We start from the raw sequence: 222,915 nt of genomic DNA, 5'->3' as shown, positions 1-222,915 counted from the left end.
GAGCTGAAGGCCAAGCACGGCGACGACCGCATGGCCATGCAGCAGGCGATGATGGCGCTCTACAAGGAAGAAAAGATCAACCCGATCGCCGGCTGCTGGCCGGTGCTCCTGCAGATCCCGGTCTTCTTCGCGCTCTACAAGGTCATCTACGTGACGATCGAGATGCGGCACGCGCCTTTCTTCGGCTGGATCCAGGACCTTTCGGCGCCGGACCCGACCTCGCTGTTCAACCTGTTCGGCCTGCTGCCCTACGACGTGCCGCACGCGCTGATGATCGGCGTCTGGCCGATCGTCATGGGCATCACGATGTTCCTGCAGATGCGCATGAACCCGACGCCGCCGGACCCGACCCAGGCGATGATCTTCACCTGGATGCCGCTCGTCTTCACCTTCATGCTGGCATCGTTCCCGTCCGGCCTCGTCATCTACTGGGCCTGGAACAATACCCTGTCGGTTTCGCAGCAGGCCGTGATCATGAAGCGCCACGGCGCCAAGATCGAGCTCTTCGACAACCTCAAGGGCCTGTTCAAGCGAAAACCCGCGGCGACAAAATAGTTTTCCGAGAACCCCGGCATTGCCCGGGGTTTTCTTTTGGCTGCGATCCGAGCCGCTGCGGGTTGCCTCCTGCCCGCCGAGCAACGGTGCTGCGCCCGACGAAAACTTGACATTGCCGCCCAAAACCCGGATGCGGTTGGCTTGATCAGGACGTGAAGACAAAAAGAGCCGATGACCCTCAACCCGAAGCCACTGTTCGGCAACCCCTGGATCTTTATCCGCGGCGTGCCATCGATGAAGTTCCTGCCGCCGGAAGGCCCGACCGAGATCGCCTTTGCCGGCCGGTCGAATGTCGGCAAGTCGTCGCTGATCAATGCTCTTGTCGCCCAGAAGGGCTTGGCACGCACGTCCAACACACCGGGACGCACGCAGGAACTCAACTATTTCGTGCCGGATGGATATTCGGGCGCCGAAGGCGACCTGCCGCCGATGGCGATGGTGGATATGCCGGGCTACGGCTATGCGCAGGCGCCGAAGGAGCATGTCGACGCCTGGACGAAGCTGGTCTTCGACTACCTGCGCGGCCGCGCGACGCTGAAGCGCGTCTATGTACTGATCGACAGCCGCCACGGCATCAAGAAAAATGACGACGACGTACTCGACCTGCTCGACAAGGCCGCCGTCTCCTACCAGATCGTGCTGACCAAGACCGACAAGATCAAGGAACCGGCGGTGCCGAAGCTGATCGCCGAGACGCTCGAAAAAATCCGCAAGCGCCCGGCTGCCTTTCCGGAGGTCATCTCCACGTCGTCCGAGAAGGGCAAGGGCCTGGACGAGTTGCGCGAAGCGATCGCGAGAGCAGTCTTCGAAAGCTGATCCCCGACAATAAAAATCCGGCCGCCCATGGGGGAGCGGCCGGACCAGATGCAAGCTGGATGGTCGGGCGGACGACCGGAGCTTACATCTTGGGAAGCAGAACCTTGTCGATGACGTGAATGACGCCATTCGACTGCTTGACGTCTGCGATCGTCACATGGGCAACGCCGCCCGTCTCGTCGGTGAGCGTGATCTTGCCCATGCTTTCCTTGGCTTTCAGAATGCAGCCACCGACGGTCTTGACGTCATGGGTGCCCTTGTCGTCCTTGATCATCTTCTCGATGGTCTTCGACATCGCGTCGGCGGCCACCACATGGCAGGTCAGGACTTTCGTCAGCTGCGCTTTGTTTTCCGGCTTGAGCAGGGTGTCGACAGTGCCCTTCGGCAGTGCTGCAAAGGCTTCGTTGGTCGGCGCGAAGACCGTGAACGGTCCCTTGCCCTGAAGCGTCTCAACCAGGCCGGCGGCCTTGACTGCGGCAACCAGCGTCGTGTGATCCTTGGAGTTCATCGCGTTCTCGACGATGTTCTTGTCTTCGAACATGGCAGCACCACCGACCTTCGGGTTTGCAGCGTGTGCGGCAATGGCGGTGACGGATACGGCGGCTGCGATGGTGAGCGTGCGAAATACTGATTTCAACATGGATCTGTCCTCTTCCTCTTCAGGATGTGGATCGCCCCGGCGCGGTTGCGCGCCTCCCAAGGCACCACTCCTCCCCGTCAATCGGGAACACAGCAAGGGACGGGAGACAGAGATAAAGAGTTTCAGGAAATCGCAGAAAAATGCATCGGGATGTTTAGGCCGCTGATTACAATAGGATATTTCGACTAGATATCCTGCGCCTTGCCGGATGCGATGACGGGACCTGTGGGCTGGCCCGTCGGAGAACCACCGAAGGGCTCGACGCTGACGGCGAAAGTCACACCGTTCCTCAGACGCGGACGCAGGTCGGCGGGAATGTCGACGGAACCCTCGCCCGTCTGCGGTAGAATCCCGAGCGATACCGGCGGCTGCCCGCCATCGGGAACGAGCCAGAGCTGCAGGGAGCGCGCGGCGTCCGCCGAAGCTGCGACGGGCAAAACCTTCAGGCGGCCGTTTGCGGTATCATAACGTGCCATCAGCCCGACTGAGGTGGCACCGTCACCGTTCATATGCGCCACCAGTGTTTTCGACGGCGGCGCGGCGCCGATCCAGCCGGATTGAAGCGAGACGTAGGTAATCAGCGCCGCAAGCGATGCGAAGGTCAGGCCGCGCCAGAGGAGCAGCGAATTCCACCAGGCCCCGGCTGCCGACAGTTCCCGTCCGAAACTTCTGACGGGAAAAAGCTTGACTTCGATCTTTCCGAAGACCTGCGGAGGCGGTACCTCGTCCCCATAATCTCCATTGAAGCCCGAGAGATTATCCGACCAGTTGGCGACCATCGCCGCGAACGGCCTGTCGCGCAGCATGCGCTCTTCGACCCGACGCCTGTCTGCCTCCGACAGAACGCCCAGGACATATTCGCCGGCCAGAAGCTGGTCGCGGGAGCGATCTCCTTCGCTTTGATCCGGTCTGCTCATCGGTCGAGGCACTCTCTCAGTTTCAAAAGGCTGCGGCGCAGCCATGTACGCATCGTATTGATCGGCACGCTGTGGCGTTCGGCCAGTTCCTGGTATGTCAGACCTTCGACATAAGCACTGCGAACTGCGGCGGCACGATCAGAATCCAACTCCTCCATGCACCTGTCAATGCGCTTGCCTTCTCCGGTCAGCACTGCGTCCCGTTCCGGATCGGCGGACGGATCCTCTATCTGCCAATCTTCGTCCAGAGGATCGGCAGACGGTCGGCGCGCACGCAATACATCGATCGAATGGTAGCGGGCAACCGCCACAAGCCAGCCTACCGGGCTGGTGCCCGTGGCGGCAAAGCGATCGGCACGCTGCCAGATCTTGACGAAGACGTCCTGCAACGCATCCTCGGCCTCGCCACGATCCTTGAGGATACGAAGGCAGACGGAAAAAAGTTTCGGCGCCACATGAGAATAAAGCTGCGCGAACGCTGCGCGGTCACGCAAAGCCACCCGCCCGATCAGGACGGCGATGTCGCGATCTGTTGCCAAGTCACCCTCCCGACCAGCCGACCGACGGAATGCACGCCACGGTCAAACCAGTTACGTTCGAAACTTGCCACCGGATTGTTTGATCTGTCAAAAAGATGCGTTAAAAGGCCCCACCTTTGATGCAGGGAAATTCCATGACGATGTCAGACAGCGAACTCCAGGCCCAACTCCTCGCCCAGGCTCTGCCTTACATGCAGCGCTACGAGAACAAGACGATCGTAGTGAAATACGGTGGCCACGCAATGGGCGATTCGACGCTCGGCAAGGCTTTTGCCGCCGATATCGCGCTTCTGAAACAGTCCGGCGTCAATCCGATCGTCGTTCATGGCGGTGGGCCGCAGATCGGCGCGATGCTGACCAAGATGGGTATCGAATCGAAATTCGAGGGCGGCCTTCGCGTCACCGACGCCAAGACGGTCGAGATCGTAGAAATGGTGCTTGCCGGCTCGATCAACAAGGAAATCGTCGCGCTGATCAACCAGACCGGCGAATGGGCGATCGGCCTTTGCGGCAAGGACGGAAACATGGTCTTCGCCGAAAAGGCGAAGAAGACCATCGTCGATCCCGACAGTAATATCGAGCGCGTGCTCGACCTCGGCTTCGTCGGCGAAGTGGTCGAAGTCGACCGCACCCTGCTCGACCTGCTTGCCAAGTCGGAAATGATCCCGGTCATCGCACCAGTCGCCCCTGGCCGCGACGGCGCGACCTACAATATCAATGCCGACACCTTTGCCGGGGCGATAGCAGGTGCGCTGCATGCGACCCGCCTGCTGTTCCTTACCGACGTTCCGGGCGTGCTCGACCGCGACAAGAACCTGATCAAGGAACTGACCGTCGCCCAGGCCCAGGCACTGATCAAGGACGGCACGATCTCCGGCGGCATGATCCCCAAGGTCGAGACCTGCATCGACGCCATCAAGGCCGGCGTCCAGGGCGTCGTCATCCTGAACGGCAAGACCGCGCATTCGGTGCTGCTCGAAATCTTCACCGAACATGGCGCCGGCACGCTGATCGTGCCCTGACCAGGCCTCAGCCCGCGGCGGAAAACACCGCCGCGGCATCCTCCTTCAGCTTGTCGATCATCGCGCGATAAGGGCCGGGACCGTAGCTGACCCGGGCGACGCCGAGCTCGGCCAGCCGTTTTGGCGTGGGAACGCCGGCAAACATCATGATATTGACCGGCAGCGACGAGGCCTTGCAGAGCTTTTCGATGAGCGCCTCGTCCGCCATGCCCGGCGCAAAGAAGCCTCTGGCGCCGGCCGCCGCATAAGCCTCGGCCCGTTCGATTGCCTCCTCGATCAGCCGCGCGTGCTTTTCCCTGTCGCTCTCCTGCAGGAACAGATCGGTGCGGGCATTGATGAAGAAAGGGATGTCGCGGCTATCCGCCAACGCTCTTATCGCCTGGATGCGTTCGGCCTGCTTCTCGGCCGGATAGATGCCTTCGCCGCCGACCACCTGGTCTTCGAAATTAATGCCGATGGCACCCGTATCGATGACCTGCGCGACATTTTTTGCGACGTCTGCCGGGTCTTCCGCATAGCCGCCTTCGAAATCCACGGTGAAGGGCAGGTCGACCGCGGCTGTGATCGATCTCACCGTGGCAAGCAGCACTTCCATCGGCAGGTTCTCGCCGTCCGCGTAGCCCTGCGCGGCAGCAACCGACCAGCTGCCGGTCCCCAGCGCCTTGGCGCCCGCGTCCGCCACCGCCTTTGCAGTTCCGGCATCCCAGATATTGTAGATGATGACCGGATTGCCCTTCTGGTGCAGCGCTCCGAATGCCGCCGCCTGGTCCTTCTGAGACACGATACGTCCTCCCATTGCGTTGTCGTCAATCTAGTCGGATTTTTGCCGTCACGTCGCCGAAAATTCGGCACCGACATCGACCAAATTCGGGTTCAGGAAAAGAGAAGGCCGAAAATGCCGCAGACGATCAGCAGGCAGCCGGCGACTTCCATCCTGTTGATCCGCTCGTGGAACAGGAAATAGGACGCCATGAAGGTGAAGATCAGCTCGATCTGACCAAGCGCCCGGACATAGGCCACCTGCTGCAGCGTCATGGCGGTGAACCAGCAGGCCGAGCCGAAGACGCTGGCGAGCCCCACCAGCGCAGACGTGCGCCAGGTTCTGACCACCTGGACGATCTCGTTGTCCTTCCACATCATCCAGACCAGCATGAATACCGTCTGGAAGGTCGTGACGCAGGCGAGTGTCGTTGCCGCCTGCATGATCGGGTTCGGCCCGTCGAGAGAAAGCGAGGCACTGCGATAGGCGACTGCGGAAATGCCGAAGACGGCACCGGAAGCGATGCCGACGAGCGCTGTCCGGCTCGCCAGTGCCGAGACGGTATTCTTCCACGACAGAGGCATGCGCGCCATCGAGATGAGCATCACGCCGAAAACGCCGACGATAATCGCACCGACCGCGCCGATCGTCAGCTTTTCGCCGAGCAGGATCAGACCGAAGATTGCCGCCTGCACCGGCTCGGTCTTGGAATAGGCCGTACCGACGGCAAAATTTCTCAGCGAAAAGAGATGGACGAGCATGATCGTGGCGAAGATCTGGGCCAGACCGCCGAGCACCGCCCAGAAGGCGAAGGCCCAGTTGAGCGCCGGAATGGCAAAACCGCCGACCTGATGAAGCAGCACGACATAGAGGATGGCGACCGGAAAGCCGTAGCCGAAGCGGACGAAGCTCGCGCCGCGCGTGCCGAGCGCACCCTGCAGGTGCTTTTGCAGCGCAGACCGCAGGTTCTGCAGAAAGGCGGCGGCTATGGTGATCGGGATCCAGAGTTCCATGTCATCGGCGGTATCACGCGCGCCAATTCCTCGCCAAGGCCGAAACGAGCTAAATCTGGTCGCCTTTTTCCGTTTTCTTTGCCCGCCAGCCAGTGCATAAGCAGGACATGGACAAGAAACCCAAGACCGCCCCCGACGCCGCCGATTTTTCCCACATCCGCGACTGGGTCTTCGACCTCGACAACACGCTCTATCCCCATCACGTCAATCTCTTCGCCCAGATCGATGCGAACATGACGTCCTATGTCGAAGAGCTTTTACAGCTCGACCGGGAAGAGGCGCGCGTCCTGCAGAAGAGCTACTATCACAAGCACGGCACGACGCTGCAGGGGCTGATGCTGAACCACGGCATCGATCCGGACGGTTTTCTCGAGCGGGCGCATGCGATCGACTATTCCGCGCTGTTGCCGAATCCGGAACTCGGCGAGGCGATCAAGGCCCTGCCCGGCCGCAAGTTCATCTTTACCAATGGCAGCGTTCCCCATGCGGAAGCGGCCGCCCGCGCGCTCGGCATCCTCGACAATTTCGACGACATTTTCGACATCGTTGCTGCGGGCTATGTGCCGAAGCCGGCCGGCGAGACCTACGACAAGTTCGCAAGCCTGCACCGGGTCGATACCGCCCATGCCGCCATGTTCGAAGACCTGCCACGCAATCTCGTCGTCCCGAAGACGCTCGGCATGCGCACGGTGCTGTTGACGCCTCGCAATCTTAACGATGTGCTGATCGAGCGCTGGGAAACGCTGTCCGACGAGGACGATCACATCGACTATGTGACGGACGATCTGGCCGGCTTCCTGAACGGCCTGCGCGTCGCCTAAGCGCGCTCATCTTCTGCTTCCGGAAAAGTCCCCCTCTGGCCTGCCGGCCATCTCCCCCACAAGGGGGAGAAGCCTTGCCGGGCCCGTCTGCCTTGAATTGCTGCGGCGGTGTGGCTGGGTTGCGCCCTCCCCCTTGTGGGGGTCTGTAAAGACGGGTCGAGACCAGCGGCTCGACCCAGGTCGGTTGGGAGGGGTCTTGTTTCCAGCGTATAGTCCCGTGCATTACAAAGAATTCATCCACATTACGGGAGTTTAAGTGGTCGCCAGGGCTTGGCGGCCATACCTTGAGGTCATCGCAACAAGGGAAAGGAACCCGTCGATGACCGCAAAGAAGATCGTTTTGGCGACCCTCGGTGCCGTTTTGGTCGCAGGAGCTGCCATCCCGGCATTCGCCGCACCGGAACGGCCTGATCGCGGCCCGGGTCGTGGCCCCCACGGCATGATGCGTGGTGCGATCATGCAGGACGTCACGTTCGTCCGCCTGCTGAAGACCGCCGATACCAACAAGGACGGCAAGGTTTCCAAGGAAGAGATGGCGGCCCGTCAGGAAGCCCTCTTCAGTGAGATCGACGGCAACAAGGACGGCAATATCACCCGCGGAGAACTGCTCGACTATCGCATCGCCAAGCGCGAGGAGTTCCGCAAGAATAGTCCACGTCCGGAAATGGCCGATGCCGAAGATGATGAGGATCGTCCGGACGGCCCGCGCGCCGAACTCAAGGACGGTGACGGCCCGCGCCACGAACGCGCCGATCGCGAAGATCGACGTCATGACCGCGACCGCCATCAGGCCCGCTTCGAACGGCACGGTGATGGCCCGCGCATGGGCGGCGGACGGTTCTTCCGGATGATCGATGAGGATCGCGACGGCAAGATCACCAAGGCTGAAGCCTGGGCTGCAAGCGACAAGCTGTTCGCCCGCATGGACACCAACAAGGACAACACGATTTCGATCGACGACCTGCCGGACCGCCCCCTCTAGTTCCTCGCCCCCCATTACGGAACTAGTACCGGCCGTCGTCGGAAAAGGGCCCGCTTCCTGGATTTCAGGAGGCGGGTCCTTTCATTTTCGGCAAAGCCTATTTCTCGTAGAAATCCTGGATCACCTTCCAGGCCTCGTCAGCGGTTTCGACGAAGTTGATCAGTTCGATATCCTCCGGCGCGATCGTGCCGAAATCGGCGAGCGCCTCGAAATTGATGATGCTGCGCCAGAATTTCTCGGCAAACAGGATGAGCGGAATGCGCTCCATACGCTTGGTCTGGATCAGCGTCAGCGCCTCGAACATTTCGTCCAGCGTGCCGAAACCGCCCGGAAACACGGTGACCGCCTTTGCCCGCATCAGGAAATGCATCTTGCGGATGGCAAAATAGTGGAAGTTGAAGCTGAGCTCGGGGGTGACATAGAGGTTGGGCGCCTGCTCGTGCGGCAGCATGATGTTGAGGCCGATACTGGGTGCACCGACTTCAGAGGCGCCGCGATTGCCCGCCTCCATTACGCCCGGGCCGCCACCGGTTACGACCACATATTCCTTGTGATCGAACTTCGCCGAATATTCACCGCAGAGCGCGGCAAACTTGCGCGCTTCCTCATAGTAGACCGAGGCCGCCTGGAGGCTGTTGCGCTGGGTTTCGTTGCGCGCCGCCCAAGGCGCCTGACCTGGTGCCGGGATGCGGGCACCACCGAACAGAACGACCGTCGACTTGATGCCCATCTCGGCAAGCATCATCTCGGCCTTGGTCAGTTCCAGCTGCAGGCGCACCGGCCGCAGCTCCTTGCGGCTGAGGAAATCCTCGTCTGCGAATGCGAGGCGATAGGATGGGGACATGGTCTGCGGGGTCTTCGGCTGTCCGGCCGCCGCATGCTTGTCGGCCTTGTTGTCCTTGAGCGGCTCCCAGACGCCATCCTTGCGCTCAGCGCCCTCGTTCTCAACTCGTGCCATGGAACCTCATTCCTTCCCGCGCCGGCCGCTGCCGGCGCCAATTCGCATTGACGCTTGAGTGGCGGTCGCTTAGAGCAAATGGGATCAAATGACCACCTCCCCAGCCATCACGATACCGCGTGACGTTTAAGGATATTCCATGAGCAGCTTCGACTTCGCCGCCCTCGAAAAGACCATCGAGACCGCTTTCGACAACCGCGACAGCGTCAACGTCTCGACCAAAGGCGAGGTGCGCGATGCCGTCGAGGAATCGCTGAACCTGCTCGACGCCGGCAAAGCCCGCGTCGCGGTGCGCGGCGAAGACGGCACATGGACCGTCAACCAGTGGCTCAAGAAGGCCGTTCTCCTCTCCTTCCGTCTGAACGACATGGAAGTCGTCAAGGGCGGCCCGGGCGCGTCCACCTGGTGGGACAAGGTACCGTCCAAGTTCGAAAACTGGGGCGAGAACCAGTTCCGCTCCGCCGGTTTCCGCGCCGTGCCCAACGCCGTCGTCCGCCGCTCGGCTTACATCGCCAAGAACGTCGTGCTGATGCCGTCCTTTGTCAATCTCGGCGCCTATGTCGATGAAGGCACGATGGTCGACACCTGGGCGACCGTCGGCTCCTGCGCCCAGATCGGCAAGCACGTGCACCTTTCCGGCGGCGTCGGCATCGGCGGCGTCTTGGAGCCGATGCAGGCCGGCCCGACGATCATCGAGGACAATTGCTTCATCGGCGCCCGCTCGGAAGTCGTCGAAGGCTGCATCATCCGCGAGGGCTCGGTTCTCGGCATGGGCGTTTACATCGGCAAGTCGACCAAGATCGTCAATCGCGCCACCGGCGAAGTCTCCTATGGCGAAGTGCCGCCCTATTCCGTCGTCGTCGCCGGCTCGATGCCGTCCGGCAACGCCACGATGCCGAACGGTTTCGCCGCGCCGCATCTCTACTGCGCCGTCATCGTCAAGACGGTCGACGAGAAGACCCGTTCCAAGACGGGCATCAACGAACTGCTGCGCGACTAAGTGAAAGTTCTATGCCGATGTCCGCTTCCGATCCCGTCGCCAATCTCGAGACCCTGATCCGCTGCCCTTCCGTCACCCCGACGGAAGGCGGAGCGCTCACCGCACTCGAGGCGATGCTCACCCCGCTCGGCTTCAAGGTCGAGCGGATGATCGCAAGCGAAGCCGGAACACCGGATGTCGAAAACCTCTATGCAAGGCTCGGCACCGAAGAGCCGCATATGATGTTCGCCGGGCATACGGATGTAGTGCCGGTGGGTGAGGAAGCTTCCTGGAGCCATCCGCCCTTTGCCGCCGAGGTCGCCGATGGCGAAATGTTCGGCCGCGGCGCGGTCGATATGAAGGGCGGCATCGCCTGCTTCATCGCCGCCGCGGCCCGCCATATCGAACAGCACGGCGCGCCGAAAGGCTCGATTTCCTTCCTGATCACCGGCGACGAGGAAGGCCCTTCCGTCAACGGCACGGAAAAGCTTCTCAAGTGGGCAGCCGAGAAGGGCGAGCGCTGGGACGCATGCCTTGTCGGCGAGCCGACCAATCCGGATGTGCTCGGCGACACGATCAAGATCGGCCGCCGCGGTTCGGTGTCCGGCAAGGTCACGGTCTTCGGCGTGCAGGGTCATGCCGCCTACCCGCATCTCGCCGACAATCCGGTGCGCGGGCTTCTGCCGCTCGCCGGCGCGCTGATGGATCCGCCCTTCGATGCCGGCACGCCGGAATTCCCGGCCTCCAACCTGGAAGTGACCTCCGTCGATGTCGGCAATCCGGCGACCAATGTCATCCCGGCCAAGGCGACCTTCGCCTTCAACATCCGCTTCAACGACACCTGGACGGCCGACACGGTCAAGGCCGAGATCATCCGCCGCCTCGACGAGGCTGCCAGCGATCAAGCACTTCGGCCCGATCGCGATCCAGCCCGCTACGAGATCACCTGGGCCGAGCGGCCGAGCCATGTCTTCTTGACCCGCAACAACGCCCTGATCGGTTCGCTGTCTTCTGCCGTCGAGGCCGTGACCGGCAAGCAGCCGAGGCTTTCGACCACCGGTGGCACCTCGGACGCCCGTTTCATCAAGGACTATTGTCCGGTGGTGGAATTCGGCCTCGTCGGCCAGACGATGCATATGGTGGACGAGCGCGTCGCCCTTGCCGACCTCGAAACCCTGACCCAGATCTACGGAACCTTCATTTCCCGCTGGTTCGGCGATGCCATCCCTTCATGAGCTCAAGCATTCTCTCGGCGGCATATGGCTGCTCGTCAAAGGCGATGCGCGCGGCCTGAGCGCCTTCGACATTTCCGACCGTGGCGTCGCGCGCTCCTTCTGGGCGTTCTTCTGGTGCCTGCCGGCTTTGCTGTTTCTCTGGCTCGACCAACGGCACGAGCATCTGGCTGCCTTTCCGGATAGCCAGGAAACGACCGCGAGCTTTATTGCCAAGTCTCTGGTCGCGGGTATCGCCGACTGGTTGCTGCCGCTCGCCGGCGTGTTCGTGGCGCTCGCGCTTCTGCGCAAACGCGCCCTGTTTCGCACCCTGGTGGTGATCTGCAACTGGGGCTCTGTGGCGGCAGTCTATATAGGAGCCGCGGTCCTTCTCGCGATCATCTTCGCGCCGGATGCAACCGGCGACCGCTGGTGGGTGGTCAGCGCCTACAGTCTTTATGCGTTGCTTGTGCTGTACATTGCATTCCTGTTCATCGCGACCTGGCGCATTTTGCGTATCGTCGTCGGTGGCAACCCGTTGGGGCGCCTGACGATCATCGTTGCCATGAGCCTTGCCTGGGCGCTGCTGGAGCCGATCGAAAAACAGCTCGGCATTTACGTACCCTGAACATACATAGTCCGAACACGACCAAAGATAGTCCGCGAGATCCAAATTGCCTTCATTCGCCGAGATAAAGCTCTACATTTCCGGCCTCTGGCTGCTGGTGAAAGGTGACGCCCAGGGGCTTCGCCTTCTCGATCTGACCGACCGCGGCATGATGCGCTCCTTCTGGGCCTTCGTCTGGTGCCTGCCAGCCATGCTTGTCTACTGGGCCGGAATGCGGTTCGCCTTCCTTGCCGCAGGCCCTGAAGGGGCCAAAGCGGGAGCTCCTTTCTTCCTGCGGCTGTTTCTTATCGAGGCGGTCAACTGGGTGCTGCCGCTCGTCCTTGTCGGAGGGCTTTGCCTTTTGCTTAATGCCGAGCGCAAATTCACGGCGATCGTCGCATCGACCAACTGGCTGTCAGTGCCGGTCGCCTACGCCTATGCGGTGCTGACGGCGCTGCTATTCCTGCTGCCGGGCGCCGTGGGCATCATCGCCCTGCTGCAGATCGTCCTGCTGGCCTCGACGATCTACGCCGTGTCACGCATCCTGCGCCAGATCTGCGGACCGCAGCCGCTCGTGCTGACGGCCTTCATGCTGGTGCTGATGATCCCGAGCCTGATCATCTCGGACCTGCTGAGATCCTATCTCGAGGTCTCGCCCTATTGATCGTCGCCCGGATAGTCGACCCTCATAAAATATAGGCCTTCCGGCGGTGCGACCGGGCCGCATTCTTTGCGGTCGCGGGCTTCGAGCGCAAGGCGCACATCCTCCGGCGTCATCTTGCCATCTCCGGCGAGTTTCAGCGTGCCGGCAAAGGAGCGGATCTGGTTGTGCAGAAAGCTCTGGGCACTGGCGCGGATTTCGATCAGGTCGCCCGTGCGCGTGACATCCAGCCGGTCCAGCGTCCTGACCGGGCTCGTGGCCTGACAATGGGCCGAGCGGAAGGTGGTGAAGTCGTGATGGCCGACGAGCATCTGTGCTGCCGCATGCATCGCCTCATGATCGAGCGGCTTCGGTACCCACCACGCATGGCCTGCCTCGACCGCCAGCGGCGACGGGCGGTTGATGATGCGATAGAGGTAATGCCGCTTCACCGCCGAGAACCGTGCATCGAAACTCTCGTCAACCTGCCGCACATCGATCACCGAGACACGCTCGTTCGCCATCATCAGATGGGCGTTCAGCGCATTGCGCAGCTTGAACGGCTGCCAGTCGCGCGAGAGATCGGCATGGATGACCTGGCCGAAGGCGTGTACGCCGGAATCCGTGCGACCGGCACCGCGGATCGAAACAGTCTCGCCGGTCAGGGACAGGATGCCGTTCTGAAGTGCTGCCTGAACGGAATGGCCGTTTTCCTGCATCTGCCAGCCGACATAGGATGTGCCGTCATATTCGACGGTCATGCGGAAGCGCGGCATCAGGCCGATCCCAGCGGCAGTTTCGTGCCCTTCGGCATCGGCGTCCCGCGCAGGAAGTCTGCGACATCCAGCGGCTTGCCGCCTGCCTTCTGCAGGCGGGTGAGCTTCACCGCGCCCTCGCCGCAGGCAACCGCCAGCATATCATCTGTGAGCTCACCTGCTTCGCCGTGGCCCTCGCCCATCGCCGAAGACAGCACCTTGATGCGCTCCGGCTTGCCGTTGATCTCTGCCTCGAACCATGCCCCTGGGAAAGGAGACAGGCCGCGGATGTGGTTATGCACGTCCCGCGCCGGTTTCGAAAAATCGATGCGGGTTTCCGCCTTGTCAATCTTGGCGGCATAGAGCACGCCCTCTTCAGGCTGCGGCTCCAGGGCCAAGTCGTCGGCTTCGAGCTTTTCCATCGCCTCGACCATTGCACGAGCGCCGACGAGCATGAGCTTGTCATGCAGCTCGCCGGCCGTCATGGTCTCCGAGATCTCGACTTCCTTCGTCAGCGCCATGGGGCCGGTATCCAGACCCTTTTCCATCTTCATTACGATCATGCCCGTCTTGGCATCACCGGCCATGATGGCCCGCTGGATCGGGGCCGCACCACGCCAGCGCGGCAGGAGCGAGGCGTGCCCGTTATAACAGCCGAGCTTCGTGCCTTCGAGAATGGCGACCGGCAAAAGCAGGCCATAGGCCACGACGACTGCGACATCCGCGTTGAACTGCCGGAAGGTCTCGCGATCTTCCTCGGCCTTGAAATTGAGTGGCGTCAGCACCGGAATGCCGAGCAGCTCGGCCGCCTGGTGCACCGGCGACTTCGTCAGGTCGAGCCCGCGGCGACCGGCTGGGCGGGGCGGCTGGGTGTAGACGGCGACGATCTCGTGACCGGCCTGTTTCAGGCTCTGCAACGTCGGCACGGAAAATTCCGGCGTGCCCATGAAGATGATACGAAGAGACATGGACCTTCCACGCTTCAAAAAGCGCGCCTTCCGGTTTCGGATCGCCGCAGCGCCGTGTTAGATCGCCTTGCCCTTAGCAGCCTTGGTGAACTTCTTGATCACCATCTCACGCTTCAGCCGGGAGATATGGTCGATGAACAGAACGCCGTTCAGGTGGTCGATCTCGTGCTGCAGGCAGGTGGCGAGAAGGCCGTCGGCCTCCATCACATGTTCCTTGCCGTCACGACCGACATATTTGACGTTGACGACCGCCGGACGTTCAACCTCGGCATAATATTCCGGAATGGACAGGCAGCCTTCCTCGTAGACCGAGCCCTCGTCGGAGAATTTGACGATTTCAGGGTTGATTATGACCTGCGGGTTCTTCTCCTCGTCCTCGCGCGACACGTCGATGACGAGCATGCGCTTGGGGATACCGATCTGGATCGCTGCGAGGCCGATGCCTGGCGCGTCATACATGGTCTCCAGCATGTCGTCGGCGAGTTTCAGCACTTCGGCATCGACGGTCTCGATCGAAGTCGAAACCTGGCGGAGAAGCGGATCGGGGAGAATGATGAGCGGCTTGATGGTCATGTCGCCCCCATAGCGCATCTTTTGCGGCGTGAAAACAGGCAAGACATGCTCATGCCGCTATATGTTCACGTTTTGATCTTTCCATCCGCTCACGTTCTGCTAGATTGCCCATATGATAGAGCCCTTGACCGCCCTTTTTCCGTCCGGCGACCCGTCGCAAACCCTGATCCTGGCCGGCGCAGCGGTCCTGTTTCTACTGCTCGTCGCGATCCTTGTGCTGCGCTTGGGCGGCGGGCAGCGGAACGAGATGATGCGGCGCACGGCCAACGCCGAAGCGCGCCTCGCCGAGCTGGTGCGGATGCAGGGCGAGATGCACGGGCGTGTTGCCGCCATGGCCGAGACCATCGTGAGCCGCCAGAGCGAGCTCAACCAGGCCGTCAGCCAGCGGCTCGACGGCATGAGCCATCGTCTGGGCTCGACTATCACCGAACAGACCAAATCGACACACGAAAACCTGCGCAAGCTGCAGGAGCGGCTTGCCGTCATCGATGCGGCACAGAACAATATCCAGACGCTCGCCAAGGATGTCGTCGGGCTGCAGGCGATCCTTTCTAACAAGCAGACCCGTGGCGCCTTCGGACAGGGCCGCATGGAAGCGATCGTCGCCGACGGACTGCCGCAGGGCGCCTATTCCTTCCAGTCGCCACTATCGAACGGCACCCGCCCCGACTGCGTGATCCGCATGCCCAATGGCGCGCCGCCACTCGTCATCGACGCCAAGTTTCCGCTGGAAGCGTGGAATGCGTTTCGCGAGGCCGCTTCTCCAGAAGCGCGGCGCGCCGCCGGCCAGCAATTCCGCCGCGACATGGAAGTGCACATCAAGGACGTTGCGGAAAAATACCTGATCGCGGGAGAAACGCAGGATACGGTCCTCCTCTTCGTGCCGTCGGAATCGATCTTCGCCGAGATCCACGAGCATTTCGACGCCGTGGTACAGAAGGCGCAGCGCGCCCGCGTCGTCATCGTCTCCCCATCCCTGTTGTTGCTGTCGATCCAGGTCATCCAGGCGGTGCTGCGCGACCAGCGGATGCGCGAGCAGGCCCATCTCATCCAGGGCGAAGTCGAGCTGCTGATGGAAGACCTCGGGCGGCTCGACGACCGGACGCGCAAGCTGCAGTCGCATTTCCTGGCCGCCGAAAGAGATGTAGAGCAGATCCTGACCTCGACGGAAAAGCTGACCAAGCGCGGTAACCGGATCACCTCACTGGAACTGGAAACACCGGCCGGCGGAGACGCAGCAACGCCATCGCCGCAGAAATCGGTCGAGAGCCGTACCGGCCTTCTCAGGCTGCGGGTGGTTGACGAGGAGTGAGTGTCTCGGGCAGTGTCCCGCAGCTTCATTTCATCAAACAGCAGGCCCTCATATGATCACCGTCTTCGGCTCCATCAACATGGATCTCATCGCCAACACCGCGGAGCTGCCGAAGCCCGGGGAAACGGTTGCCGGATCGAGTTTCGCGACGGCGGCCGGCGGAAAGGGCGCCAACCAAGCGCTGGCGGCACGCCGCGCCGGCAGTTCGGTCAAGATGGCCGGTGCAGTCGGCAGCGACACGTTTGCAGAGCCCGCGCTCGCCCTGCTCAAAGAGGCCGGTACCGATCTGTCATCGGTCGCCACGGCCAAGGAGCCGACCGGAACGGCACTGATCCTAGTCGGCGGCACCGGCGAGAACATGATCGCCGTCATTCCCGGCGCCAACGGCACGATCACCACGGACGATGCGGTCAAGGCAGTCGGCTCCATGACAGCGGGCGATGTCCTGATGCTGCAGCTCGAGATCCCGGCCAGCGCCGTCGAGGCGGCGCTCGGCGCGGCGCGTGAAAAGGGCGTCACCACCATCCTCAATACCGCCCCCTTTACCGCCGACGCGGCAAGGCTGGCAGCGCTTGCCGATATCGTCGTCGCCAACGAAACCGAATTCGATGCGATCATCGGTGGAAACACGGCAACATCGGATGCGCGGATAGAAGCGCTCCGGCAGCGTCACACCGCAGGCAAGCAGACCTTTGTCGTCACGCTTGGCGGCGATGGCGTGATCGCGATCCGCGACGGCGAGATCCTGACCGCCAAGGGGCTGAAGATAGAGCCTGTCGATACGGTCGGCGCGGGCGACACGTTCTGCGGCTATCTCGCCGCCAGCCTCGACCAGGGACTGACATTCGCCGATGCGCTCAGGAGAGCTGCCGTTGCCGGCTCGCTTGCCTGCCTCGAGCGCGGCGCACAGCCGTCGATCCCGCTTGCTGCGGCTGTCGATCGCGAGATTTAAACACCGGACAAGAACGACGCGATGCCGCCGAAGCGCGGCCTCGCGCCTACAGGCGGCTGACGCGCTCGGTCAGGAGCTCGAAGAAACCGTCGGCGTCGACATTGCGCATGAAGGTTGCATTCGGCTTGCGGTCCGTCACACCCCACCAGTCGGCAACCGTCATGCCGACCGTCAGCTCGGACTGGGTCTCGATCTCGACATTGCAATGGCGACCGGAAAACAGTTCCGGCTTGAGCAGATAGGCAATCACAGTCGGATCATGCAGCGGTCCGCCGTCCGAGCCGTATTTCTCGATGTCGAACCGTTCGAAGAATGCGAGCCATTCGACCAGGACCTGCGCCGGACGCGTGCCGATCGCGGCAATCTTCGCCACGCGCGCCTTGGTCGTCAGCAGCTGGTGTGTCACATCGAGGGGCATCATCACGGTCGGGATGCCGGCGTCGAAGACGATCTTTGCGGCTTCCGGATCGACATAGATGTTGAACTCGGCCGTCGGCGTGATGTTGCCGCCCTCAAAAAGCCCACCGCCCATCATCACCAGTTCCTGGATGCGGCCGGCGATATCCGGCGCCTTCTGTAGCGCGAGCGCGAGGTTGGTCAGCGGTCCGAGCGTGCAGATCGTCACCGTGCCGGCCGGCTCGCGCATCAGCGTCTCGATGATGAAATCGACCGCATGGGTTGGCTGCGCCGACATGGCCGGCTCCGGCAGTTCGGCACCGTCCAGGCCGGTACGGCCATGGACGTGCTCTGCCGTCACCTGCGGGCGGTTGAGCGGCTTCAGCGCGCCTTCATAGACCTTGGCATCCGGCCTGCCGCAGAGTTCGCAGACGATGCGCAGGTTACGGCTTGTAAACGACAGGGGCACGTTGCCGGCGACCGCGCAGAGGCCGAGAACATCGAGCTCCTCAGGGCTCGCAAATGCAAGCATGATCGCGGCGGCATCATCCTGGCCGGGATCCGTGTCGATAATGATCTTGCGCGGTGCCATGACGTCTCCCTGAACTTTAGGGGAGTGGTGGATGGACACAACCCGTTTGTCAAGGCGGCCCGTAGCAACCCTGTTCAGACCTCCACCGAACCGGGTGCATTCCCGACATCCCGCGCTCGGCTTGCGATCCTCGCGGCAAGCCCCCATATAAATGGCTCGTTCCGATGTGCCGTCAGGGCATCGGGTTGGTCGCTTCATGCAAGGACTGAACGATGAGCAGAATGACGCCATTCGCGAGCCCCCTGCTTTTGGGCTTCGACGCGATGGAAAAGACGCTGGAGCGCCTTGCCAAGGCGAATGAAGGCTATCCCCCGTACAATATTGAGCGGGTCCGCCCCGACGCACCGGGTGGCGATGAAAAGCTGCGAATCACTCTTGCGGTCGCCGGCTTCTCAGAGGCCGAACTCGATGTCACGACCGAAGAAAACCAGCTGATCATTCGTGGCCGCCAGATAGAGCAGCCGGAGCGCGCCTATCTCTACAGAGGCATTGCCGCACGCCAGTTTCAGCGGGTTTTCGTGCTGGCAGACGGGATGGAGGTCTCCTCGGCATCGTTAAGGAACGGTCTTCTTTCCGTCGACCTTACCCGCCCCGAACCCCAGCGCGTAGTGCGAAAAATTAACATTTCCGTCTCAGAGTAGACCATCAGCATCAACGCTGATGCCCTCAATTCCGGAGGCTGGAATGCTCTTGAAAGAAGCGAATACTCATTTGACGCAGTCGGAACTTGCCCATCTCGGCAGTGGCGAAGTCGGATACATTCGCAAGATGCGGTCTGAAGAAGTCACCCGCTGTTTCCCGGAAGCTCCCGATATCGATCCGAGCCTCGACCTGTGGGCGCTGTTCGGCGCAGACGGCACGCCGATCCTTCTCACCGACAACCGTTCGAGCACTTTTTTCAAGGCTGCCGAAGACGATCTGAAGACGGTCAGCCTGCACTGATCGTCAAATATGCCTAGACCTTCTTGAAGGTCAGGTAGGCTGAAGACCGCCCTTCCCGACGCGCCTTGTTCTCGTAGCGCGTCCCCGGCCAGCCGGCATAGGGCGTCAGCCAGTCCGAGGATTGCTGCGCCATCCACTCGAAGCCGCCGTGGTCGCGGCAATGGATCAGCGTCCAGTTCACATAGGTATCGATGTCCGACGCGAAGCAGAAAAGCCCTGCCGGCTTCAGCACGCGATGGAAACGCTCCAGGTTGACCTGAGAGACGAAGCGACGCTTCCAGTGCTTCCGCTTCGGCCAGGGATCGGCATAGAGCAGGTCAATCTGGTCGATCGAAGCCGACGGCAGCCAGTCCAGCACCTGCGTTGCATCATCATCATAGAGACGGATGTTCTTCAGACCCAGATCATCGACCTGGCCAAGCAGCTTGGCCATGGAGTTGACGAAGGGCTCGACGCCGATGAAGCCGGTCACGCCGTCCTCCTTGGCGCGATGGACGAGGTGCTCGCCACCGCCGAAGCCGATCTCCAGGCGCAGGCGCTCCACCGGGATCGGATAGAGATCACGCAGATCGGCAGGCGCTGGTGTCGCCAGATCGAGCTTCAGCACCGGCAATAGCGATGCCAGTCCCTCGGCCTGCCGCTCCCGCAACGGCTTCCCCTTGCGGCGGCCGTAGAAGGCTTCCGTAGCCCGGGTGGGGTGCTGATCATTCGTCATGCAAGTCGTCCGAATATAAAAAAGGCGGATGCCTCATGGAGGCACCCGCTTTAACGTGTCATGGCCGGATCGGTAAAGCCCCGATCCGAAAACCCTATCAGGCAGCCTTCAGGAGATCTTCCTTGAGGGCGTCCTTCAGCGGCTTCACGAGATCGGTCTTCTCCCAGGAGAAGGAACCGTCGCGGCCGGCCTTGCGGCCGAAATGGCCATAGGCGGAAGTCTTCGCGTAGATCGGCTTGTTCAGGTCGAGATGGCGCCGGATGCCTGTCGGCGACAGGTCCATGACCTTGCGCAGCGCGGCCTCGACCTGGTCTTCCGTGACGTTCTTGCCGGTGCCGTGCAGGTCGACATAGATCGACAGCGGCTGGGCAATACCGATCGCGTAGGAGATCTGGATCGTGCAACGGTCGGCGAGGCTTGCGGCCACGACATTCTTAGCGAGATAACGGGCAGCGTAGGCAGCCGAGCGGTCGACCTTGGTCGTGTCCTTGCCGGAGAATGCGCCACCGCCGTGGGGTGCTGCACCGCCATAGGTGTCGACGATGATCTTGCGGCCGGTGAGGCCCGCGTCACCATCCGGGCCGCCGATGACGAACTTGCCGGTCGGATTGATGTACCACTTGCAATCGGAAGCAATCGGGAGTTCGCCGAGAGCTTCGCGGATATAGGGTTCGACAACCTGGCGAACCTTCTTCGAATCCCAGCTGGCATCGATATGCTGGGTGGAAAGAACGATCGAGTCGACCTCGGTCGGCTTGCCGTTTTCGTAACGGACCGTCACCTGGCTCTTGGCATCGGGGCCGAGCTTGCCTGCATCGCCCTCGCCCTTCTTGCGGGCGGTTGCGAGCAGCTGCAGGATCCGGTGCGAATAGTAGATCGGGGCCGGCATGAGATCCGGCGTTTCCTTGCAGGCGAAACCGAACATGATGCCCTGGTCACCCGCACCTTCGTCGCCCTGCTTGTCGGCAGCGCTGTCAACGCCCTGGGCGATGTCAGCAGACTGGGAATGCAAGAGCACGTCGATCTTCGCCGTCTTCCAATGGAAGCCGTCCTGCTCGTAGCCGATGTCGCGGATCGCCTTGCGGGCGGCGGACTTGAACTTCGACGGGTTGATGACGTCGTTGCCGTTCTTGTCCTTCTTCATCAGGCTTGGCGGCAGACGGACTTCGCCGGCGATCACGACGCGGTTGGTCGTGGCAAGCGTTTCACAGGCGATGCGGACCGTCCAAGGGTCGATGCCGGTCTTGGCGGCTTCGCGGTAAACCAGATCGACAATTTCATCGGAAATACGGTCACAAACCTTGTCCGGATGGCCTTCTGCCACAGACTCGCTGGTGAACAGGTAATTGGCGTGCATGCGGGATTCCCCTCAAAGAATAGACGGGAAATCTTTAGTGGCTTCGCACGCCAAAAACAAGCGTACAACGACATAAATATATCTTTATACGTAAAATTGAGCGACTTTTGCGCCTTTTGCGCATAAAAAAAGCGGCCTCGATGAGGCCGCCTCCTACTCCTCCCCAGATCGAGCTCCCGCCTACTCGACCTCGGCTTCTGCGGCCAGCGCCTTGACCAGATCGACCAGCCGGCGGCGAACCTTCGGATCAGCGATCTTGACGAATGCGCGGTTGAGCTGAAGCCCTTCCGACGACGACAGGAAGTCGACGACGTAGTTCGAGCTCGAGGCCTCGGCCATGCCGGCACCGTTGCCGGACTGGTCGCCCGGTGCATCCTCGAAGAAGAAGGACACCGGTACGTTGAGAATGCTCGAAATATTCTGCAGACGGCTGGCGCCGACGCGGTTCGTGCCCTTCTCGTATTTCTGGATCTGCTGGAAGGTAATTCCCAAGCTTTCTCCGAGCTTCTCCTGGCTCATACCAAGCATGGTGCGGCGCAAACGGATCCTGCTCCCGACGTGAATATCGATCGGGTTCGGTTTCTTCTTATTTTCAATCATAATGGGGGTCCTGACGAAGTTGTTGTTTCAATTCTCAACCCGGTCTGCGTATGGAGAATACGCTTCATGCTCAGGGACGACAGAACCAAAACACGAAGCATATGGCGAGACAGTAGGCATTCTCACTATGCAATTTTGGGGGTTTTTGGTCAATTCTTGCGGGTTTTAAAACTTACACGCGAAATTGCCGCAATTACTGACATCGCCAGAACCAGCAACCAGAAGTTACGCTGTTTCGTTTCACCCGCCCAATTGCCAGAGATACCACCTCCTATGGTAGCATCAATCACGCCCTTTTGATTGTAACTTAAACCGTTCACTACTCTGCCGAAGGGGTCCACGACGGCGGAAATTCCTGTATTAGCGCCGCGAATCAGAAACAGTCCCGTTTCCACTGCACGGAGCCTTGCCTGCTGAAAGTGCTGATGTGGTCCAGGGGTCGCGCCGAACCAGCCGTCATTGGTGACATTGAGCAATGCTGCAGCGCGCTCTACGTCTTGGCTTATCTCGTTCGGGAAGATCGCTTCGTAGCAGACCAGCGGATAGAACAGGGCGCCGCCGGGCAGCGTCAGCAGCGAGCGGGTCGGCGCGGCGGTAAAGCCGCCCGGCATGGCGATCGCGTCTGTTACGCCCATGCTTTTCAGCAGGTTCTCGTAAGGAACATATTCGCCGAAGGGCACGAGATGCACCTTGTCGGCAGCGGATATGATCTGGCCGTCACTGTCGATGACATAGATCGAATTGTAGAAGCGCGGCGCCATGCCGGCGCCCGCGTTTTCCGAGCGCACGGCGCCTGCGATCAGCACCTGCCCATCCTGCAGGACATCGGCAATACGCGCCAGCGCATCAGGGTTTTCGGTCAGGATGAAGGGAACCGAGGTTTCCGGCCAGACGATGATGTCGGGGCGCTTCCCCTCACCCTCCGGCGGCAATGCCGACAGGCGCAGATGCTCCTCGAAGATCTCGGCGCGATTGGTGTTATCGAGCTTCTGGGCCTGATCGATCAGTGGCTGGACAAGCCGGACCGTCTTGCGCTCGCCCGCAGCCGCCTCAAGGGCAGCATCAGCGCCGTGCAGACGCCAGGCACCATAGGAGAAATGGGCCATGAGCAGAAGTGCCGCGAGGCCAAGCCCCGCGACCTTGCCCTTGCCGGTTCCCAGCAGTGCCGGCGCGGAGAAGACGAAAACCGCAAGCACGCTGACGCCGAAGATGCCGATCACCACGGCCGACTGCATCATCAGCGGGGTCGGCATCGCTCCATAGCCGACGGCATTCCAGGGAAATCCGGTCAACACGAAGCCCCGGAGCCATTCGGCAACGCCGAAGGCGGCCGCAAGGGCAGCTATACGTCCGATCCCGTCAGACCAGAGAATACGGGCGAGTGCCGCCGCGAGCCCGTAGAAAAGTGCCAGAACAGCCGGGACGCCCAGCACCGCAAGCGGCAGCGCCCAGGCAAAGTCATCGGCCTCGACCAGCAGGGCATTGCCCAGCCACCAGAGGCTGGCGACGAAATAACCGAAGCCGAAGAGCCAGCCGATGAAGAAGGCCGATCGCAGGCGGCTCGAGACGCCGCCGGCCGGATTGCCAGTCGATCCGTCGATCAGCCAGACTAGCAGCGTGAACGACACGAAGAGCGCTGCGAAAAAACCGAAAGGCGGTAGGGCGAATGCGCCTACCGCTCCGGCAATGAATGCAAGGGCCACCCGGGGCATGCCCGACAGTAGCATGACCCTACCCGCCAGCCGCTCCATGGATGCCCCCTTTTGTCCCGAATCAGCGGGGGGAGTGTTTCAAAAAAAGCCCGCGATGTCGCGGGCTTTGCGGGATCCGATCAGCCTTCCGGCCGCGATGCACGGTCTTCCGAGGGCGCCGGAAGCAGGCCTGCCGGGACGGCCGGAGCGGGCAAAGCCTCCTCGCCCTTTACCTGGCGGCGGCGTGCAAGTGCGCGTTTGCGCAGTATCCGCACGCGCTTGATCCGGCGGGGATCTGCCTCGAGAATCTGGAATTCGAACCCGGGAACGGCCTGGACGACTTCGCCGCGGACGGGAATGCGTCCAAGGGCGGAGAAAATCAGGCCACCAAGCGTGTCGACATCTTCCAGGCGATCGCGGATGTCGAAATCCGACCCGATTGCCTTGGCGATCTCTTCAAGCTCGACGCGCGCATCGGCGACGAAGATGTCGTCGCCGGTCTTGGAAAACATGACTTCATCGGAATCGTGCTCGTCCTCGACATCGCCGATGACCATTTCCACGATATCCTCATGGGACACGAGACCGTCGGTGCCGCCATATTCGTCGATGACGAGGGCAAGCTGCGTGCGCGCGGCCTGCATGCTGCGAAGCAGATCCGATGCCAGCATCGACGGCGGAACGAAGAGAAGTTTGCGGATCAAACCGGCTTCGGCCACTGTCTGCTCAAGGTTGACGCGCCCCAGATCGAACGCAGCTTTCGGTGCGCGGACAGGCTTTTCGGATTTCTCTATAGTATTTGCAACCTGCGCTGGTGAATTGGCTCTAGAGCCGACACGGCGCTTGTTGCGCGCTTGCTTGGCGAGGTAGGACAAAAGGTCGCGGATGTGAACAAACCCGCGTGCATCGTCGAGATTATCAACGTAGACGGGCATGCGCGAGCGGCCCGTCTCTTCGAAATGGATCATCAGCTCGCCGATGGTCATGGTCATGTCCACCGCTTCGATGTCGGCGCGCGGCACCATGATGTCCTCGACGCGGACTTCGCGGAAGCGCAGGATGTTGTGCAACATCGCGCGCTCGTCCGGCGAAAAGGCATTGCTGATATTGGTATCGGCCATCAGCGCATCGGCGAGATCCTCGCGGAGCTGTTCGCCCTGCGACGGCCTCAGCAGGCGCAGGGCCCGCGACCAGAAGGAATTGTGAGATCGGGATGAGTGTTCGGACCTTGCCGAACTACTGCCCTCGTCTGACGAGGGTGAGTCCGAACTGTCCTTGCCCTCGCGGGCGACATTGCTCGAATAATCGTTCATTGTTCCAAACTACATTATCGGGTCTTGCCCCGCATAGGGGTCAGATAGGCCGAGCGCGGCCAGAATACGAGTCTCAAGTGCCTCCATCTCCTCCGCCTCGTCCTTCTCCATGTGGTCGTAACCAAAGAGATGGAGAAAGCCGTGGACCAGAAGATGGGTCAGATGATCGTCGAAAGTCTTGCCGAGATCAACCGCTTCCCGCTCGACAGTTTGCCTGGCGATGACGATATCGCCCAGCATCGGGCCGGGCATGCCGCCCGGTTCGAGCGGAAAAGCGGGGAAAGACAAGACGTTGGTCGGCTTGTCCATGCCGCGCCACTCGGCGTTAATTTCCCGGATGGAATCGTCGTCGGTGAAGACGAGCGACAGTTCCGGGGCCATGTCCGGAAAGGGCTGGTCTTCCTCGCGGACGAGAAAATCCGCGGCGGCGCCCAGCACCTTGCCGCTCAAAGCCTCCAGCATGGCCTCATCCGGCCAGCCGTCGTCTTCCACGCTGATCTGTATGTCTAACTCGGGCATGAGTGCTGATCCCGGCCGGATTACCGGTCGGGAGCTTCCTCGCTTTCCTCGTGGACGGCATATTGCGCGTCATAGGCCTTGACGATGCGGCCGACCAGCGGATGGCGCACGACATCGGTATCCTTGAAGCGCACGACGGACAGGCCTTCGACACCCTTGAGGATCTGCAGGGCCTCGACCAGCCCGGATTTGACGCCGCGCGGCAGGTCGACCTGGCTCGGGTCACCGGTGATGATCATGCGGCCGTTTTCGCCCAGACGCGTCAGGAACATCTTCATCTGCATCGAGGTCGTGTTCTGCGCCTCGTCAAGAATGATCGCGGCGTTGGACAGCGTGCGGCCGCGCATGAAGGCGAGCGGCGCGATCTCGATGACGCCGGCGGTGATCGCCCGATCGACCTTGTCGGCAGGGATCATGTCGTAGAGCGCGTCGTAAAGCGGGCGCAGATAGGGATCGACCTTTTCCTTCATGTCGCCCGGCAGGAAGCCGAGGCGTTCACCCGCTTCGACGGCAGGACGGGTGAGGATGATCTTGTCGACGGCACCGCGTTCCAGCAGCTGGGCTGCGTGGGCGCAGGCGAGATAGGTCTTGCCGGTACCGGCCGGGCCGACGCCGAAGACCAGTTCGGCGCGTTCCAGGGCGCGCATGTAAGCGTCCTGAGTGGGCGTGCGGGCCTGGATGGTCTTCTTGCGGGTGGAAATCTGCGCCATGGATAGCTTTGCCTTGCGCTCCAGGGTCGGGAGCGTCAGCTGGTCGTCTGCGGCCTGCGCCATGCGGATTGCGCCTTCGACATCGGATGCTTCCACGGAGCCGCCCTTCTGCAGTCGCTCATAAAGGAAATCGAGTGCGCGCCTTGCCTGGTTGGTGGCAACGACATCACCGGAAATGGAAACGGAATTGCCCCGTGGGCGAGCGTCAATGCCGAGACGCTGTTCGAGAAGCTTGAGGTTCTGGTCGAACTGACCAAAGAGCTCACTGGCTAATCTGTTATTCTCGAACGTCAAGACGAAGTGGTTGGCATCGGTCGCTGCGGATCGGGGTTGACGCGCTGTGGAAGAAACCAATTCTTGTGCGTTCAAGTAAACAAGCTCCTCACTTGCTGGTCAGGCCTTGATTAAACTCTCTGCCGGCTCGGCAAACAAGCTGTTCGGACCAGTCCCGGTGATTCGTACACTGATAATCTCACCGATTTGCGATGTTTTTGCATCAACATTCACAGACTGCAGCCAAGGCGAACGTCCAATCACCTGTCCCGGCATGCGGCCCGGCTTTTCCAGCAGCAGATCGATGGTCTTTCCAATGCAGGATGTGGCGAATTCGGCCTGCTGTTTCAAGAGCAGCGTCTGCAATCGCTCCAGACGTTCGGTCTTCACCTCTTCGGCCACATGATCGGCCAAGTCCGCGCCCGGGGTGCCAGGGCGGCTCGAATATTTGAACGAGAAGGCCGAGGCGTAATTCACATCCTCGACGATCTTCAGCGTGTCCTCGAAATCCTGGTCGGTCTCGCCGGGGAAGCCGACGATGAAATCGCCGGACATGGCGATATCCGGCCGTGCCGCGCGAATGCGCTCGATCAGGCGCAGATATTCCGCACCGGTGTGGCGGCGGTTCATGGCTTTCAGGATACGGTCGGAACCGGCCTGTACCGGAAGATGCAGGTAAGGCATAAGATTGCGCAGGTCGCGATGGGCCTCGATCAAGCGGTCGTCCATGTCGCGCGGATGGCTGGTCGTGTAGCGAAGCCGCGCGAGGCCGGGAATGTCGGCCAAACGGTAGAGAAGATCGGCGAGCCCGAGCCCCCTGCCCTTGTCGTCTTCCGAGCGCCAAGCGTTGACGTTCTGGCCGAGCAGCGTGATTTCGCGGACGCCGGCATCGACGAGGCGCTTCGCCTCATCGATGATCTGGCCGACCGGACGGGACACTTCGGAGCCGCGCGTGTAAGGCACGACGCAGAAGGTGCAGAACTTGTCGCAGCCTTCCTGCACGGTGAGGAAGGACGTGACGCCGCGCGAGCGGATGACCTTCTTCTCGGTTGCGGGCAGATGGGCGAACTTGTCCTCGACCGCATATTCAGTATCGACGACACGCTCACCGGCGCGGGCTTTTTTCAGCGCATCCGGCAGGCGGTGGTAGGTCTGCGGGCCAATGACCACGTCGACGGCGGGCGCACGACGGATGATCTCCTCGCCTTCCGCCTGAGCGACGCAGCCTGCGACGCCGATCATGAATTCGCGGCCTTCGGCGGCACGGATCTTCTTCATCTCGCGCAGGCGGCCGAGTGCGGAATAGACCTTTTCCGCCGCCTTTTCGCGGATGTGACAGGTGTTGAGCAGAACGAGATCCGCCTCATCCATGTCTTCCGTCGTCACATATCCCTCGCCAGCCAGGGCATCGCCCATGCGGGTGGAATCGTAAACGTTCATCTGACAGCCGTAGGTCTTGATGAAGACCTTGCGCGCATTGCTGCGCGTGTCGGGACAGGTGACGGGCTCTTCGGCCGGCGCGGAAAGGGAGACGTGTTCGTTCATGGCTGGCTCATACAGCAAGAAGGGCGCGAGTTGAAGCATTTCGTATGAGTCGGAATGGCCTGAGCGATCACAGCTGTCATGCGGCTTCGGGCTGCTGCTCAGCCGGTCGCCGGCATCTTCTTTCTGCGCCACCGGCGCCAGACCACGAAGGCAAGGCTTTCCACGACCATCAACACGATCAGCAGTTCCAGCGCCAGTTCCGAGACATTGCCATCGAAGGAGAGGCGCGCACAGGCATAGCCGATGAGGAAGAAGAGCGAGTTCCAGACGGCGACACCCAACAACGCCGCCATGGCGAAGGGGCCGGGATTGACCTTCAGGAGACCGGCGATCGCCGGAGCCACGAGCCTGACGGTCGGCACAAGCTGGGCGGTGAAGGACAGCGCAGCCTGGTTTGTGCGGAAATAGGAGATCATCTTCTGCACCTTGTCGGACGAGGTTCCGAACAGGAGTGCAAAGCGCGTGAGGAAACGTAACGATCGCTCCTCGGAAACACTCGCGGCACAGAAATAGTAGAGCGACCCTCCGATATAACTGCCTGCGATCGCGGCAATCAGGGCGGCGGCAGGCGACCACGCACCCGATTCCGCCCCGATGCCGACTGCCGCCATGATGGCGTAGGATGGAAAGATCGGGATGATGCGTTCGGAAAGGACGACGAGAAAAACGCCGAGCAGGCCGTATTCCGCCGACCAGTGTATCAGCTGTCCAAGTGGATCCATGATGTTTCCAGATACCGCCGATGCGCGGGATGCCGCCACGGCAGGACTTCAGATCGGGTTGACTTCGGGAGGCCGTTCAGCCGCCAATGGCGAACGACGCCTTTCCTACTCAATATAGGTTCAGTTCACGCTGCCGCCATCGGTTGCGCCGTCATTCGCGTCGTATTCGCGCTGCCGCAGATGGCGGATGAGCATGCGACGGAGTTGCGCGGTGACGTTCTGGCTCAGATGCTTGCGATTGTCGCCCGCCTTGAAGTCGATCGTGTCGCCGAAAGCCACATCCACATCGAGCGCGCCTTCCTTCATCACGCCCAAGAGATGCGGCGCCAGCTCAATATCACCAGGCCATGCGGCGAGCGGACGGTGGAAGCGGCCCATCGCCATGCCGTGAACCCTTGTATAGGCGAGCGTCACGGGCTGCACATGCACCAGATTGCCGGGCGTTGCGGGAGCGGCTGCGGCGGCTGCGCCGAACAGCGACGACTTCACCTCCATCAGGCGGTTGCCATCGGAGGTCGTGCCCTCGGGGAAGAGGACGACGATCTCGCCGGCATTCATCCGGGCGGCGATCTCGTTGACCTGATCACCGGTGCGGCGCTTTTCCTCGCGCACCACGAAGATGCATTTCTGCAGCTTGGCGAGTACGCCGAAGATCGGCCAATCAGCCACTTCCGCCTTGGCGATGAAGATGACGTCGGCGACGGCGCCGAGGACGAGGATGTCCTTCCACGAGACATGGTTGGCGGCGAGCATCAGCGGGCGCCGGCGCTCCAGATGACCGTGGGTGCGGATGCGGATGCCGAGCAGCCAGCAGGCCGAACGATGCCAGAGCCGCGGCACGTAGCGACGGATCTTGAGATCGAAGGCGAGGCCCACCAGCTGGAACGGCAGGAGGACCAGCGTGACCGCCACGAGACAGACGATGATCAGGCCGATCCGGATGTTGGTGATCACCGCAGGGCGTTCCTACTCGTCGTCCTTGTCGAGCGGGATGCCGTAGAGCTCCAACCGATGTCCGACCAGACGAAAGCCGTGCTCGCGGGCGATCCGCTCCTGCAGCGCCTCGATTTCCGGCGAGTTGAACTCGATCACATGGCCGGTGTTCAAGTCGATCATGTGATCGTGATGCTCTTCCGGCACGGTCTCGTAGCGCGAGCGGCCGTCACGGAAATCGTGACGCTCGATTATACCCTCGTCCTCGAACAGTTTTACCGTTCGATAGACGGTCGAGATGGAGATGCGCGGATCAACCTTGGACGAGCGGCGATACAGTTCTTCGACGTCCGGATGGTCGTCCGATTCCTGCAGGGTCCGCGCGATGACCCGGCGCTGCTCCGTCATGCGCATGCCTTTCTCGGCACACAATTCTTCCAGTGTCTTGGAAAGGTCCGTCATGACGTCCCGGCCCCCTTAAGCTTGATTGAGATTAGGGACTAGCGAAGAACTCGGCTCATGACAAGCGCCGCCGTCCGCCTGCCATCGGCCCCTGTGTAATAGGCCGGCCGCTCGGCGATCCGGGCAAATCCGAGCTTGCCATAGAGCGCCACCGCCGCCGCATTTTCCGCCTCGACTTCGAGAAACATGCTGTCGGCTCCGCGCGACGAAGCCTCACGAAGCGCCGCCTGCATCAGCCGCCAGCCAAGGCCCTGGCGACCGAATTTTTCCGATACCGCGACCGTCAGAATTTCAGCCTCGCCCGCCGCCTCGCGGCTCAGGACAAAGCCGGCCATCGGCCTCGAAAAAAAGGCATTGGTCTGGCGTGCGACGAAGCCAAAGACGTTTTCCTGCATCAGCAGGTTCTGGAACTCTCCGTCGCTCCACTGGCGCGGGAAGCGGAAGCCGTGGAGTTCGGAAATCTCACGGCAATCGGCCCCTTCCATGGGTACGACCTCGAAGAACGGCTTCCAGCTCAGATAGTCGTCGAACATCGCCTACACTCTTGCCAGCGCAAATCCGGTCTGTGGCTTGGCGTCCGGTCCACGCAGATAAAGCGGCTTCGGCCTACCCTCGCCCGCATCCTTGGCCGCTCCAATGCGTGCCACGGTGCCGATATCGAAACGGTCGGGCGATGACGGCCTGTCGGCCCCCTTGTCTGAGACGTTACCGCTCCACGAGCCTGTTGCCTGCGCCGAAAACGACGTTACCAGTTCGCGGACGTCGGCAGCAGAAAGGGCTGCCGCTTCGTTGAGTGCCACGCCTTCCGGTGAAAAAGCCTGAGCGTAAATTTCCTCGCGCTTGGCATCCATCGTCACGACCACAGGGCTGCCGGGATTGCTTGCCAGATAGTGGGCGGCCAGCGTTTCCAGCGTGGTTACGCCGACGCATTCGATGCCGAGCGACAGGGCAAAGCCACGGGCCGCCGCCACGCCGACGCGGATGCCGGTAAACGAGCCCGGTCCGACGACGACCGCGATACGGCCAACACCGTGAAGATCGACGGAAGCCTCGTCCAGTGCCTGGTCGATGACGGCCATCAGGCGCTCGGCATGTCCCTTGCCGATCTCCTCGGAAACGGCGGAGAGCAACTTGTTCGACGAATCGTCGTAGACAGCCGCAGAACAGTCAATTCCCGCGGTGTCGATGGCCAGTGTGATCATGGATGCATTCGCCGGACGTCAGAGCGCCTCGACGGCCTGCACTTCGGGAACGAAGTGCTTGAGCAGGTTCTGCACCCCGTGCTTGAGCGTCGCCGTCGATGACGGGCAGCCCGAGCAGGCGCCCTTCATGTTGAGATAGACGGTGCCGTCCTTGAAGCCCTTGAAGGTGATATCGCCGCCATCCTGCGCGACGGCCGGACGAACGCGGGTTTCCAGCAGTTCCTTGATCGTGGCGACGAGGGTTTCGTCACCTTCCTCGAAGAACTCGCCTTCCTCATCCAGGTCTTCCGCCATGGACGAACCACCGCCCATGATCGGCTGGCCGGACATGAAGTGTTCCATGATCGATCCGAGGATCGCCGGCTTCAGGTGCTGCCATTCCGAGTTGGACTTGGTGACGGTGATGAAGTCGTAGCCGAAATAGACGCCGGTGACGCCGGGCACGTCGAAGAGACGCGCCGCCAGCGGCGAAGCGTCGGCTTCGTCGCCATTGCGGAACTCAGCCGTACCTTTTTCGAGGACCACCTTGCCGGGGAGGAACTTCAGCGTCGCCGGGTTCGGCGTGGTTTCCGTCTGAATGAACATGGTCGTGCTCCTGGCCGGCGAGCGGCGCTAAGTTTAGAATTCTTCCAAAGAAGATAAACTTTCTCATCTTTGGGTTCAAGTGCGCCTTTGCAATCTCCCGGTCAATAGCGAGATCATGCCAGTGCGTCGATTTCCTCGTCGGACAATGTATCAGGCAGAACGGTGACGGGGATGGGGAAAGCGGTGCCGCGGCCGCCGATGGCGGAAACGAGCGGACCCGGGCCTTCCTTGGCCGAACCGGCGGCGAGAACGAGGACGGCGATGTCGCGATCCTCCTCCACCAGCGCGTTGATCTGCTCGGTGGCGCTGCCTTCCCGGATGACGATTTCGGGATCGATGCCGATCGCTTCACGGACCTTCTGCGCGGATTTGGCCATGACGGCCTCGGCCTGCTCCATGGCCTCGGCCCGCATGATCTGCTCGACGCCGAGCCATTGCTGGAAGTCGCCTTCCGGGATGATGTAGAGGAGGACCAAACCGCCATTGGAATTCTTGGCGCGGCGGCCGGCGTAATGGACCGCTTTCTCGCATTCGGGCGTGCCGTCGATGACGGCCATGAATTTGCGCCGGTGTCCTTCCAGCCGCGAAAGTCTCTTGGAAACCATGGCGTCCCCTCATTGCCCGTATTCTCGACCGACGCGGTCGCGTCGCGGACCTTATACCAACCCGCAAAAATGAAAACCCGCCGCAATTGACGGCGGGTTTCACGTTATTTTCAACGATGGATCAGCGCAGGAAGCCGATGATGTCGAAGACTTCGTCCATGACCTTCCGGGCCCGGGCGCCGGCCCGCTCGCCGCCATCCTTGAGGATCGCGTCGATATGGGTCGTGTCGTCGAGAAGGCGGCGCATCTCGGCGCTGATCGGTGCCAGAACCTCGACGGCGAGATCCGCCAGCGCCGGCTTGAAGACCGAGAACTGCTGGCCGCCGAATTCGGCAAGCACGTCCGCCTTGGTCTTGTCGGCGAGCGCCGCATAGATGCCGACGAGGTTGTCGGCTTCCGGACGGCCGGCCAGACCTTCGAGTTCGCTCGGCAGGCCTTCCGGATCGGTCTTGGCCTTGCGGATCTTCTTGGCGATCTCTTCCGGCTCGTCCATCAGGTTGATGCGCGACAGGTCCGACGGATCGGATTTCGACATCTTCTTGGTGCCGTCGCGCAGCGACATGACGCGCGGTGCCGGGCCGCCGATCAGCGGCTCCACCAGCGGGAAATAGCCGTGGATCGGCTCTTCGCCGACGACCATGTCGACGCCCGTGCCGGTCGTGCGGATCTTCTCCTGGAAGTCGATGTTGAACTTCTGGGCGATGTCGCGGGCAAGTTCCAGATGCTGCTTCTGGTCGTCGCCGACCGGAACGTGGGTGGCGCGGTAGACGAGGATGTCGGCCGCCATCAGGCTCGGATAGGCCAGCAGGCCGAGCGAAGCATTCTCGCGGTCCTTGCCGGCCTTGTCCTTGAACTGCGTCATGCGGTTCATCCAGCCGATGCGGGCGACGCAGTTGAACACCCAGGCGAGTTCGGCATGCTGCGGCACGGCGGACTGGTTGAAGACGATATGCTTTACCGGATCGATGCCCGAGGCGATGAAGGCGGCGGCGATCGAACGGATCTGGCCGCGCAGGTCGTCATGCACGAGCTGGGCGGTGATGGCATGCAGGTCGACGACGCAATAAATGCAGTCGTTGTTTTCCTGCAGGGCGACGAATTTGCGGATCGCGCCGAGATAATTGCCGAGATGGAGATTGCCGGTGGGCTGCACACCGGAAAAGACGAGCGGCTTGAAGCTATTCATAATGTCCTCGAACAGGCGGTTGGAAGGCCCCAGGCCCTGGAATCCGCGGTACCGAGAGGTGTGATGATCTCCGGCGGCCGCGGCCCGCGGGCCATGTAGCTAACGCCGCGCTCTAAGCACAGCCGGCGGGGCGGAATCAAGTGGCAGTTTCATCCGCACGCTGGATGAGATCCCAGAGATTGCCGTAGAGATCGGCAAATACCGCGACCGTGCCGTAGGGTTCGTGCCGCGGCTCCTCAAGAAAGCGGACGCCCTTCGCCAGCAACGCCTCATGATCACGATGGAAATCGTCGGTCTTCAGGAAGAAGCTGACGCGGCCGGCCGTCTGGTTGCCGATTGCGGCCCTCTCCTCGTCACCGTCGGCGCGGGCCAAGAGGAGTGCCGCCCCTTCTCCGCCCTTCGGCCTCACCACGACCCAGCGCTTACCTTCCGGCAGCGGACCATCAAAGGCGCAGTCGAAGCCCAGAACGCCACAGTAGAAAGCCTTGGCCGTGTCGTAGTCATCGACAACGAGGGTCACGAGAAAGATCGACTGGCTGGTCATGAAAACTCCCGGTCTTTGAACAATGGCGATACGATATGCCGAAAGCTCGGCGGAGTCCGCCCTTGGCGATCCTCGGGTCTCGCTTTGCTCGCCCGAGGAGGACGGGCATTTCTTGCATTTCGGCCGGCACATGTCGGGTGCCTCGAATTGAATTTTTAACAATGACACTCGGTGTGTCCCGTTCGGTGTGTTTTTCCACGAAACTCCGGTCCATCTGCGGCGGCAGGGTTTAATGTCCTTACGGACTGCCGGCCGTGATGTGTGCGACACACGCACCTTACCCTTGCTGGAAGGAGAGGCAGACCATTTTGTGCGCAGCCCCGCATGTCCAATCTGCATCAGGGCGGTTCATATGGTCACCGGTCCCGTCTCGCCGGCAATGTCGAGCGGTGTAGCCGAAGCAGAACGGCCGGATTGTAGGCACGACATAGAAGCGCGGGGATAAGGTTTTGCGTAAGTACCTGGAATTGTTCGTGTGAGATGTCGGAACGTCCCCAGGAGGCATAACCTGCCTTTTTGCCAACTCTCCGTGCGGGCCTTCTCAAATTGCAACCCGGACCTATTTACTTCCCCATAACAGAGGAAGAAGCATGTTCAAAAAGCTAGCCATAGTCATGGTTTCGGCCATGACCGCTTTCACCGGTCTCACGCCGGCGCAGGCTCTGCCGCTTGGCCCGATTGCCCCGGCGATGGAGAGATCCGACGTTCAGCAGGTTCGCGACCGACGTGATAGACGTGAATATCGCCGTCACCACTACGACCGACGGGACCGGTACAGCCGGAGCCACCGACACCACCGGGACAGGCATTATTCCCGTCGCCATCACCGCAACAATAATACTGCGGCAATCATAGGCGGGCTGGCAGCCGGCGCCATTATCGGCGGCGCCATCGCATCTCAGAACCGCGCAAGCAGCTGTGCTGCCCGCTACCGGTCCTACCGCGCATCCGACAACACCTATCAGCCGAACTACGGTCCACGCCGCGTCTGCCGCTGAGGCTATACACGGTTTCTAGAGTTGAGACCCGCCGCTGCCCGTGGCGGGTCTTTTTTTCGCGAAGCTTCTGCCTCCGGGATGTCCTCGTAGGCGTGCCAACACCTCGATGAGTGGCGACATTTAGGGATGCTTCATGCCGAGCGTGGTGATACCCTCATAGGCCCCATACGATCACAAGGACGAGATCTTGTCCGTCAGCGCGACCCAGCCGCCGGGTTCCATGATCAGCGCGGCGACATCGTATCTGCCGAGCACCGCGAGCGCCGAGCGGCGGGTGAAGAGTTCGGCGACGAGCTTGGTCGCAGGCCCCGCGTCGCGGTGGAAATAGAAGCTCTGGCGGGCTTCGTGCACCACCCGGTCGAGTTCGGCCGACGGCAGACGGCTGGCCGGCGGGTTGTGGGCCTCAAGCGCTTCTCTGGCAGCCGAAAGCCCCTTGCCCTTCAGGCGCGGCGGGCGGTCATGCTCGCGCAGCGCCTCGTTGGCTTGCCTCAGATTCTTGCCGGCGAGGCGCGGCGGCTTACGGCGGGCAAGATAATTGTCACGTTCGAGAAATTCATCGGGATCGAGCCGGTGCATGCGGCACCAGGCGCGGAACTGTTCCTGATAGGCAATCCAGTGGATCTCCAGCGCAAGCCTTGCGCAGTTTTTCGCATGAAAAGCCTTATCAAAGGTCTTGGCGGCGGCAGTCGCGCCATTGACGGCGCCGGTGACGGCCGACGTGACGATTTCCCCCAGCACCGGGATCGAGCCGGTGACGAGCTTTGTGCCCTCGATGCCCGACTTGTGCGCCTTGACCTTGATGACTTCCCTGACCAGTTCCGACAGCGAGACGCCGGATGTCATGTCGGCCTCCAGCGCGTCGATCTCTCGCGCAAGGATCTTGAGCTGTGTCAGATGGGCGGCGGTAGATACGGTCGTGTTCGCCTGCTTGGCGATCGAGAGCGCATTGACCGGAAGGTGGCCCATGGAGGCAGCGACCGCGACCGAGCCGGCAACGCCAAAGCCATTGCCCCCCACTTCCTTGATCCGCCGGCGCTGCAGGTATTTCAGCGTCGCCGGGCTTTCCGTCGTGATGTCGCCCTTGCTGTGCCCGTGGGCAACGAAATGCGGACTGGGTGGCACCTCGATCTTGGCATTGCCCTTGGCCTTGTAGCTGTTCTGCGCGCCCTGGGCGACATGCTGGCCGAGCGCCGCATAACCGACGCTCTGGCCACCGTTCGCAGTACCAAAAGCAACGTCGAGACAGGTCATGACGATGTCGGTGATGGCGAGGGGCGCGTCCTTCTTGTCGTATTTGCCCTTCTTGTCCGCGGCGGCGGCAACGGCACTGTCGCCCCGCGAACCTGATTCGCCGCGGGAGCGCGACGAGCGCGAAAAAGGGTTGGAGAGCGAAATGTCCTTGGAAAATCCAAACATGGTAACAGCCTCTTATGGAGGAGCTGGCACCAGTCGGACAGTGCCACATCCGTATGAAATCATCTGATGTACCGCTGAACTATGGCCAGCCCGCCAAAGCCCGTCAACCTTCAGTTTTGCAACAATTTTCTAACAAAGAAAAACACCCGTACAAGCCAAATAGAAGCATTCGCCGTGGCAGTCTTAGTTAACGGCTATTAAGACTTAGGGCCAAGAAATCCCAATTTAGAGTAAATTGCTCCTTATTCACGTCACTTTTCAGAAAGAAATACCCCGACACACAAGTTGACCTGTCCTGACGACAGGTCCTTTCCCAGGGGATTTCCATGCGCATCTTTTCTCGCGTCGCGCTGGCCTGCCTTTTGGCATTCAGTCTGAACGTCAACGCCGAGGCCGCAGGCAAGAACGACAAACGCCGCGGCACCAGCTTCAAGCACGATTATTCGGCCTTCTACACCGTTCAGCGCGTCAGCGTCCGGACAGGCTGTTTTCCCGAAAAGCTGGAGGCCATTCTTGCCCATATCGCCAAGCAGACAGGCCACAAGCCGATGGTGACATCCGGCCACCGCCCGCGCTCCGGTACATCACAACATAGCCGCTGTTATGCCGCAGACATCCGGGTTCCGGGTGTCTCAGAAAAACGCATCTTGGCGGCAGCCCGCACCGCGCCCGGCATCGGCGGCATCGGCCGATACTGCAACGGCATCGTGCATGTGGATATCGGCCCGAGCCGGACCTGGGCCCATTGCGGTAAGAAGGGCAAGGGAAGCCTTGCCAATCTGAAGCGCAGGAGCAAGAGCAAGGGCAGCGAGAGCTGAGCGAGACGGTACTCAGCCGCCTCGGCCCATATTACGCCGAAGGCTTCGTCTTGCGCTTGAGATTGCGGCGGATCATGCCGAGATCGGCACCGCCGATCAGGAAGGCGACACTGAAATAGACGACCATCGCAAGCGCGATGAGAACGCCGAGCGCCAGGATCTGCTGCAGCAGATGCGAGCCCGGAGCCAGCCAGGGGCCGGCATAAGGCAGAGCATAGATCAGCGCCGTGGCCATGACCGCAGCGGAAGCGACCAGCAGCACCGTACGCTTGGCGAGCTTCCATTCCCAGGCGAGATGACCGCGCCAGACCAGCGTGGTGAACAGCAGGACAGTGTTGATCCAGCCCGCCGTCGCCTCGGCCGTCGCGATGCCCCGCTCGGCGAGGATGGGGAACAGCGAGATGGCGAGGCCTGAATTCACCACGACCGACAGCATGGTGAAGCGCATCGGCGTCTTGGTGTCCTCACGGGCATAAAAGCCCGGCTGCAGCGCCTTGATCATGACGAACCCCGGCAGCCCGAGGCCGTAGATCGCCAGGATGCCGGCGACGACCGTGGTATTTTCCGCCGAGAAGGCGCCACGTTCATAAAGCACGCGGATGATCGCGTCCGACAAGACCCAGAGGCCGGCGGCGGCGGGGAGCGTCAGGAACAGGACGAATTCGATCGAGCGGTTCTGGATATTGGCCGCTTCCTTCAGCTGTCCGCCCTTCAGCGCACGCGACAGTTCCGGCAGGAGCACGACGCCGACGGCGACGCCGACGACGCCGAGGGGCAGCTGGTAGATGCGGTCGGCATATTGGAGTGCCGCGATCGCGCCTTCCTTGCCGGACGCGATGGCCTGGCCGATGATCTGGTTGATCTGGGTGATGCCACCGGTGACGGCCGCCGGGACCGCGAGCCAGAGCAGGCGTTTGACGTTGGGTGTCATGCGCGGGCGGCGAAAGCCGATATTGATGCCGGCATGGCGCACGCCGATATAGACGACGGCAAGCTGCAGCACGCCGGCGACCAGCACGCTCCAGGACAGGTACCAGGCGATTTCCCGCGGATCGGCGCCGATCCAGAGGCCCCAGACCAATGCTGCGATCATCACCACGTTGAGGAAGACCGGGGCGATGGCGGCGGCGAAGAAATGATGCAGCGAATTCAGCATGCCGCTCATCATCGCCGTCAGCGACATACACATCAGGTAGGGGAACATGACCGCGGCCATGCGGATGGTCAGCGAGGTCTTTTCCGCGTCGTCGGCAAAGCCCGGCGCAATGATGAAACGCACCAGCCACGGCATCATCAGTTCCATGACGATGGTGATGATCAGAAGCGCCGAGAACAGGACACCGAAGACTTCCTCGGAAAAGCGCTTGGCGCCCGCGACGCCATTCGCCTCGATCTCCTTGGAGAAGAGCGGCACGAAGGCTGCGTTGAAGGCACCCTCGGCAAACAGGCGGCGGAAAAGGTTGGGGAAGCGGAAGGCGGCGTAGAAGACGTCGGCCATCGGCCCGGTGCCGAGTGCGGCCGCCATCGCGGTCTCGCGGGCAAAGCCGAAGATACGGCTGCCGAGCGTCGCCCCGCCGACGGTCGCGAACTTCCTGACGAGGCTCATCGGCCGGACCCCATGCTTCTGATCATGCGTTTGCCTTGTTTTTGCGCGCGGCGGGCGGTTCTGAGATGGTCGGAACGACGCTGGCCGCCATGCCATCGATCGACTCGAATTCGTCGTTCGACATCACCGCTTTGAGGCGCGAGGCAATGCTGTTCTGGCGGTTTTCATTGGTGATCTTCTGGCCGACGAGATCGGTCACGTAGAAGGTATCGATGACCTTTTCGCCGAATGTGGTGATGCGCGCCGACTGGATGTCGAGCGAGAGATCCGCAAGGCCGGCGGTGATATCAGCCAGAAGGCCGGTGCGGTCCAGGCACTCGATCTCGATGACCGTGAACTTGTTGGACAGGCCGTTGGAGATGATGACCGAAGGCGGAATGTTGAAGGCCCGATGCTTTCTCTTCGCCTTGGCTCGGGTAGCGATGACTTCCGGCAGGCGACGCTTGCCGGACAGCACATCCTCGATCATGCGGCTGATCGTGCCGGCACGGCGCAGCTCGTCCTCGTCGACGGCGAATTCGCGGTTGATGAGGATCGTGTCGAGCGCGCGGCCGTCGGTCGTCGTATAGACCTGGGCATCGGCGATGTTGGAGCCGGCCGCGGCGCAGGCACCGGTGATGATCGACAACAGGCGGGGATGGTCGGGGGCCAGGACGGTGATTTCCGTGATCGCGCGAAAAGCGTCGGTGCGCACCATGGTGGCGAGCACATGCCCAGCGCGGTCCGTATCGCGTATGAAGGTTGCGTGGCGCACTTGGTCTTCCAGCGATACGGCCAGCAAATAGGGCTGGTAATGCAGCTCCGAATAAGTCTTGGCATCCACCTCGTCCCAACCCGACAGCGCGTTGGCGAGTTCCCGCGCGGCGGCGGTGGCGCGTTCGCGGCGCGGCGTCTCGGAAAAGCCGCCGGACAGAAGCAGCTCGGTCTCGTAATAGAGCGTGCGCAGCAGCTGGCCTTTCCAGCCGTTCCAGACGCCCGGGCCGACGGCGCGGATATCGCAGATCGTCAGCACCAGCAGCAGCTTTAGCCGGTCCATCGAGCGGACGGCATCGGCAAAATCGGTGATCGTCTTGCGGTCATGCAGGTCGCGGGTCTGGGCGGTCATCGACATGATGAGATGTTGTTCGACCAGCCAGGTGACGAGTTCGGTCTGCTTGGCGTTGAGACCGAGCCTGGGGCAAAGCTTCTTGGCGATACGGGCGCCGGCCGTCGAGTGATCCTCTTGGCGGCCCTTGGCGATGTCGTGGATGAGGACCGCAACATAGAGCGCGTCGCGCTCCTCGATGCCGGGCATGATCTTGTTGGCGAGCGGATGGACTTCGCCCGCCTCGCCCTTGTCGATTTCAGACAGTGCCTCGACCGAGCGGATCAGGTGCTCGTCGACCGTATAGTGATGATACATGTTGAACTGCATCATCGCGACGACCTTGCCGAATTCGGGGATGAAACGACCGAGTACGCCCGCCTCGTTCATCCGCCGCAGCATCAGCGCCGGATCGCGACGCGAGGTCAGCATGGAAAGGAAGAGGCGGTTGGCCTCGTCGTTCTCGCGCACACTGGCATCGATCAGCGACAGCGAGCGGGTCATGCGCTTCAGCGCATCCGGGTGAAGTTCGAGCTGGTGGATATCCGCGACATGGAAGAAGCGGATGATATTGACCGGATCGCGGGTGAAGACATCCGGCGCGGCAAGCGTGATGCGGCCGCGATCAGTGACGAAATCGACGGTGCCGGGGATCTTGTGCAGCCGCTTGGTGAAGCGCGACATGACCCGGTTAGCAAGGCCCGGAGCGGCCTTCGCCTGCTGCTCTTCCAGTGCCGCGCAAAAGATGCGGGTCAGGTCGCCGACATCCTTGGCGACGAGGAAGTAGTGCTTCATGAAGCGTTCGACAGCCGACAGGCCTGGGCGGGCGTGATAGCCGAGGCTGGCTGCGATCTCGCGCTGGATGTCGAAGGAGAGCCGCTCCTCGGCCTTGCCGGTGAGGAAATGCATGTGGCAGCGCACCGCCCAGAGGAAATCGTCAGCCTTTTCGAACAGGTTGAGTTCCTTGCGCGAGAAGACGCCGAGCTTCACCAGTTCGCCGGCATCCTTGACCCGGTAATAATACTTGGCGATCCAGAAGAGGGTCTGCAGGTCGCGCAGGCCGCCCTTGCCTTCCTTGACATTGGGCTCGACCAGATAGCGGGTGTCGCCCGCCTTCTGGTGGCGAAAGTCGCGTTCGGCGAGCTTGGCAGCGACGAATTCCGCGCCGGTATCGGCGACGATTTCCCGGTCGAAGCGGGTCTCGAGCTGCGCCACCAATTGCCCGGAACCGCAGATATGGCGGCTTTCGAGGATGGCTGTGCGGATGGTCATGTCGGTGCGCGACAGACGGATGCATTCCTCGATGGTGCGGGTGGCGTGGCCCACCTTGAAGCCCATGTCCCACAGGACATAGAGCAGGAATTCAACCGCCTTGCGCATGGCATCGGAATTCTTTTCCGGCAGAAGGAAAAGAAGGTCGATATCCGAGCCCGGCGCCAGCGTCGAGCGGCCATAGCCGCCGACCGCGGCAACCGCGATGTCACGGCCTTCGGGATGCACAGCCGAAACCACCGTCTCGTGCAGGATGGAAATGATCTGGTCCTGCAGCCAGGAAATGCGTTCGGCGCAATTGAGGCCGCTGCCATCCCGGTTGAGCAGCTCGCGTGCCTTGTCGCGGCCCTCGGTGCTAGCACGGCGCATGACGGGCAGGATCGCGGCCCGCAGTTCCAGATGCGGCCGGTCCTTCTTCATCAGCGCGCGGCACTCGGCCTTCAGGGCATTGATGTCGAGAAGTTCGGAGAAATCAATTTCGTGTCTGGCCATGTGTTCCTGCCGGTGCCAGTTTGCCGGGGAGGCTTTAGCGAATTTGCGGCACCTTTTCCACCGATTATGACGATCGGTCGTTTCAAAGTTGTTGCCGGGCGGCTTCGAGGTCAAGTGCGCGGTCCGGCAAGGCAGGCTCCGACGCATCGCCTTGAGCACGGGCACGGCCGCGCCACTGGCGGGGGCTCATGCCGGTGACGCGGCGGAATTCGCGGTTGAAGTTCGATTTCGTCGAGAAGCCGACGTCGAGCATGATCGAAGTGGCAGACTGTTTCGTCTCGTCGAGCAGGCGGCAGGCCTCGGTGACGCGGCGGTTGTTGACGAATTGCGAGACGTTCTGCCCCGTTGCGCGATTGATGGCCGATGACAGGTCACGGGCCGGGATGCCGGCCTTGCGGGCGATCTTCGCGAGGCTGAGGTTTTCGTCGCTGAACAGGTTTTTCTCATCCAGAGCTGCTGTGGCGCGCGCCACGAGGTCGTCGTCGTGTGGGTCAGGCGCCATCGTAGTGGGGGTTCGCCCGGATACGGCATCGGGCTGCGGCCAGAAGTAATAGGCTGCGACGACGGCGAGTGCCGCGATGTTCATCACCGTGACGACGACTGGCACGCTGCCGGCACCGTGGAACCGGGTATAGACGGCGAGCAAGGCATCGGTGATCGCGAAGAGGAACATCAGGCCGGCGGTCAGTCTTGCGGCGCGCAGAGCCGGCCGCATGCGCTGGAGGCTCGCTTCCGCCATGACCTCGGCGCCTCCCGTACGCGTCAATTGCCACAGGGCCAGGCCGTAGACGAGGAAGATCACCAGCAGCAGCGGATCGATGAAATCCTGCACGAACGCCACGGCGATGGCGACCGCGAGCGGAGCCCAGAGATGAAGCCAGGGGCGGGACGGCGGAAAGCCCGTCAGTTCCCGGAAAGCGAGGAAGGCGAGCGGCGGCATGACCGAGGCGGTGATCGGCTGGACAAAGGCAAGGCCGATGAGGCCATAGCCGAAATGCAGGCCGACGATCAGCCCCTGCAGCGCATAGAGGATGAGGAAGGCCACGAAATAGCGGCGGCTTCCGGGCGCTTCCACACCCTTCAGGCTGTTGTGAAGGACCAGCACAAAGATCAGGCCCGCAAGAAGGGGCAAGGGAACGGTCAGCAATGGAGATCCCGCCAGATGCGGCAAAAGGCCTAAATCATGTCTCTAGACGGACTATATCATGTTCGAGGTCGAAAGGCAGACGGATTGGCGCTCTCTTCGGCTCCATTCTCAACACGGCTGGAGACCGACCGACATGCCATTTTCCTTGCTCATTCCCCTCGCCTCGCCCGTCTTGGCACTTGCGGCCATGGGGCTAGTCCAGGCTACCTCCGCCCTTCCCTTGGAAGTCACAACGCGGCCGAACACAATCTCCGCCAAGGTGACGCATCCTGCTGCCGAAACCTCAGTCCAAGTCGGTGTCCGCCAGATCTCGGCTACCTCGAAGGAACGTGGCGGAGATATCGAGATAACAGTCTGGTATCCGGCGCAAGCCGATGGAGAGCCGGTCATGCTCGGCGAGAGCGTATTCTTTGAGGGTACAGCTTCGCTGCGCGACGCCTCGATAGCGGAGAGGAAATTTCCTCTCGTTCTTCTCTCACACGGAGCCGGCCTCGCCGGAAATCCGCAGGCCATGAGCTGGATCGCCACACCGCTGGCGAGCCAAGGCTTTGTCGTTGCCGCGCCGACCCATCCCGGAAATTCCGGACGGAACAGATCGGCGGCTGAGACGATGAAAATCTGGCTGCGGCCCGGCGATCTGAGCGACACGCTCGATGCGATTGAAAAAGATCCGACTTTCAGCGGGCACATCGACACTGGCCGGGTCGGAACCCTTGGTCTTTCCATGGGCGGCGGCACTGCGCTGGCTATTGCAGGTGCTCGGATAGATCCAAGGCTTCTGGCTGGCTATTGCGATACCGATATGCGCAACGCCTCGCTTTGCGACTGGGTGAGGCAAAGTGGTGTCGATCTTCACGCTATGGATATGCAATCCGCCGGTCGCGATAACAGCGACAGGCGCATTCGTTTCGCCATGGCCATAGACCCCGCCCCGGTGGATGTGTTCGACGCCGAAAGCTTTGCGGACGTCTCGATCCCGGTTTCTATCGTCAACCTCGGCGCTCAGGGGAAAATTCCAACCACGGCAGATGCGTCGGGGCTGGTCAAAGCCATTGCAAATTCGAGCTACACGACGATCAACGACGCCAGCCACTACAGCCTGTTTGCGGAGTGCAGACCGGGGGCTGCCGAGATGGCCGAGGCGGAGAAGATCGGCGATCCGATCTGCATGGATGGCGGCGGGCGGTCACGGCGTGAGCTTCATGCGCAGATGATCGACATGACCGTGGGCGCGTTCAGTCAGGCTGTTAAGGCGGATGCGGCAAATCCATGAGATGCGGATCTGCCGCCCGATCCGTTATTTCGCCGCAAGCTGCTTCTTCAGCGCATAAAGCGCGTCGAGCGCCTCGCGCGGGCTCATGTCGTCCGGGTTGATGGCCTTCAAGGCCTCCTCGACCTTGGAGGGGCCGCGCTTGACGTCTTCCTTGCGCACGGCGACCTGGAAGAGCGGCAGGTCGTCGATCAACTGGCTTGCCGGGTTCTTGCGGTCGGAATCCTCCAGCTTGGTCAGCACGTCGCGGGCGCGGGCGACGACCGAGTCCGGCAGTCCGGCGAGACGGGCGACCTGGATGCCGTAGGAGCGATCGGCGGCACCGGGGCCGACCTCGTGCAGGAAGATTACCTCGCCGTCCCATTCCTTCACCTTCATCGTGGCGTTGGAAAGCCGGTTCAGCTTCTCCGACAGCACGGTGAGTTCGTGGAAATGGGTGGCGAACAGGCCGCGGCAGCGATTGCCTTCGTGCAGGTGCTCGACCGCCGCCCAGGCGATGGAGAGGCCGTCGAAGGTGGCGGTGCCGCGTCCGATCTCGTCGAGGATGACCAGCGAGCGGTCGGTCGCCTGGTTGAGGATCGCCGCCGTCTCGACCATTTCCACCATGAAGGTGGAGCGGCCACGGGCGAGATCGTCCGACGCGCCGACGCGGGAAAACAGCCGGTCGACGATGCCGATATGGGCCGAGGCCGCCGGCACGAAGGAGCCCATCTGGGCGAGGATCGCGATCAGCGCGTTCTGGCGCAGGAAGGTCGACTTACCACCCATGTTCGGGCCGGTGAGCAGCCAGAGCGCGCCGAATTCGCCGCCATCTTTCGGTGACAGGTCGCATTCATTGGCGATGAAGGGGCCGGACGACTGGCGGCGCAGCGCCTGTTCGACCACCGGATGGCGGCCGCCCTCGATGGCGAACATGCGCGACGCATCGACCGTCGGGCGGCGGTAGTCCCACTCTTCCGACAGCATGGCGAGGCCAGCCGCAACATCGACCACCGACAGTGCGCGGGCGCCGGCCTTGATCGCCTCGCCTTCCTCCGTCACTGCCTGAACCATTTTATCGAAGGCCGCGAGCTCGATGGTCAGCGCCTTGTCGGCGGCATTGGCAATGCGGCTTTCCAGATCGGCCAGTTCGGTCGTGGTGAAGCGCATGGCATTCGCCATGGTCTGGCGATGGATGAAGCGGGCTTTGGCTTCCGGCGTATCGGTCATCGGCCCAGCATTGCCGGCTGTCACCTCGATGAAGTAGCCCAGCACGTTGTTGTGCTTGATCTTCAGCGACTTGATGCCGGTCTCTTCGGCATATTGCAGCTGCAGGCCGGCGATGACCTTGCGGGACTGATCGCGCAGCGCGCGGACTTCGTCGAGTTCGGCATGGGCGCCATCGGCAAGGAAGCCGCCGTCGCGCTTCAGCAGTGGCAGGTCCTCGGCCAGCATGTTGCCGAGCAGGGATTCGACCGTGACAGGCAGAGCCTTGAGGTCTGTCAGCGCTGCGGACAGCTCGTCCGGCAGCATGGAGCGCTCAAGGAAACTGACGACACCACGGGCGGCTTCGAGACCTGCGAGGATGGCACCGAGATCGCGCGGGCCGCCGCGGTCGAGCGCAAGGCGCGAGAGCGCGCGCGGCATGTCCGGTACATGCTTCAGCGAGGAGCGGAGATCCGAGCAGAGCGACGGCTCGTCGAGCAGGAAGGAGATGGAATCCAGCCGGCCGTTGATGCGGTCTGGATCGGTCAAGGGCGACATCAGCCGTTCGGCGAGCAGGCGGGCGCCGCCGCCGGTGACGGTGCGGTCGATCGCCTTCAAGAGCGTGCCTTCGCGCTCGCCGGAAAGTGTCTTGGTCAGTTCCAGATTGCCACGGGTCGCGGGGTCGATGAACAGGGTGGAGGCGCCGCTTTCGCGCTCCGGCCGGCCGAGCGGCGGGCGTTCGGCGATCTGCGTCTTTTCGACATAGGAAATGGCGGCCGATGCCGCCGCCAGCTCGGCGCGAGAGAATGTGCCGAAGCCATCCAGCGTGCCGACGCCGAAATAACGGGCGATGCGGCCCTCGGATGTGGCACTGTCGAACAGGACGGAAGGCTGCGGCACAGCGACGCGGCCCAGCACGTCGAAGACCGGCTTCAGCTCGGCATCATGGAAGAGCGTGTCCGGCATGATCAGTTCGCGCGGCTCTATGCGCAGGATGTCGGCAAGCAGACGCGACTGTTCGGTCTCGGCCACCCGGAAGACGCCGGTGGAGATGTCGATCCAGGCGAGCGCCATCAGCGGTTCGGCGGCGCCCTTGATGCGGGCGAGCGTCATCAGATAGTTCGATTCCGAGGCGACGAGAAGCTTTTCCTCGGTGATCGTGCCCGGCGTGACGAGGCGCACGACATCGCGCTTCACCACCGACTTCCCGCCGCGTTTCTTCGCCTCCGCAGGGTCTTCCACCTGCTCGCAGACCGCGACGCGGAAGCCCAGCGCGATCAGTTTCTGCAGATAGTCGTCGGCCGCATGAACGGGCACGCCGCACATCGGGATATCCTGGCCCATGTGCTGGCCGCGCCGCGTCAGCGTGATGTCGAGGGCGCGCGACGCCTCGATCGCATCCTGAAAGAACAGCTCGTAAAAATCGCCCATGCGATAAAACAGGATCGATCCAGGGTTGTTTGCCTTGATCTCGATGAACTGTTCCATCATCGGCGTGGCCGACGCGCGGCTCTCTTCCGAGGCCAGCTGGTCGGTTGTCAGGGCTTGGATGGAGAATCTTTCAAACTGGGTCACGGAACCGATTTTTTGTTGCGCATGGAAAGTGGCGACACTATCGGTGATGACCCTTTGAACACAACATCCGCAGCGGCCTCGCAGAAGGCTGCCCACAAGAAGCTGGAGAGGACATCGCCCGTGAACGACAAGGTTGCTGACAAGACTGGCCGCACGCGCACTTCGGTCACCGAACAGGAAGCGCTCGATTTCCACGCCGACGGCCGTCCCGGCAAGCTGGAGATCACGCCGACCAAGCCGATGGCGACCCAGCGCGACCTGTCGCTCGCCTATTCGCCGGGCGTTGCCGTGCCGGTGCTGGCGATCGCTGCCGATCCGGCCAAGGCCTACGATTACACGACGCGCGGCAACATGGTGGCCGTCATTTCCAACGGTACGGCGATCCTCGGCCTCGGCAATCTCGGCGCATTGGCGTCGAAGCCGGTCATGGAGGGCAAGTCGGTTCTCTTCAAGCGCTTCGCCGATGTCGATTCCATCGACCTTGAAGTCGATACCGAGAATGTCGACGAGTTCATCAATTGCGTGCGCTATCTCGGGCCGTCCTTCGGCGGGATCAACCTCGAAGACATCAAGGCTCCGGAATGTTTCATCATCGAAAGCCGCCTGCGCGAGCTGATGGACATCCCGGTCTTCCATGACGACCAGCACGGCACGGCGATCATCGCGGCGGCGGGCCTCATCAACGCGCTGGAACTGACCGGCCGTGACCTGAAGACCACCAAGCTCGTCTGCAACGGCGCCGGTGCGGCGGCGATCGCCTGTATCGAACTCATCAAGGCCATGGGCTTTGCGGCGGACAACATCACTCTCTGCGACACCAAGGGCGTCATCTATCAAGGCCGCACCGAGGGCATGAATCAGTGGAAGAGCGCGCATGCGGTGAAGACCGACAGCCGCACGCTGGAAGAAGCGATGAAGGGTGCGGACGTGGTGTTCGGCCTGTCCCAGAAGGGTGCCTTCACCGAAGACATGATACGATCCATGGCCGACAAGCCGATCATCTTCGCCATGGCGAACCCGGATCCGGAAATCACGCCGGAGGAAGTCGCCCGCATCCGTGACGACGCGATCATGGCGACCGGCCGTTCGGACTATCCGAACCAGGTCAACAACGTGCTCGGCTTCCCCTACATCTTCCGCGGTGCGCTGGACGTGCGGGCCCGGCAGATCAACGACGCGATGAAGATCGCCGCCGCCCAGGCGCTGGCCGATCTCGCCCGCGAAGACGTGCCGGACGACGTCGCCGCCGCCTACCAGGGCAACCGCCCGCGCTTCGGCGCGCAATACATCATCCCGGTTCCGTTCGATCCGCGGCTGATCTCGGCCATTCCGGTCGCGGTTGCCAAGGCCGCGATGGAAAGCGGCGTCGCGCGTCGCGACATCACCGACCTTGCCGCCTATGGCCACGAGCTTTCCGCGCGTCGTGACCCGATCGCCGCAACAACGCAAGGCATCTACGAGCGCGTCCGCCGCTTCCCGAAGCGGGTCGTGTTTGCGGAAGCCGAAGAAGAGCAGGTCATGCGCGCCGCGATCTCCTTCTGCAACCAGGGTCTCGGCACGGCGATCCTGCTCGGCCGCGACGACGTGATCCGCGCTACTGCCGAGAAGGCCGGGATCGATCTCGACCGTCCCGGCATCGAGGTCGTCAACGCCCGCATCTCCAACCGCGTCGACGCTTATGTCGATCATCTCTACGGCCGCCTGCAGCGCCAGGGTCTCCTGCTGCGCGACGTGCAGCGCCTGATCCACAACGACCGCAACCACTTTGCCGCGACCATGGTGGCGACGGGTGACGCGGACGCGATGGTGACGGGCACGACCCGCAACTATGCCACCGCGCTCTCCGACGTCCGCCGCTGCATCGACGCCAAACCGGGGCATCGCGTCATCGGCGTTTCGATCGTGGTCGCCCGCGGCCGGACGATCTTCGTCGCCGACACCGCCGTCCACGACATGCCGAATGCCCAGGACCTGGCCGACATCGCGACGGAGGCCGCCCGTGTCGCCCGCCGCATGGGCTATGAGCCGCGCGTTGCCATGCTTGCCTATTCCACCTTCGGCCAGCCGGTCGGCGAGCGTTCGGAACGGGTTCGCGAAGCCGTGAAGATCCTCGACGGCCGCCGGGTCGATTTCGAGTATGACGGGGAGATGGCGGCCGACGTGGCGCTCAACCCGAGCCGCATGGAGCAGTATCCGTTCTGCCGCCTTTCGGGCACCGCCAACGTGCTTGTCATGCCGGCGATCCATTCGGCCTCGATCGCCACCCGCATGCTGCAGGAAATCGGCGCATCGACCGTGATCGGCCCGCTTCTCGTCGGTCTCGACAAGTCGGTGCAGATCACCCAGATGGGTGCCAAGGATTCCGAAATCGTTAACATGGCAGCGATCGCCGCCTACAATGCCGGATCGTAAGGCTGTTTGAATGCAATCCTCAAGTGGACTAAGTTCAGTGAACTAAGTCCACTTGAGGATTTGCCATGAAAACCGTCAACATCCACGAAGCGAAGACACACCTGTCGCGCCTTGTCGAAGAGGCGGCCAATGGTGAAGGCTTCGTCATCGCCAAGGCCGGCAAGCCGATGGTGAAGGTGGTGCCGCTGGAAGAGGTGCAGGCGGAAGAACCGAAAAAGAAGCGCCGTATTGGCTTTCTCGAAGGGCAATTTTCCGTGCCGGACGACTTCGACACGATGTTCGCCAAGGAGATCGAAGAGATGTTCTATGGCGAGGAGAAATGAAACTCCTGCTTGATTTTCATCTCCTGGTCTGGCTCGCTGCGATGACAGCAAAACTGCAGGCCCAAGCTCGACCATTCATCGAGGATAGCGGCAACGAACTTTTCTTCAGTTCGGCCAGCAAATGAGAATTATCGGTCAAACACGCGCTCGGAAAGAACGACATTCCTGTCCACCCACGGGTGCTACGTCGTGCGCTGCTGGACAACGATTTTCAGGAACTGCCGGTAACAAGCTCCCACGCCTTTGCGCTGGAGGCGCTGCCACCACTTCACAAAGATCCATTCGACCGCATTCTCATTGCTCAAGCGACGAGTGAAGGCATACTGCTTCTCACCGCAGACGAGACTGTGGCCCAGTACGACGGCCCGATCAGGCTTGTGCGCTAGTTCGAAAAGCGGTCGAAATCCGTACCGAAATGGTTGATGTAGCGGCCGGCGATCGAGGAGATCGGTAGGACGATCAGGACATCGGTCGTGTTGAAGGCCTGATCGACGACGGCGCCGTCGCCGATCATTGCGCCGAGGCGCAGGTAACCCTTGACCAGCGGCGGCATGGCCGACAGGGCCTGGCGCGCGTTGATGCCCTCGGACGGCATCAGGTCCATCTTGCGGTAGAGCTCCGGCCGGGCCGAAACCATCCAATCTTCCTTGACCAGTGAATTGTGATGCAGGAAGGACAGGGCAAGCGCATGCTCCTCGGGTCGGACGCCGGGGAAGGAAGCGCAGCCGAACATGGCGTTCATGCCGTGCTTGACGGAATAGAGCCAGTTGCCCTGCCAGAGCAGCTCGACAGTCCGCTTGGTGCGATAGTCAGGCAGCACGCAGGAGCGGCCAAGCTCCATGAACTGCTTGTCGGGATGGCGCTCGAGAAGCGGCTTGATGTCGAATTCCGAGGCCGAATAGAAACCGCCATTGGCCATCGCGACTTCCTGTCGCAGCAGGCGATAGGTGCCGACGATCTGCTCCTCGATCTCGCCTTCGATTGCGTTATCGACGACAAGCAGGTGATCGCAGATGGAATCATAGCTGTCGAAATCGCGCTTCAGGCGCATGGCTTCCTGGGGCAGCTTCGCGCCCATCTCCTCGACGAACACGCGAAAGCGCACAGCCTGCGCAGCAACGATCTCGCGTGCGTTGCGCGCGAGCCGTGTCTCAAGCGAGCCGATGCGGCCAAATACGTCGCCACTGGTTGTGGAGGGCGCCGCATTCGAAGGAGATTCGAGTGTCAATTCGCGGTTCAGGAGTTCGATTGCCATGGTGATTCGCCCGTCCCGGTTGGATCACCGCCAATAATCACGTTTCTACGACAGCAACGTGACGCCGACTGTCACAATAGGAGCGTGTTCCCGAACCGTCAACGGGCCTGACGCTGCATGTTGCGATCCAGGACCACGGCGCGGATTTCCTCCGATAGCATTCCCGGGTTGACCGGCTTCTGCAGGATTTTCCGCACTCCGGCCTGCAAGGCGAGGCGTGTCGCTTCTTCGCGACTGTCGCCCGTCAGCACGATGACGGGCAAGGATGGCGTATCGGAGCCGGTCTCCCGCAAGCGCAATGCGGCAAGCACGTCCAGCGGATCGCCGCCCGGCATGTTCATGTCGGTGATGATCAAGTCCGGATGGGCGTCAGCCTCGTCCAGCGCATCGCTGAAGCCCGGAACATCGGCCACCCAGCGCACGCGGTGGCCATCCCGCTGCAGCATGGCACGGACCAGCGTGGCGCTGATCGGATCGTCTTCCGCGAGCACGATATCGAGCGTGGCCTTGTCCGGATTGCCCCCTGCCTGTTCGGGCATGCCATGCGCGCGACCGCCACCGGCCTTTGCCTGCGCTGCAGCATCGGCAAAGCCCCGCAGACGGCCGCTCAGGACATCGACCAGCGACTTCTCCCTCAGCGGACGGATCAGCCATGCATCGAACAGTTCCTGCGGCTGGGACGCCCTTTCCTCGGGATTGACGAGAAGAATGCGGTGAAGCGGCTTGTGCAGCGGTTCGCAGGCATAGCTTGCAGCGAGGCGATGGTCGACGATCAGGTCGGTGAAAGGCATCGGGCCGGCCGTCGACCTGTCGATCAGCAGATGCAGTTCCTCGGAAGTGGCGAGGTGTCTGCATCGACCGCCCAGAGCCTCGATGGTCGCGACGGTCGCCTGAGCTGCCGGGCCTTGCGGGGCAAGAAGTATGACGCGTGAACGCGACAGCAGGGCGCTGCGATCGGTTTCGCCTGCGGGGGCGTCCTCTGCGAGCTGCACCGGGAAGCGGATGGTGAAGACACTGCCCTCGCCGACACGGCTCCTGACCGATAGCGAACCGCCGAATTCGGCAAGGATGCGCGAAGTGATACTTAGGCCCAGGCCCGTACCGCCGCTACGGCTGTCGGGCGATCCAAACTGTTCGAACTCACCGAAAATGCGGGCCTGATCCTCTACCGTCATTCCCGGGCCGGTATCGATGACGGCGATCTCGACATTGCCGTCGATGATGGAACCCTTGACGAGGACGCCGCCCTCGGCGGTGAACTTGACCGCGTTGCCGATGACGTTGAACAGGACCTGGCGCAGGCGGGCGGGGTCGAAATCGAGAAGTTCGGGAAGATCGGCGGCAAAGGTTGCGGCAATCTCGATACGCTTCTCATGGGCGCGGGGAGAGAGCATCTCGACGACGCTTTCCAGCAATTGGCGCAGGTTTTCGGCACGGGTGTTCAGGCGGAAGCGTCCAGCCTCCATAGTCGAGAGATCGAGGATATCGTCGACCAGCTGCGCCAGCATGTGGCCCGACTGGCGGATGCCGCTCAGGTAATTCTGCTGTTCTGCCGTCAGCTTCGTCTGGCTGAGCAGATGCGTCATTCCGAGAATGCCGTTTAGCGGCGTGCGGACTTCGTGCACGACCGTGGCGATGCGCCGCGACTTGGCAGCACTGGCCGCCTCCGATGCGACAAGCCGATCCTTTAGCGACGAACGGGGCCAGCGCTTCAGCCCGAGGATCAGGTTGCGAAGCGGGCTGGAGCCTTTGTAATCAGCGAGATCAGCGACTTGCGGTGGCGCGACCACGGTTTCGCGCAACAGCTCTGCCGGCTCTTTCAAGGCAGGCTGCGCGAATGCCTTTGCGATGAGATCCTGCAGATCGGCGATGGTACGCATGGGGAAAGACTACATGGCCTTTCCTTCGCAATCCTTAGGTCACGCCCCTAACAATATCTTAATCGGGTTTCTTCGCGCCGACCAGTTCGTCAAGGATGACAAGGCCCGCGCCGATGGTGATGAAACTGTCGGCCAGGTTGAAGACGGCGAACGACCAAGTCTGAGTGTAGAACAGGATGTAGTCGATGACGTGTCCGTAGACCAGGCCGTCGATGAGATTGCCGATCGCACCCGCGATGATCAGCGCAAAACCGGTATGGGCAAAGGTCCGCGACGTTGGCGTCCGACGCCAGAGCCAGATGACGAAGGCGACGATGACGATGCGCATGCCGACGATGAATTCCCGCTCCATGCCGGACAGAAGCGAGAAGGCGACGCCGAGATTATAGGTGCGGAACAGTGCCAGGAACGGCATGACCGGCACTGCCTCGTGCATCGGCAGAGAATTCTCCACCGCGATCTTGATCGCCTGGTCGAGGATGACCGCGATAATGATGACGATCACGGCGGTCAGCGGCCGCGAAAGATATGCCACGCGTTCAGTCATTTCTTGTCTTCCAGGGTCAGGAGGTGGCGGCGCGCCTCAAACAGCATCACGGCGGTGGCAACGGCGAGGTTGAGGCTGTCCGCCCTGCCCTGCTGGGGAATACGGACGGTGCGGTTGGCGCCGCGCGCGAGATCATCCGGCAGGCCGGATTGTTCGTTGCCCATCAGGATGACGACCGGCTTTTTCTCGTAGTCGACCGTGCGGTAGTCGACCGCGCCGGCGAGATGGGTCGCCACGACTTCGACGCTGGAACGCTTCTGCCATGCGAGGAAATCGTCGGCCGAGCACCGGACGACGGGCAATGCAAAGACCGAGCCCATCGTGGCGCGAACCGTTTCCAGCGAGAAGGGATCGGTGCAATCGCCGACGAGGATGACGGCGGAAGCGCCTGCGGCATCGGCCGTGCGGATGATGGTGCCGAGATTGCCGGGATCACGGACCCGGTCCAGCGCGACGATGGTGTCGCCTTTTTCCGGCGAAAGCTCATCCAGCCGCCTCCAGCGCTGCTCGAAAATGCCGACGACCATTTGCGGGTTGTCGCGACGGGTGACTGACGACAGCACCTTTTCGCTGACTTCCAGAACGAGGCCGCCATTGGCGACCGTGCGGGTGGCGACCTGCTCGACCAGCGGCTTGCCCTTGGCCGCCTTGGCGTAGATCAGCGTGCGGATTTCCCAGCCGAGTTCCAGCGCGTCGATGACCAGCTTCAGGCCTTCCGCCATAAAGATTCCGGCTGCCTCGCGATCCTTCTTGTTGGTGAGCGCCTTGATGTCCTTGATGATCGGGTTGGCGAGCGAGGTGACTTCCTTCACCTGACCGACCTTGCGGGCACCGGGTCTTCTGTAATCGTCTGTCATTGGGAAACCCAGCGGCTGAAAAGTGAGGTGGAAAGGGCGCGGCCGCGGTTCTCGCCGTCGAGGCCCGTCTCGCGCAGCACAAGTTCGCCGGACTCGATAGTCCCGCCGGCACCGCGCATGGTTTCGCGCATCAGCTCATGAATGGAATAAAAGCTGGCGCGGATCGAATAGGCTGTGAGAACGAGACCGACCGCGTTCTTCGACAGAAGCTCGCGGCAGACGTCGAGCATGAGCGGCAGATGTTCGAAGAGTTCCCAGACTTCGCCATTCGGTCCGCGGCCGAATTTCGGCGGGTCGGTCAAGATGATATCATAAGTCGAGCCGCGTCGTTCCTCGCGCAGGATGAACTTCATCGCATCCTCGCAGATCCAGCGGATCGGCGCCTTGTCGAGACGCGAGAGGGCCTGGTTTTCGCGTGCCCAGCCGATCGCCTTCTTGGAGGCATCGACATGGGTGACTTCCGCACCGGCAGCTGCCGCAACCAGCGAAGCGACGCCGGTATAGCCGAACAGGTTGAGGACCTTGAGGGTGCGACCCTTGGCTTTGGCTTCCTCGACGCGGTCCTTCACCCACAGCCAGTGAACGATCTGCTCGGGAAAGAAGCCCATATGGCGGAAAGCGGTGAAGCGGCCGAGAAAATCGATTTCGAGCAGCGTCAACGGCCAGGTCTCGCCGAGAGCTTCGCGCGGAAACTTCCAGCGGCCCATGCCGTCCTCGTCGGTGTTGCCGGTGAATACCGCCTCGGCTCGCTGCCAGATTTCGGACGAGAGCGACGGCTGCCACAGCGCCTGCGCCTCAGGGCGGACGACATGGTAGGGACCGTATTTTTCGAGCTTCAGCCCATTGCCGCTGTCGACGAGATGGAAATCGCCGGCATTCTTCGATTCCAGGATAAGCGGAACGTTTTCCTTCGGCAGGTCGCCGGTGCGCGCCATCAACGGTCGTGCCGATGCGGCCTGCTCGGGTGCGGGCTTCTGCTCCCTGACCGATTGCTCCCTTACCCTGGGCTCCTTGACCTTGGCATGCTCGGCGGCCCATGCCTGCTGAGGTCCGCCGGAGGGTTTGGGCTTGCCGGGCGAGGTCTTTCGATCGCCGGCATGGGGCGCCCCGCGCGGGGGCTTCTGCCCGCTCCGCTTCTCTCTATTCTTCAAAGACTGATCCTTGGCTTTCATGGAGAGCCAGATAGCACCTGATGCGGCTTCGGCAAAGCCCGTGCTGGCTAAGAGCGCCTTATCGTCCTATCTGCATTTCAGAAGCGAAATGCCCCGATGTGCAGGAGCCCCATGGAAATCGTCGGCGAAGAACGGATCGAAGCACCCCGGGAGGCCGTGTGGGCCGCCCTTAACGATACCGAGGTACTGAAAAGCTGTGTTCCCGGCTGCCAGTCGCTGGAATGGACCTCTCCGACCGAACTCCTGGCGAAAATCAAGCTGAAACTCGGTGTTCTGTCGGTCGGCCTGACCGTTGAAATCGCTTTGTCGAACATCAGGGCGCCGGAACACTATACGATCGACGCCGAAGGCAAGGGCGGAATTGCCGGCTTCGGCAAGGCATCGGCGGATATCATGCTGGTCGAGGATGGGGACGCGACGATCCTGCATTATCGCACCGGTGCCGAAATCGGCGGCCGGGTGGCGCAGATGGGTTCACGCTTTATCGGCTCGGCCGCTCAGAAACTGGCGGCGCGGTTCTTCTCGCATCTCAATAAGGTTGTGCAGGAAAAAGTCGGCGGGGCATAAGGCCAACCGCGGCAGGTCAGGCGTGACCTACCCCCGTGGGCCGGCGATTGCCTTGTGCTCGCTTTGCCACTTCACCGCTTCCTTCGCTTCCGTGCGAGCCTGACGGCGATAGCGTCCCTGCTTCAGCCAGGTCACGCTCGCACCGATCGCCATGCCGACGAGGAGAGTGACAAAAATGAACAGGAAGAACGGGGCGGTCACCGACAGCACGCTGTCCTGCGGCGCGAACGGGTTGAGGGCGAGCGTGATGGGTTGGCGATTGGCCACCGCGAGGACGATCAGGATGATGCCAAGCGGCACAAAAACGACGAGCGACAGGATGCGCTTCAGCTTTGCCATGGTTTTCTCCGGCAGTATCATTCAAGGGTGACAGATCGGGCCGGATCCGAGCCTTTCAAGGGCTCAGTACGGATCAATCCTCTTCGTCCGCCATTCCCGGATTCAGCCGCTCGCGCAGCTCCTTGCCCGTCTTGAAGAAAGGCACCCATTTTTCCTCGACGAAGACGCTTTCCCCCGTGCGCGGGTTGCGGCCCGAACGCGAAGGACGGTTCTTCACCGAGAAGGCACCGAAACCGCGCAGCTCGACGCGGTTTCCGCCCGCAAGTGCATCCGTGATCTCGTCAAGCACCGCGTTGACGATGTTCTCGACGTCTCGATGGTAGAGATGCGGATTGCGTGCCGCAACGATCTGTACCAATTCTGACTTGATCACCTTTGCCCCCTGAAAAAATTAGATTTTCACCGTTCCCCAACCTGCCAAACCGAGACCAGACCGTCAAGGAACAACTTGCTGGGCCCCCAACCCTCGATCGCATCCGGGCTGACAGGCAGCGTTATGCCTGCAAAGCGGAAGAGACCGGAAAGGGCATGGGCGAACCAGAGCGAGGACGAATTTTCTGTATCCTTCCATTCGACGATCGGCAAATCGCGCGAAACATCGCGTGTCTGGAGATAATCGAGGATCTCGTCGTCGCCACCGAGCGTGTCGACCAGCTTGACGCCGAGTGCCTGGCGGCCGGTGAAGATCGTGCCGTCAGCAAGCTTCAGGACTTCGTCACGCGGCAGCTTGCGGCGATCGGCCACCAGGTCGACGAACCAACCATAGCTGTCCATGATCATGTTGCGGATCATGGTTTTCGCTTCCTCGCTTGCAGGATGGAAGGGCGACGGCTCGGCCTTCAGAGGAGAAGACTTTATCTCTTCCAACGAGATACCGATCTTCTTCATCACCTCGTCGATCTGCGGATACTGGAAGATGACGCCGATCGAACCGGTGATCGAGCTTTCTCCGGCGACGATCGTGTCGCCTGCCGTGGCGATCATGTAGCCGGCGGAGGCTGCAAGCGTCCGGATATCGGAGACGACCGGCTTCTTTTCCGCCACCTTGCGGATCGCTTTGAAGATGCGCTCGCCGCCATAGGTCGTGCCGCCGGGCGAGGAGATCGAGACGATCAGTGCCTTGGCCTGGCTGCTGTCGGCGATGCGCTCCAGCCGTTCGAGCAGTTCGCGATCGTCGGTGATCATGCCGGCGATGCGGACACGGGCGATGTGCGGGGCGGCGGAACCGCTCTGGTCGCTCATCAAAAAGGCGTAGGAAACGAATCCGATGGCAGCCAAAAAGATGAGCGCCGCGACGCGCCAGAAGCTGAGCTTGCGGCGCAACTGCCGCCGATCCGCGATTGCCATAGGGTCCATGAACGTTCCTTCGCATGCCTTTTATGGTTTAAATAGTAACCACCGAACCGATTGCAGCGGCTCTTATCACGTTTTTATGTTGTCCATTATTGTTTGTTGAAGGATAAAAACCATATTTGAGGCCGACGACCACGCCGCTCGCCCTATCGTGCGAGCCCGGACGGGTGTCGGAAAGGACCGAACGAAACTCTATGCTGCAGCATATCCGAAATACAGGCGGCTTTCTCGCGTCGATGCAGGGGCCTGCGAGCGCCTATGATGCGGCGCTGACACATTCATCGCGCGTGAGCCGGCTCAAGGTCCTGCTGCCGGTGGTGGCTGGCGTGATTTCGCTGCTGTTCATCGGCGTTGCCATCATCCGCACATACCTGCCCGAGAACGTCTCGATCGAAAGCGCAAGGATCGAAGACGGCAAGATAGTCATGGAAAGACCGGCGATCTCCGGCCGCAACAGCGACGGCATCAGCTATTCGATGCTGGCGCAGAAGGCGCTGCAGGATATCCAGGACCCCAATCTCATCACGCTTCAGGATGTCACGGCTGCCGTTCCCATCAATGACGAACTGATTGCCCGCGTGACCGCGACGAGCGCCGACTTCAATCGTGGCGCGGACGCCCTCAAGCTGACAGCACCTTTCGACGTCAATATGAGCAACGGCATCACTGCCCGCTTCCAGTCCGCCCAGCTGGATATCCCCGGGGGCACGATGAACACGGCTGATCCAGTGAATATTTCGATGACCGAAGGGTCCATTGTTGCAGATTCCATGAAGATCACCGATAAGGGGCATACTCTCAATTTCACCGGCAAGGTTCGAGTGCATGTCGAACCCACAGCCATCCGCAACAAAGGCAAGTAGAGCCCGGTTGTCATGACGCATCGCTGCTTTTTCCCCCGCATGTCCGTCGTGACCGCGGCTGCATTTATTTCCTGTTTGAGCTTTTCCGCGCACGCCCAGACCACGACCAGCCAGATGGAAGGCCTCAAGCTTTCCGGCGACGAGCCGATCCAGATCCAGAGCGACCAGCTTGAGATCAAGGATCAGGAGAAGAAGGCATACTTCACCGGCAACGTGAATGTCGTGCAGGGCACGACGACGCTGAAGGCCGGCAAGATGACCGTTCTCTACAAGGGCGATGGCGGTGCGGTGACGGCAGGCAATGCCGACATCGACAAGATCTTCCTCGACGACACCGTCTTCCTGAGCTCCGGCACCCAACAGGCGACCGCCGAAAAGGGCGAGTTCGACATGGCGAGCCAGACCTTCATGCTGTCCGGCAAGCAGGTCGTGCTGTCGGAAGGCAAGAACGTATTCAGGGGCTGCAAGCTAACGGTCCAGATGGCCACCGGCCAGGCCAAGCTCGACAGCTGCGGTGGACGCGTGGAGATCATGCTCGACCCGAACTCGCGCAAACAGCAACAGAACTGACACGTGAAGCTTCCTTTTCTCTCCCCCTCCTCGGCCGGGAAGACACCCGCGCCCGAACCGTTCATGGCACGCGACAAGGCGCGCTATGAAGGCACGCTCGTGGCGCATGGCCTGTCGAAAACCTACGACACCCGACGCGTCGTCAACGGCGTATCGCTGGTGGTGAGACGGGGCGAAGCCGTCGGCCTGCTCGGCCCCAACGGCGCCGGCAAGACGACATGCTTCTACATGATCACCGGCCTGGTGCCGGTCGACGAAGGCATGATCGCGATCAACGGCAACGAAGTTACGCGGATGCCGATGTATCGCCGCGCTCGGCTCGGCGTCGGCTACCTGCCGCAGGAAGCCTCGATCTTTCGCGGGCTGACGGTGGAGGAGAATATCCGCGCCGTGCTGGAAGTCCACGAACCCAACCGCGACAAGCGCGAGGCCAAGCTCGACGAGCTGCTCGAAGAATTCCACATCAGCCAGTTGAGGAAGTCGGCCGCGGTGGCGCTTTCGGGCGGCGAGCGGCGGCGCCTGGAAATCGCCCGTGCGCTGGCGACCGACCCCGCCTTCATGCTGCTCGACGAGCCGTTTGCCGGCGTCGATCCGATTTCGGTTTCCGACATTCAAAATCTCGTCCGTCACTTGACGGCACGCGGTATCGGGGTACTGATTACGGACCACAACGTTCGAGAAACGCTCGGGCTGATCGACAGGGCCTATATCATCCATGCAGGCGAAGTCCTGACGCATGGCAGAGCCTCCGACATCGTCAATAATTCCGATGTCCGCCGCCTCTATCTCGGCGACAAGTTCAGCCTCTAGACGCAAATTGCGCAAAGCGGCGCCATCGCAAAATCCCTTTCGCGCCGCTTGACCAAACCTGATAAAAAAGCAATTCTTGTGCCAGATGCAGCTCTGGCCGGCCGATCCCGTCTGGAAAATGCAAAAAAGCGCCGCCATGATCGCAGCGCTCGTGGGATTTCGGGAGTTTAGCGTCCATCATGGGTTTATCCGCCAGCCTTTTCCTGCGACAAACCCAATCGCTCGTCATGACGCCGCAGCTCATGCAGTCCATCCAGCTTTTGCAGATGACGCATTTCGAGTTGAACCAATTCATCTCCCAGGAGCTGGAAAAGAACCCCCTGCTGGAAATTGCGCCAACCGATGGTGAAAATGGCCAGGATTTAGGCCATTCGCCCAGTTCGGAGGCAGAAGACAGCCACTCCGCCATCGACACTTCCGGAACCGGCGAGTGGAATGAAGAAGTCGGCCTGGTGATCAACGAAACCTTTGGTGAAGGCCTGGACAGCGGTCTCGAGAACGTCTTTCCCGACGATATAACCGACCGCCGCGCCGATGCCCCAGAGCTTCTCGGCCAGTGGAAGTCCATGCCGGGTGGAGACGCCGGCGAGGATTACGATCTCGACGATTTCATTGCCGGCGAAGTGGGGCTGCGCGACCTTATCCATCAGCAGATTCCGTTTCTCTTCAAGGACGCGCAGGACCGCCTGATCGCGCAGCAGCTTGCAGACCAGCTGGATGACGCGGGATATCTGCAGGGAGACCTTACCGAATTTGCCGAAAGGCTCGGCACCGATGCTCCGCATGTCGAGCGTGTGCTTTCCTCGCTGCAGACGCTCGATCCGCCCGGAATCTTTGCCCGCTCGCTCAGTGAATGCCTGGCGATCCAGCTTCGCCACAACAACCGCTTCGATCCCGCGATGGAGGCTCTCGTCCGGCATCTGGACCTGCTGGCCAAGCGCGACTTTGCGACCCTGCGCAAGCTCTGCGGCGTCGATGACGAAGACCTGATCGACATGCTGGCGGAGATCCGCAAGCTCAACCCCAAGCCGGGCGCCGATTTCGGCGGACATGTGGCCGATGTCATCGCTCCCGATATCGTCGTTCGCCCGGCCCTGAGCGGCGGCTGGGCGGTCGAGCTCAATCCCGAGACCCTGCCGCGGGTACTGGTCAACCAGACCTATTACCAGCAGGTTTCCAAGGGATTTTCCAAAAACGGCGAGGACTACGCCTTTCTCTCCGATTGCCTGCAGAACGCCAACTGGCTCACCCGCAGCCTCGACCAGCGGGCAAAGACGATCATGAAGGTTGCCGCCGAGATCGTGCGCCAGCAGGACGCATTCCTGATGCATGGGGTCGACCACCTGCGGCCGCTCAATCTGAAGACCGTCGCCGAAGCGATCAAGATGCATGAATCGACGGTCAGCCGGGTTACGTCGAACAAATACATGCTCACACCGCGCGGCCTTTTCGAACTCAAATACTTCTTCACGGTATCGATCGGCTCGGCCGAGGAAGGTGGCGACAGCCATTCGGCGGAAGCGGTTCGTCACCGGATCAAGATGCTGATCGCACAGGAGGCTCCCGACGCCGTGCTTTCTGATGACGACATCGTGCTCAGCCTCAAGCAGGGTGGCGTGGAGTTGGCAAGGCGCACCGTCGCGAAGTATCGCGAGGCGATGAATATCCCGTCCTCGGTGCAGCGGCGCCGGGAAAAACGCGCGCTCGCCAAAGTCGCGGCCGCATGAATTAGCAATTAGAAATATCTACAGTTCAGCGCGTTGACATCCCATGCGAGGGCCTATAGAAGCCCGCCTCGGCCGGACGGACGCAACCGGATACTCCGCGCAAAAAAGACGAAAGCGCAATTTTGCCTCAGCGGGCTCGAACGGCTTGGATGCTGGAGCGGCTTGGCGTAGACTGGAACATGCAAGTCACGACAAGAAGGAATAAATCCATGAGTGTTCGTGTTTCCGGTAAACATATGGAAATCGGCGATTCTTTCCGCCAAAGGATCGAGGACAACATCGGTGCGGCGGTCACCAAGTACTTCGACGGAGGCTATTCAAGCCAGGTGATCGTGGAGAAATCCGGACCGAGGTTTTCCGCAGATTGCAAGGTGCATCTCGATACCGGGATCGTTTTGCATGCGGCAGGTGAGGCAAACGACCCACAGGTCAGCTTCGATGCTGCAGCAGAGCGGATCGAGAAGCGCCTGCGCCGTTACAAGCGGCGCCTGAAGGATCATCACGCAGGCAACCAGACCAACGGGTTTGATGAGGTTGCCTATACGGTGATGGATGCAGTACCGGATGAAGGTGACGAGGTGCCGGAGGATTTCGCACCGACGATCGTCGCCGAAAGCACGAAGCCATTGAAGACCATGTCGGTGGCAACGGCCGTGATGGCCCTCGATATGACCGACGAACCTGTGTTTCTCTTCCGGAGCCCCGGCGACGAGAAGCTGAACATCGTCTACAGACGCCGTGACGGCAATATTGGCTGGATCGACTCCACCAATATGAAGAACTAACAACATCGGGAGGCGTCGGAAACGGCGCTTCCCCTGCCCTAGCGGCACAAAGGATCAAGAGAATGGCGTTGGCAGATCTGCTGCACCAAGATGCGATTATCCCTGCCCTTAAAGTGAATTCCAAGAAGCAACTGTTGCAGGAATTGGCCGCCAAGGCGGCCAAGCTGACGGGCGTTTCCGAGCGTGAGATCTTCGACGTCATACTGCAGCGCGAACGGCTGGGATCGACAGGCGTCGGGCACGGCATCGCCATTCCCCATGGCAAGCTCAGCAGCATATCCTCGATCAACGGCGTTTTTGCCCGCCTTGAAAGCCCGGTCGATTTCGAAGCGCTGGACGACGAGCCCGTCGATCTCGTGTTCCTGCTGCTGGCCCCGGAAGGCGCCGGCGCCGACCACCTGAAGGCGCTCTCGCGCATTGCGCGCGTACTGCGCGACCAGGATCTCGTCGCCAAGCTGCGTCAGACGGATTCCGCTTCTGCGATCTACGCCTTCCTCAACGAAGAACAGGCCAATCACGCTGCCTGACAGGCACGCTTTGGTTTAAGCAAAACCTATCGCACCCTCCCTCCGGGTGCGATGCACATCCCCCATATCACTATTCGAGAATATATCCGCTTTCGGGCGGCGTTCGCCCCTTTGCTTTCTGAAATGTCGCCACATGTCTTCCGAATGCGTGGAGGCAAAACATGAATGAAGAAGCGCGCATTCGAATAGCCGCCAATGACAAACTGCTGAAAGCCGTGATCACCCTTCTGGCGATCAAGGATCCCGACCTGCTCGACGAGTTGGACACGATCTTCGCCCTTGCGGCCGACGAGGGGCACAGTCTTGCCGATGCGGACCGGCGGACACGGCTACAGCTGAAGCAGGAACTTGAATTCATCCGTTCATTGGCGAGTTCGGCTCTCGAAACCGCTCACTGAAATCCTGCTGGATGAAGATTGTTGAATATTGGACGGGCGCCTTAAAGCGTGAGCCGCAATCTGGTGGATCGCGGCTCACGCTTTAGATCGTTATGGCGCATGCGGCTGTCAGGCGTTGCCGGCAGCGCTGTCTTCGTTGGCAGCCGGTGCGGCATCCGTCTTCGGGCCGCCCTTGGCGACGCCCACCATGGCCGGACGCAGGACGCGGTCACCGATGGTAAAGCCAGCTTGGACGACCTGGATGACCGTATTGTTCGGAACGTTCGGGTTCGGAACCTCGAACATGGCCTGATGGAAGTTCGGATCGAACTTTTCGCCTTCGGCATCGATCTTCTTGACGCCATGGCGCTCAAGCGCCGAAAGCATAGCGCGCTCGGTCATCTCGACACCTTCGAGCAGCGTCGTCAGCGTCGCATCGGCACCGGCGCGCTGGTCGGCCGGAACTGCATCGAGTGCGCGGCGCAGATTGTCGGATACGGCCAGCATGTCGCGTGCGAAGCCGGCGACGGAATAGGACTTGGCGTCCTTTACATCGCGATCGGTACGACGGCGCAGGTTGTCCATTTCAGCCGCCAGCCGCAGGAAACGGTCACGCAGCTCGGCATTCTCGGCCTTCAACACATCCAACGGATCCGGCTCTGCGGGTGCCGCCTCTTCAGTATTCTGATTGGCCGCGTCCTCAAGAGCGGATGCCGCTGCCTCTGCCGCATTCTCGGCGGAGGCTGCGTCTGGTCCATTCTTCTTGGTATCGTCGGTCATGACGTTCTCCGATTGGTCTTGTCTGGAAGTTGGGCTCGATATCGATGTTTGCCACCGAAAAATCAAGGCTAAGCGCGTATTCCGCTGCGATTAGGTTCAACTGCGCGACAGGCGGGCCAGCAATTGGGCGGTGTAGTCCACCATCGGCACCACACGGGAATAGTTGAGCCTCGTCGGCCCGATGACGCCGACGGCGCCGACGATGCGGTCTTCGCCGTCACGATAGGGCGCGACGATGAGCGAGGAGCCCGATAGCGAGAAGAGCTTGTTTTCCGAGCCGATGAAGATCCTGACCCCCGGCCCGGCCTCCGCCAGTTCGAGAATCTCGATCAGGCTGTCCTTCTTTTCCAGGTCGTCGAACAGCAGTCGCAGACGATCGAGGTCGCCGATCTCGCCCAGGCCTTCGAGAAGGTTGGCGCGCCCACGGACGATGAGCTGGGTCGGCTTGCCCTCCTCATTGTCGCCCGACCAGACGGCAAGGCCGCGTTCGATCAGGTCCTGAGCGAGCGCATCGAGCTCCGTCTGGACCTCCTGCTTCAGTTCTTTGAGCTGACCGCGCAGTTCCAGAAGGGTCTTTCCCGTCAAATGCGCGTTGAGGAAATTCGCCGCTTCCGTAAGCTGGGAAGAGGTGACACCGGCCGGAAGCTCGATGATGCGGTTCTCGACCTGATTGTGTTCCCCGACCAGCACGGCGAGCGCCTTGGTCGGCTCGAGCCGGATGAATTCCACGTGCTTGAGCACGGGATCGCTTTTGGTCGTGATGACCAGGCCGGCGCCACGGGACAGGCCGGACAGCATAAGGCTCGCATCCGCCATCAGATTTTCGAGCGGCTGATCGCGATCGGCCGGCCGGATCTGGCGGTCGATGCTGGCGCGGTCTTCAGCTGAAAGATTGCCCGTCTGCATGAAGGCATCGACGAAGAAGCGCAGGCCCGTTTGGGTCGGCAGGCGGCCAGCGCTGATATGGGGCGAATATATGAGCCCGAGCTGTTCCAGGTCGCTCATGACATTACGGACGGAAGCCGGCGAGAGCGAGGTTGCAAGGAGGCGCGACAGGTTGCGCGAGCCGAGCGGCTCACCGCTTTCTAGATAGCTCTCGACGATCCGCCGGAAGATTTCGCGCGAGCGCTCGTCCAGTATCGAAATGCCTTCCCTGCCGGACGATCCCGAAATTGCCATCTATTCTTCACCACAGTCTTGATGTCTTGCCGAAATATAGTCAGTCGCGTCCGCCTTCGCAAAAGGGAAAATCTTTGCAAAAAGGCCCTTCGGGCTCTAGAAGGCATGAACTTGAAATTCAGGGAGTAGTACATGCGGCCTTCAGGCAGACAGACTAACCAGATGCGCAAGGTCTCGTTTGAGCGCAATTTCTCCAAGCACGCGGAAGGCTCCTGTCTCGTCAAGTTCGGCGAAACGCATGTGCTGTGCACGGCAAGCCTTGAAGAGAAGACCCCGCCATGGCTGCGCAATACCGGCAAGGGCTGGGTGACGGCCGAATACGGCATGCTGCCGCGCGCGACCGGCGACCGGATGCGTCGCGAAGCCGCTTCCGGCAAGCAGGGCGGCCGCACACTCGAGATCCAGCGCCTGATCGGCCGCTCGCTGCGCGCCGTCGTCGATCTCGAAGCGCTCGGCGAAAAGCAGATCACCATCGACTGCGACGTCATCCAGGCGGATGGCGGCACACGCACGGCCTCCGTCACCGGCGGCTGGATCGCGCTGCACGACTGCCTGAAATGGATGGAAACGCGCTCGATGATCAAGCTCGACAAGGTCTTGAAGGATCATGTCGCGGCGATCTCCTGCGGCATCTTCGCCAACCAGGCGGTGATCGACCTGGATTATCTGGAAGACTCTGCCGCTGAGACCGACGCCAATTTCGTCATGACCGGCACCGGCGGCATCGTCGAAGTCCAGGGCACGGCCGAAGGCAAGCCGTTCAGCCAGGAAGAGCTGCTCACCCTGCTCGGCCTTGCCGGCGACGGAATCAAGGAACTGGTGGAGATGCAGAAGGCCGCGATCGCGGGCTGACTTTGGCCGGCTTTATGGATGATCGCTGCAGGAACCCGTGACATTCCCATCATATGGGTCGTGTCTGAAATCGCGGGTTTTCGGAGGGATTGACCCTCGGCTTTTTCGGCGCGAGCGTAACGACCACCACACGCTCGCGGCGATCATCACCAGCGCGACAACCAAGCCTATGGCGACGGATATCCAGGCCGCCATGGGCGAACTTCCAACGAGCGATGCAACCAATCCTAGCAGAAGGGCTGGTCATGATCGACGGAATTCTCGAAACGGCCGTCTATGCCGACGATATCGATGCGGCGGAAGCCTTTTATGGCAGGCTGCTGGGGTTGGAAAAAGTGCTGCGGGCGGGTGACCGTCACGTCTTCTTCCGCTGCGGACCGGGTATCCTGCTGATCTTCAATCCGGCAGAGACCGTCAAGCCGCCCTCAGGCGATGCCTTGCCGGTTCCGCCGCACGGGTCGACCGGCCCCGGCCATGTCTGCTTCCGCATGGACGGCGAGGCGATTGACAGGACGGTGGAAAAGCTCAACAAGGCGGGGATTGCGATCGAGAGCGATTTCCGTTGGCCGAACGGCGCCCGCTCGATCTATTTCCGCGACCCGGCCGGCAACAGCCTGGAATGCGCCGAGCCGAAGCTCTGGAACATCGAATAGGAATTTCATGCGCAAGCTCGACACCAAGACGATCGTCGTCGCCAGCCACAATGCCGGCAAGATCCGCGAGATCGCCGAACTGATCGGCCCGTTCGGCTTTTCCGCCAAGTCGGCGGCCGAGCTGAAGTTCGAGGAGCCGGACGAGACGGGCACGACGTTCGAGGAAAATGCGGCGATCAAGGCGCTCGCCTCCGCCAAGGCATCCGGCCTGCCCGCCCTTTCCGACGACAGCGGCATAGTCATCGATGCGCTGGACGGGGCGCCGGGCGTCTATACCGCCAACTGGGCCGAGCGCGAGGACGGTTCCCGCGATTTCCAGATGGCGATGCAGAAGGTGGAACACGCCCTGCAGGACAAAGGTGCTGCGACGCCCGACAAGCGCACCTGCCGTTTCGTCAGCGTGCTGTGCCTCGCCTGGCCGGATGGCCATACCGAAATGTTCCGCGGCGAGGTGGAAGGCATTGTCGCTTGGCCGCCGCGCGGCACCGCCGGCTTCGGCTACGATCCGATCTTCCAGCCACAGGGCTACGACGTGACCTTCGGCGAAATGTCCGGCGAGGAGAAGCACGGATGGAAGCCGGGCGATGCGCAGGCTTTGTCGCATCGCGCGCGCGCCTTCAAGCTGTTCGTCGAAACCTGCCTCGAGGCCTGATCTTCATTGAACGCCGTCGTCAATCTTTCGCGCGATACGCTGCTTCCCGATACCGGTGAACCTGGTTTCGGGGTCTATGTGCACTGGCCCTTCTGTGCGGCCAAGTGTCCCTATTGCGACTTCAACAGCCATGTCCGCCACCAGCCGGTGGACCAGGCCCGCTTCACCGCCTCGTTCCTGAAAGAGATGGAGACGATGCGGAAGATGAGCGGCCCGAAGACGGTGACGAGCATCTTTCTCGGTGGCGGCACGCCGTCGCTGATGGACCCGGCGACTGTCGAGGCGATCCTCAACGGGATCGCCAAGGCCTGGCATGTGCCCGACGGCATCGAGATCACCATGGAGGCCAACCCCTCCAGCGTCGAGGCCGAGCGTTTTCGCGGCTATCGCGCCGCCGGGATCAACCGCGTGTCGATGGGCGTGCAGGCGCTGAACGATGCCGACCTGAAATTTCTCGGCCGCCTTCACGATGTCGCGGACGCGCTGAAGGCGATCAAGCTGGCGCGCGAGATCTTTCCGCGCATGTCCTTCGACCTCATCTACGCCCGGCCGAAACAGACGGTCGAGGCCTGGGAAGCTGAATTGAAGCAGGCGATCTCCTATGCGGTCGACCACCTGTCGCTCTACCAGTTGACGATCGAGGAAGGCACGCCCTTCTACGGCCTGCACAAGGCCGGCAAGCTGATCGTGCCCGATGACGACCAGTCGGCCTCGCTCTACGAGGCGACGCAGGAGATCACCGCCGCCCACGGGATGCCCGCCTACGAGGTTTCCAACCACGCGCGGCCGGGCGCCGAGAGCCGTCACAACCTGACCTACTGGCGCTACGGCGATTATGCCGGCATCGGTCCCGGCGCCCATGGACGGCTTTCCCGCGGACGCAACAAGATCGCCACCTCGACCGAGCGGCGACCGGAGACCTGGCTCGAACAGGTCGAGGCCCAAGGGCACGGCATGATTGACCAGGAAATGCTGGGCTACGAGGAACAGGCAGACGAGTTGCTGCTGATGGGTCTTCGCCTCACCGAAGGCGTCGACCTTGCCCGCTGGCAGGAACTGTCCGGCCGCGACCCCGACCCGGCGCGCGAGCAGACTTTACTGGAACACGGGTTTATCGAGCGGCTCGGCAATTCGCGCCTGCGCTGCACGCCGAAGGGAATGCTGATCCTCGACGCGGTGGTTGCCGATCTGGCCTGCTGATCAGGGTTTCATCGCCGTGACATGCAGCCAGTCGTTGGGCTGGTCGTCATAGCCGTATCCTTTGCCGCCTTGCATTCGGATCGAGGCCCAAGGCAGGTTTTCGTAGGTCGCGGAGAGCCACAGCTCGGATGGGTAGTTGTAATAGCGCCCAAAACTGTCGCGCCCCTCCTCTCCGCCGGATTTGTAGCTCGCATAAAAGACGCCACCAGGCCGCAGGGCCCGGTGAATGCGCGCCAGAATATCAGGAAGCGCTGCCCGCTGGACATGCAGAAGGCAGGCATGGGCCCATATGCCGTCGAAAGCCTCGATGGCATCGATATCCTCGAACAGCAGCACCGGGACGTTGACGCCGAGCCGCCTTGCGGCAACGGCCGCCAGTTCCGGCGTTCCGTCGGTCGGCGTCACCTTGTAACCCCGCTCGAGCATGAGGCCGCTGTCGCGCCCGTTGCCGCAGCCGAGCTCCAGGATTTCGGCGTTTTCCGGCAGCATGGCGAGAAAATCTCCCAGCCGCCTTGTGCTCGGCGTCAGCCAGAAATTCGCATAGGTTTCGGCATTGTCGGCGTAAAAGCGGAAGGTCTGATCTTTATCGCCCTCCATCCCCGCCGGCCTATTTCTGCGACAGGAGAAGTTTGGTGCCGAAACCGACAAAGACAGTCGCGACGCCGAGATCGATCTTCTGCTTAGCCTTCAGATAGCCCGCCGCAACGCGCGGATGGGTGATCAGCGAGACGAGGCAGGTGTAGTAGATCGTCGATACGACTACCATCACGCCGATCGCGGCCGCGCCATAGAGAAACGGCGTACCGGCCGGCATGGTGACGGCAAACAGCGAGGCGACGAAAAGCGCCGACTTCGGATTGGCGAGATTGGTGGCGAGCCCCATGCGATAGGCCGTTCCCAGCGGGACATCGACCTTTGCCGGAGCGAGGTCCGGTGTCCGGCGCGCCTTGCGGACATCCAGGAAGACCCGGATGCCGAGCCACACGAGATAAAGCCCGCCGGCAATCTTCAGCGCGACATAGGCAAAGGGGGCAGCCTGGAACAGGACATTGATCCCGAGCCAGCCGGCGACGCCCCAGCAGAGCGTTCCCGTGATCGTGCCCATCGCGGCGACGATCGCAACGCGGCGCGGCGCCGTCAGGCAATAGCGAATGACGAGAAGGGTGTTGGGACCCGGCGTGACGCAGGCCACCGCCCAGATGGTGGCGACAGAGAGAAGAAACATCGCTGATCATTCCGGCAAGAAACTGCGCCAGGCATGCGCCACGCCCGGGGCACGGTCAAGGGGAAAGCGTAATGGAGGACGATGGACCGGGACGGTTTCCGCACCGCCGACACAGAGCCTATCGCTCCGGAATGCGGCGGCACTCCCCATATCCAGCTTCGGCCTCTACTCCGCAGGCTCGCCCTTCGCCGCTTTCGATTGCCTTGCGAGTTCGGCGCTCTCGCGCCTGATCGGGCCACCGATCGGACAGACATCCTGCACGAAGCCTGTCAGGGACGTCGCAAGCGTGTCCGGCACCTGGCGGTAGTAGACGAATTTGCCGCGCTTTTCGCTGGCGATGAGGCCGGCATGTTCCAGAAGCTGCAAATGCTGGGAAATCGACGGCTTCGACATGTCGAAACGCGCCGCAATATCGCCGGCATTCATCTCGTGATGGGCGACATAGGCGAGGATTTTCCGGCGCACCGGGGAGGCAAGAGCCTCGAAGATGATCTGTATCGACATGGCCTGACCCTAACAGAAGTCATTTAGGTAATCAATTAATTGTTGACACAGCAACATTTAGACGATTACCTAATTGTATAACGAAGGAGAGACGATGCAGATCCGCTCCGAATGGGTGTTCGATTGCGAGGCACAGCATATCTGGCCGAACTTCCTGCAGTCGAAGATGGATGCAACCCGGCCGATCCTGTTCCGCTTCGGCATTCCGAAGCCGATGAGCTGCAAGGTTCTGGAGGGGGAAGGCAAGGTCGGCAATACGCGCCAATGCACCACCGATCTCGGCACGATCGACCAGCGCATCCTCACCTTCGAGGAGAACCGGAAGCTGCGCTACCGGATGATCCGCAGCACCGTCTGGTGCCGCGACTGGGTGGGACATCTGGAGGACGAGTTCTCGCTGACGCCGCTCGACGGCGGCAGAACCCGGGTGGAAAGGCAGACCGAATTTAAGGCGGCCGGATGGTTCTCGGGGTTGAAACAGATCGCGCTCTGGGCGGCGCTCCGCCAGGCGCATGTCTATGCCGCACGTAACTGGCGGCGGCTTGCAACGGAGAGAATGAGAATGGAAGCAGGCAACGCCATGGCGGCACAGGCAGCGGGAGAAGGCCGATGAGCAGCGTATTGCGGAATGGCCGGCTGTGGCGAGTAGCGTATTTGGCGGAGATCGCTGTTCTTGCAGTTCCGACGCTGACGCCAATTGGCTTGCTCGCAATCGTGGGAACACTCTATTGCGGCGGTGCAACGCTCATCGGTCTCGACATGCTGCCGGGATACATGGCCGGCAGATACGGAGACGCATCAGGGACAGTGGATCTGGTGGTTCTCGGATCCGCAGGAACGCTGATCTGCGTCAGCGCGCTCTGCGCCATCTCACGCTTCATCAGGCTTTCAAGAGCCTATGTTTTCGGATCGGCTCGCGCGCTTCTTAATCATGTCGAGGATTTCCGCATCGGCCTGACATTGGCGCTGGCTCTTCTGATCTTTAACGGCAGCCTGGCGGCCATCATGCCGGGCGAAGGACAAGCACTCTTCCTGCTGCTCTTTTTCGCCAATGCGGTGATACTGATCCCCGTAACGCATTTGTGGATCGCCATGCGTCAAGCAAGGCGATCCACAAATGAAGTTGGACCGGACAAGCAGGCTCCGATCGTCGGAGCCCGATGATCAGGCGTTGTTTTCGTTGATCAGGCGCTTCAGGAGCTCGACTTCGTGGCCGAGCTTGGTGTCGTCGCCGATCAGTTCCTCGATCTTGCGCACGGCATGAAGGACCGTGGTGTGGTCGCGGCCGCCGAAACGACGGCCGATTTCCGGGAAGGAGCGCGGCGTCATGGTCTTGGCCAGATACATGGCGATCTGGCGCGGCTTGACGATCACCCGCGTGCGGCGGTTCGATACCAGTTCCTGGCGCGAGACGTTGTAATGGCGGGCGACGATGCGCTGGATGTCCTCGATGCGGACGCGACGTGCCTCACCGGCACCAACGAGATGCGCCAGCAGCTCATCGACACGGTCGATGGAGAGCGACGGCTCGAAGGAGCGACGGAACAGGAGCTGGTTGAAGGCACCTTCCAGCTCACGGCCGCTGCTCGCCACGTTACGGGCAACGTGAGAAAGGATTTCGGCCGGGATGTCGAGCGACGGATCGTCCTGCTTGGCGGCGCGAAGCCGGCCCTTGAGCATTTCGAGACGCATTTCGTATTCCGGAGATTCCAGTTCGATCGCCACACCGCCCTGAAGGCGCGAACGGACGCGCGGATCGAGCGATTCCAGCTCCCACGGCGCACGGTCGGCGGCCACGACAACCTGCTTGGCGCTGTCGAGCAGCGTGTTGAGCAGATGGCAGAATTCGTTCTGGATCATCTTGCCCTGCAGGAACTGCATGTCGTCGATGATCAGGAGATCGATGTTGCGCAACGAGTCCTTTAGCGTCAGCGCGTCATTGTCGCGGATCGCGGTGGCGAAACGCCACATGAAATATTCGGCCGTCAGGTAGACGACGCGCGGCGAACGGCTGCTGCCGACGGCAGCGTTGGCAATCGCCTGCAGAAGATGCGTCTTGCCGAGGCCGACATTGGAATGAATGAAGAGCGGGTTGAAGCGCACGGCACCGGCACCGGCTTCAGCAATCGTCTTTGCAGCAGCCAGCGCCACGCGGTTGGACGCGCCTTCGATGAAGGTGTCGAATGTGTAGCGACTGTCGAGCGGCGAGCCGAACAGCGGGCCGGACTGCGAACTGCGCGCGGCGGGAGCGGCAGGTGCCGGAAACGCGGCAATCTTGCCGATCTCGCGGGCGGGCTGGCTGCGGTTGAGGTTCGCGGCGACGCTTGCCTCCACCTGCGCCGGACGCTCCTCGACGAGGCCGGCCGGGCGAACGTTGCGGCTCGCGCTGCGTACCAGGATCTCTACCTTGAGGATTTCCTTGTCTTCAGCCTGCAGGATCGACGTGATCAGGTCGAGATAACGGTTGTTGATCCAGGACTTGAGGAAGGTGGTCGGGACCGTGAGCCTGACAACGCTCTTGGAAACCGAATGGAGCTTCAGTCGCGCAAACCAGCTTGCATAAACATCCTGACCAACCTGTGCCTTCAATCGCGCACTGAACCGCTCGAAAAGAGCATCATGCTTCATTTCTGCTGTATCCCCTGCCGCTTGGGAGCAAACTGAATCGAATCCCTGTCGCGCATGGTCACCATTGCCAGCTGCACGCGCCGATACGGTATTCATCTGCATTAATTTGCCGCCTTCTGAAAAAGCCCGGCGAAGTCGTTCCGCCAGACAATACGTTGTTCAAAGTCCCGCCTGCCGTCCTCTACCGACAAGCGCCCTAGTATCTTCCCCGTGTCCACCTCATCCGCCAGAATGAATGGACTGCCGGATCGCCTCGTGAACGATCGGCAGGCTCGGGTCGCCCTACAAGATTGGCGTCTCATCCTCGACATGAGCCGCCGCTTTTCCAAATTCCCCTCGATCGCCGTTTCCGGATCACTGGGCACAAATCGGCTGCATCCGAAAAACAGAATTTTTCGGCGTACAACCCTTAGTTTATGGAAAACGAGAGTTAAAATCCCGCCGCAAGAGGCATAAAGCACCTGTCACGCTTTTTGGAAAAGCGTTCTTCGGAAGCTTCTTGAAGTTATCCCCGCGCCCCTTGCTGGAGGCCATTTAGGCAGGATCACCTGGCAAGATCAACAGCGTTTTTTACCCAAACTTAAGGCACGGCCGTTGACTCTTGCGGCGCAATTTGAATGCGCCGGGAGCTGTCATAAAGAATCGTAGTTGAATCAATGGGATTCAATTTTGGCCATCTCTGGCGGGCATGATTCACAGGAAAAATAAAAAATCGCTTGACTCGAATCCGGCTACCGGACGCTCGCCGAAAATCGGGCAAAGATTCAAAATACGCTCATAAGCGACTGATTAAGTTGAATATTTCATGTCACGCACTCGACATCAAAATGTTAATAAGCCGGGCAACGATCGATAAACAAGGCAGAATCACGAAAAGCCCGGTCGCGAGACCAGGCTTTTTGCAGATCAAAATTTTGTTAGCCGGATTAGGCCGACAGGGCCTTCACACGAGCAGCCAGGCGGGACACCTTGCGGGACGCCGTGTTGCTGTGGAGGACGCCCTTGGTAGCAGCGCGAGCGATCTCCGGCTGCGCGGCCTTCAGTGCTGCTGCAGCAACCGTCAGATCGCCCGTTGCGATCGCTTCTTCAACCTTGCGGATGAAGCCACGGACGCGCGAACGGCGAGCCTTGTTGACTGCGGTACGGCGAGCGATCTTGCGGGTCGCCTTTTTCGCCGAAGTTGTATTGGCCATTTATGCCTCTCTACGAATTCGAACCAACACTCCACCGTTGCCGCCGGTCCTGCGACCCATCATCCAGCAATTCGGGAGCAATAGAGGAAGCCGTGAAGAGGCTTTCCCAACTGTGGCCGGGCATATAACCGGAATACCCGCACCAGTCAACGCGCTTTTTGGGCTTTAGCGGTTGGAAAAGCTCGGTTTGCGCTTCTCCACAAAGGCGGCCATGCCTTCCTTCTGGTCGGCGGTGGCGAAAAGCGAGTGGAACAGGCGCCGCTCGAAGCGCAGGCCCTCGGCCAGAGTCGTCTCGAAAGAGCGGTTGACTGTCTCCTTTGCCATCAGCACCGCAGCCCGCGGGAAGGCGGCAATCTTCTCTGCAGCCGTGACCGCCTCGTCCATCAGCTTTGCGGGCGCGACCACACGCGATACGAGTCCCGCGCGCTCCGCCTCCGTCACATCCATCATCCGGCCGGTGAGCACGAGATCCATCGCCTTTGCCTTGCCGACGGCTCGCGTCAGCCGCTGCGAGCCGCCGAGGCCCGGGATGACGCCGAGCGTGATCTCGGGCTGGCCGAATTTCGCAGTGTCGGACGCGATGATGAAGTCGCACATCATGGCAAGCTCGCAGCCGCCGCCGAGTGCGAAGCCGGAAACGGCGGCGATCAGCGGCTTGCGGAAGGCCGCAACAGCATCCCAGCCCGAAATGAAGTCGCCGACATAGGCATCGACAAAGGTGATCGACTGCATTTCCTTGATGTCGGCGCCGGCAGCGAAAGCCTTTTCGGAACCGGTGAGCACGACGGCGGCGATCGTCTCGTCCTTGTCATAGGCAGCCAGTGCGGCCGTCAGCTCGGCCATGACGGTGGAGTTCAGCGCATTTAACGCCTGGGGGCGGTTCAGCGTGACGACGGCGACGGCGCCGCGGGTCTCGGTCAGGATGGTCTCAAAGCTCACCGGTGTTCCTCCTCTTAGTAATATCGCCGGACGGGTACGGCCACTATTTCTGGCAGGTAGAGCAATAGAAGGTCGACCTGCCGGACTGGGTTATGCGCGAAACCGTACCGCCGCATCCCGGCGTGCGGCAAGCCCCGCCCTCCCGGTCATAGACGGAAAAGGAATGCTGGAAATAACCGAGCGAGCCGTCGGTCTGGATATGGTCGCGCAACGAAGAGCCGCCGGCCGCGATCGCATCGGCAATGACGGCGCGGATCGCCTCGGTCAGAAGCAGCAGTTCCTTTTTCGGCCGGCCCGTCGGCGTGACCAGAGTGCTGGACTTGCGCGTCGGGGAAAGATGCGAACGCCAGAGCGCCTCGCAGACGTAGATATTGCCAAGCCCGGCAATCATCGTCTGGTCGAGCAGCGTGCCCTTGAGCGGCTGGTTCTTGCCCGCGAAGCGCCCGGCCAGATAATCGGCGTCGAGCGCGTTGCCTGTCGGCTCCGGGCCAAGCTCGGCAAAGGCCGGATAGAGATCGAGCTCGCTGCGCTTCCACAGATGCATGAAGCCGAAACGGCGCGGGTCATTGTAGATCACCTTGCGCGGCCCGGCCTCGGCAGTGAGATGAAAGACAACATGGTCGTGCTTTTCATCCTTCGAGCGCGGATGATGGAAATCCCCCTGCAGCTCTTCCTCGATACGGAAGGAACCGGACATGCCGAGATGGCTGATGATGGTCAGGTCGTCTTCCAGGTCGATCAGCAGATATTTCGCCCGCCGGCCGAGCGACACGATGCGCCGGCCGGCAACACGGTCCGCGAAGTCTTGCGGGAAAGGAAAGCGCAGGTCCGGGCGGTTGAGATGGAGCCTTTCGAGCCGGGCGCCTTCCATGATCGGGGCAAGCCCGCGTCTTACCGTTTCCACCTCTGGCAATTCGGGCATGGATACCTAACTTCCTGTTTTCAACAACGCCGCCGGTGTTCTATAGAGCGGTCGGACAAATATCACCCTCGGACCATCACCCGAAGGGCATCACAATCGGGGCCATCCACCACATAGCGATCCGGCACGGATTTCGCTATGTCCGGAGCCTTGGAGAGCGTTAAGGAGCAATCGATGACCGAAGCCCGAACCGGAGCCGATGGCGGAATGGAAACCTCCTATGGTTTTCGCCAGGTCGCGGATGGCGAAAAGCAGGGCCTGGTCAACGACGTCTTCCACAAGGTGGCCAAGCGCTACGACATCATGAACGACGTGATGTCGGCCGGCATGCACCGGGTCTGGAAGGACGCGATGATCTCGGCGCTCAACCCGCGCAAGGATGAAGGCTACAGGACGCTCGACGTGGCCGGCGGTACCGGCGACATCGCATTCCGCATCGTCGAGGCCTCCGGTCGCAAGGCGCATACGACCGTGCTCGACATCAACGGCTCGATGCTGGCCGTCGGCGCCGAGCGTGCGGAAAAGAAGAGCCTTTCCGGCAATCTCGATTTCGTCGAGGCTAACGCGGAATCGCTGCCCTTCGAGGATAATTCCTTCGACGCCTATACGGTCGCCTTCGGCATCCGCAACGTGCCGCGCATCGATGTGGCGCTGTCTGAAGCCTATCGCGTGCTGAAGCGCGGCGGCCGCCTGCTGGTCTTGGAATTTTCCGAGGTCGAGATGCCGCTTCTTGAGCGCGTCTATGAAGAATGGTCGTTCAAGGCCATTCCGCAGTTCGGCAAGATGATCACCGGCGACGCCGAGCCCTATCAGTATCTGGTGGAATCGATCCGCAAATTCCCCAACCAGGAGAATTTCGCCGCGATGATCCGCACCGCCGGTTTCTCCCGGGTGACCTATACCAATTATACCGGCGGCATCGCCGCCCTGCATTCCGGCTGGAAACTCTGACCGCATGAGCACGATCGGCGCTTATTTCCGGCTCGCCCGTGTCGGCTGGGTCCTCGTTCGCGAAGGCGTGGTGTCGGCGCTGCCGACCGAGGACATGCCGCCGGCCGTCGGCTTCGTCAAATCGCTGCTCGAACCGCTCACCCGGTTTCGCGCCAAGAAGCAGGCGCGCAGCGAACGCCTGACCCGCGCCGTCGACCGGCTCGGCCCCTCCTATGTGAAGATCGGCCAGTTCCTCGCCACCAGGCCGGATGTCGTCGGCGTCGATTGGGCCGTCGATCTCGCCATGCTGCAGGATCGGATGGCTTTCTTCCCGACGGCTGCCGCCAAGGCTGCGGTGCAATCGTCGCTTGGGCGGCCGATCGAAGATCTTTACACCTCCTTTGGAGAGCCGATCGCCGCGGCCTCTATCGCCCAGGTGCATCCGGCCATCGTCAACGGCAAGCAGGTTGCCGTGAAGGTCGTGCGTCCGGGCGTGCGCCAGCGTTTCGCCCATGACATCGAGGGCATGTATGTGGTCGCCCGCATGCAGGAACGCCTCCTGCCCTCCAGCCGCCGCCTGCGCCCGGTCGAGGTGACGCGGACGCTCGAACAGACGACCAAGATGGAAATGGACCTGCGGCTCGAGGCCGCCGCCCTTTCCGAGATTTCCGAAAACACCAAGAACGACCCGGGCTTCCGTGTTCCGAACGTGGACTGGGAGCGCACCGGCCGCGACGTCATCACCATGGAGTGGATCGACGGCGTCAAGATGAACGACATCGAGGCCCTGCGTGCCGCCGGGCACAATCTGGAAAAGCTCGCCGAAGTGCTGATCCAGTCGTTCCTGCGCCACACGCTGCGTGACGGCTTCTTCCATGCCGACATGCACCCGGGCAACCTGTTCGTCGATGCCGGCGGCACGATCATAGCCGTCGACATGGGCATTACCGGGCGCCTCGGAAAGAAGGAGCGACGCTTCCTCGCCGAGATCCTGTTCGGCTTCATCACCCGCGACTACATGCGCGTCGCGGAAGTGCATTTCGAGGCGGGTTACGTGCCCGGCCACCATGACGTCGCGGCATTCGCCCAGGCGATCCGCGCGATCGGCGAGCCGATCCACGGCCAGCCGGCAGAGACGATCTCGATGGCGCGCCTGCTTGCTCTGCTCTTCGAGGTCACCGACCTTTTCGAGATGCAGACACAGCCACAGCTGATCCTGCTGCAGAAGACCATGGTCGTGGTCGAGGGCGTGTCGCGCATGCTCAATCCGCGTTTCAACATGTGGAAGGCCTCCGAGCCCGTTGTCGGCGACTGGATCCGCGACAATCTCGGCCCCAAGCGCGTTCTCTCAGACCTGAAGGACGGCGCGAAGGCGGCGGTGAAGCTGGCAGAAGCCCTGCCCGAGATCGCGGCCAAGACCGAGACGCTGCATCGCGAGCTCGTCCATATGAGCGAAAACGGTCTGCGTTTCGACACCGACACGGCCGAAGCGATTGGCAAGTCGGAGGCGCGTCACAGCCGCAGCGGCCGTGTGGCGCTCTGGGTCATTGCGATCGCCCTCGTCTATATCGCGCTGACACTCTGATCGTGTTCTCGCGACATGTATGACGCATTTCAGGGATTGTGAAACCATGCGCCTGCAATAGTGTGGGCCGCATGGGAACACACATATCCGATCCAAAAATCCATATCGAATTGAATGGCCAACCGCTTGGCTTCGCAGAGCTTCTCGTCATCGGCGAAGGCCGGGCGGCGGTGACCGCGCAGCCCGAAGGCATGGCGCGGGTGCGCGCGGCACGGGCAGTGCTGGAGCAGGCGATAGCCGACGGCATGCCCGTCTATGGCGCGACCACCGGCGTCGGCGCGATGAAGGATATCGCCTGGTCGCCGGAGGAACTCGACCAGTTCAATCTCGGCCTCGTGCGCGCCCACCATTTCGGCACCGGCGACCCTTTCCCCACCTCGGTGGTGCGCAATGCGATCGCGTTGCGGGTGAATACGGCTCTCACCGGCTATGTCGGTTGTACGACGGAGCTCGTCGACAGCTATCTGGAGCTTCTGGCGGCGGACGTGATCCCGATCGTGCGCCGCACCGGCTCGATCGGCTGCGCCGATATCGGGCTGATGGGCCAGATCGGCGCGGTTCTCACCGGCGTCGGAGAGGCGGTCTATCAAGGCAGGCGGATGCCTGCAGCGGAAGCCTTTGCGGCCGCCGGGATTTCGCCGCAGAAGATGGCGCCGCGCGACAGCCTCGCCTCCCTCAGCGTCAATTCCGTCAGTTTTGCCGCAGCAGCGCGTACGATGCGCGCAGCGGCAGGGGCAATCCGCGTCCTTCTTGCCACCGGGCTTTCTGCGGCGGGCGCGATGGGCGCGTCCCGCGATCCGTGGCTTGCGGTCACCCATGTGGGCACGCCGCGCGAAGCGATGATCGGTTCCTGGCTTCTCAATGCGTCGGGCGGCTGGGACTGGCCGAGCGGCACCCATGTGCAGGACCCGCTCAGCCTTCGCATGATCCCGCAGGTGTTCGGTTCGGTTTTCGAAAGCGTGCTGACCTCCGGCCACAAGATCCTCGCCGCGACCGGGCGCTCGGACGACAATCCGGTGATCGCGGAAGGCCGCGTGCTGACTTCCGGCGGATCACTGCCGCTCGACGTCACCGTGCTGATGGAATCGGCCGTGTTATGCATGGCCCATGCGGCGCGCAATTCGTTCAACCGTTGCGTCCTGCTCGGCAACGGCCAGCGACGCGATCTGCCGGTCAATCTCGTGCCCCATGGCGCGATCGCGACCGGCTTCGGCCCGATCATCAAGCTTGCCGGCGAGATCTTTTCCCGGGTGCTGTCGATGAGCAATCCGGTGTCGGCGCAATCGCTCGTCGTCGCAGGCGGCATGGAGGACGAGGCGGCCTTCCTTCCCCTTGTCATCGAGCGCTTCGAGCGTCAGGTCCGGGCGATCCGCCGCCTCGCAGGCCTGGAGGCGCTGCTTGCCGCGCAGGCCATGGACATCCATGGCGATGAGCCTGCCGGCGCCGTCGGTCTGATCTATGAGGTGGTGCGCAAGCATGCGGCCTTCTACACGCTGGACCGGGCGCTTTCGGCCGAAGTCGAGGCGATCGAGGAAGAACTCGCCTCTGACGAATTCCTCGAGCGACTGATCGCGATTTCGCCGATCCATGCGATCGACGACTTCTTCGCGCTCGGCGGCTACGGCATGCAGGGCGTCGAGACATAACCCGGTTTTGATCGAAACCGCCGGTTTTCCGGCGCTTTCGCCACGGCGGCAACGCAACCGGGCCTTGATTCCGCCAGCTTCTTCATACCTTCTTAAAGGAATACTTTCCTTTTACAGGCCTATTCGGAGATTGCCCATGGCGCTCGGCCCCACCCAACGGCTGAAGGACGGCATTGTCGCCGTCGAAACCATGACCCGTTTCGCGCTCGCCGTGCTGGCGCTGGCATCGGGTGTCTATACCTATCTCGGGGTCCGCTCGATCCTCGACGGATCGCCGACCGGCGTGTTCTTCGCCGCCATCATCTATTCCGTCTCGGTCTCGGTCGGCATCTATGCCTTCTGGTCCTACATGGCGCGCTTCTACCCGCATATCACCAGCCGCACCGGCAAGACGGCGATGCTGTTCGTGATGGCCTGCGGGGCGGCGATGATCCTTGCCATGTCGAGCTGGCTGAATGCGGCAGCGCTCGCCGGTTCGGCCGCCGTCGAACAGCATCTGTCCGAGACAATCGAAGGTTATTCCGCCGATCTTGACCGTGCCCACCAGAATGCGCTCGCCGCCCAGAGCCTGCTGCCGGACATCCAGCGCGCCGCCGAACGCTTCACGCAGCTTGCTGCAGTGGAGCGGCAATCAGGCTCGCTGACCGGCACGACCGGATCGGGCAGCGTCGTGCAGCTTCTCTCGCAGATGGCGGGCCAGATGCGCTCGCTCGAAGCCGGCATCAACGGCTCGCGCGAGCAGGTGACAGAGCTTTTTGAACAGGGCCAAAAGCGACTTGAGACGATGCGCTCGCTCGTCTCCGCGCCCGGCCGGATCGAGCCGCGCGCCGACCAGTTCTCGACGGAAGCCGTGGCGCTGACAGGCGTCATCAGCTCGCTGACCCAGACCTCGATCGCGCCGTCGATCCGCCGTGCGGCGGACGACCTGTCGCTCGGCTTCATTGCGCCGGTGGCCGACGGGACGGATGCCAACCTGATCAACCGCCAAGATCAGGTGATGGCAACGGTCAGGGCTTCGGTCGCCGCGCAGTCGAAAGCACTCGCCAAGGCCGCAGACAACATCCTTGGCCGCGCACCCGTCGAGGAACGGCGCTTCGTGCCGCTGTCTTCGGCCGAAGCCGTGCTGACTTATGCGCAGGATTTCATTCCGGCCTGGGCGGGCGCGATCTCGATCGACCTTCTGCCGGGCGTGATGGTGTTCATCCTGGCCGTTGCCCATGCCTCGATCCGCCGGCAGGAGGAAAAACTGCCCTATGCCGAGCGGATCACCGCCGGCGAGCTTCTGCGGGCGCTGGAGGTGCAGCGGGCGCTTGCCGCCAAGGGTGTCGACCTGGAAGCCGCAGTTGCGGACAGGAAGAAGGACGGCTCGCGTGATGGAGAGCCTGACGACACCAAGCCCGATGCCGCCAAGGCCGAAGACACAACGGGCGAGAACGCCAAGGGCGATGACGAGCTGACCAACATCACCAGTCTTGACGCCCGTTCGCGCAGAGACCGGCAGAATGAAGATCGGTGAGGCCATCCGCCGGATCGACGACGGCGTCCTGATGCGTTGCGTCTTCTATCTGTTGATCGCGGCATCGGCGGCGTTTCTCGTCGTCGACGTGCGGGAGATCAGCACTGCGAATGCCGAATTGCCGGGCTTCGACCCGATGCATGACGACCAGCCGGTTTTGCCGCCTGCCCTGACCGACGGGCGGCCCGCAGCACCTCCGGTGGAGCCCGCAAGCCCGAGCGAAGTGCTGCGCCAGCCGATCAAATTCGAATTGAAGCCCGGCGGCGTGCTGATGGCCGAAGGGACGATCGATCCGGGCGCTGCAGGTCGTTTCGCCCAGGAGATCGAGGCGCGCGGGGAATATGTGAAGCGTATCGACCTCAACTCGCCGGGCGGTTCGGTCGACGATGCGATCGCCATGTCGAAGCTGATCCGCGAGAAGAAGCTGCAGACCAGGGTCAACGCACGGGCGCTCTGCGCCTCGTCCTGCCCGATCGTGTTTGCCGGCGGAGCCGAGCGCATGGCGGAAAAGGATGCGGTCATCGGGGTGCATCAGGTGTTCAACGGCAGCCGGGAGCGTCCGTCCGCCGAGCAGGCGATGTCGAGCGCCCAGTCGACGACCGCTCGGGTCGCCCGGCATCTGGAGGAAATGGGCATTGGTTCCGGCCTCTGGCTGCATGCGCTGGAGACGCCGCCCGACCGGCTCTACTATCTGACGGATAAGGAAATGACGGATTTCAAGCTCGTCACAAAGCCTATCTCGCCGGCACCGCAGAAGGCCGGGAGCTGACCGTCAGATCCGCGCCAGCCTGCGGGAGCCGAGCGCGGCGAGCAGCGCCATAAGCAGCATGCCTCCGGTGAAGGCAGCGACCGCCCACCAGCCGTCTGCGCTCCAGAAATGACCGCCGAGGGAGCCGGCAACGCTCGATCCCAGGTAATAGCCCAGCAGATAGAGCGAGGATGCGTGGCCTTTGGTGCCTCGGGCCAAGCGCCCGACCAGGGCGCTCGCCACCGAATGGGCGATGAAGAAGCCTGCCGTGATCAGCACGATGCCGAATATGATGACCGGCAGCGGCGCGAAGATCGTAGCGGCGACGCCGAGCAGAGCCATCAGCACGCCGGCCGGCATCACGAGGAAATGGCCGAAGCGATCGCCTGCCTGCCCCGCGATCCATGAGGCCGCGACGCCGACGAGATATACGGTGAAGATCAGGCCGAGCTGCGTCTGGTTCAGGTGATAGGGGTCGTCGAGCAGCCGGAAGCCGATATAGTTGTAGATGGTGACGAAGGAGCCCATCAGCAGGAAGCCGATGGCGAACAGAAGGGCGAGCGCCGGATGCGTCAGGTGCCCGCTCCAGGCCGAAACGTGGTAGCGGGCATTCGATCGGCGCGGCGTGAAATTCCTCGACGGCGGCAAGAGGATGAGGAAGGCAATCGCGGCCGCAATGCCCATCAGGCCCATGCCGGCCATGGCTCCGCGCCAGGAGAAATATTCCGCCAGAATGCCGACGATGACCCGGCCCGACATGCCGCCGAAGGCATTGCCGGCGATATAGAGGCCCATCGAGGCGCCGAGCCCCTTGGGATCGATCTCTTCCGACAGATAGGCCATGGCGACGGCCGGCACGCCGCCGAGCAACAGGCCTTCCAGCGCCCGGATGGCCAAAAGCGCATTCCAGCCCGGCTCGACGGCGCAGGCGATGGTGCAGAGCGAGGCACCGAGCAGCGACACGAACATCAGGCTCTTGCGGCCGAAACGCTCCGAGACGGCGGCGGCGCAGAAGATGGCGACCGCGAGAAAGCCGGTGGACAGGGACAGCGAGAGCGAGCTTGCGGCGGGGCTGACCGAAAACTCCTGCGCGAAGATCGGCATCAGCGGCTGGACGCAATAAAGAAGCGCGAAGGTGGAAAAGCCCGACATGAAGAAGGCCAGGCTTGCACGCTTGTAGGCCGGCGTGCCCTTGACCAGGAACTGCCTCTCCTCCGGTTGCGGCTGCTCGAGATGGATGGAGGAGTTCGAGGACGCGGTGGCGACCTTCAGCGAGGCGGTGGAGGGCATGTCATGAAAACCTTTCGACGTGAGAAAGGTAGTCAATCGGCGCATATCAGTCCAATATATGGAACAGGCTTTCCTGATAGGTTTTACAGATACCGATGGAACTCAGGCATATCCGCTATTTCCTCGCCGTCGCCGAGGCCCATAATTTCACCCGCGCGGCGGAAAAACTTGGCATCGGCCAGCCGCCGCTCAGCCAGCAAATCCGCGATCTCGAGGCTGAGGTGGGCGCGCAGCTGTTCCATCGCGTGCCCCATGGCGCGGAGCTGACGGAGGCGGGCCAGGCCTTCCTGATCGATGCACGGATCGCGCTTGCCGCAGCGGAAAACGCCAAGCTCGCCGCCCAGCGCGCCGCGCGCGGCGAGACGGGCCGGCTGGCGCTCGGCTTTACGGCGTCTGCTGCGTTCAACCCAGCGGTGACGGGTACGATCCGAAGGTTCCGGGCCGAATGGCCGGGCGTGTTGCTCTCGCTTTTCGAGATGAACAGCAAGCTGCTGGTCGAAAAACTGGCGCGGGGCGAGATCGATGCCGCCTTCATCCGGCCCGGGCTGGAGGATCCGCAGGAAATGCGGCTGAAACGCATGGAGGACGAGCCGATGCTGGTGGCGCTGCCCGCCAACCATCCGCTTGCCGCCTCAGGCAGCATCCGGCTTGCGGCACTCGCCGACGAACCTTTCGTGCTGTTTCCGCGCTTCGTCGGGCTCAGCCTCTATGACGATATCGCCAGGGCCTGCCGGGAGGCGGGGTTCGAGCTCACCGTTGCCCAGGAAGCGCCGCAGATCCCCTCCGTCGTCAACCTTGTCGCCGCCGGCTTTGGCGTGTCGATCGTGCCGGCCTCGATTGCCAAGATCGCGATCGAAGGCATCGTTTTTCGCCCGATCGACGGACCGCCGCTGATCGCCCGGCTGGGGATCGCCATGCTCAAGAGCCAGCGGTCCCCGGTCGCGCTCAACATGGTGGCGCTGGCGTGACAGACGGTTCTGCGGCGTTGCCGAAGCAAGACCGCTTCAGGCCTTTAACGGATCTGCTCAGCCCTTGATTTCACGCTCGCAGAAGGCGATGCGGTTGCTGAACGGATCGGTGACCGTCACTTCAAGGCCCCATGGCATCTGTTCGAGACCCGGCCGCATATACGGATAGTTCTTGCCGATCAGCTCTTTCTGGAAGGCCGCGGCACCCGTGATCGGCACGAAGGCGCGGGCACCGGGCGAGGCATCGCCGGCATGTTCGGAGAGATGCAGCAGCATGCCGCTGCGCGACACCTGGCAATAAAGGGGAGCGTTGGGGCCGAAGCGGTGTTCCCAATCCACCGTGAAACCAAGGAAATCCCGGTAGAATTCCATCGCTTTCGCCACATCGAAGATGCGGAAGATCGGAATGGCGGGCTGGATGGAGACCGGGTCCTTGCGTTCGGCAGGAACCGCAGCCTCGATCCTGGCGGCAAGCACGTTCCAGTCGTCGTAGCCGAACTGGGCGGCGATCATTTCCAGGGCCTTGCTGTGGGGAATCTCGATCGCCTGTTCGGCCAGCGCCTCGCGCAGGCTCCTGGCCATCAGTTTCGCATCGCGGAAATCGCGCATGACGTCATCCTTTCAATGGACGAACTTGAAGATCAGGGCCCGCATTGCTGATCCGTTCGTCATCATTGGCCGGATGGCTTGCGATGAAGGTCGGGTGGATGCGTTCACCATGGCGCTTGCGCACCGCGGGCGGCTGGCCGCATCCGGCCATGGACAAATGCTAGCTCAGCGCCGAGAGCCGTGCAAGCGTCCTCCTCGTTCACCACTCGGGTGGAAAGGCGATTGCAAGTTGAAGGGTGAAACCTTAGCTTCCGGCCAGTTTCGCAAGTGAGCAATGTACATGGAACTGAACGGCAAACGCATTCTTCTGATCATCTCCGGTGGCATCGCGGCCTATAAAAGCCTCGACCTGATCCGCCGGCTGCGCGAGCGCGGCGCCGAGGTGCGACCGGTGATGACGAAGGGCGCGCAGGAATTCGTGACGCCGCTTGCCGTCGGGGCGCTGTCCGGCGGCCATGTCTATACCGACCTGTTTTCGCGCGAGGACGAGCAGGATGTCGGCCATATCAGGCTGGCGCGCGACTGCGACCTCGTGGTGGTGGCACCGGCGACGGCGGACCTGATGGCGAAGATGGCCCATGGACTGGCCGACGATCTGGCCAGCGCCGTGCTTCTGGCCACCGACCGCCCGGTCCTGATCGCGCCTGCGATGAACCCGAGAATGTGGGAGGCCGCGCCGACAAAGCGCAATGCCGGGACACTGAGGGGCGACGGCATAGGCTTCATCGGCCCGATGGCCGGCGAGATGGCAGAAAGCAGGGAAGCGGGTGTCGGCCGCATGGCCGAGCCGCTACAGATCGTCGATGCGGTGATCAATCTGCTGGACGACGCGCCGAAGCCGCTCAGGGGCCGCACGGCGATCGTGACATCCGGCCCGACCCATGAGCCGATCGACCCGGTGCGCTACATCGCCAACCGCTCCTCGGGCAAGCAGGGACATGCGATTGCCGCCGCGCTGGCGAAGCTCGGTGCGGAAGTGACGCTGGTCTCCGGCCCGGTAACGATCCCTGATCCCGCCGGCGTCACGGTCGTGCATGTGGAAACAGCAAGCGAGATGCTGGATGCCGTCGCTTCCCGCCTGCCGGCCGATATCGCCGTGATGGTCGCGGCGGTGGCGGACTGGCGGGTCGCGAGCGAGGCCGGGCAGAAGATCAAGAAACAACCGGGCGAGGCCCCTGCCCCGCTGCAACTCACCGAAAATCCAGACATCCTGAAAACCGTGGGACACCACGAGAAACGTCCGAAGCTGGTGGTCGGTTTTGCCGCCGAGACGGAGAATGTCGAGATGAACGGCCGGGCCAAGCTGGAGCGCAAGGGTGCCGACATGATCGTCGCCAATGACGTCTCGCCGCAGACCGGCATCATGGGCGGCGACCGCAACCGGGTGAGGATAATTTCGGCGGGCGGCATCGACGAATGGCCGGATCTTTCCAAGGACGAGGTGGCTGAGCGGCTGGCGGCGCTGATCGCGGCAAAGCTTTCGAACTGACGGAGAAGGTGTGGCGATGAGCCTGTTCACCAGAAAAGGCTTCGATGCCTTCGTGAAGACCCTGCCGGGACAAGCTTCATCGATCAATGGGACTCGCATGTAGCAAAGGTCGGCGACAAGGTTTTCACCCTGCTTGGCGAAGGCGATGATGCGCGCGTCGTCGCCAAATGCACGGAAGAAAGTTTCGAGATCCTGACTGCGCTCGACGGCGTCGATCAAGCGCCTTATTTCGCGAAGCGTAAATGGGTGGAGATTCATGCAAGCTCACCGCTGTCACAGGACGAGGTCGCGCACTACCTGACCCGTTCCTACGAACTGGTGGCAGCGGGCCTGACGAAAAAGCTTCGGCAGGAACTGGGGATCACGCTTCCCGTCACATAAGCCTTCTCAGGCTGCTTCAGCCATTAGCTTCGGCTGGAACAGCGAGGCATGCATGCCGTCGGGGCAGACGCGGACAGCACTGCCATCCGGGATTTCCACCCAGGTATCGGCCTCGTCGTTCAGCGGCTCGGAGACCAGACAATAGCCGCTCTTGGCGCCCGCTGAACCGCCCATTGGCGCTGCATAGAGCGTCGGTGGCTTGTGGTCGGTCGCGTAGCGCACGGCATAAAGCTGCTTGCCGTTCGAGAAACAGGCGGTGAAACGGACCAGCGCCTCACCCGATTTTTCCATCGACAGCGCCTCGACCGAGGCAATCGCCTGCTCCATCGCGCCGAGCGGATCGGCATCGAGGCCGAACTGCAGGGCGAGCAGGAAAATCAGCTCGCTATCCGTCGTGCCGGTGCGCGAACCGAAGAGATCGTCCGACAGGAGACTTTCGAGAGGCCGGCGGATACGCTCGAAATTGGCAATCTGGCCGTTGTGCATGAAGGACCAGTGGCCGTGGACAAAGGGATGGCAATTGTCGCGGCGCGTGGCGCCCGTGGTGGCGGCGCGGACATGGGCGAGAAACAGCGGCGAGCGGATCTGCCGGGCAATGCTTCTCAGGTTGCAATCGGACCAGGCGGGGAGAATATCACGGTAGCGGCCGGGCTCGGGCCGGTCGCCATACCAGGCGATGCCAAAGCCGTCGCCGTTGGTCGCCGTCTTAGCGCGGGTGGCGCAGTGGGATTGCTCGATGAGCGAATGGGCGGGAGACGAGACAAGCTCTTCCAGATAAAGCGGCTCACCGCGATAGGCTGCCCAACGGCACATAGGTCCTGTCTCTCCGAACGACGCCGGGGCCACGACCGCCAGCTGTTAAGGAAGGGTGGATTTATTTGGCTAACGAATGATTAAGCTAATCGTATTCGTGACGGAATTGCGGCGGCAAAGACCTCACGCTCGACGACGGATATCAAACTGTGGCGCATCCGCAACGGCTGCGCCATGTCGGAACGGAACCGTACAAACGGGCCGATATACGGCCATTCCGTGGCATGAAGGGTTGTCGATGGCTCGTCGCAGACTAGATACCCACTTATGTCGCAACAAGCACAGTCCAGGCCAGGGCCGACTTCGGCAGGCCTCGCCTCGTCCGAAGCAGCGCTTTCGGGCCTTCTCAGGGATCTCGATCGCTGGGCTCTCTTTCTCGATATAGACGGAACGCTGATCGAACTGGCCGCCACGCCTGACGGCATCGTCGTGCCGCCGGAGCTGCCGGCCAATCTCGACGCCGTGTCGAAAAAGCTCGGCGGTGCGATTGCGCTGGTGACGGGACGTGCCCTGCCCTATGCCGACAAGCTATTCAAACCGTTCGAGTTTCCGATCGCCGGTCTTCACGGCGCAGAACGGCGCAAGCCGGATGGTACGATCGACCGCGTAACGGTCACGCCTGAATTCGAAGCGCTCAAGTCGCGCCTGGCTGCCGAGACGGCCGGATGGGACGGTGTGCTGATCGAGGACAAGGGCGCGGCTGTCGGCGCCCATTATCGCCAGGCGCCGGAGCGGCAGGCCGACCTTGAACGTCTTATGGAAAAAGCGGCGATAGAGGCCGGCAACGAATTCAAGCTCCAGCGCGGCAAGATGGTGATCGAGCTTCGCCCCGCCCGCGCCAGCAAGGGCGAGGCGCTCAAGGCATTCTTGAGTGAAAAGCCTTTTGCCGGCCGCCTGCCGATCGCGATCGGCGACGACCTGACGGACGAGGCGATGTTCAAGGCTGCCAATGCGCTCGGCGGCCGGTCGGTGCGTATCGGCGAGGCCAGCCTCCCGGATGGCCGTCCGACGGAGGCGACGATGCTGCTCTCTTCCAGCGCCGAGCTGCGCGATATTCTGGCCGGTCTTTCCCGATAGTGGGCCCGACAATGGGCCCGGTAGCGGGCATGACCGCATTTATTCATACCTGAAAGGAATTTGCCTTGAGCCGCCTCGTGGTCGTTTCGAACCGTGTCACCGTCCCGAAGAAGGCGGGCGATGCTCCAGCCGGCGGGCTTGCCGTCGCGTTGCAGGCAGCGCTTGAAGAGCGCGGCGGGATCTGGATGGGCTGGTCCGGTAATATGAGCGGCAAACGCGACCCTGATAAGCTCGACATTCGCGAACACGGCAATATCACTTACGCTTTGACCGACCTGACCGACAGCGATGTGGAGGAGTATTACCACGGCTTCGCCAACCGGGTCCTGTGGCCGATCTGCCATTACCGGCTGGACCTTGCCGAATACGGTCGCAAGGAAATGGCCGGCTATTTCCGCGTCAACCGCTTCTTCGCCCACAAGCTGGCGCCGCTTCTGAAAGAAGACGACATCATCTGGGTGCATGACTACCATCTGATCCCGCTCGCCGCCGAACTGCGGCAGATGGGCTTCAAGAATAAGATCGGCTTCTTCCTGCACATTCCCTGGCCGCCGGCTGACGTGCTGTTTGCCATGCCGGTGCATGAACAGATCATGCGCGGTCTGTCGCAATACGATCTCGTCGGCTTCCAGACGGACTTCGATCTCGACAATTTTGGCGGCGGGCTGGTGCGCGAAGGGATCGGCGAGCGGCTGGAAGGCGGCAAGAAGTTCTCGACTTACGGCCGCACCTTTAAGGGCGGCGCCTATTCGATCTCGATCGAGACCAAAGCCTTCTCCCAATATGCGGTGAAGGCGGCGCGCAATCCGATGGTCAAGAAGGCGCGGGAAAGCATCGAGGGCCGCGACCTCATCATCGGCGTCGACCGGCTGGACTATTCCAAGGGCATCACCCAGCGCATCGACGCGTTCGAACAGTTCGTCAGGCTGAACCCGGCCTACCAGAACAAGGTGACCTACCTGCAGATCACTCCGAAATCACGCTCGGAAGTGCCGGAATACGAACAGATGCAGCGCACGGTCGCCGAGCAGGCGGGCCGCGTCAACGGCGCGCTCGGGCAGGTCGACTGGACACCGATTCGCTATGTCAACCGCTCCGTCGCGCGGCCGCTGCTGGCCGGTCTCTACAGGCTGGCTAAGATCGGCCTGGTGACGCCGCTGCGCGACGGCATGAACCTCGTGGCCAAGGAATATGTGGCGGCGCAGGATCCGGAGGATCCCGGCGTGCTGGTTCTCTCCCGCTTTGCAGGGGCTGCCCGGGAGCTTTCGGGCGCACTGCTGGTCAACCCTTACGACATCGAGGGAACGGCGCATGCCATCGCACGCGGGCTGACCATGTCGCTCGACGAGCGCAAGCAGCGCTGGGAGAAGATGATGGAGCATCTGCTGGAATACGACATCAACCGCTGGTGCGATGATTTCCTTACCGACCTCACTTCGGATTGAGCGCCAGATCTCTTGACGAACGAGCGCGGCCGGGATTGGCTGGCGCCCCGAACAGCATTTCCCTAACAGGAGAACAGTGATGAAGATCAGCGCACGCAATCGCTTCAAAGGCAAGGTCGTCGAGGTCAAGAAGGGCGCCACCACGGCTCATGTTCGCATCGACCTCGGCAACGGCCTGATCGTTACGTCCTCTATCACCAACGAGGCCGTGGACGAGCTCGGCCTCGCCGTTGGAGGCGAAGCCTATGCCGTCATCAAGGCATCCGACGTGATGGTTGCCATCGACTAGGATGCAGCGAGGGGAGCGGAGATGTCCGCTCTCTTCGATCCCCGGCAGATTTTCCGTATTTACGCATAAACCTTCAGCGTGTGCTGCTTGAGCGGCTCGGCGAGGATCTGCTTATGGATCTCGACCAGCTCCTGCAGGTATGGCTGGGCGAAATGCGCATCGAGCGCCGCCTGGTCCCGCCAGGTCTCGCGGATGAAAAACGTGCCCGGCGCATCGGTATCTTCCAGCACGACGAACTGGATGCAGCCTTCTTCGCTGCGCGTCGGCTCGACAATCGCGAGCGTCGCCTCGCGCAGCTGATCTTCCTTGCCCGGCTTGGCGCGGAAGGCAAAAATGGCTTCAATCATGTGATGGCTCCTGATCGATAAAATATTGGCCCTGACGATGTGGGGCCGAGAGGCGGGACGACGGTGTCGCGCTATCGATGGGAGCCAAATTATCCAGCACACTCAAGGGACGGGAGGTTGTAAATCGCCCCTGGTCAGACCCTTGGCGTCGCGCTCACGCCTTCTGGCAATGATGCGCGGTCGGCGCGATCTCATCCGTCTGGAAATCCCCCGGCTGCGGCGGCGCGATGGGCTTGAACAGGGTGCGGTCCGGCTTCAGGTCGAGAAGCGGCGTCCCGTCGAGGCAATCAAGTCCACGCACCAGAAGCATATTGCCCTCGACGCCTTCGAGTTTCACGATCGACGTGCCGATCGGGTTGGGCCTGACTGGCGAGCGTAGCGAAAACGTGCCATGCACCTTGCCATTGCTGGCCGGGCTCTGCAGCACGAGATCGCGGCGAGACTGATGCAGCCAGTAGAGGATTTCCAGCCGCTCGAATGTTTCCACGCCCTTCAGCGCCGGCACCCAGGGCTCATAGATCTCGATGCGGCAGATCGGTCCGTCGTGGCGGCCCTGACGCGGCGTTTCCATGCGCGAGGTCCAAGGGGTGCAGATGCGGCCGATGAAGGTCAGGCCGGCATCGGTCGGTGCGGGCGCCGAGACCTGCACCTCGTTCTCGCGGACTTCGTTTTCGCGCACCATCGTCATTCTCCCGTGTTGAGGCGCGGCGACGAGACCTGGAAGCTACCGCCCGGCAGCACGCCCATCACCACATCGATATCATAAAGCCGTTTGACCGTCGCAGGAGTCAGCACCTCGGCCGGTTGTCCCAATCCCGCAAGCCTGCCCTCGTGCAGCAGCGCCACCCGGTCGGCCACCATGAAGACGTGGTCGGGATTGTGGGTGGAGAGCACGATCGCCATGCCTTCCGCCGCCAGCCTTCGGACATGGGAGAGCACCCGCATCTGGTTGCCATAGTCGAGGCTGGCGGTCGGTTCGTCCATCACCAGAATCTTCGGCTCCTGCGCCAGCGCGCGGGCAATCAGCGTCATCTGCCGCTCGCCGCCGGAGATTTCAGTGTAGGGCCGTTCCCCCAGATGGGACATGCCCAGCCGGTCGAGTGCCCCCGCTGCGACCTCGCGGTCGCGCCTGCCCGGGGCGGAAAACGGCGCCACCTGCGCCGCCCGACCCATCAGCACAACGTCCCGCACCTTAAAGGGAAACAGAGCGGCATGGGCCTGCGGCACATAGGCGATGCGTTTCGCCCGCTCCGCACGGCTGAGCGTCGCCAGAGAGGCACCATCGAACAGCACATCGCCTGCCTGCGGCGGCAGCAGGCCGAGCATGGTCTTGAACAGCGTCGTCTTGCCCGCACCGTTCGGCCCCAGCAGCGCCAAAATTTCGCCGGGGCCGAGCGTCAGCGAGACGCTGCTGCCGATCGTGCGGGCGCCATAGCCGAAGGAGAGGTCTCGCAGTTCCAGCATCAGGACCAGTCCCGCTTTCCGGAGGCAAGAAGCCAGAGAAAGAATGGGGCACCGACGACGGCGGTGAGGATGCCGAGCGGGATTTCCGTAAGCGCCACGCTACGGGCAAGCGTATCGACGATCAGCATGTAACCGCCGCCGAGCATGATGGAGGCCGGCAGCAGGCGACGGAAATCCGGCCCGACCAGAAGCCGGGCGATATGCGGGATGACGAGGCCCACCCAGCCGACGATGCCGGCAATCGAGACCGAGGCGGCGGTGATCAGCGTCGCGCCGACGATCAGCGCCAGCCGTGTCACGCGCGTGTCGACACCCAGCGTCTGCGCCTCCTCGTCCCCCAACGTCATCACATTCATGCGCCAGCGCAGCAGCACGAGCGGCAGGAGGCCGAGCAGCATGGCGGGCAGGATGGAGGCGACATCGGCACGGTTCACCGCGGTCAGGCTGCCGAGCAGCCAATAGGTGATGGCCGGGAGCTGGTCATAGGGATCGGCGAGAATCTTGATCAGCGAAATGCCGGCACCGACGACAGCCCCGATCGCCACGCCGGCGAGTACGAGCGTCAGCACGGGATCACGCCCGCGCACTGCCGCACCCACCGCATAGACCGCGCCGACGGCCAGAAGCCCACCGCAAAAACTCATCGCCTGGATTACCGGCACCGGCATGCGTAAAAAGATGGCCAGAACCGCGCCGAGGCTGGCGCCGGCGGAGACGCCGAGAATATCCGGCGAGACGAGCGGATTGCGGAACAGCCCCTGATAGGTGGCGCCGGCCGCAGCCAGTGCCGCACCGATCAACAGGCCGGCCATGACGCGCGGCAGCCGGACGTTCCAGATCACCGTCTGCTGGATCGGATCGACATTTGCCTCGCCGCCCGTGAGGCCTGCAGCCAGTGCCCGCAGGATGGTGCCCGGCGGCACCCAGTATTTGCCGATCGCCATCGACCCCAGCGTCAGCAGCAACAGGCCTGCCACGCCAAGGACGATCAGCTTGCGGTTTGCACGCGAAATATCCGCTTCAGGTGTCATCCGGGATTAGCTGTGGCGCCCTTCAGAAGCGTGTCAAGCTGGGCGTCGGTCACATCAACCTGATAGAAGAGCTTGAAAAATGTTTTGACATCGGCCTTGAGATCGCCCTCGAAGGCTTTTGGATACAGCAGCGCCTCCAGCCAGCGGATGCCGATCAGCCGGTTGATGCCGGGAGGGGCATCGAACCAGCCGAAGGGCAGTGACGGGGCGGCAAATACCCTGCCGTCCTTTACCGCGGTGACGCCGGCCCAGGATGGATCACTCTTGACGCTGGACGCGAATTTCGGGCTGGCCGCCAGAATGACCTCAGGGCTCCAGCCGAGCACTTGTTCCAGCGACACGTTGGTCAGCCCTCCCTTACCGGCCGAAGCCGCGACATTGGTGGCGCCGGCGGCTTCGAGGATTTCCAGGTTGATGGAGCCGGAAAGCCCCGTCTCCAGTCCTTCCGGGCCACGGCCGTAATAGACCTTCGGGCGTTCGGCCGCAGGCACCTTGGCGAGGCCGTCACTCAATTCCTTCAGCGTCGTTTCGGCATAGGCGGCCAGTTCTTCGGCGCGCGGCTTCACGCCCAACAGATCTCCCACCTGGCGCAGCGTCTCGGCCGAGTTTTCGAAACTGCCGTCGATGAGTACATAGGGAATGCCGGTCTGCTGCTGCACCTTGTCTGCCAGCGAAATATAGGTCGGGTTGACGCTGCCTACATCGATGATGAGATCAGGCTTCGCAGCGATCACCGCCTCCATATTGGCCGTGCCGCCCTGCCCCGTCAGCCGGCCGAAGGTCGGAAGGTCGCGAACGGAGGGCGCCAGAAATTCCTTCTCAGCCGCACTCGGCTCACGCACCCAGCCGGTCAGCTTGTCCGGCGCCAGCACATAGACCAGCACCGAGGCCGGCGGGCCGGCGGTCAGCACGCGGGTTACGTTATCGGGAACTTCCACCACCCGGCCGCCGGCATCGGTGAATGGCCGGGCAAAGACGGTGGCGGAGCAGAAGGACAGGAAGGCGATCGCGACGGCGCTGATCAGCTTCAGCATGAGGAGCCTCCAGAGGAATTGAAGCGCACTATGGCATGACGAGATATCCGATGGAATATGTCGCCTCGGCGCAATTCTCCGTTTCTCGTGATCGCCGCGCAGAAGGATCTTGCGATCGCGATCTTTCCATCACGTCGATCAACCGGTACCCATTGGGCACATGATTTGAGGAGCCGCCATGCTGATCACCGCCCCCGTCACTGCAGAGCACATCGCCCATGCGGAGGCGGTCATCCGTCCGCATATACGCCACACGCCGGTGATGCGGGTCGACATGCAGGCCTTTGGCGGCCAGCCCATGCCGGTCGACCTGAAGCTGGAACTGCTGCAGCATTCCGGCTCGTTCAAGGTGCGGGGCGCCTTCACCAATCTTCTGACACGCGATGTGCCGGAGACCGGCGTGGTCGCGGCCTCCGGCGGCAATCATGGCGCGGCCGTTGCCTATGCGGCGCACAAGCTGGGCGTGCCGGCGCATATCTTCGTGCCGAGCGTCGCGTCCAAGGCCAAGATCGACCTGATCCGCTCCTATGGCGCCGAACTCGTGGTCGGAGGCGACCGCTATGCGGATGCTCTCGCCGCAAGCGAAGCCTATGTCGAAAAGACCGGAGCGCTCGCCATCCATGCCTTCGACCAGCCGGAGACGCTGGCCGGCCAGGGCACGCTGGGCAAGGAGATCGAGGAAGACCTGCCGCATATGACCACGCTTCTCGTCGCCGTCGGCGGCGGCGGCCTGATCGGCGGCATCGCATCCTGGCTGCGCGGGCGCGTGAAGATCGTCGCGGTGGAATCAGACGGTGCGCCGACGCTTTATGAAGCATTCAAGGCAGGCCACCCGGTGGACGCGCCGGCAGGCGGTATCGCTGCGGATTCCCTGGCGCCCAAACAGGTGGGGCAGCTGATGTTTCCGGTGGCGCAGGAATTCGTCGAACCGCCGGTTCTCGTGACCGACGCAGACATTCTCAACGCGCAGAAAGCATTGTGGTCCGGCGCGCGGCTGGTGGCCGAGCCGGGCGGAGCCGCCGCCTTCGCCGCGCTTCTGTCAGGCAAATATGTTCCGAAGCCCGGCGAGCGGGTTTGTGTGCTGGTGTGTGGATCGAACACGACCGCCGTCAGCTTCGGCTGAGGCCGCTTCCCTCGCTGCCCTGCCCTGCGGGCGATAAGGCTCGGCCATGTTCCAGCTTACGCAAGCCGCCACATTCGAGCAGATCGTCAAGAAGAGCCGTTTCCTGGCGATCGCGCTTCCCATCGAGACCGAGGAGGAGGCGAAGGCTGCGATCGCTGCCCATGGCGATGACGGCGCCAATCACAATTGCTGGGCATGGCGGATCGGCGCGGCCTATCGCTTTTCCGATGACGGTGAACCGAGCGGCACGGCGGGCAAGCCGATCCTTGCCGCGATCGACGGACAATCGCTCGACCATGTCGTGGTGATCGTTACCCGCTGGTTCGGCGGCATATTGCTGGGCAGCGGCGGGCTGGTGCGCGCCTATGGCGGCACGGCGGCGGCCTGCCTTAAGGCCGCGCCGATGGTGGAGCTGAAGCCGACCATCGAGGGCATGGTGAGCGTGGAATTTTCCGATCTTGCGCGGGTGAAGGCCAGGCTTCTGTCCGTGAACGACCTGACGATCGCCGAGGAACAGTTCACCGCGACCGGCGCCGACCTGACGCTCCGCATACCGGAGGCAGAGGTCGGCGCGGTGTCGCAACTGGTCACCGACCTGACTAGCGGTCGAGCGGAGCTGAAATTCGATTGAAAGAATAGATGATGAGTTCACCACCCAGCGAGATGCCCCGGTCGAGTTTTCCGAGTGAAACTGAGATGCTTGCCAAATTTGGTATTCAGCCCGAAGTCGACGAGTTCTTCGGGGCTTTCACCTATGTCTTCCGCTGCCCACAGGTGAGCAGGTGCGAACTCCTTCTGACTTTCAGCACGTTATGGCGATACATCGCCCTGACACTCAGTCACGGCGATGAGCAGCTCTTCACGATCGACATGGACCGATTGTCAGCCCTTCGTCTCGTCTCTGAACAAAAGACAAGTTGGCTCCAGGCCTCGTTTGACGACGAAGCAAGTTTGCCCGACCTGATTATTCAAATCGAGCCGACAATCCAGATCCGCTGGTCAGTCACGCCGCTTTCGCGACGTGATATTCCTTGATGGCCGCCATCTTGATCGACGGATAGCGTTCCGCTTCGTAACGCAGCGAGAAGGCATCCTGCGCCAGGAAGACCGGATCGCCGTCGAGATCGCGGGCGATATCGCCGCGCTTGACGGTGACGAACTTTTCCAGATCCGCCTTGTTGTCCGACGACACCCAGCGGCAGACCGAGAAGCGCGACATTTCGAACGTGACCGGCAGCGAGTATTCGGCCGACAGGCGTTCCTTCAGCACGTCGAGCTGCAGCGCGCCGACAACGCCGACGATGGCGGGCGAGCCGTCTTCCGGCTGGAAGAGCTGGACGACGCCCTCTTCCGCCATCTGCTGCAGGGCTTCCTTGAGCTTCTTCGCCTTCATCGCGTCGCCGAGACGGACACGGCGCAGGATTTCCGGCGAGAAGTTCGGCACGCCCTGGAAGACCAGCGCCTCGCCTTCGGTCAAGGTGTCACCGATGCGAAGCGTGCCATGGTTCGGGATGCCGACGACATCACCGGCAAAGGCAGTGTCAGCCAACTGGCGCTGCGAGGCGAAGAAGAATTGCGGCGCGGTGAGGCCGAGCTGCTTGCCGGTGCGCGCCAGGCGCGCCTTCATGCCGCGCTCCAGCTTGCCGGAGCAGATGCGGGCGAAGGCGATGCGGTCGCGGTGGTTCGGGTCCATGTTCGCCTGGATCTTGAAGACGAAGGCCGTCATCTTGTCCTCTGCGGCATGCACGGTTCTTATATCGGCAACCTGGTCGCGCGGCGGCGGCGCGAAATCGCCGAGCGCGTTGATGAGATCACGAACGCCGAAATTGCGCAGGGCCGAGCCGAAGAAGACCGGCGTCATATGACCCTCGAGAAACGCCTGACGATCGAACGGACGGCAGGCTTCGATTGCGAGCTCCAGTTCGTCGACGAAGGCGCTGCGCTCGTTTTCGGGCAGGCGATCAGCGACGGCCTGCGGACCATTGACCTTGGTCGGCACCACTTCCGTATCCGAACCACGCACCGTGTTTTCGGCCAGATTATAAGAGCCGCAGAAGCTCTTGGATCGGCCGATCGGCCAAGTGACCGGAGCGGTATCGAGCGCCAGCTTCTCCTCGACCTCGTCAAGAACCTCGAAGATATCTCGGCTTTCGCGGTCCATCTTGTTGACGAAGGTGATGATCGGGATGTCGCGCATGCGGCAGACTTCGAACAGTTTCAGCGTCCGCGGCTCGATGCCCTTGGCGGCATCGATGACCATGACGGCCGCATCCACCGCCGTCAGCGTGCGGTAGGTATCGTCCGCGAAGTCCTCGTGGCCGGGCGTATCGAGAATATTGAAGACATTGCCTTCATATTCGAAGGTCATGACCGAGGTGACGACGGAGATACCGCGCTCACGCTCGATCTTCATCCAGTCAGAGCGGGTCTGGATGCGATCCTTCTTGGCCTTGACCTCGCCGGCAAGCTGAATGGCACCGCCGAACAGCAGCAGCTTTTCGGTGAGCGTCGTCTTACCTGCATCGGGGTGGGCGATGATCGCAAATGTGCGGCGGCGGGAAACCGCCTCTGCCAGTGTTTCGGCCATGTCAGCAACAATCCTTCGAGTTGCCGCGTATCTAACGACTTAGTGGATAACTTTCAATTCGTGTTTGACCCTGAGCTGCCCGGACGGGCTAATGCGCCCATGAACGCACATCCGACCACCGCCCCCATGCTCAATCTCGTCCGCCTGGCCAATGGCCGTGACCTCGATCTGCCTGCCTATGAGACGGCGGGGGCGGCGGGAATGGATATCAGGGCCGCGGTCACCGAGGGCGAGCCGTTGACGATCGCGCCAGGCAAGCGGGCGCTGGTACCGACCGGCTTTATCTTCGAGATCCCAGTTGGCTTCGAAGCACAGATCCGTCCGCGCTCCGGCCTTGCCTTCAAGCACGGTATTACCTGCCTCAACACGCCCGGCACGATCGACAGCGACTATCGCGGCGAAGTGAAGGTGCTGCTCGTCAATCTCGGCGAAGAGGATTTTGTCATTACCCGCGGCATGCGCATCGCCCAGATGGTGGTAGCACCGGTGACGCAGGTGCGGATTGCCGAAATCACCGAGACCACCGAGACTACGCGCGGCGCCGGCGGCTTCGGTTCCACCGGCGTCTGACGCCGTCCTCCATCCTGCTTTCCCGCTGCCGAAAACGGCTTGGGCTGGCTGAACCGCCGCGACCAGGCCGGGCAGTTTCCTTTGCAACCGTTTTCGCCAAATCCCGGGTGCCCGCGCAAAGATGACGCTCTGGTCATCGGGTGAGCGCAGCCCTATTCTCCCGACAAGAACAAAGGCATTCCCAAGGGAGACGGTCATGACGGACACGAAGAAACCCGGACGCGGCAAGGTCTATGCGTCGATCACGGAGACGATCGGCGATACACCGATCGTGCGGCTCGACAAGCTGGCGAAGGAAAAGGGTATAAAGGCCAATCTCCTGGCCAAGCTCGAGTTCTTCAACCCGATCGCCTCGGTGAAGGACCGTATCGGCGTTGCCATGATCGAGAGCCTCGAGGCACAGGGCAAGATCACGCCCGGCAAGTCGACACTGGTCGAGCCGACATCCGGCAATACCGGGATCGCACTTGCCTTTGCCGCCGCCGCCAAGGGCTACAAGCTGATCCTGACCATGCCCGAGACGATGTCGGTCGAGCGCCGCAAGATGCTGGCCCTGCTCGGAGCCGAACTGGTACTGACCGAAGGCCCGAAAGGGATGAAGGGCGCGATCGCCAAGGCCGAGGAATTGGCCGCTTCGCTGCCTGACGCCATCATTCCGCAGCAGTTCGAAAACCCGGCCAACCCGGAAATCCACCGCAAGACGACGGCGGAAGAGATCTGGAACGATACGGATGGGGCGATCGACATCCTCGTTGCCGGCATCGGTACCGGCGGCACGATAACCGGCGCGGGCCAGGTGCTGAAGGCCCGCAAGCCCGGCCTCAAGGTGATCGCCGTCGAGCCGGAAGAATCCCCGGTCCTTTCCGGTGGTGAGCCGGGTCCTCACAAGATCCAGGGTATCGGCGCCGGCTTTGCGCCAAAAATCCTCGATACGCATGTCTATGACGAGATCGTCACCGTCAGCGCTCCCCAGTCCATGGATATGGCACGGCTCGTCGCCCGGCTCGAAGGCGTGCCGGTGGGCATTTCCTCAGGCGCCGCTCTCACCGCAGCGATCGAAGTGGGCAGCCGCCCGGAAAATGCCGGCAAGACCATCGTTGTGATCATCCCCTCCTTTGCCGAGCGTTATCTTTCGACCGCGCTGTTCGACGGTCTGGGCGAATAAGCTAATCAAGGCGGGCCGCTACGGCGACCTCTCAGCCCGGGCGGATAATACCGACCGGGCTCCCCAAGCAGACCCTCACGCAGCGGCAATCGCCAGCCGCTCGCTCGCCATGCGATAGGAGATCGCCTCGGCGAGATGCAGACGGCCGACGGTCGGCTTGCCGTCGAGGTCCGCCAGTGTGCGTGCCACCTTCAGCACGCGATGATAGCCGCGGGCGGAGAATTTCAGTTTTTCCGCCGCATCCCGCAGCAATTGCAGGCCGGATGGGTCGGGCTCGGCGAAGCGCTCGATCATCGCCGTCGAGCACCGCGCATTGGTGAGCGAGCCACGCGCCTCAGCCATTTCATAGCGATCCCGCTGCAATTCCCGCGCGGCAAAAACCCGGCGGGCGACATCGGCACTGCTTTCCGCCGGTGCGGGGCGGATGAGATCGCTCGCCGATACCGCCGGCACGTCGATGCGAATATCGATGCGGTCCATCAGCGGTGCGGAGATGCGACCCTGATAGTCGGCAGCACAGCGCGGCCCCTTCGCGCAAGAATGCCCCGGTTCCCCTGCCATGCCGCAGCGGCAGGGGTTCATGGCCGCGACGAGCTGGATATTGGCCGGATAGGAAACACGATGGTTGGCGCGCGCGATGACGCATTCGCCGGTCTCCAGCGGCTGGCGCAGTGCATCCAGCACCTGCGGCGAAAACTCGGGAAACTCGTCGAGAAACAGCACGCCGTGATGGGAGAGCGAGGCTTCACCAGGCCGAGCGCGCAGGCCACCGCCAACGAGCGCTGCCATGGTGGCCGAGTGGTGCGGCGCGCGATAAGGCCGCCGATCCGACAGCTTCCCGCCGGACAATTGTCCGGCGATCGAATGGATCATCGAGACTTCCAGCAGTTCGGCAGCCGAAAGCGGCGGGAGGATGGACGGCAGTCTTGCCGCCAGCATGGACTTGCCGGATCCCGGCGGGCCGACCATCAGGAGGTTATGGCCGCCGGCAGCTGCGACCTCCAGCGCCCGCTTGGCGCTTTCCTGACCCTTGATCTCGGCGAGATCCGGCAGATTGGCGGGCAAAGCACGGATCGCCGGCTGCGGCCGGGACATGACCTGCGTGCCGCGAAAATGATTGGCGAGCCCGATCAGGCTACGGGGTGCCAGAAGATCGATATCCGGTCCCGCCCAGGCCGCTTCCGGTCCGCTGTCTGCCGGGCAGATGAGCCCCTTGCCGAGCGCATTGGCGCTGATCGCCGCCGGAAGCGCGCCGGCCACGGCCGCCAGCGTGCCATCGAGGTTCAGTTCACCGATCACCACATAGTCCGCGATCGCATCTGCCGGGATCGCACCGAGTGCGGCCATCAGCCCAAGCGCAATCGCCAAGTCGAAATGCGAGCCTTCCTTGGGAAGGTCAGCGGGGGCCAGATTGACCGTCACCTTCTTCGGCGGCATGGCGAGCCCCGAGGCATGCAAGGCGGCCTGCACCCGCTCGCGGCTTTCCGCCACCGCCTTGTCCGGCAGACCGACGATATGCATGCCCATCTTGCCCGGCCCGACCATGACCTGCACATCGACGGACACACCTTCTATACCCTGGAATGCAACGGTACTGACGCGTGAAACCATGCGAGCCGCTCCCAAACATCATGTCCGCAACGCAGCCTTGCCCCTTGGCCTGCCTTCGCGCCAGCACAACCATAAGCTGACACATTGCCATATTTTAAACAAGAACAAAAATCGAACAAATGGAACAAAAAAATGGGCGCTGGAAGCGCCCATCCGTATGTCCGAAATCTCTATGCCTCAGTTCTTCGCTTCGATCGCATCCCACATGAGGCTCGCGACATCGGCGCCGCCAAATTTCTGCACCTCGCGGATGCCGGTCGGCGAGGTGACGTTGATTTCCGTCATGTAGTCGCCGATGACGTCGATGCCGACGAAGATGAAGCCGCGCTCGCGCAGCGCAGGCCCGATGCGGGCGCAGATTTCCTTCTCGCGCGTCGTCAGCTCGGTCGGTTCGGCACGGCCGCCGACATGCATGTTGGAGCGGCTGTCGGTTTCGGCCGGCACGCGGTTGATCGCGCCGACGGGCTCGCCATTGACCAGGAGGATGCGCTTGTCGCCCTTGCGCACGGCCGGCAGGTAAGCCTGGGCGATAAAGGGCTCACCGCGATACATCTGGCTGAACATCTCGATCAGCGAGGTGAAGTTGCGGTCGTCGCGGGTGGAGTGGAACACGCCGGCGCCGCCATTGCCGTAGAGCGGCTTCAGGATGATGTCGCCCATTTCCTGGCGGAAGGCGGCGATTTCGGTGACGTCGCGGGAGATCAGCGTGGCCGGCATGAGGTCGGCAAACTCGGTGACGAAGATCTTTTCCGGCGAGTTGCGCACCCAGGCCGGGTCGTTGACGACGAGCGTCTTCGGGTGGATGCGCTCAAGAAGATGGGTCGAGGTGATATAGCCCATGTCGAAGGGCGGGTCCTGGCGCAGCAGCACGACATCCATCTGCGAGAGATCGACACGCTGCTTTTCCCCGAGCGTGAAATGGTCGCCCTTGATGTCGCGGACCTGCAGCGGCTCGACCGCGGCGAAGATCTTGCCGTCGCGCATGCTCAGGCGATCGGGCGTATAATGGAAGAGCTCGTAGCCGCGGGACTGGGCCTCCAAGGTCATTGCGAAGGTGGAATCGCCGGCAATGTTAATGCCGGAAATATGGTCCATCTGAATTGCGACCTTGCGAACATGCGCCATGTTTTATGCCCCCGGGTAAAAATGCCCGCCTGATGTAGGATAGGGGCCGGCCGAAAGCAATGCGGACGGCGCAATCAGAGCCGTGATCGACGCGGCTGCCGGATCAGGCGGCGAGGCCGAGGGCAGGTTTGGGCCGAAGCGCTTTCTTGAAGCGGAACATGGCGACGATCGGTGACGGGAAAGGCTTGCGCAGGAAGGCGATCTTGCGGACATAGGTTTCGACATGCCAGGTGGCCCAGGTGCCGCCCTTGAAATAGCCGATGTCGCCCTTTCGCAGCACGCGCTCGGTGCCATCCTCGGCGGTCACATGGACCTCGCCTTCCAGGATGACGACCGTTTCGTCCCAGCCGAAATACCAACGGAAGCTGCCGGCCGTGCAATCCCATACTCCGGTCACGGCACATCCATCTTCCGCCTTGGAGTGGGCGCCCGAGCGCGCCTGGGGATCTCCAGACAGGATCCAGCTCGGTTCGATGGGAAGTGGCTCCATCACGATACTGTCCGGACAGGCGCCGACGAATACGGGCACAGGCTGAGGTGCAGGCATGACGTGCTGTGCACGCGCGCGATATCCCACTGCCATGGCTGCCGCCGCAACGATCATGTGCCAGCTCATACTATCCTCAAGAGAAACCAGTCCAGTTTCGCCAGGATGTAGCAGAAAGAAATCACCAGAGCATTCAAGCGATCGTTAAAATATTAGCGATCGGCCAATAACGGCAGTCAAGCCACCGGCTGTATCTTTCCAGCCACAGGAGCTGCCGTTGCCGCCGGCGCTTTGCCAGCAAGCCGCTTGCCGTTCTCGGCATCAAAGAAATGAAGACGCGAAGGATCGATCGACAGATGCAGTTCCGATGCAAGTTCGGCTTCGGAAGAAACCGCCACCGTGACCGGCTGATCTCCGATCAGACCATGGACGAGCCGCTGGGAGCCGAGTTCCTCGGCATATTCCACCTTGAACGGCAGGCTGTTGTCGCCGGCAGGCACCAGACGCATGTCCTCGGCGCGCAGGCCGACCGTGACGGCACCTGAGGCCGGAGCAAAACCGGCGAGGCTGAGCAGGCCGGGGCCGATCGCCAGGCGGTCGCCGTGGATCTCACCCTTGACGAGGTTCATAGCCGGCGAGCCGATAAAGCTTGCGACGAAGGTGGAGGCCGGGGTGTGGTAGACGTCGAGCGGCGCGCCGACCTGCTCGATTTTCCCGCCGTTCAGCACGACGAGGCGATCGGCGAGCGTCATCGCCTCCAGCTGGTCGTGGGTGACGTAGATCGAGGTCGTCCCGAGGCGGCGCTGCAGGCGCTTGATCTCGCCGCGCATGGAGACGCGCAGCTTGGCATCGAGGTTGGACAGCGGTTCGTCGAACAGGAAGACGGCCGGCTTGCGCACGATGGCGCGGCCCATGGCAACGCGCTGGCGCTGGCCACCGGACAAGGCGCGCGGCTTGCGATCGAGATACTGGGCGATCTCGAGCATGCGGGCGGCTTCCGCCACGCGCTCGTCGATCTCCGCCTTCGGCGTCTTGCGGTTCTTCAGCCCGTATTCCAGGTTCTGCCGTACCGACATATGCGGGTAGAGCGCGTAGTTCTGGAAGACCATGGCGATGTCGCGATCGGCCGGTTCCACCTCGTTGACCACGCGGTCGCCGATCTTCACCTTGCCTTCGGAAATCGCCTCAAGGCCGGCCACCATGCGCAGCAGCGTGGACTTGCCGCAGCCGGAGGGGCCGACGAGGACGATGAACTCTCCGTCCCGAATATCGAGATTGATGTCGGATACGGCGCGGACACCGCCATTGTAGATCTTGCCAACGCTGCTGATGTCGATCGCGGCCATTGTCTTGTTCCTTACTTGTCGCTTTCGGTCAGGCCCTTGATGAACCAGCTCTGGAAGATCACCACGATTGCCACGGGCGGAAGCATGGCGAGAACCGCCAGCGCGAACGCCTCGTTGTAATCGGGGATCTGCGAGCCGACCCAGACCTGCAGGATGGATTTGATGCCGCGCATCAGGGTGAAGAAGCGCTCATCGGTCGTCATCAGCATCGGCCAGAGATACTGGTTCCAGCCGTAGACGAACATGATGATGAAGATCGCCGCGATCATGGTGCGGGAGATCGGGATCAGGATGTCGATGAAGAACTTGAACGGGCCGGCGCCATCGATGCGGGCCGCTTCCAGCAGTTCTTCCGGTACCGACTTGAAGAACTGGCGGAAATAGAAGGTGCCGGTCGCAGACGCAAGAAGCGGCACGATCAGGCCCGTATAGCTGTTCAGGAGGCCGAGATCCGACATGACCTGATAGGAGGGCATGATGCGCACTTCGAGGGGCAGGAGCAGCGTGGTGAAGATTACCCAGAAGGAGAGCGTCGCCATGGGAAAGCGGAAATAGACGATGGCATAGGCCGCCATCATCGACAGCACGATCTTGCCGAGCGCGAAGCCGATGCCGAGGATCAGCGAATTCATCACCATGCGGGCGCCGGTGATCTCACCGGTAAAGCCGCCCTTCTGGGTCAGCACCTTCTCATAGGTCTCGACGAAATGACCGCCCCAGGAGAGCGACAGGCCGTTCATATGGATATCGGCGGCCGTATGGGTGGAGGTCATGAAGGCCACCACGACCGGCGTGCAGAGAAACAGCGCGCCGAGGATGAGGACGAGGTGATCGGAAAACCGGGTGCGATACATGGTCCTCTCCTCTCAATTATAATGGACGCGCCGCTCGATGAAGCGGAACTGGAAGATGGTGAGAACGAAGACGACGATCATCAGGATGACGGACTGAGCGGAAGAACCGCCGAGATCGTTGCCGCGGAAGCCGTCGTTATAGACCTTGTAGACCAGCGTGATCGGGTTGTTGGCCGGCTTGTCCTTCACCATCACGTCGATCAGGCCGAACGTATCGAACAGCGCATAGGTAACGTTGATGATCAGCAGGAAGAAGGCGGTCGGCGCGAGCAGCGGCAAGGTGACGGTCCAGAAACGACGGAGGCCGGAACTGCAATCGATCGTTGCCGCCTCGCGCACCGAGACCGGCACATTCTGCAGGCCCGACAGCAGGAAGATGAAGTTGTAGGGGATCTGCTTCCAGACCGCGACGACGACCATGGCGAAGGCCGTGTCGTAATAGTTCAGGCCCACCTGCATGTTCCAGCCGACATAGGACATCATCTTGACGAAGGTGCCGATATGCTGGTCGAAGAACATCATGCCGATCAGGCCGGCGACCGGTGCGGCAATGGCATAGACTGCAATCAGCAGCGTCTTGTAGGTCGAGCTGCCCTTGATGATCCGGTCGGCCTTGACCGCAAGCAGCATGCCGATCGCCAGCGAAAAGAACGTGACGAGCAGGGTAAACACTGCCGTGAACAGGGCGATCGACTGATATTCGGAACTGAACAGCGCGTCGGTATAGTTGCTCATGCCGACGAAGGTTGAGCCGAAGCCGAACGGGTCCTCTATATAGAAGGACGAGCTCAAGGCCTGGACCGATGGCCAGTAGAAGAAGATGACAATGACCGCGAGCTGCGGAAACAGGAAGACATAAGGGAGGATCGGCGACGTGAACTGCACGCGCTTCATCTCTTCCGCCTGGGCGGCAGGCTTGCGCGCGCGCGCGCCGAACCCGAGACGGGAAAGGATGCCGCCGGTCTGCGGCTGCGACGTCGTATAGGCCACGACACTCCCCTTTTCTTATTGGTGCAAAAAGGCCCGCCCGCCTTCCAAAGGCGGACGGACCATGAGAGGAGGCGTTATCAGCCGGCGGTCTTGGCGAAACGGGCGAGGAGGTCGTTGCCTTCCTTCTCGATGGTTTCGAAGGCCTTCTGAACGGTGGTCTCACCCGCGAAGATCTTGTTGTATTCGCGTTCCATGATGGAGCGGATCTGCGGGTAGAAGCCGAGACGGTAGCCCTTGGACCATTCGCCCGACGGCAGCATCAGCTGCTTGATGCCGACTTCGGCGACCGGCTGCTTCTCGTAGTAGCCTTCCTTCTTGGCCAGCTCATAGGCAGCCTCGGTGATGGCGACATAGCCGGTGGCCTGGTGGTAGAACTTCTGGATTTCCGGCGAAGTCAGGAACTGGAAGAAGTCGGCGACGCACTTGTTTTCGGCTTCCGGCTTGCCGGCCATGGCGAAGAGAGCTGCACCACCGATGAAGGTGTTGGTGCCGGCACCCTTGATGCCCGACCAGTAGGGCAGGAAGTCAGCCGAGAACGGCATGGTCGCGGTCTTCTGCAGGCCGCCGAACGAACCGGAAGAACCGATCCACATGGCAACCTTGCCTTCTTCGAACGGCTTCTGGTTGTCGTTCCAGCCGGCGCCGTAATATTTGAAGTAGCCGTTATCCGACCACGACTTCAGCTTTTCGAACATCATGACCAGGTTCTTGTCGGTCAGGTTCATCTTGGTGTCGACAACGGTGTCGTAGCCGTTGTTGTTGGTGGCGAACTGGATGTTGTGGCGCGAGAAGAAGTTCTCGGTGAACTGCCAGGTCAGCTGCGAAGCGGTCATGGCGATGTAGCCGGCTTCCTTGAGCTTCGGAGCGGCAGCTTCGAATTCTTCCCAGGTCTTCGGCACGGCGACGCCAGCCTTCTCGAAGGCCTGCGTGTTGATGTAGGCGATCGGAGCCGAGGAGTTGAACGGCATGCCGATGAACTTGCCGGTCGGGTCGGCGTAGAAGTAACGGACGCCTTCGATGAAGGCTTCGCGGTCGAACTTGTAACCCGCGTTGTTGATCAGGTCTTCAGCAGCAACGGTTGCGCCCTTGGCGTTGATGATGGTCGCGGCGCCGGCGTCGAAGACCTGCAGGATGTTCGGCTGTTCGCCCGAACGGAAGGCGGCGATGCCGCTGGCAAGCGCTTCTTCGTAGGTGCCCTTGGAGATCGGGGTCAGGGCACAAGCCGTCTGCGCGGCATTGAACTTCTGCGATACTTCGTTGATGACTTCACCGTTGCGGCCGCCCATGCCGTGCCACCAGGTGATGTTGGTTGCTGCGAGCGAGGACGTTGCAGACATAGCAACTGCCATCGCGGCCATAGAAATCTTCTTGATCATGGTTTGCGTCCTCTCCGCCTTGGTTGGATCGAGGATCGCAATAAGGCCTTGCCGTGACAGGCTCTTAACAGTTTTGTTTCAGATTTGTGACGCATGCACAGCTTTGCAAAAACTTCACAAGCCCGTCAAAAAGCATCGGGAAAATGGCGCGGAAGACGCCGGGGCAGCATCGCAATGATATCATAGCGGAAAGACAGAAGATGCGCGTCGCGGCGCCGGGAAATCCAGATCTCGCTCGCCGCTTTTATGCGCCGTTGCGTGCCGAAGCCAACGGCGTCGATCGCATCACCTTCCCGGGCGCGCGCCTTTACTTCGACGAACACGACCAAAGCCTTCTTGCGGGCGACGATATCCACCTCACCGAGACGGGTTCGGTAGCGCAGCGCGAGGATGCGGTATCCCTTCATGAGGAGATAAAGCGCCGCCCAATATTCCGAGAGATGGCCGCGGCGCTCGGCGCGCCGCCGCTTCTGCTGCCTGCCTTCCGGCATGGAGCCGCTAGCCGTCATCCCTGCCCTTCATGTCGGTGAGCCGCTGGTAGAGATCGCGCTTGGCAAGACCGGTCAGGCGCGCCGCCTCCGCCGCGGCCTTTGCGGCGGGCATGGTTTCCGAAAGTTCGGCAAGCAGCGCATCCACGTCGATCGCCGTCGATATCTCATCCTCGGCCGGCGGGCCGACGAGGAAGACAATCTCTCCTTTGACCGTGCGCTCATCGAAGGCTGCGGCCAGCTCGCCGAGAGAAGCACGGCTCACCTCCTCGAAGGCCTTGGTGAGTTCGCGCCCGACGCAGGCGGCACGGGCCGGCCCCAGGACGTCGGCGGCGGCGGCAAGTGTCGCGGCGATGCGGTGGGGGCTCTCGAAGAAGATCAGCGTTGCCGGGATCTTCGACAGCTCCGCCAACCGGTCGCGGCGCGCCTTGTCCTTGACCGGCAGGAAACCGGCAAAGAGGAAGGCGTCGTTCGGCAGGCCGGAGGCGACGAGCGCCGCCAGAGGTGCGGAGGCGCCGGGAATGGGCACGACGCGATGGCCGGCTTCGATCGCGAGCTGGCCGAGCCGGTAACCGGGATCGGAGACGAGCGGCGTCCCGGCATCGGAGACGAGGGCCACCGACTTGCCCTCTTCCAGCGCCGCCAGAAGCCTAGGCCCCATCTCGTCGGCATTGTGCTCGTGATAGGCGTAGGGCTTGTTGGCGATGCCGTAGCGGTCCAGAAGCACACGGGTGACGCGGGTATCCTCGCAGGCGAGCACGTCCGCCCCGCCGAGTGTCTCCAGCGCACGCAGCGTTATATCGCCGAGATTGCCGATCGGCGTCGCGACCAGATAGAGCGCCGGCTCGAGCGGGCGCGACGGTACGAAAGTGTTGGCCACGCGATAGCCGCGCGGCGCCTCAGATTGTCCGGCCAATGGCATACATGCTCGATTGAGTGATCATGGCCCTTTATGATCAAGGCCAGCCGGGCCCGCAAGCGGCGAAAGCCCAAGTTTTCTGTGAGAAGCGCGCGAGAGAGTATTGAAATGACGCAGCCACCTCCGGTTCACCTCTTGCTTTCAAAGGCCGATTGCTGCCATTTTGCCGGTCCACATCATACGGCTTGCGAAAAGCCGAAGAATATCCGGCGGCCTACCTCCCGGGACGCCAAGGTCGAAAGCGATTGAGTCCATGCGTATTACTCTTGAGCGTTCCAATCTTCTGAAATCATTGAACCACGTTCATCGCGTGGTCGAACGCCGCAACACCATTCCGATCCTCTCCAACGTCCTGATGCGCGCTTCCGGCGCCAGCGTCGAGCTGAAGGCGACCGACCTGGACCTGGAGATCACCGAATCCGTGCCGGCCATGGTCGAGACGGCAGGTGCTACGACGGTTCCAGCCCATCTGCTTTATGAAATCGTGCGCAAGCTGCCGGACGGTTCGGAAGTGCTGCTCGCCACCAACCCGGATGGCGGCTCGATGACGGTCCAGTCCGGCCGCTCGAAATTCTCGCTGCAATGCCTACCGGAGACCGATTTCCCGGATCTGACCGCCGGCTCGTTCAGCCACACGTTCAAGCTCAAGGCGACCGACCTCAAGATGCTGATCGATCGCACCCAGTTCGCGATCTCGACCGAGGAAACCCGCTATTACCTGAACGGCATCTTCTTCCATACGATCGAAGCCGGCGGCGACCTGAAGCTGCGCGCCGTCGCGACCGACGGCCACCGCCTCGCGCGCGCCGATGTCGAGGCCCCGTCGGGCTCTGAAGGCATGCCGGGTATCATCATTCCGCGCAAGACGGTGGGCGAGCTGCAGAAGCTGGTCGACGATCCCGAGGCACAGGTGACTGTCGAAGTCTCCGACGCCAAGATCCGCCTGACGATCGCCGATATTATCATGACGTCGAAGCTGATCGACGGCACATTCCCGGATTACCAACGCGTCATCCCGACCGGCAACGACAAGGAAATGCGCGTCGATTGCCAGACCTTCGCCAAGGCCGTTGACCGTGTCTCGACCATTTCGTCGGAACGCGGCCGCGCGGTAAAGCTGTCGCTGACCGACGGCCAGCTGATGCTGACGGTCAACAACCCGGATTCGGGCAGCGCGACGGAAGAAGTTGCCGTCGGCTACGACAACGACCCGATGGAGATCGGCTTCAACGCCAAATATCTGCTCGACATCACCGCGCAGCTTTCCGGCGACGACGCGGTCTTCATGCTGGCGGATGCGGGATCGCCGACGCTGGTCAGGGACATGGCCGGTGACGACGCCCTCTACGTGCTGATGCCGATGCGTGTATAAGACAATCGAGGCGGCCGGAAATTCCGAGCCGCCTTTTTTGTGCCGTTTTCTGAATGCGACATTCTGATTTGCATTTGCGCCATCCGTCTTGCCTTTGCGGGGCAGAAGGCCAAATAGGCCTGACAATCGGGAGAGGATCACTAGATGGAATTGCGCTTGAAGGAACGGCTCGGCCGTAAGTTCGACGAGGAAATCCGTTTCTTCAAAGGCTGGATCGACGGGCCAAAACAGGTCGGCGCGATCATTCCCACATCCTCCGTCACCGCCAAGCGCATGGCGAGCATCATCGACACGACGTCGGGGCTGCCGGTTCTAGAGCTCGGTCCCGGCACCGGCGTCATTACCAAGGCGATCCTGAAGGGCGGAACCAGGCCGCAGGATCTGGTCTCGATCGAATATTCGACGGATTTCTATCAGCATCTGCTCAAGGAATTCCAAGGTGTGAACTTCCTCAATGGCGATGCATTCGATCTCGACCACACGCTCGGTGCCTTCAAGGACGCCAAGTTCGACAGCGTGATCTCGGCGATCCCGATGCTGAGCTTCCCGATGGAGAAGCGCATTGCTCTTCTGGAAGATCTGCTCGACCGCATGCCGGCCGGACGCCCGGTCATGCAGATAACCTACGGGCCGGTCTCGCCGATCATCGCCAATCCGGACCGCTACAGGATCAAGCACTACGACTTCGTCGTGCGCAACATCCCGCCGGCGCAGCTCTGGACCTATACGCGCGGCTAAGTCACATCGCCGTCAAGCGACCGATATAAGCGGGATCGGTCCCGACCCGCAGCGGAGCGTAAACCCGGCATGACATTCGGCCTCTACATCACCCATCCGCAAGTGCGCATCGACCCCGACGTGCCGGTGCCTCTCTGGGGTCTGTCCGATCTCGGCCGGGAACGCGCGCAGAAGGCCGCGACTTTGCCCTGGGCGAAATCACTCGGCCGCATCATCTCCAGCGATGAGACCAAGGCGATCGAGACGGCCGATATCCTGGCCGAGGGCGCGGGCGTGCCGATCGAGATCGTCGAGGGCATGCACGAGAACGACCGCTCCGCCACGGGCTTCCTGCCCCCGCCGGAATTCGAGGCGGCTGCCGACCGGTTCTTCGCCAATCCGATCGAGAGCTTCAAGGGGTGGGAGCGCGCGGCCGATGCGCAGACCCGTATCGTTGCAGCCATCGAGGCCATGCTTGCCGATCATGATCCGACCGTGCCCGTCGCCTTTGTCGGCCATGGCGGTGTCGGAACGCTGTTGAAATGCCATATGCGGCAACTGTCGATCTCGCGCACCGAAGACCAGAAAGGTGGCGGCGGAAATCTGTTCCGCTTCACCCTTGCGGATCGGGCCGTCTCATGCGACTGGACCCCTATCGAAACATGGCAGGGAGACTGAAAAACATGCAAGCGCGTGACCGACTGATTGTGGGCCTCGACATCCCGACCATTGCAGAGGCCGAAAAGATGGTTGCCGCGCTCGGCGACACCGTCTCCTTCTACAAGATCGGCTACCAGCTCGTCTTTGCCGGTGGACTGGAATTCGCCCGCGATCTGGCGAAAGACGGCAGAAAAGTCTTTCTCGACATGAAACTGCTCGACATCGACAACACGGTGGCGAAGGGCGTGGAGAACATCGCCAGGATGGGCATGACCATGCTGACGCTGCATGCCTATCCGAAGGCGATGCGCGCCGCAGTCGAAGCCGCCAAGGGCTCCGACCTCTGCCTTCTCGGCGTCACCGTCCTGACCTCTATGGATGCTGCCGACGTGACCGAGGCCGGTTATGCGCAGACGCCCGAACAGCTGGTGCGCACCCGCGCCGCCCAGGCGCGCGAGGCCGGAATGGGCGGCATTGTCTGCTCGGCGGAAGAATCCCGCGCCGTGCGTGAAATCGTCGGCTCTGGCATGGCGATCGTCACCCCGGGCATCCGTCCGACGGGCGCTGATGCCGGCGACCAGAAGCGCGTGGTGACGCCGGGAGATGCGCTGCGCAACGGCTCGACCCACCTCGTCGTCGGCCGCCCGATCGTCAAGGCCTCCGATCCCAAGGCTGCGGCCGAGGCCATCCTCACCGAAATGCAGGCGCCGCTGTAGTCCGCCTGCGCCGTCGAGCCTAGCGGTTGTTGGACACGCGGTTGCGGCCGCCTTCATCGACGATCAGGCTTGGCGAACCGCCGATCAGGCGGTTGTTTGTGACGGTGTTGTTATTGGCGCCGTCATTGTGGTCGAGCCCGCCGAGCAGCATTTTCGGCTGAACCAGGCAGTAGCTGTTGAAGACGCTCAGACCCTGGCGGCTGCCGATCCAGACTGCCGGGCGGGCCACCGGCAATTCATACCGGAACGTGTTGCCGCTGATGATATTGCCCTGCGGCGACTGGTGACGAACGGTGCCGCCCTCGCCGCAATTGCGATAGAGATAGATCCCGCCGCTCAGCGGATTGACGAAGGTGTTGTTTTCGATGCGATTGTTGGCCGAGCCGTCGACGGCCAGGACCTCGCGCCATTCCGGGCGGGCCGCGAACGTGTTGCCGATGATGGTGTTTCGCGCCGACTCGGCATCGAGATAGACCACGGTGGAGCTCGCCTTGCCGGTGAATGTGGAGTTCTGCAGCGTCACATCGGTTACGCCCGGTGCCAGATAGAGTGCGACGCCGACGCTGCCGGAAAAGGTCAGGCTGTCGAGCAGAATGCCCGTCGGCGCTGCGGCCTGTGCCCGTTTCGTATGCCCATCGCGGCCGGACGATACCTTGACCTCCTTGGCCTGCCCATTGTTGCCGAGGCCGACGATGCGCAGGTCACCCTTGATCCGGCAATTACGGATGGTGATGTCGGTCGGCACGTCCCACCTGCCGTCCGCGCCCTTGCGGGAGCGGATCAGAACCGTCCGTTCCTTGGAACCGCTTCCATCGATCATCGCGCCGTTGCAGTCGAGGATCGCGCCGGACGCGCGGCTACCGGAAAAAATGATGCGCTGGGAGATCGTGTCGCTCTTGTTCAGCGTGACGTCACAACGGATTTCTACCGGCTTTGAATCCTTGGTCGCTGGCGCACGAAGGGCGTCCATCACATTTGCCGGGCAGGCGGCAGCATTTGCGCTGGAGCCACCTCCAACGATTTGCGGCATTGCCGCCAGAACCATGCCGGCAGCCAAAGCGAATGCGTATCGTCCCATATTGACCTCTTCCCCGATTCGTCCGATGTCCCATGATAGTCATGTCGAGGAGGAAATTTCATGGCCAAGGGATATTGGATCGCCCGCGTCGATGTTCGCGATGCGGAGCGCTACAAGGATTACGTCGCTGCAGCCAAGGTCGCCTTCGAGAAATATGGCGCCAATTTTCTCGCCCGAGGCGGCGCGATCACCGAGCTCGAGGGCAAGGCGCGCACCCGTAACGTGGTGATCGAATTCCCTTCCATGCAGGCCGCCGTCGACTGCTACAATTCGCCGGAATACCAGATTGCCGCGAAAATCCGCCAGGAAGTGGCGGATGCTGAAATGGTGGTCGTCGAAGGCATCTAGCGCCTCTCGCAACGGCATCGATCTCGATGACGGATTGTTCTCAGTTGCGCAGAATCAAACCGTTGCGGGCGATATACCCTATGATAACCTGCGCCTTGAATTGCAGCCACAGGCCACGCACAATCACTTTCCGCACACTTCACGCGGGACTGTGTTTCGGCTAATAGGATGCGACAACCCGCCACAGGCCCACTCCGGAGCATGCCATGACCGTGAATAACCTTCCGCCGCTCGTCACCGTGTTCGGAGGCTCCGGTTTTGTGGGACGCCAGATCGTCCGCACGCTTGCCAAGCGCGGCTATCGCGTGCGCGTCGCCGTCCGCCGTCCCGATCTGGCAGGTTTTCTTCTTCCGGCCGGCTATGTCGGCCAGATTTCGCTGGTACAGGCCAACCTGCGCAATCGCCAGTCGATCGATCGCGCCGTCAGGGGCGCATCACATGTCGTCAACTGCGTCGGCATCCTGTTCGAAAGCGGCCGCAACACCTTCGACGCCATCCAGGATTTCGGCGCCCGCGCCGTGGCGGAATCGGCACGTGACGCAGGAGCCAAGCTCACCCATATTTCGGCGATCGGCGCCGATGTGAAGTCCGGCTCTTCCTATGCACGCAGCAAGGGCCGTGCCGAGGAAAGCGTTCTGTCGCTGGTTCCCGATGCGGTGATCCTGCGTCCCTCGATCGTCTTCGGACCGGATGACAACTTCTTCAACAAGTTCGCCGGCATGGCCCGCCAGTTCCCGGCACTGCCGCTGATCGGCGGCGGAAAGACCAAGCTGCAGCCGGTCTATGTCGAGGATGTCGCTGAGGTCGTCGGCCGCTCCGTCGACGGTACGCTCAAGGCCGGCACGATCTATGAACTCGGCGGCGCGGAAGTGCTGAGCTTCAAGGACTGTCTCGAGACGGTCATGCGCGTCACGAATCGCGAGCGCGCGCTCATCTCCCTCCCCTTCGGCATCGCTTCGATGATCGGCAGCATCGCATCGCTCGTCCCTTTCGTCGTTCCGCCGATCACCGCTGACCAGGTCGAAATGCTGAAGACCGACAATGTCGTCTCGGACGCTGCGACCAAGGAAGGCCGCACGCTCGCCGGCCTCGGCATCCGCCCGGTCATCGCCGGCTCGATCCTCGCCACCTATCTCGTACGCTTCCGACCCCAGGGCCAGTTTACCGGCACCGGCAAGGCTGCCTGAAAACAGCTTTTAACGAAGACACTCCTGCCCACCCGTTGGGCAGGAGGTTTTGAAGCACGCGGATTAGGCATCTTCCCGCCCCACCGATGTGGCACAAAGGACGCAGTCTTTCACCTCTGCGCGTTAACCCCGGGTTTAGCAAAAACCGATATTGAATTCATTCGGGACGGCCAATAAATCGATCGCACGAGATTGGTTTGTCTCGACAATCATTGTGTTTCGAAAGGCGTCTCCATGGGCAAGCCTATCGCCCTTTTCTTTGCGTGTGCAGCACTCGTTATTCTGGCAGGCTCGTTCATGGCTCCGCAGACCGCCGCCGGCGGCAAGTCGGATTGCGCACCGGCCTATGGTGTCGATCCCTGCAGCACGGCTGCGATCCCCCACTAAAAATGTAAGGCGGCCTTTCAGCCGCCTTTTTCTTTGTCTTCGAGTATCCGTTCCAACGGATATCAGGCGCCCGCGAGCAGGGCGACCAGACCGATCGCGCCAACGATGATGCGCCAGTAGGCGAAGGGCGCGTAACCGCGGCTCGACACGAAATTCAAGAGCGAACGGACGACGAAGATCGCAGTCACGAAAGACGCGACGAAGCCGACAGCGATGAGCGCGCCATCGTCGAAGGTCAGAAGATCGCGGTTCTTGACCAGATCGAGCGTGAAGGCACCGACCATGGTCGGCATGGCGAGGAAGAAGGAGAACTCGGCTGCGGAACGCTTGTCGGCGCCGAGCAGAAGCGCACCGACGATGGTGGCGCCGGAACGGGACGTGCCCGGGATCATCGCCACGCACTGGCAGAACCCAATCTTGATGGCAAGCGACAACGGATACTCCATCACGTCATGGTATTTCGGCTCGAGCTTCATCCGGTCGACGGCGAGCAGGATGAAACCGCCGACGATCAGCATGACGCAGATCAGGATCGGCGTCTCGAACAGGACCGTCTTAATGAAGTCATGGGCCAGCGCGCCGATGATTGCCGCCGGCAGAAAGCCCGCGAGAATGACGAGAACGAAACGGCGCGACTCGGCACTCGTCGGGATCGTCAGGGCTATCGAGATGAGCTTCTGGGCATAGACAAGAAGGATTGCCAGGATGGCGCCAAGCTGGATCAACACGGCGAAAGTGTTACCCGGGGAATTGAAGCCGAGAAAATGACCGGCGAGGAGAACATGCGCGGTCGAGGAGACGGGCAAGAATTCCGTGAGCCCCTCGATGATGCCAAGCACGAGGGCGCTGATGATCGGTTGATCCACTCTTCTTAATCCTTTGCTGAGAAAATAACGGCAGTTTGCAGCAGACTTGGGAAATGCAGGCTTGGGAGATTACGACCCCTTGCTTGTGTTGGCCCTACCAAATCCATATAGCTGACATATGTCAGGCGGGCGCGCGACGCAGCCATGTCACTCCTTTACAATTCGACCGAAGCTTAAGCCCCGATGCCCACCCTATATCATCACCCCATGTCGTCCGCCTCGCGATTTGTACGCCTGATTTTGGCGGAATATGGATTCCAGGCGGAATTGGTCGAGGAACAGCCCTGGGAAAAGCGTCGCGAGTTCCTCAGCCTCAATCCGGCGGCGACGCTTCCGGTCTATGTCGACGACACCATGCGGGTTCTCTGCGGCCCATCCGTCCTTCTGGAATTTCTCGACGAGACCCATGGCGTGCTGAAGCGTGATCGTCGGCTGCTCGCCGAAGACCCATGGCAGCGCGCCGAAATCCGTCGACTGACCGAATGGTTCCTGCAGAAGATGGAGCAGGATGTCACCCGGCCGCTCACCCGCGAGCGGGTCTACAAGCTGCAGATGACCGCGGCACAGGGCGGCGGCGCGCCGGATTCCAAGGTGCTGCGCACCTCGCGCGCCAATATCCGCCAGCACATGAAGTATCTCTCCTGGCTTGCCGGCTCTCGCCAATGGCTTGCCGGCGAGCGGTTGAGCTATGCCGATCTTGCGGCAGCCGCCTCGATTTCGGTCCTCGACTATCTCGGCGAGATCGAGTGGTCGGAATTTCCCATCGCCAAGGACTGGTACCAGCGACTGAAGTCGCGGCCTTCCTTCCGCCCCATGCTCGCGGAGCGCATTCGCGGCGTCACCCCGGTCTCCCATTATGCGGACCTCGATTTCTAGCCCCGCAACACCTGTCGACGACAAGGCGCTTCGCCGGCGGCAGAAGCTGACCGCCTTCATCCGCGAAGAAGCATCGGCGCAGGGTTTCGATCTCTGTCGCATCACCCTGCCCGACAGCATTCCGCGCGCGCCGGAAAGGCTCGGCGTGTTTCTCGACGACAGCCATCACGGCACGATGGAGTGGATGGCGGAAACACAGGAGCGCCGGGCCGATCCGAAAGTGCTGTGGAGCGACGTGCGCTCGATCGTGATGTTCGGCCTTAATTACGGGCCGGACGAAGACCCGCGCTATCTCCAGTCGATGACGGACAAGGCTGCAATCTCCGTCTATGCCCGCAATCGCGACTATCACGACGTCATCAAGGGACGATTGAAGGAGATCGCCACGCGCTTTGCCGCCCGCGCCGGCGAGGACGTCAAGGTCTTCGTCGACACCGCGCCGGTGATGGAAAAGCCGCTGGCGGAAGCTGCCGGGCTCGGCTGGCAGGGCAAGCATACCAATCTCGTCAGCCGCACCCACGGCTCCTGGCTCTTTCTCGGCAGCATGTTCACCACGGCCGATCTTCTGATCGATGAGCCCGAGAAAGATCATTGCGGCTCCTGTCGCGCCTGTCTCGACGCCTGCCCGACAGCCGCCTTTCCGGCACCTTACCGGCTCGACGCGCGTCGCTGCATTTCCTACCTGACGATCGAGCACAAGGGGCCGATCGACCTGGAATTCCGGCCGCTGATCGGCAACCGCATCTATGGCTGCGACGATTGCCTTTCCGCCTGTCCGTGGAACAAGTTCGCGGCGAGCTCGTCCGAGATGAAGCTCAAGGCCCGCGAGGACATGAAGGAGCCATCGATCGAATTTCTGCTGACGCTGGACGATCCGGCTTTCCGCAGCTTCTTTTCCGGTTCGCCGGTGAAACGCATCGGGCGTGACAGATTCGTGCGCAACGTGCTGATCGCGGCCGGCAACTCCGCCGATACGCAGTTCATACCGCAATGTCGCGTCCTGGCCGGCGATCCCTCGCCCGTCGTGCGCGGAATGGCCATATGGGCATTGAGGCGGCTGATGGACGACGATGCTTTCGCCAACTTTGCGCTGGCGCGAAGCACGGAAGACGATGCCGAGGTTCGGCGCGAGTGGCAGATGGCAGGAGTGGACTGATGACGGTGATGATCTTCGGATGCGGTTATTCGGGCAAGGCGATCGCGAAGACTTTCGCGGCAGACGGTTTTTCCGTCTCCGGCACGGTGCGCAGCCCGGAGAGCGCCGAGGCTCTCGCCGCCCATGATATAAAGCCGCTTATCTTCGACGGCAGCAGTTTCGGCGACGACCTGACGGCCGCGCTGAAAGATGTCACCCATCTCGTCCAGTCGATACCGCCGACGAAGGTGAAGAGCCAGAAGCTCTCTCACCCGGCCTCCAAAACGCCAGCAGGCGACCAGGATGGCGACCCGTTGCTAAAACTCCTTTCGGGGCAGCTAAAGGCCATCTGCCCGAAGCTCCAATGGATCGGATACCTGTCGACCGTCGGCGTCTATGGCGATCATGGCGGCGGTTGGGTGACGGAGGAAACGCCCGGCAGCCCGATCCTCGGTCGGTCGATTGAGAGGGTCGACACCGAAGAGGCATGGGCAGAGCAAGGTCGCGCCGCCGGCGTGCCGGTTGCGGCGCTTCGCCTTTCCGGCATCTATGGTCCGGGCCGCAATGCCTTTGTCAATCTCGACCGTGGCACGGCGCGCCGTATCATAAAGAGAGATCAGGTGTTCAACCGCATCCGTGTCGAGGATATCGGCGCGGCCACCCTGTTCCTCGCACAGCGGAAACTCGACGGCATATATAATGTCACCGACGACGAGCCCTGTCCGCCCCAGGACGTCATCGTCGAAGCCGCCCGCCTGATGGGCGTCGAGCCGCCGCCGGAACTCGATTTCGACACCGCCGAGATGACGCCGATGGCGCGCTCCTTCTATGGCGCCAATAAGCGTGTCTCGAATGAAAAGATGCGGGCGCTGGGCTTCGAATTCCGTTTCCCGAATTACCGGAAATCGCTCGCCCAGATGTGGTCGGACGACGTCTGGCGGGGCTGAAACTCTCCCTTTGAAACGGTTGAAATTTCCATCCCGAGGCCATCTTCAGGTTAATATTTCTTAATAAGTGAGGCTTTCCGCCTCAGAAATTGTCCAATTTAGGCAGAAAGCCTCGTCCGGCGACAAATTTTTTTCGTCCATTTTTGTGAACGAATGGCTGCGCGTGATTCAGCTGAAACTGATTTTCTCTTACTGACTGATTCCTAAGGTTTTATTCCAATATCGGTTAGCCGGCTCGTTAAAAACATCGATAGCAATCTAATCACGAATGTTACTGTCATTAACATTCCGTGATAAAGAATCCCACTTTTTCGCCATTTTTCGCCTCGCCTAAGCCAAGTGCACGCAACGTGCAGGGACATTTCGACGGGGACGACCGACGTGAAAAAAATTCGACGCTCGACTGCCGCCGCGGCCGCCATTGCTGCTTTTGCACTTCTCGGCTCCGCGCAGGCCAATGCTGCGCCCGGGTGCGGACACGCATCCTGGTACGCTCTCACCTCCAAGACCGCTTCTGGTGAGAGAATGAATCCGGCCAAGCTGACCGCTGCCCACCGCTCGCTGCCTTTCGGCACCAAGGTTCTGGTGACAAACAAGCGCAACGGCAAAAGCGTCATCGTACGCATCAACGATCGTGGCCCCTTCATCCGTGGACGCGTCATCGACGTTTCCAAGGCTGCCGCCGCCAATATCGGCATGGTTTCTTCCGGCACCGCACAGGTCTGTTTCCAGATCGTCGATGCAGGCGGCCAGAAGATCGCCGGCAAGGGCCTGAAGAAGGTCGACGGCTAAGGCAAGTTCGCCTCTGCTCTTGCCCTTCTGCCCGATCGCGGTTACGACCCGCTCCATACGGGTTCAACCGAGACGGAGAGTGACATGCGACTGGGCGGGCGAGTAGCCGGAGCGATTGAAGTTCTGGCGGATATCGAAGCGCGCAAACGCCCGGTGGCGGATGCACTGAAGGACTGGGGCCTTTCCCATCGTTTCGCCGGTTCCGGCGACCGGGCGGCCATCGGCAACATCGTCTACGACGCGTTGCGCATGCGGCTTTCCCATGCATGGCTGATGGATGACGACAGCGCGACGGCTCTCGCCTATGCGGTTCTCCTGCGGCAATGGGGTTTCTCGAAGGACGCGCTCGACGCGGAGTTCGCCGACGACAAGTTTGCGCCGCCGGCCTTGACCGATGCCAATCTCGCCGCCTTTTCCAGCCGCAATCTCGAAGACGCGCCGCTGCATGTCCAGGGCGACATTCCGGATTGGGTGCAGGCCTCGTTCGAAGCCAATTTCGGCGACGACTGGCTGGCAGAGGCGAAGGCGCTTGCCGATCGCCCGACGCTCGATCTGCGCGCCAACACGCTGAAGGCCAATCGCGACAAGGTGGTGAAGGCGCTGGAACGCGCCGGCGCCAAGCCGGCAAAGATTGCCCGGAACGGCATTCGTGTCGCCGCCGGTGAAGGCCCTTCGCGACTGCCCAACGTAACGGCCGAACTGTCCTTCCAGAAGGGCTGGTTCGAGGTACAGGACGAAGGCTCGCAGATCGTGGCCGATCTGGTGCAGCCGGGCGAACACGATCAGGTTCTGGATTTCTGCGCCGGCGGTGGCGGCAAGACGCTCGCCATGTCGGCCGCGATGAACAACAAGGGCCAGGTTCACGCCTATGACGCCGACCGCAAGCGTCTGGCGCCGATCATCGAGCGTCTGCGCCGCGCCGGCACCCGCAATGTCCAGGTCCATGACGACCCGCGCCAGCTCGATGCCCTGAAGGAGAAGCTCGACGCGGTTCTGGTCGACGCGCCCTGCACCGGCACCGGCACCTGGCGCCGTCGCCCGGATACCAAGTGGCGGCTGACTCAGAAAAACCTCGACGAACGCATCGCGCAGCAGCAGGACGCGCTGACGGAGGCGTCCCGCTTCGTCAAGCCCGGCGGTCACCTGCTCTACGTCACCTGTTCGGTGCTGCCGGAAGAGAACGACCGCCAGGTGGAACGCTTCTGTGCCGACAATCCGGGCTTCTCGATCACATCTGCAGCCTCGGACTGGCAGAAAATCTTCGGCAAGGATGTAGCCTCTCCACGCGCGACGGCTGCAGGCACTGTTACCCTGACGCCCGCAAGTACCGATACGGACGGATTCTTTTTCTGCCGCATGCAACGCACGGTTTGATTTTTCGGATTGCCGATCAACCAGAGCTTCAAATCGTTCTAAACTAGAACATTTGACACTAGTTTTGTTTCGCGCAAAGACATCTCTCTGGCGGCGTCGTGGGATCGACGCTGCGAAGGAGAGGGACATGACCCGCAAAACTCTGGTCGGCGCCGCATTGGCGCTCTTTGCCGCTTCGACGGCCTTTACCGCACTTCCAGCCCGCGCAGAGACGACGCCACAGGCCGTGCTGAAACATTATGCCGAGCTGGCGCATGCGAAATACGAGGATTCGCTGACGACGGCGGAGAAACTCGACAAGGCGATCGACGCGCTGATCGCAACGCCGAGCGAAAAGTCACTGAAGGCTGCGAAGGCTGCCTGGATCGCCGCCCGCGTGCCCTACCAGCAGTCGGAAGTCTACCGTTTCGGCAACCCGATCGTCGACGAGTGGGAAGGCAAGGTGAATGCCTGGCCGCTGGACGAAGGCCTGATCGACTATGTCGATGCCTCCTATGGCACCGAGAGCGATGAGAACGCTCTTTATACCGCCAATGTTATCGCCAATCCGAAGATCGAGATTAACGGTGAGGCGATAGACCTGACCGAGATCACGCCGGAGACGATCCGCAGCCTCAACGAGGCCGGCGAGATCGAGGCCAATGTCGCGACCGGTTATCACGCCATCGAATTCCTGCTCTGGGGCCAGGATCTGCACGGAACGGAAGCCGGCGCCGGCGACCGCCCCTTTACGGATTACGACAAGGCGAAATGCACCGGCGGCAATTGCGACCGCCGCGCCGCCTATCTCAAGGCCGCGTCCACCCTTCTGATCTCCGATCTCAAGGACATGGTAACCGCTTGGGCACCGGATGGCGACGCGACGAAGAATGTCGAAGCCGATCCGAAGGCCGGCCTGACCGCCATCCTGACCGGCATGGGTTCGCTCTCCTATGGCGAACTTGCCGGCGAGCGCATGAAGCTCGGGCTTCTGCTGCATGATCCGGAAGAGGAGCATGATTGCTTCTCCGACAACACCTATGCCTCGCATCTCAACGACGCGATCGGCATCAGGTCCGCCTATACCGGCCAGTATACCCGTCCCGACGGCACCAAGATGACCGGCCCGTCGCTGTCCGATCTCGTCACCGCCAAGGACAAGGCCCTCGATACCGAGATGAAGGGCAAGCTCGACACGACGCTGACCGCCATGACCGTGATGAAGGACCGCGCCCAGAAGGTCGAGGCCTATGACCAGATGATCGGCGAGAACAATGTGAAGGGCAACGAGGTCGTGCAGAAGGCGATCGACGGGCTGATCGACCAGACCAAGACCATCGAGCGCGTCATCGCATCGCTGGATCTCGGCAAGATCGAGCTCGAAGGTTCCGACAGCCTCGACAATCCCGACGCTGTGTTTCAGTGATTGAAGGCGGCTGACGCCCTCCGAGATGAAAAAGAACCCCTCCCCAACCCCTCCCCACAAGGGGGAGGGGCTTAACGCGTATCTCCCTCGCCGCCTGGAATTTCCGGGCGGTGGGCGGGTGATCTGTGGGTACAAGCCTCGCGGGCTATCGTTTGTGAATTGGGGAGAGCGCCTCTTGCCGATCTCCCCCCTTGTGGGGGAGATGCCCGGCAGGGCAGAGGGGGGTGTTTCCAGGCACTCCTCTCTCGTTGAGTTCGCGGCGCTACCCCCCTCTGTCACTCTCGTGACATCTCCCCCACAAGGGGGGAGATCATTCAGCATGCTCCGCGCCTTTCGACGTGACGCCGACTACGCCAAGGCGGAGATGGGACCATGAAACCCGCCGGCCTCCGTATCTTCCTGCCGCTCCTCTCCGGCACCCTCGTCCTCCTGCCGCTGATCGCCACCGGCAGCGACAGCCTTTCGCCGCAGGCCCGCACCGATCTCAACCCGAAGGACCTGAAACGCGTCGAGCGCGTGACGAAGCCGACGACGGATTTTTCCAGGGCCGAACAGTTCGAGACCATGTCCGGTGGTGCAGCGACGACGAAGGCGATCGTCAATGGCGACGCGTTCTCGCATTTCTCGCCCAACATCACCTTCGAGGAAGAGCAGAATTTCAAGCTCGGCAATGCGCTGTTCACGAAGCTCTGGGTGTCAGCCCCCTCCTCCACCCAGGCCTCGGACGGGCTCGGGCCGCTGTTCAATGCGCGCGCCTGTCAGAGCTGTCATCTGAAGGATGGTCGCGGCCATCCACCGGAAGGCACTGCTGACGCGACCTCGATGTTCCTGCGGCTTGCCCGCCCTGCCCGAACCGACGAGGAGCGCGAGGCCGTCGCCGACTATCGCAAGATCAATTTCCCCGATGCCGTCTATGGCGAGCAGCTGCAGGATCTCGCCGTGCCGGGTCTCAAGTCCGAAGGCAAGTTGGAGATTTCCTATGAGGAAACCTCAGTAACGCTTTCTGGCGGAGAAACGGTCAATCTCCGTAAGCCAACCTATTCCGTCGCCAATCTCGGCTATGGCCCGCTGGAAGGCGACGTGACGCTGTCGCCGCGCATCGCGCCACCGATGCTCGGCATGGGGCTGATCCAGGCGATCCATCCGGCAGACATCCTCGCCAAGGCCGACCCGGAGGACAAGGACGGTGACGGCATTTCCGGCAAGCCGGCATTCGTGCGCGATCACCTGAGCGGCGAGGTAAAACTCGGCCGCTTCGGCTTCAAGGCGCAGAATGCCTCGATCCGCGACCAGACCTCCTCGGCCTTTGCCGGCGACATCGGCATATCGACGCCCGACGATCCGTTTTCCCACGGCGACTGCACCAAGGCGCAAGCCGACTGTCTGGCCATGCCGACCGGCGTGCAGGAGCGGCTCGGCCCTGTCGAGGCACCGGATCCTGTTTTGCCGCTCGTCACCTTCTATTCGGAAAACCTTGCCGTGCCGGCCCGCCGTGACATCGACGACCCGACCGTGCTGAAGGGCAAGGAAATATTCTACACGGCCGGCTGCACCGGCTGTCACACACCGAAATTCGTTACCCGCCGCGATGCCGGCAACAAGGCGCATGCCTTCCAGCTGATCTGGCCCTATTCGGACTTCCTGCTGCATGACATGGGCGAAGGCCTCGCCGACGGGCAGCAGGTGGGCGTGGCCACCGGGCAGGAATGGCGCACCCAGCCGCTCTGGGGCATCGGCCTCACCAAGACCGTCAACAACCACACCTTCTTCCTGCATGACGGGCGTGCCCGTAATCTCACCGAAGCGATCCTCTGGCATGGCGGCGAGGCGGATAAAGCCCGCAACGCCTTCGCGGCCATGGCGAAGGATGATCGCGCGGCCCTTCTCACCTTCCTGGAGTCTCTCTGATGCGCAAAATCCTCGCCGCCGGCCTGATCGCGCTGTTTCCCGCAGCCTTCGCCCACAGCGTTCAGGCACAGGAGGCCGATCCGACACCGGCGGTGGAGCTGCCGGAAGCGGTCGTGACGAAGGTGATGACGGCTGCGGTCGACGGCTACATCCGGCCCGGCTATGACGCCCTGCAAAAGTCCGCGGAAGACATGGCCGCGACGATGAAGACGCTCTGCGACGCGCCATCTAAGGCCAATTACGATGCGGCGAAGACCGGCTTCGGCAAGCTTGCAGCGACCTGGGCGCATATCGAGATCGTTCGCACCGGCCCGATCATCGAGCAGAACCGGTTCGAGCGCATCCTCTTCTATCCCGACCGCAAGAGCACGGGGCTGAAACAGGTGCAGGCGGTGCTTGCCAAATCCGACGAGACTGCAACGGATCCGAAGACGCTCGCCACCAAGAGCGTCGCGACGCAGGGCCTCGGTGCACTCGAATATCTCCTGTTCGGTACGGGCTCGGATACGCTTTCTTCCGGAAATGACTTCCGTTGCCGTTACAGCGCCGCCGTGGTGCAGAATGTCGGCAGTGTCGCCGCGGAAGTCGCCGGCATCTGGGACGCGCCCGACGGCATCCAGAAGGCCTGGGAAGAGCCCGGCCCGGACAATCCTGTCTTCCGCACCGGTGGCGAGGCGGTCACCGGCCTGCTCGGCATTCTCGTCCATGGCGCGGAGGCCGTGCGCGACCAGCGGATCGAGACCTTCTACAAGGGCGTCGACAAGGCGAAATTCCCTAAGCAGGCACTGTTCTGGCGTTCGGAAAACACCTGGCCGATGGTCAAGGCCAATCTCGACGGGCTGTCCGGGCTGCTCGTCACCTCCGGCATGGTCGAGCTGCTGCCGGAAAAGGACCGCCCGGTCGTTGCGGCCGCCGAGGCTCAGTTCAAGGCTATGGCGAAGCTTACGACCGAGATCACACCGGATCTGGAAAAGGCCGTGGCGGATGAAGGCGAGCGCAAGAATCTCGATACGCTGCTGGCCGACGGCAAGGATGTGATCTCCAAGCTGAACGACGGTTATGGCGGCGCGATCGGCCTTTCCTCCGGCTTCTCCTTCGCGGACGGAGACTGATCCCATGGTCTGGAACGGCGAGGCTATCGACCGCCGGGCATTCCTGAAAGCCGCCGGCATCGGCTTTGCCGCTACGCTCGCGCCCGGCCAGCTCATTGCGCTGGAGCGCGCCGACGCCGTTTATGCGTCCGGGTTTCGGGCCGCCGATGGGTCTTTCGGCATCGCCACCGTCTCCGAGCGCGGCGAGATCATCGACCGCTTCGCCCTGCCTGCCCGCGCCCATGGCATGGCCTATAGCGCCGCCACCGGCCGTGCGGTGGCTTTCGCAAGGCGCCCCGGCACGTTTGCCATGGTTTTCGATCCGTCGCGACAGGCCGAGCCCGTGATGATCACCGCGCCGGAGGGCCGGCATTTTTACGGCCACGGTCACTTCTCGCCTGACGGCGCGACGCTCTATGCCAGCGAGAATGATTTCGACGGCAATCGCGGCATGATCGGGCTCTACGATGCACGCGACCGGTTCCGCCGGATCGGCGATTTCGAGGCCCACGGCATCGGCACCCACGACATGACCGTCTCGGATGACGGCTCGCTGCTCGTCATAGCCAATGGCGGCATCGAGACCCATCCGGATTTCGGCCGCACCAAGCTCAATCTCGACCACATGGATCCATCGCTCGTCATGCTCGACGCGAAAAGCGGAGTGCTGATCCAGAAACACACGCTCCCCGCCTCGCTGCGCCAGCTTTCGACCCGCCATCTCGACATTGCCGAAAACGGCCGCGTCTGGTTCGCCTGTCAGTGGGAAGGCGCGCGCAACGAGGCGCCGCCGCTCGCCGGCTGGTTTTCCAAGGGTGAGGATATCGCGCTCCTCTCGCTGCCGAAGGAAACCACGGCGCGGCTGGCGAACTATGTCGGGGCGATCGCCGTCAACCGGCGTGAGAACATTGTCGGCCTTACGTCGCCGATCGGCGGTGCTTCCGTCACGCTCGATGCGAAGTCGGGGCTGGTGCTGAAAGAGGAAACGGTGCGCGAGGCGGCCGGCGTGGCGGCGGGTCCCCACGGCATCGCCGTCTCTTCCTATGACGGGCGGTTCAGCGGTATCCGCAGCGACGTCGCCTGGGATCAACATATCATTTCACTAAAATGACCTTTACTCAGGTTGCGTAGCGCCTTAAGTCACACGGCATGCGTAAGGTTCTCAGTGCGATTTTCTTCGTTGTCGCATGCGTCGCCATCGGTGCGCTCAGCGGCCTCGCCAATACCCCGGGTGAATGGTACCAGGCCCTGACAAAGCCGTCCTTCAACCCGCCGGACTGGCTCTTCGCTCCCGTATGGGCCGGGATCTATATCCTGATCGGCTTGGCACTCGCCGAAACCTGGTTCGACGAGGATAGCGGCCGCAACCGCCGTCTTTTCGTCTTCGGCATACAGGCGATCCTCAATCTTCTCTGGTCGCCGAGCTTCTTCGGCCTGCAGATGCCGATACTCGGCCTTCTCGTCATCGTGCCGCTGCTTGCCTCCATTCTCGTCTTCATCGCCATAAGCTGGCAGCCGGACCGGAAGGCGGCGCTGCTGTTTGTGCCTTATGCGCTGTGGGTCGCCTTCGCGACCATGCTCAATCTTTCGATCGTCATGCTCAACTGACAAATGTCATCCGCCGCCGCTTGCCCATCGCGCGGTGCCATGCCACTTTCGGCACCGAACAAGGGCAGGCCATGACGATTATCGATCCGGGCGATTTTGACGAACGCATCCGCCGGAGCTTCCAGAACCAGAATGCGATGGGGATGCTCGGCGCTGAAATCAGTCGCATCCAGCAGGGTATGGTGGAGATCGAACTTCCCTTCGACCCTAAGCTCACCCAGCAGCACGGGTTCCTGCATTCCGGCGTGATTTCCGCGGCACTCGAAACGGCCTGCACCTATTCCGCCTATACGGTGATCGCGCCTGATGTCTCGATCCTGACGATCGAGTTCAAGGTGAACCTTATGTCGCCCGGTCGCGGCGAGCGCTTCCTGTTTCGCGGAGAGATCACCAAGCCTGGCTCGACCATCATCGTCGCGGATGGACGCGGCTATGCGGTCGGCGACGGACCGGCCAAGCTGATCGCCTCGATGACCTCGTCGATGATGGTCATCCGCAACCGACAGGACGTGGTCGAATGAGCTTCGAACTGAAGCAGATGGGCGAACGTTCAGTGCTGTTCGTCATGGCCGTCGATGCCGAATATGGCCCGCATCTCAAATCACGTATCACGCCGCTGATGACCGGCGTCGGCCCGGTGGAGGCCGCAATCGTTCTCTCGCATGCGCTGACCAAGCTGCAGGGAACAAGCCGCATGCCGGATCTCGTCGTGTCGCTCGGTTCGGCAGGCTCGCGCAGCCTGGAGCAGACCGAAGTCTACCAGGTCGCCTCGGTTGCCTATCGCGACATGGATGCCTCGCCGCTCGGGTTCGAGAAGGGCCGCACGCCCTTCCTCGATCACCCGGCCGTTATGCCCCTGCCCTTCACCATCCCCGGCGTGCCGCAAGCATCCTTGTCGACTGGCGGCAATATCGTCTCGGGCGCCGCCTATGATCTCGTCGAAGCCGATATGGTCGACATGGAAACCTTTGCCGTGATGCGCTGCTGCCAGCTGTTCGGCATTCCACTGATCGGCCTGCGCGGCATTTCCGACGGCAAAGAGGAACTGAAGCACGTCGAGAACTGGACCGAATATCTCCATGTCATCGACGAGAAGCTGGCCGACGTGGTCGATCGACTCGAGAAGTCCCTTGAAAGCGGCGATTTGGGCCTCTGAGCAGTTGCAAAAAACGCGAACCTTCATTAAAGGCTCGCCATGACCCAGATAGCTCATCCCGACAGCATCCTCATCATCGATTTCGGCAGCCAGGTGACGCAGCTGATTGCGCGTCGCATCCGCGAGGCCGGGGTCTATTGCGAAATCCATCCGTTCCAGAGCGCAGCCGAAGCTTTCGAGAAGCTGCAGCCCAAGGGCGTGATCTTCTCCGGCGGCCCGGCTTCGGTCACGACGGAAGGCAGCCCGCGCGCGCCGCAGGCGGTTTTCGATAGCGGCGTGCCGATCCTCGGCATCTGTTACGGCCAGCAGACGCTCTGCACCCAGCTCGGCGGTGTCGTCGAAGGTGGTCACGCAGCCGAATTCGGCCGCGCCGATGTGGAAGTCAAAAAGGCTAGCCCGCTGTTCGACGGCTTCTGGGAACAGGGCGGACGCTATCCCGTCTGGATGAGCCACGGCGACCGCGTAACGCAGCTTCCCGAAGGCTTCGAAGTCATCGCGACCTCGGAAAACGCTCCCTTCGCCATCGCAGCCGACGAGAGCCGCCACTACTACACGACGATGTTCCACCCGGAAGTGGTGCATACGCCGGATGGCGCCAAGCTGCTCTCCAACTTCGTGCACAAGATCGTCGGCCTGAAATCCGACTGGACCATGGCTGCCTACCGCGCAGAGATGATCCGCAAGATCAAGGACCAGGTCGGCGACGAGCGCGTCATCTGCGGCCTCTCCGGTGGTGTTGACTCGTCCGTTGCAGCGATCCTCATCCATGAGGCGATCGGCGACCAGCTGACCTGCATCTATGTCGATCACGGACTGATGCGCCAGGGCGAGACCGAGCAGGTCGTCGGCATGTTCCGCGACCACTACAACATCCCGCTCGTCGCCGTCGATGCGTCCGACCTGTTCCTGACCCAGCTTGCCGGCGAAAGCGATCCGGAAGTGAAGCGCAAGACGATCGGCCGCCTGTTCATCGAAGTGTTCGAGGCGGAAGCCGCAAAGATCGCTGCCGACGGCAAGGGCGCACCGCGCTTCCTCGCCCAGGGCACGCTCTATCCGGACGTCATCGAAAGCGTCTCCTTCTCCGGCGGCCCTTCGGTGACGATCAAGAGCCACCACAATGTCGGCGGCCTGCCCGAGCGCATGAACATGCAGCTCGTCGAGCCGCTGCGTGAACTCTTCAAGGACGAAGTCCGTGCGCTTGGCCGCGAACTCGGCTTGGCGGAAAGCTTCATCGGCCGCCACCCCTTCCCGGGTCCGGGCCTCGCGATCCGCTGCCCGGGTGGCGTGACCAAGGAAAAGCTGGACATCCTGCGCAAGGCGGATGCGATCTATCTCGACGAAATCCGCAAGGCCGGCCTCTACGACACGATCTGGCAGGCTTTTGCCGTGCTTCTGCCAGTGCAGACCGTTGGCGTCATGGGTGACTACCGCACCTATGATTTCGTCTGCGCATTGCGAGCTGTCACCTCGGTCGACGGCATGACGGCGGATTTCTATCCTTACGACATGAACTTCCTCGGCCGCGCGGCAACGCGCATCATCAACGAGGTGCGCGGTATCAACCGCGTCGTCTACGACGTGACATCGAAGCCGCCGGGCACGATCGAGTGGGAATAATTCGCGCCTACCCAAAAGCCGCCGATAACCGCCGATCGCCCTCCATAACACGCTGAAAATAAATAATTTTCTCTCTGCCATCTTTCGCCGTCAATCGCCGGACAAGCCTCGCGATCGACGGCGGAGCTGACGGTATGGGGCGTCTTGTGACATCGCGGAATTGCATATACCGTCAGGGCTTAGAGAGCTTGTGACGGTATTTTATTGACCTTATTCCCCTGAGAATAAAGGAAATTTTGCCGTCAGGATTGGTCGGTTTTGGCCTGACGGTATTTTTGGAGGCTCTCTGGCGTTTTTTAACGATCTAGGAGGGTCCGATGCTTACCGATGCGGCAATCAAAGCACTGAAACCAAAGGACAAATTATACAAGGTCTCTGACCGTGACGGTATGTATGTCGTCGTGAACCCGTCGGGCGCCGTCGTGTTCCGCTATGACTACCGTATGCACGGTCGACGCGAGACGTTGACGCTCGGCCGATACGGGCCGGCGGGCCTCTCTCTGGCCCGTGCGCGGGAGAAGCTGATCGACGCGCAGCGTTCGATTCAGGCTGGGCGGTCGCCCGCCCAGGAGAAGCAGCGCGAGAAGCGCCGCATCAAGGAAGCAAAGAGCTTTGGCGAGTTTGGCGAACGCTGGCTGCAAGAGCACCGGATGGCCGAAAGCACCCGCGCGATGCGCCGCTCGATCTACGAGCGCGACATCCTGCCGACGTTCCGCAATCGGTTGCTGACGGAAATCACGCCCGAAGATCTCCGGGCGATGTGCGACAAGGTGAAGAAGCGGGGAGCGCCGGCCACGGCGGTCCATGTCCGGGACATCGTGAAGCTGGTCTTCGCCTTCGCGAAGCTGCACGGGGAGAAGGTGCCGAACCCCGCCGAAGAGGTCGGGCCGGCGTCGATCGCGACCTTCGTTCCCAAGGACCGCTCGCTCTCGCCCGCCGAAATTCGAGTGATGCTCGGCCAGCTAGAGCATGTGGCGACGCTGCCCACTATTCGGCTCGGTCTGAAGCTGATCCTGCTCACGATGGTCCGCAAGAGCGAGTTGCAGGACGCGGTGTGGAATGAGATCGACTTCGAGAATGCGGTGTGGTCGATCCCGAAGGAGCGGATGAAGCGCTCCAAGCCGCACAACGTCTATCTGTGCGAACAGTCGCTCGACATCCTCGTTGCGCTCAAGACCTGTGCGGGCAATTCGCGCTACCTGCTGCCCTCGCGCTACGACGCGGATGCACCGATGTCGCGCGCGACCTTCAACCGCGTCACCACGGCGGTCGTCGTGCAAGCCAAGAAGGCGGGACTGCCGTTGGAGCCGTTCACCGTGCATGACCTTCGCCGTACGGGCTCGACGCTGCTCAACGAGCTGGGCTTCAACCGCGACTGGATCGAGAAGTGCCTGGCGCATGAGGACGGGCGTTCTTCGCGCGGCGTCTATAACAAGGCCGAGTATGAGCACCAGCGCCGGCACATGATGCAGGAATGGGGCAATCTGATCGACGCATGGGTTGGCGGCCAGAAATACACCCCGACGCTCTATCCGGCCTCCATGGACCTTCTGGTCCCGGAGCCTAGCCTTTGACCGGACGGGTCTTCCTGAGCGTAACGTCTGGCGCTGGCGCACGCTTGGCCGTCTTCGCCTTGGAGGCTTGGCGGCGTTCTTCAAGCCAGGCCTCCACTTCGCCGAGGTCCCAAACGACGGTTCGAGAGGTCAGGTAGAAGCGCTGCGGAAACTCGCCGCGCTGTTCCATGTTGTAGATGGTCGTGTCGGCCAGGGGAACGATCTCTCGAAGCTGGTGCCTGCGGATGGTGCGTTTGTTGAGAGGGGCCGGTGTCTGGCTCATCGTCTAGCCCCACCGTCTGCGATCCTGCCATTCCATTTATTCATGCCAGACCTCCTTTAATGTGGCCGGGTCAGCGACTTGGCTGCATTCCCGGCGTCTGGCGAACCATGGCGAAGGACCGGCCGCCGGTAGCGTGCCGCATTCGCGTTCGCTCGCGCACGGCACCCCAACCAACCGGGTTCGCATGACGTGTGCGGTGATTATGCTGGTGAGAGCGGAATCTGCCCACGGGAGCGCAACGGCGTCGCCGGTACGACCCCCACCGGCATGGCGGTCAGCCCGTGGTGCGCCGGGCCTTGGCGAACTCGCGATCGGTCGAGATGAAGCGTTCGAGCATCGGCACGATGAGCTTGGCGGGTTCGATGGGCGCACCGCCTTCGGCGAGGAGGCGGCCGTAGTCCGTGAGGTCGCGATGGAGCGCGGCAGGCAGATCCAGCGCGACCTTCACGGGTTTGTCGTCGGCGATGGGGCCGAGCTTCAGCTTGATCATGGTCAGCTCCTATAGGGTTCGAGTACCAAATCCTTGGTGACGATGACACGGACCGGGAAGCCGGGCCGCATGGTCAACGTCGGCGGGACCTGCAACTGACGCTGGACGATCTGCTGACCGGCCTGATTGATGGTGTCCTGCGCGCCGTCGCGGATGGCGCGGATCAGGCGGTCGTTATCGTCGGTGGCGAGTTCCGCACCGACGCCGAGCAGCGTCGAGAGCGCGGCAGCCTTGGCGAGATCCCACCAGTGATAATCGACGCCATCCTCCAGTCCGGCATAGCCTTGCGTGTCGGCGCCCGGCTGGCGCTCAAGAACGATCGAGCGGCCATTCGGCATAATGAGGCGGTTCCAGACGAGCAGCACGCGGCGCTGCCCGAACTGGACGCTGTTGTCATACTGGCCGATGAGCCGCGTTCCCTGCGGCACGAGCAGGGTGCTGCCTGTTGGGCTGTCATAGATGTTCTCCGTGACCTGCGCGGTGATCTGGCCGGGAAGATCCGAACGGATACCGGTGATGAGCGCGGCTGAGATGACGGTTCCGGCTTGCAGGACGAAGGGCGATGCCGGCGGCGTAACGCGATCCGGCGTCACGGTGCGCCGATCGACCGCCGCATTGAGGAAAGCAAGCTGCCGGTCCTGGGCGCTCGGTTGCCCTGTGGCGGCGCTGCCGGGGTCAAACCCCGCAAGGTCGGGCGTGGCTCCCGGCGTCGCGGCGGCCGTCGAGCCCTGCCGCGACTGGAAGAAGACGGTGCTGAGGCGCGCGGCTTCCTCCTCGGCGCGGCGGCGTTGCTCGGCCTCGTCGACGCCTGGCGTCGGAACGACAGGCGGCACGACGGGCTGGCCGGCATTCTGCGCGGACAGGATGGGACCGCCCAGATCGCCCGGCAACGCCGGTCCAAGAATGGGACCTGTATAGTCGCGCGGCAGTCCAGCAAGACCATCGGCGGGCTGGCGGTTGGACGTAGAATATAGCTCCTGACCGTCATCGCCGCCCGTGCGCGTCTGGAACGCATAGATCAGCGCGCCGCCGATCCCGACCATGGCGACGGCCGCGAAGCTGGCGAGCATCTTGCGTGACAGGCGCGTGACTCGGGGCGCTTCGGCACCCAAGCGCATCGGAGCGGTGTTGGTGTTGTCGGGATCGCTCATGGCTGCGGCCTCCCATCCGTGCGGACGATCCTGACGGTCTGCTGGCTCTTGCCACCGCCAAGACGCAGCTCGGCCGCGCCGAACAGGCGGTCGACGATCAAGATGTGTTGGTAGATGCGGCTGTTGGCGATCTGTGCCTCGCCTTCGGGGCCAATGACGAAGATCGGCGGCATTTCACCCTGCACGATCCCGCGCGGAAACTCGACATAGACACGGCGGCCGTCGTCATAGACAGCAACGGGCTTCCATGGCGGATTGCTGGAGCCGGTCAAGCCATAGCGATAGTTGCGTGCCGCGACGGCAGGAATGACAGGCGTTGCCGGAAGCGCTTGGCGCCCGCCGCCTGCCGGCTGCGGATAGGCCCAGGCGACGGCGGGCATATAGGGCTTCTCGTCCGCACGCAGCTCGATCATGTAGGTGCGCCGGTCGGTGGTGATGACGAGATTGGTGGTGATGTCGGCGCGGGTCGGCTTCACCAGCACATGCACGCGGCGGGCGACGCCGGAGCCGGATTCCGTATCGCCGATAATCCAGCGGGCGGTATCGCCGGCCGCGATTGGTCCAGCGCCGGTCAGGCTCTCGCCGGGTTCGAGCGCGATATTGGTGATCTGGCCGGGCGCGGCATAGACCTGATAGAGCGCGCCTTCCGACCACGGATAGATCTGAATGGCGTTGAAGTAGCCTTCCCGGCGCGGCTGCACGCGGGCGGCCGCATTGGCGTTTTCGACGCGGCCGGTCGCCGTGCTGGCAGTCTGACCGCCGCGTGCGACCGTCCAGGCGGGAGGGACATGCAGCGGCTTCAGACGTTCGTCCGTCACGGCTGCGGGAATGGCCGGCAGCGGTGGGACACTGTTGTCGTAGCTGATCTGCGGCGGCTTAGTGGACGCGCAGCCGGCGATCATGGTCGCCGACAACAACAGCGCGGGAACGGCAGAGGTGCGAACAGCCCGGCTCATTGGCCCATCTCCCGCGACCAGTTGATGGCGTTGACATAGATGCCGAGCGGATTGGCTTTCAGGCGCTCGGCGTCGCGCGGCGGCTGGACGGCGATGGTGAGGATCGCGGTCCATCGTTCCGTGCCGGAGAGCTGGCCGTTCTCAAAGTGCCGTTCCGTCCAGGCAACGCGGAAGCTGTCGGGCGAAGCGCGGATGACGCTGGAGACGTCCACGGCGATCTGCTGCTTGCCGACCTTGGTGAAGGGGTCGTTGGTCCGGGCATAGTCGTTGAGCGCGCCCGCGCCGCGATCGGTGGTCCATTCATAGGCACGAAGCCAGTTCTGGCGCACGATGATCGGATCGGCCGGCATGGAACGCACCTGCTCGATGAAGCGGCCGAGATGCCATGCGATCTGCGGATCGGTCGGGCGGAAGTCGGCGGTCGCCGGAGCGACGATCTGGGCCTGGCCGAGCTTGTCGACCTGCACTATCCACGGCACGACGGTTCCCTGAACCGACTTCCAGACGAGCGCGGCGGCAAAGCCTGCGGAGAGAACCAGCGAACCGAAGGCCATGTAGCGCCAATTCTTCGCCTGCACGCGGGCCGAGCCGATACGCTCGTCCCAGACCTGTGCGGCCTTTTGGTAAGGCGTCTCGGGCTGAGGTGTTTTGCCGTAGTGCGCGGCAGGACGCTTGAAGAGATTCATGAGCGGTCACTTTCAGAGAGGTTGACGGAAGAACCGGAGCCGTGGCTGTCGCTGGAGCGGACGGCATGGGTCGTGGTCTGGACGCCATGCGAGAGGCGCTGCGAGCGCTGCATCCGCTTCGCCCAATCGGGCTGGCCCTTGGCGAATTGGATGGCGGAAGCGGTAGCGGCATCGGCGGAACCGCCGACTGTCCCCATGGTGGAAGAGCCTCCGGTCGCGCCGAAGCCGCCCTTCAAGCCATCGGAAAAGCTGGATTTGACGCTGGCGGCTGCACGGCGAAGCGGCGACATGGCGGCGGAACCTGCCGCACGTCCGACGCCGCCCATGCCGGATGCCGCACCCCCCGCACCGGACTGGCCGAGTGAACCGAGGCTGAAGGCGGCGGATGCCGCGCCGGCCGCGATCGCGCCGCCGCGCACGGCGGCAGCGCCGGTGGAAAGCGCGGCTGCACCGCCCTTCGCGGCAAGGCCGGCAGCGCCAGCACCCGCGAGCACCATGCCGCCTGCGGCAAGGCCGGTTCCGACGGCGGCGCCAGCGCCGAGCTGCGGGCCGCCGGAGACGAGGCCGTTGGCGATGCCGGGACCGAAGATGCCGAGGCCAAGCAACGACAAGGCGGCGAGCACGACGGCCATGGCGTCGTCAATGCTCGGCGTCTGGCCGCCGAACCCTTGCGTGAACTGCGAAAACAGCGTCGAGCCGATGCCGATGATGACGGCGAGGACGAGAACCTTGATGCCCGACGAGATGACGTTGCCGAGCACCTTTTCGGCCATGAAGGCGCTTTTCCCGAAGAGGCCAAACGGGATCAGGACAAAGCCGGCGAGCGTCGCCAGCTTGAACTCGATCAACGTGACGAAGAGCTGGATCGCCAGAATGAAGAAAGCGAGGATGACCAGCGCCCAGGCGAAGAGCAGGCAGGCGATCTGGATGAAGTTCTCGAAGAAGGCGACCCAACCCATCAGGTCGGAGATGGATTCGAGCAGCGGCCGGGCGGCATCGAGGCCGGTCTGTGCGACCTTGCCGGGACGCATCAGGTCGGCGGTCGAGAAGCCGGTGCCTGACGCCTTGAGGCCGAGGCCGGCAAAGCTGTCGAAGACGATTTTCGCGAGGTTGTTCCAGTTGGAAATCAGGTAGGCAAAAGCCCCGACGAACAGCGTCTTCTTCACGAGCCGGGCGATGATGTCGTCATCCGCGCCCCAGGACCAGACCAGCGCAGCCAGCGTCACATCGATGACGATGAGCGTGGTAGCGATAAAAGCGACCTCGCCGCCGAGCAGCCCGAATCCGCTGTCGATGTAACGGGTGAAGGTGCCGAGGAATGTATCGATGACTCCGCTGCCGCCCATGCGTCACCGCCCTTCGATCTGCGCGGGCGATGCCGGAGCCGGCGTGCGCCCAAGGAAGCGGTTGCGGGTCTCCGCCCAGACGCGCAGGCAGTCAGGGTCATCCGCGGACTTCTGGCCGAGCTGCTGGCAGCGGCGCTGGCCTTCGCGCAGCGGATCGGAAGCAGGTTGGAGAATGCGCACCGGCGAAGATGCCGGCGCGTCCTCTTTGCGGGTCAGCTCGATCACCGAAGCCATGACGGCGACGGCGACGAACACGATAGCGCCGAGGCGGGCCAGCATCTTGCCGTCCATGGGGATGCTCCTTCTGTCGGTTACTTGCCGGTGTTGAACATCTGCGCGTTGCCCGGCTGGTAGCCCGAGCCCGGCGTCAGAAAGCGGCGGCGCTGTTCGCGGCCCTGTTCGGCGGCGGCGGCCCGCTCGGCCTCTGTGAGCGCGCCGGCACGGCCATTCGAGGCGAGCAGCGCCACGAGATCTGAAAGCTGCTGCGACTGGAGCGCGAGAAGCTGGTTGCCCGCCTGCGCCGCTTGCAAAGCGCCGGTCGCGCCCTGGCTCTGGTCGATCAGCGCCGACATCTGCGCGCGGTTGCTGTCGATATTGCCGACAGCACCGGCCTGCACGCGCATGGCATCCTGTAAGCCGTCGACGTTGTTCTGCCAGCGCGAGCGCGCATTGGCGACGAGCTGCTGGTCGGTGGCCGACATCGAGACGTTGCCGTAATGGCTCTGAAACGCCTGATCGATCTTCTGGACGTCGAAGGCGATGTTCTGCGCCTGGCCGAGAAGCTGCTGGGTCTTCTGGACGTTCTGCTGCAAGGTCTGGAGGGCAGAGAACGGCAGGCTGGCGAGGTTCTTGGCCTGATTGATAAGCATCTGCGCTTCATTCTGAAGCGAGGTGATCTGATGGGTGATCTGCTCCAGCGTGCGCGCTGCCGTCAGGACGTTCTGCGCATAGTTCGTCGGGTCATAGACGATGCGCCAAGCATTGGCCGGCGTTGCCATCATCGGCGAGAAGGCCACCGGTGCGGCGGCGAGCACGGTTGCGGCAAGCGCCGCGGCGCGCAAGCGGATAAAACTGTTTTTCATGGTGCAGTCTCCTTTTGGGCGTGGGGGATTGGGAAAGTCGGGATGAGATCGACGGCCCAACCCGCGTCGCGGGCGTGCAGCCAAGCGGCGAGGAAGCCGTCGCGTCCGTGCTCGGCGACGAGGTTCGCAATCAGCGTCTGGTCAGATTTGGAGGAAGCAGCACAGAGCGCGAGGCCGACTTCGCTCAAGCCCAGTTCGAACAGGCGGTTGCCGCGGCGCGACTGGCAGTAGTAGTCGCGCTTGGGCGTGGCTCCTGCGAGGATTTCGATCTGGCGGTCATTGAGGCCGAAGCGCCGATAGATCGCGGTGATCTGCGGCTCGATCGCGCGTTCGTTTGGGAGAAGCAGCCGTGTCGGGCAGCTCTCGATGATGGCGGGCGCTATGCTCGAATTGTCGATGTCGCTGAGCGATTGCGTGGCGAAGATGACGGACGCGTTCTTCTTGCGCAGCGTCTTCAGCCATTCGCGAAGCTGGCCCGCGAAGCCATCGTCGTCCAGCGCCAGCCAGCCCTCGTCGATGATGAGCATGGTCGGGCGGCCGTCGAGCCGGTCGCCGATGCGGTGGAAGAGATAGGCAAGCGCGGCAGGCGCCGCGCCGGTGCCGACCAGCCCCTCGATCTCGAACGCCTGCACGTCGGCCGAGCCGAGATGTTCGGTCTCGGCGTCGAGCAAGCGACCGTAAGCGCCGCCGACACAATAGGGCCGCAGCGCCTGCTTGATGTCATTGGACTGGAGCAGGACCGCAAGGCCGGTGATGGTGCGTTCCTCGACCGGCGCGGAGGCGAGCGAGGTCAGCGCGGTCCAGATATGCTCCTTCACCTCAGGCGTGATGGGGATACCCTCACGCATGAGGATCGCGACGATCCAGTCGGCCGCCCAGGCGCGTTTATAGGTGTCGTGGATGCGCGCGAGCGGTTGAAGCGAGACGGAGAACTCGTCCCCTTCGGTCAGCCCGCCGCCGAGATCGTGCCAGTCCCCGCCCATGGCGAGCGCGGCGGCGCGGATCGAGCCGCCGAAGTCGAAGGCGAACACCTGGGACCGCTCGTAGCGCCGGAACTGGAGCGCCATCAGCGCGAGCAGCACGGATTTGCCCGCGCCGGTCGGGCCGACGACCAGGGTGTGGCCCACGTCGCCTACATGGAGACTTAACCGGAACGGGGTCGAGCCTTCAGTCTTGCCATACAGCAAGGGGGCCGCACCGAAATGCTCGTCCCGTTCCGGCCCCGCCCACACGGCAGAGAGGGGGATCATGTGGGCGAGATTGAGCGTCGAGACCGGCGGCTGGCGGACATTGGCGTAGGCATGTCCGGGGAGCGAGCCGAGCCAGGCATCGACGGCATTGACAGTTTCGATCATGGCCGTGAAGTCGCGGCCCTGGATGACCTTCTCGACGAGGCGCAGTTTCTCGTCGGCAAGGCGAGGATCGGCATCCCACACCGTGATGGTCGCGGTGACATAGGCCATGCCGGCGACATCCTGGCCGAGCTCCTGCAAGGCCATGTCGGCGTCGGCGGCCTTGTTCGCCGCATCAGTGTCCACAAGGGCGGATGCCTCGTTGGTCATCACTTCCTTGAGGATCGCGGCGATGGACTTCCGCTTGGCGAACCATTGCCGCCTGATCTTGGTCAGCAGCTTGGTCGCGTCGGTCTTGTCGAGCAGGATCGCCCGCGTGCTCCAGCGATACGGAAAGGCCAGCCGGTTGAGATCATCGAGCAGCCCCGGCGTCGTCGCGGTCGGAAAGCCGATGATTGTGAGGACACGCAGATGTTGATCGCCAAGGCGCGGCTCCAGCCCGCCGGTGAGTGGCTGATCGGCGAGCAGCGTATCGAGATAGATCGGCGTCTCGGGGACGCGGATGCGATGCCGATTAGTAGAGACGGTGGAATGCAGATAGGTCAGCGTCTCGCTGTCATCGAGCCAGTCGCATTCGGGCATGAAGCCGTCGAGCAGGGCCAGCACGCGCTCGGTGCGATCGGTGAAGGCGCGCAAAATCTCATGCGGATCGACGCCGGAGCGCTCGCGGCCTTCGTATAGCCAGGTCTCGGCGCGGGCGGCTTCCTCGGCCGGCGGCAGATAGAGGAAGGTCAGGTAGTAGCCGGAGACGAAGTGAACGCCTTCTTCCTCGAAATCTACCTTGCGCTCTGCGTCGACCAGGCCGGACGCGGCGTCGGGGAAGATGTCGTTCGGATAGGTCGCGGCCTGATGGCGCTGCGCCTCGACAAAGATGCTCCAGCCGGAGCCGAGACGGCGGAAGGCGTTGTTGATGCGGCTGGCGACGGCAACCAGCTCGGCCGCGACGGCGCTATCCAGATCGGGACCGCGGAACGACGCGGTGCGGAGGAACGAGCCGTCCTTGTTCAAGACGACGCCGGGCCCGACGAGGGCAGCCCAGGGAAGGAAATCGGCAAGGCGGCTGGCGCTGCGGCGATATTCGGCAAGGTTCATCATGGCGTGGGCTCCCTCAGACCGACAGGTTTGCGGGGATGCGCAGGTGCCGGCGGCCGACTTCCACGAAGAGCGGATCGCGTTTCGCGGCCCAGACGGCGGCGAAGTGGCCGATGGCCCAGATGGCGAGGCCGACCAGCCACAGGCGCAGGCCAAGGCCCACGGCCCCGGCCAGCGTCCCGTTGAGGATCGCGATGGAACGCGGTGCGCCGCCGAGCAGGATGTGCTCGATCAGCGCGCGGTGGACCGGCACGGTGAATCCCGGCACGTCCAGTTGCTCGAAGGCGACCGCCATCAGACGAGCGCCCCGCCGCCGAACGAGAAGAACGACAGGAAGAAGCTCGACGCGGCGAAGGCGATCGACAGGCCGAACACGATCTGGATCAGCTTGCGGAAGCCGCCGGACGTATCGCCGAAGGCGAGCGCCAAGCCCGTTGCGATGATGATGATGACGGCGACGATCTTGGCCACGGGGCCTTCAATTGACTGAAGGATTTTCTGGAGCGGCGCTTCCCACGGCATCGAGGAGCCGGAGGCGTGGGCGGCGGGAACGAAAACGAGGTTGACGTAGGCGACGGCAGTGACAGTCGCGACGGTGCGACGGACGCGCATGGGGATGCGGATCATGGATTGTCTCCTGTGCTGGTGGGGATGGCGGGGGTGATGAGGTAATCCCCGTCCGGGCCGAGCCCTTCGACACGGGCGAGTTCGGCGAGCCGGCGCGCAGAGCCGCGGCCGGAGAGGACGGCCACGAGGTCGATCGTCTCGGCGATCAGCGCGCGCGGGACGGTGACGACGGCTTCCTGGATGAGCTGTTCGAGCCGGCGAAGCGCGCCGATGCCAGTGCCGGCGTGGATGGTGCCGACGCCGCCCGGATGGCCGGTGCCCCAGGCTTTGAGGAGGTCGAGCGCTTCTGAACCGCGCACCTCGCCGATGGGGATGCGGTCGGGGCGCAGGCGCAGCGAGGAGCGGACGAGATCGGAGAGCGTGACGACGCCTTCCTTGGTCCGCATGGAGACAAGATTGGGCGCGGCGCATTGCAGTTCGCGCGTGTCCTCGATGATGACGACGCGATCCTCACTCTTGGCGACTTCAGCTAGCAGCGCATTGGTCAGCGTGGTCTTGCCGGTCGAGGTGCCGCCCGCGACGAGGATGTTGGCGCGTGCCGCGACGGCTTCGCGCAACGTCACGGCTTGATCGGCACGCATGACACCGGCGCGTGCATAGTCGTCGAGCGTGAAGACGGCGACGGCGGGTTTACGGATTGCGAAGGCGGGTGCGGCGACGACGGGGGGAAGAAGCCCCTCGAACCGCTCCCCTGTTTCCGGCAGCTCGGCCGAGACACGTGGACTCCGCGCGTGGACCTCAGCGCCAACATGGTGCGCGACCAGGCGCATGATGCGTTCGCCATCGGCGGGCGACAGGGTTTCGCCGGTGTCGGACAGCCCTTCGGCGAGACGGTCGATCCAGATGCGCCCATCCGGGTTCAGCATCACCTCGACGACGGCGGGGTCTTCCAGAAAACGCGCGATTGCCGGGCCAAGCGCGGTGCGCAACATGCGCGCGCCACGCTGGGCCGCTTCAGGCTTCTGGTGCGAAGAAGTCATGCCGCCCCCAATTCCAAAGGGGACGCAACAGTAGTTCCCCTATTGGGGATGATTAAAAGAGCCCGAAATCTGTTCGGTTCAACAAGTATCAGGATCCATGCGGCGGTCGGCGGCCATCGGCGGCAAATAGGAAGGACGAAGAAACAAAGGCATTTGCCAGAACGGTTTATTTGAGAACAATAGTAACAAGGGGACTGCGATTCGCGCTATGCGCGAACTACACAAAAAAATGGGGGCAATGATGACGACAAGAAAAGAACTATTGGACGCGGTTGTCGCGCAGATAGCGGATTATCGCGAGGGAGAAATTCCTGCGATGAACGCTACTCATGTCGATAGATGGGTGAAGCAATTTCCAGGTGACACTCAAGACCCGCTCCTTGCTGAGCTCGCCCATGTGTTCAGCAAAACATACTTCACACGCAAGAATGTAAAACAGTTTCTTAACGCCATCGTCGCTCACGAAAAACTCACAGACGGTGACCCTGCCGCATTTTGGAAGAATGCCGGAATTTTGAACATTCAGACAGCAGGCAACAGCCAACGCGATATGCTGGCGGTGTTGGACAAAGCGCTGCAGAAAACTTGCGGCATGGGGCTTGCTCAATGCGGCAATGCCCCGGTGAGTTCGTATGTCTATATCGACGACGCCCTTTTCTCAGGCGGGCGGATCAAGCACGACATAATAAAATGGATCAGGGAGGCGGCACCGCAGAAGGCGAAACTTCATATTATTACAATCGCCTATCATAGGCTTGGCCAGTGGCGGACGGAAACCGACATCAAGGATGCAATCAAGGAAGAGGGTAAGTCGATTGAACTGTCGTGGTGGCGGGTTCTCGAGATTGAGGACCGCAAAAAATACATCGACAACTCCGATGTCTTGCGGCCAACCGCTGTTCCCGCCGATCATGCAACAGCGCAATATGTCGCTGGACTAAAGCTCGATCCGGTTTTTCGAGCACCCGGTCAGCTCGGCGCTCTCGGCTTCTTTTCCTCCGATGCGGGGCGCTCGCTGCTGGAACAGCAGTTTCTCGTTTCGGGGGTCCGGGTCCGCGCGCTATGCCCGCATCTGAACACATACATGCGCCCGTTGGGTAACAGCATGATGGGAACTACCGGCTTCGGCTCGATGATCGTTACCTACAGAAATTGCCCGAACAACGCGCCGTTGGTTTTGTGGGCTGGCGATCCATGGTATCCTCTGTTTCCGAGGAAGACTAATTGACCTTATGAGCCAGGCAGAATTCAGAGAGTATGAACGTGATCAGGTTGTCAGCTTCCGTAAGACGACGGAGGATTTTGGCGGCCTTTCGAACATGGCTCCTGGTTATCCAATCTACGTTCTTGGTTCACGAATCCGTACATCTGAGGCGCTATACCAAGCATGCCGTTTCCCGCATCTTCCACAGGTTCAGCGGATGATCATCGAGGAAACGAGTCCGATGACCGCCAAGATGCGCTCCAAGCCATACCGTGACGATTCACGGCCTGATTGGGAGGAGGTTCGTGTCAAAGTTATGCGATGGTGCTTGCGGGCAAAGCTGCTGCACAATTGGACGACGTTTTCGACGCTTCTGCTCGCAACTGGTGATCGTCCGATTGTCGAGGATTCGCGCAAGGACGACTATTGGGGCGCCAAAAGCGGCGAAGACAATTTGCTCGCCGGTAGAAATGTCCTCGGCAGGTTGCTGATGGAACTGCGAGAAATCGTTCGAAACGACCCCGCACGTTTGGAAGAGCTCCACCCGCTGGAAATTCCATGCTTCGTGCTCTTTGGTGAGGCTATCCCAACGTTGATCAAGCGGAATCTGCCCCCCACCCAGAATGAAGTACATGGCATGAGATCGGAACAGATCAGGTCCGCCGCTGCCAGATCATCCGAGAACCCCTCTCAAGATCGCCTGCTCTGAGGGCCGCTTTCCGCGGCGGACTTATTCGCCGTTTCTAGGGGCAGTGCTCTGCGCTGAACTTTCCACGTCCCGCGAAATCTCCTTAAGGAACCTGTCGCCGGTCGCCAGTCGCTTGCCCAGCGTCTGCATGAAGCCCTCGAATCGCTCCAAGCCTTTGGCGCGTCCGGAGGCTTGCGCGGAGTCGGGCAGGACCGGCGTGAAGGTGAGCCAATAGCGGACGAACAGCGAGAACGCTTCGCCGAGCACGGAGAGATCTTCGTCCAGCGTGTCGATCTGGCGGCCTAACTTGTCGAGCCTGCGCGACATCGCCGCTTCCAACTTTCCAGTCGTATCGCCGGATAAGAATGACGCCACAGCGGCTTCGATGATGGCGGATTTGGAGATGTTCCGGCGAAGCGCCAACGCCTCAACCTGCTTAAGCAGCGCGGGATCAAAATAGACGTTCATGCGAGTGCGGGTCGTCATGGGCGGCTCCTCAAAGCTCTATGCCATCGCCGGGATCGAGCGCGGCTTGCCGCGCGACCATCCGCATACGGCTGCGCAGCGCATTAGCCTTGGCGGCGTCGACATCAGGTTCGTCGTCCAGAAGCTCGAACTCTTGGGCGGGCGACGGCGGCGGGGGCAGGATTTCTTCATGCTCTGGCAATTCCGGCTCGCGGCGGATGCCGGCATTGACGGGATCGCCGACGCTCGCCGCGCCGGCATGGCCCAGCGCTGCGACGACACGGCCCGACCAGTCATCGGTCGCCGGGGCATTCGCAGGCACGGCCGCCAGCTCGGGCGGTGCGATAATGCGTTCCTGCAAGCGCGCATCCTCGAAATACTTCGCCTTAGTGGCGCGGATCGGCGGCGTGCCTGCGACCATCACGATTTCCTCATGTGGCGGGAGCTGCATGATCTCGCCCGGAGTCAGCAGCGGGCGCGCGGTTTCCTGCCGTGAAACCATGAGATGCCCCAGCCAGGGCGACAGGCGATGACCGGCATAGTTAGTGGAATCGCGCAGCTCGGTCGCCGTGCCGAGTGCATCGGACACGCGCTTGGCGGTGCGCTCGTCGTTGGTCGCGAAGCTGACGCGGACGTGGCAGTTGTCGAGGATCGCGTTGTTCGGCCCATAGGCTCGCTCGATCTGGTTGAGCGATTGGGCGATCAGGAAACCCTGGAGGCCATAGCCTGCCATGAAGGCGAGCGCAGATTCAAAGAAGTCGAGCCGACCCAGCGCCGGAAATTCGTCGAGCATCAGCAGCAACCGGTGGCGCTTGCCCGATGCTGCAAGCTCCTCGGTAAGCCGGCGGCCGATCTGATTGAGGATGAGGCGGATCAGCGGCTTGGTGCGGTTGATGTCCGACGGCGGCACGACGAGGTAGAGGCTGACCGGCCTCTTGCCGCCGACAAGATCGGCGATGCGCCAGTCGCAGCGGGCGGTGACACGCGCGACGACGGGATCTCGATAAAGGCCGAGAAACGACATGGCGGTCGAGAGCACGCCGGAGCGCTCGTTGTCGGATTTGTTCAGTAGCTCGCGCGCCGACGAGGCAATGACGGGATGAACGCCGGCCTCGCCGAGATGCGGAGTATCCATCATGGCGCGCAAGGTGGCCTCCACCGGGCGGCGCGGATCGGAGAGGAAGTTGGCGACACCGGCCAGCGTCTTGTCGGGTTCGGCGTAGAGGACGTGCAGGATCGCGCCGACGAGCAGCGAATGGGAGGTCTTTTCCCAGTGGTTGCGCTTGTCGAGCGACCCTTCGGGGTCGACCAGAATATCCGCGATGTTCTGTACGTCGCGGACTTCCGATTCGCCCTGGCGGACTTCGAGCAGCGGGTTGTAGGCCGACGATCCGGCGTTGGTCGGATCGAACAGCAGCACGCAGCCGTGCTTGGCGCGAAAGCCCGCCGTCAGCGTCCAGTTCTCGCCCTTGATGTCATGGACGATGCAGCTTCCCGGCCAGGTCAGCAGCGTCGGGACGACCAGGCCAACGCCCTTGCCCGAACGGGTCGGAGCGAAACACAGTACGTGCTCAGGTCCGTCGTGGCGCAGATAGTCGCGCTCGTATTTTCCGAGCACGACGCCATCCGGACCGAGTAGTCCGGCGATGCGAATTTCCCTGTTTTCAGCCCAGCGTGCCGATCCGTAGGTCGCGACATTGCGCGTCTCGCGCGACCGAATGATTGACATGGTGATCGCGGCAACGACGGCGAGAAGGCCGCCGGATACCGCAATGATACCGCCCTCCATGAAGATCGCAGGTGCGTAGGCATCAAACGAGAACCACCACCAGAAGAAGGCGGGCGGACAATAGAACGGCCAACCAGCCAGTTCGAACCAAGGGTTTCCTAGCTGGGGTTGAAAGCCGAAGCGGAACGCCACCCATTGAGTTGCGGTCCAGGTCATCACCATTACGATGGTAAAGACGACAGCGATTTGCGCCCAAAGTATTCGACCTCCGCGCATAGTGGCTCCAATTGGCAGAAGAGACGGAGCCGATCAGAAAATAGGCAATTATAGAGGCTGCAACAGTAAAGGTGCTGCCGTAGGGCTATGGGATACCATCGGTGGCGAATAGGACGGTTGGCCGCCGCAATATCCCGGCACTATGAGGGTAAATTACCTCGAGTCAGGTTTTGGACGTGGGCGGCCCACTTTCTTCACCAAAGTGAGCAGATTCAAAAGCGCGGGATCGCGATTTTGCGGCGACCAGACGGCAGAAAAAGCGATGGTTTCCGGTTCGTCGCGGATCGGTAGGAAATGAACGTTCGCAGTATTGGCTTGGACGACTTCCTCGACGAACAGAGAGATGCCATGGCCGGCCGCAATCATCGACAGCAATGTGCTGCGTCCGACATCGAAACGGTGAATAGTCGGCGTCAGCCAGTTTCCAGTCGCTCGTGTCACGATCAAGTCATGAATCTGTGGGCCGCTTCCGCCATGGCGAACAAGGAAGGTTTCCGCGGCGAGTTGACGCCACTCGATGTGCGGCTGCTGGGCCAAAGGATGCATGACCGGTAGTGCGACCACCAGACGATCGCGCCATATGACGCTCGAATTGAGGTCTGAGATTTCATGATTCTGAGCCATGAAAGCGATATCAATTCTGCTTTCACGCAGCATAATCTCAGCGTCACGGGCTGTTGCTTCTGTGATCTGTAACCGAATATCTGGATACGTGTCGTGGAATTGATCCAGCAACCGGTCGAGGAACCAGCCAGCTGTAAGAGCATAAACGCCGATCCGCAGTTCGCCCTTACCTCCGCGCGCATTCATCCCGGCGGTCTTGATCGCAGCATCAAGAATGCTCACAGCTTCCTGAACCTGATCCACGAACTCGCGTCCAGCATCGGTGAGTCGAACGCCGCGCGTGTTGCGCCGGAAGAGGATCACGCCCAGGTCCTCTTCCAGCCGTTTGATCCGGGCGCTGACGCTCGATTGACTGGTGCCCAGCGCCGAAGCGGCCTGTTGGAAACTCAAATACTCGGCGACAGCAAGCGTTTGGACGAGCGATTTCATCTGGACCCGTCCATCTAACAGTGCGTAAACGCGTGATGCTCGTACGGCGCGACTTTTGTTACTACGCAAGGTGCCTCTCCGAAGCAAATTCGCCGCAACATGCCGGCGTTTCCACCGCAAGGATCTGCCCCTTCAACGAGATGGACGATAGCTTTCGTCGTCTCTATGAAAGTTATTGAACGCTGCAAACTATCAGCGATCTCGGAAACGGTGGGCGTTCTTCATGAGGCGCGCGAATGCGCCTTCACGATCGGTCGTCATCTCATATGACTGATGCATCAGGTGAAAGCCCATATCCTGCACCACTGCTTGCTTCCAAGGCCTGGACAGGATTGCGTGCGTTAGATGACGGGTCATCTTAGACCGTTCCATCATCATTCCGGCGATCTCCCGAGCCCGGGGCAGCAACTCTTCACGTGGCAAGCACTCATTTGCCAACCCAAGTTCCACAGCGGTGCGCCCGTCGATGCACTGGCCGGTGTAGGCGTAGTAGGCCGCTCGCTTAACGCCTATAGTCCGCTGAAGGATTAGCGCCATTCCATCACCCGGAGGCGTACCGCCAAGGAAATGTGGATCAAAGAAGTCAGCGTCTTCTGCACAAAGCGTAATGTCGCAAAGCGTCGCGAGTTCGCAATGGGTGCCAGGACCGTTGATTATACCGATCGTCGGTATATCGATGTTGAATACCATGTTTTCGATCAGACGCCTTGAGTCGTGAAATAGTGCCAGTTGCTCGTCGCGATCCCATTCGCGAAATGGCGTCGTCCACACCTCGGGATTACCGATTTGCCAGCGATCCCCGGTCCCCGTCACGATAAGAACTTCGTTTTTGCGATCTCGACCGATATCGATCCACGCTTCGCGCCAAGCATGATGAGCTTCCCAGCTATGAACCGCGGGTCCTCCTTCGTGATGAAACCGGCACTCAATAACGCCATTCTCCCTGGTTAGAGCGATAAACTTCTCGTACGACGATTTGTATTGTTCAAATGAACTGCAATGGCTGGAGTCTAGGAAGCTCTTTTGTTCCGACATATCTAGTGTCCTCTCTCTGATTAGATGAAGAATTCAAGGTAGATAAATTTGGAAATATGCCGTTGTTCGGACCTTACAAATCCAACGTGTCCTGGCACGTTTTGGAGAATTTATGGACGGATTCGCGTAGGCAGCTTTTGATCGTGAGCGGATTTAACCCGCCACAGATATTCTTCATCTCCGCCTGGCACATCTGAGCCGTATCCCAGAAAATTTGGCATGCTGAAGAAAGTTTCTCTCGATTTTGACGGGCGCATTGGGAGATGCTGTCAGGCGATAGCCGCCATGGTCGAACGCAAAGCGAGCGTATCTCCGCGCCGCACGCCTCTTTGACGGTAGGTGACGGCGAGTTTGCCATCGCTACTTGCGAGCCCATGCCCACCAAACCGCTCACTACGAACCGAATGAGAAGGCGATGCATTGAGTTGTATCCGCAACCGTCTAATCGCCACTTTAAAGTCTTATGTATCAACATGTGCTCGATCTCTGTTGTTTCGTGACGGCGGCATGGCGTATTCATGAAACTCCTTCAGCACAGCCATTACTTTGATGCACTTGGTTGGGCTTGGTTGTCCGTCCATTTTGGTGGCGCTCCAAACCGACTGGCGATCAAGCCAACCAGACCAGGTGAACGCCCAAAGGTATCGCACGCGGCGTGCTTGGGTGTGCCGCCGAACCAGGACTGGACGCGATGTGCCGAGGGCAGCGAGAGACCGGGGCCGTTTCCATCCTGACCATCGACTATGAGTTTCGAGAACTCGTTCCCAAAGGTTGCCGCTAACGCGTAAGCGTCCCCAACCTGGGATACTCGCGGCGTGTTTGAAATCGAGTTGGCTCCGCGTGCCCAGACTGTCGCAGCAACCTGATTGCCTGAGTGGTCAACCGCTTCTGCTTCAACGGCAATGCCGCCGAGCCCGATTGGCAGGCGTGGAGCTGCTATTGGAAGTGCAAAACCGGTTCCGAGCGTTAACGCCGCAGATGCTCCCGCTGCAATCGTGTCCGTTGGCACGATATCTGTGACGACCGCACGAACGCTTAAGTCGGAAGCCTGCCCGTAAGGCACCATGTCAAACCTATCGCTGAGCGATATACAGAGCGCGCGATCGAGGATGTTCGCAACCATTCTGCGATCATCTAGGGATTCTACTCGCGAGGCGGCATCATGGGTGAAGCTCGCAGGAATGATGGTAGCTGTCCTCAATGGTGACAGAGCTACGCTGTCCACATACGTCCGCCGCTTAGACAGGGTGCCTTTCTCAAAACTGAGACGACTGTAGGAGCTTAGCGTACCGCCCTCTTTCAGCGGCACGGAGGTGCATGCTGTAAGCAAGGGCATAGCCAAGAGGAAAAAAAGCTGAGAACGGCACGGCGATACCAATGCTCCATCACGACGCGACGGGTGGTCCGTGGTGAAACGCTGTCTGCCCGATCCGGACTTTATCGCAATTGTTTGCGCGGTTTCGCCCCTCGTAGTATATAGTCCTATCAACGTTCTGCACCCCTACCCGCGCGCTCCATCGGGCCAAAAGGCAGCCTCTCTGTTGCATGTCTGGTCGCACCCTCCGATTGCAGCGAGACGGCGGTTGGAAAACGGTACTCGTGGATATCGGCTGGCGTTTCCTTGCCCTGGATCCTTGAGATCAGCGCATTGAGCGGTGGCGACAGTAGCCAGTTGCGAGTGATAATACCCAAGCGGGTGCGAGGCGTAGATAGCCCCGTAAATAACTGCCTTTGCTTTTGCGCGACCAACGGGCGCTGGGCGGCTTCGTATCCGGACAAGGCTGCGGAAGAAATACCATGAGTAGCCAGTTCTCCTGCTAGCCGGTAAGCGCCGGTCAGAGCAAGAAGCGCACCCGCACCTGAAGCCGGTGAGGCGCAATATGCGGCATCGCCGACGAGCACCACCCGCCCCGACGACCATGATGGCATCTGCACTTGAGCGAGCGCATCAAAGTAGAAATTAGGAGCGCTGTCGGTCTTCTCGAGCAAGGCAGGTACATGCCAGCCGAGACCCGTAAAGGCCTGGCGAAGCAAAGCGCGCTGCTTCTCGACGTCGCGGTAATCGTAGCTGAGCGGAGTATCGCTGCGGAACATGAAGTTGATCTGTCCAAGTCCAGGCTCGGCACGGAAGATTGCCGCGGATTTTCCAGGCTCGTTGTAAAACGTCACCCAGCCGTGTTCACCCATAGGAAGATCGACGTTCACAAAAGCAAAGTAATGCTGCCTGAATTTCAGGAATTCATCCTCTGCCCCAAACACAGTGCGACGCACGCTCGAATGCAGTCCATCGGCTCCGATAACAAGGTCGAAGCGCTTAGGCGCCCCCTTCGCGAACGTGACATCCACCCCGGCTTCATCTTGCACGATCGTTTTGATCGTTTCGCCAAATATGTAGTTCACATCGTTCTTGGTCGCGTCGAAGAGCAGCTCCGCCAGATCGCCACGTTTGATCTCCAGATCCTCAGAACCCACCATCCTTTCCATCGCCTCAAGAGGCATTCTCGCACGTTCCCGATCGCGATGATCGACGAAGCGCATGCCCTTGATTCTGAGTACCTTGGCGCGAATAGTAGCTGTGAGGCCCATCCTCTCGACAACGGCGAGCGCTTCGGCCCTAACGTCAACGCCATTTCCGCCGCGGCGCAGCTCTGACGCCTGCTCCACGATGGTCACATCGAAGCCGGCGCGGACTAGCCAGAACGCAGCTGTCGGTCCAGCAATACTGGCTCCGACGATCAGGATTTGGGGCCGGTTACCGGCAAAACTATCAGCTTTTGACATATCTCATGCTCCTGCATATAAGATACACGTCGCATCCTATCTCGTAGGAGTCAAGATGCGGCTCGCATCTTATTTTGAGGTCGTAATGGATACAAAGGCGCAAAGACGACGTGGCCCTGAGTTGGACGAAGCCATTCTTCAGGCGGTCTGGGATGAGCTATCGGCGAAAGGCTATGGTGGACTGACGTTAGATTCGGTTGCAAGCCGAGCGGGGACTAGCAGACCAGTCATCCATCGTCGGTGGAAAAGCCTGAGCGAGTTGGTGATGGCGGCCTTAGCTCGGTACGTAGCGCTCAACCCCATCACGATCACGGACCAAGGCAGCGTCCGTAGCGAGATGGTGCTGCTACTCAAGCGACTTTCAGACCGAGCTCAACCTCATTTGATGCGGATCCTCGTTGATATGCGTGAGGATCTGTTGAAGGACAACCTGAGTTTCGTCGATGTTCCTAGCAGAATCGGTGAACATGGACTGGTAGCCGAGATTCTGGAGCGTGGAGCAAATCGTGGTGAAATCGACCTCGCACGCATTACCGCCCGAATTGCCTCGTTACCAATCGAGCTAGCGCGTCACGACATGCTAATGACGCTCAAACCTCTCTCTGACAAAAGCATCGAAGAAATCATAGACGAGGTCTTCTTGCCCTTAGTTCTCCGAACATCGAAGTAATACTAACTGCCGGTACTTTCGGCTGGAGCGCCTCCTTGTAGAGGTAAGCTCGAATAATTGAGCAAAGCTCAATCGTGCCGCCGCTGAAAAGAACGGCCCACAACGTCGGCATCGTCGATGATTGGCAGCGAAACTGCCGCCCAGCACATCGCGTGAATGTCGTTTATCGCTCTCAAAGGAGTTCAGCAAATTCATCCAGTAGTGGCCAATTGATATGGCCATCACGGTCGCTTGCTCGCTCCAGCCTCAACCGCTGAGGCGAGTATTTCAACTGTTGCTGTCATACCTCCCGCGAGTTCAACTCCGGGCGGCACCTTTTCGATATGGATGCGCACCGGGATGCGCTGGGCAAGACGCACCCAGGAGAATGTTGCGGCCACATTGGGCAGGCCGAGATGACCGGGCGCGTCGTTGCTGTTGTCGATACCGCGGCCGAGACTTTCGACATGCCCGGATATGGGCTGATCAAAGCCCATAAGCATGATCCGTGCCGGGTCACCAACGCGGATCTGCCGTATTTTCGTCTCCTCAAAATAGCCGGTGATCCAGAAGCTGGCGGCGTCCAGGACGGCGACCTTCGTCACGCCAGCGGTCGCGTAGTCGCCGGGCCGAAGCCTCAGGTTCGTGACATAGCCGTCGACCGGCGCGCGGACTGCCGCGCGGGTGAGGTCAAGCTTGGCCAGATCAAGCGCCACCACCGCTGACTGATAGGCGGCGCTGGCGACCGCAGCCGCACCGCTCGATTGCTGGGCAGCCTCTTGGGAGACGACGTCCTTTAGATGATTGTGCCGCCGCGCTGTCGCCTGCCGAACTATCATATCCTGCCGTTTGGCTTCGACGTCAGCCTCAGCCAATGACACTGCTAGGCTCAGCCGTTCGGGATCGATCTCGTAAAGGATATCGCCTCGATGCACATATTGATTATCGACAACGGGAACTACGCTGACCGTGCCGGAGACTTCCGGCGCTATCTGTACGACATCGACGCCAACTCGCCCGTCGCGGGTCCAGGGTGTCCGTTCGTAATGGTTCCACGCCGTCAGCGCAACAAAGGCGGAGGCAGCGACGAGGCAAAGGGTCAGGGCATAGCGACCAAGCAGGGACAGAACAGGTTTCAAGGCAGGAGTCCGATCGATGGCAGGTTCTGCACAAGCAGACCGTAGATGATGACAAAAGTTGCGATCTCGGCGAGCGGCCGATGAGCGAACAGGCGATTGAGACCCATGGCGGCGAATAGGCGGAGCACGGTGATGGTGGCGAAAAGCGCGAGGAACGCGAGAACCACAAGACCGGGGATGAGGGCGCCTCCGACATTGAGATCAACGATCATCAGTCATGATCCTCTCGTCTGCTCGAGAGCCGAGAGCGAACCGCAGGTCGATGAGCAGATCGACAATCTGCAGGCGGTTCCTTATCACGCTGCCTGCCACCTTCCCGATCAGGATCTCGATCCGCTGATTGAGATCGAAAAGGCCGGTCGTTCTTGGCGCCTTCCCCCCACTGAAGAACTTTGCGATGACCAGTAGAATCTCTCTCAGTTCCACGCCGACCTCACCATTGATCTGCGGGATCGCCTTACGAAGCTGGCCAGTGACATGCCCGATGCGAAGATGGTGCAGGGTGACGTCGAGCACATCAGGATATGCTTCGCCGGTCAGCCGTAACCTAGGCCGCAACAAAGCTGTCCGATCAATCATCAGGCTTGTCCAGCGCGCTTCGTTGGGTGCAGCGCCAAGCGCGCGCCGGCCAACGTCACGACGGCTCAACCGAAGCAAGCGGTTGATCGCTCCTTCGACCGGCACGGTCTGGAACAGGGACATGCTCACGGCGCCGAAGCCAACCGCGGCAAAGAGCGCGATCACACTGTTGAGTGAGGTGGCGAAGTCACCTGTGTAATAGGGGCCGAGCGCAGAGAGGATTGGAATGGTCAACGTGATGCCGAGCGCCATGAAGGTCGTGGGCAGGCGTGCCTGCAAAGAGCCGGCGAACAGGAAAGCCGGGGCGAGCACGGCGACCAGAACCCGAAAGTCCGTGACCTGGGGCAGGATGAAGAAGCTGTAGATAAGGCTGATTACGACCCCGTAGATGGAGCCGACGAGGTATTTGATGACAAAAGGCACAGGCGCATCAAAATTGGCGAACAGCGTGCAGCAGACGCCGAGAATGGAGACGGCCATTCCTCCCTCCGGCCAGGCCGACCAGATCCAGAAGGCGCAGCCGATGAGAATGCCGATGATCGCGCCGAGCGCGGTACGCCCCGCCATCCAGGGATCGCAGTGATAGACATAGCCCTTCGCCCGCTTTGGCCCATGAAGCGACGCTACGTCGCGCAGGTGCCCGGTCGCCGCGATGATCCGTCCGAGCCTTTCGCAATCCTCCAACAGACCGATCATCTCAGCCAAGTGTCCTGCGAGGTTAGCGGCAAGCCTGTCGCCGGGCGTCACAGCGTCGGCGCCAGAACGCTTCTGGACTAACCGTGCGTGCGCGATCAGTTGGGCTGCGGCAGCCTCCCTGTCTTCCGTTTCGGCGCTTGCGGCCCAAGCACCGACGTCACTTACCAAGGCGATCAGCTCACCGGGCGCATCGCCGTCGCCTAAGCGAAGGGCCTCAATCCGCTCTTCGATCTCGGCCGCGAGCCACAGCAAGCGGGCGAGCCGGTCATGGATGAGCTGCAGTATCCGGCGTGGTGGCGTTGGCGCCGGATCATAGGGCAGATGCGTGGCAAGCCCCTGAATTGCCGGTAGGTCCGCCGCTAGCTGGTTGCGGTCGCTACGGTTTTCTCCTCGCGTTCCACTCAGCGCATTACCCGCCAGCCGACGGGCGTCCCGCAGCGTGGTCGACAGCTTGCCGGTGAACTGGCCGGTCATGCGTTTCGGCAGGATGTAGCGATGGATTAGGACCGCGCACAGAATCCCGATCGAGATTTCCTGGACGCGCACCGACGCCGTCTCGAAAATCGCGCCTGGATCGAGCACGCTCGGGAACCCGATCAGGCTCGCGGTATAGCCGGCGAGAACGAAGGCATAGGCGCGCGGCGTGCGATCGAGCAACGAGAAAAACAGGCACAGGCCGATCCAGCCCGCAAGCACGACGCTGCACACCATCGGATGGTTCACGAAGTTCGGAACGATTGCGACCGTCGCTATCGCGCCGACGAACGTCCCTGCGAAGCGATAGACACCGCGGCTGAAGGACGCGCCGGCGGACGTCTGCGAGACGATGTAAACGGTGACGATCGCCCAGAACGGCTTGGGAAGACCGATTCGCAGCGAGATGTAATAGGCCAGCATTGCCGCGGCGAAACTCTTCGCCGAAAACAGGATCGCATCCGCATCCGCCTTCATGGTGGGTGCGCACAGGAAGCTCGTTCCAGCTTTAAACATGGCTGCAACGGTCTTGCTTGAGGGGGTGTGAATGGGCTGCGCGGTGTTCATGCCGCCAGTCATGGCCGATTTGCATATGTGAATAAATTCGGTATTGTGACACAAAATACCTAAAATTGGCCAATCTCATGTCTCTGCCGCGATCCGCCGTTTCCGTTTTCGATCCCGACCTGACGCTTCTCCCTGCGGTCGCCCACAAGCTTGACTTCGCGGATCATGAGGCGGAAGTGCCTCTGCACACACATCGTAAGGGTCAGTTGATCCTCGCTCTGCACGGAGCCGTCACCTGCACTGCGGGCAACGAAATCTGGATCGTACCCCCCAATTGCGGCGTGTGGATTCCGGGCGGCGTGCCCCATAGCGCGCGCGCAACCGCCAATGCACGGCTAAACTATCTGTTCGTCGAGCCGGGGGTTGCGAAGCTGCCAAAGGACAGCTGCACGCTCGCGGTCTCACCCATGATCCGCGAAATGGTCGATCGGCTTGCCCCCGAGCGCGCGAACTATCTGGCTGACAGTCATGCCGCCCGGATCGCGCGGGTGATCCTCGACGAACTTGCGCAGATGCCGCATGAGCGGTTCAACCTGCCGATCTCCAACCATCCGAAGATCCGGGCGATGGCAGACGCCCTGACGATTGAACCCTCAGACCGCAGTACGCTGAGCGATTGGGCGAACCGGGTCGCAATGAGCGAGCGGTCACTGGCGCGCCTCTTGATCCGAGAGACCGGACTGACATTCGGGCGCTGGCGGCAGCAACTCCATCTTGTCGTCGCGCTTCGTGAACTGGCCAGCGGCGAAACGGTACAAAATGTCGCCGCCCAACTTGGATACGAGTCGGTCAACGCATTCATAACGATGTTCAAGAAGGCCCATGGTTGCACGCCAGCGCAGTATTTTGCGCAACGCAGTGCGACCATGTATTGGACCGAGAAAGCGAAGCGGCATTGAGTTGCCTATCTCCACAACTATCAGGCACTATGCTTGCTCGGTAAAAATCTGAGCGGTCATGATATTTCAAATACCTAATCTGCGCTGCCGCCCAAACTCCCACGACACTGAACCACCCTGCACGAGACCCGTAACCTCACGCCCGAGCTGGTGGTCAATGACCGGCCGCCACGGGACAAGAGTGAACTCGTGGCTCTTCTCGACCACGGCAAACTTACCACTCGATAGCTGCACCGTTCCCGTGAACTTTCCACTGATCCTCTCACCATCGGCCACCGACCTGAACGGTAGATTCTTGCTCGCGGCCAGTTCGCCGCCAATGCGCTCGATCTCCCGCGCGCTTAACGTGGCGAGAAGATTGCGCCGATAGAGCGTCCCGCCGTTCGGGCCGGGCGCGGCGTCGCCATGGTCGATATGATGCTGGCGGCGGCGGTCGATCGCGTCGCGGACCTGCTGGCCAAAGCCGGTCGACGCAAGATCGGAAGCATCGGGCGTCACGAGCCGCCGGTCCAGCCAGGTCGCACCGTCGGCGCCGATCTGCTGTTCGAGCCGGGCGGCCGAGAGGATGCGGATATTGGCCTGCCGCTTGCGGCTCGCGTCATGGGCGGCGGCGCGGCTCTCGAAATCCTCGGGGATGCGCCATCGGTCGGCGTCAATCCGCTCGGCGATCCCAGCGCGGCGAAGGGCTTCGAGCCGGCGCACATGCGCATCGACATAGCCCTCATAGTCGCCGCCCGGAACCCGCCCCTCGAACCTGGCTTGTTCGAGATGGCGGCTCGGCCGATAGGCGCCGCCCTCGGCGATGTCTGCGATGGTCCGATCGGATGGCCGGCTGGCCGGCTCGGCCGGGCCGATTTCGACGACGCTGCCGATCCGCGCGTCCTCGACGCGGGCAGGGTCGATGCCGGCGAAATGGTGGGTGCGTCCGTCCACGCCGTCGACCACGACGGTCAGGTTCTCGCCCAACTCGTCGGTCAGATATTTGTCGACGACGCGGCCGGTGATCGGGACTTCGGGCGCTGCGTCATGAATCTGGAACGTCATCGGATCTCGCTCCAGCCCGTCGGCCTTCAGCGCCTTGTGCATATTGCGGATGATGTCGCCGCGCTCGCCCAGCTCGTGCAGCGCCGATTCCATCCGCTCGCTCAGTTCCCAGACGCCGGACGCGTGCTCGGTGGCTAGGCCCATCTTCTCCAGCCTCTCGAGACGGCGCAGGCGCAGCGTCCGGTCGAACCGGCGGCGATGATCGGCCGGCTCATGGCGCAGGTCGAGGAAACGGTCCTCGGCTTCCCCGGCTATGGCGCGGTCGATGCGGGTGAAGCGGTTCTGACCGATGTCGGCCGAGAGCTTGCGGCTGTGCTCGATCTCGGTAACGGGGCCGAGTTCGAGCCTCGCCAGATCGCTCGCTCGTTCGCGGATGCCGTTGGCGAGATAGTCGCCGTTGATGACGAGGTTCTGGCCCAGCTCGTCCACGCCGCGCACGATGACATGGACATGCGGATGGCCGGTGTTGTGGTGATTGACCGCGACCCAATCGAGCCGCGTGCCGAGATCGGTTTCGACCTGGCTCATGAGGTCGCGCGTATAGGCCGTGAAATCGGAAAGGTCCGCGCCGTCCTCGGGCGAGACGATGAAGCGGAACTGGTGGCGATCGTCCGTGCCGCGCTCGACGAAGGCAGCGCCATCGGCGCGGTCGTCGGTCGCCGAATAGAGCTGGCCGCGCTCGCCGTCGCGCGAGGTGCCGTCGCGCTGGATGTAGCGAATATGGGCGGCGGACTTTCCGTTCTTGCCCGCGCCTTGAACGTAGCGGGTTTTGACGACGACGCGGCGCTGACCGGGGCTGCTGTGCTTCCATCCACCCGACAGGTTGCGGGCGCGCACGAAGGCCGCACCGCGTCCGCGCTTCAGGCCCGGCGTGCTCGTCCGCGAAGCCTTGCCGCCCTTGGCCGGCGACGACGATCGGGAGCGCGATGGCGATGACGCCGAGGACCGCGACGGGCTGTTGCTCTGCTGGCGCGCGACCTTCTTCGCCTGGGTGAGAAAGCTCTCGGCCTTGCCGAGCTTGGGTGTATCGGCGCGGATGCGTCCGGGCTTCGGCCGGAAGCGGAATTCGTCGTCGGCGCTCACGGCCGCGCCTCCGGCCCAAAATGCGGAAAACAACCCAGTTTCGGGCTATGGTGCCGGTCGAAACCCCGCAAAGCCAACGCTCTGCGCCGAGACGCGGCACGCGGGCTCCGGAATGAAGGTGCCGCCAGCACCGCCCCAAAACAGTGTGCAGACAAGGGCTTGCCCCGAAACCGCCGCCCCGTGGTGCCGGTTTCCTTTATCTTGCCCTCCACCTTTTCTGACCTTTCCGCCCTTCCTACCGTGAATGCAGCCAGGCGCAACCCTGCCTGACTGCACACCGGACCAAGCGCAAACAGACGTGAGAACGCCATCCTCATGGCGCTCTCACGTCGTCGGCCCGCGCGACGAACATGCTGCCGTCTCGCGGCTCCGCATCACGGCGCTCGCGCACCGGAACGGTCGGGCCAGCGCCGCCTGATGTGCCGATAGTCTGCACCGGATCGGTGCTCGGCCTGTCGCTCGGACGCATGACGAAGAGCGGTGCATCGCGCCAATCAGGCGGCGGTGCGGACTGCTTCTCCGGCGTCCCGGCTGCGACTGCCACGCCGAGCGCTGGTGCGAGGGCGGCGACATAGGCGCGGGTTTCGGCCGGGAGCGGACGGCCTGTCGCGCGATGCTCGTCATAGCGGCCGGGGCCGGCATTGTAGGCGGCGAGCATCGCCGCGATATTGCGGTAGCGATCCCACATCTCGCGCAGATAGGCCGCGCCGGCGAGAATGTTGTCGCGCGGATCGTAGGGATCGCGGCCGAGACAATAGCGGACACGCAGGCCCGCCCAGGTATCTGGCATGACCTGCATGAGCCCGATCGCGCCGGCCGACGAGATCGCGCGCACGCCGCCCGCGCTCTCGGCGCGCAGCACGGCGCGAAGCCAGTGTTCGGGAATGCCGAAGCGCTGCGACGCCTCGGCGATATGACTGCCATGCGGATCGGCGGCGACCGTGAGCGCGACCGGCGCGGATTGCGCCAGGGTCGTCGCCGGTTCCGCGCCGAACGCGAGCGCGCCAACGATTCGGATAACGGCATAGCGCCGTGCCCGCCTTTCTCCGCCGAACCGCCAGCCTGCCAGCGTGCTCGCTGCGGTCAAGGGTTCGCGCAAAGCGCCGGCCGGTGGCCGCCCTTGACCTACGCTGCGCGCGCCGGCCGACTTGTGGTCGAGCGGGATGACGGAATGAGACGGCTTTCTCGCGAACAAGGGAATAGAGCCTTCGAGCGCAATGACGACACGGGACTGCATGGCTTCAATCCCGCTCTTCGCGTGGTTTGAGGAGTGTCCAGTGCAGCGACCATGACGATCCCTCGTCGTCGTCGCGGAACAGGTTGGCGCGGATCGGCTGCGGTAAGGCGGGATCGTCGAGCAGCACGGAGAGATATTCGCCCGCCTTCTCGCCGGTGCGTTTCCACGCCGCGCCGACCTCGGGGCCGTCATGCGCAATGACATGGACGCGGTAATCCGGGGTGTTCTCTGCGTCCGAATGTTCGGCGGGAACGATGACGAGTTCACGCTTGCGAGTGAGCGTCCAAAGCTCACCGGCGAAGCCGGATGCGTCGCGCGAGAATTGACCGCTCTGCGGCATGGGAAGTCTCCTTGCTGGTGTTGTGGTTGGGAAATCAGTGCATCGGTGCGCGCCAGACGAAGCGGCCGTCGCCGTCCTCGTCAGTCCAGAGCGGCAGCGCGCGGCCGATGACGGCGCTCGCCGGAATGGGGCCGAAGTAACGACCGTCCAGGCTGTCGGACACGTCCATGTTCATGAGAAAAAGCTTACCGTCAGCGACCACGCGGCAGCCCTGCCAGACCGGCAGAGCGCGGCCGATCCGGTCGCGGTCGAGCGCATCGCCCATCTCCACGCCGTCGACGGTGACGGCGCGGCCGACTCGGCAAACCCGCTGGCCAGGAAGACCGACGACGCGCTTCAGGAGCGGCACTCCGCGACCGAGATAGCCGCGCCGGACCATGAAGGTGGCGAGCGGTTCGGGCGGCATGACCGCGACCAGCTCGGGCACGTCGAGCCGGTCGGCGGACGCGATGGAATAGAGGCCCACCGGCGCGCTGGCGGTGACGTTCCAGAGGAGCCTCAATGGCATGTCGACGGCGATGCCGGTTACGGCGAGCAGCGCCACCGCGAGGATACGGCGGCGGCTCATGGGTCGATCCTCCGGCGGCCGATCCATGCGGCATGACGCTCGGGCGTATAGGCGGTCGGCTCCAGCCCGACGCTGAGCCGGTTATGAATGTGCCGCCAGTGATCGGGCGAAGCGTCGGCCGGATCGAGGCCGAGCGCTTCCACGGCGTCGATCGCGGCAAGCGCGCGCTGCACCTTCGGCCAGGTGTCGAGGCGAAGCAGAATGTCGCCGCCGGGACGAACGAAGGGCAGCGTCTGGAACGGCTCGCCGCGGCCGATGGCGCGCACGATGTCGATGCGCGAAACAATCGTGCCATGCTTGCCGGCCGCCCAGCGGACGAAGGCGAAGATGCTCTCGGGCGCGAAGCCAACGACCCTGCGGCGACGGTCGAGGATTTGTTCGTAGGCTTTGCGGCCGAAGCGTATCCAGTGCTCGACCCTGCGTTTCTCGAAGGTTAGCTCGACCAGGGTGGTGAACGGCGCAGGCCCGTCCGGCAGCGGACGGCCATGGGCGCGGTGGGAGGCTTTGCCGCTCATGACCGGCCTCCATGGCGGTCGTCGTCGGCGAGCATGTCGCGCAGCACGTCGGCGATGGATCGGGCGGCACCGGCACCACGTCTCGCACGCGGGTGCGTCAAAGAAGAAGAGTTAGATTCTTTGTTAGACTCTAAGTTAGCAGCCGGATTCCGCGTTTCAGGCCAGAGGCTTAACTGGGGTCCGTGCGCCTGATGTGCCGATAGGGCTGCGCCCGATGTGCCGATACCGCGCGCGCCTGATGTGCCGATGGTTTCCACAGGCGTATTCACAGGCACTGTGGACAGGATTTCGGGGCGGATGCGCAGTAGCTCGCGACCGCGCTCGCGCTCGATCTGAAGGCGGTAGCCGGGGAGCGGCTGGCGGGCGGCGATCCGGCGCAGGTCGAGCGCGAAGTCGGAGACACGCGCCATGCTGCCCGACTTCACATGGAGATGCGCGACCTCGAACAGCCAGCCGTTGCGCTGGTGGCCGGCGTGCTTGCGGGCGACACGATAGAGCCAGCGCTCAATACCGCCGGTCAGTCGGAAATAGACCGGGTCGATGGTGAGGACGAGCGTGCGATCGACGACGCTGTTGTAGAACCATTCGGGGAGGACGAACTCCATGCCCTCGACGCGGCCCGCGCGCGTCGTCATCTCCTCCCACTCGTTGATCCATGAGAATTGCCGGCGCCGCCAGTGCGGGCCATTGCGGATCGTCGTGGCGATGACGGTGGATTGCAGGCGCGCGAGCGCGGCCTTCAACAGCCCATATTGCCGGTTGCCGGTTGGCCGTCCGATGGCACGCAGCAGGTGATAGGGCGTGAAGCGGAAGAAGCGCGAGGTGCGCAGGCCGTCATTCTCGGCCGCCACGATCTGCGAGGCGGCCCATATCAGCACGTCGGCGTCCCAGATGGTCGCCATGCCGTGTTCGGGCATGGCAAGCACCTGCACCTCGACATCGGCGGCCTTGTAGAGAATCGGCTTGGTGCGCGGCGTCTTGGCCAGCGAGAAGAAGGGCCGCTCCATCAAGTCGCGCTGGTCGCGCGGGGCGGCATCGCCGGTCGCGACCACGAAGGGGTTGAGATGGTTGCGCTCGCTCGCATTGGTCCGTTGCGCGGGTCTGTGATCGTCGTCGCGCAGCATTCAGCACTTGCCCCGCTCTTCAGGCGTCAGCGGACGCGCGGGGAAAACCGTGCCGGCCGTCGTCTCGCGGGTGGACTTGCGCGAGCCGATCTCGGTCCAGGATTCGAGATCGTGGACGCTATAGAGGACGCGGCCACCGACCTTGCGGTAAGTCGGGCCAGTGCCATAAGTTCGATGCTTCTCAAGGGTGCGCATGGAAATGCCGAGGAAGCGGGCGGCTTCCTGCGTACGCAAGAGTCGTGGCGGCAGGCCCGCCAAGGGGTTGGCCATGGGATCTCCTCTGGAGTTCGTCGTTCATGAGCGCCGCAGGCAAAGCTGCGGGCTACGGCGAACCATGGCGAGGGATCGGCGGCAGGTAGCGTGCCGCATTTGCGCTCTTGCTCTGGCGGCACTCCTCCGGCTGTTGTTGCAGGGATTGTCGTTACGGTCGCTCGGCGACCTAGCCAGCGACGTTCGGCCCCATGATCGGCCTGCTATTTTGGCGCGCCGACCTTCTTCAACAACTCGCCGGGTTCGATCCCAAGGGCATCGGCAATCTGACCAAGTACGGTCACGCTGGCGGACACGTCGCCACGCTCGATCGAACCGACATAGCGCATACTCAGGCCCGCGCGGTCGGCGAGTTCCTCTTGCGTCAGCTTTTTATCATGACGTGCCCGACGCAGGTTCCTCGCCATGACCTCCTTGAGATCCATGACAAAAGGGGAACCAGCATAGGAACGATCCTTCTAGGAACGATCATTCCCATTCGTATCAAGCTATGCTATTCCTCGGCCTGTCCTGAAGTGCTTCATTATGTCCGCATCCTCGATACAAAAGGGCAAAATTCGTGCGTGAACGGCCTCGGCTTGATCCAGATGTTGAAGATGAGGCCCCCAGCGGCCCCGATATCACGACCTATGACGAACAGCACTACGTCACGTATTTGCGGCTGTTGGATGCCAGCCAAGATGGCGCGGACTGGCAGGAGGTCGCGCGCATCGTCCTGCACCGCGACGCGACCGCCGACGAAGCGCGCACTCGCCGTTGCTGGGAAAGCCATCTTGCCCGCGCGCAGTGGCTCTCAGGTTCAGGATACCGGCGCATTCTGGAACAGGCGGTCGCATTGACTGTGCGCGTTGGCAGGCGGACATAGGCTTATTTGCTCACAGCCTTGATGGGATAATGCAGAAGCAGCCGATAGCCGCCGCGCATCATCTTGATCCCGTGAGCAACGAGGCGACGGGCCTTGTTCTTGCGCGGGTCGACCTCAAAATCCTCTTTGGTGCCACGGAAGCCGAGCAGGACTTCAGCAATCGTGCGGTAGCTCTCGCTGCGAAGGCGGGCGTCGAGTGCGCGCAGGGACAGGATGTGCCATTCTCGAAGCTGCTCGGGCAGCGCGCGAAAATCGGGACCGGGCGGTCGACCTTTGAGAGAACGCCAAAGCCTCCGGGCGGCGTGAGCGCGCAGGTCGTAGAGGTCGTCCATCGGCAGGAATGTTCCGTAGAAGGCCGCCGCGTCTGGAATAGCTTGCGGCAACCAGAATTGATGCGCAACGCCATCGGCTTGCCAAATACCATGCCAGCCGTCTGCGGCCTGGCGCAGATCGAGGCCGTCGAGATGCGCCAGCGTTATGATCGGCTCCGTTTGGCTGTCTTGATGCTGGACGGGAGAAAGCCATATGGCTTGCGGCTGAAGGCTAGGGCTCCAGAACAGGGATTGCCGATCCGAGGGGGTTTCAGGATCGGTCGGAAAATCGCAGCCCCCAGCGTTGCACGAAGGCTTCCAACCGCTCCGGGTCTGGCTCGTGCGACGCGGTTATGGTCTGAAACTCGCGACGATACTCGTCATCGCGGCGAAGATATTCCCAGGCGAAACCGGCGGCGGGGATGCTCCGGGCAAATCTGTATGCCGCCGGAGAACGCCAGTCGATGCTCAGCATGGCGCTTCCTCTCTACACCGGACACACGCAAAGCAACGCCCGGACAGAGAACTTCAGGCATCGGTTGAAACAACTGTAGCCGCGCTTTCGCGATAACTAGATCGGCTAACGCGATAAATCTCTTGGTTACTTCTTCTTAACAGTGCTTACGTGTTTCTGCGAGACGGGCGTAGCCCGGCGAGCGCGGCCATGTTCTCGGGCATGGCCGCACCGCCGGATCGGCACCGTAGGATCGGCGCGATTTTTTTCGCCGCTCTCATCGCTGGAAGAGGAAGAGCCGCCTGGGTGGCGGCCCTGTGGCGCTCGGGCTCAATTGCCCTTCAAGCGCTGCATACCCTCGGCCAGCGTCCAGAGCGCACGGTTGAGACCGACATTCTGGTCGATGCCGTTGATGGCGCGGGTCTGAGTGCGGCGAATGCGTCCATCCGACGTCTGGCGGCGCCCCCGCAAGCCGCCCCGGATGAGGTTTTCCTGAATGACATTGAACGTGCTCCAGACGCTTTGGCCCGCATCCTCGCGACGGCGCGGCATGATGATCTGGTCCGGCTGAACCGGGCTTTCCTCCTCGCCGTAGCGGGCGACAAGGCTGGCTTCGGCCAAAACCCGCTGTTCGTCCCGCGCAAGCCGCGTTTCCTTCATTGTCTCGGTCGCGTCGATGAGGCGCGGGAAGTCGTCGGCGACGGTGAAGACGCCTTCAATAATCTGATCCTGAATGCCGCCCTTGTGGGGAACGCGGATTTCCTCGAAGCGCTCGCCCGCGATCATGCTGTTGGTGCAAACGAAACGGAGCATCCCGGCGAACATCTGATAGGCGCTGGTCCCGTCATGGCTGTTGACGATGATGACTTCCGCCGCCTCCGCCTTGCCGATGCCGCCATCGCGGCGCAGGCGCAGCATGTGCTTGGCGTGGCCGTGACGCGAACGGTCGCGCGGGACCGACTGCACGGCGAAGAATGGGAACCATCCTTCCCGGCGCAGGCCCTCCACTATGTCGATGGTGGGGACATAGACGTAACGCTCGGAACGGCTGTCATGGGCTTCGCTGGCGAAAATCGACGGGACGTGCCGGTAAAGCGCCTCGTTATCCAGCGGCTTGCGCCCGCTGATCTGATGGGAGTTGCGGCCGAACCGGGTGGCGAGCTGGTGATACATAGTCTTTCTCCTATGGGCTTGGGTTGGAGCGCAGCGCTGCGCTGCAACCCTGGCCGTCGCCGAGACCGGGGTAGAAAGGTGCAAGGGCGACCGGGCCGGAGGGATCACCCGGCCTGCACAAGCGGATTGAAGTCATGGGCGAGAGTGAGAAACGCGCATTCGCGCGGAAGGCCGGGGAGACCGTCCCGGTTGAGGGCCAGTGATCCCTTGCGCCGCGCCGGGGGCAGAGCCCCCAAGCAGTGGCCCGGCCTGAGCGGAGCGGCGGCCGAAGCGGAAGACCGGATCAGGATGCGAAGGCAGATGGGTTTTCGAACACAACACCTCCATCCTGATCGCCTATGCTCCTACCGGATGCGATTATGCGAAAGTGCCCCGTCTGCGGCTTGTAGGCGGGGCGCGATGGCGAGCGCAGGGGAAAGCTCTAACCGACGGACGGTCAGCTCCGGAAGGTCGGAAGTCTTTCGATTTTTACCTTTTCTTGGCAGGCGGATGATGATACAAATCCTCGGATCGTAGAATCCATACTCCGAGCTTACGTATCTTGCCCGAGCCCGCATCCCAGCGCCGAACTGCCTACACCTTGCTGAAAGCGCGCGGCATAGCGCGTCTCGCAGAGCTGCGCGCGGAGGGAGTGACCGCGGCCACCATGAGTCGCATGGAGAGGGACGGCGAAGTGCTCCGACTTGCGCGGGGGCTTTATCAACTCCCGGACGCGCCGCTCGACGCTAATCACAGTCTGGCCGAGGCCGCGAAACGGGTGCCTAAAGGTGTGGTCTGCCTCGTCTCGGCCCTCGCGTTCCACCAGCTTACTGATCAACTCCCAAGGCAGGTGTGGATCGCCATCGGCCAAAAGGATTGGGCTCCCAAGGGGCATGGCGTGTCCGTTCGGCTCGTAAGGTTCACGGACCGCCTCCTTACGGAAGCCGTCGAATTCCACACCATCGAGGGGGTGCCCGTAAAGGTTTTCGGGGTCGCCAAGACGGTCGCCGACTGCTTTCGGTATCGCAACAAGATCGGTCTTTCGGTGGCGATTGAGGGCCTCCAGGAGGCACTTCGTCAACGCAAGACAACTCCCAGTGAAATGGCCAGGCAGGCGGAGCGAGGAGCAATCGCGACAGTCATTCGACCTTATCTCGAGGCGCTGACCGCCAATGGCTAAGGAAATCAAGATTAGCGATACGTTGGCAATATCTCCCTTGCGGTATGCAATGCGGAAATTGGTGTGAGGGAGAACCGGTGAAGATAATCGATAACACCTCACTTCTTCTCGGAGATGACCTGAAGGCGACGCTGGGACGTGGCGCCCGGCTCAAGATCGCGGCATCATGCTTCTCGATCTATGCTTTCGAGGCGCTCAAGAGCGAATTGTCAAAGGTCGAAAGCCTTGAGTTCATTTTCACGGCGCCGACCTTTGTCCCGATGGAAATGACGGACCGCCTCCGCAAGGAACGGCGAGAGTTCTTCATTCCCAAAGCGACACGCGAGCGAGGCCTGTACGGAACCGAGTTCGAGATACAGCTTCGCAATCAGCTGACCCAGCGTGCAGTCGCGCGCGAATGCGCTGACTGGATACGCAAGAAGGCTCGCTTTCGGTCGAACACGACCAAGGCGCCGATGCAGCAATTCATCCATGCGGCCGCGGAAACGAGTGACGTCGCCTACATGCCGATCAGCGGCTTCACAGCTGTCGATCTTGGCTATCAGAAGGGCGACGCGGTATCGAACCTCGTCACGCGTATCGACGATGGCGCGCATACGCAGGTCTACCTGCAGTTATTCAACCAGATCTGGAACGATGAGGAAAAGCTCAGCGACGTCACGGCCGCCATTTGCGATCACATCGAGTCCGTCTACCAGGAGAACTCCCCGGAGCGGATCTATTTTCATATTCTCTATAACCTCTTCCAGGACTTCCTCGAAGAAGTTGATCAGGATGCGCTGCCGAACGATCTCACCGGTTACAAAGACAGCCTCGTCTGGAACAAGCTTTTCAATTACCAGAGGGACGCCGCGACCGGCATTATCAATAAGCTTGAAATGCACAATGGATGCATTCTGGCGGATAGCGTCGGCCTTGGTAAAACCTTCACCGCTCTGGCGGTGATCAAATACTACGAGCTGCGCAATCGGTCGGTGCTGGTTCTGTGCCCGAAGAAGCTTGCGGACAATTGGCGAAACTACAATACCAATCTGACCACCAACATTTTTGCCAAGGACCGCTTCAATTACGATGTCCTCAGCCATACGGACCTTTCGCGTACATCGGGCGAGTCATTCGGCATCCCGTTGAACCGAGTGAACTGGGGCAACTACGATCTTGTCGTCATCGATGAGTCGCACAATTTCCGGAACAACGATGTCTTCAAGGATAGAGAGACCCGCTACCAGAAGCTGATGAACAAGGTCATCCGTGCTGGCGTGAAGACCAAAGTTCTGATGCTATCGGCGACGCCGGTGAACAACCGGTTCAACGATCTGCGCAATCAGCTCGCGCTGGCTTACGAGGGTGACTCTGAAAACCTCAGTCGCAAGCTGAAAACCAACACTGGAATCGAGGAGATATTCCGGCGCGCGCAGAAGGCGTTCAACGCTTGGTCCGATCTGCCTCCAGAGGAGCGAACTGCAGCCGCGATCCTGAAGGCCCTAGACTTCGATTTTTTCGAGATGCTCGATGCCGTGACAATTGCCCGGTCCCGCAAGCATATCGAGACCTTCTACGACACCAAGGATATTGGGAAATTTCCCCAGCGCCGAAAGCCGCTGTCGTATCAGTGCCCGATCACCCATCGATCGGACGTGCTGGGCCTCAATGACATCTTCAGCAGCCTGTCGGTGCTTAAGCTCGCGGTCTACGCCCCGATCAGCTACATCCTGCCGAGCCGGCTTCGTAAGTACGAAGAAATCTACGACACCAAGGTGGAAGGCGGTCGCGGCAAGCTGCGCCAGGCCGACCGTGAGCGGAGCCTTCAGGCTCTGATGACCACCAATTTGCTCAAGCGGTTGGAGAGCTCTGTCGAAGCATTCCGCCTCACCCTACGGGCGCTGCACGGCAACATCGCGCAGACGCTCCAGGCGATCGACACCTATGAGAGCACGGGCGCCGCCCAAAGCGTTAGCGACCATCTCGGCGATCCCGGTTTCGACCCGGACGATGACGACCTGAGCGGACTCGATGAGTTCACGGTCGGCAGGAAAATTCAGATCAGCCTGTCGGATATGGACATTCCGTCGTGGAAGCACGACCTCGCCGCGGATCTCACGCTCATTGGTGATTTGATCGCTTCGATGGACAAGGTGGGACCGGAGGATGATGCCAAACTGCAGCATCTGAAGGATGTCGTCACCCGCAAGGTTGCCGAACCGCTCAATCCGGGTAACCGCAAGGTTCTCATCTTCACCGCCTTCGCGGACACGGCGAAGTACCTTTATGCGAATCTGGCATCGGCATTTCTCGAGTCGGACGACCTGCACTGCGGCATGGTCACTGGCTCCGATGCGCCGAAGAGCACGCTGAAGAAGAGCTATGACTTCCAGTCCCTCCTCACGTTATTCTCGCCGCGCGCGAAGGAGAAACATCTGGTCCTGCCGCACGAAACGGGCGAGATCGACATCCTCATCGGGACGGACTGCATCTCCGAGGGCCAGAACCTTCAGGATTGCGACTGTCTGATCAACTACGACATCCACTGGAACCCGGTGCGGATCATCCAGCGGTTCGGGCGCATCGACCGCATCGGGTCGCCCAATGCGCAAATCCAGCTCGTCAACTATTGGCCGGAAATATCTCTCGACGAGTACATCAATCTCAAGGAGCGTGTCGAAAACCGCATGATGATCGCCGACGTCACGGCGACCGGCGACGACAATGTGCTGACCGCCAAGAGCAGTGACATCGCTTACCGGAAGGAGCAGCTCAAGCGGCTCCAGGAAGAGGTGATCGAGCTGGAGGACGTGCGGACCGGGATCTCAATCACGGACCTCGGCCTCAACGATTTCCGCATGGATCTCTTGAACCATATCAAGGAGCACGGCGACCTCGAGCATCTGCCCAACGGCATGCATGCTGTGGTGCCGGCGCAGCCGGCGCTTGGTCTGAAGCCGGGTGTGATCTTCGCGCTGAAAAACATCCACGACAGCGTGAACATCAACCAGCAGAATCGGCTGCACCCCTATTACCTCGTCTATGTCGGTCACGACGGTGGCGTCATCATCGACCATACCGAGGTGAAGCGCTTGCTCGATCTCATCCGCACGAGCTGCAAGGGCCAGCCGGAGCCGATCCGGGCGGTCTGCCAGCTGTTCAATGAACGGACGCAGGACGGTCGCAAGATGGAGCAATGCTCCGCGCTCCTGAGCGCCGCGATCCGCTCAATGATCGAGGTGAAGGAAGAAAAGGACATCGACAGCCTGTTCAGCGGTGGGCGGACCACGGCGCTGGTTCACATCATCGCCGGCCTCGACGACTTCGAACTGATCGCCTTCCTCGTGATCGAGGAGGCGGCGGCATGACGGCAGCCTTCTTCGACTATCCCAAAGCCGCCGCCTTCGGCCGTGTTGTTCCGAAAAGCCGGATCTATGAGCACGCGGGCGCCGGCGCGGCGCTAAGGGACCTGTTCGTGACCCAGGTCGATCAGATCGTCTGGAAATACAAGCTCGCACCGGAAACCATGAACCTCGCGGCGACAAAGGCCGTCAGTGAGATCCAGGTGTTCGGAATCAGTCTGCGCAACGGCAAGCTTGACGAAGAGGTGCTGCGTGCGATCGACCGCGCCATTCCGTTCCCGCTGATCTTCGAGCTCAGTTGGTCGGGGAAGCGGAAGGCAGTGGCCACCTTCAAGCGGCCGAGCGACGCCGACGCCACCAAGCGGGTTGTCAGCGCATATTTCGCGACCGATTGGGCGCCTGACGATGCGCCGCGCAAGCCGTTGCCGGTCGCGCTCAATCTTGGCGGTCTCTACGACGCCCTCCTCACGGCGTTGATGCCAAGGGCCGCTGCCAAAGCGGAGCACACCGGCGAGGACATCCAGACGCGCGTGGCGCGGATGGAGGCGATCCGGGCCAAGACGCGGGAGGTGGACCGGATCAAGGCCCGCCTGGCCCGCGAGAAACAGTTCAACAAGCGGGTGGCGATCAACGCCGAACTGCGCGCTGCACGGCAGGAATTGGAGCTCCTCTCCGGCGGAGAGCCCACCAACGCCGCGGTGAGTGAGTAAGGGAATGACGATGGACAAGATGAAGATGCACAGCCCTGACCTGAGCCAGGACAACATCGCGAAGATCCGCGACCTGTTTCCCGGCTGTGTGACTGAGGCGCGCGACGAGGTGACGGGGCAGCTACGTCTGGCGGTGGACTTTGACCAGCTTCGTCAGGAATTGAGTGATCGCCTCGTCGAAGGTTCGCAGGAGCGTTATCGACTGGAGTGGCCAGGTAAACGAGAGGCTTTGATAGTTTCGAATGCCCCTGTAGCCAAAACGCTTCGCCCAGTGGAAGGCGAGAGCCTCGATTTTGGAAAAACGAAGAACCTGTTCGTGGAAGGGGACAATCTCGACGCGCTCAAACTCCTCCAGTTAGGGTATCTAGGGGCAATAAAGCTTATCTATATCGATCCACCCTATAATACGGGTAATGATTTCGTTTACGAGGACAGTTTTTCGCAGGGATCGAGAGAATACCTTCTTGATTCAATGCAGGAAGATGACGTTGGTAATAAGTTAGTTGCTAATGCGAGCGCCAATGGAAGATTTCATTCTGATTGGCTCTCATTCATGTTCCCCCGTCTCCGGGTCGCCCGTAATCTTCTGAAAGAAGACGGGGTAATTCTAATAAGCATTGATGACAATGAAGTTCATAACCTCATTGCGGCGGCAACTGAGATTTTTGGCCGAGATAACTTTTTGGGGTCTTTCGTGTGGAGGCGCAGGCAAACCTCCGACAATCGTAACTATTCAAGGTTGTCAGTTGATCACGAATACGTGGTGGCCTTTGGGAAGTCTTCCGCCTCACAACTAAACGGTAGAGGCATAGACAAGGGGAAATATAAAACCCCGGACAACGATCCAAGAGGCCCATGGACAAGCGAGAACCTGACCGGTTTGGCCACCGCGTCTCAAAGGCCAAACCTGCATTTTGACATTGTCAACCCGGAGACAGGCATCTCTTATCCCCCGAGCCCTGCCAGGGGGTGGGCTAAGAGTCGGGAGACAATCGCCCAGCTTATAGCGGAAAATAGGATTCTCTGGCCTAAAAGCCCTGCCGGCCGCCCGAGGGAGAAGAAATTTCTTGATAATCTCAAAAGCCAGGTAACCGGCTTTTCCTCGTGGCTAGATAGTGACATCACAGGGTTTAACTACAATGGGACCAGGGAGGTTACAGATCTCTTTGGTGCGAAAATATTTGATTTTCCGAAACCTGTTCAATTCATAGCATCATTCATAGAGCAGGCGACGTCAGATGAGGACATTATTCTAGACTTCTTCGCAGGCTCGGCGTCCACAGCGCACGCCGCGTTGAAGCAGTGTAGCGAGGACGGATCCAATCGCTCTTTTATAATGGTGCAAATTGCAGAGCCCACCAAAGACGGATCTGAGGCCGCGCAACTTGGATATTCGACGATCGCCGACATAGCCAAAGAGCGTATTCGTCGTGCGGGGAACAATTTGCTCGATGGCGACTGCCACCCTGACTGGAACCGCGACGTCGGCTTCCGCGTGCTAAAGGTCGACACCTCCAATATGCAGGACGTGTACTATCGCCCGGATCAGATCGATCAGAAGGACCTGCTCGCCTCCGTCGACAATATCAAGCCTGGCCGTAGCGCCGAGGACTTGCTGTTCCAGGTGCTTGTCGATTGGGGCGTGGACCTGACACTGCCAATCCAACGCGAAACGGTGCAGGGCAAGACTGTCTTCTTCGTGGATGGAAACGCACTGGCCGCGTGCTTCGAGACCGGCGTGACAGAGGAACTGGTGAAGGAGCTTGCTGGCCGCGAGCCGCTGAGGGTCGTGTTCCGCGACAATGGCTTCGTGTCCGACGCCGTGAAGATCAACGTCGAGCAGGTCTTCCGCCAGGTATCGCCCGGCACCGACGTCAAGTCGATTTGAGGGGGCTGCCATGAAACTGAAATTCAAGGTCCAGCCCTATCAGACCGAGGCCGTGAATGCAGTCGTGGACTGCTTCGCCGGGCAGCCGATGTCGAACGGCATCACCTATCGGATCGACCCGGGTCGAAAGGCGCAGACGAGCGCCTTCGAGGAAGGGTTCAAGAACGCCGATCTAGTGCTGGCCGAGCCTCAGGTGCTTGCCAATATCAAGGACGTCCAGCGCCGTCAGAACCTGCCAATCTCGGACAAGCTGGTCGCCAGCGCCGGGTGCAGGATCAACCTCGATATCGAGATGGAGACGGGGACCGGTAAGACCTATTGCTATATCAAGACGATCTTCGAGATGAACAAGCGCTACGGATGGTCGAAGTTCATCATCATGGTGCCTTCGATCGCCATCCGGGAAGGCGTCTATAAATCGCTGCAGATCACCACCGACCATTTTACCGAGAGCTACGGCAAGAAAGCGCGCTTCTTCATCTACAATTCAAAGCGGCTGCACGAGCTCGAAAGCTTCTCGTCGGATGCTGGCATCAACGTGATGGTTATCAACATCCAGGCGTTCGCGGCACGCGGCGCCGACAACCGTCGCATCTATGAGGAGCTCGACGACTTCCAGTCGCGTAAGCCCATCGACGTGATCGCCAGCAATCGGCCGATCCTGATCCTCGATGAGCCGCAGAAGATGGAAGGCGCGGCCACGATGGAGGCTCTGCCCAAGTTCAAACCGCTCATGATCCTGCGCTACTCGGCGACCCACAAGACGCAGCACACCCGTGTTCACCGGCTCGATGCGCTCGATGCCTATAACCAGAAGCTGGTGAAGAAGATCGCGGTACGGGGCATCCAGACGCGCGGGCTCGCCGGCACGAACGCTTATCTCTACCTCGAGGGCATTGAAATCTCGAAGAAGGCGCCGGTGGCGCGGCTCGAGATCGAGGTGAAACTCGCGAGCGGTGAGATCAAGCGCCAGCTCAAGCGGCTGGAGTTCCGTGACGACCTGTTCGCCGAGTCCGGCGAGTTGGATCAGTATCGGGATGGATTCACGATCTCCCAGATCGACGCGCGCCACGATACGGTCGAGTTCACCAACGGCCTGGTGCTCCGGGCCGGGGAGGCAACCGGTGACGTGTCCGAGCGCGACATCCGCCGCATCCAGATCCGCGAGACGATTAAGGCGCATCTCGACAAGGAGAAGCAGCTCTTCGCTCAAGGCATCAAGGTCTTGTCGCTGTTTTTCATCGACGAGGTGGTGAAGTACCGCGACTACGCCCAGCCTGATGAGAAGGGCGAGTATGCCCGCGTGTTCGAGGAGGAGTATGAGCTTCTCAAGGCGGAGTATCTGGCGGAGCTTGCTATTGATAATGACGCCTACCGGAGGCACCTGGCGGGTATCGATGCGGCCAAGACGCACAACGGCTATTTCTCGATCGACAAGAAGACGAGCCGGCTGAAGGACCCCGCCGTGGGTGCGCGGTCGGTCGATTCGGACGATGTTGACGCCTACGACCTGATCCTGAAGGACAAGGAACGGCTGCTGTCCTTCGCGGAACCCACGCGGTTCATCTTCTCGCATTCCGCGCTACGCGAAGGTTGGGATAATCCCAACGTCTTCGTCATGTGCATGCTCAAGCACAGTGACAACACCGTTTCGCGGCGTCAGGAAGTGGGCCGCGGACTACGCTTGTCGGTGGACCAACACGGCGACCGGATGGATAACCCCGCAGTCGTGCATGACATAAACGTCCTCACCGTCGTCGCCAGTGAGAGCTACAAGAACTTCGTGGCCGGTCTCCAGAAGGAGATCGCCGACACGCTGACGTCGCGTCCGCGCAAGGCGACGGAAGCATACTTCACGGGTAAGACCATCACGACGGATGCCGGGCCGGTCGAGATCACGCCGGCCATGGCGAAGCAGATCTACCGCTACCTCGTGAAGAACGACTATTCCGATGACGCGGACCAGATCACCGGCACCTACCATCAGGCGAAGGAAACTGGAGCCCTGGCGGCTTTGCCGGATGAGCTGAAGGCGCACGCCGACCAGATCTTCCAGATCATCGACAGCGTCTTCAGCGATGCGCAGATGCCTAAGGTCGAGGATGGCCGTAAGCCGAAGACCAATCCGCTCAACGAGAATTTCGAGAAGAAGGAGTTCCAGGAGCTCTGGCGGCGCATCAACCAGAAAGCCGTCTATCGCGTCGAGTTCGACTCCGAGGAATTGGTCCGCAAATGCGTAAGCGCCCTCGATAGTCAGCTTCGCGTAACGCCGCTCCAGTACACCGTTCAGACAGGGATTCAGAGCGATGGGCTGACTGACGAGCACTTGAACGCAGGTGATGGTTTTGCCCTGACAGCGTCTACGACCGAGCGCGGCGGATCGGTCCATTCGCTCGTGAAATACGACCTCCTCGGGAAGATTGCCGAGAATACGGAACTCACACGCAAGACTGCAGCCGAGATCCTGACTGGCATCCAGGGCAGCGTGTTTGGGCAGTTCAAAGAGAACCCGGAGCACTTCATCGCCGAGGCGTCGCGGATCCTCGCCGAGCAGAAGGCCACGATGGTGATTGAGCGCCTAGCCTATGACGGGCTCGCCGAGCATTACGACGTCGACATCTTCACCGCGAACCAGACCGGCCAAGACTTTTCCAAGGCTTCGGCCAAGCTCAAGCGGCACGTCTACGATTATGTGGTGACCGACTCCGACATCGAGCGCAAGTTCGTCGACGGGCTCGATACCGCCAGCGAGGTGGTGGTCTACGCCAAGCTGCCGCGCGGCTTCCTGATCCCGACACCCGTTGGCGACTACAACCCCGATTGGGCGATTTCCTTCAAGGAGGGAAGCGTCAAGCACATCTACTTTGTCGCCGAGACCAAGGGCACCATGTCCTCGATGAAGCTCCGGGAGATCGAGAAAACGAAGATCGCTTGCGCCCGGAAGTTCTTCGACGAGATAGGGGGGCACGTTTCGGAGGATCGGGTCAAGTATGAGGTGGTCACCAGCTACGAGAAGCTAATGGATATTGTGGGTCATGTAGCAGCGTGATGAGAATAAGTGTGAAAGAAGAGCAACCTGCATATGATGTTTGGGATAAAGGGTCAGCGATCCGGTGATGGCTGACGATCTCGGCAGCTCTATTAGCGGCATACCAGCTTGAAGCCCATTCATATTCACGTTTCGTTCTGATATATAGGATGACGCGGAATCGATCTGACTCGGGTTTCCAGCGATTGAGATGAAGGTGGTGACGCCTAGGGGGGTGAATGACGAAAGCTGGAGGGCTCGAGTCCGGAGCAAGGCCTAGGACATCCGCGATGCGGTCCTCCTCACCTGGCCGGTTGCGATCGCTCTTGATGGATAGTTCAGAGCCAGTACTCTTATTGGGAGCCGGCGCATCGATCACCTCAGGCGTTCCTGCCGCAGGCAAAACGGTCGAGAAAGTGGCGCGCTGGGCGTGGTGCAAAGAGAACGGACGTCATCCGGACGACTTTACTATTCGCCGATCCGATTATTGGCCGTGGCTCACTGCCCAACCTTGGTACAGGCCGGACCTGTCGCCTGCCGATCTCTATCCCGATGCTATCGATAATCTTTTGGGCGTGAAAAGCGATCGCCGTGAGTTCTTCGAAAAGCTCATTAGCCCACCTGAGGTGCCGCCCTCGCGCGGCTACGTCGCTCTTACGCAGATCCTGCATCAGGGTTGGATCTCGACCGTTTTGACCACTAATTTCGATCAATGCCTTGAACGGGCGGCGATCCAGCAGAACCGGCCGCACAGACTGGTCAGCATCAGCACGCCAGCTGACTACGTAATGTTCAATTCTGCGCCGCACGACCCGCAGCTCGTCTTTCTCCATGGGTCCGTGAAGCACTACACAGATAAGAATTTGACCGATGAGGTCCAATCGCTTGATCCGCTCCTCGTCGAGCGTTTGCGACCACTACTTCGCGATCATCCGGTTATCACTGTCGGCTATCGCGGCGCCGAGCCGTCGGTAATGCGAGATTTGTTCCTGGCACAGGCCGAGGCTGGAGGTTTCCTCCATGGAGTCTACTGGTGCGTCCTCGAGAATGAACTGGACAGCTCTCCCTCACCTTGGGTCGAGCAGTTGGCAGACGCGATTGGCTCCAACTTTCAGCTTGTGCCGATCCGGGGTTTCGATGACCTTTTCGAGAAGGATCTGTTAACCAGTATGATCGCGGCCGGGGCGCGGCCGACACGTCGGCCTTCCGGGCACAGCGTGGGCGGTATGCCTGCAGATATGCGCCCGCTGGACGGCCTCGACTTGTCCGGGTTCGAGCGGCCGTTACTACAGGCGCGCTTGCGGCAATATGCGGAGCGAACTGATCTCTGGAGGCCAGGGGACGTCGACGCTGCTTGGGTAGAGGAGATGACCGACCGGCTAGACTTAGTTCGGCCGGTTGGAGGGCAACTTGTTCCGACGCTCGCGGGTTGGCTACTATTTTCGCGCAACCCTTCGCGGGAATTTCCTCAAGCTCGGGTAGAGTTCCGCGCAACGGGCCCTGGCCACTGGCTGCGGGGCCGCTTCGGCGAGGACGTCGAGCTTGATCCGACGGCTCGAGATGGCGAGTTCAGTGTTCAGAGGACCGTCACCGGCAACCTTTGGAGCCAACTCGATGATCTGATCGACCTTCTGGCGCTGGTGAACTTCCAGTTCCGACTCAAGGCCGAGGTGTCGCGCACAGTGAATGCCTACAACGCCATCGCGATTAAAGAGATGCTCGTCAACGCGATCGTGCATCGCGATTATGATAGAGACGAGGCGGTCCAGGTCGTCGTCGAACCGAAGTCGATCACCGTCATCAGTCCCGGAGGCCTCGTTGACGAGATCGCGGTCCAGGTCGCGGGGCAATCCTTTCAGGACGCGATCGCGGAGCGGACCAGCCCCATCAAGGGCTATAGAAACCCCGCCATATCTGACCTCTTCTACGGCGGCGGCCAAATGGACCGTCGGGGGTCAGGCCTCTCCGACATGGTCCTTGCGACCGTGAATAACAACGGAGCGGTGAACTTCGGGCCTTCGGCCGACAACACCCAATTCACGGTAACCCTTGAGGCGAGGCCGGAAGCCGTCGATGAGATCACCAATACCGCGCTGCCAATCGCTGAGGAGACGGTTCGCTTTTCGTCCAACCTGATTCCGATCGAGACCATGCCGACAAAGGTTTGGCACGCCGCCACCAACGCCAGTTCCAACCGTAGCTTCTATCGCGCAGCGGAGGGGCTTGCAGTTCCGCCGGGCCATGTGAGCGACGGCCGCTTCTATTCCCTCTATGACTTAGAGGAGCTCTCCGACTCTATGGTCACGCCCTTCGACATCGGCGAGATCGAGGTATTGGACTTCAACGAGCTAATTGGGATGCCCGGAGGGGAGGCCGTGACCCTGAAGCTGCTTCATGAGTTGCTCTTCGAGCATCTGAAGACAAAGGGGCTGCAAATCGAGTACGATCGACGAAGGGCCTATTTTGCGAGGGGTGATGAGCCCGAGCTGAAGGTCAGTTATCAGGGGCGCCTACGTAAGGCGACCCGGACTGTGGTCAAAGCTCGTACCAAGCGAGAGTCTGACGACGTCGTCTACTACGAGCATAAGGCGGTTAGCTTCTCGGTCTTGCGCTTCGGCATCGACTGGGCGGTCGTTCTCACGCCCGGATACGCTTTCACCCGAGACGGTGTGCGCAACCCGATTAGCCGGGAGCGGACCAATGCACTCTCAACTAGGCGCGCGGCGCGCGATTTTAATCCTAGTGTTCTCCAGGATGTATCATTCTGGCTCGCGATCCTATCGGGTGAAGCCGAGGGCCTTTTTGCCCTCGAGCATCGCGCCGACAACGATCTCGCTAGGTTCGCGCCACCAGTGCTCCTGTCTCATCGCACACCGACAATCTCGTTCAACGTGTCGGCATTCGATGAGTTGGCGCAGCGCGACACGGAGATCGATGAGGATCTCCAAAGGCTTGACGCCGAGCTGGAGGCACTCGCGCTCGAACCCGACGAGGGCGAAGAAGGATTAAGCCCGGAAGGCAATCACCGCGGGGAAGGTGAGCAGCGCGATGTCGATTGAGCTCGCAATCATTGAACTGTCTCCGCCGCGGCTTCAGTTCGGCGGCGCGAGCACGCACACCGATCCCAAAGTTGGTCTTCTCTCGGCGGGCCCCTTCGACCTACGCTTCGGATCAGCCCGAAAGGACCATGTCCATGTCGGGATCATCGGACCTGCGGAGCAGGTGGCGGCGGCACGGCGCTGGCTGGAGCGCTGCAGCGGGGAGGTTCCAGTCCTAGGTGAACCGAGCTTGCTCAAGAAGCCGTTTCCTGGCTTCGATGAGGCTTTTCATAAGAAGCTGATCGCTCCAGACGCGTCCTCAATTGCGCTTAACTCAGAAAACCATGATGAGCTTGCTCATGCTTTGCGGGGCGACGCCTATCAGGCCTTTCAGCGAGTGGTCGATCTTTACTCTGACGCGCATCTGCGTCTGGCGTCACGCGACCTAAACCGCCCGGACATCGTCCTGATGTGCATCCCCGACGATGTTTTCAGCAAGGTTAGCTCGGTCGAGCGCAAGGCGACCGAAACAGAGCGCAAGCGCGCCAGGGAGATTCGGCGCGCTCGCCCTAGCAATCAGCTCGACTTGTTCGACACACTTGATGAGGTCGAACAGACGCCCGAGGACTTCCTCAAGCGTGATCTTAGGCTGGCGCTCAAAGCGCGCGCGCTACGGAACCGATTGCCTATCCAGCTGGTGACGGACGCCCTGCTCAGCGACACGGCGAAAAACCAAGACCCGGCCACCCGTGCCTGGAACTTTGCCGTCGGTCTTTACTACAAGGCTGGTGGCGTGCCCTGGCGTCTGCCTCCGACGGGGCCAGACACTTGCTTCGTCGGTATTAGTTTCCATCATTTTCGGACGACGCAACGCGCTATTGTTCGTTCGAGCTTGGCTCAAGCTTTTTCGAGCGACGGTGAAGGGTTCGCGATCCGCGGAGAGGGTGTTCCCGTAGAACCCGAGCAGGGTCGAAATGTGCATCTCTCCGAGCAGCAAGCGTTCGAGCTCGCGCAGAACGTTCTCGCCGAATATGAATTGCGCACAGGTGGAGCACCCCTACGAGTCGTTCTTCACAAAACCTCGTATTTTGATCCCGCCGAGCAGGAAGGTTTCGCTGCGGCGCTCAAAGACATACCCATTGTATCGATGGTCACCTTGGTACCTAGTATGTTTCGGTTACTGCGGTACGGCGCCTATCCGCCGAAAGTTGGAACAGTTTGCACAGTAAATGAGGACCGATCGTTTCTTTTCACGTCCGGCTTTATGCCCGAGCTCGGCACCTACCCGGGACCGCACGTGCCCCAACCGTTCGAAGTCCGCTGCCTCGGCGCTGAAAGCGCCGTCGCCGCGGCGCAGGATGTCCTTAATCTAACCCGCATGAATTGGAATACCGCGGACATCCGAGGTAAATGGCCGGTGTCTCTGTCCTTCGCACGCCGGGTCGGCGGAATCCTGGACGAGTATGGCGACGATGATCTCGCCGAAACCTCTTTCCGCTACTTCGTGTAGCGGGAGCTGAAGGCACAGATATGCTTAGGTCCACACTTTGTTATTTAGGAAAATATTCTTTGGTCGGCGAAATACTTATCCAATCATTCGTAAGGCAGCTCGCCGAACAGACCGATCATCAAATCACCGTCGTAGAGCGAGAAGGGAATCTCCACATAATGGTCGTGATGGCGCGGAAGGGCACGTCCATCGTTCGGCCCGTTCTTGGTGTGACCGCGAACTTGTTCGCCGTTCTCCTTAATGTAGGGAAGCACCACTAGGCGGCCGTGGTTGGTGGACAGGATCGTGCCTTCCTTCCAGATCGTCGCACCATCGGATTCGCGTGTCGCCGACGTTTCCTTGATCTGCCAACCCAGGACCCCATCCTCGTACCAGAAGACGATGCCGTTCGAAACCAGCACGCGTTCGCCGCGCGCCAGGGCTTCAGCGAGCAATCGCTGGACGCTGGCGAGCTGGAGCAACTGATTGGCGCGGGGAAGAAGGATCTGGCGAATCCGGGCCTTGGCTTTCCCCCAGTGCGTGCTGGCGCTGAGGTCGAATCCGTTGGCGATCTTGGCACGCTCGGCGGTCAAGGCCGCCTTCTCTCCGACATGATAGGGTTTGGACCAGACGCCATCGAGGCCGAGGTAAAGAAGGGAATGGGTCCAGCGGTTGTTTGACCGGCCGACCTTGGCGACTCTGACATAGGGCATGATCGCCAGCTGTTCGGCGAGGTCCTGTCGATAGCGTTCGGCCTCGGGCGCCATTTTGATCGACCCGGCATCCGGTCGTTGGTCACCAGCATGACGGCGCAAGGCCTCCGCCAGCATCAGCGCCTCTTCGTCCTGCAGGCGACGCTTGGCTTGCAAGGCCTTGTCGATTTTCAGTTCCAGCGATCGCTTGGCGACGGAGTCCATCGCACGAGTCGAGAACGCCTGCTTCAAGGTTGCGTTGAGCGCATCGGCGGCTGTGACCGCAGCCTCCCGATCAGGGTAATGATCCGAGAAAACAGCATCATTGTCGCCGGGCACGTAACGCTCACGCCAAGTAGGTGCGAGTTCGTCCTTGTCGACCAGCTCCTGCATGAACCAGCGTTCGAATAGCGGTCGATAGTGGGGCCACACCGCGAGAATGGTGTCCGACGCGCGCTTCAGTTCGGACCATTTCACCATGAGGCGTGACCTTCAAAGCGGAAGGGCGTGGCGTGACAGAGTAACATCATAGGGACTTCTCCTGCCGGGCTCGAATGTCGGCGATCCAGTTCGCCAGCGCGCTGATCTCGCTTTCGATTACTGATGATGAGGGCAAGCGGGGATTGATTTCGCCGGGCTGACTATGCAGGAGCGCCGAGCAACGGCCGAAGGCCTCACGCATCGTGACGCAGTCGGTATCCGTGAGGATGGTAAGCTTGATCAGGCCAGTCGTATCGACTTTGCGCGACAAGCGACGGATTACAGGTCCAACTACCTCTTCCACCGCACGCTCCCAGCAAGTGCGAAGCTGGTCCTGGAAGGACGTCACCTCCCGCAGCCATTTCGCCTGGTCGCCGCGCTCGTGATGAATCTTCACATTGGCGAGGTGAGCCTTCATGCCTTCGATCACCTTGTCGAGCGGCATGACGCTGGCTGGCGGGTCCTGATGGCAGAAGCCGGAATTATCGGCGCCACGGCTGATCAGTCGGTACGCGACCGGCGTTGCCTCGCGATCCTTGGTTGCACGGCAGGCTTCGTCGAGCAGCAGCAGAAAGGCCATGTCGTGGGTAAACACGATCACCTGGCGGGTTGCGCCCGCTTCGGCCAGGCGTGTGGCGACCCGATCGCGGTGCAGGTGGTCAAGAGAGGAAACCGGGTCGTCGAAAACGATGGCCGACTGCGCGTCGATGGTCGACAGCTCGGCGAGGAAGGCGGCGAGTGCCACGCAACGATGCTCGCCTTCACTCAGAACCTTGCCGACGGGTTCACTCGGTTTGTTGATGAGACGCACCTGGAAAAAGGGCACCCCCGCTGAGGTCTTAGCCTGTTGAAGCTCGATAGCGAGGCCGGCGACGCCGAGCTTGTCGACTTCGATCGCGAAGCGGCCCCGCAGGCGATTGGTGACAAGAGCCTGTGCGATCCGGGCACTCTGCATCGTGATCTTGTTTGTGGTCGTATCGTTGCTGGCCTTTTCCAAGGCCTCGATGACCTTACTGCGTTCAATCTGAGCAAGAACGTCGGCTTGTACGACGCCGAGCCATTTCCGGTCGGCGAGGCCGTCACGCTCGATAAGAAGGGCGGCGCGTTGGGGAGAGCCTGCCTCCGATTCTAGGCCTTCGATCCGCGTGGCGATCCCGGCCAGCACATCACGTAATCCCTCCGGCGCGGGGATCACCTCCGGCGGCAATGTGGGCAAAGTCTCGCCGGCGTGGGTTCGAAGCACTGCCCGTAGCCGCCAGCAAAGTTGGACAATCTGGCGGCGAAGGGTCTTCGCCAACTCGTCGTGGCCGATATCGTCGCGGATCAGAGCGACGAACGAGGGCAGATCTTTCATGGGGAAGCTATGCGAGGATAGCTGCTCGAGCAGCTCGTCATAAGACGCGGCGGCTTCCTCTTCACGACGTTTGCTTTCGTCCTGAACGAAAGCTTCAAAGCTGCTCAGTCGGTTGGCGGCTTCCTCGCTGAGCGGCTGCTGGCACAGGACGCAATGAGCATCGGGGTCCGTCTCGGGGAAGGGCTTATTGGGATAGGCCGCTTCGCGTGAATAGGTTCGGGCAGCTTCCCACAGGACTCTCCAGATGTCCGAGCCAATGTCGGGCAAAGGCTCCGCAGCGAAAAGATCGACGGACGCGGCCAATGCCGCCGCTCGCGCAGTCGCAAGATGGCCATGAGCCGCGCGTAGCGCGGTCCGGTTCTGCTCAGAGGCGGCGGCGGTCAGTTTGCTGATCTGTTCGATCACCGCATTGATACGGGTTTCCTGAGCCTGGAGCTGACGGACGGTCCGGGCGGGATCGCTGGCGAGGTCGGCAATGAGAGTTTGAAGCCTAGCTTCTTCCTGTGCGTTCAGGCCTGCCAGTTTTTCAATGGCGTCGGGTTTGGTCTTTCCGGACAAGCCGGCGATGATCTTGCCGACCGGCGTGTCCGGCTTGCATTCGGGTTTCGAGAGGACGACGGGTGTCTGCTGTTGCAGCTTTTGGATTTCGGCTGACAGTTCGGCCTTCACATCCTGGCACGCTTGGGCGAGGCCGGCGAGAATGCGTAGAGGAAGGGGCGTATAGGCAAGATCGTTGGTGTTCTCGACATGGACATTGGCGGTCCGGGAGTCGAAGACGCTGACGGCAGACAGCATCGGATCGACCGTTCCGCCCTGGCTCCACGTCGCGTTTCTCTTCTGACCGCCGATGAAGAAGTCGATGCTGGCGGTCGGTACACCACCTGCACCGGCATAAATATTCGGAAGTATGGCGTCGCCCTTCGGTGAGCGGGCCCGGCAAAGTTGCTTAAGGACACGCGCATATCCGGATTTGCCAGCCCCGTTGTCACCATAGATCACCGTAAGACCGGTCTTGCCGAAGGACAGCCGCTCGCCAGGCGCGAGCGCATTCACATTCGACAGTCCATGCAAGGCGCCGAGGCTGACAACCGCATGGCTTGCGGCAGGATCGCGGATGTGATTGTCGTCCAGCGGCGCTGCGGGATTGCCGCCCTTGCAGACAGCAACGAGCGCCGCAATATCGGCGGGTTCAAGCTTGGTCTGGCTGCATAGCCGACGCAAGGCGTCGCGCTGCCAGCCGGGCAGATCGACTGACCATTTTAGTATGTCGGCAAACGCCGCAGCCTCGTTTGAGAGGTCTGTATTCTGTCGGTCCATCGTTCGGCTCCCCCCGTGGCTCCGTCTCAAGCGGACCGCCATCTGTTGTTTATATTGGCGCTGCCCCCTCAGGTGCCGCCGACAGTGCGTTTTTCCGCGCCAAGCGGGATGATCCAGCCGCCTGCGCCGTCCCGACGTGCAAAGTCATCAGGAGTGATCTTCGCGGCCAAACGACCGCGAATGGTGTCCGCTTCGCCGTCGATTGCCGCACGGACCAGATCCCTATCGATGCCGACGAAAACCGGGCGAAGGTTAAGCCGGGCCAACGCCTCCTGATCGACGGCGCTGGCGCTTGCATCGGTGATCGGACCCGCGCGTGTGACGATCCCGCCAACCAGGCCGCCGATATCGCCGTCCTTCTCGACTTCGCTAATCACCGCATTGTCCAAGGTGGCGCGGGCTCGGGCCGAGGTGTTTTGCAAGGCACGCGGGAGGGCCTGCCGTGTCAGATCACGCAGCGCTCGGGCGAGTTCGGCATGGCCGAGGTGTTCGATCATACTGGCGACATGCAGGCGAAGCAGGCCGACGAAAGGGGCGTCCTTGTCTTGCGGGTCGATGGCCTCGCCCATGTCGACCGGATCGTGAACGGAAAGATATGCGTCGGCCGGGCTGGGACTGGCCACGCCCCAGCGCGTGGCGATAGCGATCCGCTTCACCGTAGCCTTGCGACCGTTGACCGTGATGTCGATCCGTCCGGCCTGTGTCCAGGCGCGGGAAAGCGCCCTCGCTGTTCCGCCTGGGTCGTGGCAGCCCTTGGCCTCTGCGATCGTGAGCGAAGTCAGATCGGATTTGCACGCGATCCAGTCGGGTAGGTCGCCTCGCGCGAGGCGCTCGATCTTGGCGCGTTTGCGTCGATCGAGATCGACGACACGATTACCGAGATGGGCAAAGATGGAGAGGTCGAAGTAGCGTTCGAGATAGGCGCGGGCGACGAATCTGCCGAACAGGCCCGATAACGCGACCTTCACTTCACGAGCTTGCCCGAGCGGCTGCTTGAAGATGAAAGGCGTGCCTATGCCGGTCGGCGATAGCAGCCCATCGAGGATCGACCATGCGCCGTAAGCGGCGCCCGGAGTTTGAAGCACCTCGCGAATGCCGGCGTCCTCGATTTCGGAGACATCCAACTCGATGGTTGCGCCGGGGGCGGGGTCCAGCGACGGCGGAGTAAAGCTATAGATGAAGGTCCTGCTCATGCATCGGCCAGCTTGTAGGCTGACCTGAGAAGGGCAATCGCCTCGTCGCGGGTAAACGGCACGTTGAGCGCTTTTGGGTCGAGGGTGTCGTCGGCCTCAGCCAGATCAAGGAAGCGGCGCATGTCATCGCGAATTCGATCGGGCAAGGTGATCGATGCATCACCGGGAAGAAGCTGGGTCAGGCGGAGCACATCATTGCGGTGCTTCTTGATATTTTTGCTGTCGATCTTTTCCCCTGCCTCGGCGCGCGCGGACAGATCGAGGAACGCCCGCGCCTTAAAGGGGATGAGTAGCGTTTCGTCGATGACGGTTACGCCCTCAATCTTCCGCTTCGCAGACTGCAACGCTTCATAGTATCCTTCGTCGAGCAGAATGGCCGACAGGCTGACGATGTCTTCCTCAACCGGGATGGGGGTGAGTTCTGCATTTTCCGGAAGATCGAGGGTGCCCGGCTTGCGGGAAAACAGCTCGATCATGAAGGGGAAGCTCTGGTCCGACGGCTTGTGGAAGCGGTAGAATTCCTTTTCGCCGGTGCTGCGTTCGCGTGCCTGATAGCCGCCTGCATCCAGAAACGCTTTGAAAGCGGTGCCGAAGACGGTATCTACCACCTCAACGCAGAGCACCATATCGATGTCCTTGGTGGCCCTGAAATCGAGACCAGCTTCATCGAACAGGAGGTCGCATGCCGCGCCGCCGATGATGGCGTAGTGGTCCTCATGGCCAGCGAAGTATTTCTGAAATTTATCGATGCCAGTTACCAAGGAAGATTCTCCAAAAGTCGATCCGCAGCCATGGCGACACGCTCGTCGCGATGGTCCCGGAATTGTGCGTACAAGGACAGGACGTCCACGGTATTTGTGTCGGACAAGGCGGCCGGATCGTAGGACCATGTCTCGATGATGCAGTTGGCTTCGTCGCGGTCGGTTTCGGCCAGATCCGTCGCTTGCGAAATCGCTTTCCAGTCGCTGGCGGCGACGGCGAAAGTGTCGATACGGGGGCTAGCCAGCTCCGTGAGGTGGGATAGCGCCGTTTCCCCGGCCAGCTTCAGGTGCGCGCCGAAGGCGCTTCCGCGCACGAATTTTAGGGCTCGAACCGGACTCCGGAGATGTGGCGTTGCATCCTCCAGGAGTTGCCGCCCTTCTGCCTTAAAATGGATGCGCCTCTCTTTTCCGTGCCGGACGGTTTCGGCGAGGCCGGTGGCAACCAGATCGTCGAACGCTCGGCCGATCGACATCGCCGAGTAATGCAGGCGGTCAGCCAGGAGGGATGGCGTTGTCATGTTCCGGTCGAGGTGCAGGATGTGATGGAAAAGGACGGTCTGGGCGGCAGGGGACAGGCCGTCTGTCTGTCGGTTGCGCGGTGCACGGAAATGCTCGCGCAGATCGATCGCCAGATCCGGTATATAGAGCTGGTTGCCGGGAACGATAAAAGGAACACCTTGACCGATGAGGCGCGACCGGTTGTGCGCACTGATGGTCATGGTGGCAAACGCCACCGTCGCATGGGTGGCATTGCGGACCAGGTCGATATGCTTGGCGATGTCGGCTGGAGTGCCTGTGTCGTCGAGCTTGGCAACGATGATGCATTGGCGTCCAAGAATGCGAGCCTCGTAGAGCGCGTAGATGCGTCCGATAAATGCTGGCAAGCTGCGCGTGGCTTCGAATGGGCGGACATCAACGCGTTCATGAAGAAGCTCTCCCAGGTAGCGTTCTAGCGCATCAGGAAAGGGACCGTCGGAGTGTGAGAGATCTTTTGATAACATGGTGGCGAACGCTAACATCGATAGTGTTAGTGTGCAATCCGAATGTTATTGATGGACCGGCTCTAGGTCGGCGAGGCCCAGTGATGGTCGTTAGCGTGTACCGGCGCTGCGCGCACCCCGACGAAGGCGAAGTCTGGCTGGGCTCACGATGGAATCTTCCGAGTGGGATGGAAAATAGAACCCCGAGCCGGTACGAGGTAGCTCTTGCGAGGACATTCGCTGTCTGATCTGCGAACTGAAGCGGCGAGCGTCACCGGCGATAGATAGTGAAATTTTTTCGAGCCAATCAGTCGAAAAAACCCAATGATTTCAGAGGGATAGCTTTTTGACGGTGAGAGCGGCGGCATAGGACCTCCCAAAAATATTTTTTCGCTTTGTTTTTCAACTGGTTAGGCCATAGAGCGGACGATTGAGTGGGGGTGACGGAGTAGTAGGAACGGCGCCGATCGGCGGCTGTAGCGCGCGAAAAAGTAGGCTGCGTTCTCGATTGCTGCCGATAGCTGCTGAAGGGTGTTTGAGAGCCTATGTCGAGCCTGGTGACGGCACTGGTCAATTACCGCCCGACCGCTTTTAGGCACGAGCTTACATAAGCGGCTCCTCGTTCAGCCTAAATTCGGTGCCATCGCCGAGAAGCAATTCCAACTTAGCAGCTGTTTGCCGACGTCAGGCTCATCAGGTCGTGGTGCAGACCACGACCTTGGTAAGGCTGAGGTCGTGAGTTCAATCCTCATCGCCTGGCCCTGCGCTGCCTGCTCCCGCATTGACGCAACAGGCTGCCGCTGGCGATGTTCTGTGAGGCGCCTCCGGCGAGAGCGCGATTGGGCGCGCGCAGCGCTGCACTGCCGGATTCAGCGGGATCGTGCGGTAGCTCCCATGGCGGGCGGCTGCCCGAGTGAGGCGCGCCGCCGGCGGGTCTCAGTTTTGCAGGAACTCCCGCAGCCGGGCTGCCTCGTCGCCCGGCCCGCCGTCCCCGCCTGGTGGCAACTCGGTAAACAACTCCGCGAACCTGACCGTCAGGTCGTGTGGGTGCGGTGCGTGTCGCCGCCGATATCCTCGCTCCATGTGGCTTCGCCCTCGAAGCACCCCAGAATGCCGGCCAAACCGGTGTCGTCGGTGATGAAGGCGCACCTGGCGAATGGCGCTCGTTGTTCGCGCGCCATCTGCTCGAGTTCCAGCTTCCTGGGCAGGAGGCGCGAGATGACCATGATGTCGGCGAGCGCGTTCTCGGGTTGGAAGCGGGCTGGGTCCGGCCTGAATTTCATGATCTTAGCGGCGGACGGGTTCCGGTAGAGAGCGGCCAGCGTCACCAGCACGACGGGATGCTGCCTTGGGAGTGGTAACGCGTCCGCCTCTCGCACGATCAGTTCCGCCGTGCGTAGCCGGTCCGTTTTGGCCACTGGATCGCCGAGCCTGAAGCGGTCGTTGGCGCTGCGTAGGAACCGCATGCAGGCGTCCCGCGAGAGTTCCTGCGGCATCCCCCGTAGGTCTCGGGCGAAACCGGCGAGGAACGCGTCATCCTCAATGACGCGCCCATGCTGGAAGAACGCCCGCATGGCCGCAACGTCACCTAGGATCTGCGCCCCCAACTCGGCGTCCGAAAGACCGTGACGGGTGTCGGTCACCTTTTCAGCCAGCGCCAAGAGGTAAGAGAACGAATTATGGGGCCTGTCGAGTTCCCTAAGGCGAGCGAGCAGGGCCGCTTTTCTAGGATCCCGCACGGCCGCCGTGGACCCGGGCTTGAGGAGGCTGGCCACGCAGATGTCGAGGAAGTGGAGCGTCGGGACCGCGTCCGACCAGGCCTTCAGCCACGCGACGTTCTCCGGCGTGGCATCGAACGTCATGGTGATGCTCTGTCCGCGGCTGAACCTTCTTCCCGTCTCCGTTGTCGACATCGTCTTCCTCCTTCCACCTCATGCAGCGACGCTAAGGACTCGATCCTTCGCCCCCCCCCCCGTAAATCAGGTGTCCGCTGCCCGGAATCCAGCCCTTCGTCAACACCACGCGGTCAAGCCGGGACGGCGACCGGCATCGGGAGACCGCGTCCCCCGGAATCCGGCGCATGCGCGGGTCGCTTGCCGAGCCCGTTCGACACGAATCCGCAGGCGTTAGGACGTTGGGCACCCTTGGCGCCCGCACCTTGGCCCGATGGCGACGCCGGACGGGGCATACTAGCCGGGGAAGATGCGGACCACCACGCGGTGCGCGCGCTGGCGGACGAGTACCGAGCGGCCGCGCTCGGCGGCATTAAGCGGCGCGGCGCGCCGTCGTCGTGGGCGCCCCACACAGACAGTCTCGATCTCGAACTCTTCTATAGCCTTGCCGAGGCAACGCGACATTGGAGAAGAGCGACGGGCACGACCCTTCTATGCGATCTCCCCATCTAGCATTTCATCGCGCATCTTCGCGTTGAAGTTCTCGCAATAGCCATTCTCCCATGGGCTGCCCGGCTCGATGAATGCGGTCGTTGCCCCTACCGCGGCGATCCAATCCCGCACGTCCTTGGCGATGAACTCCGGATCTTTATCAGAACGAACATGGTTGGGCCACACCGCGCAGGATGAATAGGTCTGACAGACGAAGCAGGCAGAGATTGCCGCGAGGCAAGGGAGCGGCGCTCCCTCGCCTGCGGTGTGGCTATTCCTGGACGCCCCGGCTCATACGGTCATGCTCGGTCATCAGGAAGGTGACGTAACTGCGGATCAGGTTGCAGTAGAGGCGTCCCTCATCCGGGTTGACTGTGATTCCGCTTTTCAAGTCCACGCCATGCCGGACGCCGCCGCCGGTCGGCGATGAAAGATACCCATGCAGAGTCGTGAGCCAGGCGAGAACCTGCTCGATCGTCTGTCCTTTTTTCTTGGTCCGCAGTTCCTGCGCGATCTTGTTGAAGTATTTTTCCTCGATCGTGGCACTGCCGGTGCTCAGGCCCTTGAAGGCGGTTACCACCGATTCCATCAGCCACAGGATTTCCTGGACGGCCTGGCGAGGGTTCCCTTCGGCGAGCAGTTTTTCGGATTGCAGGAGCGATGCCTGCACGATCTCCTGCGCCTTCTCATCGAGCGACTGGTAGCGCTCGGGTACGGCGATCGGCTGATGTAGGCCAACCGCGATCAGCTCCGGCGGCCTGATTTCGTAGCCGACGCCGTGGTCCCTGAGGATGCGGTTCATGCGGCCGACATCGGGGACCGCAATGCTGCCGTCGCCGCGCAGCACTTCGCAGGCCTCATAAAACGACTCTATGAACAGCGGCGCATTCTCGGCGGCATGCCACATGCTGTCGCTCAGGTCTGATTGCGCCCAGCTCTCGGAAGAGCTGCGGCCCACGCCGCCGAAGTGGCCTTTGAAATGTTCGAGCATGCTCCACCGGTTGCCCTGCGCCACGACTTTGTCGATCAGTGCATCGACCGCGCGCACGGCTTCCGGTGGCATAGGCCCGGGGGTGTCGAAGCGCCAGGAAGCCTCCATTTTCATTGACGGTTCTCCTTCAGGAAAAGAGCTTTTCGAGCTCGTCCCTGTGAGCTTTGTGCTTCTTGGGGTTCTCGGTGCTCAGCTTGTTGAGGTTCAGCAGCTTCCAGCGGACCGCCGGCAGGGAGGCCGCCTGCGGCAGGCCGATGGCTTCGAAATCCGGTGCGCCGTCATGAAGCGTCGTCAGGAAACGATGGGTGCTGGCGTCGAGGCGCGCCCGGATGTCAGTCAGCAGCCGGTCTCTGGTGTCCGCGAGGTCTTGGAGCGTGACTGGAATTGTAGTCATGCCGACGAACTCGCGGACGAAAGGCTCGTCGAGGGCACTGAGGCTGGGCGTTAGCAACTCATGCGCCGGTCGCGGGGAGCTGGCCACGTATACGAGGAAGGTTCGGAACAGGGCGTCGGTCAGCCCCTCATTCTCGTAGAGCAGCTTCACGTCGAACAGGTCGCGCGGATGCTGGCGATCGACGGCCGCATGGAGCTTGCCGCCGAACAGGTCTTCGAATGAAACAACCTGCAGGGCCGCGTACCCGAATTCGTCCTCGACGGCGGCCGACACCGCGCGCCGTTCGGGATCATGGACCACGCCGCGCGTGACGGGCGAGGTCTCGATCTTGACTTCGGCACCTTTGAGCCGGGCCCGGATGCGGGTCGCGCTGCCGCCGCCGCCTTCGATCCGGCGGGCATCGAGCCCGGCGATTCCTCGGCTGGCGGCAGCCATGATCCGGTCGAGCGTTTCGTTGATGGCGGCGAGGCTTTCGGCGCGGTCTTGCACCGGCAGGTACGTCAGGTCGATATCCACCGACAGGCGCGGCATGTCGCGATAAAACAGATTGATCGCCGTGCCGCCCTTCAGGGCAAACACCTCTTCAAGCGCGATGAAAGGCAGGAGCCGCACCAGAAGGGCGACCTGCGCGGCGTAGATTTCACGGGCCATCGGCGTCTTCCGTCGCAGGCACAAATTCCGGGGGAACCATGATCCGGTAGCGGGGATGGATTTTCCCGCCCTTCACCAACGCGCGGTCGCCGGTGCCGAGGTCGAACGCGTCCGGGTTGAGGCGCTCACGCCAGGAATGCTTGTGACGGTCCGCGAAGACGAAGAACAGGCGGCGCACCTTGATCTTGCGGCAACTCTGCAGAAGGGTCGACAGGCGGCGGGGGCTCAGCGTCGCCAGCCCTTCGAATACCATGTCGAGATTGTGGAAGCTTTGATGATCGGGTAGTTCGTCGAGGGCTTCGAGGATCGCGCGTTCCGGGGTCGATATGCGCAGCGCCCAGCCCCATGGCAATGTGGCGGCGCTGCCGGGCTTGCTTTCGGAGAGGCCGAGGGCCGGATCGCCGAACAGGGACAGGCCGCGCGATGTCAGCGGCGCATCGAGCTTCAGGCGCGCAAGCCATGTGGGTGTGGCGCTGCCATAAAGCCAGACGGGGGGAGAGTCGCCGAGCGGCAGATAGTGGCTGTAGCCCTGCAGGCTAAGGGCGGTAACGCCGCCCGCATGCACATGGTAGTTCATGATATGCTGGAGCGAGAGAAGGCAGGTCTGCCAGTCGAGCGGGACAGGCTGCGGGGCCGGACGACGGAACACCCCGCGTTCGAGGCGTTCCAACCAGCCGCTCTCTATATACTTGCGCGTGAGGAACCGGCTCACGCCGTGGGCCTCCAGCCAGGGCGCATCGACGACGAAGCCGGCAGGGACCGCTTCGAGGACGTTCTTTAGTTTGTCTTCTTTTAGTGCACTCATGGTACACATAATGCCATATTTTCAAAGAGGTGGGCAAGTCGCTCTTTGAGATTTTGCAGACTCGGGTATTACGAGTACACATATTTGTATATTTTCAAAGAAAGTAGCCAGACCCGCCGGTGGGGCGGGTTACTGGGATGGGGGGAAAGGCAGCATGAGGTTAGTGATTCTGCATGTTTAATTTGCTTGTCTCCGGCAATGGCGAGTGGTGGGAAACGGCGCCTTTCACCTCAACCGTCGACCGGTTCAAGGAATATAGCGGTGTGGAGGCCGAGGCTATTGATCTCGCCCGCCCTGAAACATTGCGCCGGCTAGAGGAAATACCGGCCCTGCTGATGTACGAGGTCGGCGCTGGCGGCCCGCATGCCCGCGTGGTCAGGCATGGTCGCATCCGCAACATCGTCAGGCGGGGCGGCGAGCTGGCCTTCAACTTCGACCCGGACCCTGACCATGCTTATCTCGACAGGGCGGCAGTTTTGAGGATCGCAGATCAACTCGGCATTGCGCAGTTCGAGCAGCACCGCACCCACTGGGCGATCAAGGACGGCGAGATTCCGGAGGAACTGATCGCCACCGGCACGGCGGAGCGGGCGCAGCGCACCGTCGCCGTGGTTGCCGGTGAGTATGTCGAGGCGCGTCGGGAGGATCGAAGGAGAGATGCCCGCGAGCTGGCGGAGGAACTCGAAGATTTTCCTCCATCCCTCGAAAAGGCGCTGTTGCTGGTACCCGCGCGCATCCTTCAGCAACCGACCCCTGAGCTATACCCGATCCTGGGAATAGAACCCCGTACGCCCGAAGGGCGAAATGCCGTCGTGGCCGTCGTTGCAAGGGACGATGAAGGACAGAACCTGCCTGCCGACTGGCCTTACTCGCTGGCGTGGTTTCTCGGCCTCTATGGGAGCGCGACGGAAACCGCGCGCCTCGACGAAGCGTTGTCAGAATGCGCAACACTTATGATTGCGCTCGGCGCTGGCGAGGGAGAAGCAGCCGCTCCGATTGAAGATATCGGCTACGCGCTCTGGCGCTGTTCGCGGAGCCCGAAACTTGTCGGCGATCTGCGGCGGGAAATCGCGGTGCTGACAGATCGCCTTGTGCGCCGCCAGGATGTGCTGGGCTACTGGAGCGAGATCAGAGAAGGAGCCGCCCGCCCCGCCGTTCGCGCCACGGCATTGGCGACCGTGGCCCTGCAGCGACTTGGTGATGACCGTTATCATGACGCGATCAGGAGGGCTGTATCGTGGCTGATCACGCAAGTCATTCCTAACGTGGGTGCGCTCCCGCAGGACGCGGGTGAGGCCGTTCCCGAGGTCATCGCCACGACGCTCGCGATGGAGGCCATTCGCCGGTCTGACCTTGTCGATGATGTACCGCATGTGCTCGCGGCCGGCGACGCCTGGCTGGTCTCCGGCCAGACCGTACTAGGAGGCTGGCAGGCTGATCCGTGGGCGGAGGATTTCGTCGCGGCGCTGGTGCTTGAGTATCTCGCGCGCCAGAATGAAATGCTGCCGCAGGTGGACGGCTTTCTTCTGATGGCGCGCGATTTTTTCCGCAAGGCGGAAGAGCTGCAGCTGGAAGGTGGTGCCAACAACCGGCGGCTCGCCGCCATCGCCACAGTGCATGCCGTTGAAATGTTTCTCTACGGTTTGTTTGAGCGTCGCGACGATCTGGCGCTGTCGGCATTTCGCGAGAATGGTACCGAGACGCTCGGTCCCCGGGAAGCGCTCGGCGCCTTGCAGGTCGCCCTGCAGCGGATCGGTGTGCTGCAGGCCCCGCAGCGGCTGGCGCACCGTGACAAGCTGAGTGCCCTGGTCGGACGGCGTGACGGGATCATCCATCGCGCCCATGAGATCAGCGAAGCCGAGCTGCGCGACGGCATGAAGCATGCCCGGCTTTTTATCGAGAAGTACGCGCAGTCGCTGCTGGACCTGAATCTTTTGCAGTAGAGGCGCAAGGAACACGCCCCCGAAGCAAGCCCGCTGAGGCGGCGTCGCCCGGGCCATTGTGCAGCGACGGACGGCCATCAGCCATCCGCCTGATCTTCATCATCCAGTGCCCCGGCGCTCGCCCATTCCAGTGGGGAACAGGTGGTGGCCAATTCCTTTTCATCATCGATGGACCACAGCTGAAGACTGATCGAAGGAAGATAGCCGTAGTAGCCACTGCTGCCCTCTTCCTGCTTTTCAGGGTCTGGCTCGGCGAAATCGACTTTCGACGATCTCGCCGAGATGTCGAGGAAATGGAGGCTGATCAGGGCGTCGATCTGTTTCAGACGCAGCCGGACCCAAGTCGTCATTGCGCTCACTCTTGCAGCATCCTCGGACGTAGCATCTTCGAGATGACGGAGCACTGCATTCAATTTTTCCCGTTGGGTCAGTTGCTCATGAACTGCATCCACAAACTCCATGCGGCGCTTCTCGCGGCTATTGAATGCCTCTTCACGCTGGCGTCGAGCCTCGGCCTCCCGGTGGCGGCGTTCCCGCTCGTCGGATTCTCTCCGGCGCTCACTAATGTAGGCAGCGTGCCCGACGAAACCTGCCAATATGTCCGGCAGCATACGTTCCAGAGTTTGCGTCTTTCCGTCTGAGTAAGTGCGGCGAAGACCCGAGTACGGGTTGGCGTGAATGACGATAGCGAGCCGGCCGGATGGAAATTGGTCGTACTTTGACCACGGATCGGTGGTGTAACCCCAGCGCGCCCTTTCATCTCGCCGCTTCAATTCCGCGGTTGTTGGTTGATGCAAGGTCTTCTCGGGCTGTTCCTCCAGGCCGAACGCAATTGATTCATTCTCGACAATGAGCATTAACCCGTCTTCAGTCGCCTTGGGCAAATGGCCTTGGGTTTCTGCAAGAGCGAATAACTGGCTTAGAACCCGAATTCCCCGTTCAACGGAAGCCGGAGCAATTTTGGGCGGGACAACGCCTTTTGAGCGAACCGACGCGAAACCTTGGTCGTCAGGACGCGCTTTCGAAATCGCGCGCCTTGTAGCAGCGAGAGACGGCGGTTCAACGATGCTTAGCGTCGGTTCCGATGCAGGGACGAGAAGCGGCTTAGCCGCGGCATGCTTGTGAAGCCTGTCTCGAGCTTTTTCCTTGGCTTCGCGGACCGACGGAGACAGATGCTGCTCGGAACTTCCTGATATCCTGACCATAGCCAAATTTGGTGTGGTCAGTGGCGGTAGCGCTTCCTTGTTGACCCGCTTGCCGAATTCTAGTTTCGCCCAGTATCCACGTTCTGGTGTTGGAATGTGGTGGCGATCACAAGTCTTCTTCAACGCCGTACCCGTAACGCCATAATCTGCGGCAACTTTGATCATGGGTTTGGACCAAACCAACTCGTAAAGCTCTTCCCGAGAAACTGTCTTCACCTCTCAACCTCTGTCGTCCATGCAATGTGTTCAATCTCAGCCCGCCGATCCATGGCCAAGTGGGAGCATTGATTTTGCCGGTTTTGACGGTACTTTATCGGCGCATCGGATTCGACATTTGCGATCTATGCCTCACTGCGAAGCAGCCGATAGATGCCGATAGTTCACAGAATTTTTTCAGCTAGGTTGGTTCCTGAAAACTCAGCACAATCAAAAGGCTAGGTTTTTGACGGTACCTTACACGGCATACTCGGCCGCTGAATTTATTTTTCGAAGTTATATCAGTATCTTAGGGATAAAAAAAATATTCGAGTGGGAATGATGTCCTCGCGCCGACGCGAGGGAGGCCGCACCTGAAGGATAGGCCGGCTTTTTGGCAGATCTGCCTGAAATGAAAACGTCGCGGCGGCAGGTCTACCTGCCGCCGCTTCCTTATGTTTATTGCGCGCGCGGCGGCGCGCTATCGACCAGTTCCTGATATTTGACCATATCGAGGAAAGCCTCAGACTCGACTACGACATCATCCTTCATGGTCAGGATCCAGAGATATTCGTTTCTGTATGTACCGCCCGCTGTCGTGGGTGCGGATGCATCGAAACGCACGATGACCTTGTCATCAATGGCCCATATGTCATGAACCTCCGGCACAAGCGGGCTCGCTAGACGGGATATGATCGGGCGGGACGCGTCGTTGGCGAAACTCTCGACGCCCTTGTAGGTGCGTGCGAAGGCTCCAGAGCCGCGTACTGTCCACACAATGTCGGGCGACAGAACCTGGGTGAAGGCGCCGCCCCGCTCGGCCCAGTCCTCGAAGGCGTCACGGATGATGCCCTCGTTTCGGCTCGTCGTTGTTTCGGTGTTTGCCAGCGCGACGGTCGTCGTCATGGTCAGGGCGGTTGCAATTGCAACTGCACGGAGATGACGCCAGAAAGTCCTGGCCGGTATCTTGCTTGTCATCCGTCGGCTCCTCTCTTGCGGACGTGGCTTGATTGCCACCACGGTAATTTTGTCGTTCTGCATGCGGATGCACCGCATTGTCGGGACATTCACAAACGTCCGACCGCACTGTCATGGCCATCGACAATGAACCGATAGAGAGGGTGACACAGACTTATATGTGCCGGTAGCTGTCCAATCCTTAACTGAGTGGTTAGCAGAAATTTACAAAAACGAACCGATTTTCGCCAGCTTCGTGTGAGTTCGGCTCGGGCGGAGACATATGAACTTCCTCGTTCGCCCGACCACCCTCAGCATCGACGAGGTTCCCAGCATCTGCCACGTCACGTCGAAGCTTCCGGGCCTGATCGAGTGGGAGTGGTTACCGATCCGGCCTGGCGGCTGATCAACCGCCGAAGTGCGGCGAGGCTATGCTTCGCCGCACTGGTCGTTTGGGGACAAGTGTCCTCCACCTATTTCTTCTTGCCGGCGGCTTCGAGGATCAGGTGAGCGATCTCCTTCGGGTGGGAGACCAGCGACAGATGGCCGGCATCAAGTTCCACCGTCGTGGCATTCATGCGCTTGGCGAGGAAACGTTCGAGATCGGGCGACGTGGTCTGGTCATCCTTCGAGACGGCGTAGAAGGACGGCTTGTCGTGCCAGGCCGCCGCGGTGGTCTTGCCGGCAAACAGCGTCGAGGCGATCGGCTGCTGCACGGCATAAAGCGCCTCGGCCTTCTTCTTCGGCACGCCATTGGCGAAATGGTCGATGAAGGCCTTTTCGCCGATAACCTGGAAACCGTCATGGGTCTCGATACCGGCACGTACCGGCATGGTTGGAAACTTCTTCGACAATTCGGTGAAATCCTCGCCCGCATCCGGCGCACGTGCGGCGACATAGACCAGCGCGCTGACCTTCGGATCGACGCCCGCCTCGCTGATGACGGTACCGGCATAGGAATGACCGACAAGCACAGTCGGGCCGTCCTGGAGAGCAAGCGCCCGCTTGGTGGCGGCACCATCGTCCTCGACCGAGGTCAGCGGGTTCTGCACCGACGTGACCTTCAGGCCCGCGGCCTGGAGATAGGGAATGACTTCCGACCAGCTGGACCCATCAGCCCAGGCGCCGTGGACGAGGACTACGTTCTTTGCCTGCTCGATCGGCTTCTTTTGACCCGAAGACTGGGCCACAGCCGGTGCGACGGTAGCGGCAATCATTGTGCCGGCGGCGAGCAGTATGGTGGCGGCAAATTTCTTCATCGTCTGAGCTCCTTTTGGTGATGAAGCACGCGCTTCACCGGAGTCTTTCGAACCAATGCCTGCCGATGTTACATCGCTGGCCGCATGCCATTGGGTTTTCTTCGCCGGACGAAACGGACAAGATTTTTTTCCGCCACCGCGTAACATCCCCTCTTCTCCAATCGAATGAGACATCATGAATACGCGCGAGCAGTCATGGGCGGAGGCTATGTGTGCCGAACGCAGGGGCGAACGTCCTGTCTACGAGATATTCCTGCGGGAATTTGCCGTTTCGTTACGCCGCATCGTCGCAGCGCGGCTCTCCCGCCTCCATCTCAGCGCCGCCGAGACAGAAGATGTGGTGCAGGAAGTTCTGATCGCCGTGCATTCCAAGCGCGATCAGTGGGATCCGTCGCGCCCGCTGATGCCGTGGCTGAATGCGATCACACGCTACAAGATGATTGACGCGGCTCGGCGGCTGCGACGGGACATAAAGCTGCGCATCGAGCTGACCGATGATGAATGGTCTGATCTGTCGGGATCGAGCGGCACCGATCCCGTCCATAACGCAGCCGACTTGGAGCGGATGATCTCTGTTCTCCCCGCCGGCCAGCAATCGGTGGTGCGGGCAATCGGTCTCGACGGCGCCACGCCGAGGGAAGCCGCATCACGACTGGGCATGAGCGAGGGCGCCGTACGGGTTGCGTTCCATCGGTCGCTGAAAACACTGATGGCCGCCGCCCACAAGAGGTTTGAAGGATGACACAGATGAAAACTGCTACCGCCTCTAATCTGATCAATCCCAACACGGAAGACCTGATCCGCAGACTGGCCGACGAAGCCGGTGGAGCACCGATCGCCCAGGGACTCTTCGAACGCCTGTCGTTCCGGCTGGCCCTGCCCTTGAGCATGTTCATCTCCGTGGTCAGCGCATTTGCCGTGGTGACATTCGTGATCGGTCCCCGCCCCGAACTTATCGACATGGCGCTCACCTGGACCTTTCAGTTCAAGGTTCTGGCCATGTTGCTGCTGGCCGGCGGCGCGGGCCTTCTTGTCCGAAACGCCGCAATACCCGGATTGTCCACCGCGCCGGTCAGGGCGCTCCTCCCGGCCACCCTCTTCCTGCTTGTCGGCCTCGCCTTCGATCCTTCGGGATTTCCGCTGACCGGCGCAAGGACCATGTCGATCCCGAATTGCGTGCTTGCAATCGTGCTCGCATCGTTGCCTGCGCTCCTGCTGCTGCTGGCCGCCATCCGTCGCGGCGCGCCCACGCGGCCGGTCGGCGCGGGGGCTCTGGCCGGGCTGTTGGCCGGTTCACTCGGCGGACTTGCCTATACAATCGCCTGCATCAATGACGGTGCAGCCTTCGTGGCGATCTGGTATACGCTGGCGGTAGCAATCGTCGCGGCCATCGGCGCAGTGATCGGCAATCGCCTGTTATCCTGGTAACCGGTCGAATCTTGCGTCGGGTACGCCGGCAGCGCTACATCTGAGACACGGTTTCACGCCGATCCCGCCTCTGTATCCACATAACGGGGCGACCGATCTCATTGCCGCCATAAACAGATACAGGAATGCGCCCGCGCTACGCAAAAAGCGGACGCCCAGCTAATGATACTCTTCGGATAAGTCACCCATGCATCGCAGCCTCTACAACTGGACCATGGCGCTCAGCGCACGCAAGTCCGCGGAAATCTGGCTCGCCGTTATTGCCTTTGTCGAAAGCTCCATCTTCCTGATCCCCGCCGACGTGCTGTTTCTGCCGATGGCGCTCGCCAGACCCGAACGGGCCTGGCGCTATGCGATCGTTGCGACGATCTTCTCGGTTCTGGGAGGTATAGCCGGCTGGTGGATAGGTTCCTTTGCCTTCGAAGCAGTCGCTGTGCCCATCCTGGAATTCTGGGGCAAGCTCGACACGTTCAACGCGCTGAAGGATGGCATCACCTACGAAACGATCCTGCTGATGCTGGTGACTTCTGGCTTTGCGCACCTGCCGCCGATCAAGGTCGTCACCATCCTCTCAGGCGCCGTGCATGTAAATCTCTGGCTCTTCGCCGTCTCGGCGCTCGTCACGCGCGGTGCGCGCTTCCTGCTGCTTGCATGGTTGCTGCGCCGTTATGGCGAAGATATCCGTCACTTCATCGAGAAGCGGCTCGGCAAGCTTGCGATGATCGGCGCCGGGGTGGTGATCGCGGCCTATGTGATCTATAAGCTCATGCTGCACTGACCGATTAGAACAACGACTGCTGCGCCGGTTCGGCGGCGGCGAGGACGACGCCCTCGAGTTCCAGCATTCTGGCCTTGGACGTCGAACCACCGGGCGCCGAGAAGCCGCCGATCTTGCCGCCGGCGGCCAGTACCCGATGGCAGGGAATGATCAGCGCCACGGGGTTTTTCGCCATCGCCTGGCCGACGTCGCGTGCTTTCTCTGGCCCGGCGCCCAGCTCTCTCGCGATCGTGCCATAGGTCGTCGTATGTCCCCAGCCGATCCGGCGGGCGGCCGCGTAGATATCCCGGAAGAAATCATCCTGGTCACCGAGATCGAGGCGGATGTCGGAAAAATCGATCTGCTCACCGGCGAAGTAGCGCTTCACGCGATCGATCGTCCGTTGCACATCGACGGAAGGCACGCCTTTCTCAGCCTCCGGCACGCGGCGGAGTAGAAGGTTTTCGGTAGAATGGGCACTGCCGGTGGGCAGCTGGAAGCGGACAATACCTGCCTCGCTCCACGCGATGCCGCAAAAGCCGCCATCTGTTTCGAACACGGTATAACGATGCTCAGCCATGATGTACCTCCGCAGATGATATGACCTGAAAATCGTGCTTCGCGCGGGCACAATCAACCCGTTTCTTGCGAAAGCGGCATACTGGGCAAGCAGGATTTTTGTTTACTATTTGTTCTTTGTCATTTTCGCTGTGAGGTGTACACTGCCGGGTCAGACCAATGGAGCCCCATATCCCTATGAGGCCGAGATGTTGGAGTGCCGGCAGACATCATTCCCCTTGTCGAAAGACGAACCAAGGATATCGAGACACCATAACCAGCAAGGCAGACGACCGAGCGAACTGTTTTTTGTGCTGAAGCCTGGCCCTCAGCTTTCCCATGCCATGCATGAGGTAGCATCAAGCCATGCGCGGAATTACGGCAAAGGCAAACCTCACCCGCCGCATCTGTTGCATGTCAGCCTGCTGAATGTCGGATTTTATTATGAACCGCCCTATGCGCTGGCGACGCGAATAAGGGATGCGGTCGACAGCCTCGCGGCCCGCCCTGTGCATGTCGCGCTGGACCGCAGCGCATTGTTCGGGAACGGCCAGCATCTGGTGCTGACGAGCAGCCGGAAAAACCCGGATCTTCAGGCATTCGTGCAGAAACTGTACGCGACGCTGACAAGGCATAACGTGCCGCGCGCCGCGATCAGGCCCGTCTCACCGCATGTCACGCTGATCTACGGGTATCGCGAAAAGGAACTGCTGACGGTCGAGAAGGACTATGTATGGCTGTCGCGGGATTTCTCGCTCATCTACAGCCACAATGGCAAAACCTGCCATGAGGAACTGGGCCGTTGGCGCCTTGATTTCGACGCCGCACCCTATCCCGTGCCACCGGAGCAATTGCGTCTTTTCAACTGACGCTGCCTTACCCGATGGCTTCCCGCCTCAACCTCAAGGCCGCCATTCGATGACGGCGGCCGGGCGTGCGGGACAGCGCTCGCTATTAGCGGATGCGCTCGAAAGCCTGCGGGTCGATACCGAGCGTGTCGAGGTCGCGGTTGCGCGGACGACGGCCGTTTTCGACGGCTGCAGATGCGGAAACAGCGGCGCCGAAGATGGCGAATGCGCGGCTCCAGCGGTTACCACGATTGCTGTTCTGGATGGACATGGTCAACTCCTTTGTTGTTGACTGATATATGATTTAGCGCGCCCCTTTGCACAACGCATAAGCCGACAGGGCAGCCATGCGCCGCCGGCATGACATACCTTGATCCTGCACAAATTGTTGCCATGTCGGACGTGCTATTGCTATCGCTTTGGCCAATGGGACGACAAACGCAGCAAACAGACAGGACGCGCAATGACGATCACCATCTACGGCATCAAGAACTGCGACACGATGAAGAAGGCCCGTACCTGGCTGGACCAGAAGGGCGTCGCGTATACGTTCCACGACTACAAGGCTTCGGGCATCGATCGCGCCCATCTGGAAGCCTGGACCGACGAGATGGGGTGGGAGACCGTGCTCAACCGTGCCGGAACCACCTTCAAGAAGCTCGATGAGGCGGACCGTGCGAACATCGACCGCGCCAAGGCGATCGAGCTGATGCTCGCCCAGCCGTCGATGATCAAGCGCCCCGTGCTTGAGGCGAACGGCGCGCTGGTCATCGGCTTCAAGCCCGAACTCTACGAAGCCGCGTTTTCGATTGCCTGAACCATGTCGAAGACCACCCGTGCCACGCAGACGCTCGACCGGCTGAAGATCGCTTTTACCACCGTCACCTATGACTACGATCCGAATGCGGATCGGATCGGGCTGCAGGCGGCGGAGGCGATCGGCGAGGAGCCGCGGCGGGTGCTGAAGACACTGATGGCCGAGGTGGACGGCAAGCCGGTCTGCGTCGTGGTGCCTTCCGACCGGGAAGTGTCGATGAAAAAGCTCGCGTCAGCCTTTGGCGGCAAATCGGCCAGCATGATGAAGCCCGCCGATGCCGAGCGGCTGACCGGCTACCACGTCGGCGGCATCAGCCCGTTCGGCCAGAAGAAGCTGGTGCCGACAGCCATCGAGATTACCGCGCTCGATGAGTCGCATGTCTTCATCAATGGCGGTCAGCGCGGATTGCAGATCAGGCTCGCGCCAACGGATGCGAAGGATGCCCTGAAAGCGATCGCTGCACCGCTCGTCGCCTGACGAAACGGCGCAGTCTCACTTCAACGGCATAGTCGCACTTCAATTTCGCCCCAAAGCTCTCTAAGTCTGGGGCAAGCACGACATCAGAGAGGCACGCCCATGACCATCGTTCCGAATTTCCAGACCGCCATCGATCCCGCCAAGCTTGAGAAGCTGGGAGAAGTCGCGGTGAAGGTGGGGCTTGGGCTGGAAGAGGGCCAGGACCTCGTGATCACCGCTCCGGTCGCCGCCCTGCCGCTTGTCCGCTTCATCACCAAACACGCCTATATGGCGGGCGCCGGGCTCGTTTCGGCCTTCTATTCAGACGAGGAAACGACCTTGGCACGCTACCGGCATGCGCCGGATGCGAGCTTCGACAAGGCTTCGAACTGGCTCTACGAGGGCATGGCGAAGGCCTATGAGAACGGCGCCGCGCGGCTCGCGATCGCCGGCGACAACCCGATGCTGCTCGCCGAGCAGGACCCGGCCAAGGTCGCCCGCGCCAACAAGGCCAATTCGATGGCCTACAAGCCGGCGCTCGAAAAGATCGCCAATTTCGACATCAACTGGAACATCGTCTCCTACCCGAACCCGTCCTGGGCAAGGCAGGTCTTCCCCGACCTGCCGGAAGAGGCTGCCGTCGCCAAGCTGGCGGAGGCGATCTTCGCAGCCTCGCGCGTCGATGTCGCCGATCCGGTCGCGGCCTGGGCGGAGCATAATGCCAATCTGAGAAAGCGGTCGGGCTGGCTGAACGGCGAGCGTTTTTCCGCGCTGCATTTCACCGGTCCCGGCACCGACCTGACGGTCGGCCTCGCCGACGGGCACGAATGGCATGGCGGCGCCTCGACGGCGAAAAACGGCATCACCTGCAACCCCAATATCCCGACCGAGGAAGTGTTCACCACGCCGCATGCGCTGAAGGTGGAAGGCCATGTATCGAGCACCAAGCCGCTGTCGCACCAGGGCACGCTGATCGACAATATCCAGGTTCGTTTCGAAGGCGGCCGTATCGTCGAGGCGAAGGCTTCGAAGGGCGAGGAAGTGCTGAACAAGGTGCTGGATACGGATGAAGGCGCCCGCCGGTTGGGCGAAGTGGCGCTGGTGCCGCATTCCTCGCCGATCTCGGCAAGCGGCATCCTGTTCTACAACACGCTGTTCGACGAAAACGCGTCCTGCCACATCGCGCTCGGCCAGTGCTATTCGAAATGCTTCCTCGACGGCGCGTCGCTGTCGCCGGAACAGATCAAGGCGCAGGGCGGCAATTCCTCGCTCATCCATATCGACTGGATGATCGGCTCCAACCAGGTCGATATCGACGGCGTGCGCGCCGACGGCAGCAAGGTACCGGTCATGCGCAAGGGCGAGTGGGCTTAAAGCAATTCCAGCAAAAGTGGGAGCCGGTTTTGCGTCCGGAATTGCGTAGAAACAAATAGATGGAGCATTCCCGCTTTTCGGAGAAAGGCGGGAATGCTCCAGACCCACTCAGCCCGCATTCCTCAGCGGTAATAAACGACCTTGCCGCCATTGCCGGCGGTTTCGACGCGAAGGACATTGTGGAGCGCGATGCCGCGAATGGCGAGCGCCTGCTGCAGTTGGCGGTCTCGACTTGCTTCGGCCTGCGCCGCGCGTATCATCACGCTGTTGGCGGAACGCGGCGTGCGCTGATAGCCGTCGCCCTGGCCATAGATCGGCGCGACCTGGATGGCGATGACATTGTCGTCATAAGCCTTGCCGAAGATGATTTCCGAGGCGCGCGACTGCTCGGCGAGGGCTGCGCTTGATCCCGCGACGGTTGCGGCAAGAATGGCAAGCGAAGCGGCAAGAGCCTTTTTCATTGTTTTGTTCTCCATTGCGCGCATCAAGACTTGCCTGAGCCGGCCTTTCAATGCGCCCTCCACATTACATAGGCATCCGGCTGCAGCTTTAAACGCCTTACAGCGGTAAGCGTTATCAAGATTGACCGCCTGCCGCCGAGAACCGAGACTGTGCGCTTCGGCAAGTTAATTTGCCGGCCAATGCCGACCCATCCATTTCAAGAAGGGATAGAGCATGCTCAATATTCCGCGCATAACGATATTGTCCGCATTCCTTGCAATCGCCGCAGTAGCCCCGGCGGCGGCCGAAGAGCCTGGCCTCTGGAGCGTCTATAACGACAGCCTCAAGGGCGCCAAATATGTAGACCTCACCCATACGATCACGCCGAACATCCCGGTCTGGGCCGGTTTCGCCAGCCCGACCTTCGGTCAGTCCTCGGCCGCTCGCGATCTCGAGGGATTTGCCAAGAAAGGCGATACCTTCAGCTACGAGACCCATGGCGTTGCGGCCTCGACCTACAATCTCACCACCGACCAGCTCGGCACGCAGCTCGATCCGCCTGCCCACTGGGCGCCCGAATATCCGGCGATCGACGAACTGCCGGCGACCTATGCGGTGCGGCCGCTTGCCGTCATCAATATCGAGGAGAAGGTCAAGGCCGACGCCGGTTATCACCTGCAGGTCGCAGACATCACGGATTTCGAGGCAAGGCACGGCCGGATACCGGAAGGCTCGGTCGTCTTCGTGCGCTCCGGCTGGTCGAAGACATGGCCGGACCCGGCGCTCGCCACGACGAGACCCTTTCCGGGCGTCGGTCTGGAAGCGCTGAAATTCCTGCATTTGGAACGGAAGATACTGTTCCATGGCCATGAGCCTCTGGACACTGACACGACGCCGACGCTCGAAGGCGAACACTGGCTGATGCACAACGGCTATGCCCAGGCGGAAGGTGTCGCCAATCTGGACAAGGTGCCGGAAACCGGTGCGCTGGTGGCAATCGGCTATCCGAAATTCGGTGGCGGCGTTGGCGGTTATGCGCGCTACGTCGCAATATGCCCGCCGGACTGGCAATATGGCGTGGCGATCGGCTCGATCCCCGAAGCGCCGCTGCAGAAATTCGACAAGCCTCTGCATTTCGATGAGCAGGCCGGCATGCGGGTCCGCTAATCTACCGAAAATAAACAGGCCGCGCTCGCCTCGGCAAGCGCGGCGCAAGCTTATTCATCAAGCATCCGCAAATCATCATGATGGAAGCGGATAATAAAAAGCCAAGTTAAACGGCTTTCCTCCGTGATGTTTCTCTCGAACGGAGGCTTCCATGCCGGTTATTACATTTGCGAATACGAAGGGCGGCGCAGGCAAGACGACTATGGCTCTTGTCACGGCCGGAGAATTAGCCAAAAGAGGTTTTCGCGTCGCCATGCTCGACGCCGATCCGCAGCAGTGGGTCTCCCGCTGGATGACGCGGATGGCAAAGATGCCGAAATTCTCGATCGTTGCCAATATCGACGCCGAAAACATCGAGCAGACGATCAAGGATCTGAAGAAGAAGACCGACTATATCGTCGTCGACCTGCCCTGCGGCCTCGGCTCGCTGCTCGCCGAGGGGCTGGGCCTTTCGGACCACGTCTTCGTGCCGGTCCAAGGCTGCGCGCTGGATGCAGCAGGCGGCGCCCAGGTTCTCGATATCCTGAAGAAGCTCGACAGCGAATGCGACATCCGCATTGCGCATTCGGTGGCGCTGACGCGGGTCAGCTCGATCATCACCACGCGGGCGCTGCTGGCCGTCAAGGGCATGCTGGCGCAGCAGGGTGTCAACGTCCTGAATATCCCGCTGATCGAGCGTGCAGCCTATCGCGACATGTTCGATGCCGGCACGCTGATCGACGCACTCGATCCGGAAGCCGTCAGCAATCTCGCCAAGGCGCAGGAGAATGCCCGCCTGCTGGTCGATGAAATCGCCCGGCTGGTGCCGCTTGCGGTCAAGGCGCCCCGTGCAAAGGCACCGGTTGCCAAGGCGGCTGCCCCTCGCAAGGTGGCCACGAAGAAGGCGGCCTGATCAGCCAGAAGCCTGCTGGAGCCCTCGGGCTCCGGCCCCTACACCCGAATATCGGAGCAGGCGCTAGAACAGGCTGCCCTGTTTGGGTGGCTCGGAGGAGACTTCCGGCTTAGGCGCCGTCCTCCGCTTCGGTGGAGCCGGCGCCGGCTCGGAAGGCGAAGCGGAGCCGGAAACTGATCCCGCCCCCCCGACTGGAGCACCGTCCTCGCCCGCCACGGCCGAGATACGGCCGTCGGAGAACTGGATGGACAGGGCGCTGCCTTCAACCACGCCGGCGGCACGGGTCAGCGGGCGATCCTCGCCATCGCGCACCACGGCATAACCACGTTTCAGGACATTGATGTAGGACAGGGACTGCAGCACGCGATCTTGGCCCACAAGCGCCGCGCGGCTGCGCGACAGCGTGTGACTGATCGCCGTATCCGCATGGCGCATCAATGATGCGAGATGCTGGCCTTCCCGCTGCAACTGGCTCGTCAGCCGCGCCGGCAGCGACTTCAGCGATGCGTCCAGACGCGCGATCCGCCCCCGCTCGCTCAGCAATTGCCGTTCCACGCAGCGGTCGGCCCGTGACAGACGATCGGCGAGCGCCTGTCGCTGCTGGCCGAGACGGTTGGTCAGAAGATCGAGCCGCAGACCGGCGGATGCTCGCTCGAAGGCATGGCGCTTGACGATGGTCGTCCGCTCCAGACCGCGGCCCAGGCCTATAGCAGCCTCATCGAAGCGGCGACGGGGAAGCGCAAGCAATTGATCGAGCGACGGAAGCGCACGGACAAGGGCACGAACTGCCTGACGGCGGTGATCCATCTGGCGCGAGGCGCTACCGCGCAGGCGGGCCGCGAGGCCGGCGATCTGGGCATCGAGATCGGCCTTGACCGGCACCGCCATTTCGGCAGCCCCGGTCGGGGTCGGGGCGCGCATGTCGGCGGCGTGGTCTATCAGTGTCCAGTCGGTCTCGTGACCGACGGCCGAAATCAGCGGGATCGCGCTTTCGGCCGCGGCGCGCACGACGATCTCGTCGTTGAAGCTCCAGAGGTCTTCGAGACTGCCGCCGCCGCGGGCGACGATCAGCACGTCCGGGCGGGGTGCCGGACCATCCGGCGCAAAGGCGTTGAAGCCGCGGATCGCCGCCGCGACCTCCTCGCCCGAGCCCTCACCCTGGACCTTGACCGGCCAGACGATGACATGGACGGGAAAACGATCGGTGATGCGGTGCAGAATATCGCGGATGACGGCGCCGGTCGGCGAGGTCACGACGCCGATAACGCGCGGCAGATAGGGGAGCGGCCGTTTGCGCTCCTGATCGAAAAGGCCTTCGGCGGCGAGCTTGCGGCGGCGCTCTTCCAGAAGCGCCATCAGCGCGCCTGCACCGGCCGGCTCCAGGTTCTCGATGACGATCTGGTATTTGGACGAGCCCGGGAACGTGGTCACCTTGCCGGTGGCAATGACCTCCATCCCCTCTTCCGGGCGGAACCTCAGGCGCGAAAAGGTGCCCTTCCAGACGACGGCGTCGATGCGCGCCCGGTCGTCCTTCAAGCTGAAATAGGCGTGGCCGGAGGAATGCGGACCGCGATAGCCGGATATCTCGCCCCTCACCCGCACATGATCGAAGGCATTCTCGACGGTTCGCTTGATCGAGCCGGAAAGCTCCGACACCGAGAATTCGGTCAGGTTGCTGGGCGTGTCGGTTTCGAACATGCTGGCCATGCTTCCTTCTAACCCATCGGCAGGAAGATTTCACCCGGCGCAGCGGCGATTGATGTGGACGGTCAGCGCGAAAAGCCGAACCGTAACAAGGGATGGCATGCGAATTCATCCCCGCCTTCCGAAAGCGCGAAATAATCCCGGTCAGTCAACCAGGAGATGACACCATGACCGACCGTTTCGCCAACACCCAGTCCTCCCTCTCCAGCCCTGCCTCCGGCGGCATAGCAATCCAGCCGAGTGACGAGACCCCGTTACCGGAAACGAGTCGAGCCCTTTACGTCGGCGCGGGCGGTTCGCTGCGCGTGCGGATGCTTTCGGGTGAAAGCCTTGATTTCGCAGGCGTTCCGGCCGGCGCCCTGCTGCCCGTCAGAGTTACCCAGGTCTTTGCGACAGGCACGACAGCCCGCAATATCGTAGCGCTATTCTAACGAATTCTTTCAATTCGTCACAAAACGTGGAACCGAACAAAAGGAAACCACGTTCCCTTCCCGTGGAGGATAAGACTTAGGTCCGAAACGACCGGGCTTAAGTCTTAACAGCGAACGGAAAATCGTAGCGATTTTGCTCACCTGCCATTAGGCATGCTGCTCAAGCATTCTTTAGAGGGTGGTAGCGTATACGGTCTCCGTCGCAAAGGAAGGAGACAAGCCGTGATTATCTTGACGGCAGCAGCAATCGGTTTACTGGCAGGCCTGAGCCGCAACATCGTAACGGTTATCACGGCCGGAATTCTCATTTTTGCGACGTTTGTCGGAGCGGCCCTTTTCAGCGGCTCGGCATCCTATCTGGATCTCATTTTCGCGATCCTGGGCTTTAACGCCGGCCTGATCAATCTGGTCATCGCCACGGCACTCGTTGACCGGGTACGGCACGCCTGACCTAATTCGGCGCATCCGGGTTAACGCGATAGAGCCGCAGGCCAGCGCGCTCCTCGCCGACAAGCGTCAAATAGGCCGGTATCTCACCCTTAGCTAACGCGGCATAAAGACCGTCGTTCTTGAGTTCGATGAGGTTCGACGTGCTCGGATCGCCCTTGCAGAATGCAATGATCGTAACCCCCGCGCCCTTGATGAACGCCAGTGCCTCGCGCGGCTTCGCCATGCCGATATGAAGCTCGGTCAGCATGCCGCCCTGGTTGCGATGATAGGGTGCAGCCAGAACCCGATGTCGGGTGAAGCGCAGGATTTCCGCCCCACTGTTTGAAGGCGAGACGACGACCCCGGGAGGCAAGGCCCGCAGGGCTTCGGCGCTCTGTGCGATATCGCACTCCCCGTCCTCGCCGGCGTTGATGCTGGAGACGGTGGTGATATCGACGGAATTGAGCCCGAGGTCCCAGACCGCTCCGGAGACGGCCCAGACAGCAGGAACGGAACCGAGCGTTACCAGGGCAAAGCCGATTGTCGCTGGAATGTCCCTGCTATTGTCGCGCACCCGCTGCTGCAGATCGGCGATCAACAGGGCGAGCGGCGGAATGCTCATCACGTTGACAAAGAAGGATCCGCGGAGCTGGACCAGCGAAATCGCCCAGCTTGCTCCGACGAGGACGAGGAAAAGCAGATGCAGGTCACGCTGCCTGCCCTGGCAAATGCGCAGGATGCAGACAATGATCGCAAGCAGGCCGACCGCGTAAAATCCGCCGAGCGTATAGGCCTGGGTCCTGAACTGGCCGACTATGGAGCGCGCTTCGCTGACCTGCCGCAACCATAGCTCGATGAGCATGGGGTCGAGGTTGGCCAGAGGCGAGCCGAGGCACTGGGGCGCAACGACGATGGCCACGGCGGCAAGAATGGCGCCGAGGACGGCGGATGCCGCCACGCGACCCGCAATGCCGACACCCGCAGGAACATAGGTCAGCCCGAAAAGTCCGGCGCCACCGACTGCCGCGAGCGAATAGAAGCCGAAGGAAAGATTATCGCAGGTCACGGCCGCATAGGCATGAGGCGGCACCGTGGCGAAGAATGCCGCGGTTATGGCAAGTGCCAGCGATAGGCCGAATGCGCGCGCGCCGCGCGCAAAAGCCTTTCCCTGCCAGAGCCAGCGCATCGCTACGCAGAAGCATGCGACCGCCACGAAAGGGACGGTTTCCGCGCCGATCGCGACCGCCAATGCCACGGCAATGCCGGCGCCCGCGTGATCCCGCGCCCTGCCCTTACGGTCGGCGAGAAGTGCTGCGATCACCATGGCGAGCGCCAGTTGGACATTGTGGTGATCAATCGCGCCGGGCGAGAATTTTCCGCAGGCGAAGATGAAAAGAGCGCCGAGCCCCAGCGAGATATGTATGACGCGCGGCCCGCCGAAACGCAGTCCCGCCAAACCGAGCGCAAGGAAGAGCGGCCCCGCCGTGATCAACGGCCAGAGCGTGGCGGCGACATTTTCCGCCGCCTCCATCGTCATGAACAGGGAAAAGAATTTGATGAGGAGGCCGATCGGCGCATCGATGAAACGCGACCAGTGCATCAGCGTGCCGCCGTCGAGGCCGAGCCGGTACTGCATCAGGTCGAACCAGCCCTGCCCAGCCAACCAGTCGCGAACCTCGACCAGACGCATCACGTCGTCATTGTCGGGGCCGATATAGTCCTTTGCCTTCGGCAGGTTGAGCACGGCCAGAAACGCAGCCGTTACCAGCCAGTAGAGCATCGATGCAGGCAGCAGCCTCGACAGGCGCGGATGGGTAGATTTCTCCTCTTCCGGCCGGGACACTTGCTCTGCCATCATGTCAGTCATTCGGTTCGTTTCGTGCTGGCTAAACGTTCCGCAACCTAAACTTAACCTTCCCAAGAAATAGTAAAGCGGTCAGGGCGGACCATGAACGCCCTGGATTTTCCGTGTACCGAGTGAAAATCATGATCGACGCCCCCGCCGGCTCCGCTGCCGGTCCTGAAGCCGGATCCCGCTCCGGCCCCGTTACCGGCGATCTTTCGATTGCCGTGCTGCTGCCGTGCTACAACGAGGCGTCGACGATAGAAGGCGTGGTGCGTGGCTTCCGCGACGCGCTGCCGGGTGCACACATCTATGTGTACGACAACAATTCGACGGACGGCACGGCGCTGAAGGCGATGCTTGCCGGTGCCGAAGTGATGCGCGAGCGGCGCCAGGGCAAGGGACACGTGGTGCGCCGCATGTTCGCCGATATCGAGGCCGACATCTATCTGATGGCCGATGGTGACGGCACCTATTCGCCTAAGGATGCCGAGGAACTGATCCGCACGCTGCTGACCGAACGCGCCGACATGGTTGTCGGCACACGTCGTGGCGTCCATGACGATGCCGGGCGCCAAGGGCATGCGGCCGGCAATCGGCTGTTCAACATCCTCTACCGGACGATCTTCGGACGCGACTTCACCGACATCTTTTCCGGCTACCGCGCCTTCTCGCGCCGCTTCGTCAAGAGCTTTCCGGCCGTGTCCGGCGGCTTCGAGATCGAAACCGAGATGTCCGTGCATGCCTCGCGGCTGAAGCTTCCCATCACCGAGATCGAACTTGATTACGGTCGTCGCCCGGAAGGCTCCCATTCCAAGCTGTCCACCTTCGGGGACGGCGCAAAAATTCTCTGGATGTTTGCCATGCTGATGAAGGAGACGCGACCCTTCGCCTTTTTCGGCGCAATCAGCAGCGCCTTCATGCTGGCCAGCCTTACCTTCATGACGCCGGTGCTGATCGCCTATTTCCAGACCGGGCTTGTCGACCGGATGCCGACCTGGGTTTTCTCGCTGGTGCTGATGGTTCTGTCCTTCCTGATGTTCACCGCGGGCCTGATCCTCGACTCGGTCTCCCGGGCGCGCGCCGAACAGCTGCGCATCCATTATATGAGCCTGCCATTCCAGGGACGCTCCTCGGTTACCGGTGAAACCGCAAGCGGCGACAAGGGTTCTAGCAAAAGCGCCCGTCACGGTGCACAAAGCGCCGCATGAAACGACTCTTCTGGTTCCTGGCTGCAGGCGGTGGCGGCTTCCTGATCGATATCGGCGTGACTCATGCGTTGCTGACGCTGACGCCGATCGGCCCGTTCTTTTCCCGCATTCCGGCGATCATGGGAGCGATGTGCTTCACCTGGTTCGTCAATCGCAGCGTCACCTTTGATCCGTCGCCGCATTCGCTTGCCAAGGAAGGGTTCCGCTACTGGGCGGTCGGCATCACCTCGGCACTGCTCAACTACGGCATCTATTCGGCGCTGATCGCCCGCATCCCGCAGCTGCAGCCGGTGGCGGCGATCGTCTTCGCATCCGCGTCGGCCACCGCCTACAGCTTCTTCGGCTATTCGCGCTTCGTCTTCCGCCACAAGCCGTAGCGGCTGCGGCCCTCAGACGCTCTCCCAACCGTCATGCTCGCCGGCACGATAGATCGCGTCGATGAAACGCTGGCTCTTCACCGAGCTTTCCAGCGTCACGATTTCGGACGGTTCGCCGGCAACAGCCTTGGCAAAGGCTTCCGCCTGGCGGCGATACTGCCGGCTGTCAGGGAAACGGAAGATCTGCGAGACACTGTGCTTCTGGTTCGAGAGCTCGATTTCCTCGGCACCGTAGCGATCGGCATTGAAGGGCGACTTTACCTCGATATAGCCTTCGGTGCCGTGGAAGACCATGACCTGACGGTTCGCCATCTGGGTGGCGATATAGAAGCTCAACTCGAACGTGCCGAAATCCGCCTTCACGCTCGCATAGATATCCGTGCCGAAATCAGAGTCGCGGCGCACAACCGCCTGAACCCGTTCCGGCTCCGCACCCGTGGCAAAACGGGCCGCGATCGTCGGGTAGACGCCGATATCCGGCAGTGCGCCGCCGCCGAGTTCGGGAATGTTGCGCATGTTACCGGCATCGCGGTTGAAATAGCTGAAGGCGCCCTGGACGTGTTTCAGTTCCCCGATCGCCCCCTCCTTCAACAGCTCGCGCACCTTCAGCCAGACCGGCGCGTAGGTGACCATATAGGCTTCGGAGACAATGACCCTGTTGCGGTCGCGGGCCTCGATCAGCGCATCGATCTCCGAGGCCTTCAAGGCGAGCGGCTTTTCCACCAGGACATGCTTGCCGGCATTGGCTGCCTTGATCGCCCATTCGACATGCTGGCTGGTCGGCAGCGGGATATAGACCGCGTCGATGACGTCAGAGCCAAGCATTTCGTCGTAGGAACCGAAGGCGTGCGGCGCGCCGAACCGGTCGGCCAGCGCACGCGCTTTCGTCACATCGCGGCTGGCGACTGCCGTCACGACGCAGTTCTCCGCGTCCTGGATCGCCGGCATCACGGCATCCCTCGCAATCTTGGCAGTCGACAGAATTCCGAACCGCAGCATCTTGGTCTCCCTCGCAATTGTCCGAGGAAGCTTAGGGTGGTGGGCCTGTCGGTTCAATGCGCGACTTTTATCACTCCCGGCGCGCGCTCGAAAAAATGTAACCCAGCCTGAATTAATAGATTGCAGCCTCGCGATATCATATTAGCCTGTCATCTCCCACCCAGACTGATCCCAGAGCAGAAAATCCGGAGAATACCATGGATCCGCGCAAGCTCGGCCGCACCGGCCTTTCCATTTCGCCTGTCGTCTTCGGCGGCAACGTGTTCGGCTGGACCGCCGACGAGAAAACTTCCTTCGATCTGCTCGACAGGTTTTTCGAGGCGGGCTTCAACACGATCGACACGGCCGACGTTTACTCGCGCTGGGCCGAGGGTCATTCGGGCGGCGAAAGCGAGACCGTCATCGGCAAATGGCTGAAGCGCGGCGACGTCGCACGCGACAAGGCGATCATCGTCACCAAGGTCGGCCACCCCTCGATGGGCGACGACAAGAAGCTGAAGGCGAGCTGGATTGCCGAGGCCGTCGACCTGTCGCTCAAACGCCTGCAGACCGACTACATCGACCTCTACTTCTCGCATTTTCCCGATGAAAGTACGCCGCATGAGGAAACGCTCGGCGCCATGGCAAAGCTCAAGGACGCCGGCAAGGTGCGGTCGATCGGCTGCTCCAATTTCAGTGCAGAGCAGTTGAAGGCATCGCTCGAGGTCTCCGCCAAGGGCGGCCTGCCGCGCTACGACGTGCTGCAGCCGGAATACAATCTCTATACCCGCGACAAGTTCGAGGGCGCACTTGCCGATCTCTGCATCGCCGAAGACATCGGCGTGATCAGCTATTACGCACTCGCCGCCGGCTTCCTGACCGGCAAGTACCGCAAGCCGGAAGATGCCCAGGGCAGCGCCCGCGGCTACCGCATCCCCGACTATATCAACGACAAGGGGATGAAGGTGCTTGCCGCGCTCGACCAGGTCGCTGCCGAGACCGGCGCGAGCCTCGCCTCGATCGCTATCGCCTGGGTCGCGGCACGGCCCGGCATTACCGCGCCGATCGCCAGCGCCACCAGCCTGAAGCAGCTCGACGCGATGATCGCTGCCGGCAATCTGAAGCTTACCGATGCGCAGATGAGCCTGCTCGACAGCGCCGTCTAAAACAAGAAGACCCTAACAATTTCGTGACTGGCGGCCCGGTGTGATCATCCGGTCGCCTGACCTAGATGGAAAAGAGCCGGCGCTCGTCGGCTTTTTTCAGGCAATCGATATCGGAGACAATCATGGATCTGCGCGTACTCGGCCGGACCGGCCTTTCCATCTCGCCCGTCGTCTTTGGCGGCAACGTGTTCGGCTGGACGGCAGACGAGAAGACCTCCTTCGATCTGCTGGACAAGTTCTTTGATGCCGGCTTCGACACGATCGACACCGCGGACTGCTATTCGGGCTGGGTCGACGGCAATGGCGGCGGCGAGAGCGAAACGATCATCGGCAAGTGGCTGAAACAGTCCGGCCGTTCGCGCGACAAGGCCGTCGTCATCACTAAGGTCGGTTCGAACATGCAAGGGTCGGCCGCCGAAAAGGGCCTCGACACGGCTCGCGTCATGGAAGCGGTCGAAGGCTCGCTGAAGCGCCTTCAGACCGACTATATCGACCTCTACCTCTCACACTGGCCGGACCCTGACACCCCGCATGAGGAAACCCTGTCGGCCTACGCCAAGCTGAAGGAACAGGGCAAGATCCGCGCGATCGGCTGCTCCAATTTCGATGCGAGCCAGCTGCAGGCGTCGCTCGATGCCGCGGAGAAAGCCGGTCTGCCCCGCTATGACGTGCTGGAACCGGAATACAATCTCTACGACCGCGCAGGCTTCGATGGCCAGCTTGCCGAGCTTTGCCGCAGGCAGGATATCGGCGTCATCACCTATTTCAGCCTCGCCGCCGGCTTCCTGACTGGCAAGTACAAGAGCAAGGCCGACGCCGAGGCCAACAAGAACCGCGGCGGCAAGGTGGCCGGATATTTCGACGATCGCGGTACCCGCATCCTCGCCGCACTCGACGAGGTAGCCGCGGAAACCGGCGCCCAGCCGGCCTCGGTAGCACTCGCATGGATCGCCCAGCGCCCGGCCGTCACCGCGCCGATTGCCAGCGCCACCAGCGCCCGCCAGCTGGAAACGATGATCGCCGCCGGCAATCTGAAGCTTTCCCGCGACCAGATGCGGCAGCTGGACGACGCCAGCGCCTGAGCCTATTCTTGACGGGCTGCACCTGCGGCCCGCCTGTCAGCCTGGACCATGGAGAGCTAACCATGCAGACACGCAAGCTTGGAAAAGACCTCACCGTTTCGGCCATCGGCCTCGGCTGCATGGGCATGAGCCACGGTTATGGCGGACAGGACGAGGCCGCCTCGATCAAGACACTGCATCGCGCCGTCGAACTCGGCGTCAGCCTGTTCGACACGGCGGATGCCTATGGCCCCTTCACCAACGAGGAGCTGATCGGCAAGGCGCTGAAGCCTTATCGTGACAAGGTGGTGATCGCCACCAAGTTCGGCTTCAGGATCGACCCGACGAAGACGGATGCTGCAGCACTCGTTGGCCTCGACAACCGGCCGGAACGTGCGCGGGAGGCGGCCGAGGCCTCGCTGAAACGGCTAGGCGTAGAAACGATCGATCTCTTCTATCTCCACCGCCACGACCCCGACGTGCCGATTGAGGATATTGTCGGCGCGATGGCCGCACTGGTTAAGGAAGGCAAGGTCAGGGCGCTCGGACTTTCGGAGGCGAGCGCCGGCGTTATTCGGCGCGCCCATGCCGTCCACCCGATCTCAGCGCTGCAAAGCGAATATTCCCTCTGGACCCGCGATCCAGAAGGCGAAATCCTCGATACCTGCCGTGAGCTCGGCATCGGCCTCGTTCCCTTCAGCCCGCTCGGCCGAGGCTTCCTCACCGGCAAGTACCGGAACGCGTCGGACTTCGCCGAGGGCGATCTGAGAAGCAGCCTGCCTCGCTTCGAGGCTGACAACATGGCAGCGAACCTTGCGCTGGTGACGCTGGTCGAGGAAATGGCCGAGGCCAAGGGCGTTACGGCTGCGCAGATGGCGCTGGCCTGGGTGCTTGCCAAGGGGGATTTCATCGTGCCATTTCCGGGTGCCCGCAAGATCCCCAATCTGGAGCAGAACGCAGCCGCAGCCGACGTGGCGCTGAGTGCCGAAGAGGTGCAGCAGCTGGACGACATGCTGTCCCCGGACAAGATTGCCGGCGCGCGCTACAGCGCGGGTTCGGCCTGGACACCGAGGCGCTAAATTTCGGCAAGGCCCAAACGGCGCTGTAGGTCCGGCATTGCGCCTCTGCTATAGTCACGGCAAGGAGGACCTGGCGATGTCGGAAGAAAAATCGGTCGAATCCGTCGTGCATCTCTATGTGGAAGGCATGGCTCATGCCCATGAGGGCGCCCTGCGCAAGGCCTTTCACGCCAAGGCATCCATCGTCGGCAATTACGAGGGAAAGGTCGAATGGCTTTCCCTCGACGATTTCGTCGCGGAGGTGATGTCCCACGGCGTGCCGCCAGCCGGGACCCAGCCGCTCATCCAGATCGAAACGCTGGATGTGACGGGTGACGCCGCCTCGGTGAAGATCGTCGACGACTATGCGGGCATGCGCTTTTCCGACTACCTGTCGCTGCTCAAGGTCGATGGCCGCTGGCTGATCGTGCACAAGGTCTACCACCTGCATTCCTAAGGCGGGCGACCGTCCGGTCAGCGAACCGGTTTCGGAAAGCTCCCGTGCCATTGCGAATGATCACCCTCATGGTTGTCCATGCCGGGCTTGGTCAGCACGCCGCGCGGGGCGACATAGCTCATGATCCGCCGCACCGGCCGCTCGTGCCACTGGATGTTGAAAGCCCAGAGTTTCGGGAAGAAGCAGAGCGAGGCATAGGGCAGATGGTCATGGATCCACCATGCCATCCTCTGCCAGTCTCCTTCCCGATCGCAATTGTCGACCAGCCAGGGCACGACGACACAGGCCGTCGCCCCCATGCGACCGTCCGCATCACGCCGGTCCCAGATATGATCGGCCGCCGTCGCGGCATTGGTCGAGCAGTTGAGATTGTTGCGATTGCCGAACGCGTTGACCTCGCTTGACCGGTAACCGGAGCGGATATGCAGCCGCCCGAAGGTCGCCTGCAACGGCTCCAGCAGTTCCTCGCAGAGACGTTTTCCGGCCTCTATCGCCAGCCCGGGATCATCGGGAATGTTCGGGATGCGATAGAAATCGGCGATCTCCGAATGAAGGAAATCGCGCAGGAAGAAGTTTTCGGACAGCCGGACACGGCCGAGGTCTTCGAGGCCCTTCATCGAGTTCGGCTTGCGCATGATTGTCTCCCGAATAAGTGCAACGATCTGAACCTATCTCTACCCTCATTCCTGTGCTCGTCACAGGAATCCAGCCACGCGAAGTCCTTCGCGTGAAAGAGCTTCTCCGCGCCGCAGACGCGGCGCTGCTGGATCCCTGTGACGAGCACAGGGATGAGGGGAGAGCTGCGATCTCCCGGATGCACCATAGCTATCCATCGCGGCGGTGTTCGCCACCCGTTTCCACTCATCCTTACAGAGCCCATCAATCTAGTTGCATATGCAAATATCTGTGCTAAACTTACCGCCATGTTCGATCACTGCCTCTACTTCAACACGACAGCACTTGCCCGCCAGCTGGAGCGAGTCTGGACGGAAGCGTTCAAGCCGTACGACCTGACACCATCCCAGGCCTTCACCCTGCGGGCGGTTCTGGCGAAGCCGGGAATGCTGCATAGCGAGTTGGCGGAAACGCTGAAAATCGCCCGCGCCACGGCGACCCGCGCCGTGGATGGCCTTGTGGCGCGCGGTCTTCTTGAGCGACGCGCGACAAAACGGGACGGGCGGGAATGGGAAATCCACCCCACACCATCCGCCACAGAACTGAAAGACGCGCTGAACATGGCGAGCGGCGCGGTGACCACCCGGCTGAAGCAAGAACTGGGCGGCGGCGTGTTTGCCGGTTTCGTCCAGCAGGCCCGCTCGATCGGCGGCCATCTACCTTGAACCAAACCCATATAGTTGCATAGCTAACCAATGGAGGAAGACATGCCTATCCTGAACGTAAAAGTAAGCGGCGAGCGCTCCGACGAGAAAACCCGAGCCATTGCCACCATGCTGACCGAGCTCACGCAGCGCATCCTCGGCAAGGACCCGGCGGTGACGGCGATCGCCATCGATTATGTCGATCCGCGCGACTGGATTGCCGGCGGCAAGACGCTTGCCGAACAGGGCAAGTCGAGCGTCTATTTCGACATCAAGATCACCGACGAGACCAATACGAAAACCGAGAAGGCCGCCTATATCCAGGCTGCCTTCGAAGGTTTCGAGCGCCTCCTCGGCAATCTGCACGAGGAAAGCTACATCTACATCCAGGACGTCCGCGCCGCCTCCTACGGCTACGGCGGCAGGACGCAGGAATGGCGCTATCAGCGGGCCTCGTGAGCCCGCTCCCGCATCACGGACTGATGACGTCGATGACGACCTTGCCCCTGGCGCTCTTCTCACGAATGAGGGCATGGGCGTCGTCGGCCTGCTCCAGCGAAAAGCGGCGACCGTCAACGCGCGGCATGAGCTTGCCGGCTTCGGCCAGCCGTGCCGCTTCCGCCAGGATTCGCCCATGTGCTTCCCGCCCTTCGCCGGTCAGCAGCGGCAGAAGCGTGAACACGCCGCTATAGCTCGCCGCCTTGAAGGAGAGCGGTGCCAGCGAATGGCTGCCCCAGCCGAGCGAACTCGTGACATGGCCGAAGCGGCTCACCGCCTGAAAGGCATCGTCCATCGCGCCGACACAGTCATAGACGACGTCGAACCCCTTGCCACCGGTCAATTCGGCCACGTATTCCGCAACCGGTTTGCGCCGGTCGATGGGCGTCGCCCCCAGTGAGCGGAGATAGTCCGCCGCATCGCCCCGGTCGACACCGAAGACGGTAACACCGCGGGCCTGCGCGATTTGCACGGCGACATGGCCGACGCCACCGTCCGCGCCGATGACGAGCGCGGTCTCGTCGCGACCGACATCAACACGATCCACCAGACCTTCCCAGGCAGTGATGACAACAAGCGGCAGGGCCACCGCCTCGCGCATCGACAGATTGGCCGGCTTTCTCGCAATCAGCCTTGCATCGACCGCGGCATATTCGGCAAGCGATCCCTGCACACCGCCGACCCCGCCGGTCATGCCGTAGACCTCGTCGCCGGCCCTGAACGCCTCGACGCCTTCGCCGACGTCCTCGACAGTGCCGGCGAGATCGATGCCGAGTATAGCCGGCAGCAGATGCCTCGCGTGCCCCGCGGTACCAGCCCTGATCTTGAGATCGAGCGGATTGACGCCGCTCGCATGAACCCTGACCAGCACCTCACCCGGACCGGCTACGGGTTTCTCGATTTCCGTCAGTTGAAACGGGCCGTTTGCGGCCTCGACGATCAACGCTTTCATGTCATCAAGCTCCATTTCATCGGTCGTGAGCTTGACCCTTTCGTATTCGCATGGAAATCATAGATATCGTTTGATGGTCATGCATTTTCGTTTGAGTGAGATTGCCGATGGAATGGAGCGATCTGCGTATCTTTCTGGCCGTTGCCCGGGCCGGAACTCTCGGAGGCGCCGCGCGCGCGATCGGGCAGACGCAGCCGACCATGGGGCGGCGGCTACGCGCCCTGGAGGCAGCGATCGGTCAGATGCTGTTCCAGCGCACCAGTGACGGTTTCGTCCTGACCGATGAAGGACAAGCCGTGCTCGCCCATGCCGAACGCATGGAATACGAGGCCATAGCGCTCGAACGGGAACTGGCCGGGTCACAGGCCGGACTGAGCGGCCTTCTCCGGGTCTCGTGCTCCGACTGGTTCGGCGTCTTCATGCTGACGCCAATCCTTGCGGACTTCGCCAAGCTGCATCCGAACGTGGTCGTCGAGCTTCTCACAGATCCGCGGCTCTACAGCCTGCCGCGCCGCGAGGCGGATCTCGTCTTTCGCATTATGCCCTTCAACGAGGCGGAAGTCGTGTCCCGGCGGCTGCTGCATATCCCCTATGGGGTCTACTGCAAGGCCGGCACCCGACATCCCGTCAGCAGTGACGGTGCAGGATCGCGTCTGGTTCTGATGGATACCGCATTCGGCGGCATGCCGGATGTCGCCTGGATCGAAGCCAGGCTGCCGAACGCCACGGTCATCAACCGCAGCAACAATCGCGAGGTTCAGGCCCGGCTCTGTGTCGCGGGCGTCGGCATTGCCGTGCTTCCTCGGCCGCTGGGCGACAATACGGAGGGGCTGGAACTGATCGATCTCGGCGAACCGCCGCCGGGGCGCGACACATGGGTCGGCTACCACCGCGACATGCGACGCATGCCCCGCCTGCGTGCCCTGCTGGACCTCGTGGTGGAGCGACTGGGGAGCTAAAACAGCAAGCGGCCGCCCCGAAACCAGTCGGGACAGCCGCAATTCATCACATCAGGCGCGCAGAACGCCGCCGGTGGTCTTCTCGACATTGGCGACGATCTTGCCGGTGAGCGCTTCGAAATCCTCGTCCGTCAGGGTCTTGTCGACCGGCTGGATGAGAACCTCGATCGCCACCGACTTCCTGCCCTCGCCGAGCGAAGCGCCCTCGAACACGTCGAAGACATTGACGCCGGTGATCAGCTTGCGGTCGGCGCTGGTCGCCGCCTTGACGATCGCGCCGGCTTCCACTTCGGAACCGACCACGAAGGCGAAGTCGCGCTTGACCGCCTGGAAGGGCGAAAGCTCAAGGCCCGGCTTGGTGCGGGTGGCCTTCTTCTTCGGCTCGGGCATGGCGTCGAGATAGATCTCGAAGCCGCAAAGCGCGCCGGAAACGTCGAGGCTGCCCAGCGTCTTCGGATGGAATTCGCCGAAATATCCGAGAACGACCTTCGGCCCCATTTTGATCGTGCCCGAACGGCCCGGATGATACCAGACGGGACCGCCCTGTTCGATCTGGACATTGGCCATCGGCAGGCCGCAGGCTTCGATCACGGCCAGTGCATCGGCCTTGGCGTCATAGACGTCCACCGGCTTGCCGCCGCCCTTCGTCGCATTCGACCACATGCGACCGGCGCCGTTGATCGAGGCCGTGCCGCGGCGAATGCCACCAGCCACACGACGCTGGCCTTCCGGCGCATCGGTCTCGTAGGTGCCCGACACTTCGAAGATCGCCACGTCGCCAAAACCCTTGTCGGCATTGCGCTGGGCAGCGGTCAGGAGACCCGGCAGAAGCGACGGGCGCATGTCGGACATGTCCGCCGCGATCGGGTTGGCGAGCTTCAGCGCCGCCGAACCACCGCCGAAGAGCTTTGCCTGATCTTCCGGAATGAAGGACCAGGTGACCGCTTCCAGCATGCCGCGGGAGGCGAGCGCGCGCTTGGCGGTGCGGGTGCGGATCTGCAGCGTCGTCAGAATGCGGCCGTTGACGGCCGAAAGCTTTTCGATCGGCTCCGGTTTGATCTGGTCGACGCCGTGGATGCGCATGACCTCTTCGACGAGATCGGCCTTGCCGTCGACATCGGGACGCCAGGACGGAACTTTCACGCCGACGCGTTCGCTGGCCCCCTCGACGGTGAAGCCGAGGCGGGTCAGGATTTCACGGCTCTCGTCGGCCGAGATTTCGAGACCGGTCAGACGCTTTACTTCAGCGAAGGGGAAATCGACGGTTTTGGCTTGATAGCCCTTGTAGCCGACGATCTTTTCCTTTGCGGGCGTACCGCCGCAGAGATCGAGCACCAGCTGCGTCGTACGGTCGAGGCCGGGAACCATGTATTCCGGATCAACGCCGCGCTCGAAGCGATAACGCGCATCGGTGATGATGCCGAGCGTGCGGCCGGACTTGGCGATGTTGATCGGGTCCCAGAGTGCCGACTCGATCAGCACGTCGACCGTGTTTTCATCGCAGCCGGAGTGTTCGCCACCCATGATGCCGCCGATCGATTCCACGCCGTTGTCATCGGCGATGACGACGTTGTTGGGGCCGAGCTTGTATTCGCGCGTATCGAGCGCTAGCACCGTCTCGCCTTCCTTGGCGCGACGGACGGTCAGATCACCCTTCACCTTGGCCGCGTCGAAGACGTGCATCGGGCGGCCCTGGTCGAAGGTCATATAGTTGGTGATGTCGACCAGCGCATTGATCGGCCGAAGTCCGATCGCCTTCAGACGCGTCTGCATCCATGCCGGGCTCGGGCCGTTCTTGACGCCGCGCACGAGGCGCAGGCCGAAACCGGGGCAGAGCTTTTCATCGTCGAGATCGATCGTGAGGCCGACCGTGGTCTCGCCTTCGAGCTTCAGTACCGGAGCAGCCGGAACCTTCAGCGTGCCGAGGCCCGATGCTGCCAGATCGCGGGCGATGCCGTAGATCGAGGTGCAGTCCGGGCGGTTCGGCGTCAGGTTGATCTCGATCATCGGATCGTCAAGGCCGGCATAGGATGCGAAGGACGTGCCGATCGGCGCATCTTCGGGCAGGTCGATGATGCCGTCATGGCTGTCGGACATGTTGAGCTCCTTTTCCGAGCACATCATGCCGTGGCTTTCGACACCGCGGATTTTCCCCACACCGAGCGTCACATCGAGGCCCGGAACGTAGTCGCCCGGCCGCGCCAGGGCGCCGACCAGACCGGCGCGGGCGTTCGGCGCGCCGCAGACGATCTGCAGCGGCTTGCCACCGTTGACGTCGGGGCCGGCATCGAC

At 61.7% G+C, this 222,915-nt stretch carries 228 protein-coding genes and 2 pseudogenes (2 of these 230 cut by a window edge); 106 read left to right on the top strand and 124 right to left on the bottom strand.

The window, feature by feature from the left end; genetic code table 11:
- Positions 1-555, top strand: partial view of a membrane protein insertase YidC gene (yidC, locus tag BM216_RS06385; protein WP_092996661.1) — the final stretch only. Its footprint begins 1,248 nt before the window's first position; 555 of the gene's 1,803 nt are visible here — the last part of the coding sequence; its start codon lies off the left edge, out of view; it ends in the stop codon at positions 553-555.
- Between the two features lie 171 nt (positions 556-726).
- Complete coding sequence (gene yihA, locus BM216_RS06380; protein ID WP_092996658.1) at positions 727-1,371, top strand: ribosome biogenesis GTP-binding protein YihA/YsxC; 645 nt, start codon at positions 727-729, stop codon at positions 1,369-1,371.
- 82 nt (positions 1,372-1,453) lie between these two features.
- Here yihA and BM216_RS06375 read toward each other — a convergent pair whose 3' ends face one another.
- The 3 genes from BM216_RS06375 to BM216_RS06365 all read right to left on the bottom strand — a co-directional run bounded on the left by BM216_RS06375 (position 1,454) and on the right by BM216_RS06365 (position 3,467).
- Positions 1,454-2,011, bottom strand: a complete 558-nt coding sequence (locus tag BM216_RS06375) for a fasciclin domain-containing protein (RefSeq protein WP_092996655.1) — start codon at positions 2,009-2,011, stop codon at positions 1,454-1,456.
- Positions 2,012-2,196: 185 nt separating this feature from the next.
- Complete coding sequence (locus tag BM216_RS06370; RefSeq protein WP_092996652.1) at positions 2,197-2,928, bottom strand: anti-sigma factor; 732 nt, start codon at positions 2,926-2,928, stop codon at positions 2,197-2,199.
- Positions 2,925-3,467 carry a sigma-70 family RNA polymerase sigma factor gene (locus tag BM216_RS06365; RefSeq protein ID WP_092996649.1) on the bottom strand — a complete coding sequence of 181 codons (543 nt, stop codon included), beginning with the start codon at positions 3,465-3,467 and terminating at the stop codon, positions 2,925-2,927. The genes BM216_RS06370 and BM216_RS06365 overlap by 4 nt, the downstream gene beginning before the upstream one ends.
- A 134-nt stretch (positions 3,468-3,601) precedes the next feature.
- Here BM216_RS06365 and argB point away from each other — a divergent pair, with 134 nt between their 5' ends.
- Complete coding sequence (argB, locus tag BM216_RS06360) at positions 3,602-4,489, top strand: acetylglutamate kinase (protein ID WP_092996646.1); 888 nt, start codon at positions 3,602-3,604, stop codon at positions 4,487-4,489.
- 7 nt (positions 4,490-4,496) lie between these two features.
- On the opposite strand, the gene BM216_RS06355 is transcribed toward argB, so the two are convergent.
- Together BM216_RS06355 and BM216_RS06350 are read right to left on the bottom strand one after the other, a co-directional pair.
- The gene (locus BM216_RS06355; protein WP_092996643.1) at positions 4,497-5,270 is read right to left on the bottom strand and encodes an isocitrate lyase/PEP mutase family protein; all 774 of its coding nucleotides are present in this window, start codon (positions 5,268-5,270) and stop codon (positions 4,497-4,499) included.
- Between the two features lie 92 nt (positions 5,271-5,362).
- Entirely contained in the window at positions 5,363-6,262 is a 900-nt protein-coding gene (locus BM216_RS06350) for a DMT family transporter (protein WP_092996640.1), read from the bottom strand.
- Between the two features lie 107 nt (positions 6,263-6,369).
- Between BM216_RS06350 and BM216_RS06345 the strand changes: the two genes are divergently transcribed.
- A complete protein-coding gene (locus BM216_RS06345; protein ID WP_092996637.1) occupies positions 6,370-7,083 on the top strand; it encodes a pyrimidine 5'-nucleotidase in 714 nt (237 codons plus the stop codon).
- Between the two features lie 319 nt (positions 7,084-7,402).
- Positions 7,403-8,065 (top strand): EF-hand domain-containing protein, encoded by a 663-nt coding sequence (locus tag BM216_RS06340; RefSeq protein ID WP_092996634.1) that lies wholly within the window; start codon positions 7,403-7,405, stop codon positions 8,063-8,065.
- Between the two features lie 97 nt (positions 8,066-8,162).
- On the opposite strand, the gene BM216_RS06335 is transcribed toward BM216_RS06340, so the two are convergent.
- Positions 8,163-9,023: an LOG family protein gene (locus BM216_RS06335; protein ID WP_092996631.1), complete on the bottom strand. Its 861-nt coding sequence runs from the start codon at positions 9,021-9,023 to the stop codon at positions 8,163-8,165.
- A 139-nt stretch (positions 9,024-9,162) separates the two neighbouring features.
- Here BM216_RS06335 and dapD point away from each other — a divergent pair, with 139 nt between their 5' ends.
- The 4 genes from dapD to BM216_RS06315 are packed head-to-tail and all read left to right on the top strand — an operon-like array spanning position 9,163 to position 12,484.
- Positions 9,163-10,023, top strand: coding sequence for a 2,3,4,5-tetrahydropyridine-2,6-dicarboxylate N-succinyltransferase (gene dapD / locus BM216_RS06330; protein WP_092996628.1), 861 nt, complete (start codon positions 9,163-9,165; stop codon positions 10,021-10,023).
- Positions 10,024-10,040: 17 nt separating this feature from the next.
- Positions 10,041-11,237: a succinyl-diaminopimelate desuccinylase gene (gene dapE, locus BM216_RS06325; RefSeq protein WP_092997005.1), complete on the top strand. Its 1,197-nt coding sequence runs from the start codon at positions 10,041-10,043 to the stop codon at positions 11,235-11,237.
- Positions 11,221-11,841: a hypothetical protein gene (locus tag BM216_RS06320; RefSeq protein WP_092996625.1), complete on the top strand. Its 621-nt coding sequence runs from the start codon at positions 11,221-11,223 to the stop codon at positions 11,839-11,841. The genes dapE and BM216_RS06320 overlap by 17 nt, the downstream gene beginning before the upstream one ends.
- Positions 11,842-11,887: 46 nt before the next feature.
- A complete protein-coding gene (locus BM216_RS06315) occupies positions 11,888-12,484 on the top strand; it encodes a hypothetical protein (RefSeq protein ID WP_092996622.1) in 597 nt (198 codons plus the stop codon).
- On the opposite strand, the gene truA is transcribed toward BM216_RS06315, so the two are convergent.
- The 3 genes from truA to def are packed head-to-tail and all read right to left on the bottom strand — an operon-like array spanning position 12,478 to position 14,756.
- The gene (truA, locus tag BM216_RS06310; protein ID WP_092996619.1) at positions 12,478-13,236 is read right to left on the bottom strand and encodes a tRNA pseudouridine(38-40) synthase TruA; all 759 of its coding nucleotides are present in this window, start codon (positions 13,234-13,236) and stop codon (positions 12,478-12,480) included. The genes BM216_RS06315 and truA overlap by 7 nt on opposite strands.
- Complete coding sequence (fmt, locus tag BM216_RS06305; RefSeq protein ID WP_092996616.1) at positions 13,236-14,183, bottom strand: methionyl-tRNA formyltransferase; 948 nt, start codon at positions 14,181-14,183, stop codon at positions 13,236-13,238. Before fmt ends, truA begins: the two co-directional genes overlap by 1 nt.
- 57 nt (positions 14,184-14,240) lie before the next feature.
- Positions 14,241-14,756, bottom strand: a complete 516-nt coding sequence (def, locus tag BM216_RS06300; protein WP_092997002.1) for a peptide deformylase — start codon at positions 14,754-14,756, stop codon at positions 14,241-14,243.
- Positions 14,757-15,003: 247 nt separating this feature from the next.
- Here def and rmuC point away from each other — a divergent pair, with 247 nt between their 5' ends.
- Both rmuC and BM216_RS06290 read left to right on the top strand, forming a co-directional pair.
- Positions 15,004-16,068 carry a DNA recombination protein RmuC gene (gene rmuC, locus BM216_RS06295; protein ID WP_244530104.1) on the top strand — a complete coding sequence of 355 codons (1,065 nt, stop codon included), beginning with the start codon at positions 15,004-15,006 and terminating at the stop codon, positions 16,066-16,068.
- A 52-nt stretch (positions 16,069-16,120) separates the two neighbouring features.
- Positions 16,121-17,020: a ribokinase gene (locus tag BM216_RS06290; RefSeq protein WP_092996610.1), complete on the top strand. Its 900-nt coding sequence runs from the start codon at positions 16,121-16,123 to the stop codon at positions 17,018-17,020.
- A 46-nt stretch (positions 17,021-17,066) separates the two neighbouring features.
- On the opposite strand, the gene BM216_RS06285 is transcribed toward BM216_RS06290, so the two are convergent.
- Positions 17,067-18,008: a nucleoside hydrolase gene (locus BM216_RS06285; RefSeq protein WP_092996607.1), complete on the bottom strand. Its 942-nt coding sequence runs from the start codon at positions 18,006-18,008 to the stop codon at positions 17,067-17,069.
- Between the two features lie 212 nt (positions 18,009-18,220).
- Here BM216_RS06285 and BM216_RS06280 point away from each other — a divergent pair, with 212 nt between their 5' ends.
- On the top strand, positions 18,221-18,649 hold the full coding sequence (locus BM216_RS06280) for an Hsp20 family protein (RefSeq protein ID WP_092996604.1): 429 nt from the start codon (positions 18,221-18,223) through the stop codon (positions 18,647-18,649).
- A 43-nt stretch (positions 18,650-18,692) separates the two neighbouring features.
- Positions 18,693-18,950 carry a BQ00720 family protein gene (locus tag BM216_RS06275; RefSeq protein ID WP_092996601.1) on the top strand — a complete coding sequence of 86 codons (258 nt, stop codon included), beginning with the start codon at positions 18,693-18,695 and terminating at the stop codon, positions 18,948-18,950.
- A 13-nt stretch (positions 18,951-18,963) separates the two neighbouring features.
- On the opposite strand, the gene BM216_RS06270 is transcribed toward BM216_RS06275, so the two are convergent.
- The 17 genes from BM216_RS06270 to BM216_RS06190 all read right to left on the bottom strand — a co-directional run bounded on the left by BM216_RS06270 (position 18,964) and on the right by BM216_RS06190 (position 33,912).
- The gene (locus tag BM216_RS06270) at positions 18,964-19,665 is read right to left on the bottom strand and encodes a tRNA (guanine(46)-N(7))-methyltransferase TrmB (protein WP_092996598.1); all 702 of its coding nucleotides are present in this window, start codon (positions 19,663-19,665) and stop codon (positions 18,964-18,966) included.
- A 97-nt stretch (positions 19,666-19,762) separates the two neighbouring features.
- Positions 19,763-21,022: a methionine adenosyltransferase gene (gene metK / locus BM216_RS06265; RefSeq protein WP_092996595.1), complete on the bottom strand. Its 1,260-nt coding sequence runs from the start codon at positions 21,020-21,022 to the stop codon at positions 19,763-19,765.
- Between the two features lie 180 nt (positions 21,023-21,202).
- Complete coding sequence (locus BM216_RS06260; protein WP_092996592.1) at positions 21,203-21,622, bottom strand: helix-turn-helix domain-containing protein; 420 nt, start codon at positions 21,620-21,622, stop codon at positions 21,203-21,205.
- Positions 21,623-21,771: 149 nt separating this feature from the next.
- On the bottom strand, positions 21,772-23,373 hold the full coding sequence (lnt, locus tag BM216_RS06255) for an apolipoprotein N-acyltransferase (protein WP_092996589.1): 1,602 nt from the start codon (positions 23,371-23,373) through the stop codon (positions 21,772-21,774).
- 80 nt (positions 23,374-23,453) lie between these two features.
- On the bottom strand, positions 23,454-24,626 hold the full coding sequence (locus tag BM216_RS06250; protein ID WP_092996585.1) for a hemolysin family protein: 1,173 nt from the start codon (positions 24,624-24,626) through the stop codon (positions 23,454-23,456).
- Positions 24,627-24,635: 9 nt separating this feature from the next.
- Positions 24,636-25,145: an rRNA maturation RNase YbeY gene (gene ybeY, locus BM216_RS06245; RefSeq protein WP_092996582.1), complete on the bottom strand. Its 510-nt coding sequence runs from the start codon at positions 25,143-25,145 to the stop codon at positions 24,636-24,638.
- 20 nt (positions 25,146-25,165) lie between these two features.
- Positions 25,166-26,224, bottom strand: a complete 1,059-nt coding sequence (locus BM216_RS06240) for a PhoH family protein (protein WP_092996579.1) — start codon at positions 26,222-26,224, stop codon at positions 25,166-25,168.
- 24 nt (positions 26,225-26,248) lie between these two features.
- Entirely contained in the window at positions 26,249-27,673 is a 1,425-nt protein-coding gene (miaB, locus tag BM216_RS06235) for a tRNA (N6-isopentenyl adenosine(37)-C2)-methylthiotransferase MiaB (RefSeq protein WP_092996999.1), read from the bottom strand.
- Positions 27,674-27,771: 98 nt separating this feature from the next.
- Positions 27,772-28,395: a DedA family protein gene (locus BM216_RS06230; protein ID WP_092996576.1), complete on the bottom strand. Its 624-nt coding sequence runs from the start codon at positions 28,393-28,395 to the stop codon at positions 27,772-27,774.
- Positions 28,396-28,515: 120 nt separating this feature from the next.
- Positions 28,516-29,349 (bottom strand): lyso-ornithine lipid O-acyltransferase, encoded by an 834-nt coding sequence (locus tag BM216_RS06225; protein WP_092996573.1) that lies wholly within the window; start codon positions 29,347-29,349, stop codon positions 28,516-28,518.
- Positions 29,350-29,361: 12 nt separating this feature from the next.
- Entirely contained in the window at positions 29,362-29,790 is a 429-nt protein-coding gene (locus BM216_RS06220) for a Fur family transcriptional regulator (protein WP_092996570.1), read from the bottom strand.
- A 38-nt stretch (positions 29,791-29,828) separates the two neighbouring features.
- Complete coding sequence (locus BM216_RS06215; protein ID WP_092996567.1) at positions 29,829-30,323, bottom strand: GNAT family N-acetyltransferase; 495 nt, start codon at positions 30,321-30,323, stop codon at positions 29,829-29,831.
- A 3-nt stretch (positions 30,324-30,326) separates the two neighbouring features.
- A complete protein-coding gene (gene tsaB / locus BM216_RS06210) occupies positions 30,327-30,992 on the bottom strand; it encodes a tRNA (adenosine(37)-N6)-threonylcarbamoyltransferase complex dimerization subunit type 1 TsaB (protein WP_092996564.1) in 666 nt (221 codons plus the stop codon).
- An 18-nt stretch (positions 30,993-31,010) separates the two neighbouring features.
- Positions 31,011-31,577, bottom strand: coding sequence for a NifU family protein (locus tag BM216_RS06205; RefSeq protein WP_092996561.1), 567 nt, complete (start codon positions 31,575-31,577; stop codon positions 31,011-31,013).
- Between the two features lie 113 nt (positions 31,578-31,690).
- The gene (locus BM216_RS06200) at positions 31,691-32,182 is read right to left on the bottom strand and encodes a universal stress protein (RefSeq protein WP_092996558.1); all 492 of its coding nucleotides are present in this window, start codon (positions 32,180-32,182) and stop codon (positions 31,691-31,693) included.
- 121 nt (positions 32,183-32,303) lie between these two features.
- Positions 32,304-33,368, bottom strand: coding sequence for a tryptophan--tRNA ligase (gene trpS / locus BM216_RS06195; protein ID WP_092996555.1), 1,065 nt, complete (start codon positions 33,366-33,368; stop codon positions 32,304-32,306).
- 136 nt (positions 33,369-33,504) lie between these two features.
- Complete coding sequence (locus BM216_RS06190; protein WP_092996552.1) at positions 33,505-33,912, bottom strand: VOC family protein; 408 nt, start codon at positions 33,910-33,912, stop codon at positions 33,505-33,507.
- 590 nt (positions 33,913-34,502) lie between these two features.
- Between BM216_RS06190 and BM216_RS06185 the strand changes: the two genes are divergently transcribed.
- Positions 34,503-34,910 carry a BA14K family protein gene (locus BM216_RS06185; protein WP_092996549.1) on the top strand — a complete coding sequence of 136 codons (408 nt, stop codon included), beginning with the start codon at positions 34,503-34,505 and terminating at the stop codon, positions 34,908-34,910.
- A gap of 171 nt (positions 34,911-35,081) precedes the next feature.
- On the opposite strand, the gene BM216_RS06180 is transcribed toward BM216_RS06185, so the two are convergent.
- The gene (locus BM216_RS06180; protein ID WP_092996546.1) at positions 35,082-36,326 is read right to left on the bottom strand and encodes a hypothetical protein; all 1,245 of its coding nucleotides are present in this window, start codon (positions 36,324-36,326) and stop codon (positions 35,082-35,084) included.
- A gap of 326 nt (positions 36,327-36,652) precedes the next feature.
- Between BM216_RS06180 and BM216_RS06175 the strand changes: the two genes are divergently transcribed.
- Positions 36,653-37,144, top strand: a complete 492-nt coding sequence (locus BM216_RS06175) for a YcbK family protein (RefSeq protein WP_092996543.1) — start codon at positions 36,653-36,655, stop codon at positions 37,142-37,144.
- A 31-nt stretch (positions 37,145-37,175) separates the two neighbouring features.
- Here the strand turns inward: BM216_RS06175 and murJ are convergent, their stop codons facing one another.
- The 3 genes from murJ to BM216_RS06160 form a co-directional block, all read right to left on the bottom strand.
- Positions 37,176-38,750, bottom strand: coding sequence for a murein biosynthesis integral membrane protein MurJ (gene murJ, locus BM216_RS06170; protein WP_092996540.1), 1,575 nt, complete (start codon positions 38,748-38,750; stop codon positions 37,176-37,178).
- A gap of 22 nt (positions 38,751-38,772) precedes the next feature.
- Positions 38,773-41,598 (bottom strand): [protein-PII] uridylyltransferase, encoded by a 2,826-nt coding sequence (locus tag BM216_RS06165; RefSeq protein ID WP_092996537.1) that lies wholly within the window; start codon positions 41,596-41,598, stop codon positions 38,773-38,775.
- Positions 41,599-41,680: 82 nt separating this feature from the next.
- Entirely contained in the window at positions 41,681-42,745 is a 1,065-nt protein-coding gene (locus BM216_RS06160) for a helix-turn-helix domain-containing protein (RefSeq protein WP_092996534.1), read from the bottom strand.
- A gap of 58 nt (positions 42,746-42,803) precedes the next feature.
- On the opposite strand from BM216_RS06160, the gene BM216_RS06155 reads away from it, so the two are divergent.
- The gene (locus tag BM216_RS06155) at positions 42,804-44,018 is read left to right on the top strand and encodes an alpha/beta hydrolase family protein (RefSeq protein ID WP_244530089.1); all 1,215 of its coding nucleotides are present in this window, start codon (positions 42,804-42,806) and stop codon (positions 44,016-44,018) included.
- A 24-nt stretch (positions 44,019-44,042) separates the two neighbouring features.
- On the opposite strand, the gene mutS is transcribed toward BM216_RS06155, so the two are convergent.
- Positions 44,043-46,691 (bottom strand): DNA mismatch repair protein MutS, encoded by a 2,649-nt coding sequence (gene mutS, locus BM216_RS06150; RefSeq protein WP_244530102.1) that lies wholly within the window; start codon positions 46,689-46,691, stop codon positions 44,043-44,045.
- 204 nt (positions 46,692-46,895) lie between these two features.
- On the opposite strand from mutS, the gene BM216_RS06145 reads away from it, so the two are divergent.
- From BM216_RS06145 to BM216_RS35175, 4 genes are all read left to right on the top strand, one after another.
- A complete protein-coding gene (locus BM216_RS06145; protein ID WP_092996993.1) occupies positions 46,896-49,187 on the top strand; it encodes an NADP-dependent malic enzyme in 2,292 nt (763 codons plus the stop codon).
- Between the two features lie 65 nt (positions 49,188-49,252).
- Positions 49,253-49,510: a type II toxin-antitoxin system Phd/YefM family antitoxin gene (locus BM216_RS06140; RefSeq protein ID WP_092996529.1), complete on the top strand. Its 258-nt coding sequence runs from the start codon at positions 49,253-49,255 to the stop codon at positions 49,508-49,510.
- A complete protein-coding gene (locus BM216_RS35180; protein WP_348271995.1) occupies positions 49,507-49,635 on the top strand; it encodes a PIN domain-containing protein in 129 nt (42 codons plus the stop codon). The genes BM216_RS06140 and BM216_RS35180 overlap by 4 nt, the downstream gene beginning before the upstream one ends.
- Before the next feature lie 54 nt (positions 49,636-49,689).
- Positions 49,690-49,896, top strand: coding sequence for a type II toxin-antitoxin system VapC family toxin (locus BM216_RS35175; protein ID WP_348271994.1), 207 nt, complete (start codon positions 49,690-49,692; stop codon positions 49,894-49,896).
- On the opposite strand, the gene BM216_RS06130 is transcribed toward BM216_RS35175, so the two are convergent.
- From BM216_RS06130 to BM216_RS06110, 5 genes are all read right to left on the bottom strand, one after another.
- Positions 49,893-50,765 carry a l-ornithine N(alpha)-acyltransferase gene (locus BM216_RS06130; protein ID WP_092996526.1) on the bottom strand — a complete coding sequence of 291 codons (873 nt, stop codon included), beginning with the start codon at positions 50,763-50,765 and terminating at the stop codon, positions 49,893-49,895. The two genes, BM216_RS35175 and BM216_RS06130, sit on opposite strands and share 4 nt — an antisense overlap.
- Positions 50,766-50,863: 98 nt before the next feature.
- Positions 50,864-52,645 (bottom strand): hybrid sensor histidine kinase/response regulator, encoded by a 1,782-nt coding sequence (locus BM216_RS06125; RefSeq protein WP_092996523.1) that lies wholly within the window; start codon positions 52,643-52,645, stop codon positions 50,864-50,866.
- Between the two features lie 58 nt (positions 52,646-52,703).
- The gene (lspA, locus tag BM216_RS06120) at positions 52,704-53,192 is read right to left on the bottom strand and encodes a signal peptidase II (RefSeq protein ID WP_092996520.1); all 489 of its coding nucleotides are present in this window, start codon (positions 53,190-53,192) and stop codon (positions 52,704-52,706) included.
- The gene (locus BM216_RS06115) at positions 53,189-54,049 is read right to left on the bottom strand and encodes a TrmH family RNA methyltransferase (protein WP_092996517.1); all 861 of its coding nucleotides are present in this window, start codon (positions 54,047-54,049) and stop codon (positions 53,189-53,191) included. The genes lspA and BM216_RS06115 overlap by 4 nt, the downstream gene beginning before the upstream one ends.
- Positions 54,046-55,200, bottom strand: a complete 1,155-nt coding sequence (locus BM216_RS06110) for a class I SAM-dependent methyltransferase (protein WP_244530088.1) — start codon at positions 55,198-55,200, stop codon at positions 54,046-54,048. The genes BM216_RS06115 and BM216_RS06110 overlap by 4 nt, the downstream gene beginning before the upstream one ends.
- Before the next feature lie 132 nt (positions 55,201-55,332).
- Between BM216_RS06110 and BM216_RS06105 the strand changes: the two genes are divergently transcribed.
- Positions 55,333-55,788 (top strand): SRPBCC family protein, encoded by a 456-nt coding sequence (locus tag BM216_RS06105; protein WP_092996511.1) that lies wholly within the window; start codon positions 55,333-55,335, stop codon positions 55,786-55,788.
- A 27-nt stretch (positions 55,789-55,815) separates the two neighbouring features.
- On the opposite strand, the gene BM216_RS06100 is transcribed toward BM216_RS06105, so the two are convergent.
- The 3 genes from BM216_RS06100 to sppA form a co-directional block, all read right to left on the bottom strand.
- The gene (locus BM216_RS06100; RefSeq protein WP_092996508.1) at positions 55,816-56,127 is read right to left on the bottom strand and encodes a lipopolysaccharide assembly protein LapA domain-containing protein; all 312 of its coding nucleotides are present in this window, start codon (positions 56,125-56,127) and stop codon (positions 55,816-55,818) included.
- Positions 56,128-56,200: 73 nt separating this feature from the next.
- Entirely contained in the window at positions 56,201-56,500 is a 300-nt protein-coding gene (locus tag BM216_RS06095; protein WP_092996505.1) for an integration host factor subunit beta, read from the bottom strand.
- Between the two features lie 26 nt (positions 56,501-56,526).
- Positions 56,527-57,483: a signal peptide peptidase SppA gene (sppA, locus tag BM216_RS06090; RefSeq protein ID WP_092996502.1), complete on the bottom strand. Its 957-nt coding sequence runs from the start codon at positions 57,481-57,483 to the stop codon at positions 56,527-56,529.
- Positions 57,484-57,674: 191 nt separating this feature from the next.
- Here sppA and lptC point away from each other — a divergent pair, with 191 nt between their 5' ends.
- The 3 genes from lptC to lptB all read left to right on the top strand — a co-directional run bounded on the left by lptC (position 57,675) and on the right by lptB (position 59,723).
- Positions 57,675-58,343, top strand: a complete 669-nt coding sequence (lptC, locus tag BM216_RS06085; protein ID WP_092996499.1) for an LPS export ABC transporter periplasmic protein LptC — start codon at positions 57,675-57,677, stop codon at positions 58,341-58,343.
- A gap of 12 nt (positions 58,344-58,355) precedes the next feature.
- A complete protein-coding gene (locus BM216_RS06080) occupies positions 58,356-58,913 on the top strand; it encodes an LptA/OstA family protein (RefSeq protein WP_092996496.1) in 558 nt (185 codons plus the stop codon).
- A gap of 63 nt (positions 58,914-58,976) precedes the next feature.
- Positions 58,977-59,723, top strand: coding sequence for an LPS export ABC transporter ATP-binding protein (gene lptB / locus BM216_RS06075; protein WP_092996493.1), 747 nt, complete (start codon positions 58,977-58,979; stop codon positions 59,721-59,723).
- Here the strand turns inward: lptB and BM216_RS06070 are convergent.
- Positions 59,713-59,904 (bottom strand): hypothetical protein, encoded by a 192-nt coding sequence (locus tag BM216_RS06070; protein WP_092996490.1) that lies wholly within the window; start codon positions 59,902-59,904, stop codon positions 59,713-59,715. The genes lptB and BM216_RS06070 overlap by 11 nt on opposite strands.
- On the opposite strand from BM216_RS06070, the gene rpoN reads away from it, so the two are divergent.
- The 4 genes from rpoN (at position 59,903) to BM216_RS06050 (ending at position 63,160) form a co-directional block, all read left to right on the top strand.
- Positions 59,903-61,450, top strand: a complete 1,548-nt coding sequence (gene rpoN / locus BM216_RS06065) for an RNA polymerase factor sigma-54 (RefSeq protein WP_092996487.1) — start codon at positions 59,903-59,905, stop codon at positions 61,448-61,450. The genes BM216_RS06070 and rpoN overlap by 2 nt on opposite strands.
- A 209-nt stretch (positions 61,451-61,659) precedes the next feature.
- A complete protein-coding gene (gene raiA / locus BM216_RS06060) occupies positions 61,660-62,235 on the top strand; it encodes a ribosome hibernation-promoting factor, HPF/YfiA family (protein WP_092996484.1) in 576 nt (191 codons plus the stop codon).
- 62 nt (positions 62,236-62,297) lie between these two features.
- Positions 62,298-62,762, top strand: a complete 465-nt coding sequence (gene ptsN / locus BM216_RS06055) for a PTS IIA-like nitrogen regulatory protein PtsN (protein WP_092996482.1) — start codon at positions 62,298-62,300, stop codon at positions 62,760-62,762.
- Positions 62,763-62,923: 161 nt separating this feature from the next.
- Positions 62,924-63,160, top strand: coding sequence for a hypothetical protein (locus BM216_RS06050; RefSeq protein WP_092996479.1), 237 nt, complete (start codon positions 62,924-62,926; stop codon positions 63,158-63,160).
- Positions 63,161-63,268: 108 nt separating this feature from the next.
- Here the strand turns inward: BM216_RS06050 and grpE are convergent, their stop codons facing one another.
- Together grpE and hrcA are read right to left on the bottom strand one after the other, a co-directional pair.
- Complete coding sequence (gene grpE / locus BM216_RS06045; RefSeq protein WP_092996476.1) at positions 63,269-63,919, bottom strand: nucleotide exchange factor GrpE; 651 nt, start codon at positions 63,917-63,919, stop codon at positions 63,269-63,271.
- A gap of 96 nt (positions 63,920-64,015) precedes the next feature.
- Positions 64,016-65,098, bottom strand: coding sequence for a heat-inducible transcriptional repressor HrcA (hrcA, locus tag BM216_RS06040; protein ID WP_092996473.1), 1,083 nt, complete (start codon positions 65,096-65,098; stop codon positions 64,016-64,018).
- A gap of 132 nt (positions 65,099-65,230) precedes the next feature.
- Between hrcA and rph the strand changes: the two genes are divergently transcribed.
- From rph to hemW, 4 genes are all read left to right on the top strand, one after another.
- Positions 65,231-65,950: a ribonuclease PH gene (gene rph, locus BM216_RS06035; protein ID WP_092996470.1), complete on the top strand. Its 720-nt coding sequence runs from the start codon at positions 65,231-65,233 to the stop codon at positions 65,948-65,950.
- Positions 65,951-66,195: 245 nt separating this feature from the next.
- Positions 66,196-66,603 (top strand): VOC family protein, encoded by a 408-nt coding sequence (locus tag BM216_RS06030; protein WP_092996467.1) that lies wholly within the window; start codon positions 66,196-66,198, stop codon positions 66,601-66,603.
- 7 nt (positions 66,604-66,610) lie between these two features.
- Positions 66,611-67,255: an RdgB/HAM1 family non-canonical purine NTP pyrophosphatase gene (gene rdgB / locus BM216_RS06025; RefSeq protein WP_092996464.1), complete on the top strand. Its 645-nt coding sequence runs from the start codon at positions 66,611-66,613 to the stop codon at positions 67,253-67,255.
- Between the two features lie 6 nt (positions 67,256-67,261).
- The gene (hemW, locus tag BM216_RS06020) at positions 67,262-68,455 is read left to right on the top strand and encodes a radical SAM family heme chaperone HemW (RefSeq protein WP_092996461.1); all 1,194 of its coding nucleotides are present in this window, start codon (positions 67,262-67,264) and stop codon (positions 68,453-68,455) included.
- Here the strand turns inward: hemW and BM216_RS06015 are convergent, their stop codons facing one another.
- The 3 genes from BM216_RS06015 to BM216_RS06005 form a co-directional block, all read right to left on the bottom strand.
- Positions 68,456-69,052: a class I SAM-dependent methyltransferase gene (locus BM216_RS06015; protein WP_092996458.1), complete on the bottom strand. Its 597-nt coding sequence runs from the start codon at positions 69,050-69,052 to the stop codon at positions 68,456-68,458. It lies immediately after the preceding gene.
- A gap of 10 nt (positions 69,053-69,062) precedes the next feature.
- A complete protein-coding gene (locus BM216_RS06010) occupies positions 69,063-69,680 on the bottom strand; it encodes a LysE family translocator (protein ID WP_092996455.1) in 618 nt (205 codons plus the stop codon).
- Positions 69,681-69,845: 165 nt separating this feature from the next.
- Complete coding sequence (locus BM216_RS06005; protein WP_210217025.1) at positions 69,846-70,184, bottom strand: metalloregulator ArsR/SmtB family transcription factor; 339 nt, start codon at positions 70,182-70,184, stop codon at positions 69,846-69,848.
- Between the two features lie 94 nt (positions 70,185-70,278).
- Here BM216_RS06005 and BM216_RS06000 point away from each other — a divergent pair, with 94 nt between their 5' ends.
- On the top strand, positions 70,279-70,797 hold the full coding sequence (locus tag BM216_RS06000) for an SRPBCC family protein (protein ID WP_092996452.1): 519 nt from the start codon (positions 70,279-70,281) through the stop codon (positions 70,795-70,797).
- Positions 70,794-71,348 carry a hypothetical protein gene (locus BM216_RS05995; RefSeq protein ID WP_143102733.1) on the top strand — a complete coding sequence of 185 codons (555 nt, stop codon included), beginning with the start codon at positions 70,794-70,796 and terminating at the stop codon, positions 71,346-71,348. The genes BM216_RS06000 and BM216_RS05995 overlap by 4 nt, the downstream gene beginning before the upstream one ends.
- On the opposite strand, the gene dnaA is transcribed toward BM216_RS05995, so the two are convergent.
- From dnaA to mutM, 4 genes are all read right to left on the bottom strand, one after another.
- On the bottom strand, positions 71,349-72,914 hold the full coding sequence (gene dnaA / locus BM216_RS05990) for a chromosomal replication initiator protein DnaA (protein WP_092996446.1): 1,566 nt from the start codon (positions 72,912-72,914) through the stop codon (positions 71,349-71,351). It abuts the gene before it with no gap.
- Positions 72,915-73,738: 824 nt separating this feature from the next.
- Positions 73,739-74,005: a 30S ribosomal protein S20 gene (rpsT, locus tag BM216_RS05980; protein ID WP_092996440.1), complete on the bottom strand. Its 267-nt coding sequence runs from the start codon at positions 74,003-74,005 to the stop codon at positions 73,739-73,741.
- Positions 74,006-74,170: 165 nt separating this feature from the next.
- The gene (locus tag BM216_RS05975) at positions 74,171-74,944 is read right to left on the bottom strand and encodes an enoyl-CoA hydratase (RefSeq protein WP_092996437.1); all 774 of its coding nucleotides are present in this window, start codon (positions 74,942-74,944) and stop codon (positions 74,171-74,173) included.
- 43 nt (positions 74,945-74,987) lie between these two features.
- Complete coding sequence (gene mutM / locus BM216_RS05970) at positions 74,988-75,866, bottom strand: bifunctional DNA-formamidopyrimidine glycosylase/DNA-(apurinic or apyrimidinic site) lyase (RefSeq protein ID WP_092996434.1); 879 nt, start codon at positions 75,864-75,866, stop codon at positions 74,988-74,990.
- Between the two features lie 174 nt (positions 75,867-76,040).
- Between mutM and ubiE the strand changes: the two genes are divergently transcribed.
- From ubiE to BM216_RS05945, 5 genes are all read left to right on the top strand, one after another.
- Positions 76,041-76,817 (top strand): bifunctional demethylmenaquinone methyltransferase/2-methoxy-6-polyprenyl-1,4-benzoquinol methylase UbiE, encoded by a 777-nt coding sequence (ubiE, locus tag BM216_RS05965; protein WP_092996431.1) that lies wholly within the window; start codon positions 76,041-76,043, stop codon positions 76,815-76,817.
- 4 nt (positions 76,818-76,821) lie between these two features.
- Positions 76,822-78,381 carry a 2-polyprenylphenol 6-hydroxylase gene (gene ubiB / locus BM216_RS05960; protein ID WP_092996428.1) on the top strand — a complete coding sequence of 520 codons (1,560 nt, stop codon included), beginning with the start codon at positions 76,822-76,824 and terminating at the stop codon, positions 78,379-78,381.
- Positions 78,382-78,452: 71 nt separating this feature from the next.
- Positions 78,453-80,027, top strand: a complete 1,575-nt coding sequence (locus BM216_RS05955) for an aromatic amino acid lyase (RefSeq protein ID WP_092996425.1) — start codon at positions 78,453-78,455, stop codon at positions 80,025-80,027.
- 136 nt (positions 80,028-80,163) lie between these two features.
- The gene (locus BM216_RS05950; protein WP_092996422.1) at positions 80,164-81,543 is read left to right on the top strand and encodes a hypothetical protein; all 1,380 of its coding nucleotides are present in this window, start codon (positions 80,164-80,166) and stop codon (positions 81,541-81,543) included.
- Positions 81,530-82,312: a COG3904 family protein gene (locus tag BM216_RS05945; RefSeq protein ID WP_092996419.1), complete on the top strand. Its 783-nt coding sequence runs from the start codon at positions 81,530-81,532 to the stop codon at positions 82,310-82,312. Before BM216_RS05950 ends, BM216_RS05945 begins: the two co-directional genes overlap by 14 nt.
- Before the next feature lie 3 nt (positions 82,313-82,315).
- Here BM216_RS05945 and BM216_RS05940 read toward each other — a convergent pair whose 3' ends face one another.
- Complete coding sequence (locus BM216_RS05940) at positions 82,316-83,581, bottom strand: MFS transporter (protein ID WP_092996987.1); 1,266 nt, start codon at positions 83,579-83,581, stop codon at positions 82,316-82,318.
- A gap of 95 nt (positions 83,582-83,676) precedes the next feature.
- Here BM216_RS05940 and BM216_RS05935 point away from each other — a divergent pair, with 95 nt between their 5' ends.
- On the top strand, positions 83,677-84,549 hold the full coding sequence (locus BM216_RS05935) for a LysR family transcriptional regulator (RefSeq protein ID WP_092996416.1): 873 nt from the start codon (positions 83,677-83,679) through the stop codon (positions 84,547-84,549).
- A 57-nt stretch (positions 84,550-84,606) separates the two neighbouring features.
- Here BM216_RS05935 and BM216_RS05930 read toward each other — a convergent pair whose 3' ends face one another.
- A complete protein-coding gene (locus tag BM216_RS05930) occupies positions 84,607-85,158 on the bottom strand; it encodes a glyoxalase superfamily protein (RefSeq protein ID WP_092996413.1) in 552 nt (183 codons plus the stop codon).
- Between BM216_RS05930 and BM216_RS05925 the strand changes: the two genes are divergently transcribed.
- The 3 genes and pseudogenes from BM216_RS05925 to BM216_RS05915 all read left to right on the top strand — a co-directional run bounded on the left by BM216_RS05925 (position 85,157) and on the right by BM216_RS05915 (position 87,028).
- Positions 85,157-85,429 carry a hypothetical protein gene (locus BM216_RS05925; protein ID WP_092996410.1) on the top strand — a complete coding sequence of 91 codons (273 nt, stop codon included), beginning with the start codon at positions 85,157-85,159 and terminating at the stop codon, positions 85,427-85,429. The two genes, BM216_RS05930 and BM216_RS05925, sit on opposite strands and share 2 nt — an antisense overlap.
- A 9-nt stretch (positions 85,430-85,438) precedes the next feature.
- Entirely contained in the window at positions 85,439-86,647 is a 1,209-nt protein-coding gene (gene coaBC / locus BM216_RS05920; RefSeq protein ID WP_092996407.1) for a bifunctional phosphopantothenoylcysteine decarboxylase/phosphopantothenate--cysteine ligase CoaBC, read from the top strand.
- A gap of 16 nt (positions 86,648-86,663) precedes the next feature.
- Positions 86,664-87,028, top strand: a pseudogene (locus BM216_RS05915) (MmcQ/YjbR family DNA-binding protein).
- Between the two features lie 6 nt (positions 87,029-87,034).
- Here the strand turns inward: BM216_RS05915 and BM216_RS05910 are convergent.
- A complete protein-coding gene (locus BM216_RS05910) occupies positions 87,035-87,841 on the bottom strand; it encodes a class II glutamine amidotransferase (RefSeq protein WP_092996403.1) in 807 nt (268 codons plus the stop codon).
- 267 nt (positions 87,842-88,108) lie between these two features.
- Between BM216_RS05910 and otsB the strand changes: the two genes are divergently transcribed.
- The 3 genes from otsB to BM216_RS05895 all read left to right on the top strand — a co-directional run bounded on the left by otsB (position 88,109) and on the right by BM216_RS05895 (position 90,652).
- Entirely contained in the window at positions 88,109-88,918 is an 810-nt protein-coding gene (otsB, locus tag BM216_RS05905; RefSeq protein WP_092996400.1) for a trehalose-phosphatase, read from the top strand.
- Between the two features lie 65 nt (positions 88,919-88,983).
- On the top strand, positions 88,984-90,363 hold the full coding sequence (gene otsA, locus BM216_RS05900) for an alpha,alpha-trehalose-phosphate synthase (UDP-forming) (protein WP_092996397.1): 1,380 nt from the start codon (positions 88,984-88,986) through the stop codon (positions 90,361-90,363).
- 79 nt (positions 90,364-90,442) lie between these two features.
- The gene (locus tag BM216_RS05895) at positions 90,443-90,652 is read left to right on the top strand and encodes a TOBE domain-containing protein (RefSeq protein WP_092996394.1); all 210 of its coding nucleotides are present in this window, start codon (positions 90,443-90,445) and stop codon (positions 90,650-90,652) included.
- Between the two features lie 59 nt (positions 90,653-90,711).
- Here BM216_RS05895 and BM216_RS05890 read toward each other — a convergent pair whose 3' ends face one another.
- From BM216_RS05890 to BM216_RS05870, 5 genes are all read right to left on the bottom strand, one after another.
- Entirely contained in the window at positions 90,712-90,999 is a 288-nt protein-coding gene (locus BM216_RS05890) for a putative quinol monooxygenase (RefSeq protein WP_092996391.1), read from the bottom strand.
- A gap of 154 nt (positions 91,000-91,153) precedes the next feature.
- On the bottom strand, positions 91,154-91,681 hold the full coding sequence (gene tsaA, locus BM216_RS05885) for a tRNA (N6-threonylcarbamoyladenosine(37)-N6)-methyltransferase TrmO (protein ID WP_092996388.1): 528 nt from the start codon (positions 91,679-91,681) through the stop codon (positions 91,154-91,156).
- A 2-nt stretch (positions 91,682-91,683) separates the two neighbouring features.
- Positions 91,684-92,466 carry an ABC transporter ATP-binding protein gene (locus BM216_RS05880; protein ID WP_092996385.1) on the bottom strand — a complete coding sequence of 261 codons (783 nt, stop codon included), beginning with the start codon at positions 92,464-92,466 and terminating at the stop codon, positions 91,684-91,686.
- Positions 92,463-93,494 carry a FecCD family ABC transporter permease gene (locus BM216_RS05875; protein ID WP_092996382.1) on the bottom strand — a complete coding sequence of 344 codons (1,032 nt, stop codon included), beginning with the start codon at positions 93,492-93,494 and terminating at the stop codon, positions 92,463-92,465. The genes BM216_RS05880 and BM216_RS05875 overlap by 4 nt, the downstream gene beginning before the upstream one ends.
- A complete protein-coding gene (locus tag BM216_RS05870) occupies positions 93,491-94,528 on the bottom strand; it encodes an iron ABC transporter substrate-binding protein (protein ID WP_092996379.1) in 1,038 nt (345 codons plus the stop codon). The genes BM216_RS05875 and BM216_RS05870 overlap by 4 nt, the downstream gene beginning before the upstream one ends.
- A gap of 178 nt (positions 94,529-94,706) precedes the next feature.
- On the opposite strand from BM216_RS05870, the gene BM216_RS05865 reads away from it, so the two are divergent.
- The 3 genes from BM216_RS05865 to BM216_RS05855 are packed head-to-tail and all read left to right on the top strand — an operon-like array spanning position 94,707 to position 96,686.
- Positions 94,707-95,651 (top strand): threonine/serine dehydratase, encoded by a 945-nt coding sequence (locus tag BM216_RS05865; RefSeq protein WP_092996377.1) that lies wholly within the window; start codon positions 94,707-94,709, stop codon positions 95,649-95,651.
- Positions 95,652-95,697: 46 nt separating this feature from the next.
- Positions 95,698-96,282 (top strand): IMPACT family protein, encoded by a 585-nt coding sequence (locus tag BM216_RS05860; RefSeq protein ID WP_092996374.1) that lies wholly within the window; start codon positions 95,698-95,700, stop codon positions 96,280-96,282.
- Between the two features lie 11 nt (positions 96,283-96,293).
- Positions 96,294-96,686: a hypothetical protein gene (locus BM216_RS05855; RefSeq protein ID WP_143102732.1), complete on the top strand. Its 393-nt coding sequence runs from the start codon at positions 96,294-96,296 to the stop codon at positions 96,684-96,686.
- Here the strand turns inward: BM216_RS05855 and BM216_RS05850 are convergent.
- Positions 96,655-98,238: a peptide chain release factor 3 gene (locus BM216_RS05850; protein WP_092996368.1), complete on the bottom strand. Its 1,584-nt coding sequence runs from the start codon at positions 98,236-98,238 to the stop codon at positions 96,655-96,657. The two genes, BM216_RS05855 and BM216_RS05850, sit on opposite strands and share 32 nt — an antisense overlap.
- Before the next feature lie 99 nt (positions 98,239-98,337).
- On the opposite strand from BM216_RS05850, the gene dut reads away from it, so the two are divergent.
- Positions 98,338-98,808 (top strand): dUTP diphosphatase, encoded by a 471-nt coding sequence (dut, locus tag BM216_RS05845; RefSeq protein WP_092996365.1) that lies wholly within the window; start codon positions 98,338-98,340, stop codon positions 98,806-98,808.
- A 196-nt stretch (positions 98,809-99,004) separates the two neighbouring features.
- Positions 99,005-99,973: a cysteine synthase A gene (gene cysK, locus BM216_RS05840; protein WP_092996362.1), complete on the top strand. Its 969-nt coding sequence runs from the start codon at positions 99,005-99,007 to the stop codon at positions 99,971-99,973.
- A gap of 75 nt (positions 99,974-100,048) precedes the next feature.
- On the opposite strand, the gene BM216_RS05835 is transcribed toward cysK, so the two are convergent.
- The 9 genes from BM216_RS05835 to rsmI all read right to left on the bottom strand — a co-directional run bounded on the left by BM216_RS05835 (position 100,049) and on the right by rsmI (position 109,166).
- Entirely contained in the window at positions 100,049-101,584 is a 1,536-nt protein-coding gene (locus tag BM216_RS05835) for a YifB family Mg chelatase-like AAA ATPase (protein WP_092996359.1), read from the bottom strand.
- A 177-nt stretch (positions 101,585-101,761) separates the two neighbouring features.
- On the bottom strand, positions 101,762-102,709 hold the full coding sequence (gene gshB, locus BM216_RS05830; protein ID WP_092996356.1) for a glutathione synthase: 948 nt from the start codon (positions 102,707-102,709) through the stop codon (positions 101,762-101,764).
- 103 nt (positions 102,710-102,812) lie between these two features.
- The gene (locus tag BM216_RS05825; protein WP_244530101.1) at positions 102,813-103,256 is read right to left on the bottom strand and encodes a cupin domain-containing protein; all 444 of its coding nucleotides are present in this window, start codon (positions 103,254-103,256) and stop codon (positions 102,813-102,815) included.
- 176 nt (positions 103,257-103,432) lie between these two features.
- On the bottom strand, positions 103,433-104,542 hold the full coding sequence (locus BM216_RS05820; protein ID WP_092996350.1) for a sn-glycerol-3-phosphate import ATP-binding protein UgpC: 1,110 nt from the start codon (positions 104,540-104,542) through the stop codon (positions 103,433-103,435).
- A gap of 11 nt (positions 104,543-104,553) precedes the next feature.
- The gene (gene ugpE / locus BM216_RS05815) at positions 104,554-105,396 is read right to left on the bottom strand and encodes a sn-glycerol-3-phosphate ABC transporter permease UgpE (protein WP_092996347.1); all 843 of its coding nucleotides are present in this window, start codon (positions 105,394-105,396) and stop codon (positions 104,554-104,556) included.
- A 12-nt stretch (positions 105,397-105,408) separates the two neighbouring features.
- Complete coding sequence (locus tag BM216_RS05810) at positions 105,409-106,386, bottom strand: ABC transporter permease subunit (RefSeq protein WP_210217024.1); 978 nt, start codon at positions 106,384-106,386, stop codon at positions 105,409-105,411.
- A gap of 77 nt (positions 106,387-106,463) precedes the next feature.
- The gene (locus tag BM216_RS05805; RefSeq protein ID WP_092996345.1) at positions 106,464-107,762 is read right to left on the bottom strand and encodes an extracellular solute-binding protein; all 1,299 of its coding nucleotides are present in this window, start codon (positions 107,760-107,762) and stop codon (positions 106,464-106,466) included.
- Positions 107,763-107,887: 125 nt separating this feature from the next.
- Complete coding sequence (locus BM216_RS05800) at positions 107,888-108,271, bottom strand: YraN family protein (RefSeq protein ID WP_092996343.1); 384 nt, start codon at positions 108,269-108,271, stop codon at positions 107,888-107,890.
- Positions 108,261-109,166, bottom strand: coding sequence for a 16S rRNA (cytidine(1402)-2'-O)-methyltransferase (gene rsmI, locus BM216_RS05795; RefSeq protein ID WP_244530087.1), 906 nt, complete (start codon positions 109,164-109,166; stop codon positions 108,261-108,263). Before rsmI ends, BM216_RS05800 begins: the two co-directional genes overlap by 11 nt.
- Positions 109,167-109,422: 256 nt before the next feature.
- On the opposite strand from rsmI, the gene dnaN reads away from it, so the two are divergent.
- From dnaN to pyrF, 4 genes are all read left to right on the top strand, one after another.
- Positions 109,423-110,541 (top strand): DNA polymerase III subunit beta, encoded by a 1,119-nt coding sequence (dnaN, locus tag BM216_RS05790; RefSeq protein WP_092996339.1) that lies wholly within the window; start codon positions 109,423-109,425, stop codon positions 110,539-110,541.
- 144 nt (positions 110,542-110,685) lie between these two features.
- Complete coding sequence (gene pmtA, locus BM216_RS05785) at positions 110,686-111,279, top strand: phospholipid N-methyltransferase PmtA (protein ID WP_092996335.1); 594 nt, start codon at positions 110,686-110,688, stop codon at positions 111,277-111,279.
- A gap of 69 nt (positions 111,280-111,348) precedes the next feature.
- Positions 111,349-111,936, top strand: coding sequence for a histidine phosphatase family protein (locus BM216_RS05780; RefSeq protein WP_092996332.1), 588 nt, complete (start codon positions 111,349-111,351; stop codon positions 111,934-111,936).
- 5 nt (positions 111,937-111,941) lie between these two features.
- The gene (gene pyrF, locus BM216_RS05775; protein WP_092996329.1) at positions 111,942-112,634 is read left to right on the top strand and encodes an orotidine-5'-phosphate decarboxylase; all 693 of its coding nucleotides are present in this window, start codon (positions 111,942-111,944) and stop codon (positions 112,632-112,634) included.
- Between the two features lie 19 nt (positions 112,635-112,653).
- Here pyrF and BM216_RS05770 read toward each other — a convergent pair whose 3' ends face one another.
- Entirely contained in the window at positions 112,654-113,712 is a 1,059-nt protein-coding gene (locus tag BM216_RS05770) for a right-handed parallel beta-helix repeat-containing protein (protein ID WP_092996326.1), read from the bottom strand.
- Positions 113,713-113,772: 60 nt separating this feature from the next.
- Here BM216_RS05770 and BM216_RS05765 point away from each other — a divergent pair, with 60 nt between their 5' ends.
- From BM216_RS05765 to BM216_RS33975, 3 genes are all read left to right on the top strand, one after another.
- The gene (locus BM216_RS05765) at positions 113,773-114,060 is read left to right on the top strand and encodes a DUF1330 domain-containing protein (RefSeq protein WP_092996324.1); all 288 of its coding nucleotides are present in this window, start codon (positions 113,773-113,775) and stop codon (positions 114,058-114,060) included.
- Between the two features lie 206 nt (positions 114,061-114,266).
- Entirely contained in the window at positions 114,267-115,247 is a 981-nt protein-coding gene (locus BM216_RS05760; protein WP_092996321.1) for a complex I NDUFA9 subunit family protein, read from the top strand.
- 234 nt (positions 115,248-115,481) lie between these two features.
- Positions 115,482-115,634, top strand: a complete 153-nt coding sequence (locus BM216_RS33975; RefSeq protein WP_092996318.1) for a hypothetical protein — start codon at positions 115,482-115,484, stop codon at positions 115,632-115,634.
- Between the two features lie 62 nt (positions 115,635-115,696).
- Here BM216_RS33975 and BM216_RS05750 read toward each other — a convergent pair whose 3' ends face one another.
- Entirely contained in the window at positions 115,697-116,500 is an 804-nt protein-coding gene (locus tag BM216_RS05750; protein WP_092996315.1) for an undecaprenyl-diphosphate phosphatase, read from the bottom strand.
- Positions 116,501-116,683: 183 nt separating this feature from the next.
- Here BM216_RS05750 and BM216_RS05745 point away from each other — a divergent pair, with 183 nt between their 5' ends.
- The 14 genes from BM216_RS05745 (at position 116,684) to BM216_RS05680 (ending at position 131,983) form a co-directional block, all read left to right on the top strand.
- Positions 116,684-117,376: a glutathione S-transferase family protein gene (locus tag BM216_RS05745; protein WP_092996312.1), complete on the top strand. Its 693-nt coding sequence runs from the start codon at positions 116,684-116,686 to the stop codon at positions 117,374-117,376.
- The gene (queG, locus tag BM216_RS05740; RefSeq protein ID WP_092996309.1) at positions 117,357-118,532 is read left to right on the top strand and encodes a tRNA epoxyqueuosine(34) reductase QueG; all 1,176 of its coding nucleotides are present in this window, start codon (positions 117,357-117,359) and stop codon (positions 118,530-118,532) included. The genes BM216_RS05745 and queG overlap by 20 nt, the downstream gene beginning before the upstream one ends.
- A complete protein-coding gene (locus BM216_RS05735) occupies positions 118,532-119,458 on the top strand; it encodes an SDR family oxidoreductase (protein ID WP_092996306.1) in 927 nt (308 codons plus the stop codon). The genes queG and BM216_RS05735 overlap by 1 nt, the downstream gene beginning before the upstream one ends.
- Positions 119,459-119,839: 381 nt before the next feature.
- Entirely contained in the window at positions 119,840-120,250 is a 411-nt protein-coding gene (locus BM216_RS05730; protein ID WP_092996303.1) for a septal ring lytic transglycosylase RlpA family protein, read from the top strand.
- Between the two features lie 84 nt (positions 120,251-120,334).
- Positions 120,335-121,624: an RsmB/NOP family class I SAM-dependent RNA methyltransferase gene (locus BM216_RS05725; protein ID WP_092996301.1), complete on the top strand. Its 1,290-nt coding sequence runs from the start codon at positions 120,335-120,337 to the stop codon at positions 121,622-121,624.
- Between the two features lie 127 nt (positions 121,625-121,751).
- Complete coding sequence (locus tag BM216_RS05720; RefSeq protein ID WP_092996298.1) at positions 121,752-123,029, top strand: imelysin family protein; 1,278 nt, start codon at positions 121,752-121,754, stop codon at positions 123,027-123,029.
- Positions 123,030-123,401: 372 nt separating this feature from the next.
- A complete protein-coding gene (locus BM216_RS05715; RefSeq protein ID WP_092996295.1) occupies positions 123,402-124,937 on the top strand; it encodes a di-heme oxidoreductase family protein in 1,536 nt (511 codons plus the stop codon).
- On the top strand, positions 124,937-126,049 hold the full coding sequence (locus BM216_RS05710; RefSeq protein WP_092996292.1) for an imelysin family protein: 1,113 nt from the start codon (positions 124,937-124,939) through the stop codon (positions 126,047-126,049). Before BM216_RS05715 ends, BM216_RS05710 begins: the two co-directional genes overlap by 1 nt.
- Before the next feature lie 4 nt (positions 126,050-126,053).
- Complete coding sequence (locus tag BM216_RS05705) at positions 126,054-127,139, top strand: DUF1513 domain-containing protein (RefSeq protein ID WP_092996289.1); 1,086 nt, start codon at positions 126,054-126,056, stop codon at positions 127,137-127,139.
- Positions 127,140-127,177: 38 nt separating this feature from the next.
- Complete coding sequence (locus BM216_RS05700; protein ID WP_092996286.1) at positions 127,178-127,636, top strand: TspO/MBR family protein; 459 nt, start codon at positions 127,178-127,180, stop codon at positions 127,634-127,636.
- Between the two features lie 71 nt (positions 127,637-127,707).
- A complete protein-coding gene (locus tag BM216_RS05695; RefSeq protein ID WP_092996283.1) occupies positions 127,708-128,157 on the top strand; it encodes a PaaI family thioesterase in 450 nt (149 codons plus the stop codon).
- Positions 128,154-128,792, top strand: coding sequence for a 5'-methylthioadenosine/S-adenosylhomocysteine nucleosidase (locus BM216_RS05690; protein ID WP_092996280.1), 639 nt, complete (start codon positions 128,154-128,156; stop codon positions 128,790-128,792). Before BM216_RS05695 ends, BM216_RS05690 begins: the two co-directional genes overlap by 4 nt.
- Positions 128,793-128,831: 39 nt before the next feature.
- On the top strand, positions 128,832-130,409 hold the full coding sequence (guaA, locus tag BM216_RS05685) for a glutamine-hydrolyzing GMP synthase (protein ID WP_092996277.1): 1,578 nt from the start codon (positions 128,832-128,834) through the stop codon (positions 130,407-130,409).
- Positions 130,410-130,726: 317 nt separating this feature from the next.
- Positions 130,727-131,983, top strand: coding sequence for a tyrosine-type recombinase/integrase (locus BM216_RS05680; protein WP_092996274.1), 1,257 nt, complete (start codon positions 130,727-130,729; stop codon positions 131,981-131,983).
- On the opposite strand, the gene BM216_RS05675 is transcribed toward BM216_RS05680, so the two are convergent.
- The 12 genes from BM216_RS05675 to trbB form a co-directional block, all read right to left on the bottom strand.
- Entirely contained in the window at positions 131,973-132,245 is a 273-nt protein-coding gene (locus BM216_RS05675) for a helix-turn-helix transcriptional regulator (RefSeq protein ID WP_092996271.1), read from the bottom strand. The genes BM216_RS05680 and BM216_RS05675 overlap by 11 nt on opposite strands.
- A gap of 274 nt (positions 132,246-132,519) precedes the next feature.
- Complete coding sequence (locus BM216_RS05670) at positions 132,520-132,735, bottom strand: DUF2274 domain-containing protein (protein WP_092996268.1); 216 nt, start codon at positions 132,733-132,735, stop codon at positions 132,520-132,522.
- A gap of 2 nt (positions 132,736-132,737) precedes the next feature.
- Positions 132,738-133,886: a TraB/TrbI/VirB10 family type IV secretion system protein gene (locus tag BM216_RS05665; protein WP_092996265.1), complete on the bottom strand. Its 1,149-nt coding sequence runs from the start codon at positions 133,884-133,886 to the stop codon at positions 132,738-132,740.
- Positions 133,883-134,842: a P-type conjugative transfer protein TrbG gene (gene trbG / locus BM216_RS05660; RefSeq protein ID WP_092996263.1), complete on the bottom strand. Its 960-nt coding sequence runs from the start codon at positions 134,840-134,842 to the stop codon at positions 133,883-133,885. Before trbG ends, BM216_RS05665 begins: the two co-directional genes overlap by 4 nt.
- Positions 134,839-135,528, bottom strand: coding sequence for a conjugal transfer protein TrbF (trbF, locus tag BM216_RS05655; protein WP_092996260.1), 690 nt, complete (start codon positions 135,526-135,528; stop codon positions 134,839-134,841). The genes trbG and trbF overlap by 4 nt, the downstream gene beginning before the upstream one ends.
- Positions 135,525-136,874, bottom strand: a complete 1,350-nt coding sequence (gene trbL, locus BM216_RS05650) for a P-type conjugative transfer protein TrbL (RefSeq protein WP_092996257.1) — start codon at positions 136,872-136,874, stop codon at positions 135,525-135,527. Before trbL ends, trbF begins: the two co-directional genes overlap by 4 nt.
- A 3-nt stretch (positions 136,875-136,877) precedes the next feature.
- Complete coding sequence (trbK-alt, locus tag BM216_RS05645) at positions 136,878-137,165, bottom strand: putative entry exclusion protein TrbK-alt (protein WP_092996254.1); 288 nt, start codon at positions 137,163-137,165, stop codon at positions 136,878-136,880.
- 20 nt (positions 137,166-137,185) lie between these two features.
- Entirely contained in the window at positions 137,186-137,956 is a 771-nt protein-coding gene (gene trbJ, locus BM216_RS05640) for a P-type conjugative transfer protein TrbJ (RefSeq protein ID WP_092996251.1), read from the bottom strand.
- Positions 137,953-140,403 carry a conjugal transfer protein TrbE gene (gene trbE, locus BM216_RS05635; protein WP_092996249.1) on the bottom strand — a complete coding sequence of 817 codons (2,451 nt, stop codon included), beginning with the start codon at positions 140,401-140,403 and terminating at the stop codon, positions 137,953-137,955. Before trbE ends, trbJ begins: the two co-directional genes overlap by 4 nt.
- A gap of 13 nt (positions 140,404-140,416) precedes the next feature.
- Positions 140,417-140,695 carry a VirB3 family type IV secretion system protein gene (locus tag BM216_RS05630; protein ID WP_092996246.1) on the bottom strand — a complete coding sequence of 93 codons (279 nt, stop codon included), beginning with the start codon at positions 140,693-140,695 and terminating at the stop codon, positions 140,417-140,419.
- Positions 140,695-141,027, bottom strand: a complete 333-nt coding sequence (locus tag BM216_RS05625) for a TrbC/VirB2 family type IV secretion system protein (protein WP_092996243.1) — start codon at positions 141,025-141,027, stop codon at positions 140,695-140,697. The genes BM216_RS05630 and BM216_RS05625 overlap by 1 nt, the downstream gene beginning before the upstream one ends.
- Complete coding sequence (gene trbB / locus BM216_RS05620; protein ID WP_092996240.1) at positions 141,024-142,007, bottom strand: P-type conjugative transfer ATPase TrbB; 984 nt, start codon at positions 142,005-142,007, stop codon at positions 141,024-141,026. Before trbB ends, BM216_RS05625 begins: the two co-directional genes overlap by 4 nt.
- Positions 142,008-142,215: 208 nt before the next feature.
- Here trbB and BM216_RS05615 point away from each other — a divergent pair, with 208 nt between their 5' ends.
- A complete protein-coding gene (locus tag BM216_RS05615; protein WP_092996237.1) occupies positions 142,216-143,235 on the top strand; it encodes a phosphoribosyltransferase-like protein in 1,020 nt (339 codons plus the stop codon).
- A 4-nt stretch (positions 143,236-143,239) separates the two neighbouring features.
- Positions 143,240-143,920 (top strand): NADAR family protein, encoded by a 681-nt coding sequence (locus BM216_RS05610; RefSeq protein WP_092996234.1) that lies wholly within the window; start codon positions 143,240-143,242, stop codon positions 143,918-143,920.
- 21 nt (positions 143,921-143,941) lie between these two features.
- On the opposite strand, the gene BM216_RS05605 is transcribed toward BM216_RS05610, so the two are convergent.
- The 6 genes from BM216_RS05605 to BM216_RS05580 form a co-directional block, all read right to left on the bottom strand.
- On the bottom strand, positions 143,942-144,385 hold the full coding sequence (locus BM216_RS05605; protein ID WP_092996231.1) for a ribbon-helix-helix domain-containing protein: 444 nt from the start codon (positions 144,383-144,385) through the stop codon (positions 143,942-143,944).
- A 10-nt stretch (positions 144,386-144,395) separates the two neighbouring features.
- Positions 144,396-146,369 (bottom strand): conjugal transfer protein TraG, encoded by a 1,974-nt coding sequence (locus BM216_RS05600; protein ID WP_092996228.1) that lies wholly within the window; start codon positions 146,367-146,369, stop codon positions 144,396-144,398.
- 153 nt (positions 146,370-146,522) lie between these two features.
- Complete coding sequence (locus BM216_RS05595) at positions 146,523-147,422, bottom strand: LysR family transcriptional regulator (RefSeq protein ID WP_092996225.1); 900 nt, start codon at positions 147,420-147,422, stop codon at positions 146,523-146,525.
- A gap of 192 nt (positions 147,423-147,614) precedes the next feature.
- Positions 147,615-148,457 (bottom strand): enoyl-CoA hydratase/isomerase family protein, encoded by an 843-nt coding sequence (locus BM216_RS05590; protein ID WP_092996222.1) that lies wholly within the window; start codon positions 148,455-148,457, stop codon positions 147,615-147,617.
- A gap of 541 nt (positions 148,458-148,998) precedes the next feature.
- Positions 148,999-149,793: a DUF3313 domain-containing protein gene (locus BM216_RS05585; protein ID WP_092996980.1), complete on the bottom strand. Its 795-nt coding sequence runs from the start codon at positions 149,791-149,793 to the stop codon at positions 148,999-149,001.
- Positions 149,794-149,942: 149 nt separating this feature from the next.
- Positions 149,943-151,238 carry an FAD-dependent monooxygenase gene (locus tag BM216_RS05580; protein WP_092996218.1) on the bottom strand — a complete coding sequence of 432 codons (1,296 nt, stop codon included), beginning with the start codon at positions 151,236-151,238 and terminating at the stop codon, positions 149,943-149,945.
- A gap of 55 nt (positions 151,239-151,293) precedes the next feature.
- Between BM216_RS05580 and BM216_RS05575 the strand changes: the two genes are divergently transcribed.
- Positions 151,294-151,908 carry a TetR/AcrR family transcriptional regulator gene (locus BM216_RS05575; protein WP_210217023.1) on the top strand — a complete coding sequence of 205 codons (615 nt, stop codon included), beginning with the start codon at positions 151,294-151,296 and terminating at the stop codon, positions 151,906-151,908.
- A gap of 221 nt (positions 151,909-152,129) precedes the next feature.
- Here BM216_RS05575 and BM216_RS05570 read toward each other — a convergent pair whose 3' ends face one another.
- From BM216_RS05570 to BM216_RS05560, 3 genes are read right to left on the bottom strand one after another with little or no spacing between them, the layout of a single operon-like run.
- Positions 152,130-153,026, bottom strand: a complete 897-nt coding sequence (locus tag BM216_RS05570) for an HlyD family secretion protein (RefSeq protein ID WP_092996215.1) — start codon at positions 153,024-153,026, stop codon at positions 152,130-152,132.
- On the bottom strand, positions 153,023-153,238 hold the full coding sequence (locus tag BM216_RS05565; protein ID WP_092996212.1) for a DUF1656 domain-containing protein: 216 nt from the start codon (positions 153,236-153,238) through the stop codon (positions 153,023-153,025). The genes BM216_RS05570 and BM216_RS05565 overlap by 4 nt, the downstream gene beginning before the upstream one ends.
- The gene (locus tag BM216_RS05560) at positions 153,228-155,291 is read right to left on the bottom strand and encodes an FUSC family protein (RefSeq protein ID WP_244530086.1); all 2,064 of its coding nucleotides are present in this window, start codon (positions 155,289-155,291) and stop codon (positions 153,228-153,230) included. The genes BM216_RS05565 and BM216_RS05560 overlap by 11 nt, the downstream gene beginning before the upstream one ends.
- A 128-nt stretch (positions 155,292-155,419) precedes the next feature.
- Between BM216_RS05560 and BM216_RS05555 the strand changes: the two genes are divergently transcribed.
- Complete coding sequence (locus BM216_RS05555) at positions 155,420-156,241, top strand: AraC family transcriptional regulator (protein WP_092996971.1); 822 nt, start codon at positions 155,420-155,422, stop codon at positions 156,239-156,241.
- A 66-nt stretch (positions 156,242-156,307) separates the two neighbouring features.
- Here the strand turns inward: BM216_RS05555 and BM216_RS05550 are convergent, their stop codons facing one another.
- The 8 genes from BM216_RS05550 to BM216_RS05515 form a co-directional block, all read right to left on the bottom strand.
- Positions 156,308-158,368 carry a relaxase/mobilization nuclease domain-containing protein gene (locus BM216_RS05550; RefSeq protein WP_092996968.1) on the bottom strand — a complete coding sequence of 687 codons (2,061 nt, stop codon included), beginning with the start codon at positions 158,366-158,368 and terminating at the stop codon, positions 156,308-156,310.
- A 313-nt stretch (positions 158,369-158,681) separates the two neighbouring features.
- Entirely contained in the window at positions 158,682-159,605 is a 924-nt protein-coding gene (locus BM216_RS05545) for a lytic transglycosylase domain-containing protein (protein ID WP_092996210.1), read from the bottom strand.
- Between the two features lie 4 nt (positions 159,606-159,609).
- On the bottom strand, positions 159,610-159,945 hold the full coding sequence (locus BM216_RS05540; protein ID WP_092996207.1) for a DUF736 domain-containing protein: 336 nt from the start codon (positions 159,943-159,945) through the stop codon (positions 159,610-159,612).
- A gap of 34 nt (positions 159,946-159,979) precedes the next feature.
- Entirely contained in the window at positions 159,980-160,513 is a 534-nt protein-coding gene (gene traF, locus BM216_RS05535) for a conjugative transfer signal peptidase TraF (RefSeq protein WP_092996204.1), read from the bottom strand.
- The gene (locus BM216_RS05530; protein ID WP_092996201.1) at positions 160,510-161,028 is read right to left on the bottom strand and encodes a DUF2840 domain-containing protein; all 519 of its coding nucleotides are present in this window, start codon (positions 161,026-161,028) and stop codon (positions 160,510-160,512) included. The genes traF and BM216_RS05530 overlap by 4 nt, the downstream gene beginning before the upstream one ends.
- Positions 161,025-162,152 (bottom strand): replication initiator protein A, encoded by a 1,128-nt coding sequence (locus tag BM216_RS05525; protein ID WP_092996199.1) that lies wholly within the window; start codon positions 162,150-162,152, stop codon positions 161,025-161,027. The genes BM216_RS05530 and BM216_RS05525 overlap by 4 nt, the downstream gene beginning before the upstream one ends.
- Complete coding sequence (locus tag BM216_RS05520) at positions 162,153-162,422, bottom strand: helix-turn-helix transcriptional regulator (RefSeq protein ID WP_092996196.1); 270 nt, start codon at positions 162,420-162,422, stop codon at positions 162,153-162,155.
- 203 nt (positions 162,423-162,625) lie between these two features.
- Positions 162,626-162,847: a helix-turn-helix domain-containing protein gene (locus BM216_RS05515; RefSeq protein ID WP_092996193.1), complete on the bottom strand. Its 222-nt coding sequence runs from the start codon at positions 162,845-162,847 to the stop codon at positions 162,626-162,628.
- A gap of 134 nt (positions 162,848-162,981) precedes the next feature.
- On the opposite strand from BM216_RS05515, the gene BM216_RS05510 reads away from it, so the two are divergent.
- On the top strand, positions 162,982-163,287 hold the full coding sequence (locus BM216_RS05510) for a DNA -binding domain-containing protein (protein WP_092996190.1): 306 nt from the start codon (positions 162,982-162,984) through the stop codon (positions 163,285-163,287).
- Between the two features lie 2 nt (positions 163,288-163,289).
- Here the strand turns inward: BM216_RS05510 and BM216_RS05505 are convergent, their stop codons facing one another.
- The 3 genes from BM216_RS05505 to BM216_RS05495 form a co-directional block, all read right to left on the bottom strand.
- Positions 163,290-163,769: a DUF2285 domain-containing protein gene (locus BM216_RS05505; RefSeq protein WP_244530100.1), complete on the bottom strand. Its 480-nt coding sequence runs from the start codon at positions 163,767-163,769 to the stop codon at positions 163,290-163,292.
- Between the two features lie 100 nt (positions 163,770-163,869).
- The gene (locus tag BM216_RS05500; RefSeq protein WP_037186445.1) at positions 163,870-164,073 is read right to left on the bottom strand and encodes a transcriptional regulator domain-containing protein; all 204 of its coding nucleotides are present in this window, start codon (positions 164,071-164,073) and stop codon (positions 163,870-163,872) included.
- 309 nt (positions 164,074-164,382) lie between these two features.
- Positions 164,383-165,225 carry a DUF932 domain-containing protein gene (locus BM216_RS05495; RefSeq protein WP_092996184.1) on the bottom strand — a complete coding sequence of 281 codons (843 nt, stop codon included), beginning with the start codon at positions 165,223-165,225 and terminating at the stop codon, positions 164,383-164,385.
- Between the two features lie 541 nt (positions 165,226-165,766).
- Between BM216_RS05495 and BM216_RS05490 the strand changes: the two genes are divergently transcribed.
- The 7 genes from BM216_RS05490 to BM216_RS05460 all read left to right on the top strand — a co-directional run bounded on the left by BM216_RS05490 (position 165,767) and on the right by BM216_RS05460 (position 179,902).
- Positions 165,767-166,384: a type IV toxin-antitoxin system AbiEi family antitoxin domain-containing protein gene (locus tag BM216_RS05490; protein ID WP_092996181.1), complete on the top strand. Its 618-nt coding sequence runs from the start codon at positions 165,767-165,769 to the stop codon at positions 166,382-166,384.
- Between the two features lie 77 nt (positions 166,385-166,461).
- Entirely contained in the window at positions 166,462-169,734 is a 3,273-nt protein-coding gene (locus BM216_RS05485) for a helicase-related protein (RefSeq protein ID WP_092996178.1), read from the top strand.
- A complete protein-coding gene (locus BM216_RS05480) occupies positions 169,731-170,438 on the top strand; it encodes a DUF4391 domain-containing protein (RefSeq protein ID WP_092996175.1) in 708 nt (235 codons plus the stop codon). The genes BM216_RS05485 and BM216_RS05480 overlap by 4 nt, the downstream gene beginning before the upstream one ends.
- Positions 170,439-170,448: 10 nt before the next feature.
- Complete coding sequence (locus BM216_RS05475) at positions 170,449-172,326, top strand: site-specific DNA-methyltransferase (protein WP_092996965.1); 1,878 nt, start codon at positions 170,449-170,451, stop codon at positions 172,324-172,326.
- A gap of 10 nt (positions 172,327-172,336) precedes the next feature.
- Positions 172,337-175,375: a type III restriction-modification system endonuclease gene (locus tag BM216_RS05470; RefSeq protein ID WP_092996172.1), complete on the top strand. Its 3,039-nt coding sequence runs from the start codon at positions 172,337-172,339 to the stop codon at positions 175,373-175,375.
- A 308-nt stretch (positions 175,376-175,683) separates the two neighbouring features.
- On the top strand, positions 175,684-178,413 hold the full coding sequence (locus BM216_RS05465) for an SIR2 family protein (protein ID WP_210217022.1): 2,730 nt from the start codon (positions 175,684-175,686) through the stop codon (positions 178,411-178,413).
- Positions 178,403-179,902, top strand: coding sequence for an argonaute/piwi family protein (locus BM216_RS05460; RefSeq protein WP_092996166.1), 1,500 nt, complete (start codon positions 178,403-178,405; stop codon positions 179,900-179,902). The genes BM216_RS05465 and BM216_RS05460 overlap by 11 nt, the downstream gene beginning before the upstream one ends.
- 83 nt (positions 179,903-179,985) lie before the next feature.
- Here BM216_RS05460 and BM216_RS05455 read toward each other — a convergent pair whose 3' ends face one another.
- From BM216_RS05455 to BM216_RS05410, 10 genes and pseudogenes are all read right to left on the bottom strand, one after another.
- Complete coding sequence (locus tag BM216_RS05455; protein ID WP_244530085.1) at positions 179,986-180,966, bottom strand: hypothetical protein; 981 nt, start codon at positions 180,964-180,966, stop codon at positions 179,986-179,988.
- Positions 180,967-181,099: 133 nt separating this feature from the next.
- A complete protein-coding gene (locus BM216_RS05450; RefSeq protein ID WP_092996160.1) occupies positions 181,100-183,724 on the bottom strand; it encodes an AAA family ATPase in 2,625 nt (874 codons plus the stop codon).
- A gap of 68 nt (positions 183,725-183,792) precedes the next feature.
- Positions 183,793-184,917: a hypothetical protein gene (locus tag BM216_RS05445; RefSeq protein WP_092996157.1), complete on the bottom strand. Its 1,125-nt coding sequence runs from the start codon at positions 184,915-184,917 to the stop codon at positions 183,793-183,795.
- A complete protein-coding gene (locus BM216_RS05440; RefSeq protein WP_092996155.1) occupies positions 184,914-185,678 on the bottom strand; it encodes a hypothetical protein in 765 nt (254 codons plus the stop codon). The genes BM216_RS05445 and BM216_RS05440 overlap by 4 nt, the downstream gene beginning before the upstream one ends.
- On the bottom strand, positions 185,672-186,697 hold the full coding sequence (locus BM216_RS05435; RefSeq protein ID WP_143102730.1) for a MarR family transcriptional regulator: 1,026 nt from the start codon (positions 186,695-186,697) through the stop codon (positions 185,672-185,674). The genes BM216_RS05440 and BM216_RS05435 overlap by 7 nt, the downstream gene beginning before the upstream one ends.
- A gap of 995 nt (positions 186,698-187,692) precedes the next feature.
- Entirely contained in the window at positions 187,693-188,571 is an 879-nt protein-coding gene (locus tag BM216_RS05430; RefSeq protein ID WP_092996149.1) for a hypothetical protein, read from the bottom strand.
- A gap of 477 nt (positions 188,572-189,048) precedes the next feature.
- Positions 189,049-189,253: pseudogene (locus BM216_RS05425) on the bottom strand (integrase core domain-containing protein); the annotation flags it as partial.
- A 60-nt stretch (positions 189,254-189,313) separates the two neighbouring features.
- Positions 189,314-190,147 carry a hypothetical protein gene (locus BM216_RS05420; protein WP_092996146.1) on the bottom strand — a complete coding sequence of 278 codons (834 nt, stop codon included), beginning with the start codon at positions 190,145-190,147 and terminating at the stop codon, positions 189,314-189,316.
- A 13-nt stretch (positions 190,148-190,160) separates the two neighbouring features.
- Positions 190,161-191,078: a nucleotidyl transferase AbiEii/AbiGii toxin family protein gene (locus tag BM216_RS05415; RefSeq protein ID WP_092996143.1), complete on the bottom strand. Its 918-nt coding sequence runs from the start codon at positions 191,076-191,078 to the stop codon at positions 190,161-190,163.
- Positions 191,068-191,883, bottom strand: coding sequence for a type IV toxin-antitoxin system AbiEi family antitoxin domain-containing protein (locus BM216_RS05410; RefSeq protein WP_177230715.1), 816 nt, complete (start codon positions 191,881-191,883; stop codon positions 191,068-191,070). The genes BM216_RS05415 and BM216_RS05410 overlap by 11 nt, the downstream gene beginning before the upstream one ends.
- Positions 191,884-192,056: 173 nt before the next feature.
- On the opposite strand from BM216_RS05410, the gene BM216_RS05405 reads away from it, so the two are divergent.
- The gene (locus BM216_RS05405) at positions 192,057-193,826 is read left to right on the top strand and encodes a hypothetical protein (RefSeq protein WP_092996137.1); all 1,770 of its coding nucleotides are present in this window, start codon (positions 192,057-192,059) and stop codon (positions 193,824-193,826) included.
- 77 nt (positions 193,827-193,903) lie between these two features.
- Here the strand turns inward: BM216_RS05405 and BM216_RS33265 are convergent, their stop codons facing one another.
- Positions 193,904-195,196 (bottom strand): hypothetical protein, encoded by a 1,293-nt coding sequence (locus BM216_RS33265; protein WP_143102729.1) that lies wholly within the window; start codon positions 195,194-195,196, stop codon positions 193,904-193,906.
- A 489-nt stretch (positions 195,197-195,685) separates the two neighbouring features.
- A complete protein-coding gene (locus BM216_RS05395) occupies positions 195,686-196,204 on the bottom strand; it encodes a nuclear transport factor 2 family protein (RefSeq protein ID WP_092996132.1) in 519 nt (172 codons plus the stop codon).
- Between the two features lie 262 nt (positions 196,205-196,466).
- Between BM216_RS05395 and BM216_RS34995 the strand changes: the two genes are divergently transcribed.
- The gene (locus BM216_RS34995; RefSeq protein WP_280141669.1) at positions 196,467-196,589 is read left to right on the top strand and encodes a hypothetical protein; all 123 of its coding nucleotides are present in this window, start codon (positions 196,467-196,469) and stop codon (positions 196,587-196,589) included.
- A gap of 67 nt (positions 196,590-196,656) precedes the next feature.
- Here BM216_RS34995 and BM216_RS05390 read toward each other — a convergent pair whose 3' ends face one another.
- Positions 196,657-197,442, bottom strand: a complete 786-nt coding sequence (locus tag BM216_RS05390; RefSeq protein ID WP_092996129.1) for an alpha/beta fold hydrolase — start codon at positions 197,440-197,442, stop codon at positions 196,657-196,659.
- A 175-nt stretch (positions 197,443-197,617) separates the two neighbouring features.
- Here BM216_RS05390 and BM216_RS05385 point away from each other — a divergent pair, with 175 nt between their 5' ends.
- The 3 genes from BM216_RS05385 (at position 197,618) to BM216_RS05375 (ending at position 199,648) form a co-directional block, all read left to right on the top strand.
- Positions 197,618-198,184, top strand: coding sequence for a sigma-70 family RNA polymerase sigma factor (locus BM216_RS05385; protein WP_092996126.1), 567 nt, complete (start codon positions 197,618-197,620; stop codon positions 198,182-198,184).
- A 5-nt stretch (positions 198,185-198,189) separates the two neighbouring features.
- Positions 198,190-198,870: an NrsF family protein gene (locus BM216_RS05380; protein ID WP_177230714.1), complete on the top strand. Its 681-nt coding sequence runs from the start codon at positions 198,190-198,192 to the stop codon at positions 198,868-198,870.
- Between the two features lie 187 nt (positions 198,871-199,057).
- On the top strand, positions 199,058-199,648 hold the full coding sequence (locus BM216_RS05375; protein ID WP_092996121.1) for a YqaA family protein: 591 nt from the start codon (positions 199,058-199,060) through the stop codon (positions 199,646-199,648).
- Positions 199,649-199,652: 4 nt separating this feature from the next.
- On the opposite strand, the gene BM216_RS05370 is transcribed toward BM216_RS05375, so the two are convergent.
- Positions 199,653-200,207 carry a methylated-DNA--[protein]-cysteine S-methyltransferase gene (locus tag BM216_RS05370; protein ID WP_092996118.1) on the bottom strand — a complete coding sequence of 185 codons (555 nt, stop codon included), beginning with the start codon at positions 200,205-200,207 and terminating at the stop codon, positions 199,653-199,655.
- A 34-nt stretch (positions 200,208-200,241) separates the two neighbouring features.
- Here BM216_RS05370 and BM216_RS05365 point away from each other — a divergent pair, with 34 nt between their 5' ends.
- Positions 200,242-201,054: a 2'-5' RNA ligase family protein gene (locus tag BM216_RS05365; protein ID WP_143102728.1), complete on the top strand. Its 813-nt coding sequence runs from the start codon at positions 200,242-200,244 to the stop codon at positions 201,052-201,054.
- Positions 201,055-201,139: 85 nt separating this feature from the next.
- On the opposite strand, the gene BM216_RS33970 is transcribed toward BM216_RS05365, so the two are convergent.
- Positions 201,140-201,304, bottom strand: a complete 165-nt coding sequence (locus BM216_RS33970; RefSeq protein ID WP_092996112.1) for a hypothetical protein — start codon at positions 201,302-201,304, stop codon at positions 201,140-201,142.
- A gap of 192 nt (positions 201,305-201,496) precedes the next feature.
- Here BM216_RS33970 and BM216_RS05355 point away from each other — a divergent pair, with 192 nt between their 5' ends.
- The 3 genes from BM216_RS05355 to BM216_RS05345 all read left to right on the top strand — a co-directional run bounded on the left by BM216_RS05355 (position 201,497) and on the right by BM216_RS05345 (position 203,680).
- Entirely contained in the window at positions 201,497-201,850 is a 354-nt protein-coding gene (locus BM216_RS05355) for an ArsC family reductase (protein ID WP_092996109.1), read from the top strand.
- Positions 201,851-201,853: 3 nt separating this feature from the next.
- Positions 201,854-202,327, top strand: coding sequence for a Cys-tRNA(Pro) deacylase (gene ybaK, locus BM216_RS05350; protein ID WP_092996106.1), 474 nt, complete (start codon positions 201,854-201,856; stop codon positions 202,325-202,327).
- Positions 202,328-202,426: 99 nt separating this feature from the next.
- Positions 202,427-203,680: an aminopeptidase gene (locus BM216_RS05345; protein WP_092996103.1), complete on the top strand. Its 1,254-nt coding sequence runs from the start codon at positions 202,427-202,429 to the stop codon at positions 203,678-203,680.
- Between the two features lie 122 nt (positions 203,681-203,802).
- Here BM216_RS05345 and BM216_RS05340 read toward each other — a convergent pair whose 3' ends face one another.
- Positions 203,803-204,141, bottom strand: a complete 339-nt coding sequence (locus tag BM216_RS05340) for a hypothetical protein (protein WP_092996100.1) — start codon at positions 204,139-204,141, stop codon at positions 203,803-203,805.
- Positions 204,142-204,355: 214 nt separating this feature from the next.
- Here BM216_RS05340 and BM216_RS05335 point away from each other — a divergent pair, with 214 nt between their 5' ends.
- Both BM216_RS05335 and BM216_RS05330 read left to right on the top strand, forming a co-directional pair.
- The gene (locus BM216_RS05335) at positions 204,356-205,288 is read left to right on the top strand and encodes a cyclase family protein (protein ID WP_092996097.1); all 933 of its coding nucleotides are present in this window, start codon (positions 204,356-204,358) and stop codon (positions 205,286-205,288) included.
- A gap of 151 nt (positions 205,289-205,439) precedes the next feature.
- On the top strand, positions 205,440-206,180 hold the full coding sequence (locus tag BM216_RS05330; protein ID WP_092996094.1) for a ParA family protein: 741 nt from the start codon (positions 205,440-205,442) through the stop codon (positions 206,178-206,180).
- 63 nt (positions 206,181-206,243) lie between these two features.
- Here BM216_RS05330 and xseA read toward each other — a convergent pair whose 3' ends face one another.
- Positions 206,244-207,887 carry an exodeoxyribonuclease VII large subunit gene (gene xseA, locus BM216_RS05325; RefSeq protein WP_092996091.1) on the bottom strand — a complete coding sequence of 548 codons (1,644 nt, stop codon included), beginning with the start codon at positions 207,885-207,887 and terminating at the stop codon, positions 206,244-206,246.
- 164 nt (positions 207,888-208,051) lie between these two features.
- Here xseA and BM216_RS05320 point away from each other — a divergent pair, with 164 nt between their 5' ends.
- Both BM216_RS05320 and BM216_RS05315 read left to right on the top strand, forming a co-directional pair.
- Complete coding sequence (locus BM216_RS05320; RefSeq protein ID WP_092996088.1) at positions 208,052-208,315, top strand: spike base protein, RCAP_Rcc01079 family; 264 nt, start codon at positions 208,052-208,054, stop codon at positions 208,313-208,315.
- A 231-nt stretch (positions 208,316-208,546) separates the two neighbouring features.
- A complete protein-coding gene (locus BM216_RS05315; protein WP_143102727.1) occupies positions 208,547-208,765 on the top strand; it encodes a hypothetical protein in 219 nt (72 codons plus the stop codon).
- Between the two features lies 1 nt (position 208,766).
- Here the strand turns inward: BM216_RS05315 and BM216_RS05310 are convergent, their stop codons facing one another.
- The gene (locus BM216_RS05310; protein WP_092996082.1) at positions 208,767-210,611 is read right to left on the bottom strand and encodes a hypothetical protein; all 1,845 of its coding nucleotides are present in this window, start codon (positions 210,609-210,611) and stop codon (positions 208,767-208,769) included.
- A 119-nt stretch (positions 210,612-210,730) separates the two neighbouring features.
- Here BM216_RS05310 and BM216_RS05305 point away from each other — a divergent pair, with 119 nt between their 5' ends.
- Positions 210,731-211,798, top strand: coding sequence for a glycosyltransferase (locus tag BM216_RS05305; protein ID WP_092996079.1), 1,068 nt, complete (start codon positions 210,731-210,733; stop codon positions 211,796-211,798).
- Positions 211,795-212,175: a GtrA family protein gene (locus tag BM216_RS05300; protein WP_092996076.1), complete on the top strand. Its 381-nt coding sequence runs from the start codon at positions 211,795-211,797 to the stop codon at positions 212,173-212,175. The genes BM216_RS05305 and BM216_RS05300 overlap by 4 nt, the downstream gene beginning before the upstream one ends.
- 12 nt (positions 212,176-212,187) lie before the next feature.
- On the opposite strand, the gene BM216_RS05295 is transcribed toward BM216_RS05300, so the two are convergent.
- Positions 212,188-213,174 (bottom strand): Gfo/Idh/MocA family protein, encoded by a 987-nt coding sequence (locus tag BM216_RS05295; protein ID WP_092996073.1) that lies wholly within the window; start codon positions 213,172-213,174, stop codon positions 212,188-212,190.
- Positions 213,175-213,371: 197 nt separating this feature from the next.
- On the opposite strand from BM216_RS05295, the gene BM216_RS05290 reads away from it, so the two are divergent.
- From BM216_RS05290 to BM216_RS05275, 4 genes are all read left to right on the top strand, one after another.
- Positions 213,372-214,319 (top strand): aldo/keto reductase, encoded by a 948-nt coding sequence (locus BM216_RS05290; protein WP_092996070.1) that lies wholly within the window; start codon positions 213,372-213,374, stop codon positions 214,317-214,319.
- 122 nt (positions 214,320-214,441) lie between these two features.
- Positions 214,442-215,401 (top strand): aldo/keto reductase, encoded by a 960-nt coding sequence (locus tag BM216_RS05285; RefSeq protein WP_092996067.1) that lies wholly within the window; start codon positions 214,442-214,444, stop codon positions 215,399-215,401.
- A 62-nt stretch (positions 215,402-215,463) separates the two neighbouring features.
- Entirely contained in the window at positions 215,464-216,459 is a 996-nt protein-coding gene (locus BM216_RS05280) for an aldo/keto reductase (protein WP_092996064.1), read from the top strand.
- Positions 216,460-216,535: 76 nt separating this feature from the next.
- A complete protein-coding gene (locus BM216_RS05275; RefSeq protein WP_092996061.1) occupies positions 216,536-216,895 on the top strand; it encodes a nuclear transport factor 2 family protein in 360 nt (119 codons plus the stop codon).
- A gap of 17 nt (positions 216,896-216,912) precedes the next feature.
- On the opposite strand, the gene BM216_RS05270 is transcribed toward BM216_RS05275, so the two are convergent.
- Complete coding sequence (locus BM216_RS05270) at positions 216,913-217,530, bottom strand: hypothetical protein (protein ID WP_092996057.1); 618 nt, start codon at positions 217,528-217,530, stop codon at positions 216,913-216,915.
- A 288-nt stretch (positions 217,531-217,818) separates the two neighbouring features.
- On the opposite strand from BM216_RS05270, the gene BM216_RS05260 reads away from it, so the two are divergent.
- Both BM216_RS05260 and BM216_RS05255 read left to right on the top strand, forming a co-directional pair.
- Entirely contained in the window at positions 217,819-218,235 is a 417-nt protein-coding gene (locus BM216_RS05260) for a MarR family winged helix-turn-helix transcriptional regulator (protein ID WP_092996050.1), read from the top strand.
- A gap of 42 nt (positions 218,236-218,277) precedes the next feature.
- A complete protein-coding gene (locus BM216_RS05255) occupies positions 218,278-218,673 on the top strand; it encodes a tautomerase family protein (RefSeq protein ID WP_092996047.1) in 396 nt (131 codons plus the stop codon).
- A gap of 13 nt (positions 218,674-218,686) precedes the next feature.
- On the opposite strand, the gene BM216_RS05250 is transcribed toward BM216_RS05255, so the two are convergent.
- Complete coding sequence (locus tag BM216_RS05250) at positions 218,687-219,664, bottom strand: zinc-dependent alcohol dehydrogenase family protein (RefSeq protein WP_092996961.1); 978 nt, start codon at positions 219,662-219,664, stop codon at positions 218,687-218,689.
- A 107-nt stretch (positions 219,665-219,771) separates the two neighbouring features.
- Here BM216_RS05250 and BM216_RS05245 point away from each other — a divergent pair, with 107 nt between their 5' ends.
- Complete coding sequence (locus BM216_RS05245) at positions 219,772-220,623, top strand: LysR family transcriptional regulator (RefSeq protein ID WP_092996044.1); 852 nt, start codon at positions 219,772-219,774, stop codon at positions 220,621-220,623.
- A gap of 51 nt (positions 220,624-220,674) precedes the next feature.
- Here the strand turns inward: BM216_RS05245 and pheT are convergent, their stop codons facing one another.
- On the bottom strand, positions 220,675-222,915 hold the 3' portion of the coding sequence (gene pheT, locus BM216_RS05240; protein ID WP_092996041.1) for a phenylalanine--tRNA ligase subunit beta. Its footprint extends 195 nt past the window's final position; the window shows 2,241 of its 2,436 coding nt (coding positions 196-2,436); the start codon falls outside the window, past its right edge — the gene reads right to left on this strand; it ends in the stop codon at positions 220,675-220,677.

Origin of the sequence: Rhizobium sp. NFR07 (genome assembly GCF_900111905.1) — a bacterium.
GTDB lineage: Bacteria > Pseudomonadota > Alphaproteobacteria > Rhizobiales > Rhizobiaceae > Neorhizobium.
This window is presented reverse-complemented; position numbering and strand designations above follow the sequence as displayed.

Excerpts from the sequence above, each read along its gene's own strand:
- yihA (WP_092996658.1), top strand. The coding sequence starts at position 727 with ATGACCCTCAACCCGAAGCCACTGTTCGGCAACCCCTGGATCTTTATC.
- BM216_RS06375 (WP_092996655.1), bottom strand. The coding sequence starts at position 2,011 with ATGTTGAAATCAGTATTTCGCACGCTCACCATCGCAGCCGCCGTATCC.
- BM216_RS06370 (WP_092996652.1), bottom strand. The coding sequence starts at position 2,928 with ATGAGCAGACCGGATCAAAGCGAAGGAGATCGCTCCCGCGACCAGCTT.
- argB (WP_092996646.1), top strand. The coding sequence starts at position 3,602 with ATGACGATGTCAGACAGCGAACTCCAGGCCCAACTCCTCGCCCAGGCT.
- BM216_RS06350 (WP_092996640.1), bottom strand. The coding sequence starts at position 6,262 with ATGGAACTCTGGATCCCGATCACCATAGCCGCCGCCTTTCTGCAGAAC.
- BM216_RS06345 (WP_092996637.1), top strand. The coding sequence starts at position 6,370 with ATGGACAAGAAACCCAAGACCGCCCCCGACGCCGCCGATTTTTCCCAC.
- BM216_RS06340 (WP_092996634.1), top strand. The coding sequence starts at position 7,403 with ATGACCGCAAAGAAGATCGTTTTGGCGACCCTCGGTGCCGTTTTGGTC.
- BM216_RS06335 (WP_092996631.1), bottom strand. The coding sequence starts at position 9,023 with ATGGCACGAGTTGAGAACGAGGGCGCTGAGCGCAAGGATGGCGTCTGG.
- dapD (WP_092996628.1), top strand. The coding sequence starts at position 9,163 with ATGAGCAGCTTCGACTTCGCCGCCCTCGAAAAGACCATCGAGACCGCT.
- dapE (WP_092997005.1), top strand. The coding sequence starts at position 10,041 with ATGTCCGCTTCCGATCCCGTCGCCAATCTCGAGACCCTGATCCGCTGC.
- BM216_RS06320 (WP_092996625.1), top strand. The coding sequence starts at position 11,221 with ATGCCATCCCTTCATGAGCTCAAGCATTCTCTCGGCGGCATATGGCTG.
- truA (WP_092996619.1), bottom strand. The coding sequence starts at position 13,236 with ATGCCGCGCTTCCGCATGACCGTCGAATATGACGGCACATCCTATGTC.
- fmt (WP_092996616.1), bottom strand. The coding sequence starts at position 14,183 with ATGTCTCTTCGTATCATCTTCATGGGCACGCCGGAATTTTCCGTGCCG.
- def (WP_092997002.1), bottom strand. The coding sequence starts at position 14,756 with ATGACCATCAAGCCGCTCATCATTCTCCCCGATCCGCTTCTCCGCCAG.
- rmuC (WP_244530104.1), top strand. The coding sequence starts at position 15,004 with ATGATGCGGCGCACGGCCAACGCCGAAGCGCGCCTCGCCGAGCTGGTG.
- BM216_RS06290 (WP_092996610.1), top strand. The coding sequence starts at position 16,121 with ATGATCACCGTCTTCGGCTCCATCAACATGGATCTCATCGCCAACACC.
- BM216_RS06285 (WP_092996607.1), bottom strand. The coding sequence starts at position 18,008 with ATGGCACCGCGCAAGATCATTATCGACACGGATCCCGGCCAGGATGAT.
- BM216_RS06280 (WP_092996604.1), top strand. The coding sequence starts at position 18,221 with ATGAGCAGAATGACGCCATTCGCGAGCCCCCTGCTTTTGGGCTTCGAC.
- BM216_RS06275 (WP_092996601.1), top strand. The coding sequence starts at position 18,693 with ATGCTCTTGAAAGAAGCGAATACTCATTTGACGCAGTCGGAACTTGCC.
- BM216_RS06270 (WP_092996598.1), bottom strand. The coding sequence starts at position 19,665 with ATGACGAATGATCAGCACCCCACCCGGGCTACGGAAGCCTTCTACGGC.
- metK (WP_092996595.1), bottom strand. The coding sequence starts at position 21,022 with ATGCACGCCAATTACCTGTTCACCAGCGAGTCTGTGGCAGAAGGCCAT.
- BM216_RS06260 (WP_092996592.1), bottom strand. The coding sequence starts at position 21,622 with ATGATTGAAAATAAGAAGAAACCGAACCCGATCGATATTCACGTCGGG.
- lnt (WP_092996589.1), bottom strand. The coding sequence starts at position 23,373 with ATGGAGCGGCTGGCGGGTAGGGTCATGCTACTGTCGGGCATGCCCCGG.
- BM216_RS06250 (WP_092996585.1), bottom strand. The coding sequence starts at position 24,626 with ATGAACGATTATTCGAGCAATGTCGCCCGCGAGGGCAAGGACAGTTCG.
- ybeY (WP_092996582.1), bottom strand. The coding sequence starts at position 25,145 with ATGCCCGAGTTAGACATACAGATCAGCGTGGAAGACGACGGCTGGCCG.
- miaB (WP_092996999.1), bottom strand. The coding sequence starts at position 27,673 with ATGAACGAACACGTCTCCCTTTCCGCGCCGGCCGAAGAGCCCGTCACC.
- BM216_RS06230 (WP_092996576.1), bottom strand. The coding sequence starts at position 28,395 with ATGGATCCACTTGGACAGCTGATACACTGGTCGGCGGAATACGGCCTG.
- BM216_RS06220 (WP_092996570.1), bottom strand. The coding sequence starts at position 29,790 with ATGACGGACCTTTCCAAGACACTGGAAGAATTGTGTGCCGAGAAAGGC.
- BM216_RS06215 (WP_092996567.1), bottom strand. The coding sequence starts at position 30,323 with ATGTTCGACGACTATCTGAGCTGGAAGCCGTTCTTCGAGGTCGTACCC.
- tsaB (WP_092996564.1), bottom strand. The coding sequence starts at position 30,992 with ATGATCACACTGGCCATCGACACCGCGGGAATTGACTGTTCTGCGGCT.
- BM216_RS06205 (WP_092996561.1), bottom strand. The coding sequence starts at position 31,577 with ATGTTCATTCAGACGGAAACCACGCCGAACCCGGCGACGCTGAAGTTC.
- BM216_RS06200 (WP_092996558.1), bottom strand. The coding sequence starts at position 32,182 with ATGGTTTCCAAGAGACTTTCGCGGCTGGAAGGACACCGGCGCAAATTC.
- trpS (WP_092996555.1), bottom strand. The coding sequence starts at position 33,368 with ATGAATAGCTTCAAGCCGCTCGTCTTTTCCGGTGTGCAGCCCACCGGC.
- BM216_RS06190 (WP_092996552.1), bottom strand. The coding sequence starts at position 33,912 with ATGACCAGCCAGTCGATCTTTCTCGTGACCCTCGTTGTCGATGACTAC.
- BM216_RS06185 (WP_092996549.1), top strand. The coding sequence starts at position 34,503 with ATGTTCAAAAAGCTAGCCATAGTCATGGTTTCGGCCATGACCGCTTTC.
- BM216_RS06180 (WP_092996546.1), bottom strand. The coding sequence starts at position 36,326 with ATGTTTGGATTTTCCAAGGACATTTCGCTCTCCAACCCTTTTTCGCGC.
- BM216_RS06175 (WP_092996543.1), top strand. The coding sequence starts at position 36,653 with ATGCGCATCTTTTCTCGCGTCGCGCTGGCCTGCCTTTTGGCATTCAGT.
- murJ (WP_092996540.1), bottom strand. The coding sequence starts at position 38,750 with ATGAGCCTCGTCAGGAAGTTCGCGACCGTCGGCGGGGCGACGCTCGGC.
- BM216_RS06165 (WP_092996537.1), bottom strand. The coding sequence starts at position 41,598 with ATGGCCAGACACGAAATTGATTTCTCCGAACTTCTCGACATCAATGCC.
- BM216_RS06155 (WP_244530089.1), top strand. The coding sequence starts at position 42,804 with ATGTTCGAGGTCGAAAGGCAGACGGATTGGCGCTCTCTTCGGCTCCAT.
- mutS (WP_244530102.1), bottom strand. The coding sequence starts at position 46,691 with ATGATGGAACAGTTCATCGAGATCAAGGCAAACAACCCTGGATCGATC.
- BM216_RS06140 (WP_092996529.1), top strand. The coding sequence starts at position 49,253 with ATGAAAACCGTCAACATCCACGAAGCGAAGACACACCTGTCGCGCCTT.
- BM216_RS35180 (WP_348271995.1), top strand. The coding sequence starts at position 49,507 with ATGAAACTCCTGCTTGATTTTCATCTCCTGGTCTGGCTCGCTGCGATG.
- BM216_RS06130 (WP_092996526.1), bottom strand. The coding sequence starts at position 50,765 with ATGGCAATCGAACTCCTGAACCGCGAATTGACACTCGAATCTCCTTCG.
- BM216_RS06125 (WP_092996523.1), bottom strand. The coding sequence starts at position 52,645 with ATGCGTACCATCGCCGATCTGCAGGATCTCATCGCAAAGGCATTCGCG.
- lspA (WP_092996520.1), bottom strand. The coding sequence starts at position 53,192 with ATGACTGAACGCGTGGCATATCTTTCGCGGCCGCTGACCGCCGTGATC.
- BM216_RS06115 (WP_092996517.1), bottom strand. The coding sequence starts at position 54,049 with ATGACAGACGATTACAGAAGACCCGGTGCCCGCAAGGTCGGTCAGGTG.
- BM216_RS06105 (WP_092996511.1), top strand. The coding sequence starts at position 55,333 with ATGGAAATCGTCGGCGAAGAACGGATCGAAGCACCCCGGGAGGCCGTG.
- BM216_RS06100 (WP_092996508.1), bottom strand. The coding sequence starts at position 56,127 with ATGGCAAAGCTGAAGCGCATCCTGTCGCTCGTCGTTTTTGTGCCGCTT.
- sppA (WP_092996502.1), bottom strand. The coding sequence starts at position 57,483 with ATGGACCCTATGGCAATCGCGGATCGGCGGCAGTTGCGCCGCAAGCTC.
- lptC (WP_092996499.1), top strand. The coding sequence starts at position 57,675 with ATGCTGCAGCATATCCGAAATACAGGCGGCTTTCTCGCGTCGATGCAG.
- BM216_RS06080 (WP_092996496.1), top strand. The coding sequence starts at position 58,356 with ATGACGCATCGCTGCTTTTTCCCCCGCATGTCCGTCGTGACCGCGGCT.
- lptB (WP_092996493.1), top strand. The coding sequence starts at position 58,977 with ATGGCACGCGACAAGGCGCGCTATGAAGGCACGCTCGTGGCGCATGGC.
- rpoN (WP_092996487.1), top strand. The coding sequence starts at position 59,903 with ATGGGTTTATCCGCCAGCCTTTTCCTGCGACAAACCCAATCGCTCGTC.
- BM216_RS06070 (WP_092996490.1), bottom strand. The coding sequence starts at position 59,904 with ATGATGGACGCTAAACTCCCGAAATCCCACGAGCGCTGCGATCATGGC.
- raiA (WP_092996484.1), top strand. The coding sequence starts at position 61,660 with ATGAGTGTTCGTGTTTCCGGTAAACATATGGAAATCGGCGATTCTTTC.
- ptsN (WP_092996482.1), top strand. The coding sequence starts at position 62,298 with ATGGCGTTGGCAGATCTGCTGCACCAAGATGCGATTATCCCTGCCCTT.
- BM216_RS06050 (WP_092996479.1), top strand. The coding sequence starts at position 62,924 with ATGAATGAAGAAGCGCGCATTCGAATAGCCGCCAATGACAAACTGCTG.
- grpE (WP_092996476.1), bottom strand. The coding sequence starts at position 63,919 with ATGACCGACGATACCAAGAAGAATGGACCAGACGCAGCCTCCGCCGAG.
- hrcA (WP_092996473.1), bottom strand. The coding sequence starts at position 65,098 with ATGGCAATTTCGGGATCGTCCGGCAGGGAAGGCATTTCGATACTGGAC.
- rph (WP_092996470.1), top strand. The coding sequence starts at position 65,231 with ATGCGGCCTTCAGGCAGACAGACTAACCAGATGCGCAAGGTCTCGTTT.
- BM216_RS06030 (WP_092996467.1), top strand. The coding sequence starts at position 66,196 with ATGATCGACGGAATTCTCGAAACGGCCGTCTATGCCGACGATATCGAT.
- rdgB (WP_092996464.1), top strand. The coding sequence starts at position 66,611 with ATGCGCAAGCTCGACACCAAGACGATCGTCGTCGCCAGCCACAATGCC.
- BM216_RS06015 (WP_092996458.1), bottom strand. The coding sequence starts at position 69,052 with ATGGAGGGCGATAAAGATCAGACCTTCCGCTTTTACGCCGACAATGCC.
- BM216_RS06010 (WP_092996455.1), bottom strand. The coding sequence starts at position 69,680 with ATGTTTCTTCTCTCTGTCGCCACCATCTGGGCGGTGGCCTGCGTCACG.
- BM216_RS06005 (WP_210217025.1), bottom strand. The coding sequence starts at position 70,184 with ATGTCGATACAGATCATCTTCGAGGCTCTTGCCTCCCCGGTGCGCCGG.
- BM216_RS06000 (WP_092996452.1), top strand. The coding sequence starts at position 70,279 with ATGCAGATCCGCTCCGAATGGGTGTTCGATTGCGAGGCACAGCATATC.
- BM216_RS05995 (WP_143102733.1), top strand. The coding sequence starts at position 70,794 with ATGAGCAGCGTATTGCGGAATGGCCGGCTGTGGCGAGTAGCGTATTTG.
- dnaA (WP_092996446.1), bottom strand. The coding sequence starts at position 72,914 with ATGCAGATGAATACCGTATCGGCGCGTGCAGCTGGCAATGGTGACCAT.
- rpsT (WP_092996440.1), bottom strand. The coding sequence starts at position 74,005 with ATGGCCAATACAACTTCGGCGAAAAAGGCGACCCGCAAGATCGCTCGC.
- mutM (WP_092996434.1), bottom strand. The coding sequence starts at position 75,866 with ATGCCCGAATTGCCAGAGGTGGAAACGGTAAGACGCGGGCTTGCCCCG.
- ubiE (WP_092996431.1), top strand. The coding sequence starts at position 76,041 with ATGACCGAAGCCCGAACCGGAGCCGATGGCGGAATGGAAACCTCCTAT.
- ubiB (WP_092996428.1), top strand. The coding sequence starts at position 76,822 with ATGAGCACGATCGGCGCTTATTTCCGGCTCGCCCGTGTCGGCTGGGTC.
- BM216_RS05955 (WP_092996425.1), top strand. The coding sequence starts at position 78,453 with ATGGGAACACACATATCCGATCCAAAAATCCATATCGAATTGAATGGC.
- BM216_RS05950 (WP_092996422.1), top strand. The coding sequence starts at position 80,164 with ATGGCGCTCGGCCCCACCCAACGGCTGAAGGACGGCATTGTCGCCGTC.
- BM216_RS05945 (WP_092996419.1), top strand. The coding sequence starts at position 81,530 with ATGAAGATCGGTGAGGCCATCCGCCGGATCGACGACGGCGTCCTGATG.
- BM216_RS05940 (WP_092996987.1), bottom strand. The coding sequence starts at position 83,581 with ATGCCCTCCACCGCCTCGCTGAAGGTCGCCACCGCGTCCTCGAACTCC.
- BM216_RS05935 (WP_092996416.1), top strand. The coding sequence starts at position 83,677 with ATGGAACTCAGGCATATCCGCTATTTCCTCGCCGTCGCCGAGGCCCAT.
- BM216_RS05925 (WP_092996410.1), top strand. The coding sequence starts at position 85,157 with ATGACGTCATCCTTTCAATGGACGAACTTGAAGATCAGGGCCCGCATT.
- BM216_RS05930 (WP_092996413.1), bottom strand. The coding sequence starts at position 85,158 with ATGCGCGATTTCCGCGATGCGAAACTGATGGCCAGGAGCCTGCGCGAG.
- coaBC (WP_092996407.1), top strand. The coding sequence starts at position 85,439 with ATGGAACTGAACGGCAAACGCATTCTTCTGATCATCTCCGGTGGCATC.
- BM216_RS05910 (WP_092996403.1), bottom strand. The coding sequence starts at position 87,841 with ATGTGCCGTTGGGCAGCCTATCGCGGTGAGCCGCTTTATCTGGAAGAG.
- otsB (WP_092996400.1), top strand. The coding sequence starts at position 88,109 with ATGTCGCAACAAGCACAGTCCAGGCCAGGGCCGACTTCGGCAGGCCTC.
- BM216_RS05895 (WP_092996394.1), top strand. The coding sequence starts at position 90,443 with ATGAAGATCAGCGCACGCAATCGCTTCAAAGGCAAGGTCGTCGAGGTC.
- BM216_RS05890 (WP_092996391.1), bottom strand. The coding sequence starts at position 90,999 with ATGATTGAAGCCATTTTTGCCTTCCGCGCCAAGCCGGGCAAGGAAGAT.
- tsaA (WP_092996388.1), bottom strand. The coding sequence starts at position 91,681 with ATGGTGCGCGAAAACGAAGTCCGCGAGAACGAGGTGCAGGTCTCGGCG.
- BM216_RS05875 (WP_092996382.1), bottom strand. The coding sequence starts at position 93,494 with ATGACACCTGAAGCGGATATTTCGCGTGCAAACCGCAAGCTGATCGTC.
- BM216_RS05870 (WP_092996379.1), bottom strand. The coding sequence starts at position 94,528 with ATGCTGAAGCTGATCAGCGCCGTCGCGATCGCCTTCCTGTCCTTCTGC.
- BM216_RS05865 (WP_092996377.1), top strand. The coding sequence starts at position 94,707 with ATGCTGATCACCGCCCCCGTCACTGCAGAGCACATCGCCCATGCGGAG.
- BM216_RS05860 (WP_092996374.1), top strand. The coding sequence starts at position 95,698 with ATGTTCCAGCTTACGCAAGCCGCCACATTCGAGCAGATCGTCAAGAAG.
- BM216_RS05855 (WP_143102732.1), top strand. The coding sequence starts at position 96,294 with ATGAGTTCACCACCCAGCGAGATGCCCCGGTCGAGTTTTCCGAGTGAA.
- BM216_RS05850 (WP_092996368.1), bottom strand. The coding sequence starts at position 98,238 with ATGGCCGAAACACTGGCAGAGGCGGTTTCCCGCCGCCGCACATTTGCG.
- dut (WP_092996365.1), top strand. The coding sequence starts at position 98,338 with ATGAACGCACATCCGACCACCGCCCCCATGCTCAATCTCGTCCGCCTG.
- cysK (WP_092996362.1), top strand. The coding sequence starts at position 99,005 with ATGACGGACACGAAGAAACCCGGACGCGGCAAGGTCTATGCGTCGATC.
- BM216_RS05835 (WP_092996359.1), bottom strand. The coding sequence starts at position 101,584 with ATGGTTTCACGCGTCAGTACCGTTGCATTCCAGGGTATAGAAGGTGTG.
- gshB (WP_092996356.1), bottom strand. The coding sequence starts at position 102,709 with ATGGCGCATGTTCGCAAGGTCGCAATTCAGATGGACCATATTTCCGGC.
- BM216_RS05825 (WP_244530101.1), bottom strand. The coding sequence starts at position 103,256 with ATGCCTGCACCTCAGCCTGTGCCCGTATTCGTCGGCGCCTGTCCGGAC.
- BM216_RS05820 (WP_092996350.1), bottom strand. The coding sequence starts at position 104,542 with ATGGCCGCGATCGACATCAGCAGCGTTGGCAAGATCTACAATGGCGGT.
- ugpE (WP_092996347.1), bottom strand. The coding sequence starts at position 105,396 with ATGTATCGCACCCGGTTTTCCGATCACCTCGTCCTCATCCTCGGCGCG.
- BM216_RS05805 (WP_092996345.1), bottom strand. The coding sequence starts at position 107,762 with ATGATCAAGAAGATTTCTATGGCCGCGATGGCAGTTGCTATGTCTGCA.
- BM216_RS05800 (WP_092996343.1), bottom strand. The coding sequence starts at position 108,271 with ATGACGGCTAGCGGCTCCATGCCGGAAGGCAGGCAGCAGAAGCGGCGG.
- dnaN (WP_092996339.1), top strand. The coding sequence starts at position 109,423 with ATGCGTATTACTCTTGAGCGTTCCAATCTTCTGAAATCATTGAACCAC.
- pmtA (WP_092996335.1), top strand. The coding sequence starts at position 110,686 with ATGGAATTGCGCTTGAAGGAACGGCTCGGCCGTAAGTTCGACGAGGAA.
- BM216_RS05780 (WP_092996332.1), top strand. The coding sequence starts at position 111,349 with ATGACATTCGGCCTCTACATCACCCATCCGCAAGTGCGCATCGACCCC.
- pyrF (WP_092996329.1), top strand. The coding sequence starts at position 111,942 with ATGCAAGCGCGTGACCGACTGATTGTGGGCCTCGACATCCCGACCATT.
- BM216_RS05770 (WP_092996326.1), bottom strand. The coding sequence starts at position 113,712 with ATGGGACGATACGCATTCGCTTTGGCTGCCGGCATGGTTCTGGCGGCA.
- BM216_RS05765 (WP_092996324.1), top strand. The coding sequence starts at position 113,773 with ATGGCCAAGGGATATTGGATCGCCCGCGTCGATGTTCGCGATGCGGAG.
- BM216_RS05760 (WP_092996321.1), top strand. The coding sequence starts at position 114,267 with ATGACCGTGAATAACCTTCCGCCGCTCGTCACCGTGTTCGGAGGCTCC.
- BM216_RS33975 (WP_092996318.1), top strand. The coding sequence starts at position 115,482 with ATGGGCAAGCCTATCGCCCTTTTCTTTGCGTGTGCAGCACTCGTTATT.
- BM216_RS05745 (WP_092996312.1), top strand. The coding sequence starts at position 116,684 with ATGCCCACCCTATATCATCACCCCATGTCGTCCGCCTCGCGATTTGTA.
- queG (WP_092996309.1), top strand. The coding sequence starts at position 117,357 with ATGCGGACCTCGATTTCTAGCCCCGCAACACCTGTCGACGACAAGGCG.
- BM216_RS05735 (WP_092996306.1), top strand. The coding sequence starts at position 118,532 with ATGACGGTGATGATCTTCGGATGCGGTTATTCGGGCAAGGCGATCGCG.
- BM216_RS05725 (WP_092996301.1), top strand. The coding sequence starts at position 120,335 with ATGCGACTGGGCGGGCGAGTAGCCGGAGCGATTGAAGTTCTGGCGGAT.
- BM216_RS05720 (WP_092996298.1), top strand. The coding sequence starts at position 121,752 with ATGACCCGCAAAACTCTGGTCGGCGCCGCATTGGCGCTCTTTGCCGCT.
- BM216_RS05715 (WP_092996295.1), top strand. The coding sequence starts at position 123,402 with ATGAAACCCGCCGGCCTCCGTATCTTCCTGCCGCTCCTCTCCGGCACC.
- BM216_RS05710 (WP_092996292.1), top strand. The coding sequence starts at position 124,937 with ATGCGCAAAATCCTCGCCGCCGGCCTGATCGCGCTGTTTCCCGCAGCC.
- BM216_RS05705 (WP_092996289.1), top strand. The coding sequence starts at position 126,054 with ATGGTCTGGAACGGCGAGGCTATCGACCGCCGGGCATTCCTGAAAGCC.
- BM216_RS05700 (WP_092996286.1), top strand. The coding sequence starts at position 127,178 with ATGCGTAAGGTTCTCAGTGCGATTTTCTTCGTTGTCGCATGCGTCGCC.
- BM216_RS05695 (WP_092996283.1), top strand. The coding sequence starts at position 127,708 with ATGACGATTATCGATCCGGGCGATTTTGACGAACGCATCCGCCGGAGC.
- BM216_RS05690 (WP_092996280.1), top strand. The coding sequence starts at position 128,154 with ATGAGCTTCGAACTGAAGCAGATGGGCGAACGTTCAGTGCTGTTCGTC.
- guaA (WP_092996277.1), top strand. The coding sequence starts at position 128,832 with ATGACCCAGATAGCTCATCCCGACAGCATCCTCATCATCGATTTCGGC.
- BM216_RS05680 (WP_092996274.1), top strand. The coding sequence starts at position 130,727 with ATGCTTACCGATGCGGCAATCAAAGCACTGAAACCAAAGGACAAATTA.
- BM216_RS05675 (WP_092996271.1), bottom strand. The coding sequence starts at position 132,245 with ATGAGCCAGACACCGGCCCCTCTCAACAAACGCACCATCCGCAGGCAC.
- BM216_RS05670 (WP_092996268.1), bottom strand. The coding sequence starts at position 132,735 with ATGATCAAGCTGAAGCTCGGCCCCATCGCCGACGACAAACCCGTGAAG.
- BM216_RS05665 (WP_092996265.1), bottom strand. The coding sequence starts at position 133,886 with ATGAGCGATCCCGACAACACCAACACCGCTCCGATGCGCTTGGGTGCC.
- trbG (WP_092996263.1), bottom strand. The coding sequence starts at position 134,842 with ATGAGCCGGGCTGTTCGCACCTCTGCCGTTCCCGCGCTGTTGTTGTCG.
- trbF (WP_092996260.1), bottom strand. The coding sequence starts at position 135,528 with ATGAATCTCTTCAAGCGTCCTGCCGCGCACTACGGCAAAACACCTCAG.
- trbL (WP_092996257.1), bottom strand. The coding sequence starts at position 136,874 with ATGGGCGGCAGCGGAGTCATCGATACATTCCTCGGCACCTTCACCCGT.
- trbK-alt (WP_092996254.1), bottom strand. The coding sequence starts at position 137,165 with ATGGACGGCAAGATGCTGGCCCGCCTCGGCGCTATCGTGTTCGTCGCC.
- trbJ (WP_092996251.1), bottom strand. The coding sequence starts at position 137,956 with ATGAAAAACAGTTTTATCCGCTTGCGCGCCGCGGCGCTTGCCGCAACC.
- trbE (WP_092996249.1), bottom strand. The coding sequence starts at position 140,403 with ATGATGAACCTTGCCGAATATCGCCGCAGCGCCAGCCGCCTTGCCGAT.
- BM216_RS05630 (WP_092996246.1), bottom strand. The coding sequence starts at position 140,695 with ATGGCGGTCGCCTTCGAGCAACTGGACGTGCCGGGATTCACCGTGCCG.
- BM216_RS05625 (WP_092996243.1), bottom strand. The coding sequence starts at position 141,027 with ATGATCCGCATCCCCATGCGCGTCCGTCGCACCGTCGCGACTGTCACT.
- trbB (WP_092996240.1), bottom strand. The coding sequence starts at position 142,007 with ATGACTTCTTCGCACCAGAAGCCTGAAGCGGCCCAGCGTGGCGCGCGC.
- BM216_RS05615 (WP_092996237.1), top strand. The coding sequence starts at position 142,216 with ATGCGCGAACTACACAAAAAAATGGGGGCAATGATGACGACAAGAAAA.
- BM216_RS05610 (WP_092996234.1), top strand. The coding sequence starts at position 143,240 with ATGAGCCAGGCAGAATTCAGAGAGTATGAACGTGATCAGGTTGTCAGC.
- BM216_RS05605 (WP_092996231.1), bottom strand. The coding sequence starts at position 144,385 with ATGACGACCCGCACTCGCATGAACGTCTATTTTGATCCCGCGCTGCTT.
- BM216_RS05600 (WP_092996228.1), bottom strand. The coding sequence starts at position 146,369 with ATGCGCGGAGGTCGAATACTTTGGGCGCAAATCGCTGTCGTCTTTACC.
- BM216_RS05595 (WP_092996225.1), bottom strand. The coding sequence starts at position 147,422 with ATGAAATCGCTCGTCCAAACGCTTGCTGTCGCCGAGTATTTGAGTTTC.
- BM216_RS05590 (WP_092996222.1), bottom strand. The coding sequence starts at position 148,457 with ATGTCGGAACAAAAGAGCTTCCTAGACTCCAGCCATTGCAGTTCATTT.
- BM216_RS05585 (WP_092996980.1), bottom strand. The coding sequence starts at position 149,793 with ATGCCCTTGCTTACAGCATGCACCTCCGTGCCGCTGAAAGAGGGCGGT.
- BM216_RS05580 (WP_092996218.1), bottom strand. The coding sequence starts at position 151,238 with ATGTCAAAAGCTGATAGTTTTGCCGGTAACCGGCCCCAAATCCTGATC.
- BM216_RS05575 (WP_210217023.1), top strand. The coding sequence starts at position 151,294 with ATGCGGCTCGCATCTTATTTTGAGGTCGTAATGGATACAAAGGCGCAA.
- BM216_RS05565 (WP_092996212.1), bottom strand. The coding sequence starts at position 153,238 with ATGATCGTTGATCTCAATGTCGGAGGCGCCCTCATCCCCGGTCTTGTG.
- BM216_RS05560 (WP_244530086.1), bottom strand. The coding sequence starts at position 155,291 with ATGTTTAAAGCTGGAACGAGCTTCCTGTGCGCACCCACCATGAAGGCG.
- BM216_RS05555 (WP_092996971.1), top strand. The coding sequence starts at position 155,420 with ATGTCTCTGCCGCGATCCGCCGTTTCCGTTTTCGATCCCGACCTGACG.
- BM216_RS05545 (WP_092996210.1), bottom strand. The coding sequence starts at position 159,605 with ATGCAGTCCCGTGTCGTCATTGCGCTCGAAGGCTCTATTCCCTTGTTC.
- BM216_RS05540 (WP_092996207.1), bottom strand. The coding sequence starts at position 159,945 with ATGCCGCAGAGCGGTCAATTCTCGCGCGACGCATCCGGCTTCGCCGGT.
- traF (WP_092996204.1), bottom strand. The coding sequence starts at position 160,513 with ATGAGCCGCCGCCGTATCCTCGCGGTGGCGCTGCTCGCCGTAACCGGC.
- BM216_RS05530 (WP_092996201.1), bottom strand. The coding sequence starts at position 161,028 with ATGAGCGGCAAAGCCTCCCACCGCGCCCATGGCCGTCCGCTGCCGGAC.
- BM216_RS05525 (WP_092996199.1), bottom strand. The coding sequence starts at position 162,152 with ATGCTGCGCGACGACGATCACAGACCCGCGCAACGGACCAATGCGAGC.
- BM216_RS05520 (WP_092996196.1), bottom strand. The coding sequence starts at position 162,422 with ATGGCCAACCCCTTGGCGGGCCTGCCGCCACGACTCTTGCGTACGCAG.
- BM216_RS05515 (WP_092996193.1), bottom strand. The coding sequence starts at position 162,847 with ATGGATCTCAAGGAGGTCATGGCGAGGAACCTGCGTCGGGCACGTCAT.
- BM216_RS05500 (WP_037186445.1), bottom strand. The coding sequence starts at position 164,073 with ATGCTGAGCATCGACTGGCGTTCTCCGGCGGCATACAGATTTGCCCGG.
- BM216_RS05495 (WP_092996184.1), bottom strand. The coding sequence starts at position 165,225 with ATGTATCACCAGCTCGCCACCCGGTTCGGCCGCAACTCCCATCAGATC.
- BM216_RS05480 (WP_092996175.1), top strand. The coding sequence starts at position 169,731 with ATGACGGCAGCCTTCTTCGACTATCCCAAAGCCGCCGCCTTCGGCCGT.
- BM216_RS05475 (WP_092996965.1), top strand. The coding sequence starts at position 170,449 with ATGGACAAGATGAAGATGCACAGCCCTGACCTGAGCCAGGACAACATC.
- BM216_RS05470 (WP_092996172.1), top strand. The coding sequence starts at position 172,337 with ATGAAACTGAAATTCAAGGTCCAGCCCTATCAGACCGAGGCCGTGAAT.
- BM216_RS05465 (WP_210217022.1), top strand. The coding sequence starts at position 175,684 with ATGGATAGTTCAGAGCCAGTACTCTTATTGGGAGCCGGCGCATCGATC.
- BM216_RS05460 (WP_092996166.1), top strand. The coding sequence starts at position 178,403 with ATGTCGATTGAGCTCGCAATCATTGAACTGTCTCCGCCGCGGCTTCAG.
- BM216_RS05455 (WP_244530085.1), bottom strand. The coding sequence starts at position 180,966 with ATGCAGGAGCTGGTCGACAAGGACGAACTCGCACCTACTTGGCGTGAG.
- BM216_RS05450 (WP_092996160.1), bottom strand. The coding sequence starts at position 183,724 with ATGGACCGACAGAATACAGACCTCTCAAACGAGGCTGCGGCGTTTGCC.
- BM216_RS05445 (WP_092996157.1), bottom strand. The coding sequence starts at position 184,917 with ATGAGCAGGACCTTCATCTATAGCTTTACTCCGCCGTCGCTGGACCCC.
- BM216_RS05435 (WP_143102730.1), bottom strand. The coding sequence starts at position 186,697 with ATGTTAGCGTTCGCCACCATGTTATCAAAAGATCTCTCACACTCCGAC.
- BM216_RS05430 (WP_092996149.1), bottom strand. The coding sequence starts at position 188,571 with ATGTCGACAACGGAGACGGGAAGAAGGTTCAGCCGCGGACAGAGCATC.
- BM216_RS05420 (WP_092996146.1), bottom strand. The coding sequence starts at position 190,147 with ATGAAAATGGAGGCTTCCTGGCGCTTCGACACCCCCGGGCCTATGCCA.
- BM216_RS05415 (WP_092996143.1), bottom strand. The coding sequence starts at position 191,078 with ATGGCCCGTGAAATCTACGCCGCGCAGGTCGCCCTTCTGGTGCGGCTC.
- BM216_RS05410 (WP_177230715.1), bottom strand. The coding sequence starts at position 191,883 with ATGAGTGCACTAAAAGAAGACAAACTAAAGAACGTCCTCGAAGCGGTC.
- BM216_RS05405 (WP_092996137.1), top strand. The coding sequence starts at position 192,057 with ATGTTTAATTTGCTTGTCTCCGGCAATGGCGAGTGGTGGGAAACGGCG.
- BM216_RS33265 (WP_143102729.1), bottom strand. The coding sequence starts at position 195,196 with ATGATCAAAGTTGCCGCAGATTATGGCGTTACGGGTACGGCGTTGAAG.
- BM216_RS05395 (WP_092996132.1), bottom strand. The coding sequence starts at position 196,204 with ATGACAAGCAAGATACCGGCCAGGACTTTCTGGCGTCATCTCCGTGCA.
- BM216_RS34995 (WP_280141669.1), top strand. The coding sequence starts at position 196,467 with ATGAACTTCCTCGTTCGCCCGACCACCCTCAGCATCGACGAGGTTCCC.
- BM216_RS05390 (WP_092996129.1), bottom strand. The coding sequence starts at position 197,442 with ATGAAGAAATTTGCCGCCACCATACTGCTCGCCGCCGGCACAATGATT.
- BM216_RS05385 (WP_092996126.1), top strand. The coding sequence starts at position 197,618 with ATGAATACGCGCGAGCAGTCATGGGCGGAGGCTATGTGTGCCGAACGC.
- BM216_RS05380 (WP_177230714.1), top strand. The coding sequence starts at position 198,190 with ATGAAAACTGCTACCGCCTCTAATCTGATCAATCCCAACACGGAAGAC.
- BM216_RS05375 (WP_092996121.1), top strand. The coding sequence starts at position 199,058 with ATGCATCGCAGCCTCTACAACTGGACCATGGCGCTCAGCGCACGCAAG.
- BM216_RS05370 (WP_092996118.1), bottom strand. The coding sequence starts at position 200,207 with ATGGCTGAGCATCGTTATACCGTGTTCGAAACAGATGGCGGCTTTTGC.
- BM216_RS33970 (WP_092996112.1), bottom strand. The coding sequence starts at position 201,304 with ATGTCCATCCAGAACAGCAATCGTGGTAACCGCTGGAGCCGCGCATTC.
- BM216_RS05355 (WP_092996109.1), top strand. The coding sequence starts at position 201,497 with ATGACGATCACCATCTACGGCATCAAGAACTGCGACACGATGAAGAAG.
- ybaK (WP_092996106.1), top strand. The coding sequence starts at position 201,854 with ATGTCGAAGACCACCCGTGCCACGCAGACGCTCGACCGGCTGAAGATC.
- BM216_RS05345 (WP_092996103.1), top strand. The coding sequence starts at position 202,427 with ATGACCATCGTTCCGAATTTCCAGACCGCCATCGATCCCGCCAAGCTT.
- BM216_RS05340 (WP_092996100.1), bottom strand. The coding sequence starts at position 204,141 with ATGAAAAAGGCTCTTGCCGCTTCGCTTGCCATTCTTGCCGCAACCGTC.
- BM216_RS05335 (WP_092996097.1), top strand. The coding sequence starts at position 204,356 with ATGCTCAATATTCCGCGCATAACGATATTGTCCGCATTCCTTGCAATC.
- BM216_RS05330 (WP_092996094.1), top strand. The coding sequence starts at position 205,440 with ATGCCGGTTATTACATTTGCGAATACGAAGGGCGGCGCAGGCAAGACG.
- xseA (WP_092996091.1), bottom strand. The coding sequence starts at position 207,887 with ATGGCCAGCATGTTCGAAACCGACACGCCCAGCAACCTGACCGAATTC.
- BM216_RS05320 (WP_092996088.1), top strand. The coding sequence starts at position 208,052 with ATGACCGACCGTTTCGCCAACACCCAGTCCTCCCTCTCCAGCCCTGCC.
- BM216_RS05310 (WP_092996082.1), bottom strand. The coding sequence starts at position 210,611 with ATGACTGACATGATGGCAGAGCAAGTGTCCCGGCCGGAAGAGGAGAAA.
- BM216_RS05305 (WP_092996079.1), top strand. The coding sequence starts at position 210,731 with ATGATCGACGCCCCCGCCGGCTCCGCTGCCGGTCCTGAAGCCGGATCC.
- BM216_RS05300 (WP_092996076.1), top strand. The coding sequence starts at position 211,795 with ATGAAACGACTCTTCTGGTTCCTGGCTGCAGGCGGTGGCGGCTTCCTG.
- BM216_RS05295 (WP_092996073.1), bottom strand. The coding sequence starts at position 213,174 with ATGCTGCGGTTCGGAATTCTGTCGACTGCCAAGATTGCGAGGGATGCC.
- BM216_RS05290 (WP_092996070.1), top strand. The coding sequence starts at position 213,372 with ATGGATCCGCGCAAGCTCGGCCGCACCGGCCTTTCCATTTCGCCTGTC.
- BM216_RS05285 (WP_092996067.1), top strand. The coding sequence starts at position 214,442 with ATGGATCTGCGCGTACTCGGCCGGACCGGCCTTTCCATCTCGCCCGTC.
- BM216_RS05280 (WP_092996064.1), top strand. The coding sequence starts at position 215,464 with ATGCAGACACGCAAGCTTGGAAAAGACCTCACCGTTTCGGCCATCGGC.
- BM216_RS05275 (WP_092996061.1), top strand. The coding sequence starts at position 216,536 with ATGTCGGAAGAAAAATCGGTCGAATCCGTCGTGCATCTCTATGTGGAA.
- BM216_RS05270 (WP_092996057.1), bottom strand. The coding sequence starts at position 217,530 with ATGCGCAAGCCGAACTCGATGAAGGGCCTCGAAGACCTCGGCCGTGTC.
- BM216_RS05260 (WP_092996050.1), top strand. The coding sequence starts at position 217,819 with ATGTTCGATCACTGCCTCTACTTCAACACGACAGCACTTGCCCGCCAG.
- BM216_RS05255 (WP_092996047.1), top strand. The coding sequence starts at position 218,278 with ATGCCTATCCTGAACGTAAAAGTAAGCGGCGAGCGCTCCGACGAGAAA.
- BM216_RS05250 (WP_092996961.1), bottom strand. The coding sequence starts at position 219,664 with ATGAAAGCGTTGATCGTCGAGGCCGCAAACGGCCCGTTTCAACTGACG.
- BM216_RS05245 (WP_092996044.1), top strand. The coding sequence starts at position 219,772 with ATGGAATGGAGCGATCTGCGTATCTTTCTGGCCGTTGCCCGGGCCGGA.